The following is a 230,686-nucleotide window of genomic DNA, read 5'->3' on the forward strand; positions in this document are numbered from 1 at the left end:
CTGAACTTTGCTCAAATACAAAAGTTCTGTTCGGATATTCCCAAACTTCAATTACGTTTCCTTGAGAGGGGAATTTTCGATCTGTTGATTCAGGAGGCCCAAATTTTATATAGATTTCTCCCTGATCAGTTTCATGACCGTTTGGGTTCCCGGGGTTACGGAATTCTCTGAAGGCATAGTCTACTCTTCGATAGTATTCGGTCATTAATTCGTTATAAACTGTATTTGGAGTAGGATCTCTGCTTTCCCAAAATGCTCTGAATTTCTCTTCTTTTTCTTTACTGCTACCTGACTTAAGCTCTTTCAATTGAGTTTCGCTTACGATGTACTGCATATTATTCAGTGCTATATCGAGATTTAACAAACTAGCTGGCATATTAGGCCAATATGATCTGAAGAAACTTTTTGCAATGGGTTTTTCGGCAGTGGAAGAAGTTACCTCAATCATATAGGCAGCATTCTCGAATTCTTTGTTTGGTATGTCCAATAACACATAAGTGAAATTCATTTCTGTGTCCTTAAATCTTAGCGTAGGATCGATACCTTGTTCAAGAACAGGAATTACCCCAGAAGAAATTTCTTCAGAGCCTATGGTTTTTGAATAGATAGATTCAACCTTAATTGTGTCTCTTCGCACAGTCCTTGCTTTATGCACATTCAAGGTATATTCAGCGTCTTCAGAATAATTAGGGATCCTCACCAGGGCTTTAAAATCTTTACCAAAAAGTACATTGTCGTTCATATTCATCAAAACCATATCTGAATCAGCACTTCCTTCTTTAATGAGATAAACTTCTCCTGACTTCTTTTCTTCCCAATCCCAAATGCGAATATTCTGTCTATTAGAATTTCTCTCTCGGGTATTTTCCATCAAACTTAGCTGTAGCACATAATTATATTCTCCTGGCTCTAATATATTTGTAAGAGAACCCGAAGCATATAATCCCTTTGATTCCGTCTCCTCAAATGTTTTTGTATATAAGGTATCTACCCAAAGATCTCTGGTAGCAATACCAACATCTGTAGCACTTCTTCGACGGGAATACTTTCCTTTAAAAATCTCAGAGTTCAATCTTACAATTGTAAAGTATTCCATGCCTTCAGGCCCGATAATATCATCAGAAGGGGAAATCTTCTTATATGGAAGAAAGTCGTTATCGAATCTGAAAATCACAGAAAGATTCGTATTACCATCTTCATTAGGTAATACAATTTCATCGATAAAGATTTGTGGTGCATTAGCTCTGTTCATTAAGGTGGTATAATTCACTCTATTCGAACGTTGAGCAAGAAGTGGAAGAGCTACAAAGAGAAGCGTAACTATTAGGATGAACCTTTTTTGCATAATGCGTGTATTTGGGTTGATCGATCTAAGTCTCGGTAATCGGGATTTAAATTTCTATTTTTAACGGAAATTTGTTGGACACTAGTATACAAAAACATTGAATTCTTACCTATGAATGGTACATCTACACATTGGCTTCAACACCTTATTGAAGAACTTAGAAAACAAGAAGAAGTTATTAAGCTGGGAGGGGGGATTTCTAGAATTGAAAAAGAGCATGCAAAAGGAAAACTAACGGCTCGTGAAAGAATTGAAACTTTAATTGACAAAGGATCTGATTTTTTTGAATTAGGATTGTGGGCAGGTCATGAAATGTATGAAGATGTAGGCGGATGTCCAGCTGGTGGTGTAGTCACCGGTATTGGAACGGTTCAAGGCAGACAATGTATGATCGTAGCAAATGACGCCACAGTAAAAGCAGGAGCATGGTTTCCTATCACCGCAAAGAAAAATCTTAGAGCTCAGGAAATAGCTATTGAGAATCATATTCCACTAATCTACTTGGTAGATTCAGCCGGTGTTTTTCTCCCAATGCAGGATGAAATATTTCCGGACAAAGAGCACTTTGGACGAATGTTCAGAAACAACGCAGTTATATCGGCAAAAGGGATTCCTCAAATTGCTGCTATTATGGGGAGTTGTGTAGCTGGGGGAGCTTATTTACCTATTATGAGTGATGAAGCTCTAATCGTTGATGGAACGGGGAGTGTATTTCTCGCAGGTAGTTACCTGGTAAAAGCCGCAATTGGCGAATCGGTAGATAATGAAACTCTTGGAGGAGCAACTACTCATACAGAAATTAGTGGCGTTACTGATTACAAGATGAAAGACGATGCCGAGTGCATACAAACCATCAGAGATTTAGTAGATAAGCTTGGGCCATTTGAAACCGCTGGTTTTAATCGTACGGAAGCTAAAGAACCAAAACGACCTGCTTCTGATATCTTCGATATTCTACCGGAGCAGCGCACTTCTCCGTACAATATGTTCGAGTTATTAGATTGTATTATTGATGAGGATAGTTTCACTGAATTCAAAAAAGGTTATGGCCAGTCATTGATTACCGGATATGCCCGAATAGATGGATGGAGTGTAGGAATAGTAGCTAACCAGCGCACTATCAATAAAACTAAGTCGGGGGAGATGCAGATTGGTGGGGTGATATATAGTGATAGCGCTGATAAAGCAGCTCGTTTTATCATGAACTGTAATCAAAAGAGAATCCCGTTAATCTTCTTACAAGATGTAACCGGGTTTATGATTGGTAAGCGCAGTGAACATGGAGGGATCATTAAAGATGGAGCCAAGATGGTAAATGCCATGGCTAATAGTACCGTACCAAAAATTACTATTGTAATTGGTAACAGCTATGGAGCAGGAAATTATGCAATGTGCGGCAGAGCTTATGACCCTAGATTTATGTATGCCTGGCCTACCGCTAATATAGCTGTAATGAGTGGTGCCTCTGCTGCCAAGACCTTACTTCAAATCAAGTTGGCGGCATTGAAAAAGAAAGGAGAAGAGCCTACGGAGGAAGAACAAGCTGAAATGATGAGTGAAGTAACAGAAAACTATAATAAGCAAACGGATGTGCGTTATGCTGCTGCTCGCCTCTGGATTGATGGTATTATTCATCCTTTAAATACACGGGAGAGAATCTCTAAAGCATTAGCTTGTGCAAATCTTAACCCCACTATTCCAGAATATAAAACGGGAGTGATTCAGGTTTAGAATATGAGGTATCGGCTCGAGAGAAATAGTGAGCAGCTGAAGTTGAGCGTAGAAGCCAGCTTTACACTCCTTGACTTCATGGCGTTGTTTGCATGCTTACTTTTGGGCGTGTTCTTTGCCCTTTTCTTGTGGATTTTTGCGGCAAGTATTTTGATCAAACTATTTACAAGGAATGAGTTCGTTTTTAATTCGGATACCTACAAGCTTACTCAATACCTCAGGATATTTAGTTATATAAGAATAAAACGGAGAGTCATTCCATTTTGGGAAATAAAGCAATTTCTGTTTTCAAATTTTGATTCCGGAAAGGCATTAGTAGAACGAGGATTAGTGAACAAAGAGTGGTTTACGTTTGAGATCATAACGAAGGATAAACAGCGATACCGGATTGTAAAGGCTCAACCGGATGAACTTGAAGAGATCAACGAACTATATCTCGTATTGAAAGAGAGACTAGGAGGGATGTTTGAATTTGATGTGGAATTTGAGACTATAAATGAATGATAATTTATTTAAAATTGTGAGCCAGATTAATCCAATACTCTTCATAAGGCAATCCCAAAAAGGTACCATCAAAAAAAATGCGCATTCCTATTAATCTATTTCTGTTTGTACTACTAATCACTTCAATGGCTTGTAAGGATTCGAGTACGTCTCCTGAAGAAGAAGTTGATAATACGCCAAGTCTACGGAATAATGTGCCATATCCATTTGGTGCTGCAATTCAAACATGGCACCTTAATGACGGAAATTATGTGGGAGTAATGAGAGATGAGTTTTCAAGTCTTACCGCAGAATATGAAATGAAAATGAGCCCGATGTATAATGATCCGTCAGCGATTGATTTTTCAGATACAGATGAGTTCATGGAGTTTGCTGAAGCATTAGATATACGTGTGCACGGGCATGCGCTCATTTGGCATAGCGCTACTCCATCATGGATTGAAAATTTTTCAGGGTCTGATGCTGAGTTTGAGGAGCTTATAGAAAATTACATCAAAACAGTAGTTGGCAGATATAGAGGCCAAATAGCAAGCTGGGATGTGGTTAATGAGGCGTTTGAGGACGGTGGATCAAATGAACTCAGGAATAGCGTATTTCGTCAAAGGATGGGTGATGACTATGTTGCAAAATGTTTTCAATGGGCTAGAGAAGCTGATCCGGATGTATTACTCTTTTACAACGATTATGGAATGTCACAAAATGGCTCTAAACTGGATCGGGTGATGAGTATGATCGACGATTTCGGAGAGAGGGGGATTCCTATTGATGGTGTGGGGTATCAAATGCACATAAGTTATAACTGGCCTTCGATTAGCCAAATACAAGGAGCAACAGGTAAAGCTGTATCCAGAGATTTACTCATACATTATTCAGAACTAGATATTCGCGTTAACCCTGAAGCAGAACAGACTTCATATACTCTAGAGCTGGATAATCGATTTACAGATAGGATGATGGAAATCATTGAACTCTATGACGATGTACCCGAAGAACTACAATTTGGGATTACTATGTGGGGAGTAAAGGATGATGACACCTGGCTTCGAAGTTTTTGGGATAATCAGGATGAATGGCCATTGTTATATAATGAAGATTTTACTCCAAAAACTGCTTATCAAAGTATTTTAGATTTCTACTCGAACTGATTTTAATAAGTCGGTTTTGTTATTAGTTAATGGTTATTAGTCATTGGAAGGTCACCATAAACTAATAACCATTAACTATTGCCTAATAATTTATTCGACTTATTATAATTAATTACTATGAGCCAGAATTGCAGATTTCCGAGCCGGGATACGAATTGATACCTGATCTTCGGTTTGTGATAATTCTGTTCCGTAGAGGACATCAGTATAAGTAGACATATTTTTCACAGGGATAACCAGATCTTGATCGGTACCACTGCTATTAAATATAGCTATTACTTCATTTGAAGCATCATATCTACTGTAAACAAGAATCTCTTTTTCGTCATCTATAGTTAAGTACTCCAATTCACCGCTAATTAGAACTGGATTATTTTTTCTGATTTGAATGAGTTTTTTATAAACATTAAACCATTCATCATTAAACCGGACTTCATTAGTAGGTCTTTCCAGATTATTCGGATGAGTGGTTTCTGGTTCAAAGTCATAATCTTTCCAAATGAGGGGTTTTCTTGTAGAAGGATCATCAGCGCCCCACATACCCATTTCATCTCCAGCCCAGATTTGAGGAGCACCTACGTAGGTGAATTGCTGAACTAGAATAAGTTTCATTGTTTCGAGAGCTTCTTCATCTGGTTTATCAATTTTATACTCCGGATTATCGTCGGGCTTTGCCTGATACTTATACTTATTTTTATTGTATATGGATGTGCCAAAACGAGGAACGTCATGACTTGCTGTTAGATTCATCATAGCGTAATTACTTTGTGGCCGTAAGTTTTCCTGGAATGACCTCAAACTATCTACGTATTCAGAGACAGTTATTTTATGTGGAGACTGGTTGAAGAAATGACGCGTTGCCCGATACCATCGGTAATTCATTGGAGCATCAAAAATATCACCGCGAACTACTGGTTCTGGATCTAGTAGGTGATCGGGAAACTGCCTCCACCAAATTTCTCCCAGCAAATAGGTATTAGGGTTCACTCCACGAACTAATTCTCTAAACTCTCTCCAAAATCCTAATGGAGTTTCAGCAGCTACATCAAGACGAAATCCATCAACTCCATCAGAAGGGTCGCCATCTTGATTAGGGTCTAACCACCTTTTGGTGACATCAAATATGTGTTGCTTTACTTCTTCACTATAAATATCACCTTCAAACACTTCAACGGATACACTATGATCCTGACGAACGGTTTCTTTGATCTCAGGTAAAGATCTTACCCCTGCCCATCCGGTATACTCAAACTCGTTTTCTTCTGTATTTGGATCGTCAAAAGAATCTATCCAATACCAATCTGCATATTTAGATTCTACCCCGTTTTCCAAAATATCCTTCCAGGCCCAAAACTCTATACCGGTATGATTCCAGGAAAAGTCCATAATCACTTTAATATCTCGCTTATGAAACTCTTCTATTACTTTTAAAAAAAGCTTGTCAGCACCAGTCCATGTCCAGGTAGAGGCATCAGTTGGATCTTCACTGGCAATCATTCGGGCATCTTCTTCTGGAGTAGGACCGAAATTTCGATCAATGTGATGCCAATTACGAGGATCATATTTGTGAAGCGAAGGAGCATCATTTAGTGGATTGAAATAAACCGCAGTAATACCTAAGTCTTCAAGGTAATCCATCTTGTCCAGTACTCCCTGCAAGTCACCTCCATACCGTCTTAGCTGTGCTTTTTGGCCAAAATAGGTTAGCTCATTTCCAAAAAAGTCTCGTATGTCTGAAAGGTTGTCGAAGTAAGGATCGCCTTTGTACCAATCGTGTGTCCAGGGAGTAACGGCCCAATCTTCAGGAACCATTCCTGGATAAGCCCCAACTATATCCGCAGCGGTGGGGTCATTACTTGGATCTCCATTTCTAAATCTTTCTACGAATATTTGGTACCAGACTACCTCTTTAGACCATTCAGGAGGATTTTCGAAAGCAGTTACAACTTCTTCGTTGTTGGAGTTTGTACAACTGTACAATACAACCAATGAGAGGAGCATGATTAAAAACGGGGAAAATTTTCCAGAATACGACATAATGAATTCTTTACAATTAGTAGCTATTAAGAGACTTATTGATTGATGGTAATGGGCTTATCCTTTGTACCTACATAAAAAGCCAGCAAAACAGTTGGAGTGTCTCCCTCATTCATCCCATAATGCCAGGTATTAACCAATTCTATTACGGCATCTCCGGCATTAAATACTTTTTTAACTCCATCTTCACGTGTTACGGTGATGGAGCCTTCCAATACAATACCTCCTAGTGGAATAGGGTGCTTATGAACTGGTAATTTATACTTTGGTGGAAGGGTAATTCTAGCAATAGTTATTTCAGGTTGACCTGATGGATAATTTGGTAGATAGGTTCCATCCCAGCTTTGACTGCTTTTTTCTAAAATTTCAACAACTACGGAATCAGCTTGTTGTGCGAATGAAGGATTAACATAACAAAGACTAAGTGATAGTATGAATAGGAATAACTTGGTTTTCATGTAATTAGATTAGTTTCTGCAAGACTAATCCATTACAAACTTTGATACAAATAAAATTATTTACTGCTACTCGATCAGAAAATCATCGCTGGGAGTTCCCATGAAACAATTCGGTATCTTAGAGAAATCGCTGGTAATCACATAGTAATAAGTACCTTCAGGGTATTCAGGAGTTACCCCATACCTGCCATTACATTCATCCAGGTCTCCGCTGCCTTCAATATATTCGAAATCCTGAATGTAGGTAGCGTCGTAATCTCCATCCGGAGCGCTTGTGCCATCGCCGCCTCTAGAACCTGATTTCAAACTATAACTAGATATCAGTTCTTGGATGCCGCTTGTTTGATCTTCGGCATCTACATAACCATATTTATAATAGACAGGGAATCCATCTGCTGCCCATCCATAAATTTTGGAGTGCTTGGAACCATCCTCATCGGTAGCTAATCCAGTAATATCGCCGTGGTAATGATATTTACCCCCGCTGGTTACATGACCGCCATACTCATCTAAATCGGTATCACCTTCATCGGTTACTTTTGCCTGCCATTCCCAGTTTTCTTCTCCAGTATCAGGGTTTGTCCATGGTTGAAGACCCATTGGATTGAACCCTAATCCATTAACCGCAAAACCAAATCTATAAAAGTTTTTTAGTCTCTTGTTAGGACCTGTAGTCTCATCGTAGATGTAGGTTATGTCGCCTGAGAGTGAGGGGGTAAGATCCACTTGAGATGATTGTTCCGTAGCAGTGACATCAGCATTTGGAAAGTTCCCAGTATCATGATTGGGCAGTTGGTTGCTTTCAATGGTTCTTAAATCACTACTTTCATCCATTGTCAAGCAAATTTGGCTTTCATCTTCACTATTATAAGAACAACTAGTTGTACTAGTGCTTGATACTGGTTGCGAGTTATCATAAACACCGTCGCTTGAGTATGGATAAGCTTTAAAGTAATAAGTCGCATCCTGTGCTAATAATGTTATCGTAAATTCGTCAGGAGAGCTTCCATCAAAAATTACTTGTGAATCAGTTCCTCGATAGGAGGTACTGGTTTGATAGGTTTCTCCATCAGTTAAATCATCGAAATTATCTTCGTGATTGATTAAGAGCACATAACCTTCAACATCACTAAGAGTATTCCAGGAATCAATAGTAATACTGTTTCCATCGGTACCGGAAAATGTAATAGTTATAGGATCTTCGTCAGCTTCATCGTTATCCAAAATGGTAATCGTTACATCAGTTTCAGAACCAAGAGAAATATCATCAGGTAGATTACTTTCATCGATCTCGAGTATGATGGTTTCTGAATCTTCAATATCACTATCATCGATGATGCTCACATCAAAGGTAGTACTGGATTCATCTTCATTAATAGTAACAGTCCCGCTAAGTGCTGTAAAGTCGGAACCACTTGTAGCTGTACCGCTCACGGTGTAAGGAATTTGAAGAGAACCCCCAGAAATATTAGACGCGCTAAGTTCTACGGTAACGGTAATACTTGCATCACCTTCAGTTACACTAGTAGTACTTGCTGTAATCGTAGCATTAGCACTGAATATGTCATTATCACTGATCGTAATTGTGAGTTCACTCTCTGTGCCCAGGCTTACGCCATCAGGTAGATTACTCTCATCGATCTCGAGTATGATGGTTTCTGAATCTTCAATATCACTGTCATCGATGATGCTTACATCAAAGGTAGCACTGGATTCATCTTCATCAATCGAAACAGTTCCGCTAAGTGCTGTAAAATCGGAACCACTTGTAGCTGTACCGCTTACGGTGTAAGGAATTTGAAGAGAACCGCCAGAAGTATTTGATTCACTTAGTTCTACAGTAATTGTGACATTACCATCTCCTTCACTAAGCGCAGTAATAGATGATAAAATTTCTACTTCTGCACTAAATGGTTCTTCATCGTTATCCTGAATAGTAATTGTAACTTCGCGTTCTGTACCCAGACTTACGCCTTCAGGAAGATTCATTCCAATTATTCTTAACGTGATAGTTTCTGAACCTTCAATATCACTGTCATCGATAATGCTTATATCAAAGGTAGCACTGGATTCATTCTCATCAATAGTTACGGTTCCGCTAAGTGCTGTAAAGTCGGAACCACTTGTAGCTGTACCGCTTACAGAGTAAGAGATATCAAGTGAGCCCCCGGAAATATTTAAAGCACTTAATTGTACGGTAATTGTAATGTCATCATCTCCCTCTGTTAATTCAGTAGAAGAAGCACTAATTGTAACACTGGCATCAAATGTAGTATCGTCTTCGTCATTATCGAGAATCGTAACGGTTACCTCTGACTCTGATCCAACACTAATACCGTTAGGTAAATTGTTTTCAGTTAGTGTTAAAATTATTGTTTCTGAGTTCTCCATGTCATCGTCATCAATAACGCTGATCTCAAAAGAAGCACTGGTTTCGTTTTGTGAAATTATGACGGAACCATTTAACGTGGTAAAATCAGTACCACTTGTTGCGCTACCTTCTATTGTATACGGGATTTCGAGGGCAGTATCAGAAGTGTTTTGCTCGCTTAACTCAATGGTGATCGTGATATTTTCATCGCCCTCGGTTAATTCAGTAGAAGAAGCTTCAATAACAACACTTGCCATAAAGATTTCTTCATCATTGTCCTGAATTGTAATTGTGATTTCACTTTCAGATCCCAGGCTAACACTATCGGGGAGGTTAGCTTCATCTAAAGTTATTGTTAGGGATTCCGAGTTTTCTACCTCATCATCATCAATTATTTCTAACTGGAAAGAAGCACTGGATTCATTTTCCGGAATGGATACTGATCCGCTGAGTTCACTAAAATCGGAGCCGCTTGTAGCATCTCCTGAAACCAGGTAAGGTATTTGCAGCGAATTTCCTGAAGTATTAACTGAACTAAGCTCGACTGTGATTGTAATGTCATCACCGCCTTCCGTTAATTCAATAGAAGAAGATGCAATTATTGCCTCAGCACTAAACCCAGCTTCATCATTATCCAGAATAGTTATAGTAAATTCTGTGTCAGACCCTAGTGTTATTTCATCAGGTAAATCATCCTCATCTAATGAGATGATGATTGTTTCTTCTTCCTCAACCTCTTCGTCATCAATGATTACAATTTCAAATGTAGCAGTAGACTCATTACCTGAAATAGTAGCTATACCACTTAGTTGTGTATAATCCTCACCATTGGTTGCAGTACCGGAGATTGAGTATGGTATCCTTAGAGTAGCACCAGAAGTGTTTTGAGTACTCAAGTCTACGGTCACAATCAGTGTATCACCTTCTGATACTTGTGCAGAGGAAGCATTGATTTCTACGTTGGCACTGAATATATCTTCACTACTACCAGCATTGTCTTTACAAACCAAAAAGAGAAGAGAGAAGATGCAAAGAATGGCGAGAAAGGAGGCGTATCTAAACTTCATAGAAACTGATTTATTTAAGTATAGAATTGTATAGAAATTTATTTCTATACAATTCTATAAAATTCGAGTCTAAATGACTAACAGCGAGGAAGGTATTATCCATCTTGTAGTTGTTTTGTCGACCTTCCCAATCAATGTTGACCGATCATGGATATATGAGGAAGCAGTAGTTTAAATCAAATCTATGTTGGAATTTTTAAGGGGAAATAGCTGAACCAAAAAACTTAAAGCTATTTTGTGTCAAGTTGCCGCCTAATCATCAAGCTTCTGAACATAAGTAAACCCATCTCACCAGTAAGATCATATAAAGCATCAAAATATATTTCCGCTTCCGAATAATTTTTCTCCATTAAATGCGTGAAGCCGAGAAAACTAATTGCACTAGTGTTCGTTGAATCGAGTTCTAAAGCTTTATTAAAGTCACTTATTGCTTTTTCTGTTTCACCTAATAATAGAAATAGACTCCCTCTCTGCGTGAAGGTTTGAGTATACCCTAGATCATTATCAATTAATTCAGTAAATACAGGGATTCTTTTAATGGCCATTGCGGAATCCATTGGAACAAGTTCCTTAATGTAATCGGTATTATCTACTACAGAATCTATATACTCGTAAAAGGATGTGCATTCAAAAATTAGTCTCTCAGTTAAATTTTTGAGTTTTCCGATAACCCATTCGTCGATAAATTCATCAAGAAATTGTAAATCTGTTATTGATGTAAGAGTAGTATCGATATTATAATCTTCTATTATCTGAGCAAATATTTCAATTTCATTGTCTTGAAATATACTTGAGGAAGTCCCAAGACATAGTTCCAGGTTAACTTGTCCGGTTAAATTGTTGGTAAAGCAGTTACATGACTCATTGAAAAGCGTATCATCTAAGTTTTGGGAGTACAGATTCATAAAGCCCAAATATGACCAACAAAAAATCAGAAAGAGTGTTTTATTGGACTTTACACTCATTATTAAATGCTTGCTAAAATCCCATTCAATGTCTCACTTGGGCGCATAGCCTTATCAGCCAGGTCACGATCGATTCTGTAATAGCCATCAACATCAACCGGAGAACCTTGTGCTCCAATTAATTCTTCGTTGATGGTAGCTTCATTCTCAGCCATAGATGAAGCAATAGCTGCAAAGCGTTCTCTTAATCCTGCATCTTCGTCCTGGTTAGCTAAAGCCTCAGCCCAGTACATCGCCAGATAGAAATGACTTCCGCGGTTATCAATTTGGCCAAGTCGTCGAGCAGGGGACTTGTTTTCCTGTAGAAATTTAGAAGTAGCGTCATCTAAGGTACTTCCAAGAATTTTAGCTGCCCCATTATCAAAGACTTTTCCTAAATGCTCCAGAGAAACGGCGAGGGCCAGGAATTCTCCTAAAGAATCCCAGCGAAGGTAATTCTCTTTCTCGAACTGTTGAACATGTTTTGGAGCTGAACCACCAGCTCCGGTTTCAAATAAACCACCTCCATTCATAAGAGGAACAATGGAAAGCATTTTGGCACTGGTTCCCAATTCAAGAATAGGGAAGAGGTCAGTTAGATAATCTCGTAATACATTTCCGGTAACTGAGATGGTGTCTTTTCCTTCTTTAATTCTTTCAAGAGAGAATTCAGTGGCTTCAACCGGGCTCATGATGTGTAATTCCAATCCATCGGTATCATGATCCTTTAAGTAAGTATTTACCTTTTTAATGAGCTCGGCATCATGTGCCCGGGTTTTATCCAGCCAGAAAACAGCAGGAGCGCCGGTGTCTTTTGCTCTATTTACTGCAAGTTTAACCCAATCCTGAACAGGAGCATCTTTAACCTGGCATGCTCTCCAGATATCACCTTTTTCTACATCATGCTCCATAAGTACATTTCCAGCTTCATCAATTACACGAACTGATCCAGCTGATTCGATTTCAAAGGTTTTGTCGTGAGAACCATATTCCTCAGCCTTTTGAGCCATTAATCCCACATTGGGAACAGAACCCATGGTAGTAGGATCAAAAGCACCATGCTTCTGGCAAAAGTCGATTACAGCCTGGTACACGCCTGCGTAACTACTATCCGGGATTACCGCTTTGGTATCTTGAGTATCTCCATCTTTATTCCACATACATCCCGAAGTTCTGATCATAGCAGGCATCGAAGCGTCAATGATTACATCACTTGGTACATGTAGGTTGGTAATTCCTCTATCAGAATTAACCATGGCCAAATCAGGGCCATTTTCAAAACAAGCCCGGATATCTGCTTCGATCTCAGATTTTTTGTCGGCAGGGAGCTCTTCAATTCTGGCTAACAGGTCTCCAAAACCATTGCTTACATCTACACCTAGTTCATCAAAAGTATGGCCGTGTTTTCCGAATAAATCGGCAAAATATGCTCGTACCCCATGGCCAAAAATGATAGGGTCAGAAACTTTCATCATGGTTGCTTTCATATGAAGAGAGAAGAGGACACCTTTATCTTTGGCATCTTTAACCTGTTCCCCAAGGAATTCTACAAGAGCACTTTTACTCATCTTGGAGCTATCCATGATTTCTCCAGCCTGAAGTGTAATCCCATCCTTTAATACAGTAATTCCATTTCCAACCTGACCTCTAAATTCGATTCGAATGGTAGTTGCTTTATCAGCCGTAACCGATTGCTCATTGGATCGGAAATCTCCTTCACTCATTGTTGATACATGGGACTTTGAGTCAGAACTCCAGGCTCCCATTGAATGAGGATTATTTCGGGCATATTCTTTTACAGCTTTAGGAGCCCTTCGATCGGAATTTCCTTCTCTTAGAACTGGGTTAACAGCGCTTCCTTTAACCTTGTCATATTTAGCTTTGATGTTTTTTTCTTCATCACTTTTTGGTTCCTCAGGGTAATCAGGGAGTGTATAACCTTTAGCCTGTAATTCTTTAATAGTGGCCACTAATTGAGGAATAGAAGCGCTAATATTCGGAAGCTTGATAATATTGGCTTCTGGTTGCTTTGCAAGCTCACCTAGTTCAGCCAGGGCATCTGATTCCTTTTGATCATCAGTCAGGTATTCAGGAAAATTTGCAATCACACGTCCGGCAAGCGAAATGTCCCTTGTTTCTACAACAACTCCTGCTGCTTTTGTAAAGGCCTCAATAATGGGGAGAAATGAATGAGTAGCTAAAGCGGGTGCTTCGTCAGTGTAGGTATAAATGATCTTGGCGTTATCGTTGGACATACGTGCTCTGAATGATGAATTCCAGTTAAAATTTTGGGTTTGGAAACTACGAAAAAGGGAGCAATTAAGAATGGTTCAATTGTCAATTAATGTTGAGGTGCGGGATTATAAAATTGAATCATTCTTAATTGATAATTGATCATTATATTCATGCACGAATGGCGGAACACCTCCGTTTCTGATATTAAAGGTTAACGAACCCGTAAAGCCATGTTAAGACCCATGTTTGGCTATCGGCCAAAAATTAAAAAATTCGACTTACCATTTAGGTACCACGATCCGGAAAAGGAGGAGAGAGAAAACAACCGGAGAAAACGCCGAATAAAATTCCAAACACATAACCGTGTTAAACCGAAGCAGCATATTCGAGTACTGGGGTTGGCTCTGTTTTTAGCTTTGGTAGTATATATAATCTCACTTTTAGGCAACGTTTAATTGAGCACTACTCAAGAGCACACTTCAATAATACATCAACTCCCCCCTGAAATAAGTAATAAAATTGCTGCAGGTGAGGTCATCCAACGCCCGGCCTCCGTTGTTAAAGAATTACTTGATAACGCTATTGATGCGGGGGCAGATCAGATTAAAATAATTATTGAAAACTCTGGTCGAACACTTGTTCAGGTGATAGATAATGGGTGTGGGATGAGTGATGAAGACCTGCCTTTGTGTTTTGAGCGACACGCCACTTCAAAAATTAATTCTGTTGATGATCTGTTCAAGATTAAGACTATGGGCTTTCGGGGTGAGGCTATGGCCTCTATTGCTTCTGTAGCTCAAATTTTGGTTAAAACTAAAAGGGCAGAGGATGAAAACGGATGGGAAATGGAGCTATGGGGTGGGGAACAAAGAGCAATAAAACCTACAGCCACAGATAACGGTACTTCTGTTTCAGTAAGAAATCTTTTTTTCAATGTTCCGGCACGTCGACAATTTTTGAAGACAGATGTAACCGAACTGAGGCATATGCTAAGGTCGGTTCAATATGCTGCTTTAGCCAATACTCAGATAGCTTTTGAGGTTATAGCCGATGGAGAAACGATTTATAATTTGCCTACTCAGGAACTTAATGAAAGAATTGCTCTGATATTCGGTAGAACGTATAAAGCCAGTCTTATCGAGTTTAAAGAGGAAACTAGTTATGTAAAAATTCACGGGTACGCCTCGGATCCAAAACTTGCTAAGAAAAGCAGAGGAGAGCAGTTCCTGTTTGTAAATGGTCGCCCGTTCCAGCATCGTTATTTGACCCATGTGATTTTGAGCTTATATGATGCATGGACAAGGAATAACGAATACCCTTTTTACACTCTTTTTTTTGATATCGACCCATCTAAAATTGATGTAAATGTCCATCCTGCTAAAATGGAAATTAAGTTCGAGGATGAGAAGAGTATCATTCAACTCGCCAAATCAGTAGTAAACAGGGCATTGAATAATCACTTTCAGGTGCCCTCTATTGATCGAAGCGATGACATATTTCTATCCTCTGAGACATCAGCAAAAAGTTTCGATGCTGGTTTTTCGTTCGACTTACCTGCTTCACAAAAAAGTTCGTCGAGTAAAGGAGGAGAATTTCATATTCCATCAAGGATCAATACTTCATCTATTAGAGGTAGAGGAGATGAGATTTCAAGGGAGTTGTATCAACGGGAAACAGATGCCTCTAAGCTAAATACAGAAGCTGAACCCTTTGAGTTAAAAGAACAGCCAGATGCTCTTGAAAGAAGCTTTTGGCAGCTTCATAATTCATATATCATCACGCAAACACGAACTGGTTTGTGTATGATTGACCAGCACCTTGCTCATAAGAGAATCATATTTGAAAAAGCACTAAGTGCTACCGAATCTGCTTTGCCTAGTACACAGCAATTGCTATTTGCTCAAACAATGGAGTTATCTGCTTCTGATTTTATTCTATTGAAAGAGCTACTTCCAATCATATCGCAAATGGGTTTTTCAGTCCAGTTGATGAGTGGTAATACAGCGATGATTAATGGAGTACCTGCTGATATTGAGATTGGTAATGAGCAGGAAGTCTTAATTGCTATGCTGCATGAATACCAGGAGCTGGGTCAAAAAATCAATCTGGAAGCTCGAGACAGATTGGCTATTTCATTTGCTGCAAAAGCAGCTATACCCAGAGGAAAGAAATTGACCGAACTGGAAATGGAATCTATGGTAGACCAACTCTTCGCTTGTGAGCAGCCTTATCTTGATCCTTTAAAAAAACCGACAATCGTGTATCTTTCGCTCGATGAAATTCAATCACGGTTTCGTTAATGGTTATTTGTTAATTGAGTTGTTTTACGAATAACAATTAACCATTAACGAAAACCAAAATTTTAAAAGCTGGCGGTTATGGGAACCGTTCAAAATGTTCATATGGAATCTGCACGATGACGATACTTGCCATTGAGCCTTTTTATAGTGGTTCTCATAAAGCTTTTTTAAAAGGCCTGGCTAAGCATTCTAAGCATAATATCATCCCTATTAAGCTTAACTACAAAGGATGGAAATGGCGAATGCATGGGGATTCAGTTACACTCGCTCAACTGACCAATCAGGTTGAGGAAGAGATAGATTTATTGCTTGCTAGCAGTATGACCAATTTGCCGGCTTTTCTTGCTTTAAATAATCCCAGGTTTGCTCATACGCCAAAGATCATGTACATGCATGAAAACCTGTTTACTCGGCCCATCCCAACTGGAGAAGCTAGGGATATGACTTACTGCTACATTAATTACCTGAGCATGCTGGTTGCTGATAAACTTATTTTCTCATCCCAGTTTCATTTAGATGATTTAATCGAAGCTTTACCAGACTTCCTTGATAATTTTCCCGATGATAAGCACTATAACACTGCAGATCAGATCAAAGAAAAAAGTGTAGTCATGCATCCCGGGTTAGACCTTAAATACTTTGATGAACAGCCCGATTTGCGTAGTAAGAATGAGCGTCCTGTTATAGTTTGGAATCAGCGGTGGCAGTTCGATAGAAACCCAGCCATGTTTTTCCGTGTGCTAAATCGGTTAAATGATATTGATCTTAAGTTCGATCTAATCTTAGCGGGGGACAGCAAACACGAAAAACCAGAGGAATTTCAAAAAGCCTGGAAACGATTTGGTCAGCAAATCACACATTTCGGTTATGTAGACGATAAAGAGGCGTATAGCAAACTGCTTCATTCCGGTGACATCGTGGTATCCACAGCAACGTATGAGTTTTTCTGTGTATCTATAATGGAAGCAGTGTATTGCGGGTGTCATCCATTAGTTCCCAAAACATTGCACTATCCTGAACTTATCCCTGATTCACTGCATAATCCCTTACTTCATGCTCCAGTACTTTATGAAAATGAAGATGAGCTGTTCCTACATCTAAAGAATTTACTCACTGGTGTTACCAAGCCACTTCCAAAACCTACTCTTCAAAACATTAATAAACACCTTGAGTGGAGTAGGCAGTACAAAAAGTTTGATGCCTTGTTTGAAGAGCTGGTCTCATAATTTTGTACTTATACCATTTTTTTTGACGGTCATCCCGGACAATCCGATGACAGGAGGGTGTGATGCGGGATGACCATAGAAAGAAAGCTAAGTCGATTAATATACCTACATCGCTGGATACACGTAGTTAGCTTCGAAACTCAGAGGAATTCCAATCCACCAGTAGATAAGCAAGAAGATGGTCCATGCAATTCCGAAAATAATGGAGTAAGGAAGCATCATAGAAATAAGTGTTCCTATCCCGGTATTCTTCACATATCGTTGACAGAAAACTACAACCAGTGGGAAATAAGGAAGAAGTGGGGTAATAATATTAGAAACAGAGTCTCCAACTCTGTATGCAGCCTGAGTTAAATCAGGAGAAATACCCAGTTGCATAAGCATAGGTACAAAAATAGGAGCAATAAGGGCCCATTTTGCAGAAGCTGATCCTACCAGTAAGTTTACTAATGCACTCAAAATGATAATCCCAACAATAGTAATCTGACCAGGCAGAGCCAGAGATTGAAGGAATTGAGCTCCTTTTAAGGCTACCAATAATCCAATATTAGATGTCGCGAATGCATCAATAAAAAGTGCACAGAAAAAAGCCATTACAATATAGTATCCCATACTTTGCATCGATTTGGACATGTTGTCTATCATGTCTTTCGACTTTTTATACTTACCCGAAGCAAAACCGTACACGACACCAGGGATCAATAACAGTACAAAAATCAGGGGAACAATCGCCTGCATTAGCGGAGCATTAAATGAGGTGAGACTTAGTTTATCAGGATCGATCATATCAGGGCCGCGTAAAGCAGAATCTGCTGGAATTGCCCAGACAATTAAGCCAACGATTCCAAGTATCATAGCCCCAAAACCCATCCAGAAAGCGCGACTTTCTTTATCGCTCACATCTTCCATATGAGGCATTCCATCTTCATCTCCATCAACCTCTGTTCCAGTTAAACGTGGTTCTACAATTTTGTCCGTTACATACCATCCCACCAAAATGATTAACACAGAGGAAAGTGCTGTGAAATAGAAGTTATTGAGTGGGTTCAGGTTAATCTCAGGGTCAAGAATCTGAGCCGCTTCTAGAGTAAAGCTCATGATAAGAGGATCAATGGCTGAAGGGATGAAATTAGCTGAGAAACCTCCTGAAACTCCTGCAAAAGCAGCGGCGATTCCAGCTAATGGATGTCGACCTGCGGCGTAAAAAATTACTCCACCCAATGGGATTACAAGCACGTATCCTGCATCTGCAGCGGTATGACTTACAATACCGATTAGGATCAACATGGGTGTGATCAACATTTTTGGAGTCGAATTAAGGAGTTTCTTCAAACCCGCATCAATCCAGCCTGAGTTTTCAGCGACTCCAACACCAAGCATTGCGACGAGTACAATTCCAAGAGGAGCGAATCCTGTGAAGGTTCCCACCATGGTTGCCAGAAAATTAGCCAATGCAGGCCCGGTCAATAAGTTGTTCACGTTTAAAGGATCTCCAGTTCGAGGATGAACCTCACCAAAATCAATAGGAGCAAGGATAGCCGAAAGAATCCAGACAATCGCCATTAAATAAAAGAAGAGTATTGCCGGATCAGGGAGCTTATTTCCTGATTTTTCAATGCCATTTAGAAAACGATTAAATAAAGAATTAGAAGCTGGAGTAGTACTCATTTGGAAAGATTAAATTAGTGACGCGCTAAAATAAGCGGTTTAGGGGATTAGACAAGTGTTTTTTCAAAGTGAACTCTTGAACCCCGGCTTAATTGCCCCAGAGCTTTTCAAGAAAAGAATAAAGTAATACGCCACCAGCTACTGATACATTTAAAGAATGTTTTTTCCCAAACTGTGGGATAGATACGAATTGGTCGATAAAAGGAATTGCATCGTCATCAATACCAGTGACTTCGTTTCCCATTACTAAACAAAGCTTATCATGGTTGTCAGGGGAGAATTCGGGGAGGGAGATGCTCTCATCCATTTGTTCCAGTCCGATGATTACATATCCATCTTTTTTTAGGCTATCAGTCAATTCCTCAAAGCTTCCCCAAACAGACCATGGCACAAATTCCTCAGCTCCAATGGCTGTTTTTGATATTTCTGGTCTGGGTGGATGCGGGGTATAACCGGAGAGCATAAGTTCAGAAACTCCAAACGCATCACAAGAGCGAAAGAGTGAGCCCACATTATGAAGGCTTCTGATGTTATGTAATACAACTTTAATCGTTCTCATTTTTGGAGGAGCTTCCTGAGAAAGATTTTCTTCCAATATTTGTTGGGTACTAAGCTTTTTAGGCATGCCTTAAAGATAGGTATTCTTAGTAAGATCACTTAAGCAGAAATAACGAGTTTCAATCAGTGCTAAATACACCTATACTTGCGCACTATTTTTATGCAAAAAGAACCAAGAAAAGCCGCTCTTACATTCATCTTTGTCACAGTCCTTATTGATGTAACAGGGCTTGGTATTATTATCCCCGTAATTCCACAGTTAATCATGGAGCTAACCGGTGAAGGGCTTAGTAAAGCTGCTTTGTATGGGGGATGGTTAATGTTCTGCTACGCATTTATGCAATTCGCCTGTGCCCCAATTATTGGAGCTTTAAGCGATCGTTTTGGTAGAAGACCAGTGCTGTTACTTTCATTAGCAGGTTTTGGAATCGATTATGTAATTACAGGTTTTGCACCATCCATTTATTGGCTATTTGGTGCAAGGATAGTAGCTGGGATCACAGGGGCCAGTATAACTACGGCAAATGCTTATATCGCAGATATTTCAACACCGGAAAAAAGAGCTCAAAATTTTGGTTTAATAGGTGCTGCCTTTGGGTTAGGATTCATCATAGGTCCGGTTATTGGAGGCTTATTAGGTGAGCTGGGATCGAGGATTCCGTTTTTTGCAGCAGCTGGTTTAGCCTTCGTTAATTGTTTGTATGGTTATTTCATACTTCCGGAATCATTGCCAAAAGAAAAAAGACGGCCATTTGAATGGAAAAGAGCCAATCCTCTAGGTTCGTTGCAACAAATAAGAAAATTCCCAGCTATTTCAGGACTAGTAGGGGTATTCTTTCTTCTCTATATGTCTCATCATGCCACTCAAAGCACCTGGACTTACTTTACAATGGAAAAATTTGGTTGGGATGAGGCAATGGTTGGTTTATCATTGGGAATAGTTGGGATTTCAGTAGCGATAGTCCAAGGCGGGTTAACCAGGATTGTAATCCCCAAAATAGGGGAGGTTAACTCGGTATATGTGGGTTTAATGTTCTCTACCTTAGGTTTTTTAGCATTCGCTTTTTCTCCATCCGGCATTGCACTTTTAGCATTTATTTTTCCTTTTGCATTAGGAGGATTTGCTGGCCCTGCTTTGCAAGGGATTATCTCAAACGAAGTAGAGGATAATCAGCAAGGGGAAGTACAAGGATCATTAACAAGCTTGATAAGCTTTACCGCAATTATAGGCCCACCTTTTATGACAGGACTATTTGGCTATTTCACAAGTGAGCGCGCTCCTGTGGATTTACCAGGTGCGGCTTTTGTTGCCGGTTCAGCACTTACCTTCATGGCCCTGTTGTTTGCTATCTTTATTTTTAGGAAAAATGAAAGTGAAATGGTTTAGCCATTTAGAGTAGAAAAACACCCCCGATAACCTTATTTTCAAAATGTCAAGAAAAGCACTCCGCGAAGGGCGGGATGCTTTTTTTATTTTTTGAAACGGAAGAAACTGAATTGAAATGAGTAACATCCAATATTTATCACAAGAAGGCTATGACAAGCTGGATGCTGAATTAAAAGATTTGAAAACCCGTGGCCGTAGAGAAATAGCTGATGATATAGCTGAAGCCAGAGCTAAGGGAGATTTGAGTGAAAATGCCGAATACGATGCAGCGAAAGAAGCTCAGGGTCATATGGAAACCCGAATTACCCAATTAGAAGATATACTTGCTAATGCACGTATCCTTGATGCAAAAGACCTGGATTTAAGTCAGGTTAGGGTTCTTACCAAGGTTACCATCTTAAACAAGAAGATGAACAAAGAAATGGCTTATACTCTTGTGTCGGCTAATGAAGCAGATTTTGCAAAAGGAAAAATATCCGTTGATTCTCCGATTGGTAAGGGTTTGCTAGGCAAGAAGGTAGGGGATGTAGCTGAGATTGAGGTTCCAGCTGGTAAATTAGAGTTAGAGATCAAGAAAATAGAGATCTGATATTGGTTTATGAAGAAGCTAATTGATGTGTATCCTTATCGAATGAATGAAGGAACTCCTGAGTTTTTGATTTTTCTTCGTTCTTCAAAAAAGATATATGCACATCAATGGCGGATGGTCGGGGGAAAGGTTAGAGAAGGAGAAACGTATTGGAAAGCGGCCCTTCGTGAACTAACAGAAGAGACATCATTGAGCCCCATTCTATTTTGGACTATTCCTTCAATAAACTCTTTCTACGAAGCCAGTTCTGACCAAATACATCAAATCCCTGCTTTTGCTGCTGAATTATCCATAGAAGCTGATCCTGTACTTGATCGGGAACATTCGGAGTTTAAATGGGTACGCTCTTCCGAAGTTGATAATTACATTTGCTGGCCCGAGCAAAAGAGATTGATCAAACTTACCCATGAGTTAGTTGTAAACGATCAAATTTTACCAGAGTGGCAAATTTCCGCTTAATACCGATCTTACTTCTATTTATCACCATAGGGAGCTCATCTGTATTTGCTCAGAACGATCCATATAAATTCTCATTCGCTCCTGATCTTTGGTACAACGATGTAGATGGAATTAGGCTTGGCTTAAGGACCTTCGGAGAAGTTCAGGGTTCATTTAAAGACGGCCCTCATCGACTTGATGCTGGGATTTGGGTAAGCACCTGGATACCGGTATTACCAGTTTCCTATTATTTGTCTTTTACAGAACCAATACCTGCAATTACTGACTTTAATAATGAAGGAAGTATACAGATAGTAACGAGTGTTCGAACAGGGTACGCTCAACATCGTTTACAGTTTAATAAACGCTGGCAACCTGGGTTCGATGAATATGATTATCAAGAGTTGGCCATTTATTTCTCTCAAAGTAAAATGTTTGATTCCGAATACAGGCCTTTCGAACAAATTTGGCAGAATGATTGGACTTCGATCGCAGGCATAGTCTTATTAAAAAGCTTCAACACCGAAAAAACTAGGTTTGAAGCCACTTTAGATGTAAAGCAAAACCTGAATACAGAATCAGGTTCTTTTTCGGTAGCTACCCTTGAATTGATCCAAAAAATAGAACTGAATAGCGGTTTTAAATTGAGGCTAAGAAGTTTTACGGGTGTTGGCAGTGATAACACTTTACCAGAATATCAATTCTTTAGCAGTTTAGACTCCCCAGCAAACTGGTTAAACAATGGTATTTCCAGAGCTAAAGGAACTATACCACAACCATGGTTAAATGCAGGAAGTTTTCATGTAGGAGGTAGTGCAAACTTAAGGGGGTATCTAAATCAGGATATTGATGCCCTATCAGAAAACCTGAATCCTATGTTTACTTCGATTATTTCTGGCAATCTGGAGCTTGAGTTTCCTAATCCATTGGGAAAAGCTTTATCAAATGTGCCATATGTTGGAGACGTATCTGAACTCAGAAGCTATTCTTTCCTGGATATAGGTAAAGGTGGGTTTGTAAATACTAACGATGGTAATGAAACAGATGTAATAGCTGATGCTGGTATTGGTCTTCAATTATCTTTAAATATTCCTGACTATTTAGGTAAAGATCGTGGTATTTTTATTCGGTATGAAGTTCCATTCTGGCTATCAGAAGTAGGAGTGGGAGATTCCAATTTTTCATTTCGTCAATTAATAGGCGTGGGAGCCATTTTTGCATTCTAAGTATGAAGATTCTAGTCATAAACTGCGGCAGTTCTTCCATTAAGTATCAACTTATTGATACTGATAACAAGGATACGTTATGCAAAGGGCTGATAGAACGAATTGGTGCAGTTACCTCCATCATAAAGCAGGAATTCAAAGGAGAGAAGCTTGTACAAAAATCAATGGCGATTGATAATCATGCTGTTGCATTAAGAGTGATTATGGAATCACTTATTGAAGCGGATAATGATTACCTGCACTCTTTAGATGAAATTGAAGCGGTAGGGCACCGGGTAGCACACGGTGGGGAGACTTTTAAAGACTCTGTGTTAATAGATGACGATGTTGAAGATGCCATAGAACAAGCCTATGATATAGCTCCTTTACACAATCCTCCGAATTTACAGGGAATAAGAGCTGCTAAACAGCATTTGCCAAAAGTACCTCATGTGGCTGTTTTTGATACCGCATTCCATCATTCAATGCCTGCTCATGCCTATCTTTATGCCATTCCGAACAGGTTATACAGGAGATATAAAATCCGAAGGTACGGCTTTCATGGAACCTCTCATTATTATGTAAGTCGTCAATACTTCGAATTGAGTGGGACAAAAAAAGAAGGATCTAAAGTAATTACTTGTCACCTCGGAAATGGCGCCTCAGTTACAGCCATTAAAGACGGTCATTCTTATGATACCAGTATGGGTTTTTCTCCCTTAGAAGGACTTGTAATGGGAACAAGGAGTGGAGATCTTGATCCGTCTATCTTATTCTACCTCATAGAGAAAGAAGAATTATCTCTAGCTAATGTTCATGCTTTATTAAATAAGCATAGCGGGTTATTAGGACTGAGTGGTTATGCAGCTGATATGCGCGATTTGATAGAAGAAGCCGAAAATGGTGACAGAAGGTGCAAAGAGGCTATCGAAGTATTCTGCTATCGAGTAAAAAAATATATTTCATCTTATATAGGTGCACTAAATGGAGCCGATTCAATTGTTTTTACTGGAGGAATAGGTGAAAATTCTCCCCAAATTCGTTCTTTAATCTTAAAGGAAATGGACGGGCTTGGAATCAAACTAGATGAGACCTTGAATAAAAATGTACCTGATGATAAAAAAGTAAGTGCAGCAGACTCAGAGGTAGATATTTACGTTATCCCGACGAATGAAGAACTGGTAATAGCAATTGATTCTGCTAAAATTGCTATTGCTGCCAGACAAACTCCATGGGCATAATTTGCAACTAAGTTTTATGAAAAAACTCCGGTTTATAGGGATATTTTTTTTAGCTATTACTACTGCATGTTCCAGTTCGAAATGGGTAGTTGAAAATCAACAGGAAGTAGACAGGAATGACTTTGAGCTATTGAGTTCAAGAAAATTTCTTGAACGAAGTGGAGCTATCTCACCACAAACGCCCATAGTTTCTTACCAGCTAAAAGCAGAAAATACGTTTGAGTATGCTCTTAGAGTTCGAACGGACAGATACATACAAAGATATCGTCCAACTTTTCGATCAATTCTTTTTGGGTTAATTGGTTCTGGGTTGGCCATTGGAGCAGGAAATATCGTTGCTGATAATAAAGATCCGGGCAGTGATAGTAATACAGAATATATCCTATATGGGGCTGCTGGGGTAATTGGGCTGGCCTCAGTATTGAATATGAAAGCGTATGGAGATCCAACTCCAACAGGAGAAAGTCGTTTGCTTAGGAAAACCGGTAGTACAACAGAGGTTGAGGTTGTAACAGCAGCTCCGGAATCTGATTTGCGAGCTACATATTCAATTTTTTATAAGAGTGAAATTCTTGTTGGAGAGAAAGAAATTAAACCTAATGGATCAACCTACTCCATTAACTTGATAGAGGATTTAAATCCTGAGGCCTTTGAATATGATAGTAGCGATGATGTAGAACTTGAAGTTTACTTTAACGGAGAAACGTATAGAGAAAGCATCTCATTAAAGGATATCTTCGATAGTTTTGTGATTGTTTCATCCCAAATTACTGCATTAAGAGATGCTCCGGATTTTGATGAAAATAATGTGCTTACGGACCTTGCGTTTGGAAGTCAGATGAAAATGGTATCAGAAGATTCTACCTGGTATAAAGTGTTATATGGAATCTCAGAAACATGGATCTCAAAAACGGATGCCTATCCAATTTGGAGGCCTTCAGAGTTTGCCTCTCAACTTTCAATTTTTGCGATACCAAACATTCCATTTGGTAATGTAGATGTAGAAACAAGCATTCCAACCTTACGCACTGGAAATGATAGTACGCTTGTATTCATGTTGGTGAATGGAGGTTATCAGAGAAATTACCCGGAACGACCTTTTGCTGATCGTGATGCCCGTTTGATGGAAGAATACTTTCAGAATGCTTTGGGTATTCCTTTCTCAAACATCATAAAAGCATATGACATCGAAAATCAGCAACAGCTTTCTCTTGCTTATACCAGATTAGCAACCCGCTTTAGAAGACCTCAGAAGCAGTTGGTAGTCTATTTATCGGGATATGTTAGATCTGATGAAGAGGAACGAATTAGGTTTTTGTCCACTACCGGTTCTAATCAAAGTTTTTCATTAAATAGTCTGGTAAATAGTATTAGTACACTAGATGTTGAAGAAATTGTAGTACTGGCCGATCTTGACTTTGTGGCTCAGGAAGAACCTGGCTCAATAGAATATTTCGGTGAGTCTGTACTTCAAAACAATCCTAATTCGGCAATTATTTTTAGCTCTACCGAAACTCAGCGATCCAGAGATTACTCTATTGCTAATGGAGATCAGAAAAGACATAGCATCTTTACTTATTATATAGCTGATGCTATTAAAAATGGGGAGAGTAATATTTCAGGCATAATCAATCACCTTCAAAGAAATGTAGATTACACTTCAAGAAGATTGCACAATCAGCCCCAACAAATCATTTACTTTGGAGAAACAAATTTGGATCTGGTCGATTGATGGATTTTATCAAACTAATACGCGAAAAAGCGGCTTTACTAAACAAAACTATTGTTCTTCCTCGATCTTCTGATCCTCGCGTTCAAGAAGCAGCGAAGTTTCTGCTTGAAAATAATCTATGTAAGATAATCCTCATTGATAATGGTGTTAGTGTACCTGAAGAACTAGAGAGTGTATTAATAAACCCATCATCAAATACACAACTTAGGAAGTACGCTACTTCTTTCTATGAGAAGAGAAAGCACAAAGGAATAACCCTGGAGCAAGCTTTAGAAGTGGTAAAAGACCCCCTTTATTTTGGAGCTTCTATGATTGCAGAAGGAGATGCGGATAGTTGTGTAGCAGGATCCGTCTCAACAACAGGAGATGTGCTTCGCGCTGCTATTCAAACTATTGGCTTAAAACCTGGCTCTACGGTAGTATCTAGTATCTTTCTTATGTGCTTAACAGATGGGCGAGTGTTCTCCTACGGAGACTGCGCCGTAGTTCCATATCCCACTTCAGATCAACTGGCATCCATTGCTATTGACTCAGCCTCAAGCCATAAGGCCGTTACTGGTGAAACTCCTAATGTTGCGATGCTTTCATTTTCTACCAAAGGAAGTGCGAAACATGAGCAGGTGGAACTTGTTAGAGGAGCTTATGAAATTGCAAAAGGGCGTCAACCAGAGCTAAACATTGATGGTGAGTTACAATTTGATGCCGCTTTACTTAAGGAAGTAGGAACACGGAAAGCTCCTGGATCTATAGTAGCAGGGAATGCGAATGTATTCATATTTCCAAATCTGGATGCTGGAAATATTGCCTATAAGATTACTGAAAGATTAGCAAGAGCTTCAGCAATTGGACCACTCATTCAGGGATTGAATAAACCTATGATGGATTTATCAAGGGGATGTTCCTGGGAAGATATTGTAAATACAAGTTGCCTGGCGGCTTTGATGAGTTGAAATAACAAAAAAATAGCTAGTCATTCTGAGGACACTTCCGAAGAATCTTACTGGGTTGATATTCAATTAGATCCTTCGCAAGTATGCTCAGGATGACAACAAGAAAACGATGAGCAAAAACCTATATCCACTAAAATTTACCCCCATCCTAAAAGACAAAATCTGGGGAGGAGAAAAGCTTGGAATCGTATTAGATAAACCCATTGGTGATTCTAAAAACTGTGGTGAAAGCTGGGAAATCTCCGGAGTTGAAGGTGATATTTCTATTGTTTCCGAAGGAGAGCTAAAAGGGAAATCCCTGGTTGAGTTGATCAATGAATACAAAGGTGAATTGGTTGGAGAGAAAGTATTCGGGAAGTTTGGATCTAAATTTCCCTTACTCATCAAATTCATTGATGCTAATGATGATCTATCCATTCAGGTTCATCCGGATGATACATTAGCAATGGAAAGGCATAACTCTTTTGGTAAAACAGAAATGTGGTATGTAGTGGAAGCAGATGAAGGAGCTACACTTATTTCAGGCTTCAATAAGCAAACAAACAAAGATGAGTATTTAGAGGTTTTTGAAGCTGGAAATCTGACCGACATCCTGAACAGGGAACGAGTGTTTAATGATGATGTATTCTTTTTGCCTGCAGGAAGGGTACATACCATTGGAAAAGGATTATTGATTGCTGAAATCCAGCAAACTTCAGATATCACATACAGGATCTATGATTTCGACAGGGTAGATGCGAATGGAGTAGGAAGAGAACTTCATGTAGAAGAAGCAGTAGACGCCATAGATTATGATTTCTATGATGAATATAAAACACGATATAACGTCTCATCTACAGAAATAGAAATTGGTAATAGTCAATATTTTGTAACGAATCGACTTTCCATTTCCGAAACCATTAAAAGAGATTATACAGCTTTTGACTCCTGTATTATTTTGATGTGTATCCAAGGTGAAGGTATTATTGAATTCCAAAAAGGCAAAGTTGAATATGAATTGGGAGATTCAATTCTCATTCCTAACAGTTTGGATTTTCTTGAGCTGCATCCGTCTGTAAATTCGAAATTATTGGAAGTACGAATTCCATAGTTAGCTTCTTTTTTCATCTTAAAAGAGAGAATTACAGAAAACTTCTAAGAAAGTTCTCATAGAAGAATACATATCCTCTTAATAGAAACTCTCAATCGCTTGCTATTTAGTTCTAAGAGAGGGATTTAGTATCTTTGAACCGTTCTAAATAAGCGGAAAAAAGTTGAACGGATTAATCAAATACACGGTTACCTAATCAACTGTATAAACAAGAAATTACATGAGCGAAGAATTAAACGATGAAGTGAAAGCTCTCGAATCGATGATCGGTGAAGAATATAAGTATGGATTCACCACCGATGTAGAGTATGAAGAGTTTCCAAAAGGAATTAGTGAAGAGATTGTAAGGGAATTATCTAAGCGAAAGAATGAACCGGAATGGATGACTGAATTTCGTGTAAACGCTTATCATGCCTGGAAGGAAATGGAAGAACCATCCTGGTTTAATGCTACCTACAAGTCTCCGGATTTTGAAAATCTTCTCTATTACTCAGCTCCTAAGCAAAGACCTCAGTTAGATAGTCTTGATGAAGTAGATCCAAACATTCTTGAGACCTATGAGAAACTGGGCATTCCATTAGAAGAGCAAAAAATGCTTTCAGGCGTAGCCGTTGATGCCGTTTTTGATAGTGTTTCCATATTCACCTCGTTCAAGGAAAAACTTGCAGAAGCAGGAGTAATTTTTTGCTCTATGTCAGAAGCTATCCAGGAACATCCTGAATTGGTTAAAAAATATTTGGCTTCGGTAGTACCTGTAAGAGATAACTTCTATTCGGCACTTAATTCAGCAGTATTTTCGGATGGATCATTTTGCTATATCCCAAAAAATACAAAGTGCCCAATGGAGCTTTCGACATATTTCCGGATCAATAACATGGAATCAGGTCAATTTGAACGAACGCTTATAGTGGCAGAAGAAGGCTCAAGTGTAAGCTATCTGGAAGGTTGTACAGCTCCGATGTACGATGAGAATCAATTACATGCAGCTGTGGTTGAATTGGTAGCCTTAGATAATGCTGATATTAAATATTCTACTATTCAGAACTGGTATTCCGGAGATGAAGAAGGCAGAGGAGGTATCTACAACTTTGTAACCAAGCGAGGAATCTGTAAAGGAAGAAATTCTAAAATCTCGTGGACCCAATTAGAAACGGGATCTGCGGTTACTTTGAAGTACCCAAGTGTAATTCTCCAAGGAGATGATTCAATAGGAGAATTTTACTCTGTTGCTGTAACTACAAAAAGGCAGCAGGCTGATACTGGTACCAAAATGATTCACCTTGGAAAGAATACCAAGAGTACCATTATCTCGAAAGGTATTTCGGCTGGCAGATCTAACAATAGTTACAGAGGCGAAGTTAAGATTGGAAAGAAAGCTTTCGGCTCAAAGAATTACTCAGTATGTGATTCTATGTTAATTGGTCAGGAATGTGGTGCTCATACTTTCCCTTACATCTCTTCAGAAAATGCTTCTAGTAGTGTGGAGCATGAAGCAACTACTTCAAGAGTAGGTGAGGAGCAGATTTTCTATTTGATGCAACGCGGGATAAGTGAGCAGGACGCGATATCTATGATCATCAATGGATTTGTAAAGGATGTATTGAAGGAGTTACCACTTGAATTCGCGGTGGAAGCCAATAAACTATTAGATGTTAAACTAGAGGGCTCGGTAGGATAGGCCATAGTATTCATTATTTGGTCATCCTGAGGTTACTACCGAAGGATCTAGTCGAATATTCGGTTAGATTCTTCGCTTTCGCTCAGAATGACCACTAAGAAAAAATTCAAAACCAAAAAGACGACAAGACAGTGCTAGAAATAAAAAACTTACATGCCAAAGTAGAGGGCGAAGAAATTGAAATCCTGAAGGGTGTGAACCTCAATGTGAAAGCAGGAGAGATTCACGCTATAATGGGACCTAACGGAAGTGGTAAAAGCACCCTTTCTAAAGTAGTATCCGGTCATCCTGAATACGAAGTAACTGATGGTGAAATCCTTTTTGAAGGTGAGGATATCACTGAGATGGACGCTGATGAAAGAGCACATCTTGGTTTGTTTCTGGCTTTCCAGTATCCGGTAGAGGTGCCAGGTATCACCAATAAAACATTACTCCGTGAGGCTTATAACACCATAGCCAGGGCTAATGAACGAGAAGAATTAGATCCTCTAGAATTCGAAGATTACATCGAAAGCAAACTTGATATCATTGAAATGAAAGACGAGTTCCTAAGTCGTTCAATCAATACTGGTTTTTCTGGAGGTGAGAAGAAGAAAAATGAAATCTTCCAGATGGCGGTATTAGATCCCAAATTATCTTTCCTGGATGAAACAGATTCAGGGTTGGATATCGATGCACTTAAAATTGTATCGGATGGTGTAAACAAGATTGCAAGCGATGAAAAAGCGATTGTAATGATCACACACTATCAAAGATTGCTTAATTATATCAAACCTGATCATGTACATGTAATGATGGATGGTAAGATTGTGAAGTCTGGCGGCTTTGAGTTGGCAGAAGAACTTGAGGCTAACGGATACGATGGCCTTCAAAAGGAATTTGCTGTAAATGGTGAGGCTCAGTAATGAGTGAAGTAATTCAAAAAAGTACCCTGTTAGATTATATTAGTGGAGAAATAGAGCCCAAAGGGACTTCTATCTCTATTAGAGCGATCAATGAGCGTGGTAGAGCTACGCTTAATGAAGTTGCATTTCCTACACGTAAAGATGAAGATTGGAGATTTATTGATCTGAAATCCATTACAAAGAACTCTTTTGTTTCTGTTGATCAAGCTGGTACTCATGAAGTGGGAGACATTTCTGAATACTACCTGCCTGAAGCAATGAATTCGAGATTGGTATTTGTAAATGGAGAGTATAATGAGTCTCTCTCTTCAATAGATGACCTTCCTCATGGTGTAGTAGTAGGAAACCTTGCTGATAACGCAGATCATGATTCCGTTAAATCTTATTTGGGAACGATCACCAATTATGAGGATGATGTATTTGCTCCATTTAATGATGCTGCCTTCAATGATGGAGCATTCATTCATGTAGCAGAAGAGACCGTTGTTGAAGCGCCTATTCACATTTTGAACATCTTTACTGATGCTGAGAAACCATTCTACGCTACTCCTAGATTACTTTATGTAGGAGAGATGTTCTCAAAAGCAACCATTATTGAGGAGCATATTGGTTTAGCAGACAATGTATATCTGAATGTTCCAGTTACTGAATTCAAGATGTTTACTACATCTAATGTTCATCATGCCCGAATTCAGCGCGATTCTAAGCAAGCTTCTCATGTATCCCGACCAATAGCAGCTCTGGATAAGCATGCTGAATATCATTCATATACTATTTGTCTTGGTGCCAAGCTATTTAGAAATGAGCCAAGGGTAATTCAAAACGCAGAAGAAGTAGACTTTACTGTTGATGGACTCGTTTTGATTGATGGGGAGCAAATCGCTGATACCCACTCAATCATGGATCACCGCTATGCTCATGGTAATAGCCATCAATTACATAAAGTAGTAGTTAATGATACTGCTCATTCGATTTTCAACGGGAAGATTTTTGTAGCAAAGGATGCTCAAAAAATTGATTCTTTTCAGGAAAACCGAAATTTATTGATCTCTGATACAGGCAAAGTACATACTAAACCTCAACTTGAGATTTTTGCTGATGATGTGCGTTGTTCTCATGGAGCAACTATAGGTCAGCTGCAAGACGAGGAAGTGTTTTATCTACAGAGTAGAGGACTTACAGAGCAGAAGTCCAGAGAATTACTCGTGTATGCTTTTGCTTTAGAAAGTGTAGAGAGTATGGAAGTGGAGTCTGTGGAAAAGATGCTTCTTGATGAAGTAATTAAATACACGAATAGAGACGGAAAGTAATTAACCGGTCATTCTGAGGCCACTGCCGAAGAATCTAAACGGGTGGGTTTATCCGGTCAGATCCTTCGCAAGTATGCTCAGGATGACAATTGAGACAATGAGCCAATCAAAAACAGACATATCATCTGCTATCAACTGGGAAAAGGTTCGTGATCAATTTCCTGTGTTAAACCAGTCTGTAAATGGGAAACCATTGGTCTACCTCGATAATGGTGCCAGTAGTCAAATGCCTAAACGGGTTATTGACCGATTAAATGCCTATCACAGTAAAGAACATGCAAATGTTCATCGGGGTATCCATTCATTAAGTCAGCATGCTACTGATGAGTATGAGTCGACCAGGGAAAAAGTACGTAATCTTATCAACGCCAGACATTTAGAGGAGATAATTTATACTACTGGTACTACTGATTCTATTAATCTGGTAGCAAACAGCTATGGCAGAACTCATTTCAAAGAAGGGGATGAGATCATTGTTTCTGAGATGGAGCACCATGCCAATATTGTGCCCTGGCAAATAGTTGCAGAACAAACGGGAGCAATACTGAAAGTTATCCCAATGAGTGATCAAGGTGTTCTTGATATGAATACTTTTTATAGTTTGTTGTCTGATAAGACCTGTTTTGTTTCAGTAATACATGTTTCTAATGCTCTGGGAACAGTAAATCCCGTTAAGGAAATTATTGAAGCTGCGCACGAAAGAAATATTCCAGTACTTCTTGACGGTGCTCAGGCTGTTCCACATTCTACCGTAGATGTGCAAGAACTAAATGCAGACTTTTATGCTTTTTCTGCTCACAAGATGTGTGGGCCTACAGGTTTTGGCATCCTATATGGAAAAAAAGAGCTACTTGAAGCTATGCCTCCATATAGAGGCGGTGGAGATATGATTGACCGGGTTACGTTTGAGAAAACTACCTGGAATGATCTTCCCCATAAGTTTGAAGCAGGTACTCCGCCAATTGCAGCAGGAATTGGGCTTGGAACTGCTATCGATTTTCTATCCGAAATAGGAATGGAGGCTATTTCTGAACGTGAAGCAGAGCTGGTTGAATATGCAACCCAAAGATTGACCGATATTGACGGATTAACTATCGTAGGTACCTCTGACAAAAAAACTTCCGTAATTTCTTTTCTGTTAGATGGAATACATCCTACCGATGCTGGCACAATTCTTGATAAAGAAGGAATAGCAGTAAGAACAGGGCACCATTGTGCACAGCCTGTAATGGACCATTTTAAAATTCCCGGTACGCTTAGGGCATCTATTTCTTTTTACAATAATGAAGAAGATATTGATCGCCTGGTGGAAGGAATTGAATACACCAAAGAATTTTTTAGTTAAAGAGATACAGATATGGCAAAAATTAAAGAAATAGAACGCACACCGAATCCAGATGCAATGCGGTTTGTTTTGGATGAGCCACTTACAAATGGAGTAACCCGTTCATTTGAAAACAGTATTGAAGCAGAAGGAGATGAGTTGGCTTCAGCTCTATTTGCTATCGATAATGTGATAAACGTGTATTATGTGGACAAATACATTACCGTTACTCAAGATGGTAACGCTGTTTGGTCTGAGCTCCTCAGAAAATTAGCACCTCCAATTCGTGAAGCTCAGCCAAAATTAGATTTCGAAGATGATTCAGAAGTACATGTAAGTAAAGAAGCTATGGAATCTGATGATCCTCGTTTGCAGGAAATTAACCGTATGCTTGATGATCAGGTACGACCATATCTTCTGGCAGATGGTGGTGGACTAAAGGTACTTGGACTTGAGAATAATCGCCTGAAAGTACACTACCAGGGTGCTTGTGGTACCTGTCCAACTGCTAGTACTGGAACGCTCTATGCTATTGAAAGCATGGTTAAAAGAATTGATCCTGAAATTCAGGTAATCTCTGTTTAAAAAGTAGACCAATGGGAGAGATCACCATCAGCGAACGTGCTTATAAGCGAATTGAAGAAATTCGCAGCGAGCAGGGTGTATCTACTGATGCGCTTCTGAAAGTTGGCGTAGTTAGCGGTGGTTGTTCAGGTCTTACTTACGATCTCGACTTTTCTAGTGAGATTACTCCTACTGACCAGGATCAGGTTTTTGATGTTAATGGGTTGAAAGTACTGGTTGATATGAGAAGCTTCCTTTATCTCGCTGGAACTGAGCTGGATTATACAGACGGTTTTGAAGGGCAGGGTTTTCACTTCAATAACCCTAATGCTAACCGCACCTGTTCCTGTGGCGAGAGTTTTTCTGTCTAGTTTCTAGTCATCCCTTACTACTTGACCTGGGATCTAAACCAACTCTTTTTATTTGCTATAAAGCCACCTAAGATTTTATTACATAGTATTCCAACCAAGCTAAGGGTTTGGTAAGCTGATGGTTATTGAACTCTAAATGTATTACTCGTCTTTTCTTTCCGTTCGTTGTTCTGTTTGAGGAATGTAAAGCTAGTGGTTTCATTAGCATTGCTCCGCCTTTTTCTACTTTACAGACAACTTCATTTTCAATATCCCAGCCTTTTGATCCGGTACGTATTATTCCGTTTAAATGAGACTTCGGGATTATTTTTAAAGCTCCGTTTTTTTCGTCCGTTTTGTCCAAATGAATACGGATAGTTATTGTGTCTTGTAAAATCTCAATAGGTGGTTGAACTCCGTATTGTCCTTTTTTAAATGTCCAATTCGAGTAGTTTTCCAATTCGACTTTCTTGTCGACCGATATACTCAAATCTTGATGATAGGCAACGAACCAATTCGATTCTCCGGGTTTATCAAAATAGATTGCTTTGGTAAGAAAATATTCGGATTCAGAAAGATCAGAAAGTAGTTCGATTAGTTTTCCATTAAACAATAATCCGGTCAATTCTGGAACATTCTTAATAAGCTGCCTGATAGCAAATAGATCTTTTGCTTTCATAAATGACTCTCCGCCTTGTTCAGTACTTTCAATACAGGCTAAGATCTGGCTTATTTCTCGATCTGAATACAAGTCGGATAAAATGGAATATCCATTTTCTTCAAGTTCTATTTTGTTTCTTTTGTACATCATGCGGTATCACTAAGTAAATGAGATCTGTTTTAATCGTAAAGAATTCCCTATTACACTTACCGAACTAAAACTCATTGCTAGTGCTGCTATCATCGGAGAAAGTAAAATCCCAAAAACAGGGAAGAGTAAGCCCGCAGCGATCGGGATTCCAAGAGTATTGTAGATAAGAGCAAAGAAGAGGTTTTGTTTGATGTTCGTCAATACTGAATGACTCAGCTTAAGCGCTTTAACAATTCCCTGCAAATCACCCTTTACCAAAGTAATAGAGGCACTTTCTATCGCTACATCAGTACCAGTTCCCATAGCAATGCCTACATCAGCTTGAGAAAGAGCTGGGGCGTCATTAATACCATCTCCAGCCATAACCACTTTTAGACCTTCATTTTGTAACCGTTGTACTTCATTAAATTTATCTTCGGGAAGGCATTCAGCTTTATATCCATCTATTCCAGCTTTATCTGCTACATATTTTGCCGTATGAGGATTATCTCCCGTCAACATGATTACCTGCTTACCTAATTCATGAAGCTCTTTTATAGCCTCTATACTGCTTTCTTTGATTGGATCAGAGATAACTATAAAGCCAGCAAGCTTATCCTCAATAGATAGCCATGAAACTGTTTTTCCTTCTTTTAAAAATGCCTCAGCTTCAGCTCCGGTTTCTTTTATAAGCTTTTTATTGCCAAGCAGGATATTGACTCCTCCAAAAGCGCCTTGAACTCCCTTTCCAATAATGGATTCAAAGTTGGAAACTGGTAGGACATCTGTATTTTTCTCTTTCCCATAATCAGTAATCGCTTTTGCTAGTGGGTGTTCACTTTCTTTGTTTATTGAGGCTGCATACTTAAGGACCTGCTCTTCATTAAATCCGTTAAGAGTTTCAATATGTTCCACAGTCGGTTTTCCTTCTGTGATGGTTCCTGTTTTGTCGACAAGGATAACATCAACATCGTTAAGCTCTTCAAATGTGCCTGCATTTTTGATAAGTACGCCTGATTGAGCCCCTTTTCCAACGCCTACCATTACCGACATTGGTGTGGCGAGGCCCAATGCGCATGGACAAGCGATAATGAGTACAGCAATAGCATTTACCAGGGCATAAACTTCAGCAGGTTCCGGACCAAAGAATAACCAAATGAGAAAGGTTGTTAAAGCAATAAAGAGAACCGTAGGAACAAACCAGCTGGAAATTCTATCGGCAAGATTTTGAATTGGAGCTCGGCTTCGACTCGCATTATTTACCATCTCAATAATTTGAGAGAGAAGGGTGTCCTTGCCAATCTTTTGAGCTTCCATTACAAATGTACCCGTTCCATTTATGGTACCAGAAACTACTTTCTCACCGTCTGTTTTCAATACGGGAATAGGTTCACCTGAAATCATAGATTCGTCTACAGAACTTTGACCGCTTATAACAGAGCCATCAACAGGTATTTTTTCTCCAGGCTTTACTTTTAGTCGATCTCCAATCTGGATTTCTTCAATGGCTATTTCTTCTTCATTTCCATCATTATCAACTCGCAATGCGATATTAGGAGCTAATTTCATCAATTCTTTGATGGCCGAGTTAGTCTGGGAATGAGCCTTAGCTTCTAATACCTGACCTAGGAGAACCAGGGTAAGAATTACAGTGGCAGACTCAAAATAGAGATGTACAAAGCCTGCATCCGATTTAAACTCTTCCGGGAAAATATCAGGTAAGACTAATGCCACAACACTAAATACCCAGGCAATACCAGCTCCGATACCTATCAAAGTGAACATGTTCAAATTCCAGGTAATCAAAGAACGCCAGGCTCTTTCGAAGAACATCCAGGTAGAGTAGAAAACGACGGGTATAGAAAGAGTGAATTGTATCCAGTTCCAAACTTGTATGTCCATAAGGTCATAGAGCGGATTGTTATGTACCATCTCACTCATCGCTATTATGAAGATGGGAAGAGTAAAAGCTACCGATATCCAGAACTTATTAAGCAATTCCTTATACCTCTGCTCTTCTGTGTCTTCGTCTCCAATAAGAGGAACCAGGTCCATTCCACAAACCGGGCAAGCTCCAGGCTGATCATAAGTTTTATCTCCTTCACACTGCATGGGGCAGTAATATTTGCCAGTGGGTTTGCCATTTTTTTTTGGTGAGGGAGGCTTCTTTACCTTCGCTCCATGAGAATGTATGGTATAGTGGCCACCTGATTCACTTAATACTTCCTGAAAAACAGTTACATCCACGTGAGTATCCATATAAATGGTAGCTTCAGCTTTTTCTAAATCCACTTCTACAGAGGAAACTCCTTCTACATTGCTTAGCGCTTCCTTAACATGAGTCTTGCAGCCGTTACAACTCATTCCATGGATATGATAGGTGTGCTTCATGATTTTTTATTTGAATGAGAATCGATTTCTAATGCTTCAAATAGATAGTCTCTTATCAATTGGGGATCAATCTCATCAACATGGAGAAAGGTTTTGGTATACACACTTTTTCGTGTTCCTTTTTCAAGGTACCCAGCATAATCGGATAATAGATTTCCGCGGCTAAATCCAAGAATTACTCCCTCTTTAATAGTTCCCCAGGGAACTGATCCCGGCCAAATGAAACAGATCGTTCTGTTTCGAGAGAAGAATGGGACGTTATAACTTAATTTTTCTTTGCAATCAGGGATGCACTCATAAACCAAAGCTCTTAGCTCTTCTACAATTTCTAATTCATTATCTGGCAAATAGTCCAGGAAATCACCTAAAGAAGAGAAATTTAAATTTTGGAATTTATTCACGTTATTGGTTTCGCTTGGTCGGTAAATAACGGACGTAAACAAAATACTGCAATGAATAAACTCTTACTACCATCAATTCTAGTAACACTGTTATTAGGCCTTTCAATAAATGCCATTGCACAACCTCTCATTATCCCGCTCTGGGAAGAAGGAGCCCCTGGCTTCGAACAGTTAAAAGACGAACCGGAACTTTCCGGAGACTGGTGGGTCCGAAATGTCCATAACCCTACGGCGAATGTATTTCTTGCCCCAGACAGTATAGCTAACGGTACAGCTATGGTAATTTTTCCTGGAGGTGGGCATCAAAACTTGGTATATAATTCAGAAGGTGTTAATCCCGCTAAGTTTTTAAACAGCTTGGGTATTCATGCCATAGTTGTCAAATACCGATTGGCTAGGCAGGAGGGATCTCCTTACAGCTTGGAAACTCATAATGCACAGGATGCACATAGGGGTGTGAGAGTAGCAAGATATTATGCTGATGAATGGGGCATTGATCCTGATAGAATTGGTGTCTTTGGGTTTTCAGCTGGAGGAGAAACTTCAGCCTTGGTAGCTTATGGAAAGGGGAATGAACATCAAGCAAGTGGAGATGATATTGACACTATAAGCTCAAAACCTAATTTTCAGATACTTGTTTATCCCGGACCATTGTTTATTCCCGAAGCTGTATCAAAAGATGCTCCACCTACTTTTGCAATAGTTTCTAATAATGATGAGTGCTGTTCTGATCCTGTGTTAAAACTCTTAAGTGCTTATAGAAAGGCGGGAGTACATTTTGAAGCTCATATCTATGGTTTTGGCGATCATGCCTTTAATATGGGATATCGATCTGATCTTGAATCCATTTCCGGGTGGCCTAATCGCCTAAAAGACTGGCTTAAGGACAGTGAACTAATTGATTAGTGCTATTTCCTCAAAATAAGCCGGGATTATCTCAAGGGGAAACCGGGACGGAGCATTAATTAGAATACAGATACCTGTTTGAGTCTCTTTATCGAAGGCAATTTCGCTTCTGTATCCATTAACATAACCACCATGGTAAACAATTTTTTGTGAGCCATTATATAGTACTCTCCAACCCATACCGTAATGCGATTCATTTACTCCATCCCAATACCTGCTGAACCTTTTGTTATTAATGGTAGCGATAGGGGTATATATTTCATCAAGCACGTTTGGGTGAATGATATTGGGATGTTTTCCTACTAAAAGTTGCAGCCATTTACCCATGTCAGAAATCGAAGCATTTATTCCACCAGCAGAAACGGCGTTATAATACTTTTTTGTAATAGGAACAGAAACTCTCTTACCCATGCGAGAATTATATAGGTGTGGTTCTGCTTTATTCTCAGTGATCCTAAGTACGTCATGTGTACTAGATGTATGTTCCATGCCTAGGGGTTCAAAAAGCCTTTCCTGTAGTAGGGTATTAAAGTCGGTATTCGTTTTCTCTTCTAATACTTTTTCTATTACTGCATATCCGGCATTTTGATAAGCAATCTGTTCTCCTTCCTGGCTAATCAGAGGAACCTGATCAAGGCGGGAAATAATGCGAGATAATGAGAGACCGTCTTCAACCAGATTGGTATATGCATGACGAGGTAAACCGGAGGTGTGGGATAAAATATGTTGTATTTCCACACGCTTCGTTTGTTCGGCATCATGCAATTCAAAAGTTTCAAAATGTTCTACTACTGGATCTTCCCATGCAATTAAACTGTCTTCAACCAAAGTACCAGCTAATACTGATGCAAAACCTTTTGATACACTACCAAGCCGAAAAACAGTATGCTCATTTACCTCACCTGTTACTCCACTTTCTAGTACACCAAATCCTTTCTCATAAATGATGTTTCCATCTTTCATGAGAACAACTGCACCTCCTGGGATACGAAGTTCTTGCATTCCATTAGCAAAATCTCTTTCGAAATCGAGTAGAAAACTATTAAGAGTATCACTTATAAGGGGTTCAATAGGATCAGTATCCAATGGCTTGGATTCAATTTGAGTGCATTGAATCTGTGAAAGAGAAAAAAGGAATAAGAGTAGGGAGAGAGTTAAATACTTCACTAAAAGATCAGCTATAAAAGGTTAATCCTAATTCAAAAACTTCATGAATCGTGTTTAAGGGTATATCCTCGTTAGGATTAATCGGTAATATTTTCATTCTGCTTCTTGTCCCTGATTGTAATGAAGGATGCTCGATATTATTTCCTTCAACCATCAAAATATAAGGATGGCCCGACTTTTTATCTGTCCATAAATAACAAAAATGTTTCTTGTTGAACACGAAGCAAGGCATTCCATATTTAACGGTTTCTCGGAAGGAAGGATGATATTCCAGAATGATATCTCTCAACGCGAATAAGCAGCTCCTGGTCGGTTCGGGCTGCGAATCATAAAATTCAAAAGGGCTATTCTGCATTTTGGAAATAAAAAAATCCTGCTTGAAGCATCAAACAGGATTTAAATTTTTGATCAGCTTTTACTTCATTCAACAGTTTAGTCAATACTGTGACCTAGAAGCCAGTTATACACATCTTCACCTGCATAGACACGTTTCCAGGCATCATGCCCCATATCTTCGTGGACTGTAAATATCACATTAGTATGCCCAAGTTCTTCTAACTGATTAAGCCCTTTATAGAAGTACTTTTTTTCGATTACATAATCCCTTCCTCCCGCAAAAGCCCAGACAGGAAGCTGTGCATCAGCTATGGAAGGCATTAAGGAAGGATGCCCCCAACCTACAACCGGAATTACCGCAGCAAAACGGTTCGCATAATGGCTGGCCATATACCAGGTTCCAAATCCTCCATAACTCAAGCCAGACAAGTATATCCTTTTTGAATCCACCTGATAATTTTCGGTAACATAATCTATCATACCTATCAAATCGTTTTGAACACGGTCCCAGCCAAATTCGCTTAATGGAAGTTCTTCACTAAACTCTGAGACGGGAACTTCCGCATTCATTCCTCCATCCGTAGGGAAATCGGTGTCTCTATCTGGAACTCCAACATCAAGTCGCCTGGGTATATTATTTGGATCGCGATAGGTTAAATAATCAATACCCATAGTATCCAAACCAAACATATGTAGCTGAGGGTTGATGATAATGAAGGGGAGATCTCTTTTTTGAACCCAAGCCTCCATTAACGGACCATGTACCATTGAAAAATCGAGTTCATCTTTTCCATTTCCACGTTCTCCGTTACCATGTAAAAACATTAGCACAGGCCATTCTTTCTCAGAATCTTCTTCATAGCCTTTTGGTAGATACAAGAAATAGTCGCGTTCTTCCCCCGCAATTTCACTGTTGTAGGAAACCCTTAACAATTGTTCATCGCTTAAAGTCTGAGTATTTACTTCTAAAGTTTTCATAGAGCTACATGATACTACAAATGCATAGACTACGATTATCCCTAAAGTGTATGTTATTTTCATTGTAGTGCTTCATTGGTTATTAGTTAATGGTTATTGGTGAATCATCTTTCCAATAACCATTAACTAATAACGAAAAACAGGAAATAAAGCCAGAATAACTACTTGGTTTCTCTACCTAATTCTATTCCAGATATTCCAATTCAAGAAAGAAGACATGTTAGGGGTAAGGGGTCATTATTGAAACAGATGTTCCTTTATTCTCAACTGAATCAATAATAAGTTTTCCGCCTTGATTTTCAATATAGTCGATTGTTGCCCGTAGCCCGAAACCTATCCCAGACTCTCCATTAGTTCCTTTTTCGGAAATATATAAACCTCTTGAGAGTATTTTATTGAGCTTTTCTTTTGGAATTCCTTGCCCACTATCTTCAATTTTAGTAGTAACGAATTTCCCATTTTTATTTACGGAAATCTTTATTTCAGAAGAACCAGCGGAATACTTTATGGCATTATGAAGAACATTTCTCACAGCGAACGAGTAACTACCTTTATCTATAAATACTTCCGAAGCAAGGTTATCTGCGGTTAACTGAATTCTTTTTTCCTTCAAAATAGGTTCATAGAGCTCAAGATTCTGCTTTAGTAGTTCCTCAGTACAAAAACTCTCAGGCTTAAGTGGCTTCTTGTCCATTTGATATTTACTCCACCAAAGTAAATCGTCCAAAAAACTGAGAAACACTTTAATGTTTGAAGAAATCTCTTTCATATGGAGGGTTACTTCCTCTAATGTCAAATCACCTGAAGCAATTGAATCTGACATCATCGAAATACTGGATATTGGTGCTTTTATATCATGTGAAACCGTAAGGATAAGGCGTTGGTTAAGAGTATTTACCTGATCCAGTTCAATCCTTTGAGCTTCTATTTCATCAATTAGTCGTTGTTTAGCATAGGAGATAGGGTAGGATATAACTGCTGGAATGATGAAGGAGAAGATAATACCAATAGGATAGACTACTCCAACAACTAAGAAGGAGATACCAATATACAGTATTTCAGATACTGCAATTGAAACCAGCATAATCGACCAAGGTGACTTAATACCTTGTAGCCACTTATTAATCATCTAATACCTTAAGCTTGTCCTAAAAACACCTTAAAGTCAGCAAAATTTACATCAAATGGAATACTCTTTTTAGAAGCAGTAGTATTATTTATATGTGATGGGAGTTTAATTACTCCTCCAATTTCTTCAGAAACGGTTTCTTTGAACTTTACTGGATGGGCTGTTTCCAATACAACTCCAGCTCCATCATGTTGAGTGAGATAGTCTGACAGACCTAAATATCCTACCGCGCCATGAGGGTCAAGTATATATCCGGTTAAGGCGTATACTTGCTTTATAGCTATCCGAGTTGACTCGTCAGTATAGGCGAAACCACTAACCCTCTCAGACATTTTCGAATGAGAGTGATCGAATAGGTCAAGCATGCGAACGAAATTACTTGGATTTCCTACATCCATAGCGTTAGAGATAGTGGCCTGGCTTGCTTTAGGCTCAAAATCTCCCTTCCACAAATAGTTAGGTACTGAATCGTTGATATTTGTACTTGCTATAAATTTCTTAATTGGCAGTCCCATTTGTTGTGCAAGTAATCCAGCCGATAAGTTTCCAAAGTTACCGCTGGGGACAGAAAAAATAGCTTTATTACGTTTTTCAGATGGGAGTTGAGACCAGGCGTAGAAGTAATAAATACTTTGCGGAAGTAAACGCGCAATATTGATTGAATTTGCGGAGGTAAGATTTAGCGTACTTCTTAATTCTTTATCTAAAAAAGCTTGTTTAACAAGATCCTGGCAATCATCAAAGGTACCATCGACTTCTAAAGCCGTAATATTTTCTCCAAGGGTAGTCATTTGCTGTTCTTGAAAATGACTCACTTTCCCGGACGGGTATAGAATAATCACTTTAATATTTGGTACTCCAAAAAAGCCATTTGCTACCGCACTACCTGTATCTCCTGAAGTAGCTACCAACACTGTGAGTTTTTTCTCTTTTTTCTTAGTGAAATGACTTAAACATCTCGCAAGAAATCTTGCGCCCACATCTTTAAAAGCTAGTGTTGGCCCATGGAATAGCTCGAGAGAGTAAATATTGTCTTTTATTGCTACAAGTGGGATTTCGAAGTTTAACGTTTCCTCAACAAGAATTTTTAATTCATTATCGGCAATTTCATTTCCCATAAATCTGGAAATAACTTCGTAGCCTATTTCGGATAATGAAAGCTGATCTATACCGTCAAAAAAAGAGGTAGGAAGCTCTGGTATTACCTCAGGCATATACAAGCCGTTATCCTCTGGCAATCCTTTAAATATTGCTTCTTCGAAGGATACAAAATCCGTTTTATTATTCGTGCTGTAGTATCTCATTCTATTATCTCTGTACCCCTGGGATTAATACCCGATAAATATACGTTAGCCTTGATGTCATGTGAGGTATATAGGTCTTTGAATTGAGTTCCTATATTTTGTGCAGTTTCTTCATCGTTGCACAAAGCAAAAATAGAAGGCCCAGAACCAGAAATACTACATCCCAAGGCTCCTGACTCTAAAGCCATAGATTTTGCGTCATTGAAAAGAGGGATAAGCATGGATCTAATAGGTTCTGCGATAACATCTTGTAACGATCGACCAATAAGGTCAAAATCAGGTTTAGCTAATCCGGCAACGAGTCCTCCCACATTTCCCCATTGAATAATGGCGTCTTTCAAAGACACTTCGCGTCTTAAAATCTTCTTTGAGTCGGAAGTTTTTACTTCAATAAGAGGATGAACAACCGCTACTTTTAGCTCAGAAGGATAATCTAATTCTATAACATCCAGGGGATCGTAACTACGAACCAATGCAAAACCTCCCAAAATGGAAGGAGCAACATTATCTGCATGAGGGAGACCAGATGCTGCACGTTCACCTTCCATAGCAAAAGCAACTAGTTGTTGTTTAGTGAAAGGTTTTCCAAGTAATTCATTCATAGCATATACAGCTGCTGAAGAACTAGAAGCACTTGAACCTAAGCCACTTCCACCCATTACCTTCTTACAGATCTTAAAGCTAAATCCTGTTTCTTGATTATGGTCAGTTGCATTGAGAAGAGCTTGCGCAGCTACAGTAGCTACATTCTTATCAGGCTGAAAGGGTAAGCCATCACACCCAGTAATTTCAGTGATAGTAAAGCCCGGAGTGTCAGTACGATTGATAGTGAGCTCATCTCCAATATGTTCTAATGCAAAGCCCATTACATCAAAGCCGCATGCCACATTTGCTACTGTTGCTGGTGCAAATACTTTTATTTGATCCATATCAAGTGGAGGTAATTCTCATAACATCTGCAAATATACCTGAGGCTGTTACATCAGCTCCGGCTCCCGCACCCTTTACAACTAAGGGTTGTTCTGAATAACGGTTGGTATAATACAGCACTATATTGTCTTTTCCTTGAAGCTCATAGAAGGGATGGTCTATACCAAAGGTCTCCAAACCTGTTTTTGCATCGCCTTTTTCAAAGCTAGCCACATATTTAATGCGCTTACCTTCTGATGTTGCATTTTCATAGAGCTCCTTAAATACATGATCATACTCATCGAGCTTAGCATAGAATTCTTCAATAGAAGAGGTATTCATGCACTCCTCAGGTACAAAGGCGTTATTTTCGATATCAGATAATTCAAGCTTGTGGCCGCTTTCTCTGGCAAGAATCAGGATTTTTCTCATTACATCCACACCGCTAAGATCCAACCTGGGATCGGGTTCGGTATACCCAGCAGCTTTTGCTTCTTTTACCACATCACTGAATTTTTGTGAACCATCGTAGGTGTTAAACAAGAAATTGAGGGTTCCTGAAAGAACAGCCTGGATTTTATGGATTCGATCTCCGCTCTTAAGTAAGTCACTTACTGTTGAAACTACCGGAAGACCAGCTCCCACATTAGTCTCAAACAAGAAACGTGTACGATATTTGGTTGCGATCTTCTTGAGGCCCAGATAAGTATCAAAATCAGATGAGCAGGCCACTTTATTAGGAGTCACTACCGAAATACTATTAGATAACACCTGTTTATAGAAAGAGGGGATATCATCACTTGCAGTAGAATCGATAAAAATGCTGTTTCGCAGGTTCATATCTATCATTTCCCGTACAAAACCTTCTTGAGACATAGACTTTCCATACTCGTCTAAATCAGCTTCCCAGGTTGCTAAGTCAATAGTATCTGTATTGAATAGCATTTTGCGAGAATTAGCCAGCCCCGTAACACTAAGGTTTATCTGGAAAGCCTTAGCCAGAAATTCCTGCTGCTTCTTTATCTGCTCTAAAAAAGCTTTTCCTACATTTCCTACCCCGATCATAAATACATTGAATTTTCTAAGATCGGACAGGAAAAAGCTCTCATGGATAGAATTCAATGATTTGGCAAGGTGTCTTTTTTCGACTACCACAGAAATATTTAGTTCTGTTGATCCCTGAGCTATCGCCTTTACATTAATTCCATTCTCGCTCAAAGTTTCAAAAAGGGTAGCACTTACGCCAACCTGTTCTCTCATTTTTGTTCCAACTAATGCAACAATAGATAGCCCGGTTTCTACTGCCAAAGGGTTTACTTTGTGCTGCTGAATCTCATTTCTGAATTCGTTTTCAATGCTAGTTTTAGCTCTCTCAGCATCCATTCTATCAATACCAACAGTGATAGTATGCTCAGACGAAGCTTGTGTGATCATGATCACATTAATAGCCTCTCTACTTAACGCGGAGAATAATCGATAGGAGAAATTAGGTACTGCTACCATTCCGGAACCTGAAAGTGTACACAGTGCTACTTCGTCAATCGAAGAAATACCCTTTATCCAACTTCCGTTAATTTCACCCTCTTTAGAGATTCGTGTTCCAGAATCATTAGCGGCAAAGGTATTCTTTATCAGAATAGGAATTTCTTTGTCCAGTACTGGCTGAATGGTAGGGGGATAAATTACCTTTGCTCCGAAGTGAGAAAGCTCCATAGCTTCTTCATAGGATAACTCTGAAATGGTATGAGCAAGGGGAACCAACTTTGGATTGGCGGTCATCATTCCACTAACATCGGTCCAGATCTCAAGAGCTTCTGCTTCTAATGCAGCTGCAAGCAGGGAGGCAGTATAGTCTGAGCCCCCACGTCCCAATGTGGTTATCTGGTTACCAGTATTTGAAGAAGCAAGAAAGCCAGGACAAATGCTAACCTGTGAATGCTTTTCAAAATCCTTGCGAATATTCTGAAAGGTTAAGTCACGATCAACAACCGCATTTCCAAATTGAGCATCCGTTTTTATAAGCTTTCTGGGATTGAGTAATGAGGTATCTATATCATCAGCCTTGAAGTAGTCTTTAATTATTTCTGAGGAAAGACGTTCTCCAAAACTTAGAATTTGGTCGCTTGAACGGGGAGAAAGTTCGCGAATAAGGAACACCCCTCGGCAGATATCTTCTAAATCATTAAGAAGGAATTTAACCCTTGTAAGGGTATTGCTGCGTTGAGCTACAGGGATAAGAACATTGCAAAGAGTAATATGGCGCAGTTCAATTTCTTCAAGAATTTCGGAGTAGCTTTCAACTCCGTTTTCTGCAAGTGAAGCACATTTTTCAAGATCGTTGGTAACGCCTCCGAGTGCAGAGACTACCACAACCAATGGGGAAGAAGCAGCCTTTTCCTTAACTATCTTTCGTACTAAATCGAGGCTTTCTGCACTGCCAACGGAAGTGCCCCCAAATTTTAAAACGAGCATAATAAATTATCGATGAATATTGTGAATTGAGTGAGAGTGATTCGAAAGGTAGGAATAGTTCCTAATAGGTGATATGAAAATATGAACCCCCTAAGGGGTAATAGTAGAAATCATAGTAATGCAGCACATTACCGAAGGGAGAGAGGTGATATTTCTTTGGTTCATTTTCATCACTGGCAAGTCTATCTCTTTTGGAGGTTAAAGTAAACCCCGAAATAAAAAAGCCTCCAAGTAAATACTTGAAGGCTTTTCGTACCAAAGGAGGGACTCGAACCCTCACTCCCGAAGGAACACGATTTTGAGTCGTGCGCGTCTACCAGTTCCGCCACTTTGGCTTTTTTGGAAGGACTGCAAAGGTAAGACTAAGAGCAGGTAAAACCCAAGCTTTAAATTTATCCCGGACTCGATCAGGGATCTGAACTACATCGTTTTTCCTTCCCCTACAGATCCCGCATCAAGTGCGGGATGACTATAACTAGGAAAGGGGCTTATTTATACCCATTCGGGTTATTTGATTGCCAGCGCCATCCATCCTCACACATCTCCTTTACTCCGCGTTCTGCTTTCCAGCCAAGTTCTTGTTCTGCTTTCTTAGGATCGGCATAACATTCGGCTATATCACCAGGACGACGATCAACTATTTTATAAGCAACAGATTTCCCGGAAGCTTCCTCGAACGCTTTAATCATTTCCAAAACGCTAGAACCCTTTCCAGTCCCGAGATTATAAACGTACACTCCCGGAGCACTATCATCTATTTTTTGAATAGCTTTAAGGTGACCCAAGGCAAGGTCTACTACATGTATATAATCTCTTACTCCTGTACCATCTGGAGTTGGGTAGTCATCTCCAAATACAGAAAGCTGAGGAAGTTTTCCAACAGCTACTTGTGATACATAAGGCATCAAGTTATTAGGTAGACCATTTGGGTCTTCTCCAATTAATCCTGATTTATGAGCACCTACCGGGTTGAAATAACGAAGTAGGCCAATACTCCAGGAATTATCCGCTCTATATAAATCCTGTAAGATGTATTCGATAAATAGTTTTGTTCTGCCATAAGGATTGGTGGCAGAAAGGGGGAAGTCTTCAGTGATTGGTACTGAGGCCGGATCTCCATAAACCGTAGCAGAAGAACTAAAAACTAATTTCTTAACCCCTTTAGCAGCCATTACTTCGCAAAGTATAAGTGTACTATTCAGGTTGTTATCATAGTACATCACTGGCTTTGCTACCGATTCACCAACCGCTTTGTAACCAGCAAAGTGAATAACTGATTTTATATCATGAGCATCAAAAACCTCTTCAACCTTATTGCGATCGAGTAAATCGATGGTATATAAGTGAGGTTTCTTACCTGTTATTTGCTCAACTCTTCGAATCGATTCTTCACTACTGTTTGATAGATTATCAATAATAACCACATCTTGATTTGTTGATAGCAATTCTAAAACAGTGTGGCTTCCAATATATCCTGCTCCCCCAGTTACTAATACTGACATATTTTTTCTGGTTTTTTAATTCCAGTGAAGCTAAAACATCTAACACAAAAAAGCCCCTCCAACTTTCGTAGGAGAGGCTCTTAGTTCAGGCTATGCCAGTTGCCTTACTTGGAGTTAGTTAATAACTACGCTACCACTTGAAAAAGTATTCGCATTGTTATCAACGGAGTAGAGAGTGAATGAAGAAGCGTTAGCCGGGATCTGTCCTACCAGGGGCTTAAGTGTATACGGGTCCGGGCTATCATCCGGATATGGCTCGATAGAGATTACAGCTGTGCCACCCGATAAATCAATTGGGAAGTTTAAACCGCTAGGTGCATTCTGAAGGAAATCTTCTCCTGGGAATGGAGGAGTAGAGTTGGTTCCGCTAAATCCGGAGAAATCGTCCGCGCTACTTACAGAAGTGAAGGTTCCAGTTGTAATAGGTGTACCGTTGTAAACCGCCCAACCTTCATATCTCCAACCTGCCGGTAACGTAGGCAGGGAAAGAGCAGTACCTGGTCCACCAGCAGGATCCAGGAACCAAATGCCGCTGGTCTCATTGTTTTGGTCATCATCACTTGGAGTGGCTAAGATATATCCACCAGTTGCAGATAGAAAATCATCGCCTAAAGAAGCGGAATGAGCGAAAGAAAGGGTAGACCTTCCGTCAGTAATATCGCCGGAAAGGTGATGTGTGTCAGCCGGGATATCATCTGTATCACCTGCTGGTTCAATAGTAAGTACAAATTCAGTAGCAGCAGAAAGGTCAGCATCAACGGAGAATTCCCCGTTAGCAATTAGTGACCCAGAAAGAGAAACAATTTCCCCATCATCATTTACATTGAATTTACCAGTAGTAACCGGAGATCCGTCAATAATTACCCACCCTTCAAAGTGGAAATCATTTTGAAGTGGTTCAACATCACTTAAAGAAAGGGTTAAAGTGTCTAAATCTGAATCTGAATCCGTTGAACAAGCCATGAATAGGCCGCCAGCTAGAATAATTGAAAGTATAAGTTTTGATTTCATTCTTGTGTTCGTTGTTTTTTGTTATGAACACAAGTTAGGCGGCAAGTATCACGAATTGATCACAGGGGTGTCATAGATTTCTAACTTTATTCTGGTCTTGATCCGGGATCTGTGGTGGTTCAGATTTTGAAACAAGTTCAGGATAACTTATTGGGTTACTCAACAACCTCAAACCTATCAGCCGAATCGAGTGAAGAGAAATACTTCCTAATACTTTCGAATGAACTTAGACTTGTTGTTAGACGAGTTTTCATGAAATCTGTCTCGATAATTAATTCAGACTCTCTATTTATATACCTAAATACTTTAAACGGTGAACCAAGAATGGGAATACTGGAAACAACAAAAATCATTCTTAGAAAAATTGAAGCATCAGATTTTCTCTCTTCAATATTTTTTGAAAGCCTTATTTCTTTAATAGAGTCATATGTAATCAGAACACCATTCCTATAATTACTTTTATTCAAATAGAAAAACAGGCCGTTCTCATATCGCTGGAAAATTCCTTTCATGTCTTCTCGTTTCAAAGGCAGGGGAGTTCCTTCTAAATCAGTAGCCTCTCTTATAAAAAACATAGAAGATCCGGTTGCAGTTAACAACTTTCCCGGATCTTTGTAAGGCTTACCAAGGATATGGTAGATGATGTCTTCATCATCCAATTCACTTTCTTTAAGTATCATAGATATACAGACTATTAATCTGTATATGGTAATAGACTAAAGCTGAAGGTCGTTCCCTGGTTTAATACACTTTGTACGGAAAGTTTTGATCCATGTAGTTCCAGTATCCTTTGCGCGATTGATAAACCCAAACCTGCACCGGTAGCTCCGGTTCGACTTGGATCGGTCTGGTAAAAGCGATCAAAAATTCGAGAAATCTGATCCTCAGGAATACCAATTCCAGTATCCGAAATTTTTACACTGACCGTATTTCCTTCATTCGCAGGTATAATTTTAACTTCACCTTGTTCAGGGGTATTCTTTATCGCGTTATCAATCAAATTGGAAATTGCACGTTCCATCAGGGCAATATCCGCATTAACAAGGTTCAATGGCTCATCTGGCAATACCGCACTCAAAGATATATTCTTTTCTTCGGCTATAGGCTGAAATTGAACTACGACATCCTGCGCAAGTTCAGCAATAGAAACAGGTTCTAATTCTGGTTGTACGTTTTTTGCATCTAATTTGGAAAGCTCAAAGAGTTCAGAAATAAGGTTTCCTAGTTTTCTGGTATTACGTAACACTATGTCGTAGTATCGATTACGGTCTTCATCTGAGAGTGAAGCGTCTTTTACCTGGATTGTCTCAAGGTAGCCTTGAATAGATGCTAAGGGACTTCGGAGATCATGCGATACATTAGCGATAAGTTCTCTTCTAAGCTTGTCAACCTGTTTGATCTCATCCATATTTGCAACAATAGTGTCCGCCATTTGATTAAAAGATGCACCAAGTACTCCAATTTCATCACCGGAATTGATAACCACTCTTTCTTCAAGTTGACCATGCTCAAAAGCTTGTACGGTGGTAGTCATGTTTCTTAGTCTTCTAGTAAGCCATCTGAAAATCAAAAGTCCAACCAGAATTGTTCCTACCAGGATCATCCCAAGACCAATCATGGAATTTTTTATGATATAACTCTCTGCAAGCATTGAAGCAGTTTCATCATACATTTTACCACCTAAAATCACATATAAGTAACAACCAGTTTCTCCCATTATAGATATTGTAGCCGCTGAAAATGGTTTAAGTAGATCAGGATTTAAAGGATCCTGGCCCAGAATAGGAAGCTCATCACCACTTAAGAAACGATCTATAGGCTTGGTATCTACAAATTTCAGCTGCAGGTTAGCACTGGATTCTTCCCCTAGAAATACCCCTTTTATCATCCCATTACCACCTACAAGATAAATATCCACCTGGGGATTGATTCCCTGTAAATACTCAATTTGTTGTTGGATACTATCAGCTTCAATAGACTCATTGAGAAATGGCTGAATCTCCATAGCCATTTCCATTGCAAGCATCTTATTTACTTTTTGAGTGGTTTCTTCAACAAACATCAAAGAAGATTTCATACTTAAATATGCAAGAGAACCACCTAAAAAGAGGATAAGAATCAAAAAAACAAGGGAAAGCTTCCCATAAAAACTTTGTGTGAAAACGTTCATGTTAAATCTCGTGTAGTTCGGTGAAACGATAGCCCACACCCCATACCGTTTTGATAAATGTGGGATTTGCCGGGTCTTTCTCAATTTTGCTTCTCAATCGATTAATATGAGAATTCACGGTATGGCTATAGCCGTTGTATTGATATCCCCAAACTACATCAAGCAATTGTTGTCTGCTGTAAGCTCTTCCCGGGTTATTAGCGAATAGAAGTAATAGATCAAACTCTTTGCTGGTCAGTTCAAGGGTATCACTTCCTAATTCAATTACCCTTTTGTTGGGATAAATAGATAATTCTCCGAATTCAATATGTTCTTGTACAGGATTCTCAGCTTGTTCAGTAACACTCGATCTTCTGAGCAATGCTTTTACGCGGGCAGTTAGTTCTCGAATACTGAAAGGCTTTGTCAAATAATCATCAGCACCAAATTCCAAGCCCATGATCTTATCAATCTCTTCAGCTTTTGCTGTAAGCATTAGAATAGGGGTTTTGGAATCATTTTCACGAATGGCTTTACAAATATCAAAACCATTGGTTCCTGGTAACATGACATCCAATATTACGAGAGAATAGGAATTAGCCTGAGCTTTTTCTAATGCTTCTGTTCCATTGAAGCTTTGCTCAATACTAAAATTTAAGTCGCTAAGTTGAATCTTGATGAGTTCAGATAAATCCTGATCATCTTCAACAATAAGTATGGGTTCTTTGGGAGCTTTCATAGGTGTTAATTTCAGCTCCATAGTTACAAACCTATTTTTTTTAATGTATCACAGAAAGGTAACATTTAAGCCTGCTGGCTTATTTCTTTTAGCTCAGAAAGTACCTTCTCACAAATTTCATCCATTTTTTGGACAGCTGTTTGTAAGTCTTTGGTATCTTTTTCTTCCCAAATAAGAGCTTTTGCATGCTCATATTCATCGAGAATAATTTCCAGTCCAAGCATTTGTGCTACTGGCTTAATTTTATGCCCGGTCTTTCTGAAGTTGACTTCATCTCGAGAAAGTAAGAATTGGGAGTAATTCTCCTGGAATTCCCTAAAAGATGTAAGTGCAGCTTCCGCAAATTCCTTTATATATGCAGTTTCACCATACAACATCTCAGTGAGTGTTGTAAAATCAACTAATTGTTTATCACTACTCAAAGTAACCCTTATTCATTCGCTGGTTCAGAGATATTATGAGGTTTAGGTCTTCCAAACTCATTCACATGTACAAAAACGATTTCATCAATAGTGATAATCGTACTTTTGGAAAACTTAGTCCGGACCTCGCACTTAACGGTAATAGAAGTTCTGCCAAATTTAACAGTTTCCATGCCAATCTCAATTACTTCACCAAGTTTAGCTGAATTAACAAAGTTAATTTCAGACATATATTTAGTTACAATATTCCCTTTTCCTAACTGGCAAAGAACAAAAATCGCTGCTTCTTCATCTATCCAACTTAGTACCGTACCACCAAATAAAGTGCCGTGTGCATTTAAATCTTGAGGCTTAATAAGCTTTCTGGTAAAATATCTCATCCAATATCTGTTTTTTTACTAAGCAAATATAGCCAACAATTGTCTTGAGTTTTGTTGGAATCTGATTAGAATTTGATTGTGAAATTAAAGTATTTTAAAAATGGTATTAGTTTACTAAACGGGTGTAACAATTTGTATTGACGCTCTCTTATTCCTACTTGGAAAGGGAATACGTCAATTTGTAAAAGATGAAAACAATAGCATTTACTAATCAGAAGGGCGGTGTAGGAAAAACTACTTCTACAATCAATGTTGGGGCAGGATTAGCAAAGCTTGGAAAAAAGGTCTTATTAGTCGACCTGGATCCTCAAGCTAACCTTACTTATTCACTTCGCATGCATTCTCAACGGCTCGATAAAACCATTTATCAGGCGTTAAAAGGAAATACACGACTTGACGAGGTTATTATCAACCATAATGGATTTGATTACATCGCTTCATCATTAGAGTTATCTGGAGCTGAATTGGAATTGGCAAATGAGCCTGCAAGGGAAAGCCTGTTAAAAAACTTTCTTATACAGTTGGAAGGCAAAGGGTATGATTATGTGCTCATCGATTGCCCACCAAACCTGGGTCTTCTAACCTTAAATGCTTTCACTGCTGTAAAGGATATTTTTATAGTGCTCCAGTCAGAATACCTGGCGCTGCATGGACTCTCTAAGCTACTCGATTTAATTAAAGTAGTACAACAACGCTTGAATGGTGAACTGGAAGTAGGGGGGATTATTTGTACGTTATATGACAGCAGAAAAAACCTCAACAAAGAGGTAGTAGGTCATATCAAGGATTACTTCGGGAAAAAAGTATTTAATACAATCATTCGTGATAATGTGGCATTAGCTGAAGCTCCAAGTCACCATAAAACTATTTTTGAATATGATGGAAATAGTAATGGTGCTCAGGATTATTTAGCGTTGGCAAAAGAAATAAAAAACGGCCATTAGAATATGAATAAGAAGCCGGTTATGGGGCACAATCCCCTCACATACCGTCCGCTTAAGGGTGCAAAATTTACGTTTATCCCCCAAACCGAATCTGGTTCAGGAGTTGCTGGTTCACTATCTAAAAGGGGAATCTCAAAAAAAACGGTTTGTTACTATTTAGAAGAGGAGCTTATTAACGAGATAAAAAAGAGAGCCAGGGAGAAGGAGGACTCAAATTCCCACTTTGTAAATGAACTTCTTAAAAGAGCCATAGATTGACCCTCGATTTGGCAAGATAAACCCTCAGCATTTTAGTATACTTGTCATCAAATGCTGATAGTAAATGTTTATTTATTATAACTCAGGTTCGCTATCCGAACTAATCAAACCATTATCTGACGCACTTTCTGTTCACAGAAAAAACCATCCCTTCAAAAAAACGTGGATTATTGTACAGAATAAGGAAGCGCAACAATGGTTATCGCTACAGCTCGCCAATATTTCCGGAATATCATTCAATATAGAGTACATACTTCCCTCTGAATTACTCTGGAAATTGTATAGAAAATTCGATCCCGAACTTCCCGCAATAATGCCATCTGATAGGGTACCCATGCAGTGGAAAATATTTGATCTATTAGAAGGGTATGATAGACTAAACGATTTACAACTATCTGATAATAGCACTCAAACGAATTTTCAATTAGCAGGACAGATTGCTGATGTATTTGATCTTTATCAGCAATATCGACCAAAAATGCTTGATGCATGGGAAAGGGGGGCACTATTAAAAAAAGATGAATCAGAATTATGGCAATCAAAGCTATGGAATCAGCTTAACGATATGTGGAAAGCTGAACATGAAGGTGTTCCTACAAGGTCTAAGCTATACTTTGATCTAAAGAGGATATTGGATCGGAATACTAGTTTGGAAATCGGGGTGGATGCGATTTTTACCTTTGGCTTATCAAGTTTTTCAGGCTCTTTTATTGATGTACTAGAAAGTCTATCAACTCAGGTAGATGTTCATTTTTTTAGAAATGATTATGCTCAATCCAATACAGACAATGTTTCTGAAAGATTAAAAGATGAACTTGCAGTAGTAACAAGCGAAGGGAATGATCTAATACGAAATATTAAAGAAGGAGCAAGAGAGGGAGACTTTAAAGAAGTTTCATTTGAGACCTCTTCTACTTCAGTGTTTAGTCGATTAAGTACTGCAAAAGAAGAGGTGATTCCTATTAGTATTAATTCTTGTCATAGCATTAGAAGAGAAGTTGAAGTATTAAAAGATCAAATACTTTCCCATTTAGATTCTGATACGAAGCTTAACCCTGAAGACATCTTAGTTCTAGTTCCTGATATTGAAAAATACGGAGCTATGATTGAGGCAGTTTTTTCAGAAGGTTCCAATGTGCAATCAATTCATGTATATAATCCTGCTTCGGGTGTCAATAAAGCATTACTGGATTTTACTTACTTCCTTGAACTTCTACATACCGAGTTCAATTCGACGGATGTAATAGAGCTGCTATCAAGAATAACTTTTCAGGAAAGATTTGGATTTCAAGAAGAGGATGTATTCATCATAAAAGGTTGGATGGTCTCTAATAATATTCATCGGGGGTTAAGTATTGATGATTCTCATTACTCTATGGAAAAAGCTTCAATAAATTTCCTGAGTGGCTTTATGTTGGAAGGAGATGAATTCCAATATTTCGATGATCATGTACCTTATTCAGTTATAGATTCTACAAATGATGCTTCTTTAGCTGCTAAATTCAGTTCACTTATACGCTTTTTGAAGAGATGGAGATCATTGATAGACTCTCCTAAAAGTTTTACTGAGTGGACTGAGCTATTGCAAGAACTAACCCGCTCACTCTATTCTGAGAATAAAGAATTAGAAAGCGAATGGAGCTCCTTACAACACTTTATTAATACGTTAAATGAACAAGCCATCATATCTAATTCAACAAGAAGAATTGATTTTGGATTATTTAAAAGCTGGTTGAAAAATCAGCTTAACAGCCAAAGTGCCAGTTCAACTCGGTTTGGGAGAGGGATATTAATTAGCTCTTATATTCCATATAGAGGTATTCCATTTAAATATCTCTATTTACTTGGGATGAACGAAAAGGAATTTCCTAGAAATAGTTTAAGACCTTCTTTTGATTTGATTGAAAACTACCCTGAACCCGGAGATCGAATCAATAAAAAAGACGATAGTTTTCTTTTTTTTGAATTACTCAATAACACCCTGGAATATCTTCATATAAGCTATTTAGGTCAGGATTTATATTCCAAAGATGAAAAACTTCCTTCGGTATTAATACAGAAACTAACCGATTTTTATCCCTCGATTTTCCTCAAGAAACATAAACTTCATGGTTTTGATAGAGCCTATTTCGAGTCTTCAGCAAGTTATTCAGGTAGCTATAAGCAGCTTGCCGAAGAAATCTATTCTAATGATAAGAATACTTCTTTCTTCATCCATGACTACAATTTCGAGACAGAATTATCATTTCCAATTAAGTTAGATGATATCGTTCAGTTCTTCTCTCACCCTGCCAGATATATACTTACCAGGTTATTTCAAATACGAACTCCTTTTGAGCAGCAAGAAGTAGAAGACAGGGAAGTATTTAAAATTAGTGGGCTCTCAAAGTATAAAATCGATCATTTTCTGTTTCAGGCACTTACTGATGGGCACTCTGGATCTGATCTGGAGAACTTCGTAAAAGTTTCAGGGATGGTTCCAAATGGAATTCCAGGATCAAATGATTTTAGAAGGGAAATAGAAACAATTTCTGAGTTGTTTGAATTTTGTCAGGCATATAGAAGTGAGGAGAAGATGGAATTAGGTTTTCATGATCATTTTCCTAAGTCTGGGGCCAAGTTAGAAGGAAAGATCTCTGATATATATTCAACAACAAGATTGATTATTAAACCATCCAGAGTAAAAGCGAGAGACTTAATTTCGGCCTGGATATACCATCTGGCAATGCAAACTCTTTCGGCGAATTATCGAACAGTTATTCTCGCCAGAAATCAATATAACACGGGGAATATTGAACATTCCTTCTCTGAAGTAAAACAAGCTAAAGCATTACTAGATCGATTGGTTGTTTATTTCCAGGATGCTTACAGTTCACCTAATCACCTGGCCTTTTTTCCGGAAAGTTCTCGAGGATATACTGATGCGCTTCTGAAAGGAAAAAAAAAGCCTCTTTTGGAGGGCAGAAAAACCTGGGAGGGGTCCACATATTTAGCGGGTGATGGTTCAGATTATTACAATAGTCTAGTCTGGAGAGATCATGATCCTATTAATACTCCTTCATTCACAAAAAACTCCGAGCTAGTATGGAAACCTTTACTTGAACACTTAGAAAAAGAAAGTAAGGGATGATGAAGCAACTCGAGTTACTTGAAGCTCCATTAGAGGGTATTAGTTTAGTAGAGGCAGGAGCCGGGACAGGTAAAACCTATAATATCGTTGGTCTTTATATAAGAGTTCTTCTTGAAAAGAAACTGATGCCCAGAAATATTTTGGTTCTTACATATACAGAAGCGGCAACATCTGAGTTGAAAACAAGACTTAGGCGAAAACTGTCTGAGACCATAAAGGTTTTAAAAGGAGGAGATTCCGAAGATCCATTTCTAAACGAATTGATTGTAAAGTACGGATCGGCTGATGTTGATTTTCTGGAACAAGCACTTTATTCCTTCGATGAGTCATCGGTATCAACTATTCATGGTTTTTGCCAGAAAATTTTAAAAGAAGAAAGTATTCGTTTTAACCTGCCTCATGACTTTGAAATTCTTGCTGATGATTTTGATTTATTCCAACAACAAACAGATCGTTTTTGGAGAGAGTTTGTCAGTCATTCTGAAAGCACCTTTGAGAAAGCTGTAATTAATCTCATTTATGAAAAAGGATATACTCCGGATCGTTTGTCGGGTATTGTAAGGGAAGTAATAGCTAAACCTTTTACAAAAATCGTACCCACTACTCAAAACTTGTCGTTCTATGGAGAACGATTTACAAGTCTGGAATTATCATTTTTAGCTTTAAAGAAAGCCTTTTCAGAAGAAAAAGAGCGAATAGTTCAAGTCCTTGAAGGCGATGAAGTAAATAAAAAGAAATATAGAAATGCTAAAGCCTTAGTAGAGGGGTTTAATTCCTGGCTCAACCGTGGTAGAACTCCGATAAATCCCTACGAAAAACTGTTACTTTTTGGGAGTTTCATTCATACAGAAGGCCAAGGGTTAAAGAGTGGAAAAAGAATAGATCCATTAACTATAAGCCCATTAATAGATGCCCATCTGGAACTCTATAAATCCTTTGAAGACCTTGAACAGGCATGGATCAATGAGTCTGTAAGAAAAATATCAGAGTACTTAAGTGAAGAGAAACAGAAAAGAAATGTGCTCACTTATCAGGACTTATTGGAACATACATATCACGGATTGACAACAGATTCATCACTTTCTGAGATACTTTTAGATAAATATCCTGTGGCTCTAATAGATGAGTTCCAGGATACAGATCCGGTTCAATACTCTATTTTTTCCAGTATTTATAATAGCACCAATACTAAGGACTCTGTGTTATTTATGATTGGGGATCCAAAACAAGCTATCTATAGTTTTAGAGGAGCTGACGTCCATACTTATATAAAGGCAAGGGATGAAGCTCAAAAGAGCCAGCGATATTTGCTTAAAGAAAATTACCGGTCTTCTTCATTATTGATTCAATCTGTTAATGACCTTTTTACAACTCACTCAAATCCTTTTTTCTCGGAGAGAATTGAATTCAATGATGCTATTATTCCAAACCATTCGAAGCCTGACCATGCAATTCTTTCAAAGAACAATCATCCTGTTATTCCATTACAGTTTATTGAACTTGATTGGGAGGGGTTGTCTGCTCCTGAAATAAAAAAGAATATCTCGAGAGCTGTTGCCAATGAAATAATTGAGTTGTTAGAAGGTGATTATAACATTGACGGTAAAAGGCTTTCGTCAGAAGGGATAGCTATTCTTGTAAGAACCCATGAGCAAGCATTATTTATTCAGGATCAATTAAGCATCAAGGGCTTAAAGAGTATTATAAAAAGTAAGGAGAACGTATTTTATTCTCAGGAATCAGAAGACTTGTACCTGTTTTTGTCAGCTCTTAGAAATCCCTCATTTGAAGCAGGTCTTCGTTCGGCTTTGGCTACTGAATTGCTTGGATTTAAAAGTGAAGAACTTCACCGTTTATTGGAAGAAAATGAGAAATGGGATGAACTATACAATAGATTTATTGAGCTTTCGAAAACATGGAGCGAGAAAGGAATTAATAATCTCATTCAACAAGCTGATAGTCTTTTTGAGCTATTTTTAAATTATGGCCGTCTTGCAAATGCAGAAAGAAAGTTGACTAACCTTTTCCATTTGGTTGAATTATTATCGAGTGTGGAACAGAGGAATAAATACCTCCCTGATCAGCTATTACATTACTTCAAAAAGCAAAGAGAAAGCTCATCAGGATATAGCGATGAGGAGATATTAAGGCTGGAGAGTGATGACGAGTTGATCCAAATCCTAACTATGCACTCAAGTAAAGGGTTAGAGTTTCCTGTTGTATTTTGTCCTTATTTATGGGAAGGGGTAGACACTCAAAGAAAGCCCGTATTTTCATTTCACGATGACGAAAAAAACTATATAGATATTGGTACTAGTGAAGATGTACAGAAAAAAAACAGGTTATCCTATCTGAAAGAATCATTAGCAGAAAGGGTAAGGCTCTCATATGTATCACTGACAAGGGCTAAATCTGCGTGCTTTGTTATAACAGGAAATGGGAACAACTCTGAATTATCACCTCTAAATGCATTATTTGAAGGTAGCGAAGTACTTAGAAAAAGGCTTGAAGACAAAGTTGTACTTTCTCCAGCAAACTATCGCACTAAACACATTAATGAAGCCACAAACCTGACCAATATAATGCGTCAGAACTCTAGTAATACTTATAGTTTTCGTTCTTCTTATGCCAATAAAGAAGTAGAAAGTATAGAACTCGAAGAAGCTCCCAGTGCTTTAAACGTACTTGAATTTCAACGAAAGCAGATCAATAATCACTTCAGGATAAGTAGTTTTTCATCTTTAACACATGGTAATAAAGAGCATACTATTTCTGAGAAAACCGGGGCTGAATATGATAAAGAAACACCCGATTTAGATTCCGATTCAGAAGTTGTTAACAAATCACCATTTACACTCCCAAAAGGTCCAAAAATAGGGACATTATTACACGAGATTTTTGAAGAGGTTATACAAGGAGAAAAAGCTCTAAATAATGATCTGATAACAAAACATCTCAAAAAACATCAGATCGATGAAGAGTGGAATCAGGTAATATTTGATATTATAAATGGAACACTTTCCTATCCACTAATTGATGGTACATCTCTATCAGATATTCCTGAACGAGATACCCTTATAGAAATGGAATTTCATTTTCCTCATGATAAGCTGAATACAGGTAATATCTTAACATTGATAAGAGAGTCACACTCTTCTAAAGAGTTACCAGGATCAGTATATGGGTATATGAAAGGATTTATAGATCTAATATTTAAATATGATGGGAGGTACTATATACTCGACTACAAATCTAATTATTTGGGGAATTCACTAGAGCATTATTCACAGGAAGCTTTAAGACATGAAATCGAGGATGCAAACTACGATTTGCAGTATCATATTTATTGTGTAGCACTTCACAGAATGCTTAAAAACACACTTTCCAATTATGATTATGACAAACATTTTGGTGGAGTATTTTATCTCTTTTTAAGAGGTATAGATCAAGAAAAGCCCGGTTCTGGAATTTTCTTCGACAAACCAAAGGCTTCAATAATTTCCAGCTTGGATAATTATTTCAAGACAGGGAGGTATGAGTAGATTATTAACTACCATAGAAGCTCAAGTGATAAATGGTGAAAGAAGTCTAATTCAACTTGAGTTTCTCCATTATCTGCATTCTAGATTCCAAAGTGAAGATAAAGAGGAGGGAGCGTTAATATGTGCCTTGTATTGTATAAAGAAAAATGAAGAGGGACATATCTGCATTTACCTAAATGGACTAGCCGATGATTTAGATTTTTTTGAATCTTTTTCGGGTACACCACTATCCACCAATGATTTGAAAGAAGCATGTAAAAATTCAAATTTCATTGGTAAACCAGGAGACTTTACACCTCTTATCCTTAGTAATGACCAGATTTATCTCCAGAAGTTTTGGAACTATGAAAATGAACTTATCAACTGGTTATTGACTAAGTCTGGGTTCGAACATTCTCTGTCAGATGAAGTGTTAGAATATTTAGAGAAGCTTTTCGGAGATGATTCGAAGCAAAACAATTACCAGTATCTGGCAACAAAATTGGTATTCCTAAAAGACTTTGTAGTAATAACTGGCTCGCCAGGTACCGGCAAAACATATACAATCAAGAAAATTGTTAGAGCTCTGTTGGATCAGAACCCGGATTTGAATATTGCTTTTGCTGCTCCAACCGGAAAAGCCGCAGATCGAATGAATCAATCGTTAGTTGATTTTTCTGAGGAGTTTCAAATACCTCGTGCAACAACAATTCATAAGCTTCTAGCCATTGGATTTAGACCTGGAAGAACCTCTTATAAAAAGGAATTATTAGATATTGATGTACTAATCATTGATGAAGCATCTATGCTGGATCTATCCCTATGGATACAAATGATTCGAGCTTTACCAGATTCGTGTAAATTGATTGCTTTAGGAGATAAAAACCAGCTCGCTTCTGTAGAGGCAGGTTCAATACTTGGAGATATTTGCTTTGATAATGACAATACTTTCTCTTCTGGTTTAAGTAACAAAATAGAAAATAAGCAAGTTGGTAATTCTACTAACAAACTTAACGATTCAATTATAGAGCTTACTAAAAGTCATCGTTTTGAGGATTCTTCAGGTATAGCAGAACTGGCTGAGGCTATTAAAACCGAAAATACAGGGCTGGTACTTGATCTGCTACATTCGTCTGAATATCCCCAACTCTTAATGAGTGAAGTAAATTCTGAAGGGCTAGATTTAGTACTCCAGGATTATGGAATCACTCATTTTGATGATTTTGTTAAGTCTGGACACTTGTTTGAAGTGTTAAACAAAAAGAAAATCCTCTGCGCTTTTAAGCAAGGTCCATTTGGATCAGATTCAATTAATAATCTCATAGAAACTGAGATAAAAAGTCATTACAAGATACCAGCTTATCAGAACTGGTACGAAGGGAGGCCAATACTTATAACAAGGAACAATAATCTCCTGAAGGTTTACAATGGAGAGGTGGGTTATGTATCCACAGACTTTAAAACTAAAAACCAAATACTAAACTTTGAGAATAGACCCGGATTGTCATTCTTGATTTCCAGACTTAATGATATTGAATCAGCATTTGCGCTAACGATTCATAAAAGCCAGGGTTCGGAATATGATCATGTAGCTATTGTTCTTGGAAATACAGAAAACCAATTGCTCTCAAAACAACTTTTATATACAGCTGTAACAAGAGCGCGTAAAAGTGTTCTTGTTATTGGTAACCAAGAAATTATAAAAAGTACAATAGAAAAATCTGCTGTTCGAAGAAGTGGAATAAGGCAAAAAATCACCTTTTAAATTCAGCAAAAATATTTACACAAAAAAAACCGCTACATATACTGCACTGTAGCGGTTATTTGTGTACCCCGAAAAGCCAACGTATTCAAAGCTGGGCAGTTGATAGCTGCCCTTCTTTCTTTTTCAAATATGCGACTTAAACCCGATAGTTCTATATAGAACTTATTAATAAGAGTTAGGGATTTTTAATTAGTCACTCTAACGAAACTTATCGTTGTCTTACTTCTAGTAACTCTACTTTAAATATGATTGCGTCATTTGGTTTAATGGCACCTCCTGGTCTTGGATTATCCCTGTAGGCAAGTTCGGTTGGTATATATAGCATATATGATGCCCCTTCACTCATAAGACCTACACCTTCAATCCATCCGGGAATTACAGCTCCTAATACAAATTCAGCAGGCTGGCCACCATCATAACTCGAATCGAAAACAGTTCCATCAATAAGTGTTCCTTCATAGTGAACAACAACAGTATCCTGAGAAGTAGGTTGAATGCCTGTTCCTTCTCTTAGAACTTTGTATTGAAGACCAGAAGGGGTTTCAATTACTCCTTCTTTGGTTCTGTTCTCTTCAAAAAAGATTCTTGCTTCTTCATCATTTTCGAGTTTGATCTTATCAAGAAGATAATCTCCAAAACGTTGGAACAGTAATTGTAAATTTGCTTCATTCAGCTTAGAATCTTCTCCTTCTAATCCATCCTGAAAACCTGATAGAAATATTTCTATGTCAACATCGGGAAAGCCTTGAGTAGATAATTGCTTGCCATTTTGAAAACCTAAGGCATAGCTGACGCTGTCAGGCATTGTATTAAGTTCCGAATTAGGAATAATACTATTTTCGGGTTGTGAGCAGGCAGTAACAGCGAAGAATGCTGATAGAATGAATATGAATAGTCTTTTATTGAACATCGGATTGGTTATGCTTAAAAATTGGCGAAAAAGATAGCTAAAAAAGCTAATCAAAACACTTTAGTTACTTCTGTGTATATTTGCCCAGCAATTAAATTTATATATAAAGTACATTGAAATTTACAGATCTTGATCTCCATGAAAATCTTCAAAACGGTCTTGGAGATATAGGCTATTCAGAGCCAACACCGGTACAGGAGAAGAGTATTCCCATAATTTTAACAGGTAAAGATGTAATTGGAGCAGCTCAAACCGGGACAGGAAAAACCGGAGCTTTTGTAATACCAATTATCCAGCACATTGTTAGTAAAGCCAAAGACGGAACAAACGCACTTATACTTTCTCCTACCAGAGAACTTGCACAACAAATAGATGAACAGATTTTTGCTTTAGGATATCATTGTGGAATTAGCTCAGCTACAATAATTGGTGGAGAGGATTTTGCAAGACAAGCTGAAGCCATCCGCGCAGGAGTTAATATTATAGTGGCAACACCCGGAAGATTGATTGATCAGATGAAAGTTTTGGATATCGATTTTAGCAATATCGATTTTTTGGTACTTGATGAAGCTGACCGGATGTTGGATATGGGCTTCCTACCTGATGTAACTCATATCATTGATAAGCTACCGAAAGAGAGACAAAACCTACTTTTCTCAGCTACTATGCCTCCTCAAATCCAAAAGTTGGCTGAGGATATTATGACAGAACCTGAATTGGTAGAAATTGAAATCTCTAAACCTGCAGAAAGTGTAGAACAACAAGCTTATTTGATTGATGGAAGAGAAAAATTGAAGCTTACACAGTCTCTACTTGATAGCATGGAGTGGACTTCATGCATCATATTTACAGCTACAAAGCGTGGAACTGATCAACTTGAAAGACTCCTTACTAAGAAGGGGTTAAAAGTAGCAAGTATTCATGGAGACCGTGAACAAGATGAGCGTACTAATGCTCTTAATGAGTTTAAAAATGGTGTGGTACCTATTATGGTTGCCACCGATGTTCTTGCTCGAGGAATTGACATCGATGACGTTTCTTTGATTATAAACTATGATGTTCCAAGAGCTGTAGAAGACTATATACATCGCATTGGAAGAACAGGTAGATATGATAAAACAGGCATAGCAATTACGCTGGTAAGCAAACAAGACAGTAAATTCTTCTCTGCGATAAGGTCAAAAGTTGGAAATGACTTAGTAATACATAAAGGTACTGAATCTATCAAAAAAACTGACTCCAAGAAGCCAAATAAAGAGAACACAAAAGCTACAAGTAAAAAAGGAGAATCAGTTAAAATTACTCCCGATTACTCTAAAGCTAAGAAAGTTTCTTTTAAGACAGATGGGAATGGTAAGATTTCAATCAACATAATTGGAAAGGAAGCGCCTGCTCCAAAGAAAAAACAAACTGAGAAGCCACATACTAACAAGCAACAAAAGCAGCAGCCAAAGAAAGCTGCTCAAAACAAGAAAAAGCCTAAAAACAATAAGAAGAAAGAACCCAAAAAACCTCCTATTGAAATTAAAACCCTGGATCAAGCTTCTTCAAGAAATAAAAATGCCCGAAAGCCGGAAAAAGGATTTTGGGGTTTAATAAAAAGTTTTTTCCCAAAGCGGGGATAGTTAACAGTTCCTTTACTTGCCTGTAGTATTTTCAAAGAAAAAATGAATGCCATGAAAAGATCACTAATCATATTTGCTCTCATTTCTATAACTACGTTAAACTGTTTCGCACAAAAAGAAAATACCTTCGCAGTAAAACAAAATTTGGAGCTCAATAGAGAACGATTACCGCTTGTTGAAGATGGGCCAATTAAAAATGTGATTTTTATTATCGGTGATGGAACAGGTTTAGTACAACTCACATCAGGACAATACCACTTAGTGGGGGAAAACGAGTTGTTACATGTACAAACAATGCCTGTTACAGGAATCATGCAAACTCACGCAGCCAGCAACCTGATCACTGATTCAGCAGCAGGGGCCACTGCCTTTTCTTGTGGTATCAAAACCGATAATGGAAAAATCGCACAACTTCCCGATGAAAGAAATTGTAAAACCATACTTGAGCTTGCCGAACAAAAAGGGTTAAGTACGGGACTGGTATCTACTTCAGGAGTAACACATGCCACACCAGCAAGTTATGCTGCCCATGTACCTTCACGAAGGATGGAAGCAATGATTGCCGCTCAGTATTTAAGCTCTGGTACGGATGTGATTCTAGGTGGGGGATTAGAGTATTTTATCCCTTCGAACGAGAAAGGTAGCAGCAGAGAGGATAACAGGAATTTAGTTTCTGAGTTTGGAGGTTTGGGATATACTTTTGTTGAGAATGTTGAAGAATTAAATGCTACAGATTCAGAAAAGATTTTAGGACTTTTTTCAGAGTCGGGAATGCCTAGCGAAAACAGAACCCCAACGCTCGCTGAAATGACCTCGAAGGCAATTGATGTTCTATCAAAAAATGATGAAGGTTTTTTCCTTATGATTGAGGGTTCACAAATAGATTGGGGAGGACATGGAAATGACACTCCCTATGTACTTAGGGAAGTAGCTGATTTTGATGCAGCCATAGCTGAGGCCCTTGATTTTGCTCAAGAGGATGGAGAGACCCTTGTAATTGTTACAGCCGATCATGAAACAGGTGGCATGACCTTAAATGGATATAACAGAGATAATCACGAAGTTGAAATTGCTTGGACAACAGGATCCCATACAGGAGTACCAGTTCCAATAATGGCTTATGGCCCACATGCAATCCAGTTCACAGGCTGGTTAGATAACACCGAAGTAGGAATTAAAACAGCGGCACTTTTAGGGGTAGGGGATCTCCCAATAATTATTCAAGAATAACAGTCTTAACTGATTTGTTTTCGTCCTGAATATCTGTCCAGGCTATAAGCAAACCTTTGTTTAGTTTTGTTATCTGTGGGAAACCGCTTCTTCGGGAGGGATTAATTTCTGCAATTTGATGGGATTGCAGTATTTTACCACTTGTGGAAACTAAATCAAGATTCAGAGTAGCACCTTCCTCGTTTCTTGTTATCCAACTTACCCATGCCGATTCATTATTCTCAATAAGTACATCAACCCTGCCTAAGTTTGAAGAGCTATCTACTACTATTGGCTCAAGAAAAGAATCTCCTTTGTCTTTAGAAAAAGAAAGCTTTGCCATTGGTTTGTTATCTGCACCTGTAAACCATGCTACAGCTGTAAGACCATCTTTATAATCAATCATTGCTCCGTTAACCGGGCAGGAAGCAATAGACCAATTATCAGCATTAACCGCCTTTTCATCACCCCATTCTCCATTGCTAAATTTCTTTACATATATATCTCTTGTTTCTTCTGCAGTCCTGTTTCTGTAAACCGCTAGTAAGTCATCTCCGATATTGATAAGGGAAGTATTACAACAATCACAAACTGCGTTATCAAGCTCATGCTCATTTAATAGTTTTCCCAGGTAAGAGATTTCTGCTCCTCTCAAAGTCATTGCTGTTGATAAATCTCCATGTCCTCCATGTCCTCCAGTTGTATTTCTCCCGTCTAGCCAAATAGCATAAAAAGATGAATCTGAATAGGGAATCATACTTACGAAGCCATGTTCGGTGGGAGTATTATCTGAATGTGGGACAATGGGTTCATTCCACAGTTTAGAAGCCTTTTTAATAGATACTTCAACATTATATGAGTAAGTGCCCCCCGGAGTTTTAGCTAACCAGTGCGATGCTAGTGCTGAACCATTTTGGCCTATTACAGAGGGGAAATCAGCCCAGTTTACAAACCAGTCAGAGGAGGCCGAAATTATATCTGGTTCGCTCCATATTTCTCCATCAAATGTAGAATAAAAGAGTGTTGCAGAATCTTCAATTTGCTCTACCCAACTTAAATAAACTAGTCCTGTATTGTCGGTAAACAAACGAGGTAATGAGCTATTATCACCTGTCGGATTTTTAACTTGTACAAAAGATGATGAAGAATCTGAACAAGAAACTAAAGTAAATGAAAAAAGCAGAATTAAAATCTGACTAGCTATTTTTTTCATGAATTTTTGAATGGGTGTAGTAAGCAAGGTAGAGCCCTATGAAAGGAGAACTCAAAATCATGATTAAGTACCACATTGGTTCAATAGAGTAAGTTTGTAAAACTTCACTTCCTTTGAGAAGCAGAAGCAGCATTCCAAGAGATAACAGGTGCTTTTTTGGGGAGTACATAGTTGCTGTAACTACAAGCATACCACTTAGCCAATAGATTAATAATGATGCAATTACAAGAGCTACCGCCCAACCTGGAGAGGGGAGACTTGAAACACCCCAAAAAGTGAACTCTGTTTTGTGGTAAAACAGTACAATTATTCTTATGAAACCTTCAACAAAAATGGAAAATATAAAAACGCCTAGTACTACAATGATACTTTTCATATAGAATGGTAGCCAGATATTTAAGAGAAAACAATCAGTTTTTAGATGATTTAAGGAGGTGAAGTTCATACCTTTAGGTTTATTAAAAAAAAGAGATTATGAAGCATATATCATTGATTATTTTAGCAGCTCTACTAAGTGTATCTGTATACTCTCAAACAACAGATCAAGTAATAAGACTTTCGGAACCTGTTATTTCTACAGACCAGTATGAAGTGTTTGGTGAAGAAATTGAAGTAAACTCTCTTGAACCATCTCATTTGGCTGAAGTAATTGAGAAGGAAAGTAATGGATCGATTGTAACATTAACCGTTAGCATTGCCGAAGTTTGTAATAAAAAAGGATGCTTTTTTGTAGCTGAAGACGGTGAGTACTCTGCTCGCATTACTTTTAAGGATTATGGTTTTTTTATCCCTACTAATTCTGCAGGTAAAGAAGTGACACTTGTTGGAGAGTTTTCGGAGGCTACTCTTAGTGAAGAAAAAGCGAAACACTATGCTGAGGACGCCGGAAAAAATAGCGATGAGATTTCAGGTGAGCAGAAAGAATATTCGATTGTTGCAACAAGTGTAGTAATCCCAAAATAATTTAGCAGATCATTAATGCAAGAAAACGATTTTCTAGAACCACAGGAAGTTACTAGTTCAGAAAAACAATTGATGGAATCTCCTGAAATGGAAACCATCGCAAAAAAAGTAATCAAAGAGTACAAATTAGAATTTGGCCCAGCTGAGATAGGTTATTTTTTAGTTTATCCTCATATATCAAAACAGAAAGCTGCCAAGTGTATGAAGGCCTCTAGAGAGGTAAAATATTATTCTGGCAACGATTACCTGATCGAAGTTTCTGGAGAACTTTGGGATATGCTCGACTCAAAAACCAAAGAGATGATGATCTATCATGAGTTATTGCATGTTGATCCTACATTCAAATCCAAAACTCAGGAATGGAAAATGAATATTCGTAAACCAGACTTTGCTGATTTCTATTCTATCAATGATAAGTTTGGTAACGAGTGGTACAAAACTATACAAGCTACTGCTTCTTCGTTATATGATTTGGATCCAAAGCAGGAGAGCAAAGTCTCTTTATAGTATTAGGAAATGATATATCCTTCTTGGATAAGGATTTTCTCAATTTTTGAGACGTGATTTCCTTGAATTTCGATGACTTTTCCTTTTATAGTTCCACCTGTACCAAGCTGTGATTTCAGTTTTTTGACAAGTTTTTCTATTACTTGAGGGTTGTGAGTTATCCCTCTAATTACAGAGACTTGTTTACCGCGTCTTCCACCTGTTTCAAGGCTTACTTTTACTTTCATACTATACTGATACCTGTTTCCATTTTCCGCGTTTGAAAAGAATAAATCCCATAATGCCTAAACAAGTTTCTGCTACTACAATTGAGTAAAAGACACCTTCCTGTTTCCATCCTAATTCTAGTGCCAAAAAATAGGCAAGTGGTATTTCAATCATCCAAAAACAAAAGAAATTAATGATTGTAGGGGTAGTAGTATCTCCCGCGCCATTAAATGCCTGAATAATGATCATTCCAAATGCATAAGCCAAATATCCATAACTAATAATTCTTAAACACTGTGCACCTACAGCTATAATCGCTTCATCATTAGTAAAGAGACTTACTAGAAAATCAGAAAAAGTAAAAAACACTATACCAACAAGCCCAAGGAAAACCATGTTAACACCAGCAGTAATCCAGGTAGATTTCTCTGCTCTATCAGGTTGTCCCGCTCCTAAATTTTGACCTACTAATGTTGCTGCCGCATTACTCATTCCCCAGGAAGGGAGGATAGAGAATATTAGTATTCGGATAGCAATGGTATAACCTGCAACAGTAACGCTGCCAAATTCGGCTGTTATCCTCACTAACCCAATCCAGCTCGAAGTGGCAATAATGAATTGCCCAATTCCTCCAAGAGAAACCTTGATTAGCTTGATCATGATTTCCCAGTTTATAATCAGGTGTTCCTTCAGCACTTTTATGCGAGATGAGGAACCAGCTAATAAATAGAATTGATAACAAACTCCTATTCCACGACCAATAGTTGTAGCTACAGCTGCACCTTTAACACCTAGTTCAGGAAAAATCCACCATCCGAAAATCAGGATTGGATCAAGAACAATGTTAAATGCATTTGCCAGCCATAGCACCCTCATTGAAATTGCAGCATCTCCGGCTCCTCTAAATACTGCATTAATTACAAAGAGAAGCATTATTACCATGTTGCTACCAATCATGATGGCTGTATAACCGTACATGTTGTCAATAATATTTTGATCAGCTCCCATTAAGCGCAGTAGATCCTGTGCAAAAAATATTCCAATCAGGGAGATTGGGAGAGAGGCAAGAACTCCTACAAAAATTGCCTGAACGGTTGACTTAGCTGCGCCTTCAGGATCTTTTTCTCCAATCCTTCGAGCCACAATTGCAGTTGTACCCATAGCAAGTCCAATGGCAATAGCATAAACAATAGTAATAATAGATTCTGTAATACCTACGGTTGCTACTGCATCAGCTCCAAGTTTAGAGACGAAGAAGATATCTACAACGGCAAAGATAGATTCCATTCCCATCTCAAGCACCATTGGAATGGATAGTAATAAGATGGCTCGACCTATTTTACCTTTAGTAAAATCCTGATGTGTTCCAGAGACAGATGCTTTGATATCTGCCCATAGAGATTGGCTTTTTTCTGTATCCATACAATAAGGATACGAACATTAGTTCTTTAATAATGTTCGCTCCGTTTAAAAATTCAAATAAAAGAGTAGACTTAAGGTGAACTTATTTCCTTAATGTCTTAGCTCTGGTACCAGTAAGTGTAGCGGAAGTCTCATTTCCGGAAGGAGTAGTTACCGTAACTGTTACCGTTGCTGCTTGAGTAGAAGCATCCGTATCGTCTATATCAGAAACTGTAACTGTGAATTCTGTTCTACCGGGACCGCCGGTAAAATAATCACCTAATGTAATATCAGAATCACCAGTAACTTCTATATCAGAAAGGGAAGAAACATTAATAGTAGTACCTGCCGCCATTGGTCTCCCGTTCAAATCGGTAACAGTAAATGTAACATTATCTGATCCATTAGAAGGGATATCAAAAGCGCCTGAGGTAAAAGTGATAGTTGCTTCTCGGGTAGTAAATAGAAGTTCTACATCTCTTGTAATAAAATCATTGTTTTCATCAACAGTTTTAGCAGTTACTGTAAAGAAACCCACATCAGAGGTACCAATACCCGGAGTACTACCATCGGGACTTAGAACCACAGAAGCAAATCCCCGGTCGTTGGTTAATGCAGATCCATCTATTATACCTGCTTCTGTTCTAAAGTCTACAGCAGTTCCTTCCTTCACAGGATTTCCCCATCTATCTCCGACACTTGCAGATATTGAATACTCTAGAGAAGCATCAAGGAGTGAGTAACCTTCCAGATTAAAATTAACCGGAGCTACAAAAAACCTATCAGGAGACGGAAAGCCTCCATGGATTGCAATCACAATTGGTGATGAAGAAATTCTTATTCCATCAGTCCTATTTATGAATGCCTCAATACGAACAACACCTGCAGAATCTCCACTAAATAAATTAGAAACAACAGCTCCATTTGAATTAGTTGTTACTCTGTTAGGTACTACTGATTCACCACCTCCAGGTCCTTTGAGAATTTGGAAGTTTACATCAACAGGAGTCTCTTCATTCATGCTCCTTCCCGATGAATCCTGAACTTCAAAGCTAAACGTAGAACTAACAGTACCCCCGGTTTGTCTTATGTTGATAGATTCTTCAGAAACATTAGTTAAAACAATTGCAGCAGGTATACCAGGTTCACCAAGAACTTCGTCATCATCTTCGTCTCCAGAACCAGATCCTTCTTCCGATAAATCAAAATCTAAACTAATGGTTTGCCCAGGAAGTGCCGTAATTGTTGTGCTTTCTGAGATATATCCTGTTTGGGATGCTCTTATAGTAATATCTGTGGCATCGGAGATATCAATATCTCCAAAAACATAATTACCAACAGAGTCTGTACTTGTAAATGTCCCACTCAGCGAAGAAGGTGAATCGATAATGAGAGCTGCTCCTGGAAGTGCATTACCACTGCTGGCATCCGAAACATTGCCTCGAATTGTCACAAAATCATCGCTTGAAGATTGACAAGCCGTACCAACCGAAAATAGAACTAATGCGTAGAAGAAAATTCGCTTCATAATTTTTTTACTTAGAGAGATGATATGACTAATAAAGTTACAAGTCCTTACCAGTAAATGGCAAAATTGTGAATAAAATAGACTTTTTACTCTGCTACTTCCAAAGTTTCTTGGACAGTGTTGTTTTTTAACTCTGGTTCAGGGACAAATCTCATTACTATATAAGCGGTAAGAATGATGGTATAGGCACCAAATAAAGTATTACTTACATAACCTAGTTCGTCATAAAGAGGTCCTGCTATTGCTCCTGCTAATCCAGAACCAACATTGCCTATGGCAACTAATAAACTCATTAAAGAACCTCTGTTATTAGATTTTACCAATTCAGATGACAAAGCCTGGAAAGGACTTATTCTCATTGCAATTAAAAGCATTGCTACAGGAAACGCGATATAGGCAATCCAAAAAGAAGTAATGATATAGGTTGTAAGCGCCATAAGAGTAGCCAAGCCTAAACATGAAAATATGATCATATTCTTTCTTCCAATACGATCTGAAAGCTTGCCAGCATTAGGTCCAGTAATGGCATTAACAATTCCACCTGCAAAGAAAACCCACCCTATCTCTGATAGACTTACATCAAACTCTTCAACTAACCAATCGGGTAAATAGATCAAAAAGATTGATAAACTGAGAAACATTAACAGGTATGAAAAAGCAACAGATCTAATCTCCCCAACCCTTAATAAGTTTCCGTATTTAGTAAATGTACTTTTCAGAGTAATTTTTGAGATTTGTAGTTCTACATTGGGCTGTGGAAGTCGAAAGAATATAAGTATTGTAGTTACCCCCATTATTGCACCAAATAGAATGAAGGGAAATTTAAAACCATAAAATTCTGCTAAAAAGGTTCCTAGTGGGATCCCTAATATCTGTCCCATAGCAATTCCACTCATAATCCAACCATTGGCCCATCCTCTTCTTTCATAAGGGAAGTAATCACCAACATAGGATACTGCTGATCCGCTTAACACGCCCCCGGCCATTCCCGCAAAAGCTCTTAATATCAATAAGGAAACAAAATTATCAGCCATGCTGTGTAAGAGAAGGGCTATGGTCATCCCCGAGCTTCCTATCAATAAGATCTTTCTTCTACCTATTTTATCGGATAAGGGCCCCATTATGATGGCACACACACCAATCATAGTTGCGTATACTGTAATCAAATACCCAAGGAGACTTTTAGCAGTATTCAGCTCTGACGCAATCTCAGGAAGAATAGGGGAGATGATCATTACCTGGCTACTGGAGGCGAAAACCATTAGCCAGAGTGAGAATATTATAAAGTAGTCATTAGTCTTTACCTGTGAAGTCATAAACTCCTTAGACGTCAATAAAGCTTTTTTTATAGCGTCAGATATTACAATATTTATTTAATAGTTTTCTCACTCGTTATCATTAGATTGTAACATCATCTACTGAACAGACTCATTAAACAGGCAATAAGAAATTCTAATTTTCTTTCTTTCAAGTATTTGTGAACTTTGTTCAATAACAACAAAAACAAAAAAACCTAGGAGATCATCATGGGTCAACAACAATTACTTCTTGTAATTCTAGTAACAATAATCGTTGGTATCGCTACTGTAGTTGCTATCAACACTTTTTCAAGTTCTGCAGATTCTGCAAACCTTGATGCTGTAAGAAATGACGTGGCTTCTATCGCTGCTGCTGCTCAAGGCTATTATATTAAGCCTTCTATGCTTGGTGGTGGTGGAAATGACTTTACTTCACTTTCTTTCAACACTATCGCTTTTGCTGCTGATTCTGTAGCTGACGATGGAGCTACTGCTAGAAACACAAATGGTGTTTACGTAATTAGTGGTGGTAATGCTACTCAGTTTACTGTTACTGCACACCCAACTAGCCGAATTACAGGTACTCCAACCCTTACTTCTACTGCTAGTGAAGGTGGAGCAGAGTTGGTTGCTGTTATTACCGAGAGCAATGTTTCTTGGACAGATAACAACTAAGACCGCTTTTGTCTTAACAAAAAAGCTTTCCACATTATGGAAAGCTTTTTTTTTATCTCAGTAAAAATTTTGGTCGACAGAGATGGGACAACAACAATTACTCCTTATCATATTAGTTACGATCATTATAGGACTAGGAACCGTTTTTGGACTAGTCTTATTTGAAAATTTTAGAGACGAGTCCGTCAAAGACATGATCAAACAGGATATGATGGAAGCCGCAAACTATGGACAGGCTTACTATCGTAGACCTAGAGCAATGGGAGGTGGAAGCGAAGATTACACCAACATTGATATGAATATATTATCATTAGATACTCTTACTGCCATTACTAGATTTTCAATCACTGAAACTTCGACCGAATATTTCAAAATCACTGCTGATCCTTTAAGTAGTCTTGAGGATTTTTCTATAATTGTGTACAGTGATAGGGTTGAATGGGAAGAATAGGTTATTACTAATTAAAGTATCAAATGGCACAGTTTAGGTTAAAAGCAGTTTCTAAGACCGGCAAGTCTATTCAGACTGAATTTGAGGCCGACAACAAAAAGGAGGCTCAGTTAAAAGTCGATCGACTTTCAAAAACAAATGGATTAACAATTCAAGCCTTAGATCAAAAACATCTTTTTCTCTATAAAGTTAAAAGGCCGGGTAAAAAACCTCTCAATGGAGAACAGGAAGCTTATAACAAAGAAGAATTAGAACGTGCCCTGGTAAAACTTGGGTACCAGGTTGTAAGTATCAATAAAAAGCTATTCACTTTTAAGGGCGGTGTTCCAATGGGAGAAGTAGTTTCTTTCATAAGAATGTCGGCCGATCTACTGAAGCAACAGCTTACTTTCGATGAAATCCTAAATCTTCTAATTGAAGATTCTACTAATAAAAGGATGAAGGAGGTTGTTAAAGAAATACAGAAAGATCTTAAAGATGGTAAAGAAGGGACTCAAGTATATGGTAAGCATGAAGATATTTTTGGGAAATTCGCAGCTTATATGTTAAGTGTTGCTTCTACTTCTGGGAATATGGCACTTGTTTTTGATAGCACCGCTAAATTTCTTGAGCGTGACGCAGAGTTTAAAAAGAATTTAAAAAGATCGTTAATGATGCCAGCAGTGACTGTACTGGCTGTGATCGGTGTAGTTCTATTTTATGTAGGCTATATTTTTCCTTCTACTGCAGAGCTTTTTGTGGAGATGAATATTGCACTGCCACCTATGACAAAATCTACTCTTGATTTTAGTTATTGGTTAGCTGATTACTGGGTTTTTGTTTTATTGGCATTTGTACTACCAATTACCGGGTTTATATTTTTCGCAAGAACTGTCCGAGGTAAATTAATTATCGATAAGTATATAATTCACTTACCGGTAATGGGAGACCTATTACATAAGACTAGTATCGAGATCTTCTCAAGAGTGTTCTACACACTTTATAGCGGTTCTGGACAAAATATTGAGGTAATTCGTGTTGCTGCCGAAGCATGTCGAAATAAATACATAGAGAAACAGATCAAAGAAGTTGCTATCAAAATGATGTTAAAAGATGGTGCTGGCCTTATTGAGTCAATGGAAGCCACAGGTGTTTTCCCTCACACCGCAATTAGTAGATTTAGGTTGGGAGCTGAATCGGGCGCACTGCGAGATAATGCGAAACAACTTGCTGAGTATTATGAAATCCAGACTACATATAAAATGCAGTCAGTAATTGATACTATAAACTTATTCATTAACTTATTCATCATGATAGCCCTAATTGCTATCACAGTTGTTTCTTCTGAATCAGCAACAATTAACCCAAGTAGTTCGCAATAATTAATCCAGAAGGATGGGCAAAATAAATATCCGAAGACACATCGGTGATATTTTGGTTAGTAAAGGAGTAGTCTCAGATGATCAACTCCAGGAAGCCCTTAATATCCTAGAGGAAGAGCCTCCAAATAGCTCACGTAGGCTAGGTCAAATATTGTATCAGGAGGTTGGGTTAAACAGGCATATAGTAATGAAAGAAATTTCAAAGGTATATGCTTTTAGAGAAGTATTACCTGATGCCGATGTCGTTCCTGATGATATTATTGAGCATATAAAAAAGAACGTTGAGAACCTCCCGGAAGAAATCATTGATGAATTAGTTCATCATAAAGCTATTCCTTACCAAAGGACAAATGGGGCATTAACTATCGCTGCAGCAGACCCTTCCGACCCCAATATTCAACCCATACTCAACCGACTCACTTTTAAGAAAACAGAACTTGTTTATTGCAATTATGAACTTGTTGACCACATCCTTTCAAAAGTATATGAGCAGAAAAATGAGTTCCTGGACCTACTTGAAGAGATTGATTACGAAGAAACAGATATAGATGCTGGCGATGAAGAAATTGATGAAGAAGAGATTGATGCTGAAATCAACCAGAGTATGCTTAACTCACTGGTTGAAGGGATGCTTGTTGAGTCTGTTCGACAAGGGGTAAGTGATTTACATATTATTCCAAGCGGTCCAACATCTACTGATATTCGATTCAGAATTGATGGAAAACTTCAGCTTTGGTATCAACAAAAAAATGTAAAGCCAGAAGCTATCTCTGCCGTAATTAAAGATAAAACCAGAAATGTAGACCGTTTTGAGCGCGATTCTTCTCAGGATGGTTTTATCCAACGTCAAATTGATGGGTACAATATTCGGTACAGGGTTTCTATTATGCCTATTGTTGGAAATCAATATGATCGGAAATTTGAGTCTATTGTAATCCGAATTCTTGACGATAGAAAAGTAATACGTGACCTGGATTTACTTGGACTTCAAAAAGTGGCAAAAGACAATTTTACCAAGTCCATACAAAAACCCTCAGGTATTGTAATCATAACAGGTCCAACAGGTAGCGGTAAATCAACTACTCTTGTAGCCGCTCTTTATTATGTAATTGATCCTACTAAGAACGTACTGACAGTTGAAGAACCTGTAGAGTATATCATCGATGGAGCTCGACAGCTCAAAATAAGTCCTTCAATGTCCTTTGATCAAAGTATTCGTGGTATTCTGCGTCATGACCCTGACATTGTTTTGGTAGGTGAGATTCGAGACTTAAAAACTGCAGAAATTGCTATTAAACTCGCTAATACAGGTCACTTAACCTTTTCAACATTACATACCAATGATGCTCCAAGTGCAGTTTCTCGTCTATTTAAAATGGGAGTGGAACCATTTCTTATTGCCAACGCAGTTAATCTTGTAATGGCACAGCGTTTAATTAGACGATTATGCAAAGAATGTAAAGAAGTATATACTCCTCATCCGGAAACAGCGAAAGGAATTGGTTTTACAGATGAAGAGATTGAGACAACTACATTCTATAAGGCTGTAGGTTGTGAAAAGTGCAGTGAAACCGGATATAAAGGACGTTCCGCAATCCATGAAGCTCTTTACTTCTCAAAGGAAATTAAACAGATGGTATTGGATGCTGGTGGAGATATTGATGAAGGTGCAATTAAAGATTTGGCGATTAGCCAAGGTATGTTAACCCTGCGAGGATCAGGAAGGGAACGTATCAAAGAAGGGATATCTACAATTGAAGAAATTGTAGCAGCAACAATTGAAGATTAAATGATCTTAGGAGTTGTTTTTATGCTTTATTTTAAACCATATTAAGATGCTTTAGGAAAAGAGGATACTATGAGTACAGGAAATGATGGTACGGGTGATTTATTATCCAATCATGTGAAAAAGTTTTTGAAGGAACCCCCTTTACTGTTGAAGAATTTCCACTACGAAGATGTGTTAGAATTTCTTGAACTTGGAATCGAAGAAAGGTTCAATGCTGATGACGTAATTCTGAATGAATCAGAGTATGTAAATTCAGCATATTTAGTAGCAGAAGGCAAAGTAGCTATCTGGAAAGATAATATTCAATTGGCTACTCTTTCGGATGGCAATTTTCTAGGCGAGGCTTTTTTATTTAGTAAAAATAATAGAATGGCAAAGGTAACTGCTGCCGGAGGTTGTGTTCTTTTACGCTATGAACGATACGATGCTTTAAGTTTTTTCAGAAAAAAACCTGAAAAATTATTCAACATTTTTACTAAAAATATCATCGAAATACAGCAACGTAAAATCAGCAATATGAATGTTCAGTTATTAAATCTAAAAAAAAGATTATTGAACGACTCAAACTGGTAATTGCCAGGCATTTATTTTCAGATTTTTCGTAACAAAACACTATTAGTTTAATCTATTATGTCCATCACAATGATGGCTAATACATGGCGGCAATAGATTTAGATAAAATTGCGGAGCTTACTAAGCCCTTAGTGCAGCGAATTCCTCAGACTGCACGTGGAATCGATTTGCACAAAAGAATTGGAGATCTACTTGAAGAATCTGATATAAGTTTACGTGTCGATTTAAAGGCTATTCTAGACTCCTTTTTATTAAATATGATCAAAATCGACGCATCAGATATCGATATGGGAGGAGATGGGTGTGCTGGAAAGGTGTGGTACCGGGTATTTGGAAATAAAAGTCCCTTAAAGGTTTCTAAAAAATTTACACTACTCGAAACGGATATCTTACTTCATAATGCTCTATTAAGTACACAAAGAGATCGTTTATTAGAAGATAAAAATCTTGATTTTTCGTATTCCATTAACTTAGTGGATGGTTCAAAGCAACGTTTTCGTGCAGATATCTATTTCGATCTGGACCACCTGGCATTAAATATGCGAAAGATCGATAACACTATACGTCCCTTTAAATCTCTAGGGGTACATGCTGAGGTTGCGAAGTCGGTAAGTCTAAAATACTATAAATACGGGCTCTCTTTAATAACAGGAATTACCGGATCTGGAAAATCCTCAACTTTAGATACAATAATTGACGCTAATAATCGAACAGTAGACTCTCATATTGTGATTATTGCTTCTCCAGTCGAATTAATCCACGAACCGATAAGATCGGTAGTAAGACATAGAGAAGTAGGAGCGGATGTACTTTCCTTTAAAGACGGAGCTATTCAAGCGCTTAGACAAGATCCTGATATCATTGTGATTGGTGAGTTAAGAGACCCAGAAACCATCATGACTGCACTTGAAATCACAGATTCAGGTCATAAGACTTTCGGAACTCTTCATACTTCTTCTGCTATGGAGAGTATCGAGCGGATTTTAGGTGAAATGCCTGCAGAAGAACAAAACAGGGTTCGAACTCGATTGGCGGATGTGCTTACTTGCGTAATTAGTCAAAAACTGGTTCCTAGCCTCGATGGTAAGAGAGTATTAGCAAAAGAAGTTCTTCTCGCAAATGCTTCTGTAAGGGCAGCAATAAGAAATAATAATATTGGTGAAATCTATCAGATGCTTATGGAAGGCAGGGAGCGTGGAATGAATACAATGGAACAGGATCTGAAGAGATTATTTGAAGAAGGTAAGATTTCTAAAGAAACTGCCTTAAATTATTCAAACAATAAAACTAAAATGTTGCAACTTCTAAGTGAAGTTTCCTATTAGATTAGATGGCTAAAGGAAAAGAATATATCGGGATTTCTTTAGATGGTGATGCACTAAAAGTAGTTGTATTAGGCATTTCTGGTAAAAAACTTACCCTTAAACGCCTAGATAAATATACCCTCCTTAAAGCAATTGAAAGTGATACCGTACAGAATATTCAAGATGATGTATTTGGAGACCTTGATGATGCTTTGACTGATGATTCTGTATTTGATCTGGATCTGGAAGCTTCTCTTTCACAAGATACTATTGAAGATGAGTTAGACTCATTAGACCTTGATAGTGATGTATTAGGCGATATTGATGATGATATCGATCTCGAATTAAGTGAACTGGAGCAAGGAGAAGACGAGCTTGTAGACGTGGATATGGTAGATGAAACAGAAGTACCTACTTCTAATGAGATGTTGCTCTACAATATCCTTTCAAGTATTGACCCAAAAAAAATTGCTTTAGGGTTAAACATACCTGCTGGTGTTGCTATCTATCAAATCCTGAAGGATGTCAATTTTGAAGAGGTCAAAAAGAAGGATTTACAAATTATTATAGATGATCGTCTTGAATCCTTACATGGCTCGCCAAAAGCAGAAGACTTTTACTCATATGGTATTAGAGATGATGGAGCTCTATTAATCTCTTCTATAGAAGAAGAGCCCAAGCTATTACAGCTTCTAAATAGAACCCTTTCATTATACCGGGGAAAACTTACTGTAGAAGAAATACTTCCAGATGAAGCTGTTGTTCTTGGGCTAGTTAGAGCAAACTATGAGCTTGAAAATGAAGCTATAAGTTGTGTAATCCAGTTTTCTGAGCAAACTTGCAGAGTAATTTTCATGAAAGGGCCAAGGGTATGGCTTGTTTCTCCAGTAATTACAGAGGGAACTCGATCAAAAAAATTCCTCAACACGGTTTTTAGTAAAATCTTATTCCAATTAGATACAGGAGAAGTTCCAAACCTGGATAGACTTATCATTTGCAACAACTCGCTTGGAGAAGAAGCTATTTCTTTCTTTCAGGATAGATTTCCCGATGTAGAAGTAAGTAGCTTTACTTTTTCGGACAATTTCTTGGATCCTGGTGAATATACAAGCGAAACCCTATCGTCTTTCACTACCGCTATTGGAATGGCATGGGCCACCTCACCCTTTGAGAAAAAGAATCTCCCGGATATTTCATTTATTCCAAAATATGTACGGGATAGGCAAAAGATATTCAAACTAGAGTGGCATGGATTTATTCTTCTGTTTATGATCATGATTTCTTTCCCTTTATTAGATAGTGTCAGACAATCTGCAAATACAGAAATTGATTCTTTAAGAAATGAAGTGTCTCTACTTGACACTCAAATTAATTCATTCAATTCAACAGTTAGGAACTATAACCAAATCAGTTCACAGCTTACTCAAATTCAGGATAAACTTGATCTGTTAAATACCCTCTCAGAAAATTCCATTACCTGGTCTACCAATTTTGACATTATAAACTCAGGAATAGATGAGATTAATTCTGTCTGGTTTACAAGTATTTCAACAACTGATGAACCTAATACTCTTGAGATTCAAGGAATTTCAAGAAATAGAAGCAGTATTCCTTTAGTAGCAGAAATGTTTTCTAATGCTACTTTAATAAGTGTTTCTACTATCCAAATCAGATCAGCAGATGTTTATGCATTTAGTTACCAAATAGAAGAAATAGTATCCGATTTAAGTAGATATACACCGGATAACTTACAAGGGCTGGAGGACCTAACAGGCAATTAATGTCTTACGCGATAAGAAATACCATTATTCTTCTTGTGACTTTATTTCTAATTGTTGGTTTAGGACTTGGTTACAATAATTTCTTTCAGGAAAGTTTAATTGAAGATCTACAGTTAGAAATTACCAGTAAACAACAGGATCTAAACTCAAAGCAAAACATTAATAACGAGTTTTCTGAACTTAACGATCGTTATCAAAGTGCTTTAGGAATTATCTCTAACTATGATAAGATGTTGTTTACATCAAATAAGCCGGATGATGTTTACGATTTCATGAATGAGATCAATAAGGATGGGGGGAGCAGGCTTTTCTTTGACTTTGTTTATTCCGACTCTATCCCAAATAATCAATATGGTGTTATACGCTCAAACATTTCGGGATATAGCGACTATGATGCGCTTGTATCATTCATTAATAAAATTGAGAATAGCCAGCTTTTAAATAAAGTGAGTAATGTTACCATATCGCCCGGAAGATCCGAAGATGGCTTAAACTCAGTAAATTTTGCATTTAATCTTGAAAGCTATTATCAAAAAACTCAACTCTTTGATTCACTTTCAACGGACTATAGAATCGTAGAGAATAACGAAATATCATCATTCAACCCGTTTTATCCCCTAATTCAGAACTCAATACCACCTAATTCTGATGGATTAGTAAATGCGGAGGCTTCCAGAATTGTAGGTATTGCTGGAAATCGAATCTTTGTTATTGGACAAGATGGCAAAATCATTTCCCTTAAAGTTGGTGACCGAGTTTACCTAGGTTATCTTTCTGCTATTGACCTAAATAATAAAACGGCTACATTTAACTTAAATAAAGGCGGCATTGAAGAAGTCGTTACCTTGGAGGTAGTACGATGAAAAAAATGGCAATGAAGTTTTACCAAATTACATTTTATAGTATTTGTATAGGTATTTGGTTAATGCCATTTACCACAGCTGATGTATTTGCTCAAGATGAGTATCCTCGCGAATACACTGATCCAAATCAAATAATCGCTTTTGATAAATCCACCCCATATGTAGAAGCTATGGAGGTTATTAACCAGTTCTTACAGGAGTATCAGAACAAGTTTATTATTGATCAATCAGGAGCGGGGGGGACGATAGGAGTAAATTTACCAGCTATGCATTGGGAGGATGCCTTAAAGTTTATCCTTCGTTTAAAAAATCTTGGAACAAGAGAATTTAGCGATTATGTTGAAATTGTACCTTTGAGTGAACTTGAAGCTGAAGCAAATGCTGCTGCTTCAACAAATCCTGCACAATCTGTAAATCCCAATGCAGCCGCTGCGGACGATTATGATCTAAGCACCCGTGAAATCAGGATTAATGCTACATTCTTTGAAGGGAACAAAAGAGCCCTCCAGGAAATCGGGATTGATTGGTCAACCTTAACTTCAAATGTACCTGATAATATAAATGACATTGTAACAGGAGAAGGAATTGACCCAGATCAAGGGGTTCCACAAGGCACCGATTTTACTGATCAATTCGTTTCTGTTAACTCATTTAATGCCTCAGGAGTATCTCAAAATGTATTCAACGCACTGGTAAACTTAGGAGAAATTGGACCAGGAGTTAGAGTACAAGCTCTTTTTAGTGCCTTTGAAGCGGATAACCTTGGTGAAGTAATTGCAAGTCCATCAGTAAAAGTAATTGATGGACAAGAGGGTAGAATACAAGTAGGACAAGATTTTTCTATTAAGCAGCGTGATATAGCTGGGAATGTTACCGACCAATTCTTTAGTACCGGAACCATTCTAACTGCTACGCCAAGGTTAATAGAGGTAAATGATACTACATTCATCCATATTGAGCTAAACGTTGAACGATCTTCCGCTTTACCAGATGCGGTAAGTACGATCATTAATAAGCAGACAGCCTCTACACAAGCCTTACTATTAGACGGAGAAGCCACCTCAATAGCAGGATTATATAGAACTGAGGAAAATACTGTGAGAAGAGGTATACCTATTCTAAAAGATCTTCCACCTTGGTTTTTCGGTTTAAGATATCTTTTTGGATATAACTCTAATGACTACGTCGAGAATGAGTTAATAATTATTGTACAGGCTAAACTCGAAGAATCACTAGAAGAGCGTCTTACTCGACGATCTTTTGAGTCTCAGCGAGAAGTTCTTGACAGAACAAGGGAAGAACATCGAAGTGCATTAGACAAAGTCTTTGATAACCCTTTTACAACTACCCAGGATACATCAGAAGTTCAGACTGAAAATATACCTGAACAAAAAGAAGAGGATCTGATGACTGAAACTAATTCTGATTCGGTAGATAATAGACCAGAGATGAAGCCAGAAGAGTTAGATACTACTCCAGTTATTGTTGAGAATCCATCAGAGGAAACTTCGGAAGAACTTACCGAAGAACAGAAAGAATTAGCTCAGGAACTCAGTCTACCTGTAGATAATCCCGAATTAATGGTAGTCGTTCCAAGAGCCTTCAGTCTGGATGAATACCTAACTCAAAAAGAGAGTGGTACTGAGATTAATGATGAATCCTCTATAAATATGAGATTTTTTGTTATCGGCGGCTCATTCATAGTTCAAAATAACGCTGATAGGTTTCATCAAGGACTCGTTGATTTGGGATATGAAGCAAAGATTCTATTTCATCCTGAATCAAGATTTAACTTTGTAGCTTACAAGGGATTTTCAAGTTTTGATGAAGCTGTGAGCTATTTGCGAGAAGCTAGATCCGAACTAAATTCCGAGGCTTGGTTGTTTACAAAACCCAATTAGTATTACAACTTAACTAGCTTCTATACTGTATTTTTTTAGAAAGCCGATTGATACATCATTAAACTCAGTCGGCTTTTCTACATTACATACATGTCCGCATTTTTCAATTACGGCCAAAAAAGCTTGCTTATGTCTTTCTACTATTTGTTGAACAGGGGGGAGGAACATGTAGTCTTCATCTCCCATCACATAAAGCATTGGGGTTTCTGTCTCTTTCTCTTTGAAATACTTCAATAATGGGTTTACTGTATGAGTAAGTTTAAACCATCTCAAGAATTCTTTCTGATAAAGTTTTTTTGCTTCCCTAATAAAGAGATTTCTGGCTTTTGCATGCCGTTTACGAGGCATGATAATCCAGGCAAAGAAGCTGTATAACCACATGTACGGAATTACTCGTTTAAACAGATTCCCAATAAATACGAGAAATCTAGAGCGTACATTAAGTCTGGTAATAGCTCCACATAAAATAGCCGATTGTACCCTTTCAGGTTTTAATTCATTCAAATTCCTGATTATGATTGTGCCTAATGAGACACCTATAAAATGAGCCGTCTGAATCTCCAGATGATCCAAAACCTCAAATATATCCGAACTTATATCATCAAAAGTATATTCACTATCATAATACCTGTGTAGCAAGTCCTTAGATTTACCATGCCCCCTTAAATCGACAAGAAGCACATTGAATACCATGCGAAAAGCTTTCAACTGCTGAAACCAAATTGAAGAACTCCCTCCGGCACCATGAATAAAAACCACCCAATCCTTACTAGATGAGTGCTCGTATTTTTTATAATAAAGCATTAAAGGTGTATTCTTTGACTTTATTAGATAATCAGTTTATATATTGTTAATGCTAAGATAATACTGACTTGCTAAACTAATTTACTGAATATTAACAAGTGATATGAGTACAGTAAAGAATCTTAACTTACAAACAAATGTAGACGGTTTATTAATTCCCGGTCATAAATATTCTGTAAAGATTGCTCAGAATAGAGAGGAAATAGAGAAAGCGTTAAGGCTGCGATTTGATGTTTTCAACATTGAGTTGGGAGAAGGATTGGAATCATCCTTTGAAAATAAAATGGATGAAGATGAATTTGATGCTCAATGTGATCATCTCCTTGTAATCGAAAACTCTACGGATGCTGTGATTGGAACTTATCGAATGCAGGACAATGCAATGGCAAAGTCTGGTAACGGTTTTTATACACAGTCTGAGTTTGATATATCCCGTTTTTCGGATCAAATTCTTGATAATGTAGTTGAATTGGGAAGAGCATGTATCCACATAGATCACCGAAGTGGAAGGGTACTATACCTTTTGTGGAGAGGCTTAGCTAAATATCTGGCATTATCTAACAAAAGGTACCTGTTTGGCTGCTGTTCAATTACAAGCCAAAATCCTGCGGAAGGTCAGGCTGTATATACTCATCTTATAAATGAAAAATACCTTCACCCTGATTTTGATATTCCTGTGCAACCTGCTTTCGAATGCTCCAATGAGAAAGGTTTAGTATTTGATGAAGTAGTTAAATTACCTCAGCTTTTTCGTCTTTATCTGGATATTGGAGTAAAAGTCTGTAGTGCACCAGCTTTAGATTCTACTTTCAAAACCATTGATTTCTTGATTTTATTAGATAAAGAATCACTTTCGGAACAGTCAAAAGCACTCTTTTTGAAATAATTTTTAGCTACTTTCTTTCATGAGAAAGATCATTGCAGTAGGAAAAATTTTTCTTTTCTTAATTACCACCTTTTATCACTATTCATTAATCATTCTTGGAAAGCTCTTTTCTTTTTTAGGCTACGACGAAATCAAGTGGGCAGCTTTACAGAGAAGAAAATGGGGACAATCAGTAATAAAGGTATTGGGTATCAATATTTCAGTTAAGGGCACCCCACCTAAACCACCTTTTTTTATGGTTTCAAATCATTTGAGTTATGTAGATGTTTGGCTCTTCTTTTCTCAACTTGATTGCACTTTCATTGCTAAAAGTGATGTCAAAGATTGGCCTGTAATTGGGTTCGTGCTTGCTTCTTCAGGTGTATTATTTATTGACAGAGAAAAAAGGTCAGATGTAGCCAGAGTAAATGAAGAAGTATCAAAAAAGCTCAATTCTTCGCAGGGTATTGTACTTTTCCCCGAAGGTACCACAAGTGCTGGTGTAGAAATACTACCATTCAAGTCATCGTTGTTTCAATTTCCTGCTAGTCAAAATCTTCCTGTTCATTGTGCTTCAATTCACTATGAAACTCCGGAATATGAAAAACCAGCTTATCAATCTATATGCTGGTGGGACGATACACCCTTTTTTGACCATTTATTTTATCTTTTTATGATGAAAGAGTTCTCAGCAACCATTACCTTTAGCGCTGATGTGGTTACGAACTCAGATAGAAAGGTTCTTACACAATCATCCCAAGAGATTGTAAGAGAGTCTTTTGTACCGGTAATAGATCCCGAAAAATATGCACAAGCACACCCTGGTAATTGATTCAAATATCTTTTTCCTAAACCAAGGAATTGAACTTCTGTCAGATGTTTCAGATGACCAATATTCAGCTAATGATGGGAAATACAATAAGAGCGGAATTGGTCGTCATTTCAGACATATTATCGAGCACTATATAAGCCTGATTGAAGAAAAAGACGGTTTAGTGGATTATGACGCCAGAGAAAGAAACCTTTCACTTGAATTGGATCGATCTTATATGATCGAATCAATTGGGAGGGTCATTGAGAGCTTAAGATCTCTTTCCGAAAAAGCCGTTGTTCTGGACAAGACTATATCTGTAAGAAGTAATGAAGGAATTGGGGAAGAAGGAGCTCCATTGAGTAGCTCTACGATACGAAGAGAGCTTCAATTCTTAATTAGTCATACTGTTCATCACTACGCCTTAATTGGTTTGATTTTAAAAACTATGGGTTTTAATCCTTCTCCTGAGTTTGGAGTAGCACCTTCTACACTTAAGCATGAGCGTAGTAAAGAAATAGAAGCCGCAGCTTCGTAATCTGAAGTAATGGACTCCAATAGAGCTCCATTTCGATTTAGATGGACGCTAGGGTTTTTTGTTTACTTAATTCTCACCTTAGTATCTGTTGTATTTATACAACTGAATAGCACATTAAATTCAAAGTACAAGCTCGTCCCATATGATGGAGAAAAGCCGGTCTTACTTTTCTTTAATGATCCAATCCTTGATGTAGATTTTTCCGAAACTAATATAGAAGATGAGTTTTTTGTTCTAAGCCCGGATTACAGGAATGTTAAGAATCCATCTTTTCATTCCATCTCAGAATATGCTAAACACCTAATTGATTCTCTTAACATAGCTAGTGTTCATGTCGGTGGAAAAGGAATTGGAGGAGCAGTTGCAACCGAATTCTCTTACACATATCCTGAAAGGGTCTCTTCTACAACTTTAATGTCCGCTAATGGAGTAGTGGAGTTAGAACTACTTGGAGGATATCATTTAAATCATGCTGTTTACAGCGCTAAATATTTAGGTTATTCATTATTCAAATTCCTCACGCCTAATTTTGGGATGTTTGAATCTGTAGATAGACAGATTCTTAGAGCTAAAATCCAGAGGAAATCAGATCAAAGAGAGTTAAGGGGAAAACTCGGGTTATTATCTGGTAATGTCTTAATTCAGCATATCGAAGGGGATAAAATTTCGTATGAAGCTTCAAAAGAACATTCCCGAATCATCCCACAAAGTGAATTAAAAAGCTACCCCATTAATTCATCAAGTGTAAATCAGGATTTTTATTCTTTTTTGACAAGAAATGAGTTTCAGCAACATTCATCTCCTGCTATTTCTGCTTCAAGAAAGATTCAGTCATTACTTCCTTTTGATGAAACAAATTCAGTAAAGGCAGAGGGGAGGGCATTAATCATCTTAATGCTTGTAATCATCTTATCTACTTTAATATCCGAGGATCTAACATGTATTGGAACAGGCTTACTTATAGCTAGAGGTTTAATTGGCTTTGGCCCTGGAGTATTAGCATGCTTAATTGGCATATTTGTTGGAGATATACTTCTATATCTTTCTGGCAAATGGCTAGCTTCCAGTACGTTACACAGAGCACCTTTAAAATGGTTTATCAATGAAAAGGATATACAAAAATCTTATCACTGGTTCGAAGCGAGGGGACCAGCAATCATCATTGCCAGCCGCTTTATTCCTGGAACCAGATTTCCAACCTACTTTTCAGCAGGAGCTATTGGAGCTAGTTTCTGGATGTTCATTTTTTACTTTGGAGTAGCTTCTATTATCTGGACTCCAATATTAGTAGGCCTTGCTGTATTACTTGGTCAGGAAATGATTAATTACTTTAACGTGTATCAGGATTATGCTTTATGGGTGTTAGGCGGTGTTTTAGTTACCCTTTATCTAATCTTTAAAATTTTAATCCCTTTTTTCACTTTCAAAGGAAGACGGCTTTTGATAGGCAAGTGGAAACGATTGACCCAGTGGGAGTTCTGGAGTCCGTTTGTAATCTACTCCTTTGTAGTGTTGTATTCATTTTGGCTATGGGTCAAATACAAACGACCAGGTATTTTCGTACATGCTAATCCTGCAATCCCATATGGTGGATTTATAAAAGAAAGTAAGCATGACATTCTCAATGGTATTAAGGATAGAGACTCTGTAGCCAGATATTCATTTATCAGAGCTTCTATGGAATCCAAAAAAGAGGCTGTAATTGAGTTTATGAAAGAAAATGCCCTTGAATATCCTATCGTAATAAAGCCAGATATTGGAGAAAGAGGGAAGGGGGTACAAATAGTCAAAGATGAAGCAGAATTGGACGCACTTATCCCAACATTAGAAAGCGATCATATACTTCAAGAATTCATCCCCGGAGAAGAATTCGGAGTGTTTTACTATCGATTTCCAAATGAGACAAAGGGACGTATTCTGTCTATAACCAGAAAGAAATATCTCAGCCTTATTGGAGATGGAGTTCATACCCTTGAAGAACTTATTTTAAAAGACAAGAGAGCAGTTTGTATGGCTGAGGTGCACTTCGATAATCATATCGATAAACTTTATTCTATTCCTGCTAAAGAGGAAAAGATTACCCTTGTAGAACTAGGAACACACGCCCGTGGAGCTATTTTTTATGATGCTTCAAATTTACTTACAGATGAATTAAGGGACGAATTGGATAGAATCAGTTCCAGCTTTGATGGATTCCATTTCGGCAGATACGACATAAAGGTACCAACTGAGAGCGACTTAAAGCTAGGCAAGAACTTAAAAGTTATCGAATTAAATGGCGTTACTTCCGAGTCCACCAATATTTATGATCCTTCTCATTCATTCTTTTTTGGAGTAAAAACTCTAATAAATCAATGGAAAATAGCTTATGAAATCGGGCATCAGGTTAAGAAATCTAATCCTGATCTCAATACTCCATCTTTAGTCCGAATGCTTTCACTACTAAGCTAGGAGGTTAATCTTTTAGACTGAAAAAAAGATTTTAGGAGGTACTCACAGTCCTGTTCTAATATACCTTGAATAGTTTCAATTCTATGATTCAGGTGTTGGTTATCTGTAATGTTGAATACACTTCCACAACCTCCTGATTTTATATCAGAAGCTCCAAATACTACCCTTCCTATTTTACTCCATACTAACGCTCCAGCGCACATAGGACATGGCTCTAACGTTACATATAGGGTACAATCACTAAGGTATTTTTCATTTAAAGTATCACAAGCAGCAGTAATTGCAAGAATTTCAGCATGCGCAGTTGGATCTGTTAGTTTTTCTACCTGATTGTATCCCTTTCCTACTATTTTGTTTTCATACACTACAACTGCACCTACGGGTACTTCTCCTTCCTCAAAAGCCTTCTCAGCAAGAAATAAGGCTTGAGCCATGAATTTTTGATGCTGTTGCCAAATAGGCGCTTCTGGTTGATCCATTTACTTGATTGAAGGGTTACGTTTTCTCTACCTTATCGCGAACTTAAAACAATTCGATGCAAAAAGAAGAAGAAAGAATTATTCATTATATCGCTGAGAGTATTAGAACCATTCCGGATTTTCCAAAACCGGGAATACAATTTAAGGACATAACTACTCTTCTAAATGATAGAGAAGCACTAAAACTTACCACTCAAATGTTGGCTAAGCCTTTTGAGAACCTAGATATTGACTACGTTCTTGGATTAGAGTCGAGAGGTTTTCTTTTTGGGACGAATATAGCCTCGAAACTAAATGCAGGTTTCGTACCCATTCGAAAACCAGGGAAATTACCAGCTGAAGCAATTTCTGAATCCTACGAGCTCGAATATGGTCAAGATTCTCTTGAAATTCATAAGGATGCCTTTCCAGAAAACTCTAAAGTCATCATTCATGATGATCTTATTGCTACAGGAGGTTCAGCGGCTGCAGCTACTCGATTAGTTGAACGACTTGGAGGAGAAGTAATTGGCTATTCTTTCATCATTGAATTGGGATTTTTAAATGGGAGGGATGCTTTAAAAAAACATATAACTGTAGAATCTCTGATTATCCTTTAGCAAGAAACAAAAAGTCGATTCAGGTCTATAATTGATTGAATGATCAACAATCAAGGAGGACCTATGACTATTCAAAGAAAAATTATAGTACCGATAGTATTGGTTGGCATGTTGATGTTCCAGGCTTGCTCTAAGTCAATGGTAGTTCAAGATGTTAATTATGCACAAAAAATTGAGTCGGTTCTTATCCCAAATGATGAAGGTTTAGTACAGGATATTAGGCACGGAATCAGCTATTCTATACTCCCTTTTCAACTAGAAGAATTCCAGGATACCACTCAAATTTTGGTATCCGAAATACGAATGATTAGGAATCATCAGGGCTATTATTTCATAACAGCAGATGGATTTAAAAATGTTTATGTAATGGAGCCTCGAAGAAATGAACTAAAGCTCAAGAGAAAAATTGAAGTATCCGAATTCGGACTTCAATCACCTGCATTTAATTGGCGGGCCCCATCAGTTCAATTACTTAGTACCAATAATGAAGCTGTACTACTAACAGAAAAAGGTATTTATAAAAAGGAGGATGCATCATGAGAAAAGCAATCAAACTTAGCGGTCTTTATATAGTATTTATGTTGGCATCAAGTGGGTATTTACTTGCTCAACAAAGTGACTATGAAACTCAGAAAGAGTTTGTAGATTCCTATCAAACGTTAACAGCTGAAGTGACTAATGCTTCCAGTGTAGAAGAAATCGACAGTATTTATTCCAAGATTAGTTCTCTAAAAGCTGAGTATGAAACTCATGAAAGTCTCTTGAATAATGCATTATTCCCGAGCAACTTTGAGCAGAAAATGGAAGCTCTGATCAAAAGAGCAAGAGTTAATGAAGAAAAGCTTTTGGTAATCGAACACCAGATTGATCAATTGGCTCAGTTATCCGATCAGCTTATTAGCTACCAGTCGGAATTAGTAATTCTTTCACAACAGAGAGACTCTCTTTATAAGGCCATTCTAAAGTCCGAAGAAAGTGAGCAAAAACTCGCTAGCATGGTACGAGAGTATCGAAAGAGTCTGGAATTAAGGGATTCCATTGTACTTAATGTAATTGATTCAATGATGGTGGTATATGATCGTCAGGAACAAGGTTACAAAAGTATCTTGGGTGAGACATTCTCCCCAGAGAGAAAACTTGGAAGTGACAACCCTTTAGAACTAATCGCAAAAATCATTGATGAAAACAATGAATTCTTAAGTACTAATAATCAATTACTTTCGGTTGAAGATCATCTTAGAATGTATGTCTTACAACGACACTTTCAGACCAAATGGGAAAGTATACAAACCAACATGCTCCAGGCTTACGCAGATAAGAACAGAACCGAATGGGAAAACCGCATCGATAAAAAAATGAAAGAGTGGCGAATGACCGCTTCTCAAAAAATGTGGTCCTCCATGGATCGATATCTCGAATTTAGTGAACTTGAACTGGATGCATTTGATAATAGCTCTAGCTTTTTCGCCGCATTAGATAGTTTTGTAAAAGAAGCCTATAAAAAAAGCGAAGAAGAAATGCTTACTGCTGATAGCTACACTCAGTTCAAAGCCTTTCATAGTTTTTGGTCTGGAAAAATAAAGAATGACTGGGGAGCCTTTATTCATGACGCAGATGTATTAACGGTTACACAAATATCATCTATCGATGATCAATTAGTAGGTTGGGAAGAGCAAGCAAGACCAATTCATCCTATGATCATTGTTTTTATTGTGATTATTGCAGTATTAACAATCGGTTTTACTATGGCCATGTTTAAAACGCAGAAGGCCTGAACGCAAAAAAATGATTAAAAGCCATGCTATTGAGCATGGCTTTTTTTATATACCTCAAAAAACATGAGAAAAAGCTTTCAAACACTTATTCTGCTATCTCTATTTATTCTTGCTGGTAGCAGTGCATTACAAGCATTTCAAATAGAATCTACCACGCTAATTTTTGTTCGACATGCGGAAAAGGCAAGCGACGGAACAAGAAACCCACCCTTGGATGAAAAAGGGGAAAAGCGAGCCTCAAATCTATATAAATCACTTTCTGATTTTGATATTAAAGCCGTCTTTAGTACTCCTTACAAGCGAACAGAAATGACGGCAAAACCAACGGCCGATTCGCTAGATTTAGAAATCAATACTTATGGTTTTGAAAATATTGAGCAATTCTTGGAAAATATAATAGTGGAGTATAGGGGAGGGGCTGTTTTAATTGTAGGACACTCCAATACTACCCCTGCTCTGGTTAATATGGTTTTAGGAAGCAAAGAATACGAGCAAATAGATGAATCTCAATATGGAGATATGTTTATCGTAACTACGAAAGAGCTTGGAAACGCTACTGTTGATTTAAAAAGCTTTTAGCTAGGGAAGCGCATAATATTTTCTTGTGAGCCATTCTACTCCGAGAAGGGAGAGCACTAAAACAAACCACCAAAAAGAACGAACCGGAAAATGATAGCTTTCCACCAATTCCTGGTTTTGCTGTAATATATTATCGCTATTTAAGGCCTGCCAGAAATCACTAACGTTTTCGAATTCAAAGAATCTTCCTCCTGTTTCGTTTGCAAATGATTGAAGTAGATTATCATTTCTTATCGAGTTAACTAATTCTGAATTGGTTTGCTGTATCAAGAACTCTCCTGTTTGTGTATCAATCTCTCGGTTTCCTTTCCTGGCAACTGCTGTATATGAATACAACCCAGGACCCAAGCTTTCAGAACTAAGTTCATAGGCGCCGCCACCAACATTCGACATATTATAAGGCTGTAAAAAACCATCCTCAGTACTAATATTTAATTCAATTGAAGCTTCTGATTCTGACTCACCACTTTCATTATTGAGATTCGCATTTATTATAACCTCTTCTGATAGGTTAAATACGGGCTTTGAAGGAGAAATTTTTAACCTTCTATTATCAGGGTTGTTAGAAGTCCAACCTACAAGATTATTGACAAGCTGGATAACAAATTCACGTTCCTGCTCATTAGGGCTTTGATACATTTTAAACCATCCCCAAGCTGCAACTGTACTTCGGCGGACTCCACCTCTTTCTACAATACTTAGTATTGAATTAGGAGTCTTAACGTTTTGAAAGCTACTATTGATCAAATCAACTGCATCAGGTACAGTTGAAATAGATCTTAAAGAGCTTACAAGGGGAGGAGCATTTTGATAAACAATTTCCGGAAGTTCTAAAATTGGATGAGTATTGCTTTCAGAATTAGGTGAAAGTTGAACCTGAAATAATTGATTTCCCGAATTCTGAATCATGAAAAGCTCGGGAAAAATTCCTTCCTGGTTAATCCTGCTTTTTGGGAGCTGAAAATAAAGTGTAGAAGTGGTTGACAACCCTTTAAATAATGCCTGATCAATATTTCCATAAGGAACCCCATGCATAATAATGAGATCAAAATCTTCCATAGAGGGTATTTCATTTTCAATGACTTGGTTTGATCCAAACCAAGTCATTGTTGAAAGTTCAATATTTTGATCTTCCTCTAAGACAGAACGAACGGTTTTCACATCAGGGTGAACCTCAAAAGATATATGCAGAACTTTCGTTTTACCGTCTAGCACATCAATTGAAAAAAAGGAAGAATTATTTTCGGTACTCCATTCTTCCTCTAACTCACTTACAATAATTGAGTATTGATTTAGCCCAGGCTCTTCTAAGCTCAATGAAAAATCTATACTTTTTATTTCCTCTCCTGAGCTAAATGTTGCTTGCTCAGTAGCCAATGTATTTCCCTCACTATCTTTTAAATCGATAGTAATTGATTCTCCTTCATACCCATTCTGAGATATGTCAACTCTTACATTATGAAATGTATTAGTATATCCTGTTGGATTCGAAACAATGTTATTTACTGCGATATCCTTAACAGTAGTTGTATCACCTAGTGCTATAGAGTAAATAGGTATTGTTAGGTCTAAAGCGAGAAGGGCAGGGTTTCTGCCAAAAGTAATTATTCCATCAGAAAGCAAGACAACACCATCAAAATCATCTTCAAGTTCCTGAACCTGAGATAATGCTGAGTAGAAATTACTTTCACCCTCGTTAAATGTTAGTTGATCAACACCTGACAATTGAGCGGTACTGCTCCCAATACTAAAAAACTCCAAATCTATATTATTCCTTGAATAAATAGATAGTTGATCCAAAACCGATTGATATGACTCTATTCCCTGATAACTGCCTTTATTTATCGAAACGCTCTCAGAATTGTCAAGGAGGAATAGTAACCGAGGATTCTTTCGAACCAATTCAGAAGAGAAGAAATATGGATTAAGAAAAAGAACAAAGACAAGTAATAAGGCTAGTGTTCTTAGTGTTATTAATCCTATTCGAGGAAGTAAAGAGAGAGCCGTAATTTTTCGATATGAAAAAAAAGAAACAGCAATAAGGGAAATTGCTATTAAAGCAATTACAAAGTCTGGTAGGTTATGTTGGAAGCCCTGGAATTCCATTCATTAGATCAATGGACGTCATCCAGTAGCAGATTGATTAGTGATACAACTGTATGACCTTCAGCCTCAGCAGCATAATTATTCACTATCCGGTGCCTTAAAACTGGTACAGCAAGTGCCTTTATATCCTCTTCAGTTACATTATATCTTCCTTGTGATAGTGCTCTTGCCTTACCACCGAGTATCAGATATTGCGAAGCACGAGGGCCAGCTCCCCAGCTCATATACTTTTTAATATAATCGGGAGCTAAATCTGAATTGGGACGAGTCATACCAACCAACTTGACGGTATAATCAAGCACACTTTCAGGTACTGGTACTTCAAGAACCAAAGACTGGAGTTCTTCAATTTCTTCACGGGTTAAGATAGGAGACAGATTAACATCTCTTTTCGATGTTGTCTTGCTAACAATTTCCTTCTCTTCTTCAAAGCTTGGATAGTCAACCCAAATATTGAACATGAAGCGATCTAACTGAGCCTCAGGAAGGGGGTAGGTGCCTTCCTGCTCAATTGGGTTTTGTGTAGCAAGTACAAAGAAAGGAGTATCCAAATCATAAGTAACGCCGGAAGCTGTTACATGATATTCTTGCATACCTTCCAAAAGTGCTGCCTGAGTTTTAGGAGGTGTACGATTAATCTCATCGGCTAATATTATATTCGCGAAAATAGGGCCCTTAATAAATTTAAACTCTTTAGTTCCTTCTTGTTTATTCTCTTCAATAACCTCAGTTCCGGTTATATCTCCAGGCATTAAATCAGGGGTAAACTGAATTCTATTAAAAGAAAGACCAAGCGTATCAGCCAAGGTTCGTATTAAGAGTGTTTTTGCTAAGCCAGGCACGCCTACTAACACACAGTGCCCTCTGGAAAAAAGGCTTATAAGTAATAGGTTAATAATATCTTCCTGACCTATTACTGCTTTATGGATTTCTTTTTTTATTGCTGCAAACGATTCTGTGAATTTATCTGCAAGTTTAACCGGATCGTCTGCTATCATTAATTTGTCTCCATATTTGGTACCGGAATTCTATACTCTATGTAAAACTCGGACTTAAGCTCTTCAATCCATTTCGAGTATTCTGAGAATTGTTTTTGCTGCAGTGCTATTGCTTTAAGCCGATCATAGTCTTGTTCAAAATTGGCAACATGTTCCGGAATCTGCTTGTCAAGACGTACAATCCTGAATGCTTTACCAGCATTAGCATTGTTTGGATTAAATGGGCGAGGCTCAGAAATGGTTCCCTCTTCATCCATTAATAAAGCTATTCGATAAAGTGCAGGATCTAATCTGTTTAAAGGGATTAGTCGTTCTCCAGTCTGCGGGTCTAAAATTTTACCCCCTGAAATCTTTGTACTAGGATCTTCACTTAGTCTTTGTGCAAAAGCAGAAAAGCTTAACTCCGCATCAGCCATTAAACTATCCCTGATTTCTGTAAGTCGATTAATTGCAAAATCATCATCCAATTCAGAAGCGTCTACAGAAATAAGAATGTGTCGGGTTTCAATCTGATCTCCAACTCGTTCAATTAATTGGATTACATGAAAACCAAACTCAGTTTCAACAACGCTGGATATTTGTCCTGGCTGAAGGGCAGAAGCGGCGGCTGAATACTCAGAAACCAGATCACCCAAGGCCATCATAGGTAGTAAACCACCTTTTGGTGCCGAAGGGCCATCACTATGTCGGCGAGCTAGCTCATCAATGGATTTTCCGTGGTTAATTGCTGAATCTCTTAAAGCTTCTGCAAATTCACGAGCAGTTTCCCGGGCATCATCTTTAGGAGGAGGAAGGATTACAATTTGAGAAAGAGCAACTTGCTCAGGTATAGTAGGAAGAGAATCTTTAGGGATGGATTCAAAGAAGTCTAGTACTTCTGGCCTCGTAATAGTAATAGATGAGAATTTATTCTGGCGAACCATTTCGGTTAACATCTGCTCCCTGAAACCATCTCTAAACTCATCTTTTAGTTGAAGAATCGACTTTCCAAATACTTGCTCGAGAGCTTGTTCACTACCAGCTTGCTGTATAAGCTGGTTCACACGTTGATCCATTTGTCGGTTTACCCGTTCCAGAGGCACTGTAATAGAATCAACCCTTGCTTTTTCAATAAGTATGTAATTCTCAATAGATGCGTCGAAGAACTGATACCAGAGCTCTTCACTAAATTGAATAGGATTACCGTAGCTTTGAGCCTGCCTTATGTAATTCGCTACATCCGAATCGATATCAGATTTTAGGATCGCGTGATTGTTTACTAATGCTACAATTTGATCTGTAGGCTGTAAATTTTGTGCATTTAGTGAAGAAAATTGTCCCGCAACAAAAAAGGCTATTAATATACTTAGAGCTGTTTTCATCAAAATCTATGTAACGATATTTATCTAATTTCTTGAATGAACGTCGAAAGTTTCTATTTCATTATTCGCTTGAGCCTGAAGATAAAGATTCTTTACATAGGTATTGAAGGTCCGTCTTCTTTTTTCAAGGATTAACCATTCCTTGATTTGATCGATTAGCCACTCCAAATCTGGATGATCTCCTTTAGCTCGCTCTTCCATCAATTGAACAAAGTGATACTGGTCACCAAGATTTTCGATTACCGTTATTTCGGATAACCCAATTACTTTTATATATCGGTTCATAATTTCTGCTTCACCAGCTGCTATTGATTCAGGCCAAAACCTCTCCGATTCACGGATTGCCAACTCTGGATTAACAGAGAAAGCTTGAGCAACATCATTCCATTCGATACCTCTTAACAAGTCATTCCTAGCCCTCTGAGCATCTTCATAGGAGTTGGTAATCATGTGCCTGTACCTAACGTAGCGCTCCTCAAGTACAAAACTGTCTTTATTTTCTTGGTAATAGGTTCTTGCTTCTTCATCTGTAACCTGAATTTCCTCTTCCATTTCAGCTAGGTAGTATTCCTGGGCCACTTTGGTTAAATAATCCTCTCTTACTTTTTCTAGGCGATCTTGAATTTCAGGTTGTCGGTGTATTCTAAGCCTATAGGCATCTTGTAAAATAATCTGATTCTCTATCCACTCTTCTCTAAAAGTGGTATATGCAGCAATACTATCTTCCTTGAACACAAATTCAGGAATCGAGCTTTTAGCTTCAGAAAATGTAAGAGTTGCATTACCTACTCTGGCAAGGATAGGCTCTGCATTGTCCGATTTCCTGGTACAGCTTACCAATAAAAGTATTATCAGTAAGGTCGTTCTCATTCATTAGTTCCGTTGTTATACAATTCCTCTAGTTTAGAAGGATATACTGAAACATTATACTCATTGCGTAACCGATTTAACCAGTTCTCTTCTCTTATCGGCTGATAATCTGATAAAAGCTTATTGAAAGCTTCTTTAAAGGTCATCCTTCTTGCAGGAAGGATATCGTTTAAATAAAAGACCGCTTTTCTATTATTATATTCAAAAATCTCAGAAAAGGTTTCTTTTTCCATACTATTAAGCATATCAAATGGTTCTCCCTGAAATGTTCCCGTCGAATCAGATACTACTCCAACAGGGATATTATTTGCACGAACACTGTCTGGAGAATTACCAGCCTTGATAAAGTCAATGGCCTTCTGGAGCGTAGTATCTCTACTAGAAGTAATCAAATGATAGGAATAGCGGGTAGGGTAGGAGTAAGAATCGGAATCGTTCTCATAAAGGCTAAAGAGTTTAGTTGTATCAACTGTAGCTGCACTCCATACAGAATCTTCATTTATCTGATATACAACGAGCCCGCTCTTATAGTTATCAGTTTGATCCGAAAACTCCGGAAATTCACCTAATGCAAGGTCCGTTATTTTTGAATCAATAATTTCTTCTTTGAAATCATCAAACCAGGAATCACCATAATTAGAACTAAATGGACCTCTTTCGTTATTTATCAAATAGCTCAAAAAATCTGATACAGTTGCATTAGTCTCTGAAAAAGAGAATAAAGATTCATTCCCAAGGCTTTGATCCAGATTAATATCTTTGAATTCTGTCGAGTCTTGGCCTTTTGCAAATTCAGAAAAAAGCATGAGTGCTGAATCATTTACCTCACCGCCATAATACTCTTCAAGCCAATCAACGATAAAGCCATTACTCTTTCTAATAGTTCTTGAAGACTCAAGTAAACCCATCAGAAAATCATCTCTCTCTTGTTCACTCGAATATGTTCTTACGGAATCAATCTTAAGAAGATGGTAACCATAGGTTGTACTTATAGTTTCCGTGAATGGGAGAGAGGGATCTGAAGTCATTACCTGGTCAATAAAACTAGCATCATATCTGGAACCATACTCTATCCAACCTATCCGACCTCCGTTACCTGCTGAAGGGGTGTCTTGAGTATACTTTTTAACTGTTTCACTCCAGTCTGAGCCTTCGGCTAATTCTTTATAAGCACTATCCAACCTGGATGGCGCCTGGTTTCCTCTAAGGAATATATGGGATACTAATCGAGCTGGTTGGCGCTCCCTTTTCTCTTCCAATTGTACTATGTGATATCCAAACTGGGTACGAAAAGGAGTAGAAATCTCACCGACATCTAAACTATACAATACATCTTCAAACTCTTTTACAGTAGCACCTACTGAGAACCAGGGTAAATCACCCCCCATAGATCTACCATTTCTTTTGGAAGAATATTCTCCATCTAGTTCTGCAATGGTAGCGCCCGCAAGTATCTTTTCTCTTGCTTCCATAAGCCTATTGTAGGCTTCAAGAGTATCTTGTGGGGAAGCAGCCTGATCAACAGCAATTAATAGGTGTGAGGATTTTAGTTCATGGTCGTACCTAAACTTGAATTCATCGAAAAGGGTAGGGCGGATTTTATTTTCTAACCAGAAAGAATAAGCGGCTTGCTTAGCATAAACCTCATATTCGCTTAAAATTCCTTCGTTCTCAAAGTATCCAGCATCCTGGGCTGATAGGATTTTTGCTTTATAATCCAGGTAAATTGGCAAGAATTCCTGGAGTTCCTCCAGTGTGAATTCTCCATTAATGTTTCCAGACCTATAGTTCTGAACCAACTCATCGTAGCTTACCGGCTGGTTTCCAGCTACTCCTACCGCATCAATTGGCATCTGTTGAGGTGATTCTATGGTTTGGTTGCTTCCTGCACAGGAGATAAAAACTGCTGCAAATAGCGCGCATAGTAGTCTCATAAATCCTGGTTTTCTCATAGTATTGATGAATATTTCTTTTGTGTTAGTTTATTAAAAAAGCATTCCTGCTATAGTAGCAGTCATTAGGTTTGCAAGTGTTCCTGCAAAAACTGCTTTAAGTCCAAATTTTGCTAAGTCTGATTTCCTGCTTGGCGCTAGCCCTCCAATACCTCCAATTTGAATGGCAATTGAGGAGAAGTTAGCAAAACCACACAGTGCAAACGTAGCCATGGCTATTGTTTTTGCACTTAATGCGGTAGCAGCAACTCCCTCAGCGAGTTTAAGATATGCTACAAACTCGTTCAGAACGATTTTAGTACCTAGTAAAGATCCCATGGTTGTTGCGTCTTCCCATGGCACACCAATTAACCATGCCAGAGGAGCCAAAATCCAGCCAAGTAACATTTCTATGGATAATGGAGATCCTATCAATTCAGTAAGTCCTGTAAAGTCACTAATAGCTCCAAAAAGGCCATTAAACATAGCAAGTAACGCTATGAACGCCAATAACATAGCACCAACATTTGCAGCTAATTTCAAGCCTACTCCAGCGCCTGAAGCAGCGGCGTCAATACCGTTTGCATCAGTTTTCTCAACAACCATTTGAACCGAACCAGCAGTAACCGACTCTTCTGTTTCTGGATATAGTATTTTCGCAATAACCAGAGCTGCAGGGGCTGCCATTAAACTGGCTCCAAGTAAACGTTCAGCAAAGAGTTGTTGAGCTACCTCTATTTCTAAGCCATTAGCAGCAGCAAAAGAAGAACCCAGCATGGCCACATATGCAGCCATCACTCCTCCAGCTATAGTAGCCATACCCCCGGTCATAACTGCAAGAAGCTCAGATTTTGTCATCCTGTCAATGAATGGCTTAATAACTAGTGGCGCTTCAGTCTGGCCTACAAAAATATTTGAAATTACAGATAGAGTTTCTGCTCCGGAAGTACCCAGAAGCTTTTGCATGCCCCTTGAAAATACTTTGACTACAAATTGAAGGATCCCATAGTGATATAGAATAGCAGTAAGAGAGGCAAAAAAGATAATAGTGGGAAGAACCTGAAAAGCAAAAATTACCCCCATACTATCTTCATATTCCGGGCCATGGGCTAAAAAACTAAATAAGAATTCAGCTCCAGCCGTAGTGTACTGTAAAACTATTACAAAGAAGCTCGCAACTAATTCAAAAAGCAATGTTGGCCACCCAAGAGGAGCCCAAAAATTGGCCAGAACTTCTGATTTCAAGATAAAAATAGCCAAGACAAACTGAATACCTAAACCCGTGATAACCAACTTCCAATTAATGTGCTTTTTGTTATTACTTAATAAATAAGTCGCACCAATTATTACTACCATTCCTAAAATGCCGCGAAGGATATTTTCCATAAGAGTTAGTTAGTTGGGTGTTCTTCAGTTTCGACGTCCACATGTGTAAAAGGACGTATGGGTTTCCCTCTACGTGTATCTACGCTAGGTCTGAAACAGTGCCGAGCCCTTGGTTCATATGCGTCATATTCTCCAACAAGTACAGTATTGGTGTTATCAACCACTCTTTGGGAATAATTGGCAAGTGCACCACTTTCAGAACAAACAGCGTGAAGCTTTGTCACAAATTCAGCAACAGCTAATAGATAGGGCATTGGGCCAAACGGTCTGCCTTCAAAATCCATATCCAAACCCGCTACAATAACTCTCTTTTTATCATTAGCAAGGCTATTTGCAACGTCTACTATTCTATCATCAAAAAATTGTGCTTCATCTATGCAGACAACTTTTGCATTTCCGGTGAGCAGAACTATTTGATCTGCAGTATCTACTAGAATACTTGGAAGAGCAGTTTCATTGTGAGATACTACTTCGGTTTCACTATATCTTTTATCAATTGCAGGTTTTACTACTACTACATTTTGTCCTGCTATATGTGCTCTTTTCGCCCTTCTTATTAGCTCCTCGGTTTTACCACTAAACATGCCTCCACAAATAACTTCGATCCAGCCGAAATCTTTAGGAGCCAACGATGGTTCGTTTGTCATGAATTTCTTGATTGAATTATTGAAGGGGAATATATCGGGGTTAGTACCAAATGAAAAGCAAAGAATTCTCATTTAAATAAGATGTACACATAATTTTTACATACTCCACAAATTGATTACTTTCGATCATGAAAAAATTCATTCTAAAGAAGGAATCATTAAGTCTTCGCTCTGAAGATTATTCAATCTCATATGAAAAACTACTAAATCCTCAGCAATTAGAGGCAGTTTTTCATAATGAAGGTCCTGCCTTAGTTGTAGCAGGCGCAGGAACAGGCAAAACGAGAACACTTGTATATCGGGTAGCTCGTCTGGTTGAAAGCGGAGTACATCCTTCTGAAATTTTGCTTCTCACTTTTACCAGAAGAGCAGCAAATGAAATGCTGCAACGAGCAAGCTCTATTTTAGATGAACGTTGTAAGCAGGTAAGAGGAGGGACCTTTCATTTTTATTGTAGTCAGATTTTGCACCAATATGCAGAGCAAATTGGATACCAGAAAAACTTCACTATTGTCGACTCTTCAGATGCATTGGAAATAATTCAGCTCATAAGAACACAACTCAACCTGCATAAAAATAAAAAGAGATTTCCGAATAAGAACACGCTCTATTCCATAATTAGCACTAGTAAAAATAAATCTCTTGATACTAGGGTAATCCTATTAGATCGATATCCTCAATTTGCCGAGTATGAAGAAACCATAGAAGAAGTTGCAGAAAGGTATGAGGCATATAAGAAACAGAATTCAGTAATGGATTTTGATGATTTGCTGACTAATACCTGTACTCTTTTGAATAATAATGAAGAGATAAGGCATGCTATTTCTAAGAAACATCGCTTTGTTATGGTTGATGAGTACCAGGATACCAATAAGCTTCAAGCTCAGCTTGCGCAACTTTTTTCAAGCGTTCATGGAAACATAATGGGAGTAGGGGACGATGCTCAGAGCATTTATTCATTTAGAGGAGCAGAGCATCGAAATATCATTGAATTCCCTGCACTTTTTCCTGAAACTAAAATTATCAAACTGGAAGAAAATTATAGATCCACTCCTGAAATTCTTAATACCGCAAATGAGCTTTTAAAACAGGCTCATTTTAAATACGATAAACAGCTCTATTCAAAAAAGGATACATCAGACTTACCTGCTTTAGTAAAGGCGTCTACGGTTAGCGAACAAAGCCGATTTGTGACACAAATGGTAGCTGTACTAAGAGAACAAGGGATACCACTCAACTCATGTGCAGTTTTATTTAGAAATGGGAGGGACTCCTATGATCTTGAAGTTGAGCTGAATCGAAAAAATATACCCTTCACTAAATATGGAGGTCAGAAATTTACCGAAGCTGCCCATGTCAAAGATATACTTGCTCATATCCGGGTTATAGTAAACCCAATGGATACAATTGCATGGAATAGAATACTTATGCTTATAGATGGAATTGGTCCGAAAACAGCCGAGGATTTATTTACATGGGTAAGATCCTCAACGAATCCATTTGATCTAGAAAAATCTGGAGTAGTCAGTAAAGGATACCTCAAACAAATAAAATCCTTGAGCAAATTACTGCTTGAACTGAAAGAAAACGAGAAGGGTATTTCACAAGGCCTTGAAATTCTGGTTCAGTATTATAAATACTTTTGTGAAAAAAGATATGATGACTACCCAAAGCGCATCAAAGATTTAGAAGCATTTGTTCAATTATCTGTAAACTATTCTTCATTCGAAAAAATGGTTAAAGAATTAACCTTAGATCCAATCAATTATACATCTGTAGATACTGAACAAAAACAGAACGAAGAACCTCCTCTGGTCTTGAGTACAATTCATTCTGCTAAGGGATTAGAGTGGGAACATGTTTTTATAATTCAGTGCCTTGATGGTATTATACCTTCTGCGTACTCAGTGGAAGAAGAAGATCAATTAGATGAAGAGCTTAGGTTGTTATACGTGGCTACAACAAGAGCGAAGGCCATGCTTTATTACAGTTATCCTGCAATTGCACCTTCGGTACATGGAGATTACTTCACAAATCCTAGCCGATTTATTGAAGCTATTGAGGAAAGTAGTTTAGAAAACTGGCAATTAGTGGAAGAGGAATCGAACCAACTATCAGAAACGAAAAATTCCTATTTAGAGAGTTAGTTCTTTTTCATAAACCTATGTTGTGCAATAATATCGCTGATAAACCAGAAAACGGGATAAATAGGAATTAATATAGCTGCTACAACCTGCCATTTATTGTACTTAGCTTTTCCTCCGTCTACAGGAAGGGTAATGCCCGCGATTCCTCCAATCCAAAAAATGAAGAAAAGGAAAAACACTAAGGAGAGCGTTAGTGAGCCAAAAAAACCTGTGTATTCATAAAAGCTTTTAAGCATGTAGAGCTATTAAATCCTAAAATTTCCTTACTTTTGCAGGCCAAATTAATCATTCACAAACAAATATGCTCCCAGTTGTTTCCATTGTAGGCCGACCTAATGTGGGGAAGTCGACCATTTTTAATAGACTAATAGGTGAGAGAAAGGCGATCGTCCATGATGAATATGGCGTAACCAGAGACCGCCACTATGGAGAATCCTATTGGAATGGCAGGGATTTCACGGTAATAGATACCGGAGGGTATTTGCCAGATGATATGGATGTAATGGTTTCCGGAATCAGAGAACAAGTCCATATTGCTTTAGAAGAATCTGACCTTGTTCTTTTTGTTGTGGATACCGATTCAGGAATAAATACGCTGGATAAATCTGTTGCTAGTATACTTCGACAACAGGAGAAACCAGTATTAGTGGTTACAAATAAAGCAGATAATGAAGAAAGAAGACTTAATGCTTCCGAATTCTATGAGCTAGGTTTTGATGATCTTTTTCCAATATCTGCTATTAGCGGGTCCGGGACAGGAGAACTCCTTGATAGAGTTGTAGAACTATTACCGGAATCAATTGCAGAGGAAAAGGAAGAAATTCCGCGTCTTGCTTTTATCGGAAGACCAAATGTTGGAAAAAGTAGTCTTGTTAATGCTTTACTTAATGACGAACGATGCATAGTAACTGACATAGCCGGAACTACACGGGATACTATCGATAGTCGATTTACTTTTGAGGGAAGAGATTATATACTCGTAGATACAGCGGGACTTAGAAAGAGAGTTAAAGTCAAAGAAAACATTGAGTTTTATAGCACAGTTCGGACAGAAAAAGCAATTAGAGAATGTGATATTGCGGTCCTGATTTTAGATGCAGAGAGAGGTTTTGAAGATCAGGATAAACGCGTTCTACGAGAAGCCGAAAAATTTAATAAAGGCTTGATCATTGTCCTCAATAAATGGGATTTAATAGAAGACAAGGACACAAACACTGTTCGAGAATTTGAAAAATACATCTATGAAAGTGTTCCACAATTTGATTTTGTTCCGATACTGACTATCTCAGCTTTAAACAAAAAAAGAATCCATAAAGTGATTGAACTCGCTGATTTAGTAATGAGCGAGAGAAAGAAGCAAATTGGTACTTCGGAACTAAATAACTTTTTAGAGGAAATATTGAGGGATCGGCCACTTCCAATGAAACGAGGTAAGCAGCTAAAAATACAATATATAACTCAGGTCAAATCCGAGCCTCCTGTTTTTAAGCTTTTCATGAATAACCCACAGGATATGCCTCCTAATTATCGACGTTATATTGAAAACAAACTTCGAGCCAGATACAGCTTTACCGGTGTTCCGGTCACTTTCGTATTTAGGCAAAAGTAATTATAGGCTCATTTATGGAAGGTTTGAATTGGGTTAGTATTTTATTTTTGTTAGCTGGTATTCCATCTTTAGTTATCCTGGCTCTAAGTGGATCTAAAACTAAAGAACTTTCTACCATACTATTCGGAGCCGCGTTGGCTAGTTTTTTAACTGGTATAACTGTTGATTTAATATATTTCGAAGTGGAGAGAAGTAGGTTTAGGGATTGGCTTGAACTAATCAGTATAGCTTCGGTTTTATGCGCCCTATTTATAAAAGCAAGAAATTCAAAGCCGATATTTGCCAGGTTCCCAATACAACTAACTTTTTTGCCATATATCGTTCTTTTCTTCTTTCCAATGGCTGTTGATACTCTTGTAGTCAAAAACTTATTACAAATAATTTACCAAGGAGGAGGGATCATTGTAGCAATTTTATTGTTTTCAATTAATCACTATTTATATAAAAAAAGAGAGCTCTTATTAATCTCAAGTATACTTTTTTTAGCAGCTTATATACTTTTTTGGATTATCCCAGCTGATATAAGTAACGTAGATCTTAAACTGATATCTAATATTGTGTTTACTGCGGGAATTATTTCTTCATCTCTAGGATTGAAGAAACTGTCAGAAATTAAATCTAAGGATCTAACTTAAAATTATTATGCCTATTTCAGTAAATGACAAAGCACCTGACTTTAAACTGCAAAACACAGATAGGGATTTTATTTCCTTATCAGATTACGAAGGAAAGAAGAATGTTGTTTTGCTTTTTTACCCTTTGGCTTTTTCATCTACATGCACCGAAGAGCTATGTTCAACCAGGGATAATCTAAAAATCTATGAAGCTTTCAATGCAGAAGTTCTAGGAATAAGTATTGATAGTTTCTTTGTACAAAAAGCATTCAAGGAATCTCAGAACCTTAACTTTAAGCTGTTAAGTGATTTTAACAAAGATGCTTCAGAGAGCTATGGGATTCTTTATGAAGACTTTTTCGGAATGAAAGGGGTATCGAAAAGGTCAGCATTCGTAGTTGATAAAAATGGTGTGATTAAATATTCAGAGGTATTAGAAGATGCATCTCAGGTTCCTGACTTTAATTCAATACAAAAGATCTTAGCAGAGTTAAGCTAGTTTTAAAGCTAATTGAAAGTATAAGATAGTAGAGATAGATATATGTAACTTTACATAATATAAATTATAGGGCTAATATATCATTCGTTACTTTTAAAAATGAATTATTTCAGTAACTTGCAATCTGTGCAGTAAAAAAGTTTAAATGAAAGTATTAGTTGTAGAAGATGATAAGGTGCTATCACTTCTTCTTTCAAAAATGGTAGAGAAAATGGGACTCTCCGTAATAGGAACAGCCGTGGCTGGTCATGAAGCTATTACAAAAGCAAAAGAGCTTATACCTGACTTAATCCTGATGGACATCATGCTTGAAGATGATATCGATGGCATCGACGCTATGCGACAGCTTAGAAAAGAAAAAATCGGAATTCCCGTCATTTTTATTACCGGGAATTCCGATGTCTATAACCGTGAAAGAGCTAAAGAAACTAACTATACCGATTATTTAGTTAAGCCAATTAGTTTTGACCTTCTGAAGGAAACAATAAGTAAAGTTAACTAGTCGCTTCTTTCAATTTAAAGGTAACTGGTAATGTATACTTAACACTTACTGGTCTACCTCTCTGTAATCCGGGTCTAAATTTCAATTCCTTAACCACTCGAACTGCTTCCTGATCACATCCACCTCCGATTCCTCTAACTATGAAAGGATCAAGCACATTTCCATCCTTATCAATTACAAACTGAACGATAACTTTCCCTTCTATTCCGGCTTTTACAGCCATTTCAGGATATTTTACCTTCTCTTGAACCGCTTTAATGCCACCAAGTAATACAGGAGGTGTTTCTACAACTACAAAGATTTCTTCTTCCTCGATATCTTTTTGGTCAATTGGCCTAGGAGGTAGTGGAATTTCAGGGATATTAGTGAAATCAATTTCAGCATCAATTTCTAATATCTCCTCTTCAAGTACTTCATCGTTAGGAACCTCAATTGGAACTGTTGGCCTGGGTGGAGCCGGAGCTTTGAGTTCCTGCCTTGTTTGAACAATATCCTGGATAATTACTTCTTCCTGTGTTGTCAGGATTATTTCTTTTTCTGTTTCGGATGGGATTATATGAACAGAAAATATAGTTATTAAAGCACCAAGTGAGAGTATTAAACCGAATTCAAACTTAAGTTGGTAACTTGTGAAAGAAATACGGTCTAGTAGAGTGCTATGTTTTCCAACCTTTTTCATTAGACACCTCCTTTCTTTGCTTTAAGGTGGATATCCAATGTGAAGATTAAATGAAAAAAAAGAACCCCTGAAAAGGGGTTCCTAAACAATAAAGAATATGAAAAAGGTCGAGGTCTACCCTTCCAGACTAAAGGAAATTGGAATGCTATAGCTTACACTAACAGGTCTCCCTCGTTGCATACCTGGCTGGAACTTAGCACCTTCAAGAGCTTTGAGAGCGGCTTCATCACAACCTCCGCCGATTCCTCTAACAACTCTTGGGTTTACAATATTTCCTTGTGGATCCACAACAAACTGGATAATTACTCTTCCTTCGATACCAGCTCTCCTGGCCATCTCTGGATAAACAATTCGCTTTTGTACGCCTGCGATTCCCCCAATTAATACGGGAGGTTGTTCTACAACAACAAAAACCTGGTCGTCAAATTCATCGTCAGACGGCGGCGGTGGCGGTGGCAAGTCCAACGGACCATCCAAATCCAGCTCGGCATCTAGCTCAAGAATCTCATCTTCCAGAATCTCGTCATTGGGTACTTCAACAGGTACAGGAGGTCTTGGTGGAGGTGGTGGTGTTTCAACTTGTTTAGTTTGAACAACTTCCTCCATTATTATTTCTTCCTGTACTTCAATTGGAATTATTTCTGGTGGTTCAGACTCAATCGTAATCCTAAATGCGATTAAGAATATTACCAAACTCGAAATTAGCCCTATTTGCAAATGAAGCTTATAGTTCTTCCGGTAGTCTTTCAACCGTCTCATTCTTTTAACTGGTTCTCTCATTTTAGCTCCTTTATGTTTTTTAAACCGGAGCATTATCCGAAAGTAAGATTATTAAGTTGCGTCCAGAATATGAAGAAATGTTAAAATACTTAGGCTATTACTTGAAGTTCTTTCTTAATTAATTCGATATCAAAAACACTGGCCTGCTCTAAAATCTCTCCATCTTTATGTATATAAACTGGTTCTGATAACTTTATGCTAAAATTTGAACCCTTTATCATGCTGAACATTCCTTCCGAAACAGCAACTCCAGCTGAAAGTTTCAAAAACTCCAGAACTAATCTTACAGTTGAAACTTTATTCGCATAGATTAACTCAAGAATCCCATCATTAGGATCTGAAGAAGGTGAAATCAAGTACTTCCCTCCTTCCCATTTGCCATTCGCTAACACGATCATTTTGGTTTCAGTAACAATTAGGTCTTCTAATGAGGCCGACTTTATTTTGGCTGTAAATACTTTTGCCCGGAACAATGTCAACATACCTGCGAGTACGTACCTAAAAACAGATAAACATGAAGGTAATGTAGTAGCTATAAAATTTGTTTGACCATCGAAGCCTATTCCTAATGTATTTATAAAATAGGTGTCATTGACCCGAACTAGATCAACTGATATAAACTCAGCTTTTTTTAAAACTGCTAAATTTTCTTCCAGAGACTTTTTGAGACCCAAAGACTTTGCAAAATCATTTCCTGTACCTATCGGAAGTACCCCAAGCAATAGGCTCCTATTTCTAATTGCTGATGCTACAGCGCTTATAGTTCCATCACCACCACAAGCTACGCAAACATCGAATCCCTCCTCTATCCCAGATACTATTTCCTCAATTCGATCCCCCTCTTCCAGAAATCTGATTTCAGAATTCGGCAGGTATTTCTTGATAAGCTGAAAATGATTTTGAATTACCGCTTTGGATTTACCTGAGTTCGAAAACGTATTTACCAGTAAGAAATAATTCAAAACCTAGTGTATTAGTCGAAGTGCTTAACCTTCACCGAAAAATCTCCTTTTTTGCCTTTTCTGAGAACTATACGATCAATAATGGCATCAATTGAAAAGCTTCCATACACGTTTGGATAGGTTTGATCTCCTTCCTTTTCGTGCTTTATTGGTACCTGAAGCCTGAGAGGATCAATTACGATTAATAGTAAATCATTTTCTTTTGAAAAGAATGAATTAGCCGCTTCCTGGATCTGACTCCCTAAAAAACATTGTATATATCCTTGTTCTTCAAGAGAATCAGGTTCAAAAATCCCTGATTCTGAAAAAGCTTTCCAGTCTTCTTTTCTTATTAGAGTAAATAAAAGATCGATTTCCAATAGTTTCCTAATTATATGCTATATGAATAAGGGCATCCCCTTTGTGTACAATTGGATTGTTGTTCTGCCCTATTATAATCCCTGGTTCTGAAAATACTACTTTTGTCTTTTTGCCTCCAAATGGATCCGAAATAAAACCAAGGCTTCGTTTCTTTTCTATGGAAGTTCCAAGCTCGAACTCAGGCGAAAAAAGCCCCGCAGTTTTAGCTCTTACCCAGCCAGATTTTCTGAACATCCTGGTTCCTTTTATTTCTGGAGCCTGAAATTTCATACCCAAGTGCTTCATTAATTTCAAAGTGCCTTCAATCCCAAGGCCAATTCCATGTTCATCAAACCGTAAAGATTCACCGGTTTCATAAACTAGAATTGTCTTTTTCTTTTTATTAGAAGCACTTCGAAAAGACTTTGGGATTAACGTAGAATGCAAGGTAATAGGAGCATCAAAAGCTTTGGCTAGTTCTTTGGCTCCCTGTAAATTAAACGAGCAACGTATTTGAGGGAAATTGGCTTTGCTTGCCCCTCCAGTATGAAAATCAACACCACAGTCTATTTGTGGAATAATTTGAGTCATTAAAGTGTAAGCTAACAACCGGGCCAGAGAGCCTCCTTTAATTCCGGGAAAGCTTCTGTTTATATCTTTTCCATCAGGAACACCTCTCACATTTAAGAGAAAACCATAAATATTTACTATAGGTAAAGCAATAACTGTTCCTACCTTCGGCAATATTTGCTTTGTGGAAATAAGCCTTCTAATAATCTCTATGCCATTAATCTCATCCCCATGAAGCCCTCCGGTAAGGAGCAATACAGGCCCGTCTTGTTTTGCCCGGTATACATGAACCGGAAGATCTATACTTGTATACGTTGGTAGACGAGCGATATTCAAATTGATTTTTCGGTTTTCACCTATACCAATTTTCTGATCTTTAATGGTAATGTAATCAGGCATTACTCTTTATTTTCCTTCGCCTTACTGGTCTTGCTTTTATCTTCTCAGTTTCTGAAGCCACATAACGGATAATCGCCCCTGCAATATCTTTGCCAGTAGTTTTTTCAATGCCTTCTAAACCGGGAGATGAATTCACTTCCAGAATAAGTGGGCCCCTTTCAGATTGTAGCATGTCAACCCCGGCAATTGGAAGTCCCATTGCCTGGGCTGCCGTTAATGCCGCTTCTCTCTCTTTTTTGTTTAGTTTGATTAGTGAACTGGTTCCTCCCTGATGCAGATTAGATCGAAACTCTCCTTCTTTCCCTTGCCGTTTCATTGCCCCAACTACTTTGCCGTGAACTACAAATACCCTTAGATCAGCTCCTTTCGACTCAGAAATAAACTCCTGTACAATTACCCGAGCCTTCATACTATGGAATGCCTCTATGATAGATTGCGCAGCTTTTTTTGTTGGAGCTAATACAACTCCATAGCCCTGCGTGCCTTCCAAAAGCTTGACGATAAGAGGAGCTCCACCAACCGAGTCAATAAGCTTGTCAACTTCCTTTGAGTAATTTGTAAATACCGTTTTTGGAAGTCCGATTCCTGCTCTAGCCAAAATCTGCAGGCTTCTTAGTTTGTCTCTGGATCGAACTAATGCCTGAGATTGTACAGCAGTAAACTTATTCATCATTTCAAATTGCCGAACTACTGCTGCACCATAGTAAGTTACAGATGCTCCAATTCTGGGAATTACAGCGTCTATATCACTTAAGCTTTCTCCTTTATAAAAAATATCTGGTTTGTCTTGCTCGATTATGATATCACATTTAAGATGATCTATCACTTTTGCTTCATGCCCCCTCGATTCAATAGCCTCGACTAACCTCTTAGTTGAATAGAGCGCTGGATTTCTGGAAAGTATTCCAATTTTTAAACTCAATGTACCTTGTTTTGTTTAACTGATAAGTTTCGTTTAGAAACATCAACAATAAATTTCTTTGAGAGGAATTTACGGCCTAATAATAGAGGATATTTCATCTCAGATCTATCTGTTAATGAAAATTCAATTGTGTACTCCTCTTTGAAAAAACTGATTGAAGTTTGAACAAAAATCCTCACCTCGCTTAATCCATTTGAACTTTTAACCTCTCTCCTGTCAAAAACAGGAAGCTCAATAAGCTTACCGTTATATGCGGGGTGTTCAGGATCTAATAGATTGAACCTTACCCACTCCTGTTTTTTATTTAGGAATGTTTCAATATGATGACAGTGCAAGCTTGACGAGTATGCTCCCGTATCTATTTTAGCTTCTATTTCTTCAATATCCCATTTTGGTAGGTCAACCAGCTCGTTGCGGCCTATAGTATGGAGTTGATGTTTTTTCATTAATTTCAAAAATAAGAGATATGTTTGGGAATTGTTACCCCGCTTAAATTAAATGCATTTAATCTATTTATGTCCTTAGAAAAGTATAGTACTCCGGTTTTAATCCTGGATGAGCTAAGAGCAAAAAAGAACATCTTAGCTATGTTAAAAAAGGGGAATGATGCTAATGTCGATGTTCGGCCGCACTTCAAAACTCATCAATCAATAAAAATAGGAGAATGGTTTGAAAAAGCGGGAGTAACCGGGATTACAGTTTCTTCCCTAGTGATGGCTGAGTATTTTGCTGATGCAGGCTGGAAAAGCATCACTGTTGCATTCCCGGTAAGTTTTCTACAGGCAAATTTGATCAACCAACTAGCATCGAACATAGAGCTACGGATTTTGGTAACTGATACAGAAAGCGTCGAAAAACTCGATGGCCTAATAAGCTCAAAAGTTAAGGCGTATATAGAAGTTGATCCCGGTTATAATCGAAGTGGCCTCCCGACTAATGACTACAATAAATTAAACAAATTGAAAAAAGTCATTGAAGATTCCGCTAACCTGGAGTTTTATGGCTTTTATACTCATGCCGGTCATAGCTATACATGCAGATCTAAATCAGAAATAAATGAACTTACTGCATCGATAACCCCCCTACTCCGTGATCTAAAAAAAGAGTTTCGAGCTCCTATTTGTTTTGGTGATACACCAATTTGTTCAACGATAGAATCATTTGACTTTACAGATGAGATTAGCCCAGGTAATTTTGTTTTTTATGATTGGACTCAAGTGGAAATTGGCTCCTGTTCACATCAGGAAATAGCAGTAGCTATGAGCTGTCCGGTAGTAGGAAAATATGCGGAGAGAAATCAATTGCTGATTCATGGAGGAGCGATTCATTTTTCAAAAGACTCTTTTACAGATAGTTCGGGCGTGACCCAATTTGGGAAAGTAGCCGAACTGAATGAAAATGGAATTGGAACGCCAATTAAAGGGAATTTTGTCAAATCATTGTCTCAAGAACACGGGATTGTTCAATGTACCGAGGACTATTTTAACAGCGTATCCATAGGAGACTCTATAGCTATTCTTCCTATTCATTCCTGCTTAACTGCAGAAGCTATGGGAATTTATCAAACGGTTAAAGGTGATCAAATTGAGCACATGAGTAGAAAACAATCTAATGTGTTCAGATAAGAAGTACAGTTGAGTACTAACGAACTGCTGCTTCCAACAATTGAATGGTTTTTAATTCTGCGTCCATTTGGGCCTTAATTCCAATTGGTAGTGTAATATTTCTATCCTCATGACTGATCATAGCACCATAAAAAGCAGGTATGTTTAATCCACCAATATGATCATTGAGCACTTCTTTTAAAGGCAGACTGTTTGAACCAGAAGAGCAGTCAGTACATTTACCAAATACAAAACCATTTATCTTATTAAGAATACCCGAGAGCTTTAACTGGGTAAGCATACGATCTACCCGATATACATCTTCTCCTATATCTTCGAAAAAAAGAATCGCTCCTTCAAAATCTGGTAAGTAATCTGAGCCAATCATTGAAGTGAGTACTGTTAAATTTCCACCCAGTAATATCCCCTCTGTTACTCCCGGTGTAATAGTAAACGTGTCTTCCTGATCTTCGGGAATCTCATAATGAGCTTTTTTAGCATTAATGAGCACTTCATCCCATGAATCTACAGTAAATGAATTCCAATCTGATTTTCCTACAGGGCCATGAAAAGTGATTAATCCTGTATTCTTATAAATAGCTAATAACAGGGAGGTGATATCGCTAAAACCTATGAATGGTTTGGGATTATTTTTAATAAGTTCAAAATCTACCATAGGCAGAATCCGATTACTTCCCCACCCTCCTCTTGTACAGAGAATAGCGTCAATGGTATCATCTGAAAACATATCCATTATATCCTGAACACGATCTTCATCTTCACCGGCTAAATACCCCTTTCTGTCTTTTACATGCTTGCCTAATACCAAGGTATATCCAAGTCCTTCCAGACTGGTAATCATATTTTCGAAATCATTGGGATTATAAATCGGACTACCGGGTGCTACAAGACCTAATGTAGCTCCCCTTTTAATTCGCTTTGGCTTTATGATCTCGGACGAAGAACTCTCAAAACCAGAGAAAGCTGGCAATATTCCAAATAAAGAAAAAGCACCTAACCTGGCAATAAAATCCTTTCTTGAAAAAGCCATGGTGTTATTTTTTTTGCTTATACAATGCTTCTTCTTCTATGATACCCAATACCTCATCTGGTACTAAATGGCTAGGAACTTCCCCATCTCCCATAATTTCTTTTACCATCGTAGACGAGACATCAAAGGGAACATGTTCAACAAATAAAGTCTTATCCAATATATACTCTTTCACTTCAGAGTGATTGGCTCCGGGACGTTCAGCTACAAGTAGCTCGACTTCTTCTATAATTTCCTCATGGAGCCTCCACTTGTGAAAGCTAGCCAAACTATCTTCTCCCATACAGAAATAAGGAAAATCGAAATCTGGATTCTTTTCTTTTAGAAATTTAATCGTCTTGACAGTATAAGACGGTTTTGGTAGCTCATTCTCAATAGTAAGAATTTTGAGGCGATCAACCCCGGTAAATGCTTGTTGGAGCATTTTAAGCCGCATTGTATATGGTGCATGATCCTTTTCTGTCTTATGAGGAGGGTATGGAGTTAAAAGGACCCAGAGTTCATCAATCTTACCGGATGTAATAAAAGAATGAGCTATCGAAACGTGCCCCGAATGAACAGGGTCGAAAGTTCCTCCAAATAATCCGATACGAGGTTTCATTAATTATCGCCTAGCGCTACTCCTTCTACTGAAGGAGATAGTTTAGACAACTTATCCTGGGCTTCCAAATAAAGACTTTCTGCCTTCCCCCTGTCCTGGCTTTGGGGGAATAACTGGATAAATTTTTCATAAGTAGAGACCGCAAGATTATAACGCTCATTCTGTTTCTCAGTGATGCTATTATCAGCATATGTTATGTAGGTCTCAATTTGCCTTACTAGCGCTCTTTCAGCCCAAACTGACTCAGGATACTGATCGATAGTTTGATCAAAATAGATAGTTGCTGCGAGGTATCGTTGTGTTCTTAAATAAAATTCAGCCGCTTCAAAGTTTTTTCTCGCCAATTTATTTCTGAGCTCATCAATTCGTTGAGCAGATTCTTGTACATACTCTGAATCAGGATATTTGCTATTGAACAACTGAAATAACTCTATAGCTCTTAATGTTGAGGATTGATCTAATCGATATCTGGGACTTTGCATATAAAGACATACTGCCCTTTTGTAATCCACTTCCTGTACCCGAGCGTTTTGCGGATAATAAGCCAAAAATCGATCGTACTCGGAAGCAGCCAGGATATACTGCTTATTTAGAAAATAACTCTCAGCTAGATAAAATTGAGCTTCTTCAGCATAATTTGACCCTCTACCTAAACGAGTTACCTGATCAAAACCATAAGCTGCGTCACCGTATTTCTCTTTTTCAAAAAGAGCCACTGACTTATCAAACGCTACATTAATAGGCTCTCCGGGTCGGACAAGATCTTTATTTCTACACCCTGTAATTAAAAAAACTGCTAAAAGCAGATAAACTGGCAAACGATTCATTTTGAAAAAGGAATATCTTTTAGTGATCACGATTTTGTAAGAAGATAAGTAGATTTTTTAGTTCAGTCTTGTATTTGGAATCAGAAAAATTAGCAAGCAATTCATAGGCCCTGTTGTATCGGTCTGAGATTTCCTGAATTGCGTCTTCCAATACATTTAATTTTTTAAAGATGCTCAACACTTCATTAACCGATTCTTCGGTGGGCAATTCAGCGTCTAAGGTTTCATTTATTATTTTAGATTGATCTTCATCTGCACGCTCTAACGCAAGAATAGTTAGATATGTTTTCTTTCCTTCAAAAATATCCCCACCTGGTTTTTTGCCAAACCTTTCAGGATCGGCAGTAGCATCTAGCAAATCATCCTGAATTTGAAATGCCAATCCCATACAAAGTCCAAGCTCTTTTAGATTACCTCTTTGTTCAGGTGAAGCGTGCCCCGCAATCCCTCCCATTTCAAGTGCTCCACTTAACAATGCTGCTGTTTTGCCGGCAATCATTTCTAAATACTCTTCATGAGATACAGAATCTCTGGTCACAAACTCCATATCCAGAGCCTGACCTTCACATACCGTAACTGTCGAGTTCAAGAAAACCTCATTAATATCGCTGAATTCTTTTTTACTGTAGCTTTCCTCATTACCATAGTATCCAAGCTGTTGCGCGGCTTTAGCAAACATAACATCACCACCTAATATGGCGATGTTTTGATCCCATTTTTTATAAACACTTGCTCTACCTCGTCTGGTCTCAGCAGAATCCATTATATCATCATGAACCAGTGTAAAGTTATGAAGTATTTCTACCGCAATAGCAGCTGGCAAAGCTTCATTAGTTTGCCCACCACACATTCCACATCCTAAAAGACTAAGAATGGGACGAATCCTTTTGCCTCCCCCATTTAGTGCGTACTTGAAGGATTGGTAAAGAGTTTCTGGAGTTTGCGGTAATTGTAGATGATTAAGACCCGACTCTATTTCAACGAGCAGCTCTTTATGTAATGAATGACTCAATGCGGTTTTAAAATTTCATCAAAGATAACAAATATAGAAGCTCTTTATTTGTCTGTTTTTTCAATCAAATGGGTACTATTTAGTTCTTTTAAAGTACTACATCCCAAAAGAGTCAAAATGATCTTTAGATCCTTTTTCCATACCTCGAACAAGATTTCAAGCCCTTCCAATCCCGACTCAGAGATTGCCTTTATGACGGGTTGAGCACTTGCGGTGAATGTTGCTCCTAAACAAAGTGATTTCGCTATGTCATGTGCCGTTCGTATACCACCTGATGCTATTAATTCAAAACTTCGCTCCCATTGTAACGAACTTATATCCCGTATACATTGCGCTGTTGGAATTCCCCAATTATCGAAACTATGGTTTGGATTCTTATTCGAAGAGCGGTAATTCTCTACTTTAGCCCAACTGGTACCCCCAGCACCTGCAACATCAATAACTTCTACTCCTGCATTCAATAAGCGTTTGGCAACATATTTGGAAATCCCTGCGCCAGTCTCTTTTACCAAAACCGGTACATGAGCATCGTTTACCAGTTGCTCAATGCCTTCCAAAACCCCTTTGAAATTAGTATCTCCCTCTGGTTGCATAAGCTCCTGAAGCGGGTTTAAATGAATGATGATAGCATCAGCTTCGATACTACCGGTAATTTTCATAATAGCGTCTTTGGAAAAGCCACCAACCAGCTGAGCTCCTCCAATATTGGCAGCAATAAATGCCGTTGGGGCTTTTTCCCGAACTATAGAAAATGTTTTGATTACAGAGACATCTTCCAGCATCGCTCGTTGGCTACCTACTCCAAATGGGAGATTAAACTGCTCACAAAACTCGGCGATAATCGCGTTTACAGGACCTGCTTCAGCGTACCCCCCAGTCATTGATGAAATGAATAAAGGAAAAGCAAAGCTTCGACCTAATAGTGTGGCTTCTGTGGATACTTCATTATAGTCCACTTCGGGAAGAGCATTATGTACAAAGTTAAATCGGTCAAAACCAGAAGATTGGCTGTATTGAGTACCTTCGGTCACTGTTAGTTCAACGTGGTCTTTTTTTCGCTGTCTGATGTCTGCCATAAAAGAACTTCTTGATTCCAAGAGTTAATTCCAATTCAATTCTATGTCATCCTTGTATAAGTCAGGTAATTTGTTGACAACTCTGAATACTGGGATTTCATGAATCTATACTAAATGTTCTATTTCAGGGTCATCCCGAACTTGTTTCGGGATCTTTGTGAGGATTGGAGCTATAGAGCTCCTCAAAATATAACAAGGGATGTATCGAAAGAGTGTTCTTCTCGGTGTAAAGAGTAACGATGATAGTACATTTCCGGCCATTCCATAAGATCCCGAAACAAGTTCGGGATGACTTCATTAAGAAGCGGTGGGAAGTGAATTATGACTAACTGAGTTTAACCAAAATTGTCAACAAATTACTTGACTTCTCAAGGATGACGTAAAAGTCAAGGTAAGTACGACCCAGAATTGATATGAAAAGTTTGACCAGTTGCGTGAGCGAGTTTACCTTCGGCTAGCAGCAGAACCAGGTTCGCTATTTCACCGGTTGGAGCAATAGAATCTAAGGCTAAGCCCTGTGTAAGGTATTCCTCTCCATATACTTCAATAGATTCTCTGGCCATATCAGTATCTACAAAACCAGGTGCTATCGTATATGCGGTGATACCAGCTTTTCCAAAGCTGCGGGAGATACTTTTTGTTAAACCAATCATTCCTGCTTTACTCGCTGAATATGCAGCATACTCTTGTGTATCTCCCCTCTGCCCTGCTCTGCTCGAGATATTTATGATTCGTCCTTCTATTCCCTGTTCTTTCCATGCGTTTATAGCCCATTTGCAGAGAAGAGCAGACGATCTAAGGTTTACTTGCTGAGTAATGTCCCATGTTTCTAACCACTCTTCATCAGAAATATCAAAATCAGCTTCCCTAAACATTCCCGCATTGTTTATTAATACTTCGGGGATCGCTTTTTCTGAGAACTCTTGCTTTATCCTTTTAAGCTCTTGTTGATTGGATAAATCACATACTATATGCCGGAATTTGCTATTGTTTGATTGGTTTACGGTTGATGTGGAAGTTCCAATAACCTCAAATCCATTAACCAATAATAGATCACAAATAGCTTTGCCAATTCCGCGGGACGAGCCTGTTAAAAATGCTTTCATACCTGTTAATCAGTCTTTATTGATATATCTTAAGTTCATGGAAAAGGAAATTAAAAAAGAGTTACAGAAATTAGAGCATGAAATGGAAATAAAAATCCTATATGCAGTTGAATCAGGAAGCAGAGCATGGGGATTTCCTTCCAAAAATAGTGATTGGGATGTAAGGTTTATATATATACACAATCAAGAATGGTATTTATCAATTGATGACAAAAAAGATAGTTATGTAAGGATTTTACCAAATGAAATAGATTTAAGTGGTTGGGAGCTTAGAAAAACTCTAAAGCTATTTCGTAAATCGAACCCTCCTTTTATGGAATGGCTTGATAGTCCAATTGTCTATAAAGAAGATTTTTCAACAATCAGTAAACTTAGAAAAGCTTCAAAAGAATATTTCAACCCGAAATCTTGTATGTACCATTACCTAAGTATGGCAGAAGGTAATTTTCGAGAGTATCTGAAAGGTGAGAAAGTAAGAATCAAAAAATATTTCTATGTCCTGAGACCTGTATTGGCGTGTTCTTGGATAGAAAGAACAAATAAAATGGCTCCGATGGAATTTGAGACAATGGTAGAATCTGAGATTAGAGAAGATAATTTGAAAGCTGAAATTCTTAACCTACTTACCCGAAAAAAATCAGGTGAAGAACTAGATTGGGAACCCAAAATTGAAACTATTGATAACTTTCTGGAGGAAAGAATTACTTACTTCAAAGCTTTTTTAAAAGACTTTGATTTTAAGAAGTACCCAGATACTGAAAAGCTAAACAGAATTTTTAGAGAGACACTTGAAGAAACAGCCTAAATGGCAAGCTACGCCTTCCAAACAGGGACAAAGCTGCACGCTTCTCCATACATTATCTTTTTAGCTGTGCCCAGTAATTTGTTGGTAACCAATAAGTAAATTGAATCCGGAATATGTATATCTCCACACCCTTTTAGTAAGATAAATTTGCCCTGATATTGCTCCCATTCATGATTTTCAACCCTTTTTCGATATAAGTCATGAAGTACTTCTTCAGGAGATAAATGGAAAACTTCTTTAGCAGGTTCTGATGCATATGAAGTAATCAACATCCATGCCCAGGGAGCAATAATGGCATCTGTAGAACAGAAGACTGACAAATACTTCCCCTTATACTGAGACCAGTCGTGATTGACTAAATGCTCCCTAAAGTCATTCTCTTTAAGCAGTAAACCCATGTGCAGAAAATCCTTGATATCCAATGTTTCTATTGGAGTGGGATCATGAAATAGTTTAGCCAGATCTAAAGTGATCAGCTTTTCATTTGCCTTTACCTTGTTTACAATTTCAGCCATTCTTTGATTATTTCTTTCTGATGATGGAAACGCCATCCCTAATTGGCAGTAAAACCTGTTCTACCCGCTCATCGTTTGTTACATGAGCATTAAAATCCGCAATTGCTTGTGCTTTATGATCTTTTGGTTCTAATACGGTAGCATCCCACAATACATTATCAGCTACAATTAGGCCTCCGGGCTTAAGCTTAGCCAGAGACTGCTCGTAATAAAACGTGTATCTCAATTTATCGCCATCAAGATAAATTAAATCAAAACTTCCTTCCTGCATTTTAAGGGTTTGTTGAGCGTTTCCCTTCACTAGAGTGATCTTGTGTCCAACTTTCGATGCTTCAAAATGCTTTTTGGCCAAATCGTGATACTTCATGTTCATCTCTAGTGTGAACACCTCTCCATTTTCTGGCAATGCCTCAGACATCATAATTGCGGAGTATCCTGTAAAAGTACCTATTTCAAGTACACGTTCAGCTCCTGATATTTTGATAAGCATCTTAAGTAATTGCCCAACCAGACGACCACTTAGCATATCGATGTATTCCAAAGCCTGATCGGAAGTCTCCATCAATGATTTGATCTCTTCAGATTCAGAAGTGGTATTCCTCTGGGCATACTCTTCAACCTCCGAATGTGTGATTGTGACCACTTGTTCTCCTCTGTGCTTCTTCATAATTGGAAGATACGGTTCCTTGTCCTATCATCCCCAAAAAAGAAAATTTTGGAATTTATTCCCGCGAAGGAATCCAGGTTTATTATTTGGTTTTTCTATTGGTACACGCGCTTGCTTTTAAAACTCCGCTTTCGATCGGTGAGCATTTCGCAAAAGTATACTCCATCCAAAGAATCCAGCACCGTTTACTTTATCAATCACAATTATTGGTGGGATGGACTATTGCCTCTTTACCTGAATAATAAACTGTTTAAACAGAAAGCCAGGGCCTTAATGGAAGACAAGCAGATGAAAGAATATCCCTTCTTTTCGAGGATTGGAGCCTTTTCTATTAATCTGAATGACCCAAAGTCTTCTATTAGCTCCTTACGTTATGCAGTTAAGTCATTGCAAAGACCTCACTCCTGTCTTTTTATTTATCCGGAGGGAGAACTTGTCCCACCCTCAAATGACAACCCAACATTTAAACCGGGGCTAAGCTGGATGTATAAAAAAACTAAAGGAATAGATTTTGTACCGATAGTATTTAGGATAGACCATTCAAAAGCCAGCAAGCCCGATTTATTTATCTCAATTGGAGAGAAAGTTAATTTTGATAAAAATATGGACAGCAATGAATTAACAATCCTATTTGAAAAGGAAATAATGCTCCTTATTAATCAGGAGACCGAATAAACGTTGAACTTCGAACTTTGAACATTCAACGTTGAGAGTTCAATGTTAGATGTTCTCACCAGGTCCATTGATACAACATCTTAGATCTTTGTACCCAATGTGGTTTTTGAGATAGGAATCGCAACCTCATCCGAACCATCCACCAGTATTTTTCTTCATAAATCCGATCGGGTTTGATGTATTCAGTAATCCCTTTTGCTTTGAAGCTTCCTTCCTGATCTGTTAGCGTAGCATCTGCCAGAAATCGTTGGTAAAAAGGCCCATTATCTAAAACTCTAGACTGATTTAAAGTTATTGAAGTATCTCCGGATCCAAGGCGTATGCTGCGAGCAGAATTCAATCCTAGTTTTGTTTTGGAAAAATCGGATAACTCAAGATTTTCGAAGGTTCTTGAAATAATCTGTTCTTCTTTTGAAATCAGCCATGCTTCATGCTGTTGCTTTCCATTCAAGCCGTTCATGATATAGTATACTAAGGTATACTGGGGAAAATGAATTCTGCCCCAATACCAGTCTTCAAAACTATCCTTTAAAGGTTCATACCCTGTGTTATGATCATGATACCCCACCCCATTAAACAACACACTATGATCCCTTCTACCTTCTAATATTATTGAACCTGTGACTTCAGCTCTGGGTTGCAAAAGGTTCCAGAAGTGACGGTCATCAGAACTATGTTCAATTAATCCTTCACTGAGCTCAGTACTTTTGAAAAGTAAATTGGCTTGTATTGAGTGATTTGAATCCAATTGCTGTGCAATAAGCAACCGATATTCAAGAGATTTATGATCTTGTTTCCATTGAAAAAAATTACTCCCGATTCTTGCACTTCCTTCTTCTTCGTTCCAATGAAAAGAACCTGGCTTGTATTCTACAAAGCTGTAGTATTCAGGTTTATCTTTATGATATACTGATATACTAATAGCCGGGAACTGATCTGGGGTTGCTTCTTCATCCCTTAGAGCTTCGATATATCGAGGCGAAAACGGATTCCCTTCATAGAAAATAATCACAAACGACCATTGCTTATCAAAGCTTAGACCATCAAAATACCACCACTCATATCCTGATGAGGGTTTCTCGGGATCAATATGTTCATCTTTGAGTTTAGTGGAAATGTTCATCCCTAAATAAACGGTTGTTCATGGTGATGGTCAACCAAGCGTTCAGTACCTTTCGTTCGATATGATTTACATTCTTTACTTTGCCCTGGCATACCTGATTATTACTTCAATTGTCTTAATTCGAAACCTATTTGAATTTAAGAGCCTGGTCAGTATTGATTCAAAAAACTCATCATCAGAAGCACTTGTAAGCATATGCATACCTGCCAGGAATGAAGAAGAAGTAATAGAAAAATGCATTACCAGTGTTCTAAAACAAGACTATCCTTCATTCGAAGTATTAGTGCTTGATGATAATTCCACAGATCAAACCTCATCTATTATCTCTGGTATTGCTTCATTTGTATCGAATCTAACCCATATTAGAGGCAACCCAAAACCTGATGATTGGCTGGGCAAACCCTGGGCTTGCCACCAGCTCTCAGAAGCAGCAAATGGAGATATCTTAATTTTTATTGATGCTGATGTTTGGCTAGAAAAAGAAGCTGTTTCAAAGGCGGTTCATGCACTACAGGAAAAAGATGTCGTTACAGTATGGCCCCAACAGAGGCTCGGCTCGTTTTGGGAAAATATGATTGTTCCCCTTGTCTATTTTACTCTCTACACATTACTCCCCGCTATTTATGTAGAACAGAATCCAAAATGGATGCCATCATTTATGGCAGAACGCCTTAATAAAAAATTCGCTGCAGCTTGTGGACAATTCATAGCCTTCCATAAACGATCCTACCAAGAAATTGGCGGACATGAAGTAGTAAAAAAGGAAGTAGTTGAAGATGTTGAGTTAGCCCGTTTAATCAAGCGAAAAGAACTTTCGCTACAAATGTTTGATGGAATAGACACCGTGTATTGCAAAATGTACAGCTCACATAAAGAGATTTGGAATGGGTTTAAGAAGAATTTTCTGGCTGGTTTTGGCAATTTTTTTGAATTCTTTTTTATGTGGGCTATCCATACTGTTGTATTTATAGTGCCATGGATTACATTGTGTTATGCCATTTTATCGGGAGCTAATTCAATTCTTATTTTGAGCAGTATAGTAATCGCTTCACAATATCTTCAAAGAACGATTCTTAATTATAAATACGGCTGGAGTTTTATCACAGGTTTCTTGCATCCACTTTCAGTTCTATGGTTTCATGCTTTAGCTGTTGTTTTGATTGTGGATAAACTAAGCGGAAGAAAAGCGATTTGGAAAGGCCGTGAAGTATAAAAATTGAGATTTATACTGTTTCTTTTTGTTGTTCAGATAAACATATTCCAAGCAATGAAATCTGTAGTAGAGAAATATCTGAAATACCTTCAGGTTGAACGTAATGCTTCCCCTCATACTATTCTCTCTTATGAAAATGATCTCAATTCATTTCTAAAATTTTGTGCCAGTCAGCAAGAGATTTCTATAGAAGAAGTTGGAATTAAAACAATAAGCAGACTTACTATAAGACTTTGGCTTGGAGATTTATCCGATGCGGGTCTTTCGAAAAGTTCGATAACACGTAAAGTTGCTGCTCTTAGATCATTTTTTAAATATGCATTCAAACGAGGCTTTATAGAAAAGAACCCTGCTCACCTCTTGGTTGTACCCAAAAAGGATAAAGTATTACCTAAAACGGTTACTCCTGAGGATTTAACAAGAATGCTTGAAAATATTGAATTGGATTCTACAAGGAACCTTCAGGATCGAGCTATTCTTGAAGTATTTTATGGTACTGGAATCCGGGTAAGCGAGCTTGTTGGGCTAAACATTTCTGACGTTGATCTGAGAAATGGTCAAATCACAGTTACTGGAAAAGGAAACAAAGAGCGTATTATCCCTCTTGGAAGTACTGCAGTTTCTATTCTAAAAACTTTTATATCAAAGCGCCCGGAGTTATATGGTGAACGTACCGATGCAGATGCTCAAGGGGCTTTATTCTTAGCTCCTAGCGGACAACGAACATATGATCGCTCAGTAAGATACATGGTAGAGAAATACCTGAAGAAAGAGAGTGAAGTCACTCAGAAGAGCCCACATGTATTACGGCATAGTTTTGCTACCCACATGTTAGATAATGGAGCCGATATACGATTAATCAAGGAATTTTTGGGACATGCGAACCTGGCTGCAACCCAGGTGTATACACATACTAGTGTTGAGCGCCTAAAGAACGTTTACGAACAAGCACATCCAAGAGCAAAAACTTAGAAAAGGAGAAATCATGAATATCCAATTTACAGCACGTCATTTTGAAGCAAGCACTGAACTAAAAAACTACTGCGAGGACTCCGTAGCTAAGCTTAAGCTTTTCTATGATAGAATTGTGAGTTGTAGTATTGTACTAAATCCAAACGCAGATAATGACAATCCTCAACAAGCGGAGATCATAATTCAGATACCAAATAAAGTACTTACCGCTTCAGAAAAAGCCCCAAAGTATGAACAGGCAGTACTTGCTGCAGTCGAGAACCTCTCTCGTCAATTGAAACGCTATAAAGAAAAAAAATTCAGCACTCATTAATTAGATATGCCATTTTCACCACAGCCAGCTATACCTATTAAGGAAAAGATCTCTGTTACCTACCTCATTAAGAGACTGCAAGAACGTGTACATATAAATTTAGTAGCATGTGCAGCAGGAGATTGCGGAGATCACAGATATGTAACTGAAGCCGAACTTACGCGGCCAGGACTGGCATTAGCTGGGTATTTAAAGCTGTTCACTTTCCAACGGATACAGGTAATTGGGAATACCGAAACTCAATACCTCGAAAACTTACCTGAAGACAAACAGAAAGAAGCTTTTCGAAATATTACTCAGTTTCAAATTCCGGTAATTTTCCTAACCGATGGGAACTTACTCCCAAAGTATCTTTTAGATATAGCTGAAGAAGCAGGAATTCCGATATTCATGACACCTTATGAGACAACTCGTTTCATGTTTCTCTTGAGGGATTTCCTGGACGATCAATTCGCTTTGCAAACTATCGTTCATGGAGCAATGGTGGATGTTTACGGTATTGGTATACTTATAGCCGGAAGATCCGGTATTGGAAAGAGTGAAGTTGCTCTTGACCTGGTAGAGCGAGGACATCGATTAGTAGCTGATGATGTTGTTATGCTTACTAAAAAAAGTAGTGTGTTAATGGCTTCTGCTACTGAGATGAGTAAGCACTTTATGGAAATTCGAGGCCTCGGTATAGTAGATGTTATGTCTATGTTCGGCATACGATCTATCCGTTACCAGAAAAGATTGGAAGTGGTAATGGAATTAATGCTCTGGGACGATGAGGAAGACATCAATAGAACAGGGTTGGATCATGATACATTATCCATTCTGGATCTGGAAATCCCTTATATAAAATTACCTATCACACCTGGAAAAAATATTACGGTAATCGCAGAAGTAATAGCAATGAATCATTTGTTAAAACACTACGGTTACGATCCGGCAAAAGCTTTTCAAGATCGAATACAATCAAGTATTGCAAAAAAAACAAAAGGAAAGGACAAATCAATCAAACGCGCAATCGAGTATTTTGAAGGTGATATGGAGTAACATTAGAGTTTTGGATTACTCTTTTATCAAGAAATTATAGTCGTTAACTTATTTCGCTGTAAGATTATTGATTAGATGTCTTTAGAAAATCATTACTACTACGACGAGAAATCTTGTGAATTTATTCCCATAAGTTATAACCGCAAAGAGCAGGTTATCTATAATTTATCAATCTGGATTTTAACTGGGATTGTTTTTGCTGGTATTGGAATTATCCTTCTTTCAACTAAAATAGGTACTCCAGCCGAACTTGCTCTGAAAGCCGAGAATGAAGCGTTAAGTGAGCAGCTTGAATCTACTAAGGGAGCCTTGGTTGAGCTTGATGAAAGCCTGGAAGAATTAGCAAATCGTGATAACGAAGTTTACCGATCCATTCTTGGACTCAATGAAATTTCCCTTGATGAACGACAAGCAGGTACAGGTGGAGTCAATCCGAATGAGGAATTTGATATTTACAGTAAGTCTACAGCTGAACTTTTAAGTTGGACTTCCAATAAAGTTGAAACCCTTGAGCGCAGAATAGGGATCCAAAATCTGAGCTTTGAAGAAATCAAAAACCAATACAATCTCAATAGAGATAAATTAAAGCATATACCTGCAATAAAGCCTGGTAGCGGTATTCTTATCAGTGGATATGGTCTACGATTTCACCCAGTTCTTCAATATAGCCGTCCTCATAACGGAGTTGATTTCCGTGCCGAAATTGGTTCTCCTGTTTATGCCACTGGTGATGGTACTATTAAATATGCAGGACGAAGGGGGAATCTCGGAAGAATTGTAATTATTGACCATGGATATGGATTTGAAACTCTTTATGCTCATTTATCAGCATATGGGAATGGAATTAAAGTTGGAACCGAAGTTAAACGAGGTGAAGAAATTGCTAAATCAGGGAATTCGGGATTAGTTGAAGGGCCTCACCTTCACTATGAAGTTCATCTCAATGGTATTGCGGTTGACCCTCTCCTCTACCTTTTTGCTGATACCTCACCAGAAGAGTATATGATGTTCAGAAGAATTTCTGAAACCAATGTAAATTCCCTTGATTGATTTAATCCCGACATGTCGGGATTTTTTATTTCAAATATTTTCATTTCTCCTCTCCTCTTTTTTATTTCTTTAGCCGAATAAAACATAAACTATGAAACGATCTGCTTTTCTATTTCTATCACTCACCATCTTTATTAGCATACCTATTGGCAATCTAAACGCTCAATCTTCCATTTCGGCAACTTTTGCAAGTGAAGCTGAAGCGTTGATAAAAGCCTCTGTAGAAAATGAACTCGGTTGGGAGCGACTGACTTATCTGGGAGATTATTATGGGCCTAGATTAAGTGGTTCTCAAACTTTAGAAAATGCAATAGATTGGGTAGTTGAAGAAATGAAAAAGGATGGTTTTGATCGAGTATGGACTCAACCAGTAACAGTTCCACATTGGGTACGAGGTAAAGAATCAGCTACGCTTAATATCCCAGTTGAGAGAAACCTCCCAATGCTTGGGTTGGGTGGTAGTATCGGAACTCCCCATGAAGGGATAACTGCAGAGGTGCTGGTTGTTAAAAGCTTTGATGAACTACAGGAACGCAGTGATGAAGTAGAAGGAAAAATTGTCCTTTTTAATGCGGAATTTACTACCTATGGCCAAACCGTTTCTTATAGAGTAAATGGAGCTGCTGAAGCAGCCAAGCACGGCGCTGTAGCAAGTATGATTGCCTCTGTCGCTTCCTATTCAATGCAGACTCCTCATACTGGAGTTATGCGGTACCAGGAAGGTATTCCAAAAATTCCCCACGCTGCTATCACTGTTGAAGACGCTCTATTAATGCAACGTTTTGCAGATCGAGGAGAAACTCTTGAAGTCACGTTGAAGATGGAAGCTGAAAACTTACCGGATACTCAATCAAGAAACGTAATCGCGGAGATTAAAGGTTCAGAATTCCCAGACGAGATTATAGTGCTTGGTGGTCATATAGATTCCTGGGATGTTGGTGCTGGAATGATGGACGACGGAGGTGGTTGTGTTGCCGCATGGGAAGCTCTTAGACTAATCAAGAAACTTGGGCTTACTCCAAAAAGAACTATTCGGGTTGTGCTATGGACTAATGAAGAAAATGGTCTAGCTGGTGCAAATGAGTATAAACGCTGGGTGGAAGAAGATGAAAAATCGTTAGACAATCATATTCTGGCTATGGAATCAGATGCCGGAGTTTTTGATCCTATAGGATTTGGTTTTTCAGGTAGTGATGAAGCCTTTGAAATTCTTACTGCCATGGGATTACCCCTAAAGGAAATCGAATCGGGTGAAGTAAGTAGAGGTGGCGGCGGAGCTGATATCGGCCCCCTAATGAGAGCAGGAGTTCCGGGAATGGGATTACGTGTAAATGGCGAGCAATACTTTTGGTACCACCATACCGACGCCGACACCATCGATAAACTCAATATTGATGACTTCAATGAGTGTATAGCAACCATGGCTATATTCGCATACGGTACTGCCCAACTTGAGGAACGTTTACCTAGGTAGATGTTCTGAATTCTTCTTCGAATTTTTGAACGAGTTTATCGGAAGCTTTGATGGTATTCTTAAGCCAAAGCAAGGCAAGCTCTGTTTTATAATCTTCACTAAGCTGCCAGTTTATATTCCCACTTCGAAGTTTATTAGTTAAATCGTATAGGCAAATTGCAGCACTCACTGAAATATTAAAACTCTCACTGAAACCGTACATAGGAATCTTAACAAAACCATCTGCCAAATCTCTAACACGGTCACTTATCCCCTCTCTTTCAGAACCGAATACCAATGCTGTTTTATCAGATACCGAAAGTTGATGTAGGTTTACATCTCTTTCGTGTGGAGTAGTTGCAATGATTGTATACCCTTCCCCCTTAAGATTTTTGAAGCACGTCTCTACATTATCCTGACTTTCATCGTTGTATTTGTGAAGTGTTAACCATTGATGAGCTCCGATAGATACTGTGCTTTCTGTATCAAATGCGGTTCGGTTTTCTATAATATGGATATCCTGTATTCCAAAACCGTCGCAACTTCTTAGTACTGCATTTGCATTATGGGATTTGTGCAAATCTTCGAGCACAACAGTCAGATGAGTCGTTCTTTTTGACAACACATCCTGGATGGTATTCCACCGGGCTTCAGTAGTGAACTCCTTGAGGTAGTCTATTAATTTTTCAGTGTAAGTGTCCTTATCCATAAACAAAAAAGCCCTCACACTAAAAAAGTGTGGGGGCTCAAAACTTGTGTATGTTTAAATCATTCGCAACGGAACATGAATCCTTTTTTTCGGATGGTCTCGATGTAATCAACCTCAGAATACTCACGGATTTTTTTCCTGAGGTAACTGATATATACGTTGATATAATTTGTTTGAGTGTCAAAATGAATATCCCAAACCTTTTCAGCAAGTTCTTCTTGCGTTACGATCTTATTCTTATTCTTGAGGAAGTAAACTAGAAGATTAAATTCGTTATTGGTGAGTTGAACCTTCTCATTGTTGATAGAAAACTCACGTTTCAATAAATCAACTTTAAGTTCACCACAAGTAAGAAGCTGATCGCTACCAGATTCTGATCGGCGCTGGATAGCTTCCATCCTTGCTATAAGTTCTTCGGTATTAAATGGCTTTGTAAGGTAGTCATCTGCACCAACTTTAAGGCATTTTACCTTAACGTCTGTTTCTTGTTCTCCTGAAAGAATAAGAACCGGTGTCTTTACATTTTTATCCCTAATATTTTTACAAACCTCATAGCCGTCGCCATCCGGGAGCCCCAAATCCAAGATGATCATATCAAAGTCACCTCCAATAGCTGCCGCTTCTCCAGATGCTGCGGTATCTTTAGCTTGTACGGAGTTACCGTTATGCTCAAGAACAGCTTTTACCAGAGTACGTACCGAAGGATCGTCTTCTACAACTAATATGTTCATTGGCTAAATCCTAAAAAAATCCTGTTAAAGTTGTTCAAGCGTAAGCATTTATGAGCTTCCGATCAATAGATTGATTAAGAAAAGTTAATAAACATTAGAAAGAAAATCCTATTTAGCATTAACAGGAGATGGTTTTTGGGCGTTGGGTTTTGAAAGGAATCCTCTTACTTTCTTCTCAACTTAAAACGATTGCACCCTATGATTGAAGTAAGAAACGACTGGACGCTAGAAGAAATTTCCGAAATCTACCACTCCCCTCTTATGGAGCTTATTTACCGGGCCCAAACGGTTCACAGAGAGTTCCATGAAACCGGAGAAGTCCAGGTTTGTACATTACTATCGATCAAAACTGGTGGTTGTTCAGAGGACTGTTCTTACTGCCCTCAATCGGCTCGTTATAACACAGGAGTAAATAACGAGAAGCTAATGCCTAAAGAAATGATTGTTGCTGCTGCTGAGAGAGCTAAAGCAGCCGGAAGCACTAGATTCTGTATGGGTGCAGCCTGGAGAAGTGCTCGACAAAACAAAGACTTTGATCAGGTACTCGAAGTAGTTACGGAAGTAGCTGATTTGGGCCTCGAAGTTTGTGCTACATTGGGAATGCTTACCGATGATCAAGCTGAGAAACTTAAAGATGCTGGACTATATGCATACAACCATAACCTGGACAGCAGCGAAGATTTCTACAAGAAGATTATTACTACCCGTACTTATGAAGATCGGTTAGACACAATCAAAAGAGTTCAGGATAACAATATTTCTGTATGCTCCGGAGGTATCATTGGAATGGGTGAAACTCATGAAGATAGAATTGGACTCCTTCATACCCTATCTAACCTCGATACACATCCTGAGTCAGTTCCGGTTAACGCCTTAATTGCTGTTGATGGAACCCCAATGGAAGGTCAGCCCAAAGTACCAAGCTGGGAGATGGCCCGAATGATTGCCACTGCGCGTATCCTTATGCCGGAGTCTATGGTTCGTCTTTCTGCAGGTCGTGTTCGAATGAATTTTGAAGAGCAAGCTCTTTGCTTTATGGCCGGAGCCAATTCCATTTTCACAGGTGAAAAGCTGCTTACTACAGACAATAATGCCCTGGATGAAGACATGCATATGTTTGAGCTTTTTGGATTGAAGCCACGCCCTGCTTATAAAGATGCCAAGCCGGAGCATGTACCGGAGATGGCATAAGTGATGGATAATATGGATTTCAAATTCAAGGAATTAGAAGTCTTATTAGATCCCAATACTCCCGATCACCAAGCTTCAAAAAAATTAGAGATTGCTAAAAGGTACTTTCAAGCATGTGCAAACTGTATTAATACTGAAAAATTTTTCATTGAAGATAGAGATGGTTTTTTATTAAAATTTGAGGAGTGCTTCTTTGCCACAGTACAAATTGCAGAGCAATTCAATACAGAGATATGTAATAGAATTAAAGAAACTGAAGAGAAATTAAACCTTTCTCAAAATGCTGTAAAACTGGGATTACTATCGAATCGAAAGCTAAGATCTTCTTCTTTTTTTAACACTTTATTTAACGAGATTAGAATTTCTAGTTTTTCCTTATCACTTCCAGAACAAAATGAGACAAGAATTACTTCTCAACTTCTTTTGGATATTACAACTGCATTAATTCGACTTTCAAATATGTCTGGTGCAGTATCAAAACAAGCCGAACAATGGTGGGTTAAAAATGAAGATGTACTGATCATAAATGATTTATATGACCCAAGAAAGATCAATAAAACTCATTTAAAAAAATTAGTTGAAGAATATAAACAAAGCATTGTAAGTATATCTAGCACACTTCCTGGGGCTTCTTCAGAAGTTTTAGAAAACGAATTACAAGATGTTATAGACGAGCTGAATAAGAAAAAGACATCTTGGAATAAAGTCTTATCTAAAATATCTCAAACAATCCTAATTATTGCCGCCCTTACTACAATTTCGGCCAATGTTGATAAAGCCTACGAAAATGGCGTAAAGGTTTTTAACTATATATCAAGTCGGTCAATTGAAATTCTAAAATCGAATGAGAATAAACCTCTACTCCCTAGCGATTTAAAAAATAGTAGCGAATAAAGAAGTTTATCGGATTGATACTAAGTCGCTTTACTAGATATTAAATTCACACCATTTTCACACTTCTTTGTTAACTCATAGATGTCCTTTAACCAATAAGGAGGTACCTATGAATATCGAAATGCTCTATGAATTCTTTAAATGGTGCAGCATTTTCAATATTACCATTCTAGCCTGGTGGGCAGTTTGGATTATGGCTTTCCCCGGCTTTGTATACAAAATGCATAGCCAATGGTTCGAAATGCCCCGTGAGCAATTCAATCTAATCCACTACAAAGCCATTACCTTTTATAAACTGTCTATTATTCTGTTCAATGTTATTCCTTGGCTGGTACTTATGAAAATGCAATTATAGCTTTTAGTCTTCACTTCTTAGCACAAAAAAAAGAACGTGATCACCTGATGTTCACCATTTTACTAGTACGTTGATCACCTAAAGTTCACGTTCAAAGCTCAATAAGCTTCGTAACCTTGTTCGTTCTAAAAACGCCTGTTATAGGCTTTAAATCAATAAACAAGGAGAAAACATGAAGTTTAAACTATTCATTATCTGCAGCGCATTCGCACTCTTAATCAACGCGTGTGATAGCACCTCAGGGAATAAGTATGAAGAACCAGAATTAGAGATCAACAACCCTGCTAGCGGGAGTTTTATTTATGGTTCAACTACTATTGAAGTTGAATTACTTAATCCGGAGTCATCCAATGTTTCTGAGATCGCGATTATCATCAATGATAGCCAGATTGGAGCCCTATCAGAAGCTCCCTATGAGTTTGAATTCGATAGCGAAGACTTTCCAAACGGAGAAACCAGCATTACAGTAATAGCAACAAGTGATGGTGAAGAATACGAAACAGTAACCTCTGTAGTCATAAACAACGCATTAGGCGAGATTTATGGAGACTGGATGTATACAACCTCTACTACCCGGTTCTATGAAAACGATGTATTGGTAAACACCGAATCAGTTGATATGAGTATCCTGGACACTGTATATGGATTCGAAAGACAAGGTGATCTCAAGATAAGTGTTGGATTTTCTGATACCGTAGTTGTTACTCAGTATGAAATTATTGACGGGATGCTTCAACTATTCACCGATCCTGAAAGTGATCCAATACAAATCGAATGGAAAGCCGCTGATCAGTTTAACCTGATTACTGACAATGGAGAGTATATAGAAGACGGTATTCTCAAGAGAGAAGAAATGGTATCTGAGCTTTACAGAGACTTGGATTAAGCATTATAAGCGAGGGCTCATAGCCTTCGCTTTTTTCATTTCACTAATTCCAATCAAAGCCTGATATGAACACTCAAATTCAAAAAGCGGCATTAATCGCAGGAATCGGGATTTTCATTATGGTGCTTACAGCCCCTATAGCTGAATTCGCTGTTTTCCCTAAACTAATCGACTACAGAAACGCTGAGGTTACTTTTAGCAACATTCAGGAAAATCGAGGTCTATTCACTATTGGAATATTCCTTCATTTAATCACCTTGATCTGTGATGTAGTTGTTGCTTGGGCATTGTACTTGTTCCTTAAGCCCGTCAATAAAAACTTTTCTTTACTAACAGCACTCTTCCGATTAGTGTTTGCTGTAATTACACTCTCTGCCCTGCTTAACCTGGTAGGTGTGCTCAATCTAACGCAAGCTGCCAGTTACCTGACCGTATTTGAGAACTCGATTCATTCCGAGGTTCTTCTTTCGATAAGAAACTTCAATCTCCAATGGAGCTTTGCCTTTTCTTTTTTCAGTCTTTACCTGATTCTGCTAGGAGTCCTGGTCTATAAGGCTCACTATGTTCCAAAGATTTTCGGAATTCTACTGATCATAGCCGGAGCAGGCTATTTGGTAGATACGTTAAGAACCTTCTTCTTTCCCGCAGTACAAATGGACTATGTAATGATCACCTATTTTGGAGAAGTAATCTTCATGCTTTGGCTTCTAATTAAGGGCTGGAGGGTTCAGATCGAATGCGAAAATTAGAACAAGAAGCACTATCAAAACTTTATCACAGCTAAAATATAACCTGTGTCTGTGTAATTACTTCACTTGCCAGGTTTCACCGCCTCTTAGCAAAGCATCTAGATCAGCTTCACCCTGAGTATCTTTGGCATGCTGTACCTGCTCTACCACTCCTTCATCGTAGCAAGGGCGATCAACTGCATAGAGAACCCCAAAAGGCCGTGGGAATTGAACCCCTTCTCCATTTGGAGGATGCTCAAAGAAACGTGAAAGTAAGTGAGCTTTAGTAGCATCCTGCTCATCATGTACCCATATATCATCTTTTGAGAAAGAATCTCCAAGTTCTACAACTTCAGGAACCAAGCCATTTAGCCTCACTCCTTTATCGTTTTCCTTACCAAACACCATAGGTTGGCCATGCTCCAGGTAAATCGCTTCCTGCGGACGGGTTTTCTTATCAGTAAACAACTCAAAAGCCCCATCATTAAACACAATGCAATTCTGGTAGATTTCCAGCATGGATGTCCCCTTATGCTTGTGACTCCGAAGGATCATTTCCTTTAAGTGCTTAGGATCTCTGTCCATAGCTCTGGCAACAAAACTACCATCTGCTCCAAGGCTGAGCGCCAATGGGTTAAAAGGATTATCTATTGAGCCATATGGGGTAGATTTTGTCACCAATCCTTTAGGAGAAGCTGGTGAATATTGACCCTTGGTTAAGCCATAAATTTCATTGTTGAATAACAAAAGATTCACATTCACATTACGGCGTAAAAGCTGAGTAAAGTGATTGGCTCCAATAGAAAGAGAATCTCCATCACCCGTGATAATCCAAACCGTTAAGTCGGGACGACTTGTTTTTAGTCCCGTGGCAATAGCTGGTGCTCGTCCGTGAATAGAATGCATGCCAAAGGTATCCATGTAATAAGGAAACCTTGACGAACAGCCAATTCCGGAAATGAATACAATATCTTTTTTGGCAATACCCAATTCAGGCATTGCATTTTGTACCTGCTTCAGAATGGTGTAATCCCCACAACCGGGGCACCAACGCACATCCTGGTCGGAAGCAAAATCTTTGGATGAATAAGCGGGTAAGTTGGTTAAATCGGCTTCATGAAGCTGTACAAATTTATCGATAAGTGTTTCTACTGCCATAATTCCTGGATTAGGTTATGCGGGTTGTTTTTCAACGAGCTGAAGAATTTCTTGTTTTAATTCAGAAACCCCGAAAGGCCTCCCCTTCACTTTATTGATAGGTACTGCCGGAATAAGAAACTCCGATCTAATCAACCGTACTAACTGCCCATCGTTGATTTCCGGTACGATGATCTTTTTGAAGCTCTTGAGTAACGACTCCATATTCTTAGGAAAAGGATTGATATATCGAAGATGGGCATGAGAAATATCCATGCCTTCTTTTCTTAACTGATGAACCACGGTTCGAATAGCACCATAAGTTCCACCCCATCCTAATACTAGAATATCACCAGACTCATTACCCTGATCGATATCCTGCTCAGGAATATTCTGCGCTACCAAATCTCGTTTATCCCTTCGTATATCTGTCATTTTCTGATGATTGTCCGGATCATAAGAAACATTACCGGTCACATCTTCTTTCTCAAGGCCTCCCACACGATGTTCGATGCCCTGGGTACCAGGGATCGCCCATTTTCTAACAAGACGTGCATCACGCTTATAAGGCATAAATGCTCCATCTTCTTCTGAATGACGAGGGCCTTCGAATTCCACCTTGATGTCTTTCAGGTCTTCTGAATTAGGAAATTTCCATGGCTCAGAGCCATTGGCTATATATCCATCCGAAAGAAAGATCACCGGAGTCATATGCTCTAAAGAAATTCGTACAGCTTCAAAAGCCATCTCAAAACAATCAGCTGGAGATTTTGGAGCCACAACCAGCAAAGGGCTTTCCCCGTTACGGCCGTATACAGCCTGCATTAAATCGGCTTGTTCCGTTTTGGTAGGCATCCCTGTAGAAGGTCCTGCCCTCTGAATATTCAATACTACCAAAGGAAGCTCAAGCATAACTGCTAATCCAATAGCCTCACCTTTAAGAGCAATACCAGGTCCTGAAGAACTGGTAACACCAATGCTTCCTCCGAACGAAGCGCCTATTGCAGAGGCACATGCTGCAATTTCATCCTCTGCTTGAAAGGTTGTAATCCCAAATTTCTTGTGTTTAGCCAGGCCATGAAGTACATCAGATGCTGGAGTAATCGGATAGGTACCCAAAAATAAAGGAAGATTACTTTTCCTTGCCGCAGCTACCAGGCCAAGCACCAGCGCTTCATTTCCAGTAATATTTCGATAGGTACCTGGTTCTAGGTCTGCTTGTTTGACGGTAACCCTGGAATTGAAAATCTCTGCTGTTTCTCCATAATAGTACCCGGCTTTAAGCACTTTGATATTTGCTTCAGCAATTTCAGGTTTTTTCCCAAATTTCTGGTTCAGGAAATCAATGGTTGAATCCATGGGACGGTTATACATCCAGTAAAGCATCCCCAAAACAAACATATTCTTTGAACGCTCCTGGTCTTTATAAGGAAGGTTCATATCAGCTAAAGCTTCCTTAACCAGTTTGGTTACATCAATTTCGATGACCTCATATTTATCCAGGGAACCATCTTCAAGCGGATTTACTCCTTCGGGATACTTAGCAAGGTTTAAATTCTTTTTATCGAAGCCTGCAGTATTGGCTATGATGGTACCGCCTTTTTTAAGGAGGCTTAAATTTGCTTTCAACGCAGCTGAATTCATGACTACCAGGGCGTCACATTCATCCCCGGGAGTTAAAATTTGTCGGCTCCCAAATTGAAGTTGAAAAGAAGAAACTCCGGGTACCGTACCTTGAGGAGCTCTGATTTCAGCGGGAAATTCCGGGAGGGTTCTTAAGTCGTTTCCAAGAAGCGCGGTAGTATTGGTGAATAGCGACCCCGTAAGCTGCATTCCATCGCCGGAGTCACCTGCAAAGCGAATGGTGACATCCTCACGAACCTGATCCTGTGTGCTCATTATGTGTGATTGGTGGCTGTAAATCGTTCAGCTTGAAATTGTAGCTTTTTCTCTACAAATAAAACTGAAAGTTATGTTTTTGTTATCAATTTTAGTGGAAGCGTTTTCTTTTTGATTTTGCTTTTTTAGCATCAGTTTTATGTGAGTTGAGATTAAACTCTCAGGAAAGTCCTAAGTCATTCCTGCGAAGGCAGGAATCTAGATTTCGCTTTTTTAATGTAAATTTAGATTCCGGCTTTCGCCGCGGAATGACATTCATATTGTATTTATAAGATGCTCTTATCTTAAAGAGCGTTACTTTTTGCCCATTATTATTTTATTTAAGTAGAACTTATTTGCCTCAAGTCTCTATTTTTAAAAATCATCTTTAGACGCTCAATACTCCCCTATGTTTTTTGCTGTAAGCTTGCCCTTTTTAAATGAAATCGTTGCTCTCTTCCTTGTAAGTGTGCTGATTGCTTTCATTTGCTACAAATTAAAACTGGTTCCAATTGTTGGTTTTCTAATCGCAGGAGTTGTTATTGGCCCTAATGCTCTTGGACTGGTTCAGGATCAGGAGCTGGTTGATATGCTTGCTGAGATAGGAATTATTTTGCTTCTGTTCACTATTGGTATAGAGTTTAGCCTTGAAAAACTAGCGCGCATAAAGTCGGCTATTTTCATAGGTGGCGGAGTCCAGGTTTTGCTAACGGTGGCTTCAGTAGTAGGCATATTTTTATTACTTAACATTAACTGGAAGATTGGTATTTATACAGGCTTCCTGGTTGCATTAAGCTCTACTGCCATTATTCTTGGATTGCTTAGTGAACAGAAAAAAACTGATAGCCCAGTAGGCCGACTTTCTTTAGCTGTACTCATTTTCCAGGATTTTGCCATCATTGCTATGGTGTTGCTGGTTCCCCTACTATCTGGAGAAAGTGGATCTACTGCAGACATTTTACTGGTTCTAGGGAAAGCAGTATTACTCATTGTGGGAATTGTACTTTTGGCCAGGAAAATTGTCCCCTGGATTTTAGACAAAGTTGCTCAAACACGTCGCCAGGAACTTTTTTTACTAACCGTAATGGCAATCTGTTTTGGAACAGCAGCGTTAACAAATCTCGCTAATGTAAGTCTTGCTCTTGGAGCTTTTCTAGCCGGTTTAGTAGTAAGTGAAAGTCATTACAGCGACCACGCCCTTAGTGAAATTATACCCCTCAAGACCATTTTTAACGCCGTTTTCTTTGTTTCGGTGGGAATGTTGCTGGATGTTAAATTCGTGCTTGAATACCCACTCCTTCTTCTGGGTATTGCCTCGGGAGTATTGGTTCTAAAGTTTATCCTTAGCTCGGTCAGCCTTTTGATACTAGGCTACCCCATTCGAGTAGCAGCGGCTTCGGGGATTGTATTATCTCAAATTGGTGAGTTCTCTTTTGTACTGGAACGCGAAGGCCGCAAGGCAGGCCTGGACCCGGGTGGATTTGGAGAGCTAGGCTCACAGATGTTCATCGCCGTTTCTGTTATTCTTATGCTCTTAACTCCCTTCTTTTTATCTATTAGCCCAAAAGTGGGAGAAATCCTTTCTAAGACTCCCCTCAAGAAACTGGGAGAGAAAAGAAAAAAGGATAAGGATGCCAAGCTAAACGTTAAACTGGAAGATCATGTCATCCTGGTTGGATATGGGCCTGCTGGCCGTAATTTGGCACGAATATTTGCGGATACAAATATTCCGTTCATTGTAATTGAAATGAACCCTAAATCAGTGAATGAGATGCACAAAAATGGCATCAATGCTATTTATGGGGATGCAACCCGAAGCCATATCCTGGAACATGCCCAAATTGAAAAGGCCAAGCTGTGTGTAATTGCCATTAATGACCTGGATGCCAATCCAAGGATTATAAAACTCGCCAAATATTTAAATCCAACTTTACAGGTCATTGTAAGGACCCGGTACCTGGCTCAGGCGGAAGCGATGGAAATCGCCGGGGCTGATACTGTTGTACCCGAAGAAATGGAAACCACTGTGCGACTTTTCTCAAATGTGATGAGTGCCTATATGATTTCTGAGGAAGAGATCCAGCAACACATTAGGGAGCTCCGCGCCGAAGATTACCAGATTATGAGAGGGAGCATACAGGAAGCTCATCTTATGGTACTGCAAGGACTTGATGAAGAAGGCCTCCATACCAGAGCGGTAGTAGTTCGAGAAGGAAGTTATGCTTCAGGTAAAACATTGGCCGAATTGAAACTTCGTAATGAATACGAAATCACCGTACTCACCGTTCATCGTGGAGAACGAAACATTGGGAATCCAGCAGGTTCCTTTAAACTCGAAACTGGTGACCGGTTAGTCATGGTTGGATTAGCCACCCGCTTTGCCGATGCAGCAGTGATCTTTAGGGAAGAAAAACCTCCCATTGAACTTGAAGAGGATGTTTAGGTATAACCGATACTCATGTTTCCAAATCAAATTATTTAAAACCAGATGAAAACAGCGTTAATTGCTTCCTTATTCCTATTCATTATTTCTCCGTTATATGCTCAATATTCTATTTCAGGATATGTAATAGACTTTGGTGAGGCTGAACCCATAGAAGGAGCTTTAGTGTTTGTTCATAATGAATACAATATCTCCTTTGATCCTCCAATAAACACCACCACAGATAAAAGCGGGTATTATGAATTTGATCTTCCTGAAGGGCGTTACAGTGTAAATGTTTCCGTTTTCTATGAAGTCGATGCTGATAGCTTCGCTTTTGTGTATCAACCGGGTGTAGCCACTCTTGAAGGCGAATATTTCATGAAACAAGGCTACGATCTCAATTTTGGCTTTTCCATGAAATACATCCTGAGCAATCATCAATTAAAGAATCAGACTCAAGGAGCAATGTCTGTCGGGATGCATACAAGAGAGTTTTTTGTTCTTCCCTTAGGAGTGTACAACTTTGTAAGGCCAAAAGTACATGCGCCTGGTTTCGCATTTAAAAGATCCGAGACCAGCTTTATTCAAGAAAAGACCTGGTGATGGCAACTAAAACTAATAGCAAGATTTCAGTATTACCACTATTAGTTATCATGGGTTTTTCTGGTAGTCTGGTTGGTCAGCCTAATATTTGTGGGTTTGTAACTGACAGAAGTGATAGTTCAGCGGTTGAAGGAGCTACTATATACCTATATGATGAATACAATCTTCCCCTTTTTAATGAGTTACGAACTACTACAGATGACACGGGATACTTCGAGTTCACCAACATAGAACCTCTTAAATACAGTATTAACACTTGGACTTATTTCACTTTTCAAGAGGACACCTTTGCCTTTGTACTACAACCAGGAATTTTTGACGTAGATACATCTAAATCAATGTTTGAGCATCCTTGCTTTTATGTGAACTTCGAATTTAATCTAGAGGTAACTGATTCAAGTTTTAATGAATTAAAAGAAAGCTTTATCAATTCCTATCTTAGCTATTTCAAAGATTTTGATTTTGGAGAAAAAGATTGGCCCACAGATCTACTTCCTCTGTTAATTCAATGGGAGATTACAACTATTGATTCTTTATTCACTAGATATCCCGATATGTTTGTTAGAAGAAAGGATTGGTAGACTACAGCCCATACTTCTTAGCCATGGAGGATGACTTCACTGGATTCCAGGGATCTTCATACGAACGCTTAAAGAAGAATTCCTGGTAATAAGCGGTAGTCCGGACCAATCGCAGGAAAACACCTGTATAAAGCGTCATAAGAGGAACAAATTTTAGAAGCTTGGTTTCTTCCTTTTTTCGTTCAGTGAATAACAATATGCTACCCATTTGCACATAGCTCATTGCTACATATAGTGTAAAATTCATTGGAATGATGAAGTGAAGTGAAGAACTGTAATTGAAAATGATATCAATCATATATAACAACCACATGATATCCAGGATTACGTTATAGAATACGTTTTCAAAAAGAGCGAAGAAATTACTCCAACTAAAATTGGCATGTGGGAAATACACATCTCTGTGCTTTCGTACTCTAAATCGAATGATGGATTTATCCCATCGGAGCCGTTGCTTTTTTAGCACTTTAAATTTCGAGGGAGCATTGGTCAGACAAATCGCTTTTGGAGCAAATACTGTCTTATACCCGCACTTCCTGATTTTAACGGTAATATCTCCATCTAACCCAGGGCCAATATCCCAGCCTCCTATTTTATCCAGGATCTCAGGCCGAAAGGCGCCAAAGGCACCAGAAATGATCTTATAGATACCCAAATAGGAAGTGATAATTCGGCCAACTGATACCGTCTTTAGATACTCAATCGCCTGAAGCGAGGCACAGAGGCTATCTTTATAATTTCTCACTTTAACATTTCCTCCAACTGCCCCGATCTTTTCATCATAGTAAAAAGGAATCACTACTTGCTCGATAGCATCGCGATCAAAAGAGCAATCAGCATCAAGGTGAACGATGAATTTTCCTTTTGCATAGCGCAAGGCCAGGTTAGCTGCTGAGGCTTTCCCTCCCCTCATTTCATTCCGGATGAACATATCGATCAAACCAAGCCTCTCAAGGTTTTTCCCAATAATTGGGGTATCGTCATCAGAGCCGTCGTCAACAATGATGAGTTCGAAGTTTTGATAAGTCTGTTCTGCAAGGGATTTAGTTAGTTTAAAAAGATGAGCCCCCTCGTTTTTCCCTGGGATAATTATGGAGATCAATGGGTTTTCGAGGAAGAGCTCATGTCTTGCTTTTTGAAATTTCTCATCATCGCTTTTCTTAGTCAGGTTTTGAAAGAAGAGAACGATGTAATCAATGATGATATACCGGGTAAATTCAAAGATGCAGAAGTACCAGAATACCCTTAAGAATTTGTTGAAGCCTACGGCAAACCAGTACTGGATATATTCGGGTGTTAGCTGCTCAAACATCTATCCTTCCTCTCCTAGCGATGTAATTAGTGTTTCCACCACTGATTGATCTTTTCCGGGACCATCAGCAAGCAATTTCTCGATATTTCTTTGGATTATTTCTCCAATTTCAGCTGCTCGCTCTTTCGAATAGTCCACCAGCATAAATCTAAACCAGGAAGTGGTTGGGCTTGAAAGTACATCTACACTATCGAGGTAATTAGAGATTATACCGCAAATTTCAGATTGGATGAGTTCTTGTTGTTCAGGGTGAAAGGCAGTCATAAAGTCTAGGTTCACTCGTAATGACCCTTCCCAACTTTGATGCCCGCTTTTTGCAATTCGTTGAATCTCCTGGCTCTTGAACAGCTCAAATATTTGTTCACTAACAGTTTTTGAGCCTTTCTTTTCAGCTTTCTTTGATTTCACATGCATGCCGTTAATAGCCGCGTACTCACCCATTGGAGTAATGGCATATTCCGAAATCTCAATATTTCCGAGTTGCTTTAGTTGGTTATCACACCCGCAATCGATGCATAAAGCCTTTATTTCAGGTTGCTGAAATTGGTGACTGCAGTTGTTGCAAGTATGCATAGAAGAGGGCTTATCATAATCGATACCAATATGTCTCAGTTCTTTACTACACTTTGGACATTCCATGGTATCGTTGTCAGTTTTGAAATCGCTTTCTGGCGCAATATGGGCACACACAAAGTGATGAATCAAATCATCGGTTTGGAGATCAGAAGAACCACATTTAGGGCAGCATTCCCTGTAGTTCAAATACCCCCCAGAACACTTTTTGCAGGTGTGTACTTTATCAAGGGATTTTTTTGCGAAGTACCCCTCCTTGATAGATTGCTCCATCAATTCTACTACTTTTTGGCTTTCATCATCTCGTATGATTGAGCCTAAGAATGGATATGAATACCCAATCTTTGAATTTCTTTCTCTCATTGGCTTCAATGTGCAGCCTCTTGAGTGCGAATATTGAAGTGCTGCCTGAAGTAATGAATGGTTATAGTCTAGTTGATGTACATCAAAAGTGAATGAGCGGAGCTGAGCTCGAATATGCTTGATCTTTTGAAGCATTAAGCTCTCTGTATCGGTTGAATAAGTGCCATCAAATAAGAATTCGATCTTTCGGCATCCAGGAACACTTGAGCTTATGAATACAGGAGTAAGTGCAAGTTGTCGGTTTTTTTGGATTCTGATGGACCTCAGAATTTCTTTCGCGTTAGATGAGTTAGCCGTCTGAACAAGTACTGCATCAACTCGCTGGATCTCCTGTAATCCGAATCCCTGATCATCAACTGCTAGCAATACCTGAATTGAGCCATTCTCAAATTCAAGTATGCTAGGTTGATGTTGTGGGTGTTGTACTAGTTCAAACATGATAGTCACCAGCTTTTAATAGCCTGGGATTAAAGTGACATGTAATGTTGTTCTTCAGAAGTTCTGCCTTTGATCATACCTCTTACATCGTAAAAGATCGTGTCAGGCTTAGAAACAGAAGCTAGTTCTTCTTCGCTGATGTCTTTGTATTCATCATGAGCTACAGCCATGATTACCACATCGAAGTTACCTTTATGCTCTTCTTTCGAGCAGTGGAAACCATATTCCTCACGTACTTCTTCAGGATCGGCATGGGGGTCTTCTACCCAGCACTTGATACCAAATAAGGCAAGCTTTTTAACCACATCGGCAACTTTCGAGTTACGGATATCACTCACGTTCTCTTTAAAGGTGATTCCTTTAACTAAAACAGTAGATGACTTTGGGTTTTTGCCTAGTTCTTCAAGCTTCTGAGAAATTTTGAACGCGATGTTATATGGCATTCCATCATTCCTGAAGCGTGAGCTGGCAATTACTTTAGGATCAACTTTTACCTCTTTCGCTTTATAAGCGAGATAGTATGGATCAACACCTATACAGTGACCACCTACAAGGCCAGGGAAGAATTTTAAGAAGTTCCACTTTGTCCCTGCTGCTTCTAATACATCGTTAGTATTAATTCCAAGCTTGTCGAAGATCATAGAAAGCTCATTCATCAATGCGATATTTACATCACGTTGAGTGTTTTCAATGATTTTAGAAGCCTCTGCAACTTTAATGGTACTTGCTTTGTGAATTCCGGCAGTTATAATGCTTTCATACACTTTAGCAATTTCTGTTAATGCTTCTTCATCACTTCCTGAGACCACTTTGGTGATGTTGGTCACAGTATGAACTTTGTCACCTGGATTAATGCGCTCAGGAGAATAACCGATCTTGAAATCTTCGTTTAATGTTAATCCTGAAATTCGTTCAAGGATAGGAACACACACTTCTTCCGTACATCCAGGGTACACGGTAGATTCAAAAACCACGTAATCTCCTTTTTTAAGTACTTCCGCTACCGAAGCAGTTGCCTTTTTAAGTGGAGTTAAATTTGGTTCTCTTCTATGATCGATTGGAGTAGGTACTGCCACCACATAGAATTCTGCTTCTGCAATTTGATCTAACTTATGAGTGAACTTGATGTTCTTCTCTTCAAATGCTTCTGCATCTAATTCTTTAGAAGGATCGATTCCCTCCCTCATCATTTCTACACGAGCTTCGTTTATGTCGAAGCCGATTACATTAAAGTTTCTTGCGAATTCTAATGCGATTGGTAATCCAACATATCCAAGACCAACCATGGCTAGTTTTGATTCGCCTAATGCAAGTCTTGAGTAAATGTTGTCATCATGTTTTATCAGTCTTAAAGCTGGTGCTGAGGACTGATTGAAGTCGATTTTTTTAGCTGAATTGTTCATTGTTCTGTTGATTTAGTTGTGTTTTTAATTTCTGATGCAAATCTACCTACTAAATCAGGCTTTCTGTGAGATTATCGATGAATGGCAGATATCTATCGATGATTGGTATGGGATTGGGGTTGGCCTATTGAAGTAAGAATATTATATGAAGAACAAGGAGTTAAGAATAGAGTTGGACTTTACTCTTAGTTCTTAGTTCCCTGATGAATATTCTTACTTCCCCTTTACGTAATCCTGATACATAAGGAGAAGCAATCTCTAAGCAATTGCTCTACACTGAGACCGCTTCGTTCCTCGCGGATATTCTCTTCCCAAACAGGTCATTCTGAGGCTATCGCCGAAGAATCTAAACGGGTGGGTTTACCCGACTAGATCCTTCGCAAGTATGCTCAGGATGACTTTATTGGAGTTCTAAGTCATCACACACACAAAAGCCGGTCCCTTTCCAGAAACCGGCTTTTAGTATTACGTCATTAACCTTCTCTATTTCTGAATAAACTGAGTTGTATTAATCGAAGCCGGATCATCGGTCGAGACCATAAAAATGGCATCATTATAATCCTTATCGCCCTGGGGAAGTGCGATATCTTCGAATGCAAGTACAATACTTTGACAACCCTGATCAAAAAAAATGATGCTTTGTTGTTTCTCACTTACATTGAACTCAGGTATGGTGTACTGGGTGTAGATCCCGTCTGTTATTTTACTCCCTTTCCATCCATTAGAGATCACATAGAAACCTATTACGGTCCCCTCTTCAAATTCACCTAATAGCTTCATGGTGTTACCCTGTATAAGCTCGCCACCTGAATACTTTGCAGAAGCATTTGGGAAGATCACTACTTTATTCAAGTCCTCAGCTGTTTGTGGAGGGTCATCTTTATGATAGTAATAATAGCCTAAGGTGTTTCTGTACCCCGCCCCTTCACTAATAAAGGTCACATATACTTTATCATCTTTAAGCAATTCGATTTCCCTGTTAGGATTGTCGAAATACTCTGGATGTGCAACAAGTACATTGCTCCGTTCCGGAAGTACATTCCGGAAAAGATTAGGAAGTAGCTCACTACATACTTCCACGTCTTCAGGCTCCATTCCGTGGGGTACCCCACTATTATCATGTCCAAACATGGTTTGGTGCTCTCCCAGGGTTCCTTTCCTAAGAATTTTGAGCCCTTCTCCACCTTTAGCTACGAAGATCCATTCCCCATCAGTTGTCATATAGTTAGCCGATGCGGGAGCTTCATTCAAATCCCAGTGGAAAATCGGATTCATTTCACCAGGACTTTCCGGCATATCCAATACAGAAATACCATCAGCACCATTGGCGATGTAGATATAGTCATCATCGCTGGTTACCCCATTGGTATTTCCTTTGGTTAGGATATTAGAAGGAGTTGAATACAATTCTTCATCTGTATAGATGTCGAATCCTTTCAATCCATCATAGCCCATAGTAACAAATACCACTTCCGGATACCTCTGCGCAAAGTGAAGAGTGGATTTCCCCCGATAGGATCGTTCAACATTTTGGTGTGTAGCTGTCCCAATATTTACACTTTTGGATTCCTCAGAACTACCAACCTGTTTGATTTTAAGCTCTGCATCATCCCCGGTAACTAATGTTACCACAGAAGAAGCGTAAGGAACACTACCGTTAGTGGCTACATATTTTGCATCGGAATATTGCTCAGAGTGATTAAAACTGAGGTTATTGACATCAAATGAGTAGGTTCCGCCATGAGTTTTCCCTGCGGTTACATAGAGTTCGTTACCTGAACGAACAATCCCATTTGCGGATGCTGATATACCGGAATCGGTAAACCTGGAAAGGGAAACGTTTTTTATGTCTTCTGATATTAATCCGTCTTTTAATTGAATTTGGCGAACTACTGCTCCCTTATTCTTATGAGACAGGGCCAGCCAGATTCTCCGGCTGAATTCATCACCTTCGTAATCAACAGTAATGGCGTTAACATCAGATTTATCGAATAGAGCCTGGCTTACAAGTTCCGGATAAGCTCGGTTTGATAAATCAAACACCTCCAATCCTCCAAGGTGAATATCACCTTGTTTGTTGTAAGAAACATAGGCTTTATCGTCTACTACCTGCACATGGGTAGCACTAAGCTTATGCCCCTGAAAAATCGGAGACTCCACTTCGGCTACAAAGTACCAGGTATGTTCTAACTCTTCTGAATCCTCAAGAGAAAGTGCTCCCTTAAGTTTTGATTCAGGATCAAAGATGGTGGCCTGCCCGGAGCTATTCACCTGTAAAGGTTTATTGATATAATTAACCCGGGTATTCAGCACCTCTTTGTTATGTTCAAAGGAAACTTCTTCCTCTGATATCTCCTCAGTGTCCACATCAAAGGATGGGCTACAACCGTAAAGCAGTAGCACTCCGACAGTGAGAATGAGTAGTTTTGTTTTCATTGTTTTTTATTTGGTTAATGTGCAATCCGAAAATCTATATTTATAGGGCTGCATCCGGGCTTTTTCGGCGAATGGCAGGTTTGTGCCGATGAGTGGGGCTCTGCTTGTCTTTTTTAAGAAGTCATCCTGAGCATACTTGCGAAGGATCTAGTCGGGTAAACCCACCCGTTTAGATTCTTCGCTCTCGCTCAGAATGACCTAAAACAAAAAAAAAGCTGGAACGCTACCAACGTGCCAGCCCTGTGTAGTCGTTTTCTCAATTGAACCTTCCAAGGGATACTTTTACCGACATCTTGTAGAACTGCTTCCAGCCTTCCAGGTCCTCCTTATTAACCGGGACGATGTCTGCTAAGATTGAGCGTTCTGTAGGCTCATATTTTTTCTGAAATTCAGGCGGTAGTTCGTAAGTGGATACATAAAACTTGTCGATAATCCCCTTCTGCTTGGTACCATCCGGGAATTCAAGGGTAACTATCCTTCCTACTTCCACTTTATCCGATTCCTCCTGGGTGAAGTACGCCTGGATTCGAACTTTTTCAGGTTGGTGAATAGCCATTACCTGGTCTCCTTCATAACATACTTCATTCTCATTCACAGCTATGCGACCTATGATTCCATCTGTTGGAGCTATGTACAATCGCTTTTGAACAGAATTCCCACCAAATGAAGCCGAAATACTATACTCCCTTTTCAACCGGGTAAGCTGATCAATATGACGGATTAGAAATCTGATTTCCTCTTTCACCAGATCAAGGTCATCCTGGGTATTTACCATAATCCGTTGCTGATCATCAAACGAGCCTTTGGTTAAGGCAGCAAGTGCTACCAGTTCCCTGGTCTTTTCTAGTTCTTTCTGCTCTTCTGCCAGTCGATTTTGAAGAATCTGTCGCTCAGTTCGCTTCTCGTTTAACTGACGGGTAAGCCCAAGAATCTCGCGATTAATTCGCTCTTTATTAGATACGATATTAGAGTAACTAGCCCCATCATTTTCAAAATACTGGTTTAGATATCTGAATAAGGTATCTCCTTTTTGGATAGTAGCACCTTCTTCTACATACATGGAGTTTATCCTGATATCATCCGTAAAATGGACTTCCAGCTTCTCCATGGTCACCATTCCATCGATTTCGATGATGGCGATGCCTTTATAAAGCTTAAATGCTCCATACAATCCTACGATAAATAGTAGCGCTAAAAAGAGTACACGGTCTGTGTTTAGTTTATTCTTTTTCTTCGGTGGTTCCTTCAGGGTTCTGATAGTTGCATTGCCCTGGTTAAAGCTAAATTGTTCCATTATTCTACCTCCGCATTTTTGACAATGAGGTTTTCAGTTTTATAGACCAGATACTTTTCGATGCTACTATCTACTAAAAGCAGATTGATCTTCAAGAGTAGCTGAGTCATTTGTTTGGTAAGACCAGCTGTTTCGATTTGGACAGCCAGGTATTCGTCCTGCAGCAAAGATGCATCGATGGCAGGAATGGTTGTATTCACACTCTTTTTCTGTAAGTCTAATACCCGAAGCTTTTCAGCGAGCTTCTTTTCCAAAGCTATGGTATTCAAACGCTGTTTTTGCTTATAGGTGTACTCCTGATAGAGCATCAGGATCTCTTTCTTCCTGTTCGAAAGTTCATATTCATAAACTTCATCCAGGTATTTTACTTCAGAGTTATATTTTTGTCGGATCTCCTTTTTTGAATTAGACAAGGGAACCGCAAGAGATACTCCTACTGATACATAATCTCTTCTATCATCACTAAAACTAACCTGATGGTTATAGTATAAGTGTGCATTTAAACGAACATTATTTGACCAGAAATTTGGTTCCTCGATAAGTGCTTTATTCAGCTCCTTCTTTTTTGCCAGATTTGGACTGAATTCAAGATCAAACACCAATTCTTCAAGGTTAATATGAGGTAATTCCTCGAAGCCATAGATCCCTGAGGCTGTTACATAAGGTAGCTGTACCGAAAAGATGGCTTCAAATGACTGAGTGGACGAAATGAGTACATCCTTTTGAAATTGAGCTTCCTCCATCCTGGCTTCTAAATCCATCAGTTCTCTGTTGGTGAAGTACCCTTCTTCTCTTAAAGAACTAAACAATGGAGCCTTACTTCTGAGGAGACTAATCCTGGAATCATAATAATCGATTAATTTTTTCTCGAAGTAATAGGAAGCATAGGCGTACTGAAAGTAATAGCCTTCCCTTTTAGATTGATCGAGTGCATTTAGTTCTTCAAACTCTGCTTTTAGCAATGATTGATTTGCTTTCAGCCTTCGATCATAAAATCCTTCTGAAAGGATATTCCAGTTTACACCGGCTTTATAAAATGTTTGAAGATTTGAGAGCCCAAGGTCATCTTCAATAAAACCTTCTCCAAATTTGTGGTTTACTGATGATCTAAATTCAAGTCCAAAGTCTCTGTTATACAGACTTGCTTCACTGTAGTATTTATCAACCAGAGCACTGGAAATATTTCCTGAGGAGAACCGGAGCAAATCGTTGATAAAGACATTGTATTCCTGTGCCTGTGCCTGCACGCTCAACAATGCTATGATGTAATATGTTTTGAGAGATTTCACGACTACTTTTTTTCCAAAGCTAGTCGCTTAGAGCTTCCTAGATGAGATTCTTCGACGAATGGAAGCTATCTGTCGGTGAATGGAACCGTGGGGACATTGAACAGTTGAACATTGAACTTCGAACACCCAACGTTGAACGTTCAGCCTAACCACCTTTGCGATCCCGACGAATGTCGGGAGAAGCAATCTCAACTATATGGGTAAATATCCTGAGATTGCTTCAGTCGTGCCTGCCCACCATAGAAAACTTTGGAAGGCGGGCTATGCTGACTCCTTCGCAATGACTACAACATATTTAATCTGTTAAGCAACACTTCCCGGTTTGCTCTGCTTACCGGAATAATCTCTTCTGCGATTAGGATACTGTTATCCTCTATATCCACAATTTTATCCAGGTTTATGATATACGAACGATGCACTTTTAAGAACTTCGAAACAGGAAGCTTTTCCTCAATCTTTTTGAGCGTATTGTGGACCGTGTATTTCTTATCCTCTGTTTTGATCTGCACATAGTCTCCTTTCGCCTCAATAATCTGCACTTCATCAAAATTGAGTTTTACTAGTCTCGAATTGATGTTAACAAAAATGGAGGTCTCCTCTTCGGATTTTGGCGCCTCAGTCTTCTTAGCTTTTACCTTTTCCATGGTTTTTAAGAATCTACCCAGAGAAATAGGCTTAACCAGATAATCAACTACGTTGTACTGGAAAGCTTCAAGGGCAAAGCTGGGATCAGTAGTAGTCATTACTACATCGGGAAGCTCTGAAACTGACTTCACAAATTCAGAACCTTTTAGTTCCGGCATATGAATATCGAGAAATAGCAGATCGATCTGGTTTTCAGCAAGAAAAGTCAGAGCGTCTGCCGGGTTTTCGAATTCAGCCAGTACTTCGATATCTCCTACGCGTTCACACAACTTTGAAAGCGTTAGCCTAGCCGTTTTTTCATCATCAATAATTACACATTTCATAATAACTCTTTCATTTTTACTACCACCGATTCTAAATCCCGAACGATACTCTCAATATCTTTACCGGCACTCTCCCAATCGGTTATGGCGTTCTCTTTAGTTTTATATTCAATTTCTTCTGCGATAAGATCTACATTTTCAATCCCAAATGTGCGAATCTTAGTACGTAAAGCATGAAGTACCTCAGCCACCGTATTCTGATCTTCTCCACTTAACGCCTCTTCAAGCTGGGAACATTGCTTTGGGACTTCTTCAATGAATATGTTAATTAGTTCCTTTTCGAAGTCTTCGTCTCCTCCTGATAGTTCCTTGATGAAATCAAGCTCGAATAGTTCTTCTGTTTGAGGATTAGAATATATAACTCTGTTAATGTGGTCTTCATTTAGAGGTTTTAAGAAGAAATGGTCATCAGAAATTCCCAATGCTGATCTCATTGATTCCGTAGGGCGGCTACCACTTACAAAATAGGTTGCAGAAAAATCCAGAGAATTGATTCTTTCTCCTGGTAAATGGCAATCTCGAATCAGTATTGCACTTTCATCTTTGGAATACTTTTCATCCAGCTCTTTAAAGCTTTCTACTACTTCGAAAGTCAAGCCTTCAAAAGATCGCATTAACCTCGTAAAAGCCATTCGATCAAATTTGCTATCGTCCAGGTAGTAGAATTTCATATTAATAAGCACTTTCGCTGGTAGACCAATAGTGCTTCAATGTAGAGAGCATATCCACAAAATCACTATATCGTACTGGTTTAACCATATAACCGGCCGCTTGTCTCTCAAAACCTTTGAGTTTATCAGAAGGATGTTTGGACGTTGTCATTATTACCACAGGGATCTTTTTAAACTCATCATCCTTTTTTATTTCCTCAAGGAACTCAAAACCATCCATTACGGGCATATTTAGATCAAGAAGAATCAACCCGGGAAGGTTAGTGCTATTTTCTGAAAGCCACTTTAAACCTTCTTTTCCATTTTGCTTCGAAATCAACGCATTCGTGATCCCAAGCTTTGAAAAAGCACGCTCTACTTTCTTTATTTCCAGCTCGTTATCCTCGAGCAGTAATACTGATTTCTGATCTTTCATTGTTGTTAAATTTCCCTATGGTAAAATAAAAGGTGGTACCCTGCCCTGTGGTACTTTCGAACCAAACATCTTCATGATGGTTCTCCATAATCTTCTTAATAATAGAAAGCCCAATACCCGTGGAACCTTCCTTGCTATCATGGAAGGTAGAAAAAAGGTTGAAGACATCGTTGCCGATTTCCTGATCAATACCAGGACCATTATCAGATACAAAACACAACCATTTCTCTTTCTGTTCCTCAAATCCAATTCGAATCGATCCCTCTTTTTTGTCCATGAACTTGATGGCATTACTTACCAGGTTTTGAATTACCTGACCTAACTGCACCCTGCTGAACTGTACTTCCGGGAATTCTTTTTGAACCTCCAGTTTTATATGCTCTGGAACATGTAATCGGCTCACTACCTCACTAAGCAGTTCGTTTAAATCAATGGTCTCAAGCTCTTCCTTTTTGGATGTAGATGTGGAATAGGTAAGAATGCCCTCAATAAGTGCATCCATTTTCTCCACGTTTTCAATAATCATTTCCAATGTCTGCTTCCCTTCTTCATCTAATGAATCTCTATAATCTTCAACTACCCATTCACTTAATGAACTGATGGCACGTAGTGGAGCTTTAAGATCATGAGAAACCACATGGGCAAACTCATTGAGCTTATCATTAGCTACTTTCAGATCGGCTAACAGTTTTTCTTTGCGCTCTTCCGCTTCTTTCTTTTCTGTGATGTCCCGTGCAATGGTTTGTATGGCCCATTTACCATTATAGGTAACCGGCGAAGAAGTAGCCTCAATAATTTTGGTATTACCCTTATAAGTATTGATCTCAAATTCTATAGGGGGAACTTTTTCTCCTTTTCTGAGCTGTTCAAGTCGTTTCTCAAACATAGAGCGCAGAGTATTTCCAGCAAGCTCTAGGAGGTTTTCTCCCATTACCTGCTCCATAGAAGTTGCTTCATAGAGCTCTATACCAGCTTGATTAAGATACACTACCTTCCCTTCTTCTGTGATTTGAATCGCTTCCGGTTGGTTTTCAACCAGCTTCTGCCAGCGCTCTTCACTCTCCCTTAACGACTGTTCCGCCTTAAGTTTTTGGTTATTGACTATAGCCGTATTCAACTGAGCTGATACCAAATTAGCCACCGTAGTAAGCGTCTGAAGATGCTCTTCGGTATAGAATCCTTTTTCTTCATGCTCAGAATCAATCACACCTATTACTTTATCTCCTTCAATAATGGGTACGGTAAGCTCTGAATACCGGGTCTCATCATCTACAATATAATCGGGTTCTTTTGAGGTGTCATCTATTATGATAGGAGCACCTATCTTAGCCACTCGCCCAACGATACCTTTTCCCACTGGAATGGTAATGGGATTCAGGATTTTTCCATCTTCAGATTTACTGTCACCATAAGCTGCTAACTGATATAGTTCCTGCTTGTCTTCATCCAGGATATAAACTACACAATCATCAAAGCCTAATTGTTCGGTAGTATTTTTGGTGATTTCCCAGGCAATTTCATCAAGACTGGTTTTGCCCAACAATGATATGGCAAGGTTATTAATAGCCTTTAGTAGTCGCTCCGATTTCTTTGCCTCGGTAATATCCCTTACAAAAGAACTAAAGAAATAGACTCCATCAATCTGGTTAGGGATAATGGTCAACTCTACAGGAAATACTCTTCCTGATGCATGCATCGCTGTAATCTCTATCCTTTGATTTAGTACAGGACCCTCACCGGTTTTAAGGAAATGCTTCATTCCACGTTCATGAGCTTCCCGGTATTCAGGAGGAATGATGGTTTCGGAAAGGCGCATTCCCTGGGCTCGTTCCTTACTCCATCCAAAGGTGTGTTCTGCCTGTTTATTCCACTCAGTAATAATTCCGTTTTCATTAATCACAATTACAGCATCCAAGGCAGAATCAATAATAGAGCGCACTTTGGCTTCACTTTCTGACAAAGAATGCTGAACGGATTTCAACTTGGTGATAGGTCGTGCAATGGCAAAAAAGCCGATGGGTTGCCCATTAGAGTCTAACCGCAAATTGGTTGACTGTCCAACCCATAGTACATTGCCTGTACTGGTTATGACAGGGAACTCATAGTAATCGTTTTCGAAGCGGGTACTCAACAACCCGATATAGTGTTTGGCTACTTCCTCTTTGGCTTCTTCAGCCACAAAGTCGGTAAAATGCCGGCCTACAATCTCTTTTTTGGACATGCCAATTAGACGCTCAGTAAAAGCATTAACAAAGGTGCAATTACCTTCCATGTCACAAAAGAAGATGATATCCCCTGCCTGATCTACTATTTCCTCGAAGAACTTCATGGCCGTTAATGTACCATCTAAGCCCTTAAGTTATGTATAGATATTTTTAAGGGAGTATTTAGAGTCATTCTGAGGCCTGTCCGCCGTAAACTCTAGAAGGCGGACTACAGCCGAAGAATCTAAACGGATGGGTTTACCCAGTTAGATCCTGCAGGTATGCTCAGGATGACGAATGAGAATTATCATTGATAAAAACCAACAGCTAGCCTTTCTTTTTTGTTTGTTATTTAGTACTGTAAACCTAACCACTTAGATGTCATGAAGAGAAATAAAACTTACCTATCCTACTCGGTTGCTGCATTCCTTTTTTTGCTTTCTGGCTGTGATATATTTAAAAACTCACCAGAAGATGATATTAGCCCAGGAATAATTAACTATAAAATAGTAGATGCCGAAGCTGATTGGGCACCAGAAGATGAACGAATTGCTTATACCCATTTTGACAGTGGAGGGGTATGGAATCTATACATAATAAATTCGGACGGTACAGAAAACAGATTTTTCCATACTGGAAATGCCTATAAACCTGTTTGGAGTCCGGATGGAAACTGGATCGCCTTTAAACAATTCGGGCAGATATTAAAAAAAAATGTACAGTCTGATTCCCTGGTACAGGTCACCAATTCCCCTGGTAATAATCATTCCCACAGCTGGAGCCCGGATGGCAGATACATTGCCTTTACAAAATCTGTAGCTTCGGAAAATATGCGTTCAGGAGTTTGGATTACCGATGAAGAAGGGGAAGAAACATTTATTGTTCATGGTGTAGATCCACAATGGATAAGCAATGAAGACATACTATACAGAACTTCTTTACGGGATGAAGGTGGAAACTTATTGGCAAGTGTCTTAACAAGCATTAATATCTATAGCCTCACCCGAACTGAAATTGCTTTTTTTGAAAACTATAATCTTGGCAGCTACTTACAACATTGCCGTGCAACCAATCAATTCTTGTTTAACGGGGTATCTGAGAATGCCATTTTAAGCAGCTTCATTCTCAACCTGGATACTAAAAACATTGAAGTACTTAAAGAATACTCAGAAGATGCTAACTGGTCTGCCGATTGCAAATCCATTGTATACACTAATAATGATCCAGAGAATGGCTTCCTTTGGATTGTCGATGGTCAGGGAAAAACTACCCAGCTAACCAATAATTAAACGTCATGAAAAAACTATCCCTACTTTTAGGTGTATTTATGCTCTTCTCACACCTAATTTATGCACAAAACACTAAATATAATGTAGTAGTATATGTTCAACCTGATTCTTTGGAACTTCCGAATGATAGGAATGAGATAAGCAATGTTTCAGACTTAGCAAGGTCTTCAAAAGGCTTGTACACCCGGCTTTCAGCTTTAAACATGAATAAAATCTCAAAAACTTTTTCCGAATTTTCTTCTAGGGATACTGTGGAGATTACTCCCGATGGTAGGAAGATCAAAAGAATGGATTTATCGAGAGTATTTACCTTGTCCTTTAATTCTGAAAAGAAAGCATTAGAAGCAATAGAAGCTCTCTCAGGTGCTAAGGGGGTTCTTTTCGCTGAACCAGACTGGGGAATTACTCCGAGTACAATAATTGAGATGCCAAATGATGATGAAGTTCCTGATCAATGGCATTTAAATAATACTGGCCAAAATGGTGGTACAGTAGATGCTGACATTGACGCATTTGAAGCATGGCAAGAATATGACGGAGATGGAACAGTTAAAGTCGCCATCATTGATACGGGTATTGATGATAATCAAATTGACTTGTCGGGCAAGACAACAGGAGATGATCCTCCGAATAGTGCTTTTAGTAACTGTAGGCTGATATATTCACATGGAACACATATAGGGGGGTTAGTTGGTGCAAAAATTGGAGCAGGAGCCGTACGAGGGGTAAACAGTAATGCCCAACTGATTTCAAAGAATATTTACAATGAATCATGCAACCCGGTTAGTTCTATCGGAGCCAGCGGAATTTTTAACAAGATTATCCAGGCAAAAAATGAAGGTGCAAGTGTCATTAATTTTAGCTCAAACTCTAGTGGCCCCATCACATTATTGAATGAAGCATTTGCCTATTCATATAAGTATGGGTTAATCAATGTGAATTCAATGGGCAATATAGGCCCTGGAGAAAACCAAAATTCTTCAAGCCCGGAGTACCCGGCAGCCTCTTTTGGTCATGCGTTAATACAGGTGGGTTCAACGGATAGATCTGATATAATATCAAATTTCTCAAGGACTGGAGCTCATATTGATTTGGTTGCTCCGGGTGAAGACATTTTGTCTACTTGGACCTTTTCAAACCTGGATGATCCTGTTATACAATCCGGAACCTCACAGGCAGCGCGCATTGTTTCTGGTGCCGCAGCCCTCCTTTTTGAATATGGGTACCAGGAAATCCCAAAGTACTTATTTAACGATGATATTCAACAACTTCTAAAAATAAGTGCCGATAAAGTTGAGGGGATGGATGGAAGTAATTTTACTCCTGAATATGGATACGGCAGGTTGAATATCAAAAATGCCATTGATCAACTACAATCGCCTTATATATTAAATCATCATACAGCTACAGGTGGGACTACTTATTCCTCCACAGGTTATTACTCACATGTTTTCTACGGTGTACCTGGACTAGCAGACGGCCCCTACTTAGTTAGACGTTATGAAGTACGGAAAAATATTTCTTTTTCATATATGAGTGAAGCTCATGTTTGGGGAAGAGGAGTTGCCTCAAATGGTTGGACACTCTCTAATCCTAATTACGGAATTGGATATACTGATGTAATAAATGTTACAAATACTTCAGCTACACTTAGATCATATGTTTATTTCGTAAAATCAATTGATGGAATTTCGACAATAGGTTGGGTTCCGCAACATCCTTCTAATGTATCATTTGGTTACACCGTGCATGGAATTCAAGGAACTCCCCCTGCTCCGGCACCTAGTGTTACTGTTAACGGACCAACTAATCTATTTCAGGGAACTACCGGAACATTTACTGCAAATATTGCTTCTGGTACTGGAACACCTCCCTTTAGCTATACTTGGTACCATAAAAATGATAATTCAACCTATTGGTCTCAAGTGTTTGGAGTTACGGGTAATACCTATGTTCATACTGCAGGTGCTCCAAATGGAGGACGAGTAAAAGTAGTTGTAAATGATGCTGCTTCTAAATCAGATGAGGACGAACATTATTTCACAATTATAGGAGGTTTTGGAGGAGAAATCGTAGATAAGAAATCACTTCCTGAAGAATTTGACTTACTCAATAATTACCCTAACCCATTTAATCCTAGTACTGAAATAACCTATGCACTCCCTGAACAATCAGAGATTGAAATATCAGTTTATAATGTAATGGGCCAAAAAATATCTACTTTAATTAACGCACAACAGAACGCCGGTTTCCATACTGTTACTTTTGATGGAAATAATTTAGCCAATGGTTTGTACATAGCAAGATTGACTGTTCAATCAAGGGGTAATAGAGCGATTGTTAAAGAAATTAAGATGCAATTAATTAAATGACAGCACAGTAGCATTAATGCTAAAATGTTTATCAGCACTATCCAACGATAAGGCTGTCTCGATGAGACGGCCTTTTTTGATGCTCAGGATGACGAATGAGAATTATCATCAAAGCTAAGCTCGCTTAACCATCTATATCTCCTTATCTTTGCCCGATGAAAAAAGTAGCATTTGAAACATTAGGGTGTAAGCTCAACTTCTCTGAAACTTCTTCTATGCGGAGGGATTTTGAGAATGATGGGTACGAGCTTGGGAATTTCCAGGATAAGGCCGATATCTATGTGATAAATACCTGCTCGGTTACTATGGATGCAAATAGCGCCTGCCGGAAAACCGTACGCCAGGCCCTTAAGCGAAATCCAAATGCCTTTGTGGCGGTTGTTGGATGCTATGCCCAGTTAGAACCTGATGAAATCGCCGAGATTGACGGTGTGGATGTGGTATTAGGTGCCAAAGATAAGTTCCACTTACTTGATCTCTTCGATGAGTTCGTGAAGCAGGAGAAGACACTCATTTATAAATCGGATGTGAACGAGGCAGTAGACTTCCACCATGCTTTCTCCTCCGATGATCGTACCAGGGCCTTCCTTAAAGTTCAGGATGGCTGCAATTATAAATGTTCTTTCTGCACCATTCCCCTGGCTCGAGGAGCAAGCAGAAGCCCAAAAATATCTACAGTAGTGCGGAATGCTCAATTACTGGTTGAGGAAGGCTTCAAAGAAATTATCATAACTGGTGTAAACTCTGGGGATTTCGGATACGATACTGATGAAGACTTCTTCCAATTGCTCCAAGCATTGGATAAGATAGACGGCATCGAACGCCTAAGGGTCTCCTCTATTGAGCCCAATCTTCTGCACGAAGAAATTATCCACTTCGCTTCAGAATCAACCAAATTACAGCCCCACTTCCATATTCCATTACAAAGTGGCTCGGATGAGATGCTGAAAACCATGCGGCGAAGATACCGCACCGATCTATACAGAGGCCGAGTGGAGTTGATTAAAAAGCTAATGCCTGATGCCTGTATTGGTGTGGATGTGATTACGGGTCACCCAGGAGAAACCGAGGCTTTGTTCCAGGAATCCTTCGATTTCATTGATTCCCTGGATGTTTCCTACCTGCATGTATTCACATATTCTGAGCGACCAAACACCTATGCCCTTTCACTTTCACCAGTAACCCCAAAACAGGAACGAAAAAAGAGAACGCATCTTCTCAGAAGGCTTTCAGCTAAAAAGAGATTTCACTTCGATGCTAACTTTGAAGGGCAAACTCGTCCGGTTCTTTTTGAAGAAGCTGAGAAAGAGGGTCTGATCTTTGGATGGAGTGATAATTATGTTCGAATTGCTCTCCCCTTTAATCCTCGTTTAGTAAATACTATCCAGGACATCACTTTTGATAGCTACGCTCATGATGGATACTATTTGGGACAGCTAAATGAAGCTGTTCTCGAAGAAGAAAAAGCAATTGCTGAGATTATTGGTTAATGGCTGATCATAATCCCAAAGATATCATTGAACGAACCCAGCGTTTCCTGAAACAGCAGCGGGAAATTTTTGGCGATTTCAATGTGGATAGCTCTTTGATAACTCCAGAAAACTCAAATACTGATTTTGAGAACAACAAAGAACAACAGTCAGAAACTTTAGCCAATGAAGAACAAGTACTTACTGACCTCAGCCCTCCTGTAGCCCTCGACACAAGCCTGAGCCAGCAGGACTTAATTGCTAATTGTTCCACTTTAGAAGAATTAAGAGCCTTATGTGAAACAGCAGAAGAACTTCGAACAGATTTAGAAAATACCAACTTGGTTTTTGGAGTTGGAAACCCTGATGCCGATCTCATGATTGTTGGTGAAGCTCCCGGAATGAATGAAGACCTACAAGGGGAACCATTTGTTGGAAAAGCCGGTCAACTCCTTGATAAGATCATGGGAGCCATAGACTTTAAGCGCTCCGATATCTATATCGCTAATATTTTAAAGCACCGGCCTCCGAATAATAGGGATCCCAAACCTGAAGAAAGACAGCGCAGTCTCCCCTATTTACTCCGACAAATTGAGATCGTAAATCCTAAGCTCATTTTATGTGTCGGAAGAATATCAGCTACCACACTTTTAGGAAAAGATCTTTCACTAAAACAGATGAGACAAAAGTATCACGCCTTTCTTGAACGAGAATTGATGGTAACCTATCACCCGGCTGCGCTTCTTAGAAATCCTCAATGGAAGCGACCGACCTGGGAAGACGTGCAAATGCTTCGTGCCAGATATACTGAGCTGGGCGGCAAATCTTGAGTATGTTAATAACTTGTGGAAACCTTGTTGAAAAGAAAGCCTCTTTTCATGTTCATTTATGCATACTTTCAACTGATTTTAAGAGGTAATTAGTGGCAAAAAAGAACGGAACATCATTCAAAGATCAACAGAAAGTACTAGAACAGGAAGGCAGAGTCCCACCTCAGGCAGTTGAAGTTGAAGAAGCAGTATTAGGAGCAATGCTCATTGAACATGGCGCTGCTACTATTGCATTACAAATGCTTAAAGCCGATGACTTCTACAAACCAGCCAACCGCCATATCTACGAAACATTATCCCAGCTTTACGAACGGGATAATCCATTAGATTTACTTACTGTTGAAAATGAACTTCGCGATAAGGGATTACTAGATACTGTAGGTGGACTTACCTATCTGTCTGATTTAACTCGTTCAGTAAGTTCTGCGGCTAATATTGAGTATCATGCCCAAATAATTACTGAAAAAGCAATTAAGAGAAACCTGATCCTCGCCTCTACTGATGTGATCAAAGAGTCTTATGATTCTACTACCGATGCCTATGATGTATTAGATGAAGCGGAACAAAAGATCTTCGATCTGGCCAACCAAAAAAGCCGAAGTACTGCTAAACCTGTAGCGGATATTCTTAAAGATACCCTAGCCTATCTCGAAGATATGCGAGGCAAAAAATATGGGATTACAGGTGTTCCTTCTGGTTTATCGGTAGATCAAATGACAGCTGGATGGCAAAACGGAGATTTGATAATCATTGCTGCCCGACCATCTATGGGTAAAACGGCTTTTGTACTTACTGCAGCCAGAAATGCAGCAATGCATCCCGATGAGAATCTCCGCGCCCCTGTGGCCATTTTTTCTCTTGAGATGTCCAATCAGTCGCTTGTACAACGTTTGCTAACCATGGAAGCTCGTGTACGTGCTGATGAAGCGCGTAAAGGAACCTTAAACGACGATAGTTTTAAAAGCCTTATTGAGGCTGCCGGACGCCTTTTTACCGCTGACTTATTCATTGACGATACTCCCGCAATTACTCTGATGGAACTTCGCACCAAATGCCGAAGACTTAAAACAGAGCATGACATTGGGTTGGTTGTTGTCGATTACCTTCAATTGATGCAAGGCTCTGCAAAGGATAGCGGAAGCCGTGAACAAGAAATTGCCTCCATCTCTCGAGGTCTTAAGTCACTCGCAAAAGAACTGGATGTACCTGTGATCGCTCTTTCCCAGCTAAGTCGTGCTGTGGAGCAACGCGGGGGTGATAAACGACCACAGCTTAGTGATTTACGGGAATCAGGTTCAATCGAGCAAGATGCAGATGTGGTCATGTTTTTATATCGTCCTGAATACTATGGGATCACCACCACAGCTGAAGGACAATCAACAGCAGGTTTGGCTGAGGTAATTATCGGAAAGCAAAGAAATGGTCCGGTTGGAAGTAAGATGCAATACTTTGTGAAGGATTATGCCCGTTTTGAGAATCTATCCTCAGCCGCAGACAATCCAAGTTTACCTGGCGGCGTTTCACAGGATATGCTTGAAGCAAACTTCACTCCTACTGATGCTCCTATCTTACCACATAACCCAGCTCCTGATGACGAAGACGCTCCTTTTTAGTCTTTTAGTCCTTTTTGCTTCTATTGATTTAAGAGCTCAGGTTCTGCCCTATGCCAAGGAAGTTGTCAAAAGTCTCAGTTCCGAAGATTTTCATGGACGGGGTTATGTTCATGATGGAGATAAAATAGCCGCAGATTTCATTAGAAATGAATTCCGGCGGTTTGGGCTAAAGTCTTTTACGAATGACTATTACCAAACATTCTCTATTCCGATTAACACCTTTCCGGGAGCCATTGAGCTAATTGTAGATGGTGATACTCTTTCACCAGGAGTGGATTTCCTTGTAAACTATTGGTCCCCCTCTATTCAGGGTGAATTTCATGCGTTTCATGCTTCCAACTTTGATCTTAGTTCCTTAGGCTCGTTGAGAGGAGTTCTCAGAGATTCAAGAGGGAAAGTTTTGGTATTAAATCAAGATGATGAAGAAAGAAAAAGAGAGATTTCGGAAGAATCTGAATCATTAATTAAAGAAGCGAAAGACTTTTTAAGATTTCACCCACAAAACTCTGTTTCTGCTACCCTTTTTATTGAGAATGAGTTGTCTGGATGGAACAACTCTACCAGGCAGTTGGGCAAACCTTCAATTGTTGTAGTTGATAGTATCCTCAAAAAAATGATTGAAAGAGTCGAATTTAATATTGAAGCAGAGTTTATCGAAAATTATACCACCCAAAATGTAATCGGGTACCTTGATGGAGAGAACAATGATTCGACAATTGTAATCATCGCTCATTACGATCATTTCGGAAGAATGGGTACTGCTTTATTTCCTGGAGCAAACGATAATGCAAGTGGTACAGCCATGATGTTAAGTCTTGCTCGTCACTTTTCCGAGAATACCCCAAAATATCGGACAGTCTTTATCGCTTTCGGTGCGGAAGAAATTGGTCTTATTGGCTCCAAATACTTCGTTCAGAACCCATTATTTGATCTTACTTCTATTAAGTTTCTGATGAATTTTGATTTGGCGGGTACAGGAGATGAGGGTATTCAGGTAGTAAACGGATCTGTTTATCGAAAGCAATTCGATCGTTTAAGAAACATCAACAATGAATTTGAATTACTTCCTCAGGTTAAAATAAGAGGTGCCGCCTGCAATAGTGATCATTGTGCATTTGATGAGGTAAATGTTCCCGGATTTTATATTTATACCCTTGGAGGTATCAGAGCTTATCATGATGTATTTGATCGATATGAAACCCTACCCTTCACTGAGTTTGAGGATTATCACCAGCTAATGGTGAGGTTTTTGGAAGGAATGTGATACCTAACCACCAACCTCTCTGTCATTCTGAGGCTACTGCCGAAGAATCTAAACGGGTGGGTTTACCCGACTAGATCCTTCGCAGGTATGCTCAGGATGACTAGGAACAAAAAAACCCTTAACACTGCGATAATTCTCTTTGCCTTTGTTTATCTTGGCCGATTATCAAGCTTCTAACTATTCGGATGGCAGAGAAGAAAAGAATTTTAGTTACATCAGCACTTCCTTACGCGAACGGGCCTTTACACCTTGGACATATTGCAGGGGCTTATTTAACCGCTGACTTATATGTGCGCTTTAAGCGCCTGGTTGGCGATGATATCGTGTTTATTTGCGGCTCTGATGAACATGGAGTACCTATCACCATTGCTGCAGAAAAAGAGGGCATCTCGCCCCAGGATATTGTTGACAGATACCATGAAGCTAATAAGAAGGTATTTGAAGAATTTGGGATCTCCTTCGATTACTATGGTCGAACCAGTTCGAAAGTGCATCATCAAACTTCTCAGGAGATCTTTTCACATTTACATGAGAAGGGGTTTTTCAAGAAGAAAACTGAGCAACAACTTTATGATCCTAAATCGGATATGTTTCTCCCCGATCGCTATGTAAAAGGAACGTGCCCGAATTGCGGATTTGAAGAAGCTTATGGAGACCAGTGCGAGAATTGTGGGACTTCCCTATCTCCTACTGAATTAAAGAACCCGATAAGTGCGCTTAGCGGAGAAGTACCTGAACTGAAAGAAACTGAACATTGGTATATGCCTCTTGGTGATATCCAGCCTAAGTTCGAAAAATGGCTGGATACTCGAGAGAACTGGAAGTCTAATGTTATGGGGCAGGTAAAAAGCTGGCTAGCCGATGGATTAGCTGACCGTGCCGCTACCAGAGATTTGAGTTGGGGAGTTCCGGTTCCACTTAAAGAAGCAGATGGCAAGGTGCTTTATGTGTGGTTTGATGCTCCTATTGGCTATATATCAGCTACAAAGGAATGGGCTGAACAAGAAGGAAAACCGGAAGCATGGAAAGACTACTGGCAAAACCAGGATTGTGAGCTCTACCATTTTATCGGTAAAGATAACATTGTGTTCCACTGCATCATGTTTCCTATCGTACTCATGGAACATGGAGACTACGTACTTCCAAAAAATGTACCTGCCAATGAGTTCTTAAACCTGGAAGGGAAAAAACTCTCTACTTCTCGTGGATGGGCAGTTTGGGTGCATGAGTATATGGAAGATTTTAGCCCTGATTTATTAAGATATGCACTTGGCACTACCCTGCCAGAGAGCAAAGATTCCGATTTTTCGTGGAAAGATTTTCAGGCAAGAGTAAATAATGAGCTGGCAGCCATTTTGGGGAACTTCGTAAATCGGTCTCTTACTTTTACTTCGAAATATGCCGAAAACAACGTGCCAGAATTAGTCTCTCCTACCGAAACGGATCAAAAAGCTCTAGCTGCAATCTTAGAACAAAAGGAGAAGGTTACTTCTGCCTATGAGGCATTCCGATTTAAAGAGGCCATCTTAGAAAGCATGAACTTGGCAAGGATTGGTAATAAGTACTTTACAGAAACAGAACCCTGGAAAACCAGGAACGATAATCCACAGGCATGTGCTAACACTCTGTATGTAAGTCTTCAAATTTGTACCGCATTATCAATTTTAATGGAACCAGTTCTTCCTACCGCAATGAAAAAACTTAGAGATCAACTTGGTTTTAAGGGTGAGGCATCATGGGATTCTATATCTGGTGAGATGTTATCTTCTGGTACAACTATTGAAGTAGGTGAAGTACTATTCACTAAAGTAGAAGACGTTGAAATTGATGCTCAAGTAAAGAAACTGGAAGATAGAGCTGCTGCTAATGACCCTAATCCCAAATTTCCCGTATTAAAGGAGAACATTGAATTTGGCGACTTTATGAAGCTTGATCTAAGAGCCGGCAGAATTCTTAAGGCTGCACCAATTAAAAAGTCAGATAAGCTATTACAGCTAGAGGTTGATCTAGGCCTGGAGAAAAGAACTATAGTTTCTGGTATTGCCAAACATGTTGATTTGGATAATCTGGTAGGCCAAACAGTTTGTGTAGTAGCTAATCTTGCTCCCAAAAAACTCATGGGAGTTGAAAGTCAGGGCATGATTTTAATGGCAGAAGACAGTGAAGGTAATCTCAAGTTTGCGGAAACTGAAGCTGAACCTGGAAGCACTATAACCTGATAATGTCATTAGCCTCTCCTTCATTGCTTACTAAAGAAATAGCTTTTAGTGAATTGCTTCCGGGTTATACAATTCTAGATGAGGGAATTGCATTCAAGGTTTTTGCACCACTGGCTGATGAGGTAAGTATAGAGTTTTTTAACCACTATGAGCAAACCTCAGGTGAAAAGCACCAAATGAATAAGGATGAAACTGGATTTTGGAACTATTTCCATCCAGAGTTCTCAATCATTAACAAGTGGTATGGATATCACCTCCTCTCTAATCAAAGTTCTCCCTATTTCGAAAGAACAGATCAAACCATTGCTGATCCATGGAGTAAACTTGTTACATCCCGGAACCATTATCTGGGATTCTCCAAAACAAAGATAATCCCGGAGCAACACTTTGACTGGGAAGGTGATAATTATATATCTCCTGAGGATCCACGAGACCTCATTATTTACGAAACCCACATAAAAGACCTTGTAGCACATCCATCAGCTAAAACCTATGCTCAGGGCATTTATAATGATTTCCGTGAAGCTAATGTAGGCGGAATTGCACATTTAAAACGAATAGGAGTAAATGCGGTAGAGTTTTTACCACTTCAGAAGTTTGCATACTTCGAACCCCCTTTTAATCAACAGATTGAAGGAGGAATCACCAACTCCTGGAACGCATTCTCAAAAAACTATTGGGGGTATATGACCTCCTTCTTCTTCTCTCCTGAAACGATCTATGCTTCTGATGGCACCTTAGAAGAAAAGGAAGTAATCGGGCGCTATGAAAATGCCATTACTGAGTTGAAAGAGTTAGTTAAAGCTCTTCACAAAGAAGGCATCTCCGTTATAATGGACGTTGTTTATAATCATGCTTCACAATACGACTTAAACCCACTTAGATATACCGCTAAGAATCACTACTTCAGAATTGATGAAGCAGGAAATTACTTAAATGACAGCTGGACGGGGAATGATATAAATACTGCTAATCCCCAAACCCGACAACTCATAATTGAATCTGTTAAGTATTGGATGAAGGAATTCCATATTGATGGCTTCCGATTCGACCTAGCTGGAATTATCGATTGGGAAACCATCGACTTAATCAAAAAAGAAGCAGAACAGATAAACCCAAATGTACTTCTAATTGCAGAACCTTGGGGTGGTGAATATAAGCCCGCTGGCTTTTCTGAACATGGTTGGATAGCATGGAACGACCGAATTAGAAATGGAATAAAAGGATACGATCCGCTTCATCATCGGGGAATTCTTTTTGGGGATTGGAACCATGGTAATTCTCGTTTCGCCGTAGAAAATTTTATCCGTGGTACCCTGGTAAATGGAGAACAAGGTCTGTTTCAACATTCCGGACATTCGCTAAACTATCTTGAAAGCCATGATGGCTACACACTCGGAGATTTTATCCGGATTGCACTTAATCCTGAGAATGCAACCAGGGTGTACCATAAGAAGGCAGCTGCTACACGTTTAACTGATCAGGAATTAGAAGTATCCAAACTAGCGGCTCTTATGCTTTTCACAAGCCAGGGAATTACTATGATGCACGCAGGACAGGAATGGGCGCGTGCAAAAGTAATCTCAGATACTTCAGGAAAAGAAAAGAATACAGGTCTTCTTGATCGTGATAGCTACAACAAAGACAACGAAACGAACTGGCTTAATTTCAACGAAATAAATCTTAATAGCGAACTGTTTGAATACTACCTGGGCTTGATAGAGTTTAGAAAACTCGCTCCAGCCTTAAGAAAAGCATTACCCGAAGAAGTCATTTTCAAGGTGTATGAAGACCCTTTACATTTCACTTTTTCAGTATCTGGTGAATCCACGGATGATCCATTTGATTACTTTATTTCATTGAATACCAATCCTCACAAAAAGCATAGAATTAAGCTTCCGAAAGGTAATTGGCAGCTAATTGTCAATTCAAAAAAAGTTGATTTAGCCACCCCAAAAAGCATACACGATGCATATGTTGTTCCTGCTGCATCGGGTTGTGTACTAAGAAAGTTGCGTGTGAACAACGCTTAAAATATTTTACCCCGATTAACCAACCACAAATTTAGGAGGAAATCTCTTGGCAGCACCATCATCTACAGAACGCGGATCCTGGAATTCGAAACTAGGATTTATTTTAGCAGCAGCGGGTTCTGCCGTTGGACTAGGTAACATCTGGGGGTTTCCTTACGAAGTTGGCGAAGGCGGAGGGGCTGCTTTCGTTGTTATTTATCTATTCTTTTGTTTTGTGCTATGCTACCCTGTTATGGTTACAGAGATAGCTATAGGTCGAAAAACACAGAAAAATCCTGTAGGAGCATTTAACGCTTTAGGGTTTAAAAAATGGAATATCGCTGGTAAGCTGGGCATTCTCAGTGGAGTATTAATCCTCTCCTTCTATAATGTAATCGCTGGCTGGGCTTTCGGATACATCTTTGAGATGATCGCAGGGAATTTTGGAATTGCCGATCAATTTGGGTCATATATCACACAAGTATTTAAAGTCGGAGCTTACGGCCTCATGTTTATGGTAGCCACTTCTTTTATTGTTTCCAGGGGTGTATCAGGAGGTATTGAACGTGTCGCAAAAATGCTGATGCCTACATTGGTTTTAATGATTGCTGGCCTGGCGATTTATTCGCTTACTCTTCCAAATGCAATGGCCGGGTTAAAGTTTTACCTCGTTCCTGACTTCAGTAAGCTCACTCCTTCCGTTATCTATAATGCTATGGGGCAGGCATTCTTTTCTCTTTCGCTAGGTATGGGAGCGTTAATTACCTATGGTAGCTATGTAAAAAAATCAGAGAATATTGTGAGTTCAGCAGCACTTATTACTCTTGCTGATGTTGGAATTGCTCTCCTGGCAGGTTTGATGATCTTCCCTCTTATTGGTTTTATGAGTGACGGAACCATGGAAGGTGCTGGCCGTGGCCCTGCCCTTATTTTCGTTACTCTTCCTCAGATTTTTGGAAGTATTGGAGGAACCCTTGGTATCATCACAGGAACCGGATTTTTTGTTCTTCTTTGTTTCGCTGCTCTTACCTCTACTGTTTCGCTACTCGAAGTACCCGTCTCATATGTTGTGGATGAAATGAAAGTAAAACGAACTAAAGCAGTTTGGTTGGTAGCTCTACTTATTTTCATCATTGGTATTCCTTCACTTGTTGGAAATGGATATTCGGAATTTTTCAGCTCGGCATTCACTACTTACAAAGCCGGAGGAACTGATACCGATTTCCTCTCCTTTGTGGCTGCATTAGCCAACGATACTTTCCTACCTCTTGGAGGCTGTTTGATTGCATTCTTTGCTGCACATGTATGGAAAAAGCATAATCTGGATGAAGAACTCGCTCAGGGTGCACCCAATTACAAAGGATCTTTTGTTCAAAAATTCCTCAACTTCGCCATTGGATATTTTGCTCCAATTGTATTGGCGGTAGTATTTATACTTACTGTATTGTTCAAATTTTTCGGAGTACAGATTCTATAATCTCAGGAAATATCTTACTTGTTATCGAAACAGTTGAGCAGTATTTTTGCTCAACTAAAAACGGAGACATTACTTAATGGCAAAAGTTTCTACATCAGATTTCAGAAATGGTCTGGTTCTGAATATGGACGGTGAATTATATTCAATTACTGAATTTCAACATGTTAAGCCGGGTAAAGGTCCCGCTTTCGTTCGTACCAAGTTAAAAGGCATTGTAAACGGAAAGAATATCGATAAAACCTGGCGATCAGGAGAAAATACAGAAGCTGTTCGGGTCGAGAACAGAAGCTATCAGTATCTATATAATGATGGTACTATGTATTATTTCATGAATAATGAAACCTATGAACAAATCCCTATCGCTCCAAATCAGGTAGAACGAAAAGACTTTTTAATAGAAGGACAAACCTGTAGCGTGCTATTTAATGCAGATGACGAACAGGTACTATTTGCTGAACCGCCTGATCACCTTATCCTTACTGTAGCGCAAACCGATCCGGGCGTAAAAGGTGATACTGCACAGGGAGGCTCAAAGCCAGCTACTCTTGACTCAGGTGCAGTTGTAAATGTCCCTTTATTTATATCAGAAGGTGAAAAAATTAAAGTAGATACCCGAATAGGAACCTACATTGAACGAGCTAAATAATAGATTATGGACTTAAAACAGATTAAAAAAATTCTGGACTTAATTGCTGAAAGTGAAGTAGATGAGGTTTCCATCGAAGAAGGCGATTTTAAGATTAAAGTGAAAAAGAAAGGTGCGGTTGAACATGTTACTTACACTCAAGCTGCGCCTGCTCAAATAGCCGCTCCTGCTACTCCAGCAGCACCAGCTCAACAAGCTCCTGCTACTGAATCTAGTCCGGCACCGGCACCAGCAGCTTCAGGAGAAACAGTAAAGTCACCTATCGTAGGTACCTACTATCAATCTCCTTCTCCTGATGCAGACCCATTTATTCAAGTTGGTGATAAAGTGGCTAAAGGTCAGACACTGTGTATCATTGAAGCGATGAAGATTATGAATGAAATTGAAGCAGAGTTTGGTGGTACCATTAAAGAGATTTTGGTATCCGACGCTACTCCGGTGGAATTTGATCAACCATTATTTATCATCGAAAAAAACTAATCGGCTTTCATGTTTAACAAGATCCTGATTGCCAACAGAGGTGAAATCGCCTTACGTATTATTCGAACATGCAAAGAGCTGGGTATAAAAACCGTTGCAGTTTATTCTACAGCCGATGCAGATAGTTTGCACGTAAAATTTGCTGACGAAGCGGTATGTATTGGCCCTCCTGCTGGTAAAGAGAGTTATCTCAAAATACCAAGTATTCTTGCAGCTGCTGAAATCACTAATGCCGAAGCTATCCATCCTGGCTACGGTTTTCTAGCTGAAAATGCAGAGTTTTCCCGCATTTGTGGAGAGCACGATATTAAATTTATCGGGCCATCACCTCATGCCATTAATTCAATGGGAGACAAAGCTGTAGCAAAAGCTACCATGATCAAAAATAAGGTTCCTGTTGTTCCCGGAAGCGATGGTACCGTAGATAGCTATGAGGATGCTGAAAAAGTATGTGCTGAAATTGGTTTCCCAGTGATCATCAAAGCCTCTGCAGGTGGTGGTGGCCGGGGTATGCGTGTAGTTATGGAAGCCTCTGAATTAAAAAAGAACTACGAAATGTGTCGTAGTGAAGCAGAGACGGCTTTCAATAACCCCGAAGTATATATCGAACGATTTGTATTGAATCCTCATCACGTTGAGATTCAAATTCTGGCTGATCAACATGGCAATGCCATTCATCTTGGTGAAAGGGATTGCTCATTGCAGAGACGTCACCAAAAGATTCTGGAAGAAGCTCCTTCCCCACTTGTTACCCTTGAACTAAGAGAAAGAATGGGGCTTGCAGCTGTTAACGCAGCTAAATCAGTGAATTATGAAGGTGCTGGTACTGTAGAATTTCTTGTAGATGACAACTTGAACTTCTATTTCATGGAGATGAATACCCGAATTCAGGTCGAGCATCCGGTTACTGAAGAAATTACAGGCTACGATCTAATCGAAGAGCAAATCCGAGTAGCTCTTGGCGAAAGCATCGCTGATTATAAAGTTGAATTAGAAGGACATTCTATTGAATGTAGAATCAATGCCGAAGACCCTGCGCATGGATTCCGTCCTTCTGCTGGTGAAATTACTGTATTCCATCCTCCAGGTGGACATGGAGTACGATTAGATACTCATGCTTATTCAGGATACCGTATCCCTCCTTTCTATGATTCAATGATCGCGAAATTGATTGTTACTGCTCCTACCAGAGAGTTGGCCATCAAAAAGATGAAGCGCGCACTTGAGGAATTCATTATAGAAGGCGTTAAAACAACTATCCCTTATCATATCCAGTTAATGGATGACCCAAATTTTAATAGCGGATCGGTAACCACTAAGTATTTAGAAACATCATTCAATTTTAAACCAGAGGAAAACTAATGAGCACACCATCTGATCTTAAATACACTAAAGAACACGAATGGGTAAAAGATAATGGTGACGGAACAGCAACAATAGGTATCACTGATTTCGCACAAGGTGAATTGGGAGATATCGTTTTCGTCGAGCTTGAAGAAGCTGGTTTTGAATTCTCTCAGGACGACACTTTCGGCACAGTAGAAGCTGTTAAAACTGTTTCTGATTTATATGCTCCGGTTGATGGTGAAGTATTGGAATTGAATGAAGCTTTGGAAGACAACCCAGAAATTGTAAACGATGATCCATATGGTGATGGATGGATGATCAAAATAAAAGTGACAGATCCTTCCCAACTTGAAGGACTACTTTCTGCTGACGAATACCAAGAAATAACTGCCTAATATTCTTATACATTTAAATGAGTCGACATAGCGAATGGATTTTAATCCTTGATTACGGTTCCCAATTTACCCAACTCATCGCTCGCCGGCTCCGTGAGTTTAATATTTACTGTGAAATTCACCCCTTCAATGTAGACTTAGAGCAAGTTTTAACTCCTAAACCCAAAGGAGTTGTCTTATCGGGAGGCCCAATGAGTGTGAACGATGAAGGCGCTCCTCATCTCCAAAGAGAAATTCTTGACTGGAATGTACCAATCCTTGGTGTTTGCTATGGTCTTCAACTTCTGGCACATACTGAAATTCCGGGCAGCGTAGATAAGGCTGACAAACGAGAATTTGGTAGAGCTCACCTTCAGATAGATGATCATTCTGACTTATTTAAAGATGTTCCGAATGATTCTGTGGTTTGGATGAGCCATGGAGATCATATTCATGAAATGCCTTCTTCATATGAAATCATCGGGCATACAGCGAATGCAAAGGTTGCCGCTGTGAGACATCTCAAAAACCATATATATGGGGTTCAATTTCATCCTGAAGTAGCTCATTCTGATTACGGAAAGCAGATCCTCAAAAACTTTGCCCTTGATATTTGTGGACTTAGTGGAGACTGGACAGCTGCGTCCTTTATTGATGAACAGATTGAAGCAATCCGGGAAAAAGTAGGTAACGACAAGGTATTATGTGCACTTTCCGGTGGCGTTGATTCAACCGTTGTCGCTACGCTAATTCACAAAGCTATCGGAGATCAGCTTCAATGTGTTTTTGTAGATAATGGTCTTCTTAGAAAGGATGAATTCGAAGAAGTGCTTCATCTTTATACCAGAGATTTACACTTACCTGTTAAGGGTGTGGATGCTTCCGATCTGTTTTTGAAGCGATTAGATGGTGTGTCTGATCCGGAGAAGAAAAGGAAAATCATTGGAAATACATTCATTGATGTCTTTGAGGAAGAAATCGGAGAAAATTCAGGCTTCAAATACCTTGCTCAGGGAACACTTTATCCGGATGTGATTGAGAGTGTTTCATTCAAAGGCCCTTCAGCCACCATCAAATCGCACCATAACGTGGGCGGGCTTCCTGAGCACATGAAGCTGGATTTAATAGAACCTGTACGCGAGTTATTCAAAGACGAAGTAAGGGTTGTAGGAAGAGAGCTTGGAATCCCTGATCACTTTATCAGCCGACACCCTTTCCCTGGTCCCGGACTAGGGATAAGAGTTCTTGGAGAATTAAATAAAGAAAAACTTGATCTGCTTCGGGAAGCTGACAAGATTTTTATCGAAGAACTCAAGGCAAAGAATTTATACAACGAAACCTGGCAAGCTTTGGTAGTGTTGCTACCCGTGCAAAGCGTGGGAGTTATGGGCGATGAACGAACTTATGAATTTACCGTAGCGTTACGAGCTGTAACAAGCCTTGATGGAATGACTGCGGATTGGGCACATCTGCCTTACGACTTCCTTGCCCATGTTTCGAATCGAATCATAAATGAAATTAAGGGTATTAACCGGGTAGTTTACGATATCAGCTCCAAACCTCCCGCCACCATTGAATGGGAATAGTGAGAACTTTTTCTATTTGGTAAAGTTAGAGAAGCTGTAATTCTTTATTTTTGTACATGAGAAAAATCCTCGCACCTATTTTTTTTGCTCTTCTTTTCGTTGGAAGCCTGTCCAGTCAGACTTTGGAAAACGGACTTAACCTGTACGAACAGGGCGATTACGAAAGGGCTATTCGAATCCTTTCCCAATCAGATGATCCGGAAGCCAGCCTTTTTATTGGTAAAAGCTATTTTGCTCTTAATAACTACATCAAAGCCATACAGAACCTGAATCAAGTCCCCCCTGGTAATATCGATGTGTTTCTAGAAGCCAACTACACAAAAGCTCTAGCTCATTTTAAGTTGGATGATTTTGCCAATGCACTGGACCTATTAAAGTTTCTTTCCGATAATCGACCCTCGACTTCTACAACAAGGGCTTCGCTAGTACTTTATGACCAAATTCTTGGCTATTTAACTGTGAAACAACGGAGAGAAGTATTCACAAGAAGTACAGATGATCGTGTGCGGATGGATGTACTTGAAAGCATGATAAATAAGGTACCCTATAACTCTGCAGTTGCTTTTCTGAGACTTTTCGAGAGATCGGCTAGTGACATTGACCCTCTTCGTTTAAGCAGGATACAAACCATGCTTAGTGATTCGGTAAGCTATACACAGCGATATAATCCAAATCAGGTTATTCAGTCTCCTAATGGAATCTCGTATAATATCGGTGTTGCTCTTCCTGAATTTGAATTCGAAGCTAATGAATATGAAATTCCTCAACATCTATATTTTGGAATCCAGCTTGCAGTAGAAGAATTTAACAGCACAAATGTCGATCAAAAGGCATTTATCAATTACAGAAATACTAATACTTCCAGCCCGGAAGATATCATCAATGACCTTGTTTGGAATGAAGATGTAGATGTTATAATAGGCCCTCTATTCTCGAATGTTGCTAAAGATTTTTCAAATCTGGCAGAAGAATATGAGGTTCCACTTCTGCTCCCATTAGCCAATGCGGACAGTCTTGATCTGTATAACAATTTTGTTTTTCAACTTAATCCTGCATTCTCTACTCAAGGTAAGGTGATGGCTGAATACGCCGTAAATCAATTAGGATATGATACCCTGGGAGTAATTGCTGAAAAGGGATCGCTTGGAGCACCTGCAGCCCGGTCATTTATGAGGCATGCAGAACGAAACGGAGGCTTTGTCCAATATTATTTTGTAGAGGACCTCGAAGAATTTGGATATGACATTCGGGATTATACCCAGTTCTTTACCACTGATACTCTAGACAGTGTAGATATGGTTAAAGCAGTTTATGCACCTTTTACAGGAACTATAGCTTCTACTCTTATCGAGAGTATGCTTACTGATTTAGAAGCAATGAGGAGTACAATTGCAATTCTGGGCTCAGAAGAATGGGCTACAGTTAATCTTGAGGATAGACGCTTACCTGATACAGAGCTTTACTTCACAGAGTCATTCAATGTGGATACTTCAGGTACCGCGTCTAGTTTATTCGCTTCAAATTTTAGATTACGCTTTAATACACAGCCCAATCAATTCGCCTATATAGGTTATGATGCAGCTAATGTTATCCTTGAAACATTGCTAAGGGTCAAAAATCCTGCATATCTAAGAGACGCCTTAAAGGACGTAAATGGGTATGAAGGACTTAGTACACGGGTTAGCTTTAAAAAGACCCATGTGAATCATGAGATTAGGGTCAAAAGAATGCCCAGGGACTCAGACTTGATTGAAGAAGATGAAGAGTTTTAAAAATTAGTCTGAGTTAGGTCATCCCGAACTCGTTTCGGGATCTTTGTGAGGATTGATTACTTGAAATGTGCCAAGAACTATGGAGAAGAAGGTTTTTCATGAATGCCTTCGCAAATCATTGTTACGCCAAAGGATAACTATCTTTAAAGGTTAATATAGATTTAGTTCAAATAATATTACCCATGATTAAAGGATTCGTGGGAAACGTAATAGGTTAGCCATTCCGTAAGACCCCGAAACAAGTTCGGGATGACTTCTTTATTACTAAAAACTACTTACCGCATCCTAATCAAATATTTATCGCTCAGAACTAGAATTTTCAGCATCTCTTGCCCTTTTAATCCGGTACTGTTCTCTTAGCCATCTTCTCCACTTCGCACTCTCTACCTGATGCTCTTCAAAGGTTTCGGTAAAAATATGGCCACCCTCCGGATTAGCAACCATATAGATATAGTTATGTTCTTCAGGAAATAGCGTCGCTTTTATTGTTGAAAGACTAGGGTTTGTTACCGGCCCCGGAGGAAGCCCTCTATTGAGATAAGTATTGAAAGGGTGTTCGAATTCGTAATCCTCAAAGAGTAGCCTCCTTCGCTCTCCAATTGCAAAATTCACAGTTGGATCGGCTTGTAAACGCATCCTTTGATTCAAACGGTTCCAGTATAACCCACTAATTACAGCCTTCTCCTCTTCCAGATTAGCCTCCCATTCCACAATAGATGCCATAGTTAAAACATCCTGAATAGAATACCCTAATGCATCGGTTGAATCCGAATATACATCAATAACTGTGGACTCAAATTCTCTCAAAACTCTTCGTACTAGCTCCTTAGGTGTACTTGTCCAATAGATTCGATATGTCTCCGGAAGCATCCTTCCAAATAGTTCTTCAGTGGTTAGTCCGAGTTCATCCAAAAAAAGAGAGTCTTGAAATATGTCCAGCATGTCTTCTTCATTTATCGATACCTGATTAGAAACTGACAAGGCAAAACGTTCTTTCGTGATACCGGGCAGAATTACAACCGGTACCGGATCCTGGATTCCACGAGACAGCTTTGAGAGAAATACCTCATAAGAGTAGTATCCGTTGATTTCATAATTACCGCGCTGGAATGTACGCCATCCAAGAATGCGGGAAGCCCATCTCAATTCCTGCTGATCGTAATCTACATTTAAGGAGTCTAACGATTCAATGAGTCCTTCAAGGTTCGTTCGTTGATCGACTTTCAGATAGGTAGTATCCTCAAAAAGTAAGGCGTTTTCCGATGTCAATCGAAGCTGTCGTGAAGCAATGGTTGCCAATACAACGATTAGGAAAAAGCTAATCGTAACGAGTAGGTCATTTTTTTGTAATGAAAATGTAGCACTGAAATTCATTTTTTAAGATATCAATTATCTAAAAAAATGAATAATCGTCATAATAGCCAGATTTGTAAAAAAGAATAAGACGTGCGAAACAAAGAAAGTATGAAAGCGTAACCCGCCTCCGAAGAGCAAACGAGCTTTTGGATGCTGCGAAGCACCAAATGCCCTAAAGAAAAAACCCGAACTTTGACCGGTTCGGGTTTCTTTTTTTAAGACAAAAAAGACTTTGACAAGAGTTTGATATAAGTTTAATTGTCATTTCGCATCCTCCAACTGGGGGTGAGAAATCTAAAAATTACTGTAAAAGCTATTCTTAGATTTCTAAGTCGCTCGCTCCTTCGAAATAACAAGCAAAAATTTAGGCTCAGTATTTATTTTCTCGAATCACTTTTTTAGAAAGTAGGATTCAATCGAATCCAAACTGCGGTAAGACCGCCTGAATCAGACAGAGGTTTTGCAAATTCAAGCCTAAACATATCTCCTCCTACTCCAAAACCTACATTGTGAGTAAACTCCGAAACTGCAAAATTTTCGAAGCCAATGGTTGGATCTGATTCAGTTATGAGTCGATTATTAAATTCAGCCCATCCTGAATCCATAAAGAGAGAGACATAAAAACCATCTAGCTCAAAGAATCCAAAATCAAGATCAGAAGTGCGGCCAAAAACCAGTTCTGCATTACTAAGTACCATCGTATTGCCCTGAATATCTTTATAATCAGTTGCTCTCATTGTTCCTATCCCCCCCAGAGCGAATTGTTTGAAAGCAGGAGCTTCGCCGGTAATTGCTCCTCCCATCAATCTCCATTTCAAAAAAGTAGATCTGTCTAAACGAAATATGGTATTAGATTGGGCTATGAATTTATTGAATTCAAAGTCGTTATTATTTCCGTCGTAGTTACCGATCTCTCCACGAAAAACTAAGCTGGTTGTGAAGTTTCTCGAATATTGATAAAGCCTGGGATTAATATTTAAGCTTAATCCTATACTTTGGTGAAATATCTCATCCGCACTTGGATCAATAGCCGGATTAAGTCGTTCAATATTTCCATCTCCATAAATGTTATAACCCGTAATTGCATCTACTGAATTAAATGTATCTGTGTTGTAACTCACACCTAGATAGGTAAAATCGAAGGCACGGATAGAACCATAAAAACTATATCCCTCAGCTTTATAATAGTCATGAAAATCATATCCCAAGACTAAACTTGAAATAGTATTTTCTGTAAGCCCGGTTCTCCAACTATCTTCAGTAGTTACGATATTATGGATGTCAGCTCCAAGCACGACCTTACGACCAATTGGCTTTTCTAATCCTAATTGATATTGCCATTCTTCTCTACCAATTGAATAACCACCAAGAGCCTGAACTTCGAAACCATAAATGTCAGTAAAATTGTGGGTGAAATCTTCAAACTCGGTATCTACTCCAATAAAAAGGCTGTTAACTCGATTATAGTGAATAGCCTGAACCGAAGGTGAAAAGCCATAGATTGCTGGATTCGGGCCTATATTAGAAAAGAAATCAAATTCGTTGTCCACACCTTCATCATGGTAATAACGGTAACGTGTGTGATAACTTCTTCTGTTTTGATTTCTCTTCTTCTTGTAATCATATGTTAACCGGCAATTGCAATGCCAGTCCCAATCCCAATCACTAGAGTAAATAAGTTTCATCCCTTCTTTATTTGCCCTCCTTTCCTGGGCTGAAGAAATAGTGATTAAAAAAATACTTAGAAGAGCCGGAAGTAAAATTTTTTTCATCATGATGGTAGCTATAAAGTTGAGTCTCAACAACGCTTACACTGATAAAAAAAGGAAAGGTTACAAAGTTTTATTTCTGGCAAAAAGGCGTTCAAAACCATGATATGGCTTTAGTGGAATTAACTCAAAACTTATCAATCCTTTTTCAACTAGTGGCAATGTTGCCAAATATTTTTCTGCATCAGCAAGATCCTTGCATTCAAGAATTAAAACTGCTTCCGGCTTATCATCCCGAAAGTACATTTCACGAATAATCCCCTCTCTATACAATTTCCAGCCCTGTAAAGCTTCTGCTCTCAAATGAGGCACAAAATCTCTTTTATCAAGACCTGGTGTTTCTCTTTCAATGGCAATGATCCGCATTTCACTTGGCTTTTAAAATGACAATGGTAACATCATCTTCCTGATTCACTTTTCCTTTCCAATGGTCCCTCAAAGCAATTAGCTCTTTAAGAATAGATTCAGAAGATTGTGACGAAATCTCTGATAGCCTTTGCTTAATCCTATCCATCCCTAACTGTTCTCTTTTGCGATTGAATAACTCCATTAATCCATCGCTAAACAGAACAAAAACATCTCCAGTCTCCAGTTCTACATCCAACGATTTGTAAGGAAAATCAATACTACTTCCCAATGGCATGGCTTTTAAAAGTACTTCCGAGATAGAATTATTCTGCTTTGAGTATAACAAAGCAGGTGGCATACCAGCAGATGTAAATTCAATACTTCTTTCTCTGCACCGAAGTAACGTCATCCCCATATACATCATCCTTACATTCATGTTTTTAATACCGGATGACATCTTCCTGATCAAATCAATATTACCATTTTCATTTACTAATGAATGAAAATAGCTTTTAGCTGTAGCTACCATAATGCCAGCTTTCATTCCATGCCCAGTGGCATCACCTAAAGCTATGGTAAGCTCTCCACTTTTTGATAAACTGAAATCATAATAATCTCCTCCTACTTCCTGGGAAGGCTCCATAAAAGCTGTTATTTCCCAAAACTCCGTCTCAGGAATTTCGGTTGGGAGCATAGATACCTGAAGCGCCCTAGCCTCCTCTAACTCAGCAGTTTTACGTTCATTCTCCCTCTCTAAAAACTTCTGCTCTATCTCTTTTGCTTTACTTCTTCGTTCCTGTTCTACTGACCTTTCTGAAAGGTGCTTTACTTCAAGATATTTGTATTCCAATCGGATTTGAGCCTTTGCAAAATCGCGAACCAAATATGTAGATAGGGAAATCATGAAAAATACAGAAGGAAACAGGTGCTGGATTAAGTAGAACTTTTCAGTGATTAAATCATTCATGGAAACCAGGCTGATTAGAACCCAAGCAAAGAAAAGGATGGTGCCCCACAATGGAATACTCACCTGCTCTTTTTTACCCATTTGAACCTTAATAAGACTTCGCAAAAACTCAATTAATACAAGTGTGGAAAATCCTGAGTATAAGATTGGAAATTCATATTCAGTAAATAACTTACCGGCAATAAGTAAAATCCCAAGTAGCAGAAAGATGATTAGCTGCTTTGGAGTTGTATTTTTGTGAAAGGAATATCCGAACTTCAACAAGCCTATATGAGCGATTAGCCAGCTTAGATACAACCCTTTTTGAAGTGAAAGAATAAAGTCTGGAGAAGTTGAAAAAGAGCCTGCATTCCAAATCACTGAAAATACCGCTACAGAAGATACAGTGATTACGAAGTAGAGGTTTTTCTCTCCGGCAGGATAAAAAATCAAGAATAAAAAATGGACTAGAGTGATTGCAATGAGAACCCCAATCAGAGACACAGTTACCCAATAGTGATTACCTGCCAACTCAGTTATTTCGTTTACATCATACCTACTAATCGATAATAAAAAGCCTGGCTTGAGCCCATATTTTAAATAGTTAGCAGCTTCATGATTGCTATATCTTACAGATAAGAAATGAACGCCAGCTGTATCAAACTCAAAAACTACGTAAGGAGTCTTACTTGAGGCAACATGATCTTCTTTTTGCCTTGAAAAACTTCCTTCCTGAATAAGAAGTTTTTCATTTAAGTATATCTGAGAGGCACCATTATGAGTTTTAAGAGAGAGTTTAAGTTGCTGCCCTATTAAGGTTGAGTCAACTTCTATTTGTACTTTGAACCACCCATATCCATTCCAGTCCAATGCATCTACATGTTGTTCATCCAATAACGTAGATACTTCTTCCCAACCCGAGAAATCAAAATTAGTATCAATCCAGCTGAAATTATCATCTGATATAGCCTTCCATCCTCTTATTAATTCTAATTCCCCAATTTGATTGAGTGTAAGATTTGTAAGTCGGGTCTGGGCTTGGGTAGCTCCTGTATGACTAGCTGTAATTGCTACCAACACAGATAGAGCTAATAAAGATGATATTTTTAAAAAAACCTTTTTCAACACTTGAATATAAAGCACCAATAATACCAACCAAATATCATTTAGTTACTATTAGCTTTAGAAAATATCTGAATTAAAAACTGAATATGTTCATTCAGTTCCTTTCCAATCAACTTAGCACCTTTTGTAATATCCTCGCGGGGTACATTAGCAGCAAAATTCAAGGTTTTTAATTTTTTGGTCACCGATTTTACTTTCATTCCATCGAAGCTGGTTGGTCTCATTAATGAGACGGCGTGCATGAAACCGGAAAGCTCATCACATGCAAATAAATATCGCTCTATCTCACTTTCAGGTTGCTTACCAGTTCTTTCTGGTGCATGAGCTTTTATTGCCTCAAGAACAGCTTGAGGATATTCAAATTCCGGAAGAATCTCATTAATCGCTTTGTTGGGGTGTTCATCAGGAAATTTTTCCCAGTCGAGATCATGAAGTAAACCGGCTGCCCACCATTCTTCTACTTCTTTAGGGTCTTTTTGAAGACTTAATGCATAAGCTTCCATTGCCTGAGCTACCATCTTCGAATGATGTCTTAGACTTTCCCCGTCAATGTATTTTTCAAGTAATTCTGAACTGAATTGTCTTGATCTCATATAAAATTTTTGTTGGTTACTTTTTGATTAGTTAAAATAAAGTATTGCTTAAAGGGCGTTAGAATTAGTATAAAAAAACACTCTTATATTTTTTTGGAGAATAATAAATAGACAAATGAAGTATCAACTATGAAAAAAGTATTTTTACCTCTTCTCTTTTTGTTTTTTGGGCTCACAAATTGCATAAATAATGTAGAAGATAATACAGGAGAAGAACAATCAGGTATTAGTTATGCGCAGGATGTACAACCAATCTTTAATGATAGATGTGTAGTTTGCCACGGAGCCAGCGGAGGAGTAAATCTTTCTACCTATGCAGCTTTAGATAACAGCGTAGGCAATTTATATGGAACAGATGTACTTGTTCCGGGAAATGCTGAAGCAAGTGGCTTATATGATAAGCTACTACCTACCCCTCGACTTGGAACAAGAATGCCTCAAGGTGGAGCTTTGTCAGGAGATGAAATCGAAACTATCCGCGCCTGGATTAATGAAGGCGCCCTAAATAATTAAGTCATGAAAAGAGTCATAATTACGTTCTTAGCAGGAATTCTGATTTCGCTGAATATCAGTGCTCAATCTTATTATACAGAAGAAGGAAAAGCTGTTTTCAAATCCAAAGTGCCCCTTCATAATTTTACTGGTACTTCTGAAAATTTAGTCGGTATGATTAAGATGGAAGATATGTCTGTTGATTTTTACCTGGACTTGGAAACACTCGATACTGGAAATGGAAAGAGAGATAAGGATATGAAACTTACCCTGGAAACAGATAAGCATCCTTTTGGTGAATTCTTTGGAAACATTACTACTGATTTTGATCCTGAGTCATCTGAGGAACAAGATGTAAGTGTAGTCGGGAATTTTACTATCCATGGAATTACCCAGGAGGTTGAAATTGATGGCTCTTTGACGGTCACAGATGATGGATTACTTGTAAAAGCGGCGTGGATCCTTAACCTTGAGGATTACGAAATCAAGCCTCCAAAACTACTCTTTGTTAAAGTAGATGAAAATCAGGAAATAGAAATTGAAGCATTACTTAAACCAACTGACGAATGATTGTAAAAAAAGTAAGTCTATCACTCCTACTAATACTATTCGTTGGCATTGAGTTAACGAACGCTCAAATGCAACGTACCCGAGCCGTTAAAGATGGGCCTGTAGATGAACTCTTTTTGATTGGGTCAGTAGCGGGCACAAGTACAGTAACTAATTTGGAGGCCAATAATCTCAATAGCCTGATCATGCACAATTTCGGGCTTATAAGTAGTGGAATTGAAGACTTTTATGGACTAGACCAGGGCGCTGCTGTTCGTTTGGGAATAGATTACGGTATCACTGATAAACTATCTGTGGGTATTGGAAGAACAAGTATTGAGGACAATGTTGACTTACGTTTTAAGTACACCCTGATGCGGCAGCTTAAGTCGGACAAAGTTCCTGTTGAAGTAGCTATCAAAGGAGATGTGGGAATTAACACTCAAAAGAACAGAATCTTTGATGATTTCACACTCCAGGAACGACTGAACTATTTCGCATCGGTTATGGTAGCCCGACAATTCAATGATACATTCACCTTACAGATTGCTCCTATGGTTTCTCATTTTAATACCGTTGTAATTGAAACGGTAGGTCAGCCTCAACCAGAACATACTCATTATGCCCTGGGATTTGCGGGTAGGCTGAAGCTTGGGGTAAGAAACTCCCTAACTTTTGAGTATATCCCTGTTCTTGGAGATCGGACTGAAGGAACTGAAAATCATATGGCCATTGGCTATGAAATTGAAACCGGAGGGCACGTATTCCAAATGTTCCTAATGTCGGGACAATGGTTTACTGAGCAACACTTGATAGCCAGAAATACCACCGACTTTTTTGCTGGTGATTTTCGGCTTGGATTCAATGTGAACAGGGTGTTCAGTCTCGGAAAAAAATAATTAACGCGAATTCGGGATAGGAAACTTTATAAAAGTACTTAAGTAGCTTTTTAAGTCATTCCTGCGCATGCAGGAATCTAAATCTAGCTTTTAAAAGTAGAACCTTGGTTCTAATCTAATTCCAGATTCCGGTTTTTGCAGCGGAATGACCCTCTTTAATATTTAACTCTCATTCCTATCCCGAATTCACGTTAATCAGATAATCCTTATAGCAAGGATTTGATTTCCTGAGCTACTCCACGGTTATGTTGGAATGCTAGATCTTTGTGATTTACTAAATCAACAATAGTTCCAATCATACATAGCCCTGCGGTGAGAAAATAGAGAATGCCCATACCAATCTGATTAGTCAAAAATCGGTGTATACCAGCAAAACCTAATAAGCCAAGCAGACAAGTAATAAGTATCATTTGAGGATCTTTCCGGCGAGCTCGATATGCGTTCACAAATTTTCTTATTTCATCTTCCTTCATGTCGCTAAAAAGCTTGTTAAGGTAAAGCCCCTCATCTCCTTGAGCTTCAGGCATATAAAGCATTACTTCAGACATAGTTTTTCTCCTTTAAATCCATTGTAGTTTGTTGATATAAGTTCTTCCAAATAAACAAAATTCTGCAGATGAGCCCAACTACGACAAAAGGTCCTACAAGATGCGCTTCAAAAGATTTAATCAATTCACCTCTTGCAAAAAATGCTATCGAATGCCCTAACCCTTCTCCCGGGCAAAAAGGCAATCCTATATGTTCTAGTAAACACCAGGTCGTGCCTTGTTCATAAGGGTTCATACTTGCCATCAATATCAAGCCAATAAGGAAAACCATCCATTCGCTATGTTTATTGACAAGCCTCATCATTGTGCTGATTTTTTATTTAAATAATAAGAGAGAGTAAAAAATAATCGATTTGAACGATAAATTTTACTCGAAGATATTTCAGATCCGATCGTTAATTTCCAAAAACTATTAAACTTTTGATCGTATTGGATTCTTCCTGATCCAAAAACCCCTTCTTTAATTTCATGTTTCGCCATGAGTTCTAATTCCAGTCTTTTGAGAAAGTCGAATGTATCCGGATCTCGATATCGTAAATCAAAACCTAAACCTTGTTCAAAATATCGATCGGGGGTGAAGTACGGAACCCCGGTAACAAAGTTATCACTTGCATCAGCCCAGTATAATAAGGCAATAGGTCTGATTCTTATTTGGTTTATAGACGACTGAAAATGAACTCTACCAGTAGTCTCATATTCGAACACTGAATTCGTATAGTAATAGGTAACAGCTGATAAAGAGGTAGCCCACTTTTGATCAGCTCCCCATGTATCTTCTCTATACCCTTGCAAGCCAAATCGGTTATAGTTATTTGCGATGGATGCCTCAGTTAACTCCGGAACAAAACTAAGTGTTAGTGAAGTAAAAGCATTGTTTTTGAATGTACTTATTGTGGAACTGGATTCGAATAACACGTTCTCTGAACCAAAAAATAATCCTCCTCCAATCTTGAATTCTCCGGATCCATCCATAATACTTTTAGAGAACTCATATCCGGGACCTACAAAGTTTAACGGAACAGTATTTAACACACTCTCAATGAATAAATCTTCAATCTTAACGGTATGTGTTGAAGTGAGTCTATTACCTAATTGAGTTGATAGCCCGAACCTGCCAAAGTTATTGTCGAAATTATCACTTCTATACTCGCCAAATGCAGAAACTTTAGGGCCTTCATTCCATCTTAGCTCAGTCTTAAGTCTTTGATGTTCATGCTTATTAAAGAAAGCAGGATACTCATCATATAGCTGCTTCCTCTGTTCATAACTTAAAAATGAGATCTCATTACTCATGAGTGTATGTGCCTCTGTCGAACCATTTGGATCCTTCTCAAATACAGGATACATCACATCTTTGCCCTCATCTGTAAACCCAGCGTAATAGAGTTGAGTCCCAATTTTCACACGAAGACTGTCATCCTCAGGATTATCATCCAGGAGTAACATCGCCTTTTCAGTATAGGCAGAGTAAAGCTTTTGTTGTAAAAGCAAATCCAATTTCTCCTCCTCATTGAAGTTGTCTGCTTTATCAGCCCAGTACATGGCCATTGGATAATTACCGAGGTCATAAGCATATATGAGTGCAAAATTTCTCGCAAATTGCTCCAACTGAGGATGTTTAGAACTAGGAAAGCTTTCCAGTAATTGTATGGTACTGTCGGAAGATTCAAAGTAAAAAGACCGCTGAAGAGTAAAAGCATACAAAGAATCACTTTCAGGGTATAAACCAATCAAGCGTTTAAGCTCTTGTTTTTGGATGGGCCAATTTTCCTGGCTTTCAATAAAGCGAACATACCTCATGGACAATACTTCATCATTGGGGTTAAGCTCCCTTTCTCGAAGCAGCCAGCGCAGATTAAATGTCTGGTTATAGATACCTAATTCTTCAACAGCAAAATTTTTAACGTCAATAACCTCCTGAGATTCATACCTCAACCATAATCGCTCCAGAAAATTTTCAGCTTCATTATCTAATTCGTCCCAACCATAATATGTAAACAATCTATCAATATCGTTTTGAACCCAGGTAGAAGTCGCAAGCATCCTTCGTTCCAAAATCAGAATAGCTCTTCGTACATCGCTAAATTCAATACTTAATTTGATAAGTTCTTCCTGATTCTTAAAGTCTTCAGGGTTGTTTTGATAAGCCTTGATAGCATCGTTCAACCGTGTATCTACCCATGAAACTTCCTCACCTGGTGCGAGGGATATTAAGTTACCAAATTCATCAGTGAACTCGGTTTGATACCTCCTGCTCCTCATAATTACATCATTAAGTTGGGCGGATATAAATTGAGGATCGTAGTACTGTTCAGGATCATAATTCGGTACAACCAAAGAATCCAAATAAGATTCAAACTGATATAAACTACCTTCCCAAAGTGGCGCCCTTTGATATTCAATAGATTGATTTTCCAAACTCTCCTCAAACTCAAAACTATTTTCTTCACTTACATAACTATACCAGTAATCACCAGCTTCCAACTCAGATCTCTTTTGATATCCAGGGGTTGTAAATGGAATGAGAACCCTTTCTGATTGAGTAACATCATGAAACACGAAACTGTTATGCCAGTCTTCTGTAATCGCTCCTGCATCCTTTGCTGATAAGTATCTTAGTCCTTTATAACGCTCATTAGTCCAAAGCATTCGTTCCCTGAATACATGATATAAGCCATACTTGTATACAGGATGGGATTTCCAACCTAAGCCTAAAGGGTTACGGCTTATAAACTCATCTTCTTCTCTTTGCTGCACCTGAAATACATCATCCGGGTGAATGAAATGAGTCCATATACCTGTAAGTAGCTGCATGCTTTGTTGCTGAAAGAGAGAATTTTCCTCCATTGAAAAGCCACTGGTTATTCTTGGATAATTGAAGATTCTATCATCAGGTGAATAGGGTTCATAATCAAATTCTCGTCCACCTCCTGATTCAATATCTCCTAAATAGAGAGATGATAGGTACCTAATAGAAGGCATCCCTTTCATGAGTGCAGAAACACCAACCGAGTCAATGAAATTTGTAGGAGGCACATAGGAAATAGGAAGTGGCCCCATCCTATCAATACGCCACCGCTTTCGAGCAGCATTAACAGAAGCGGCCATAAAATTCACATTATCCCAATCTATCAACCAAAGTGAAAAATGATTATAGCCATGAAATGCTAACTCATGTCTTGTATTTAGTATATCTCTAGCCACCCGTATACTCGCATCTACTTCTCTACCATCTACAACTGTTTTACCTGAAGTCCACTCTTCAAAATCAAAAGGCGGGGTTACATTTGCGTTATAATTGAATGCGGTCATCGCAGAATAGGTCACATTGAAAGTATCTGCCAATGCCTTCATATCCGGCCACCAGATATTGAGTACAAAATTGGAATGTGTTACATCATATTCTGTATCTATAGGAGGAAGCTTTTCATTATATAATGGTGCTGGAAAATCATCTAAGAATATGGTACTTACATTTGCAACACTATATGGCACTCCATCCAGACTTCTCAGAATGGTGGAAAATATTAACCCGCGATAAAGCTTTTCCCAAAGTAACGTACTGTTAATCGTAACTACTTCACCAGCTCCAATTTCATTTAACAAAACCAGAGGATATTCAGGATTATTACCTGCTCCGGCCAAGACTTTTACCCTTTTAATAAACTGATCTTTTTCTAACCCCCTGTGAGGCAACTCTGCTCTAAAAAAGTACTTTTTCCCGGTATGCACTGGAAAAGCATCTTCAAAAAAATAAACTCCTTTAGCTAAAGAATCTGTTGAATAATCAGCAAAAGGAACTATTCCTTGAAGGAATGCGAACTTATCGTAAGCTAGTGGCCCAAGAAAAACAAGTTGATTGCCCCGAGCTACATATCTGGTTAGATATTCAATTTCCTGGTCCGAAAGTTGGCTAAGCAATTCAGTAGTAACCACAATTGATCTGACTGAAGGCTTTATACTAAATCCCTCTGTTAATAAGCCTAAATCAATAGACTCGACAGGTAACTTCGCATACTGCATCGCAATAGTAACCTGATCGGAAATAACTCCGCTTAGAGAATCCTGCCTATGTTTTACCACTAGTACAAGAGGATCCTGTTGCAACAATTTAGAAGAATCAACTGGGAATTGTTCTTCAAACTGGCAGCTCACAAACAAAAAACAAACAATTCCTAAAAAAGCTATGAGGTTAGTCTTCCGAATCACTTCCCTCCTCTTCTTCAAATGGTTTTAGAGGCTCGTCTTCAGGGTAAATATTTCTCAGAACAGCGCTTATCCTGGATTCCTTTTCACGGTTTATGATTTCATAAATAATTGCATCATCACTTTCATAATACACTTGGATATTCCTTCCTTCTAAATCTTCAAACACTTCAATCCACTGCTGCATATCACTCATTGTATTTTGAGGATTGAATAAAATACCTTGCTGTATTCCTGTATAAGGAGGTTTCTCTAGAAATAGAAAAATACTTGCTGGAGGTACATCTCTTTGATCACGCTGTGCTCTTGGTACCGTGAGGTACTGTTGATATAGGGAATCTATTACTCCATAGTTATCCAAAAAGAACTCATAGTTCATAAAGAAATGACGATTCTGGGCCAACCTCCGATCCAATTCCGGACTTACTGTTGCATAGCTATAGGGTACTCTTTCATTAACTATACGGTAATAAGCTTCAAAAAAACCATTTGGGAGTGTTGCAGGTAATGCCCTGCTTATTAGAACACCTTGTTGTAGGACAATCAATGTAATTATAAAGGCTATCGAGGATCCTACATTCATTACCCAGTATGCCTTTTGCTTCTCCTTTAATATAAACTTGTATAATCTTGTGATATTCAGAAATACTAAACCGAAAAAGATGGAGATGAGTAACGCGTAGAATAAATTCAGTTGATCAGGATCAACCAATACGTAGGAAAAAGGGAAATAAGGAGTGTAGATATAACTAACAAGCACGAACAAAATCAGAAAAACCAGTTCTTGTTTCTGTTCTATTGCCTTCAGCCTTAAAAGTACCAGGTTGACTAAAAAAAGAATCAATCCTCCCAAGAAGTAATACATGCTCAGCTCATCAATATACATTACCAGATTGGGGAAATAACTGAAGATAAGCGTGTCGAAAAGCTCTCGTTGGAAGAAATCCTGTAATGGAATCCTGTTGATTGTGCTTACTAGTATATATGGAAATAGTGCTAGCATGCTACTTGATATGAGATAAAGCAGAGACCAACCCAATCTTTTTTTCAATGATTTTAAGGGCAGGGTAAGTAATCCTAGTAACAGAATCGGGATGAGCACCATAACAAAAACAAATACATTTGTTAAAGCGGTAGCAAAAATACCCATGCAGATATAAAACCATATCATATTCTCCCCTTGCCTCATTAGTCGAAGGAAGAAAACTACGGTAGGAATTGCAAAACATAAGGCCAGTGAGATAGAATTGGCTTCCACTTCCAAATCAAGGATGATGGGTGACAGATACATGGGTACAAAAGCATAGATACTCATGCCTAACAGAGCAGCTACAGGGTTTTCCCTGCTTGTGATCACATTAATCATCCAAAAAATAATAAGTGCCAGAAAAAAACTTGTTAGCGCGCCTAAAATATGCAATATCAGTTCTGGAGATACCTGAGTAAGTGTGCTAAATACATGTACCAGTACATGCATACCTTTTGGTTCCGGTATGACATCAAAATATTGCTGTAGTGAGAGAGCTTTAACCGAGCTGAGTTCAAAATACCATGTACGACTAAGGGGAGCTGAATTTTGAAGCGCTGGTATTATCCTTACTCCCGCTGCAAAAAATGCAATCAGAAAAGCAGCGAATTGAGGTGCTGATTCTTTTAGCGAGTAGCTGGGTAGCTTTGCTCGTCCTCGAAATCGATCCCAAATGGATATACTACTTTCAATTAACCGAACATGCTGAGCAATAATTTTGGTTTCAATCGAGATGAAAACCTCTGAGGAAGTCATTCCTTTTTGTTTCTCTCGCACGAAATAAACCAATAAGGGAATAACTAACAGGAAAACGAGTAGGCTAATAAAATCATAAAGGTTTAGAGCTGTTAGAATCAGAACAACAACCAATATCAATCCACCAAGACCAATCCATGAATACATTAGCCGATCAATACCTGTTTTCGACTCAACTTTGGGAAGAAAAAGCGGAGCCAGCACTCCAAAGAGTAAATAGAAACATACTATGATTCGAAAAACTGCAAATATGCCTTGAAAGAAATACATCAGTTCATACCTGGGTTTAACATAGCTCTACTGGAATACACTGGAAGTGTACTTAGCTCAATATTGCTAATGAAATATGGCATACCTAAGGTATCAAGGCGCGATTGTACTTTATTTATTGCTGCTGCTTCAATTGCAAAGTCCAGAACCAAAAAAGGTAAATCGAACCTTGTTGAATAAGATCGCAATAGACTTAGTCTCTCATGATAGCTGATATCATCTTTCACAAAGTACTCTCCTTGTTCAAAATTATACCCTGATGCAATGTCTTCCATCAGTACTCCATCAATATACTCTGATGTGTCTTCCAACAGAAAAAGCCCTGCATTCTGGACCAATAGTAAATCTGGATTTCGTTTTCTAATCTCACGAATCATTTCCACCATATAAGAAGCCAGACTTGAACGACTTGTGTAAGGAGATACAGAGTCGATAGTGTCCATAAAAATCCCATCTACTCCTTTTTTTGTCAGTTCGGGTAGAACCTGATCAATTAGAATCGATCTTGTAAGAGAGTCTTCGAGGTTTAAAAAAGAACTTCCCCAGTTTTTGTTTTTCCCTAAAAACCCACCCTCCATCAGTTTTGGATAATACCAACGATTCGTATCTACTTCACCAAGGGAAATATAGGCAAGCACTTTTGTCCCTTTAGATTTCATCTGTGCTATTTCTGCTTTGGAATAAAAATCCGACTCGATTATAACCATCGAATAACCTTCAACCTGCTCAGGAGTAATTTTAGCGTAAGAAACTCCAAAGGCAGAAAAAGGACTCCTATTTTCACTATGGGTTACTTCTATCGAAGATTTGCAGGAAACTAAGGTGACTAAAGAAATCAACATAAGCTTAAACACTAAAATCCAGCTCATAGGATTAGTCTACTCCTAGTTGGATACACATCTCCCATCCCATCATTTTAACCAACTCAAGTACAGTTGGCACAATAACCATATCAAAGTGTAAATCGGCCCTTTCGATAATATTTTGGGATAGTAGATCAATCCACTCTTCAGGCGTTTTAGAAGTATCGTCTTTATTCGATTCAATGAACTCAACGATGTATTCAAATACAGCGATAATTTTACCTGTCCATGATATTTCTGAAGCTTCCAATCCCTGAGGGCTTCCTTCACCATTTACCCATTCCTGATGAGTGAGAACTCCTTGTTTAACATCATCATGAATTGGAAGCTGATCTATTAATTTATAGCCCGTTAATGGATGACTAAGTTCTGAACCTATAGAAGCTTCGGATTCAACACTCAGAGAACCTACATATCCAATATCATGCAGCTTGGCAGTGAGCTTAAGAATTTCTGTTTCTGAATCATCCAGGCCAAAAATCATAGCAAAACGTTCTGCAAAAGCTATAACTCTAGGAGTATGATGCTTTGTTGTTTCCCTTTGTAACTCAATTGAGCGAAGCATCTGGTAATAAGTATCCAACAAATGATTAGAGAACTCAGCGTTCTCATCTCGATAGTTGAATAATTGAGCTAATTGCTTAGCTACTGATGTAAATGATTCTTCATTTTTTTGGGGCTCTTTTAATAAAATTAACCCGGAAGAATCATCCTCTTCGAAATGAATTGAAGTAATAGCTCCTAATTTATCTAAACTAATACTTGTGATTTTACCGGTCTTTTCTCCCTTTACCGCTAGCTCATTTTCACTCAGTAAGGTACCGATGATATCATCATCCAGATTCTCTGAATAAATTACATCTATGGTACCCCTTGAAGTTTCTACAACTGCTCCGCCACTGCTTTCACAATAGCTTATGAGATATCTTAATAATAATCGAGATAAAGCCTCTGTATTCAGGGCACCGCTTCCTAACTCGGAGATGATTTCTCCCATCTTATTTTTATAGTCATCCTTCTGGCCTTCTTCCTCTTTCTCAATATTGCTCAACCAAATTGACAGTAACCGACCCACAATTGAAATTCGAGGTACAATAACCTCCGGGCATCTGGTATTTGGACCAATTATATACAAGCCCCATACATTGCTATCTTCATCATACAGTGGGATGTGCTCACAATTACCTACTGAGTTTGAAGAAATTCCATGTTCGTTAAGTTCAGGATACCACTTTTTCTTTTGCTGTAAATTCTGTACCTGTTGCTCAAAACTGCTTACTGCTTCTTTCTCGTTTTCATTAAGATCGCTCTTTGATTCTTTACCTATCAGGTTTTCCAGATTGACAAATCTTTTGAACAGGAATAATTCATCACCTTTCTTCCGGTATACAATATGGACCGGAGCTTTGTAGAGAATATCCATCCATCGAACAATATCTCTAAAGGATGGTGGCTTAGCCCTGGACATATGCTCTGCTGAATGAGACCAAAACTTTAATTCATCTTCAACACTAAACTCCTGAAGTGAAAATGCCTTTCCAATTCTACTGCCTACCAGGTTTAAATATGACTTAACATCTTTCATTGATACCCTTAATATGCTGAGTAATAATAATAATCCAAATGCTTAAAAAACCGTCTCGCTAGTAACAAAGTAATCAACGCGAAAGTTACCGCCCCTGCCAACATTCCAACCGTTGCGTATTCCATACCATACCATCTGCTACAAACAAAGCCAACTACAAAATTTATCAAAAGAGCTATAAGGATTGGGTACACTACAAATGACGCCCTATTTAGCGTAAAGAAAAACAGAGAATTGAGTAATCCATATACCAGGAAAACGTACCCTATACTCCCCATCCAGAATACTTTAAAGGTAATTGGGTTAGCGAAGAAATCCCTGATTTCAGGTATCTGTTGTTCAAATACTCTGAGACTGAGAATTCCATAGTAGGTTGCAAATACCGATGCACTGCATATTATGAATAGCAGTAACAGTTGACGCAGGTAAAAACTTCGGAAGTACTTATTGAATATCCTGAAATTATTAAGTGAAATATTTTTTTGAGCGGGTATTAAGTGCTTTGAAAAAGCATGAATGCTGTATTCTAGGGTGGCTATTGTAATAACGAAGCTTATCAGAGCCCAGTCCATCCCTAATTCATATGGAGTATTGAACCAAATTAGGTAAGGCGGTGGCGGTGGCCCCGCTGACCAGGCCAGAAGCCTATCCATAAATAGAAACAAGAAATAACAAAATCCATATACAAAGTAACGGTAGTTGTTATAGTAGCTTACTTCCTGATTAGGTAATGTTTGTTTTAATAATTCCTGTCGAAGCTCTCTGATTTTAATGCGATAGTATAAAAATGAATACCCACCCATTATGAGGGTAGCAAAAATTATCCCAATCCACTGTGTTACATAAACTCCTAATGAAGTTATCTCCATTAACCCAATTACTAAAAAGGTTGAAACCGTTATTGAAAACAAAATCATAAACCTCAATTCTGTTGCAAAAAGTACCGCTGCAGTCAATAGTAGCATAGAAATCAGAACTAGATAGACTACTGACAGAAGAAGCATGCTTGCCGGGTAAAATGGAAAAGCAGCATTCAGTAATATCAGTATAAGCGCGCATAGCAAAACAAACGGAACTCCAAATCTTAACACCTTTACAATTGCTTGGGCTGCTAAATAATAGTTTTCCTCTCCTTTATATTTCGAAACAAGTCGCCCGATTACCTGGATAAAACCGCCGGTAATTATAAATGAAGCAATTGTACCAAAAGCAATCACAGTTGCCTGAGCTTCATTAAACCTAAGCCACGCCCATAATGCATATTCAAAGATCAGAATTGCAGCAATCTGGATCAGCATAGGCATCGATAAAACTAAACCTGCTGAATAATGTTTACCAAAAAGCCCAATTGACTCAAAAAAACCTACTCTATGCTTTTTCTTTTTGAATTCTTTACCTGAATTAGCAATCTGGTTTTGTATTTGTTCGTACACATACTCTGCCAGCTCAAAAACACTTGGATATCCATAATCCGTTTGGGCATCTATATCCCGAATCCCAAGAGACTCAATTGTAGCAGCAACCGCCCAACTACTCATAGGAATGTCTACTATTTCACGAACCTGAGAAACAAGTAACTGTTTACTCTCTAAAAAGGGAGCCGGCCCAACTTCTATGTTTACTTGGTCACCCAACTAATTCTGGCTCCTCGGATAACGTATTCAGAAAATCAATCACTGACTTTGTTTTTATTGATTCCTTTAAAGGATTTCGTGGCAATACCATAAGTCTTTTGTAGCTCTCCAGGTATGAATCGACACTTTTCTTAGTCGTGAAATTAAGTAATACTTTTTCCCTGGATTTTTTTCCTAGCTCCAGCCTGAGATTTGTGTCTTTTAGCAATTTAATAACTCCATCAGCGATTGCTCTTGGATCCCTAGGTTTGCACAGAACTCCACAACCTTCCAGTGCATCTTTAATTCCCCCAACATCAGTAGCTACAACAGGGCGCTGACAACTCATCGATTCAATTACTGTATAAGGGAATCCTTCTGAAATAGAAGTAAGAATTGAAATATCCCCCTCATTAAATACCATACTTGGTTTATCATGAAAACCTCCGAACCGGAAATGGTCTCCAACATTAAGCTCTTTAATTAGCTCCTCGCATTTAGAAACATAGTCTTTGTCAACATCTAAACTGCCGTAAACAATAAACTGAACATCTGTGATTTCCTTCCTTACCAGATCACAGGTCTTAATCATCGTTTCTATATCCTTTAACGGGAAAATATGAGCTACGGCTACTACCGTTGGCTTATCAGCAGTGTGGGCGGGCTTTAGCGTTGGATTAAAGATATTTGTATCAACCCCATTGTAAATCGGTAATATTTTCTTTTCATCAGCTTCAAATTTTTCTTCCCATTTCTGATTAGCAGTAGTAACAGGTGAAATCTGATCTGCGGTATAGTAAACCGCTCTTGTAACCAGCGTTGCCAAATTGAGAAGTAACTGTTTTGAAAAGAAAGGCATATCGGCTCGTCCAAGGTTAATCAGCCTTTCGCGAATATAAACCCCATGATCGGTGACCATACTCGGCGTGCCATATTCGTATTTAGCTACAATTGATGCGAGTGCAGGGAAACCTGCTATTGTTGCATGACAAACATCTATTTCTTTAGGTATACTTACCGCCAGAGGCATCAAAAAATGATATAACCACCTCATCCCAAAAGTGACGTCAAAAACCATGGGTTCTTTTGGATCATCTTTGATGTGCTTGAATCTTTCCATCAGATGATCTTTAAAGTTTAACCATAGAGAAGATTCTCTCATGGTTTGTTTGTAGTCATATACCTGGAAGTATTTCCACATCCCATAGATAATTTCACTTATCTCGTCTGGATCTCGAAACGGATCAAATAGAGTCTCTACAAAATCATAGAATATAGGAGCGAATTGTTCATTGATTACCGCTTTTGTAGTTCTGGACTTCCTCATTATCTGATAAGAAAAAAGTTCGTCCTTATCGTAGTACTGAACCGGTTCTTCTACCCCCCAAAGCGGAATATGGATAATCTTTTTAACATTCTCAGTAAGCTTATACCTGCTTTCAACAAAGGGTTGGCCAGTAATGGTATAAATATATAAATCTACGGTATCAACCAACTCAGAGCAAAGAATATGAGCCCAGGTTGATACACCACCCCCACTGTATGGGTAAGAACCCTCTGTCTCGAACAATACAATGGGTTTCTCATTGCTCATCCGGAAACCTCATTTAGAACCACATCCGAAAGCAATGTTTCGTACTTCCTAAAAATTGATTCCCAAGTATGCTCATCAACAACTTTTTGATAACGCTCAGTCACATAATCCTCGAACTCTGTAGACGCCTTCCATTTTTGTTTTATATGTTGAACTATGGATTTAAGACTGTATGATTTAGGAAAAGTCAGGCCATAATTATCAGTTAAATCACCCACTTTACGACCAGATGGCAGGACCTTGTTTGCCAGTGCCTCAAACATAACCAGGGGTTGAGATTCATTATGGCTCGTGATCATTAGTATATCCATTTCAGGATAGTATTCCCTGGACGGCATATTCCAAACCATCCTCACATATGGATGTTTTTTTGCTTCACTTCTAACCTGATTTTCCAGCTCTTCTTCGTTTGCTCCACTTAACAACATGAGAAAGTCAGCTTCAAACTCTTCGGAATTAAAGGCCTTAACATATTCAAAAAATTGTAGAGGGTTCTTCATTTCTGCACACCTCCCTACCCAACCTATAACTGGTTTTTTTGTTCTTTTTTTCTCATCAATTATCCAGGAACTATCAACTCCATTTGGTACATACCTTACTGATTTAGCACCAAGCTTTTTCTGAAGCGGAATATTTGTTTCTGATACCGTCATGATATAGTCAGCTTTTTCATAAACCTCAGCAGCTATATCTTGAAATAAAATCTCTATCTCTTTTTTTGAAGTCCCGTCATCAGGAATCTCATATCCGCATTCTAATGCAACTGCCCCTTTTTGTACCTCCAGCCAGTATACTGCGTGTTCGGTAAGCACTAATGGACGTTTAGATTCTTCTGAAAGCTTTGTACTAAGCCAACCTGCAAATCCCGTATTTGTAGCATGAATCAGGTCATGAGACTCCATCAATCCATTGAACTCTGAGCTGCTCTCGTTATACCAATCTAAAAGACTATTTGACCAGTTGGTATTAAATTCTGGTGGTGGGATACGAACAAAATCGACTACATTTTCAGGGATTGGATATAATGCAGAATCTAGTGAAAGTGGTCGATAGTTATCAGTGGCAATTTGAAGTATGCTGAACTCAAATGATCTGCAGTGCTTTAGATACTGAAAAATCCATTCACTTACTCCCCCCCTGTACCAGGGATAAGTTCCTTCGATTACAAGCAATACTTTCAAACTTCCTCCAGAAAAAATTACCCTGCATTTTTCTTATATAACCTCCACAAGATGGAACCGGTTTGAGTTATCAATCTTGATATTAGTGAGAACTCGTTTGATGAAAAAAGCACATTACGTTTAATTACTATTACTCCAAAAAGATCTGTCTTATCAGGAACTTTCAAGTTGTTCATTAAAAGACTTTTTTCGTTCACAGAGAAGAGTGGTACGGCAATTTCGGCAGACAATTTATTTGCTTTAGAAAACTCTGTAAAAAAGCCCAGTTCCTCATTATATATATGATTGCTCAAATACGGTGTTTGGGTTTCCAGTAAATGATGGAAGGATTGTTCAGTTGTAATTGAATCTACAATTGTATCGTCAGGTTTTTCATCACCGTAAAAATGAACCAATTCTGAACTATCTCCTTTAACTATCCAGAAGCCAAGAAAATTTGAATCAAGAATAGCTTTTAGCTCTGTACTTAAAACATCAACTGTATCTGAGAAAGAACCCGAAAGAGCACTCTCCATTAATTTCATCACCAATCTATTCTTATTCTCGGCAAGATCTTCCTCTAAATCGGATACATCGATATTTGTAACCAATTTCATTCTTACTAGCTCGAGAATTCGGTCTCTATCTGAAGTAAATAGCTCTTTCTTAATAAAATCTGCGGCTCCCAATTGAAGAGCTCTTTGCTCTTTCTCAATGGTTGGGAGGTTAGTCATAATCAGAACAGGAATCTGACTCTTCTCATTATCTTGTCTCACCGATTCCAATAATTCCAAACCGGTAAGGCCAGGCATATGGATATCAGAGAGAATCAGGTTGATCTTAGTATTAGACAGGATATCGATGGCCTCTTGAGCATTCTTTGCATGAACTAAATTAAATTCACCGCCCAGTAAGTTTTTAGTCATATAATGAATTGGTTCATCGTCATCAATGACCAAAACGGTATATTGAATCATCTTGTAGAGATTAAACTATTGATTAATAGGAAGCTCGATAAAGAAAGTCGAGCCCGCACCTTCTTGCGACTCTACCCATACTTTACCCTTGTGCATATTAACATATTTTTCAACAACCTCTAAACCCAAACCCGTTCCTACTTCCCCTTCAGTTCCTAGATCTGAATGATTATTACCCGAATCAAGACCTCCAAACATGGCATTTTTGATTTTATCAGATATCCCAACCCCGTTATCCTCTACTTTAAAAAGAACCTTATCTTGGTCCGAATTAATATGAAGCGCTACAATCCCTTCTCTTGGAGTAAACTTTAAAGCATTAGACACCAAATTATTAAGCGCTATTTCGATCTTGGTATGGTCAAGGATCACTTTTGGAACAGCAAGTTCTTGAATTAGATTTAATGTTATATCTTTCAAGATGGCCTTGGGTTGATTAACCGATATCACTTTTTCTCCAAGATCATTTAAATATGACTCAGATAGCTTCAAATTATCTTTGCTTGAGGATTCAGATTCTGAGTCGAGAACCTTTTTTACCAGATCCATTAACTTTTTACCGCTTGATTCCATTACACCAAGCATCTTATTTACTTCTTCTTCAGGAAGACTTGGAGTATTCCTGATCAAATTGGCTAGTCCAACAATTCCAGTTAACGGATTTTTAATATCGTGACTGACTATTCTTACCAGCTGATCTTTTTTCGAGTTAAGCTCTTGAAGCTCCAGCTCCCTATTTCTTAGGATCTCAATCCTCTCTTCGCGCTCCTTTTGAAGTTTACCCAAAACTAAATGAGTTCGAATTCTAGCTAAAACTTCGTCTTTTTGATAGGGCTTAGTAATATAATCAACTCCGCCAGCCTCAAAACCCTCTACTTTATCGCTCGTTTCGGAAAGAGCACTTAAAAAGATTATCGGGATCGAACTCAAACTCTCGTCGGCTTTTATAATTCTACATACCTCATAACCAGTCATATCGGGCATCATAATATCCAATAAAACAAGCTCAGGTTTTCGGCTTTTGATTAGTTCAATTGCATCAGTACCGTTAAAAGCAACAATAGGTGTAAACCCTTCCCCCCTAAGAACATGGGATAATAATTTTATGTTAGTTTCCGTATCGTCAACTATAAGAATTAAAAATTCTGACGGATTTAGTTGGAAGTGCATTTTATGTAGTTACTGCTAGTGAGCTGTAGAATTTTTTAAATTATCTGATTAATATCTAATACCGTGAAACTAATATAGAACTATTTACGTCTTATAGTAGTTATATTTTAGAATTCGGGATTAAAGTACTTTTAAATATGAAAAATCTAACCTTTCCAAAATTCTTGAGTTTCTTCGGAGTTGCTCTATTCTATCTATTTATCTCTCACTCAACTTTAATTGCCTCCGAAACTCCAAGTACAGATAAGATTCTCTTCGAAATCTCTGACAAATTCAATGAAGTACGACTGGGAATTACTGAGACATCGATATATATGGTCGTAAGTGAACGAGTTAGAGATATAGCAAACAAAAATTTTCAAGATCAAAACTCCATCGAAGAAAACAATTTCAAAGATTCTGAAGGAAATTTTATTTCAAGCTACACCACATATCTAGAAAGTAATAAAATCGAATATTCACACGATGAAATAATTGAAGTAAAATTTTTAAACGGTAAACTCTCTTTCAATTATTTAAATACCCCAGAAATTGGATTTGAGGACATTTTTTCTACTAATGGAATAAAGGCTCTAAATAACTTTTACGTAGAAGACTTAGAGGCATTTATATTAGCCTATCACGACCTCTAGGATATTTCTCTCAATTAAATTAATGTAACATATAGGATAAGTCTCCCCTCTTTCAAGAAAAGAAGGAGAACGCGATGCTGAGGTTTATACTGCTAGGTATAGTGGCATGTTCAAGTTTTTATGTTTGGACTATTTTCCCAATTAATCATGGACCAGGACAGCTGGTAAATACCCCACCTACTATTGAACGACTTAGTTGGGAGAAGCCCTTCTCTTTTAAATACTCGACTGTCACACCTTTGAGAAAGATTTCGGGAGAAGTAAGAGTACTTAAAAAAAGAAGGTACTATTTTGATTCAAAGAGAGAATACTCACCAGTAGATATTTTAGTTGGATGGAAAGAACTTTCCGACGAACGAAACCTTGAGTACTTACACTTTTCATTAAGCGATAGATATTATGATCTGAATTATTCATCACCACCCCTACCTTTAAATGATGTATACAAACAAATTGATCTATGGCATCTTGTTCCGTCTTCAAAAGAGATTGCCAAACAAGTAAAGAGTATAAGAGAGGGAAGTATCGTCGAAATAGAGGGGCTTATTGTAAATATGGAATTTGAAGACGATTTCCCTTGGGAATCAGAACTCGTTAATAGTTCTAGATCCGGACAACTTAAAACAAATATTATCTGGATCAATAAGATTAGTATTCACTAATAATTTGAAATACTAAATTCTAACTTGATATCCATAGGTATTAGCGTTTTATTTGTTTACTGTCTTTGTCGGGCCAGAAATAAGGAAAAAAATATGTCGTCTAAGGAAAAACAAACCGGAACTGTTAAGTGGTTTCACAACATTAAAGGTTATGGTTTTATAAGCTCTGAAATGGATGAAGAAATTTTTGTTCATTATTCTGAAATTAATTCTGAGGGCTTTAAAAAGCTGAAGCGCGGTGAAAAAGTGGAATTCTTTTTGGATTCGGGCGATAAAGGTTTACTAGCCAGAGATGTTTCTTTGGTAGGAACTTCTGAAGAAGAGGATTACTTTTAGATTAAATGAGTTGGATTAAGTATGTCGTAATCGACATTCTTGCTTTACTAATAATCAGCCTTTTTTGCTTTACTAACAGTACCGGACTTGAAATTACAATCTGGATTTATACAGGGATTTTGCTACTTGGCAGAATCCTTTTCCTTTTTGTTGATTTAATAAAAACGAAATCAACAAAAAAAAAAGTACCAATCTGGTTCTATCATGTTATTTATTTTCTTTCGTCCCTAATCTTGTTTATTTGTCAAAACTATTATCTGGGGTCAGCCTGGATTTTGATTTGGGCACTCTCTTCCATTGAACACTTAAAAAAAATTAAACAAGATTCTAATGCCTAATTGTAAGGGTTCAGTATTATTTGTTTTAATACTGACATTAGTACTTACCGATACTCTGATAGCACAAGAAAAAATATCACTTAATAAAGATCATAAATTTTCTATTCTGGCTGGGTACTCTCCTATTTCTATTAAGTTTTTTGGAAAAACACCCAATACTCAAACCTCGATCAGTCAGGTTCGTTATCAAAAAAAAACGAAGTATTCCTACAAGAAGTTACCTATCTATTATCAAGTCAGTATTTCTCCATATATCTACTATGATTACGAGAAAAGAGATGATGGAGGGAAAAAGGATATCGCATCGGGATTTGGGTTCTCTCCTATTGGCTTTGCTACCTTTTATGAGCTCAATCGTCACATTGATTTTCAATTAAGTACTTCAGGAGGATTTATGATAATGAATCAGGACTTCCCAACAGATAAAGGACAGCAGCTTAATTTTACTTATGAATTAGAGCCCTCATTAGTAATAAGAAATAACCACTTTTTTTCTTTTGCTGCCGGCTATAAATTCCATCACATTTCAAACGCTCAAACAGGTACCGAAAATCCTGGAGTAGATTCGAATTTTATTTTTTTTTCAATCATTCTATCTAGTTAATCATGTCATTAAAAGCTGAAATCAATACATCAAAGGGAACGATTAATCTCACCCTCTTCCCAGAAAAAACTCCTAAAACTGTGGCGAACTTTGTAAACCTCGCTCAAAGGGGTTTCTACAATGACTTAATTTTTCATAGAGTAATTCCAGACTTTATGATTCAGGGTGGGTGCCCTAACGGAGATGGAAGAGGCGGCCCCGGATACCGATTCGAAGATGAATTCGACCCAGAGCTTTTACATGATACCCCAGGTAAGTTATCTATGGCTAACGCTGGGCCTGGTACTAATGGAAGCCAGTTTTTTATAACACATGTAGCGACTCCATGGTTAGATGGAAGGCATAGTGTTTTTGGTAAAGTTGAATCAGAAGGAGATCAGGAAATCGTTAATAAGATTGCTCAGGGTGATATAATTAATTCGATCACTATTGTAGGAGACACTGAAAATCTTTTGGCGGAAGTCCAAGAAGTATCACTATGGAATGAAGTCCTGGATGGGTAGCTCAAAAAAGTAAAATACTGTTATAAGTTAGTAGTGCTGAAACTTTTAATAAAAGCATCGTAGTGCTTTCGGTTACTTAAAAACTAAAAAGCACCATAGTGATGCAATTTACTTTACGGGCACTTCTTCTATCATTATTTACGGTTTTTCTAAGCTTACCAACTTTCGGGCAAACCTATCCCTCTGATCTGGAATATCGAAAATGGCGAGTAACCCTTTTCCCACCAATTAGTACCAATGGAACAAAAACCCTTGATTATTCTGCACGTTACTCTATTAATCTATTAGCAGGATATCATGGAGCTCTTGATGGTTATGAGATCGCTCCGCTTTTCAATTACAATAGATATTATGCAAATGGTTTCCAGTTATCCGGCTTAGCCAATATAACTAGTGGAGATATGGCCGGATTCAATCTTTCCGGGCTTACAAATTTATCAAAGGGAGATATGACTGGAATTCAAGTTTCCGGATTTGCTAATTTTTCTGATGGATGGCTTGAAGGTTTCCAAGTAAGTGGAGCTGTGAACTACTCCAGAAGAGGATCATCTGGTTTACAACTTGCGGGCATCGCAAATATAAGCCAAAGAGATATTGAGGGCTTGCATGCAGCCGGAGTATTTAACTATACAAAACGCGATTTATCGGGACTACAAGCTGCGCCACTTTTCAATTACGCAGGAGACGATGTAGAAGGTCTTCAGGCTACTGGAGGGATTAATTTTGCTGATAACGATATATCGGGTTTACAAGCAGCGGGCATTGCAAATATTTCCAGAGGATCTATCGAAGGTCTTTTAGCATCTGGCGTTCTTAATTACGCTGAATATAATGCAAGCGGACTTCTAGTATCAGGAGGCTTCAATATTAGCAGAAATATAGAAGGTTTATCGGCAGCAGCGATAGCGAATATTGCTCGAGATTTAGAGGGTTTACAGTTTGCCGCAATAAATTATTCACGTGAAGCTACTGGTCTTCAAATAGGCTTGTTAAATATCGCAAGGGAATTCCAAGGGGTTCCAATTGGTCTTTTGAGTATTTATGGAAATGGAAGAGCCAACGTTGAAACACGCTTTTCAGATGCAGGCTTTGTTGACCTCGGTATCACAACAGGAACACACAGAGTGTATAATTCTTTCCTATTTGGATATAACTCTTTGTTAGATAGAGATGTTTATAGAATTGGAGTTGCTGTTGCATTGGAGAAAAATATTCAGGATTCATTCGAAAATATTGAAAGTACTTCCCTTTTTGTGAATCAGGAATTTAGTGTATTCCACCTATTTGAAGGAGATTGGGATAAGACTAAAAATCGAATTTTCACCTACAAATATATGCTTGGTAAGAGGTTTGGAAGCGGAGCTTCTGTTTTTGGTGGCCCAAGCATAAATATGCAGGTTACCAGGGTTGATAATACCAATGACTACACCTGGTACAGCGTATGGTCTCCTTCAGCTGGAGGTCGTCAATATAGATTTTGGGTTGGATTCACAATCGGTGTAAGAGTATTTCATCAAAAGAATCTCCCATTACTTGAAGATGATTTTAATAACTGGGAAATAGATTGGTAAGCGTACTGTAAATTGTTATGGTTTTGTGATGCTAAGAAGTGACAGGAATGATTAATTAAGTCATAACTGTTAAATCAAAAAATTAAAACAATGTATAAACACGTCTACTTTTTATTGCCCGTGGTTCTATTGGCGATGTTTGCCTTCACGAAATCTCCTGAAGCGGATCATCACCATGAAGGCCATGAACATACATTTGAAACTATGCTCGATACAGTTCCTACTTTTCCATATCAAAAAACGGAAGCTGAATGGAAGGAGATTTTGACTCCCTCTCAATTTCGTATTCTTAGAAAGAAAGGAACCGAATTTCCATATGTGAACGAATATTTCGACTCGAAAGAGGACGGAATATATGTTTGTGCTGGATGTGGTCAGGCTCTTTATGATTCTGATCATAAATATAAAAGTGGTACAGGCTGGCCAAGTTTTTGGAAACCTATCGACGATTCATTAGTTGTTGAGCTTGAAGATCGAAGTTTATTTATGGTACGTACTGAAATTGTTTGCTCGAATTGCGGCGGACATTTGGGACATGTATTCGATGACGGGCCCCGCCCTACTGGATTGAGGTACTGTATGAATTCGGCTGCCATGAAATTGGTAGATAGAGACAAAGTACCTGAACTAAGTGAAAACTAAATTTCATCTTACTTCAAAAAAGGAGTTATTTGAGGCGTTCTAAGAACGCCTTTTTTGTTTAATAAAGATCATATCATGTCCCAAAAAGCTGTAGTCCTAAAAGAAGCGGAGTTTAACCCAAAGCTAAAGACCTATCTTAACCTATATGGTCTTTTCATACTGCTAGTCTCATTTATTACGATTCCACTAATTCCTTTTTGGTTGATCATCGCTCCTTTCTTTATAAATAAATACTACGAGCGGCTTGACTGCGAACTTACTACGCGCTCATTGCGATTTAAAAAAGGATTGCTAGTAAAGATTGAAAAGACCATTCCTCTCGATAAAATTCAGGATATAACCTTTAGAGAGGGCCCACTGTTACGAAAACTGGGATTAAGTATTCTTAGAATAGAAACAGCAGGGAATTCGGCTTCCGCTGCTGCTGATCTGAGCCTAATTGGTATTGTAGATGCTCACGAGTTCAGGCAATTGGTTTTTGACCAACGAGATAAAGTAACCGATAATCAAAGTACTGGAACGCTTTCACAAGGCGATGAGTCAATTGTAGAAGTACTAAAAGATATACGAGAGTCTTTAAAGCGTATTGAAGGTAAAATTAACTAACTTCTGCTTTCGCGATTATTCTTTTGTTAAAGTAATAAACCAGTCCTATTGCAATAGCCCATTGCACTAATACAGTTGCAACTGAAAAGGGACTAAACGGGTTGTACCACGTGTCTGGTGCATATTCTGTGGCGCTTAAATACATCCACCAAATCAGCAGTGTGATCACTTCAACAGGAACGATGTAACGAATTATGATCGTCCACCAGGATCCTAATTTCGTTTTCGATTCTTCAGTATTAACCAGGTTGTTTCTAAATTTTTCAGCTCCATATGAAATGACTGCATAGGAAATAAAGGCACCTGAAACCATCAAACCTACCCCCCAAACAAAATCCTGATTAGCAAAAAATGTAAGGTTCAATGCTGACGGTATGCCAAAAAGAAAACCTGCACTAGCGATATAAATTGTTGCTTTTTTGCGCTCCATACCAAGCTCTACAAATACTTTAACTGCGAGTTCAATCATAGAGATAAGTGAACTAAAAGCAGCGAAAGTAAGCCCCAGGAAAAACAGAACGGAGAAAATACCTCCACCTGTCATTGAAGCAAATAATTGAGGCATCCATATAAATGTAAGCCCTGTGCTTGCCGGACCTGATGTCTTCATTACATCCAATATCTCAGAATTACTCATGCTAGATCCAAGCGTACCAAAAACGGTAGAGAAGATTATTACCGCAGCTAATAGTGAGATTACATTATTCCCAATTCCCGTTTGAAAAGCACTGATGGTTACATCATCCGATTTTCTCATATAACAAGCATAGGTTAGGATTAATCCCCATGCCGCCCCGGTATCCCAGGCATTTTGTGTTAATGCTTCTAACCAAATTTTAGGACTTTTAAGAGTCGCCCAATCAGGTGTAAACAAATACTTTAAACCTTCACCACTTCCCTCAAGGGTTAACGACTTTACCAAAGAAACGAGAATTACTACGAGCAAAGAGGGAATAAGAATCTTGTTAACCCGCTCAATCGAGGATATTCCTTTAATAACAACAAAGCCTCCTACAAGCATAATCACACCGTGAAATAACACCGGTAATCCATTGCCTTGGAAAGACTCCCATACCTGAAGTGAAGCTGTATAAGTATCAGGAAGACCACCCGAAACTGATTGGATTAGATAGAACAAACACCATCCTGCAACTACGCTATAATAGAACATTATCGCTGTTGCAACGAAACCAATAAATCCGCCCATCCAGCCTTTATTCTTACCAATCAATTCAGAAAAAGACCCTATTACCCCTTTTCGACCATTCCTTCCAATACCGTATTCAGCGATAATTAAAGGTATTGACCAAAGAAAAAGGAAGCATAACCAGGCTACAAGGAATGCCCCTGCCCCATCTTCACCTCCATTTTGAGCAGCAATTCGGGGGAATCTCCAAATATTTCCGGTACCAATTGCTATACCTAGTACACTTAAAATGAGTCCGAGTTTGGATGAGAAACGTTCTTGTGAATTCGCTGCCATGCAAATAAATGTTAATTAGAAAATAGTGCTCAAAAAGCTTCGTTTTGAAGGGCAATTGCTTTGTAAATTCATACTATCAATTTTGAATAGATTAAGGCTATTCCTATCATTGTTAGCTAAATAAAAGGTTATTGCTCGACTTCAAAAAATCAGCCGGATAATACATACATGTTTTCAGATCATAAAGCGACGAATAAATATTTAGCCCTTTTTACGTTCCTCGTTTCCCTCATCATCTACTCGCTAACTTTAGCACCTACTGCCAGCTTCTGGGATGCTGGTGAATTTATTGCTGTTGCCCATGGCTTGCAGGTAAATCACCCCCCTGGCGCTCCATTGTACTCACTTATTGGACGATTGGCATCAATGTTTATGCCTGCAGAATACGTTGCTGTAAGCATCAACTTCATCAGCGCGCTTTCTTCTGCACTAACCGTGATGTTGTTGTATTTAATTGTTGTTCGATTGGTTCGTGAGTTTAGAGGGCACCCCGATGATATGTCGCTAATTGACAAAGTAGGCATGTATGGAGGAGCAGTTGTAGGCGCCCTAACTTTTTCTGTCACAGATACATTCTGGTTTAATGCAGTTGAAGCGGAAGTTTATGCCATGTCGATGTTTTTTACAGCAATCGTAGTGTGGCTTGCTCTGAAATGGTCAGAAAATCATGAGAAACCTTATAATGAGCGGTGGTTGGTACTCATAGCCTATATGTTTGGGCTCGCAATTGGAGTCCACCTCTTAAACCTGCTGGCTATCTTCTTTGTCGCTCTGATTGTGTATTTCAAAAAGCGGGATTTTACGCTTATTTCCTTTACGATAATGGGAGCAATTGCCGTTCTCTCATTCCTGGTAGTCTATCCTTTTACAATTCAGATATTACCTGATTGGTCTGGAAAAGTAGGTGATGTAACCTATGGTCTCATTGGCCCCCTCCTATTTGTTGTGATAGTGCTGGCATCACTCGCAGGTGGCATTTACTACACACATAAAAACAAGTACCGACTCGCGAATATCGCCCTGATCAGTTACGCGATGATTGTAATTGGTTATTCCTCTTACTCAGTGATTATGATCAGATCTATTGCTGATCCTCCGATTGATGAAAATGACCCTGAAACTGTAGAGGATTTCGTTAAGTACCTAAAAAGGGAACAATACGGAGACACCCCAATTTTTAGCGGAAGGAATTTTGATAATGTAACGGGACAGATAGATCAAAACGCTGAAGCACTGTTCCCACGTCGCCACTCTCCCGACCCACGGGATTTAGCATTCTACTCCAGATATGATAGTGATTGGGATTTCTTTTGGGAATACCAAATCAACCATATGTACATCCGCTATTTTAATTGGAATTTTATAGGCAGGGAAGCAGATATACAGGATACTGGATGGCGATCTGGTTTTGAAGAAGCTAAATACCCTAACAATAGGGCCAATAATGCTTATTTCTTCATTCCTTTCATCTTAGGCTTATTTGGAATGGTATTCCATTTCTCCTCAGACTGGAGGAGGGCCTCGGCTATTTTAGCCTTATTCGTAGTAACAGGTCTTGCAATCATTATCTTCCTTAATCAGGATCCCTATCAACCCAGGGAACGGGATTATGCCTACGTCGGATCTTTCTTTGCCTTTGCTATATGGATAGGTATGGGGGTTACCGGGGTCATTGATCTCCTTAAAAAATATACTAAAGAGAATGTTGCAGTAAGTTATGCCTTCATTGCCCTCTGTATTGCTGGTTCTCCGATACTAATGGGAGCACAGAATTGGGATGATCATGACAGAAGCAACAGGTACGTTGCTCCAGATTATGCAAAGAATCTACTCAACTCTCTTGCACCTAATGCAATCGTATTTACAAATGGAGATAATGACACCTTCCCTCTTTGGTATGCCCAGGAAGTTGAAGGGGTTAGAACAGACGTACGCATAGTTTGTTTGAGCTTATTGAACACCGATTGGTATATCAAGCAGCTAAAGAACCAATGGTCTCACGAATCTGCTCCATTACCAATCAATCTTACAGATGAAGAAGTGGATATAATCACTTCAAGAATTGATCGATGGCAACCAAAGAACATTAATATTCCTGTTGATAAAGAAATGCTTAGGCAGGCTTTCTCAGGAGATTATGAGTACAAAGAAGCAATTGGTGTAAAACCCGATACTTCCCTCCCTATTCTCCAAACAGGCACTGATTTCGAAATTCCTGTGGATTCTCTAGATAATAGTATGAACTGGAGAGTGAACGGGAGGCTTTATGGTCAAGATGCTCAAGGTAATGGCGTATACTATATGCAGGTTCAGGATTTAATGATTCTTGAAATACTTGAATCTAACGATTGGTTACGCCCTGTATATTTTGCTAACACTGTTTCTACCCCAAGTATGCTTGGGATGGAAGATTACTTCAGAACCGAAGGTAAAGCTTACCGCATTATTCCGAAGAAGACTGAATCAAGATACACAGGGTATATCGATCCTGAGATCCATACAAGAAGGCTTCGAAATTTTAGCTTTACAGAATGGAATAACCCTGATGTTTATTTTGATGAGAACATCCGCAGAATGCTTGGAAATTACCGGTATACCTTCCTTCAACTGGCTGAAACTTTCAAGTCGCAGAATCAACCAGACAGCGCCGCTCATTATTTAAAAATGGCAGAGGAAAAACTTCCATTTAGACCTGATGAAGAGAATTTCAACCTGCAGGCACTTTTTGCTACCAATTACATCACTCTGAATAGAATGGAAGATGCCGGTAGGTTAGCGTTGAAAATCAAAGATAATATTGAAAGGGAGTTCACAAATAGTTTTGAAAATTTCATGAGCGCTCAACTTAGAGTTGAAGAACTAAGTGCAGAATTTGATGCAGCTCGCCGAAATGGAGATATCAACAAACAGCGCAGGCTTCGTCCTCAAATCAATGCACTCGCTCAACAAGCGCAATCCTTTGGAGACGAAGTAATGCAGGTCAGACAATATCTTGCCATTACACAGTTTGCCTTGTATCGATCCGGAAATATTGACGAAGCTAATGAACTTGTCACTACCATAAATACTTTAGTGCAAGGTAGCCCATTTCCTCTACTTCCTGCTGACGAACAAGAAAGTACAGCAGAGATAACCAGATATGGACTTCTTTAAGCTAATTTTTAGTTAATCAGTTGTGTTGTATATTCACCGCAAAGAAATTGACTTATGATTCACCAGTTCACAAAAGAGAATATTGATACTATCGGAAAGGTATTGGGGGCTACTCCTAAACCTCTCGGGGAAGACGTTTTTAGAATTGAAGTAAAAAACGAAGAGGAAAACCGGAGACTTGCACTTGAAATCCACCTAGGATTAGATGTTAATGGTGAACAGATGAATATGGTTTCTGTTTACTCTTACAATACCTTCCTTCAACTCCATAATTGCACTGCCTTTGTTGCAAGCGATATCCTTCAACAAGTTACTTTTTTTGGTAAATCAGGAGATAAAACTTCGGGTCTTATTGTTGAACAGGCAGCAGGTTGCAGCCTTTATGCGAATGTGGATGAAACAATTATCTCCGGAGATTTCACTTCTCTTCCAGAAGATTTAATGATGTGTGGTATTGCTTTATCACTCACTGAAAGTATGGACGACGATTTCAGCTTCTAACTAAAGCTGATGGAAGAATCTGCATCCATCCTCCAACTTTTCAACGAACATGATTTCGCTCTTCCTTTCAGTGAAATTGAAGCTGAAAAACTATTAGAAATAATTTCTAAGGACCAAAAAGTTACCTTTTCTTTTGTTGAAGTAGCCTATGTAGATGAAAAAGAAATCATCAAGGTAAATCAAGAATTCCTATCCAAAGACTATGTGACCGATATTATTTCCTTCCGCTATGATGAAGATGAAACCAATCAATCAATTGAAGGAACCTTGTACTGTTGCGCCCCAAGAATTGAAGAACAAACCAGCGAATTTGGAGAATCAACAAAACGGGAATTTTTAAGAGTATTGGTTCACGGCCTTATTCATTTAATTGGTTTTGATGACCAAACTGAGACTGAGAAGGCAGAAATGACCCGCTTAGAGGATAAGTACCTTGACCTTTTCTATAAGTCATACTAAGACTGGAAAACCAAACTTTTTTTAATCCCCTTAAACTTTAATATTGCCTTAACGTAATCGGCGGGCATGGAAGAAATACAGGAAACGAAAAACAACAGCATCACAGAAAACAGCAAGAAGTATGCTGGCAAGCTTTGGTCGTTGATAAATGAACGTATTGAAAGCAAATCAAAGGAATTGGATGCTTCTCCAGTTCATATAGCTCCACCAAAATCTGAATCAAAGTTTAAGTGGCTTATCAAGCTTCTTTATGTATTCCCTCTCTTTCTCTTAGCAGGTTTTACAACCTCCTTTTTTTGGGATTTTAATTCTATCACAGGATCCATTTTTGGGTACTCTCTTAGTTTTGAAGGGCTTCTTCGAGTTCTTAGTATTAGCGGCTTTATTGGTTTCCTTACTAACTGGATTGCTATTAAAATGCTTTTCCGCCCTACGCATAGAAGACCCATTCTCGGTCAGGGTCTGATACCAGCACAAAAAGAAAGAATTGCGTTTCGGTTAGCCAGAGCGGTTTCTGAGGATTTAATTAATCCTGAGATTATTAAAAAGAAAATCCATGAGTCTCAGGCGATCACAAAATACCGGGAGAAAGCTACTGGTTATATAAAGGATATTATAGATGATCCTGATTTCCGTGACGATCTTAAGGAATTGGTTGTAGGTTATGTGGATGAAATGATTGCGGATCCTGAAGTCCGAACTACTCTTGCACAAACTGTAATCGACCAAATTGAAGGCGCTATCGAGCAAAATTCCTTTGAACGAGTGGCTCTGAAAGCATATAGTTTCCTCAAGGGCCAGGAAATGCAAGATATTGTAGAGGAAGCTCTGATTAAAGTACCCGTAGGTGTTGAACAGGGACTCAACAAGCTGGATATCTTCCTGGATGACCTTCCCAATCGCATCGAAAAACACAGTGGTACAATTGAAGATGTAATCACTTCCCTCCTTTATAAACTCATCAATCAACTAGATGTTCATGCACTTGTAGAGGATAACCTTCGCCAATACGATGAAAAAAGACTAGAAATACTTATCAAAAATGCGAGCAACGACCAATTGCAGTACATCCAGTATCTTGGTGCATTACTGGGCACCCTTGGTGGTTTTGTGATATGGGAGCCTCTTGTAAGTTTAAGTGTATTGGCCTTTATAATTCTTTTTACGCTCGGCCTTGATGCATTGCTGATAAAAGTAAAAGCTTAGCCTCTTTTGAAGTAAGAACATTGATCAATTATCAATTTTTCAATGTTCAATTTCTTACTTCTTATTTCCTTGTTCTTTATTCCTGATTTTCAGCCTATGCTCTTCTCCAAGGTCATCCTGAACTTGTTTCAGGATCTTTGTAAGGCTTAGCTCTGTAAAGCATCTTACAGAATATGAACAAAGGCTATGTATATTTTGTAACTAATTCTAAAAGATCAACGCTTTATATAGGGGTAACAAACGATCTTTCCAGAAGAATATGGGAACATAAAATTGGAAGCAGCTCTACTTTCACATCCAAATACAAACTTACTGTGCTTGTATATGCAGAAGAATTTGATTCGATCACAGATGCTCTTGCAAGAGAGAAACAGTTAAAGAATTGGCATAAAGACTGGAAATGGAATTTAGTAAAAGAGCAGAATCCTAAATTAATAGATTGGTATGAGACATTACAGGTATAGCTACAAGTTCAGGATGACCTATGAGTAGTGTAGCCTTGAGAAACACTTTAAAACCATTTTACGAGTCTTGAGTAGATTTCTTATCTCCGTTAAGTACTTTTATTCGTTATCTTAGACGATATTTTTCTCAATAATTCTTTAGGTATGTACTCACACTATCGATTTATATTCATCTTTTTGTTTATTGTAACCCTGGCATGTTCTTCTTCAAGAGAAGCGACAAATACTGCTTCACTGGAAGCACTATTATATGAAGCAGCCGAGTCAATTGAGCTGACTGCAACTGAGGATTGGCACCTCACTGGAACAGACCGGATTCCCTACTATGGTACCGGAGTTGAAAGAGCATATACTGAGCTACTCAAAGAGAAAAGTCCTAAGCAGGAAGTAATAGTAGCAATCATTGATTCAGGTACCGATGTAGAACATGAAGACCTTGCAGAAAATGTTTGGGTAAATGAAGATGAGATTCCTGGAAATGGGATCGATGACGATGGAAACGGCTATATCGATGACATTCATGGATGGAATTTTATTGGCGGACCGGATGGTAGAAGCGTTGATGAAGATACCTATGAAGTAACACGATTATATACTAAGCTTTCTGATATATACGCCGGAATAGATCCTGAAAAATTATCAGCCGAAGAAAAAGAAGAATATGAGTACTACCAAAAAATCGTAGCTGAATATGAGTACGAAAAGCTAGATGTACAGCAAAACCTAACTCAGCTCAAGAATATAGAGCAAGCCGTAATGGGTGCTAAACAAATACTTGGGGTATCAAGTATGGATTCACTCACAGCTGATCAAATCGAACCAAAGGTAACCGACGGCCCCTACCTTACTCAGGCTAAACAATTAGCTACCGTATTAAGAGAAAATGATATAACCGAAAATGATTTAAAAGAAGCTGTAGAACAATTCCAGGGACTAAACGATTATGGCATGAATCCTGACTTTGATCCAAGAGATATTGTTGGAGACGATTATGAAGATTTGACCAATCGTTTTTATGGAAATAATGATGTTAAAGGAGCTAGCTATGAGCACGGCACTCATGTAGCAGGAATTGTAGGAGCAGTAAGAAATAATGAAGTAGGCATAAATGGTGTTGCTGATGTTAAACTCATGATTTTACGAGCGGTACCGAATGGAGATGAACGTGATAAGGATGTTGCCAATGCTATCCGCTATGCGGTAGAAAATGGTGCGAAAGTGATTAATATGAGCTTTGGTAAAGGATACTCTCCGCAAAAATTCTATGTAGATGAAGCCGTTAAATTCGCCGATGAGCAAGGTGTTTTGTTAGTAAACGGAGCGGGAAATGATTCCGAAAATATTGACAGTACTGATTCTTACCCCAACAAATATTATGAGTCAGGTGGTTATGCAACTTCATTTATTACCGTTGGAGCGTCTTCTTGGGAACGAGGTGCAGACCTAACAGCAGTATTCAGCAACTATGGAGTTGAAAATGTAGATATCTTTGCTCCGGGAGTAGAGGTGTATTCTACCTACCCTTATGATGAATACAAAGCAAATGATGGAACCAGTATGGCTTCGCCAGTGGTAGCCGGAGTAGCTGCTTTAGTAATGAGTTATTATCCGGAACTGACTGCAGCACAAGTAAAAGAAATCATAATGAATACTTCCACCAAACCAAAAAATGGAGAAGTCTACTTACCGGGTACAGAACAATTGGTTCCCTTTTCAACACTTTCGGTTTCCGGTGGAATTGTTAATGCCTATGAAGCATTAATAAAGGCAGAGGAAATAACGAGCGGAACCAATTAATACCTTTTGAGCAAAATCACCAATCCAGAATTCGACGCAGTAGTTGTAGGTTCGGGACCCAACGGACTTTCAGCAGCGATTCGCTTAGCCCAGGAAGGCTTATCCGTTAAGGTGATTGAAGCTGAGGATACCATTGGTGGAGGTACTCGCACTAAAGAGCTTACAGAACCTGGATTTCATCATGATGTTTGCTCCGCAGTACATCCAACTGCTGTTGCCTCCCCTTTTCTCTCTACCCTCCCATTAGATCAATATGGACTAGAATGGATCCATCCTGAAGTTGGAGCGGCTCATCCTTTGGAAAATGGAGAAGCTGTTCTTGGGTATCGCTCCATGACCAAAACATTGGAAGGCCTCGGAACAGATGCTCAAAGTTACGAACGACTTTTTAAAGACTTTATTGAGGTTTGGGATTCTCTAAGAAATGATTTGTTCGGGACTCTTCGCAATCCTCAAAGCCCACTTACCATGGCTCGTTTTGGATGGTATGGAATGTTTTCAACTACGCATTTAGCTAACTCACTCTTTAAAACTAAAGAGGCCAAAGCCTTTTTTGCGGGAATGGCTGCCCATAGTATTATTCCACTCGAAAAAGCCTTCTCAGCCTCTTTTGGATTAGTTCTCTCTATTACCTTGCATGCGGTAGGCTGGCCGATCGCAAAAGGTGGTTCTTCGAGAATTACTACGTCCATGGCAGAGTACTTTAAAAGTCTAGGTGGAGTGATTGAAACCGGAAACCGAATTACAAAACTAGCCGAAGTACCTAAAGCAAAAGCGGTACTCTTTGATTTAACTCCTCATCAAATCGCTCGGATTTGTGCTGATGAATTACCCGATGGATTTAAGAAGAAATATGAAAATTACACCTATGGTCCGGGCTGTTTTAAAATCGATATCGCACTTTCTGAACCAGTGCCCTGGTTAAATGAAGGCTGTGGTAAAGCAGGCACTGTACATCTTGGAGGAACACTGGAGGAGCTTGCTCATTCAGAACGGGAAACATGGAAAGGTAATTACGCCGAAAAACCTTATGTACTTCTCTCCCAGCCTAGTTTATTTGATGCCACAAGAGCTCCAAAAGGTAAACATACCCTTTGGGCCTATTGCCATGTACCAAATGGCTCAGACCGGGATTGCACCAAAGACATCCTAAATCAAATCGAGCGCTACGCTCCTGGGTTTCGGGATACCATCATCTCTTACAATACCATGAATGCGCAACAAATGAATGCCTATAATGAGAATTATATCGGCGGTGATATTAATGGTGGAGCGCAATTCTTTAAGCAGCTTGTTGGTCGTCCAATCATAAAATGGAATCCCTATACCCTCCCCATTGATGGAGTTTATATCTGCTCCTCCTCTACTCCTCCTGGTGGTGGTGTACATGGAATGAGCGGCTATCATGCAGCCATTTCCGCTTTGAAAAGCGAATTCAATTTTTAATCAACTAAAGATCAATCATTAAACCATTGAACTCAGATATTCCTTTAACTCTGTGTCTTGCGAAATATCGAGTTTCTTTTTCAGTCGGTACTTTGCTTGAATAACGCTTCTTGGATCAATACTCAGAATTGTAGCGATTTCCTTGTTTCCCAAATCCATTTCTACCAAAGAAGCTATTCGAATATCGTTTGCAGTAAGTCCACGCTCCAGGTTTTCCAGTTTTGCAAAGAAACCTGCATTAGCCTGTTCTATTTTTGAAAAGAGAATTGGCTCGTCATCCGTAAGTTTCATGTTCGAATGCATAGAAAAAATAAGATCAGAAAACTCTTTCCTACCCTGAGAAGTAGAGACATGTCTTTTAATTCTCTCAAGGTCGCTTTGTACTTCAGAAATAAACCTGTTTTTCTCGGTGATAAGAACTCCATAATGCTTGAGTTCTGTTTTTAATGAATCCATTTGTAATCGTTTCTTCTGAGCTTTTCTTCGGAAATAAAGCAGTGTCAGAAGAGAAACCGAAATAATAAGAACAAAGCCTACAACCCCTATAACAATGCTGCGTAAGTTGGCTAGTTCATTTTCAGCTTCCAGTATTCTTATTTGAGCTTCTTTCTTTTCGGTTTCGTAAATAGTTTCAATCTCCGAAATTCTTACCGCCATTTCTTCTGAATACATACTATCTGACAACACACCAGCTTTCTCAGAATTAAGATAAGCTTCACGGTAGTTTCCAAGCTTGAACTCGAGTTGGGCCATAAAATCAAAAGCTTCTAACTCCAGTTCTGAATCTTTATCCTCGTCTTCACCAATAGTTTTAAGTACAATTGTAAGCTGTTCTTTTGCTTCTTCTGGTCTTCCCAGTTTGTCTTCAATAATAGCAATGTAATATAAAATTTCTGCTTCCTTAGCCTGATTTCCAATGTCTCGGGAGTATATAAGCCCCTGATTGAAATCCTCAAGCGCTCCATCAAAATCTTCAGTGTCTTTCTTGATCCTTCCACTTGTGGTATAGAGGCCAGGTAAATAGACCAAACGCCTATATTCCAATGCATTCTCAATTCCCAGATCAACAGAAGTACGAGATTTTCCAAGTTCCCCCATCTCATATTGTGTGATTGCTAAATTTGAGTAAACCATCGATAAGACTGGTTCAGATTGAGGATTACTTAATACCTCTAATGCATTTTGATAATGCTCCATTGCATTGGAATACAGCTCCTGTTCCAAAAACAAATTCCCAACATTGTTATACATAATCCCCATTGACTGTGTATTTCCGAACTTCTCAAAACTATCCAGTGCTTCCAAAAAGCTTTCAATAGCTGGCTCATAATTATCCGTAACAGCATAAATAGTTCCTATTGAAGCATTGATGATAGCAATCCCTACCGGATCATTAAGCTCCTCATACAGTTCAAGTGACTTTTCAAAATAGAACATGGAACTATCATTTTTATCCTGAGAAAAATAGGTACTCCCTAGTCTTCTGTATGCATTAGCTTCTCCTTTTAAGTAACCAAGTTGTTCTGCTAATCTCAGAGCCTGAAAGGCGTAAGATCTTGCAGAATCCGGATACCCTCTATAAATCTGGCGAACGATCTCGTTAAGATTGTCCACCCGAGAAGTATCTATACTATTATCAGTTTGGAGCCACTGAATAAGCGAATCGGCTACAGGTTGACGTGCCTCAACTCTGTTACCCCCTAATACCAGAAGTAATACTAATACCAGACCTACGTATTTTTTCATACATATTCTAATAATGACCCGCCATAAAATAGAAAAAGAACTCCACTCATTCCAAAGAACAGATATAATTTTAACAAAGTGCTAGGACTTTTCTTGAGGATCAAGCATCCTAAGCGTTTCCCAACGGTACATTCCCGCATTATGTCCATCCAGCCAGGTGATTTGTATAGCATGATTCCCAATAGGTTTTATGCCTTTAATATCCATTAATGGGGGATTTTCGATGAGAAAAGCTTCAGGTTCAAATTCATTCATTTTTGCATGGCCTCCCCTGCAAGCAACACAAGGGCAGTTTTTTCTAAGTCCGTAAAGCGGGTATTCAGACTTATGTCCATCCTCCCAGGTAATCTCCAGGAGCTGTTGCTTGTTATCTACCTCAATGTTCGTAGGTGTTGTAGAATTCATGGTGATAAATATAGCAATCATTTTGTTTCCTCTTAAGAGTTCATCCTAAGCATACCTGCCTGTCCTCCGTATGAGCACTTCGGAAGGCGGGCGAAGGATCTAGTCATAGACCCATTTAGATTCTTCGGTAAGCCTCAGAATGACCAGGAAAAGAGATTAGTTGAGCTACAACAAATTTCTCGCTTATATTTATCAATAGTTTTCAGTCCAAAAAAACAATGATCTGGATAATTTTATCTACTCTTATTACATCTCTTTTAAGCCTTTGGTTTGGGTATAAAAGACTCCTCCATATTCATGACCTTAGCATCCGGAATGTATTAGTATCGATCACTATAGGAATACTGACCTACTCGATCATGCTTTATCTATTTAAAGTTGACCTTCTTTCTGAAGCTGTTTCTGGAGCAATTATAACCAATGTTTATGCTTCTATTTTTGGGTTTTTCTCAGGAGCCGCGTTAAATCAATATCAAATCCGCACTAAATCTGGCAAAATCGTTTATGTGCATCGTAGTTTTATTTCGGAATATGTCCCGGTTATTATAGCCCTGGCTCTTATCCTGTTTAGTCTCTATCGATCCGGATTACTTACCGATCTTGCCATTACGCCCATAAGGGTTACTTCAGGTCTCTCCTTCCTGGGAATTGGCTTATGGGGAATCACGTTAAGACTGGTTCCTGAATTCAGAGAACAGGGAATCATCTTACTCGATACTTGCATTAACTGGGAAAATTTGATTAACTATCAATGGTTCTCCGAAGTAGTCCTTGAAATTGAATATGAATTAGAAGGCTCAATTAAGCATTTCAAAACACTCATCCCTCCCGAAGACCAACCTGAGGTCGAACGCCTACTTTCTAAAAAAATGAGAGAGAAGGTTGAAGAATTTTGAATTTTAAATTTTGAATTATCTATATCTTAATTCAAAATTTAAAATCAAAAATTCTAACCATGGCTTCATTCGACATCGTTAACGAAATCAATGCGCAGGAAGTAGATAATGCGGTTAATAATACACTCAAAGAGATCAACACTCGCTATGATTTCAGGGGGTTAACTACTGAAGTAAACTATCAAAAGAAAGAAAACAGAATTCACCTGGTGGCAGCAGAAAGCATGAAGATGCAGGCAGTAAAAGAAATGCTGATCCGGAATTTTGTGAAGCGGGGCATTGACTCAAAAGTACTGGAGTTTGGAACCGAAGAAGGAACTTCTCATGGAGCAGTTAAGATGGATGTTATCCTTAAAGAAGGGATCGATCGGGAAACGGCAAAAAAGATTGTGAAAGAGATCAAGGATCAGAAAATGAAAGTTCAGCCACAAATCCAGGACAACCAGGTTCGTGTGACTGGCAAAAAGATCGACGACCTTCAATCTGTAATCCAGTATATGAAAGGCAAAGATATGGGTGTGCCACTTCAGTTCGTGAATTTTAAGTAGGGCAATTAAAAATGAAAGATGAAAAATTTAAAATGAGCTCCTCTATTTTAAATTTTTCATTTTGAATCCCTAATTCACTCACCGCAGATGATCCAGTTCTACCATGATACACCGATTGCGGATATAAGGAAGGCTTTCCTTCTCGGCTAATAGTTCTGCTCCAGGAAAAGAAACATCCAACTGAGTCCATATTACAGGATTTTGTCCCGTCTTTTTTTTCCACTCAATCACTTCTCTAACTACTCCTTCAGTATGAATAGATCTCCGAAAAATATTCACAATATCAATGGTTATATCGCCTGGAATGTCTCCTAGTTCCGAATAGCATACTTCACCCAGGATTTCCTTTTCCTTCGGATTCACAGGGATAACCTGATACCCTTTTCTCTTCAAATAACTTGCTGCATAATTACTGGTTCGATATGGATCAGGTGAGCAACCGATGACCGCTACGGTTTTGGATTCTTTTAGTACTTCCTGTGGATTTACTCTTAACATGGGCATAATTCGGTAACAAATATCTAAGAGCGAAGTTCCGTATCTTTGACACTCATTTCAATTGCTAATATTTAATACACGAATAATTTGTCTACTATAAAAAACGGAGACACCGTTCAGGTCCATTACAAGGGCACTCTTGAAAACGGTGAAGTATTTGATTCTTCAGAAAACAGAGACCCGCTACAATTTACTATGGGAGCTGGGCAACTCATCCCAGGATTTGAAAAAGCGGTGATGGGACTACAGGTTGGAGATACTACTAAAGCAGAAATTCCTTGTACTGAAGCTTATGGAGAGCACAATCCTCAGATGGAAGTAACCATCCCGAAATCACAACTTCCTGCTGATATGGAACCAGTTGTTGGTTTACAGCTACAACTCAACCAACCAGATGGACAACCTATTCCCTGCCAGGTTACCAAAGTTGAAGATGAAGAGGTTACTATTGATGCTAACCATCCACTTGCAGGCAAAGACCTCATCTTTAACATCGAGATCGTTTCAATCAACTAATTCATAAAGTGATGAGGAGAAACTCTCCTCATCGCCTCTCACCTTTCCAGACTCTTGGCCGACTTCTCCCTCTCTTCCACCATTTCCGTTACCTGTCCTAAAGGCATCAATTCTTATTTAAAGAAAGAATTAGAACTATTAGGACATAAGGTTCTTAAAGAAAGAATCGCAGGTGTTGAAATTGAAGGCTCTCTCAGAGATTGTATGAAGCTGAATCTAATGCTAAGAACAGCTCATAGGGTTCATTTTCTATTGGACTCTTTCAAAGCGGAAAATGCTGAGCAGTTAGAACAAGCCTTAAAACGTATCGCCTGGGAAAACTTTATCGATAAGCATGGCTATGTAAGCGTGACTTCTTTCATCAAGAATAAAAGTATCACAAATACCCAGTTCGCTAACCTTAAAGTAAAAGATGCCATTGTAGATCGAATCAGAATGACTCGTGGCGCTCGCCCGGATTCCGGTGCCGATTTATCCAAAGCAGTGGTGTTTCTGTTCTGGAAAGGAGATTACGCCTCTATCTACCTGGATACTTCCGGGGAATCCATTTCAAGGCGTGGCTACCGGATGAATAATCATACGGCTCCTATGAAGGAAACTCTGGCGGCTTCTATCCTTCTGGCAAGTAATTGGGAGCCGGGGCAGCATCTTATTAATCCTATGTGTGGAAGTGGAACCATTGCCATTGAAGCAGCACTGATGGCTCTAAACCGGCCACCAGGACAGCTTAGGCCGAATTATGGGATTAAGCACCTTCTGGGATTCAAAGAAGCAGAATGGAATGAGCTTCGATCAGAACTAAAGCAACAATCTCTTAAGGATTTCCCAAATCATAGCCGGATTCTAGCTACTGATAATGATCCAAAAGCCATAGATGCTGCTCAACGAAATGCTAAGACTGCCGGAGTTGACCATCTTATTGAATTTAGGGTGTGTGATTTCCAGGATACAGAGGTCCCTTATGGTGATGGAGCTGTTATTCTCAACCCTCCTTATGGTGAACGTATTGGTCAGGATCTTGAGCTTGAAAGTCTTTATCGGGCGATTGGGGATTTCTTCAAAAGAGATTGTCAGGGTAAATGGGGTTATGTATTCACCGGGAATTTTGGATTAGCCAAAAAAGTAGGCCTTCGCTCAAACCGCCGTTTAGAATTCTACAACTCTACTATTGAGTGCCGTTTGTTGGAGTATGAGTTGTATTAATAGTACACTCGTATTATGAAAATCTGGAAAAAAGTTTTTCTCGCGATATCTATAGTCCTAATAGCATGGATTACAATATTATCTTTTCTGGAGTACTCATATCCATCAAAAGAAGAGATTAAACTTAGGGTAAATTATTTGGAGCGGGTAATTACAGAACCTTTAGATTCTAACTCTGAAATCGAAGAATTGGGATATGAAAATCATGAATGGATGCTCTTTTCTTATTCTTTCTCGACCTATGCCTTTACTAATATTGCCCAAAATGATTCTACATTTAATGCACAAGTAGTTCCACTAATTAAAGAATCAATAAATAAAGTTCTGGATAACAAGATATATGGGAATTATGGGATAGAATATGAGAAACTAATTTCTGACTCTATTCCTGACTATTCTGTTTTGTACCTGGGGCATTTGAATTTGATGCTGGGTAACCTAAGATTGATATCTAATGATACTACTTACAACAGGTTAAACGACAGAATATCAAAGTCGCTGTATGAGCGATATAGAGATACTGAGTTCTTAAGTCTTGAGTCTTATCCCTACTCTATCTGGATTCCAGATAATACCGTTGCACTAGCCTCGCTTAAGCTACATGATATGAACACAGGAAGCTCATATGATAGTGTGAGTGATGATTGGGTAGAGTATTCAAAGAAGCATTTTATTAATGAGGAAACCGGTGTTCTTTACAGTACTATTGACCCTCATAGCGGTGTAGCTGAAGAAGAGCCAAGGGGATCAATGCTTGGTTGGAGCATCATGTTTATTTATCAATTTGATGCAGATTATGCCAAAGATTTATATGCCAACTATAAGAGACATTTCAGTAGAAACTTTGGAGTCCTAAGGTTATTTAAAGAGAGGCATAATGTTTCAACTACAGATATTGGTGATATCGACTCAGGGCCAATATTAGCAGGGTTTAGTATTCCGGCAAATGAGTTTGCTCTTGGTAATGCTGTCTTGGCAGAGGATTATAAAACAGCAAGGAAACTTCAGAGGCTGATTAGATTAGGTACCTCCAGCATAAAGGAGGAGAATGAATTCCGATACGAGCCTAGGCTTATCGATTTTACTATTAGCCCAATGGCTGAAGCTTTGGTTCTTTATTCATCCACCATTACTCAATGGACTAAGTATAACTAGCCAAAAAAGTAGGCCTTCGTTCAAACCGCAGACTGGAATTCTACAACTTTACTATTGAGTGCCGTTTGCTGGAGTATGAGTTGTATTGATTCTTTTTTAAAGTCATTCTGAGCCCGCCTACGCGAAGCCGCTTCGGCAAAGGCAGGCGAAAGCGAAGAATCAACTAGTTCCGTTGATCCTTCGGCAGTAGCCTCAGGATGACTCTTTTTTTTCTTCTCATTCCCCTCTACGTCATCCCGGGCCTGTCCGCCGAACAAGTCTTTGGAAGGCGGGCTTGACCCGGGATCTGTAGAGAATTGAACGTTGATATAGCACTAGCTTTATCAAAGCATTTCCTTTAACAGATGCTGAAACGAGTTCAGCATGACCTGATTAATTGAGTCTTGAATAAATGAATAAATCAACATATTTTAACTATTGTACATACAATAGTTGTATACATATGAGTAAACAATATTATTCAGCGATTTACCAAATCATAACCACTGGCCATTGGATTACCGACCAGGTTACGAAAGAACTCAAAGAGTTTGGGATTTCGGAACCTCAATTCAATGTGCTTAGGATTCTAAAAGGAGCTAAAGGCTCCCCCTTAACTGTTGAAACCATCCAAAAAGGCATGGTTCAAAAAAGCAGCAACATAACCCGTCTTATTGATAAACTAATTATCAAAGGACTTGTGGATAGAAAAGAATGTGCTGAAAACCGTCGAAAGATGGACATAACTATTACCGAAGAAGGAAGCTCACTCCTGGAAACATTAAATAAAAAAGTAGACGAGCTCCATCACCCCATGATGGACAACCTTAGCCCGGAGGAATTGGATAGTCTCTCCTCTCTTATTATTAAACTGAAATCAAACTGATATGAAGAAACGAATTCTTGCTTTCGGAGCAAGCAGCAGTAAAACATCTATTAATAAAGCATTCGCCGAATTTGCAGCTAATACTATTGAAAATGCTGCGGTAACTATGTTAGATCTCAATGACTTCGAAATGCCAATCTACAGCATCGACAGAGAACGTGAATCAGGTATTCCTGAACCTGCGAAAAGATTTAAAGAGGAAATAAAACAAGCTGATGGCCTGATCATTTCCTTTGCTGAGCATAACGGCTCTTATACTGCTGCCTTTAAAAATATTATGGACTGGATTTCCAGGTTAGAAGGAAGTACCTGGGAGCATAAACCGATGCTGCTTTTATCTACTTCACCAGGAGGCCGGGGAGCAAAAACGGTACTAAATACGGCCTCAACGAGCTTTAAATTCGGAAATAGTAAGCCTATTTCTTCCTTCTCTCTCCCCTTTTTCAACAAGAATTTTGATAGAAATGAAGGAATTCTCGATCAAGAACTTGGAGAGAGCTTTAACTCTGAGCTTGAAGCTTTCGTTACCGCAACTGATGCAGAACAATTAATCACCACCTGATTTTAGAATTATGAAAACTTACCGCAAAGGAGATATAAAAATTGGTTGGGATCCATCTATTTGTGTCCATGCTGGAAATTGTGCCAGAGGGTTACCAGAAGTATTCAAACCTAAAGATAAACCCTGGATTACTCCTCAGGGAGCTACCAGAGATCAAATCATTGAGCAGGTCGCGCAATGCCCTTCTAAAGCATTAACTATTATTTATAACAACCATGAGTAATTCGATAACTGTTGTTCAGCCAAATGATGACCATAAAGTGATTTATGGTGCGGGTGATGAATATCATTACCTGGCAACCGGTAAAGAAACAGACGGACAATACTTTGCCAATTTAAGCGTGGTTCCTCCCGGAGGCGGCCCTCCTCCTCATATTCAAACCAGGGAAGAAGAGTTGTTTTATATCCTGGAAGGTGAAATCACCTTTTATGCAGAAGGTAAAACCGCTGTTGCTGATCCTGGAACTTTTCTGAATGTACCCAAAGGAGTACGGCACAGATTCAGGAATGAATCAGATAAGGATGCGAAGATGATTATCCTGTTTTCTCCAGCTGGTCTTGAGGAAATGTTTGACGAGATGGGAACCAATGAAGCTTCTTATAAGGAACATCCTAAAGGGGTACTTTACGCGTTGAATGAAGCAGGTGCGAAGTACGGTGTTCAGTTTTTTGAAGAGGATGAGTAGTATTTATAGGTCATTCTGAGCGAAAGCGAAGGATCTATATGGGTTGAAGCCGCTTAGATCCTTCGCAGGTATGCTCAGGATGACAAATAAAAAACCTAAAACCTACTCCCTCTTATCCAGGTATCGGATCGGGCCCAGCTTTTTTCGAAGGCTTCTTCTAGTTCTGAATCGGTTTTCCCTTGCCCTTCCAATGCTTCTAACAACCCGAAGTAAGACCACCCATTATTCGGATGATCTTCCAGTTCAGCCCGAAAAACCTCCTCTGCTTTTGCGTAATCACCTGATTCGAGAAGTGCAGCTCCCAGCCAATGCCTGGCTGCAAAGGGTAATGGTTCAGGCTCATCATACTGTAAGGCGTCGTCGAACTCAACGGCTCGCTCAAAGGCTTCGATTGCTTTGAGAGTATCTCCTTTTGTTAAGTGGATCTCTCCTTCCAGGATTCCACCAACAGTTCCCAGCAAGTTATCCGCAGGGTGAAAACGAAATCTTGAGGTAGACTCTTCGGCTTTTTTCAATACTTCCTCTAAATATTCTTCAGCTTCTTCGATGTCACCTTGCTTTAAATGAGCATAACCCATTGAAAACTCCCACATACCCTCGGGGATATCTTTGTCGTCTGTTTTTTCGACCTTTAGGGCTTCATCAAACCGACCAAACCGAATGAGTGTAAGTGATTCGTACATATGATTTCCAGTCAGCTTGGTGTAATCACGACCGCCTTGAGTGGCTACCCCACTTTGTCCATCCATAGAAGCCGCAAATAGTAGCATATGAAGGTTATGACTTGGGTAAATTGCAAAGCCCTCGCCTACCGCTGCTTTTTGATCAGAATGCCAGGCCATAATATTAGCACGAACAGCATCACCCCAACGCCCAATCTCATTCCAGGTATGAGAAGGCATATGATTGATATGGCTGGCTCCCGGAATCGAAGTACCAATATATTCCGAACAAGGCTCTGCTAACCCAGGATCAGTGGTAGATTCTGTAGCATGAATGTACAAATGACAGGCTCCGACATGCTTAATATCCTGTTCTAATACACTTTCCAATACCTCATGGATTTTTTGTAAATCAGGGTCATTCAAATCTCTGGTCCCTCTTCTGGGTTCTAACAGGAATAATGCTTCTCCATAAAAGGTACCAGCATCCAGGTCATCCGGATATTGCTCATACACTTCTCTCATCGCATTAGCATAAGCAGTATCTCTTCTGGTTTGTTCATCAGAATCGAAGTCTTCGGCATAGCGAACCAACATAGCATCTATAAAAGCCTTCTCATTTTCTGAGGCATGTCCCTGATCTGCCAGTTCTTTCGCCTTTTGGATAGCAACATAAGCTCTTGGAGACTCCGAGGCCCTCATTTTTCCATTTAAATAGGATCCCCAGGCCCAGGCTTCTCCCCAATAACAGATTGCACAATTCGGATCATTTTTCCATGCCTCTCTGAACGCCCTAGCTCCATCCTCTTTGGTAAAGGCGTACATCATTTGAAAACCCTGGTTAAAATACTTTTGAGCCATCTCGTTGGTCGAAGAAATAGGACGCTCAAAGTCACCAAGTGCTTTTGTATACAACGGAAATGGTTCGTCAAACTCAGGAGGGTAAGTAACATCCGAATCTTGAGCGAATATTGATGAGCTGAATAAAAACACTGCTAGCAAAAAAATTCGAGGCATTTTAAGTCAATTGATTGCAAATTTCGATTGGAAGCTAGCTCAAAATGTGGGCATCAACAAGTATTCAAATAACAATCAATTTAAAATTGTAGTATTGATAATTGAGAAATCACACAAATGAACTATAATCAACTTGGCAATTCCGAAATTCGAGTAAGTGAACTCAGTTTTGGGTGTATGTCGCTTGGGACAGATGACTCCTATAATGCCAACTTGCTTCGATATGCCTTCGAAAAGGGGATTAACTTTTTCGATACAGCTGATCTATACAATAAGGGACAGAACGAAGAAACGGTTGGCAAAGCATTAAGGGAGATACGCAGTGATGTAATTATTGCATCCAAAGTCGGAAATCAATGGAGAGAAGATGGCTCAGGCTGGGACTGGAACCCTTCAAAAGAGTATATCCTCTCCTCTATTGACAAATCCCTTAAACGCCTTCAAACGGACTACCTTGACTTGTACCAATTACATGGAGGCACCACTGATGATCCTATCGATGAAACCATTGAAGCCTTTGAGCTCCTCAAGGAACAGGGAAAAATTAGGGAGTATGGGATTTCATCTATTCGCCCGAATGTAATAAGAGAATGGATTAGCCGGTCTAATATGATAAGTGTGATGAGTCAATACAGCTTGCTAGATCGAAGACCTGAAGAAGAAACCTTCAAACTTCTTAAAGAAAACAATATCTCCGTACTTGTACGTGGAGCTGTAGCTCAAGGTCTTTTGATTGATAAACCCCCAAAAGAATACCTGGGATATACAGAAAAGCAAGTACTTGCCATGCAACGATTATTGAAGGAATTAGGGAACCCTGTTTCTCAATCAATGGCTTTTGTGTTAGATAATCCTGCTGTAACTGCAAGTGTATTAGGCTTGCGAACGGAAGAACAATTGGAACAAAGCTTAGAAGCTCTTGCTGAAAGCATTATTCCCGAGCAAATTGAGTTAATCCGGTCATTGCTTTTCCCAAATACATATCAAATTCACAGATAATTATAACTCGTTAGATTAAAAGCATTGAGAAGATTCTCATACCGTCCATACTTATCATCTTATTTCCTTTTGCGGATATCGAAGCACAAGATGTAATTGAAGAGCAGGTTCCTTGTAATCAAATGAGTACACCCTCGATTGTGATAAAGGATGGTTCTCACTGAGAATTACTTTAGATTTTAACGTAAATATTAGTCCAAGTTATAGTATGTTTGGTCTTGGGTTTTCTCTTGCAATAGAAGGGCATAAATAGTAGATCATCACATTGTCGAATTATAAATACGTAAACTCTTCAGATACATTTCTCCAGGTTTGTTCTTCACTAACACAGAAAAAGGAATTCGCAATAGACCTTGAATTCGATAAAAACCGATTTCGATATGGGTTTAATCTGTGCTTAATGCAAATATATACCGGGGAAGAATGCTTCTTAATAGATCCTTTATCAGTAGATGTTTCAGCTATTTTTCCTGTACTTGAAGATCCTTCGATTAGGAAAATCTGCTTTTCCTTCAGCGAGGATTTGAGACTTCTACATTTGCTTGGGTGTAAACCAAAAGGTCTTTATGATCTCAAAATTGCAGCTTCGTTATTAAACTTCCCTCCTACTTCTCTCAATACGCTGCTCAATCAGATTCTTGAGATTAATATAGATAAAGGTTCTCAACAGAGTAACTGGTTTACCCGACCTTTAAGTAAGGATCAACTAAAATATGCAGCTAATGATGTACTCTTTTTATTGGATCTAAAAAAGATGCTTGTTGAAAATGTAGAGAAGAAAAAAATGCAAGATTGGGTAATCCAGGAGAATGAATCAATTGAAGCTTCTGATTATTCCGGTGAAAAACACAAATCTGTGTTAAAGGAAAAGGATAAGAAAGGGTTTTCCGAATTTCACTGGTATGTATACACCAAACTCATTGAACTCAGAGAACAAAAGGCAGAGAACTTAAACCGTCCCTCCTTTAAAGTACTTGATAAGCAGTGGTTACATAAATTAGCCCATCAACCTGACGCCGTAAATAAATGGCTAAAACAACATGGAATTCATCCAACTCTAAAAAATCAAACTACACAGGAAGAGTTTAACCTGGTATTACAGAAGTCTATCTCTGAAGCTTCCGAGAAAGGATTATCAAAAAAGAAAAAAGCCTTCAATTCATTATCCAGAGAAGAATATCAAAAGGTTCAGGAATTTCAGCGGGCTCTTAAGCAGGCTAAAAATAAATACTATTCCCGCATCCAAAAGCTTATGAAAGAAGAATTTGGTGAATATGCTCAAAATTTCATACTCAATAACCGCTTGATTCAAGAACTTTTCGAGGGCAACCAGAAAAACCTCCTTCCTTACAAGAAAGATCTAATTGATCAATTTTCTTCAGAACTTGGATTGTCTTTATCAGGCTTTACTTACTCAAAACCCGGATAAAACTAAATAGCTTTGGTAATGCAGGTCTTCCCTTAACCGTCATTCCGAATTCATTTCGGAATCTTAAGAAAAGGCTCTGTTCAATCATAAGCCCTAATAAGTATTGAGGCATCACTAAGATGCTGAAACGAGTTCAGCATGACAGAAAGTGAACGAAAATATTTTTTAACCCCGGCTTTCTTGATTCACAAGCACTAAGTGAGTTTATTCTTCAAAATTGTAACTAACCCGGACTTGTGAAAAAACTCTCTGTTGCGCTATCACTGCTGCTACTTCTAACTCTTTCTAACTGTGAATTAAACTCTACAAGCCAATACGAGCGACTTGGTCTGGAGGAGATTACTATCGCTGAACTCCAGCAAGGATTTGATAATGGAGATTTTACTATTGAACAGGTTGTGTCAACATATTTAGAGAGAATTGAAGCTGTAGATAAAAACGGACCTGCTATAAATTCTATCATAGCTACTAATCCAGATGCCATTGAAATTGCTCGGCAGTTAGATGAAGAACTGGCTTCAGGAAATAAACGCGGACCAATGCATGGCATTCCCGTAGTTCTAAAGGACAATATCGACACATATGATCAAATGCCAAATACAGCGGGAGCCCGTGCTATGGAAGGTTCAATGCCTCTTCAGGATGCCTTTATTGTTGAAAGACTTAGAGAAAGTGGCGCTGTAATTATTGCAAAGGCCAACCTTAGCGAGTGGGCGAATTTTCATTCAAGCTTCTCTTCAAGTGGCTGGAGTGGTTTAGGTGGGCAGACCAAGAATCCATACGATATTACCAGAAACCCATGTGGATCAAGTGCCGGATCAGGGGCTTCTGCATCAGCAAACTTAACCGTAATTGCTATCGGAACTGAGACCAACGGCTCAATAACCTGCCCTTCTAGTGCGAATGGACTCGTAGGGATAAAACCTACTGTTGGACTATTAAGTCGATCAGGAATTATTCCTATTTCATTCACACAAGACACCCCTGGCCCAATGACCAGAACTGTGACTGATGCTGCAATTGCTCTTGGAGCAATGATTGGAATTGATGAAAAGGATGCTAAAACACTTGAGAGCGAAGGAAATTTCTATACTGACTATACTCAATTCTTAAACGAAGGAGCACTAGAAGGAAAACGTATTGGGGTATTCAATGGGCCAAGAAACAGGCATTTTAGA

The 230,686-nt window shown here is 38.7% G+C and carries 210 protein-coding genes, 1 tRNA gene and 1 pseudogene (2 of these 212 only partly in view); 116 read left to right on the plus strand and 96 right to left on the minus strand.

Annotated elements, in window-relative coordinates; translation table 11 throughout:
* Positions 1-1,345, minus strand: partial view of a GWxTD domain-containing protein gene (locus ED557_00525; GenBank protein RNC85294.1) — the 5' portion only. The gene continues 35 nt to the left of window position 1, outside the view; only the first 1,345 of its 1,380 coding nucleotides appear in the window; the start codon lies at positions 1,343-1,345; the stop codon falls past the left edge of the window.
* Positions 1,346-1,456: 111 nt separating this feature from the next.
* Here ED557_00525 and ED557_00530 point away from each other — a divergent pair, with 111 nt between their 5' ends.
* The 3 genes from ED557_00530 to ED557_00540 all read left to right on the plus strand — a co-directional run bounded on the left by ED557_00530 (position 1,457) and on the right by ED557_00540 (position 4,725).
* Positions 1,457-3,076, plus strand: a complete 1,620-nt coding sequence (locus tag ED557_00530) for an acyl-CoA carboxylase subunit beta (protein RNC85295.1) — start codon at positions 1,457-1,459, stop codon at positions 3,074-3,076.
* A gap of 3 nt (positions 3,077-3,079) precedes the next feature.
* Positions 3,080-3,580: a hypothetical protein gene (locus ED557_00535; GenBank protein RNC85296.1), complete on the plus strand. Its 501-nt coding sequence runs from the start codon at positions 3,080-3,082 to the stop codon at positions 3,578-3,580.
* Positions 3,581-3,657: 77 nt separating this feature from the next.
* Positions 3,658-4,725 (plus strand): endo-1,4-beta-xylanase, encoded by a 1,068-nt coding sequence (locus ED557_00540; GenBank protein ID RNC85297.1) that lies wholly within the window; start codon positions 3,658-3,660, stop codon positions 4,723-4,725.
* Positions 4,726-4,833: 108 nt separating this feature from the next.
* Here ED557_00540 and ED557_00545 read toward each other — a convergent pair whose 3' ends face one another.
* The 5 genes from ED557_00545 to ED557_00565 all read right to left on the minus strand — a co-directional run bounded on the left by ED557_00545 (position 4,834) and on the right by ED557_00565 (position 13,857).
* Positions 4,834-6,762, minus strand: coding sequence for a glycoside hydrolase family 13 protein (locus ED557_00545; protein ID RNC85298.1), 1,929 nt, complete (start codon positions 6,760-6,762; stop codon positions 4,834-4,836).
* Positions 6,763-6,797: 35 nt separating this feature from the next.
* Positions 6,798-7,220 (minus strand): cupin domain-containing protein, encoded by a 423-nt coding sequence (locus ED557_00550; protein ID RNC85299.1) that lies wholly within the window; start codon positions 7,218-7,220, stop codon positions 6,798-6,800.
* Between the two features lie 66 nt (positions 7,221-7,286).
* Positions 7,287-10,658, minus strand: a complete 3,372-nt coding sequence (locus tag ED557_00555; protein ID RNC85300.1) for a YHYH protein — start codon at positions 10,656-10,658, stop codon at positions 7,287-7,289.
* A 230-nt stretch (positions 10,659-10,888) separates the two neighbouring features.
* Positions 10,889-11,623 (minus strand): hypothetical protein, encoded by a 735-nt coding sequence (locus tag ED557_00560; GenBank protein ID RNC85301.1) that lies wholly within the window; start codon positions 11,621-11,623, stop codon positions 10,889-10,891.
* A 2-nt stretch (positions 11,624-11,625) separates the two neighbouring features.
* Complete coding sequence (locus tag ED557_00565; protein RNC85302.1) at positions 11,626-13,857, minus strand: NADP-dependent isocitrate dehydrogenase; 2,232 nt, start codon at positions 13,855-13,857, stop codon at positions 11,626-11,628.
* A 222-nt stretch (positions 13,858-14,079) separates the two neighbouring features.
* Here ED557_00565 and ED557_00570 point away from each other — a divergent pair, with 222 nt between their 5' ends.
* The 3 genes from ED557_00570 to ED557_00580 all read left to right on the plus strand — a co-directional run bounded on the left by ED557_00570 (position 14,080) and on the right by ED557_00580 (position 17,363).
* A complete protein-coding gene (locus ED557_00570; protein RNC86125.1) occupies positions 14,080-14,292 on the plus strand; it encodes a hypothetical protein in 213 nt (70 codons plus the stop codon).
* Positions 14,293-16,137: a DNA mismatch repair endonuclease MutL gene (gene mutL / locus ED557_00575; protein ID RNC85303.1), complete on the plus strand. Its 1,845-nt coding sequence runs from the start codon at positions 14,293-14,295 to the stop codon at positions 16,135-16,137.
* Between the two features lie 116 nt (positions 16,138-16,253).
* Entirely contained in the window at positions 16,254-17,363 is a 1,110-nt protein-coding gene (locus ED557_00580; protein RNC85304.1) for a DUF3524 domain-containing protein, read from the plus strand.
* A 105-nt stretch (positions 17,364-17,468) separates the two neighbouring features.
* Here ED557_00580 and ED557_00585 read toward each other — a convergent pair whose 3' ends face one another.
* Positions 17,469-19,031 carry an AbgT family transporter gene (locus ED557_00585; protein RNC85305.1) on the minus strand — a complete coding sequence of 521 codons (1,563 nt, stop codon included), beginning with the start codon at positions 19,029-19,031 and terminating at the stop codon, positions 17,469-17,471.
* 88 nt (positions 19,032-19,119) lie between these two features.
* Entirely contained in the window at positions 19,120-19,656 is a 537-nt protein-coding gene (locus ED557_00590) for a TrmH family RNA methyltransferase (GenBank protein RNC85306.1), read from the minus strand.
* A gap of 93 nt (positions 19,657-19,749) precedes the next feature.
* Here ED557_00590 and ED557_00595 point away from each other — a divergent pair, with 93 nt between their 5' ends.
* The 14 genes from ED557_00595 (at position 19,750) to ED557_00660 (ending at position 34,373) form a co-directional block, all read left to right on the plus strand.
* Positions 19,750-20,976, plus strand: a complete 1,227-nt coding sequence (locus tag ED557_00595) for an MFS transporter (protein ID RNC85307.1) — start codon at positions 19,750-19,752, stop codon at positions 20,974-20,976.
* A gap of 115 nt (positions 20,977-21,091) precedes the next feature.
* Positions 21,092-21,565 carry a transcription elongation factor GreA gene (greA, locus tag ED557_00600; GenBank protein RNC85308.1) on the plus strand — a complete coding sequence of 158 codons (474 nt, stop codon included), beginning with the start codon at positions 21,092-21,094 and terminating at the stop codon, positions 21,563-21,565.
* 9 nt (positions 21,566-21,574) lie between these two features.
* Positions 21,575-22,024: an NUDIX domain-containing protein gene (locus ED557_00605; protein ID RNC85309.1), complete on the plus strand. Its 450-nt coding sequence runs from the start codon at positions 21,575-21,577 to the stop codon at positions 22,022-22,024.
* Complete coding sequence (locus tag ED557_00610; GenBank protein ID RNC85310.1) at positions 22,006-23,229, plus strand: hypothetical protein; 1,224 nt, start codon at positions 22,006-22,008, stop codon at positions 23,227-23,229. Before ED557_00605 ends, ED557_00610 begins: the two co-directional genes overlap by 19 nt.
* Positions 23,230-23,231: 2 nt before the next feature.
* On the plus strand, positions 23,232-24,449 hold the full coding sequence (locus tag ED557_00615) for an acetate kinase (protein RNC85311.1): 1,218 nt from the start codon (positions 23,232-23,234) through the stop codon (positions 24,447-24,449).
* A 16-nt stretch (positions 24,450-24,465) separates the two neighbouring features.
* Positions 24,466-26,181 carry a hypothetical protein gene (locus ED557_00620; protein RNC85312.1) on the plus strand — a complete coding sequence of 572 codons (1,716 nt, stop codon included), beginning with the start codon at positions 24,466-24,468 and terminating at the stop codon, positions 26,179-26,181.
* Positions 26,181-27,131: a phosphate acetyltransferase gene (gene pta / locus ED557_00625; protein ID RNC85313.1), complete on the plus strand. Its 951-nt coding sequence runs from the start codon at positions 26,181-26,183 to the stop codon at positions 27,129-27,131. Before ED557_00620 ends, pta begins: the two co-directional genes overlap by 1 nt.
* A 109-nt stretch (positions 27,132-27,240) precedes the next feature.
* Positions 27,241-28,221 (plus strand): mannose-6-phosphate isomerase, encoded by a 981-nt coding sequence (locus ED557_00630; protein ID RNC85314.1) that lies wholly within the window; start codon positions 27,241-27,243, stop codon positions 28,219-28,221.
* 220 nt (positions 28,222-28,441) lie between these two features.
* Positions 28,442-29,899, plus strand: a complete 1,458-nt coding sequence (sufB, locus tag ED557_00635; GenBank protein RNC85315.1) for a Fe-S cluster assembly protein SufB — start codon at positions 28,442-28,444, stop codon at positions 29,897-29,899.
* A gap of 131 nt (positions 29,900-30,030) precedes the next feature.
* A complete protein-coding gene (gene sufC, locus ED557_00640; protein ID RNC85316.1) occupies positions 30,031-30,804 on the plus strand; it encodes a Fe-S cluster assembly ATPase SufC in 774 nt (257 codons plus the stop codon).
* On the plus strand, positions 30,804-32,114 hold the full coding sequence (gene sufD / locus ED557_00645) for a Fe-S cluster assembly protein SufD (protein RNC85317.1): 1,311 nt from the start codon (positions 30,804-30,806) through the stop codon (positions 32,112-32,114). The genes sufC and sufD overlap by 1 nt, the downstream gene beginning before the upstream one ends.
* A 97-nt stretch (positions 32,115-32,211) precedes the next feature.
* The gene (locus tag ED557_00650; protein RNC86126.1) at positions 32,212-33,459 is read left to right on the plus strand and encodes a cysteine desulfurase; all 1,248 of its coding nucleotides are present in this window, start codon (positions 32,212-32,214) and stop codon (positions 33,457-33,459) included.
* 12 nt (positions 33,460-33,471) lie between these two features.
* The gene (locus tag ED557_00655) at positions 33,472-34,023 is read left to right on the plus strand and encodes a NifU family protein (GenBank protein RNC85318.1); all 552 of its coding nucleotides are present in this window, start codon (positions 33,472-33,474) and stop codon (positions 34,021-34,023) included.
* Between the two features lie 11 nt (positions 34,024-34,034).
* Entirely contained in the window at positions 34,035-34,373 is a 339-nt protein-coding gene (locus ED557_00660; protein ID RNC85319.1) for an iron-sulfur cluster assembly accessory protein, read from the plus strand.
* Positions 34,374-34,440: 67 nt separating this feature from the next.
* Here ED557_00660 and ED557_00665 read toward each other — a convergent pair whose 3' ends face one another.
* The 3 genes from ED557_00665 to ED557_00675 are packed head-to-tail and all read right to left on the minus strand — an operon-like array spanning position 34,441 to position 37,934.
* The gene (locus tag ED557_00665) at positions 34,441-35,163 is read right to left on the minus strand and encodes a phytanoyl-CoA dioxygenase (protein RNC85320.1); all 723 of its coding nucleotides are present in this window, start codon (positions 35,161-35,163) and stop codon (positions 34,441-34,443) included.
* A 9-nt stretch (positions 35,164-35,172) separates the two neighbouring features.
* Positions 35,173-37,533, minus strand: a complete 2,361-nt coding sequence (gene cadA, locus ED557_00670; protein ID RNC85321.1) for a cadmium-translocating P-type ATPase — start codon at positions 37,531-37,533, stop codon at positions 35,173-35,175.
* Entirely contained in the window at positions 37,530-37,934 is a 405-nt protein-coding gene (locus ED557_00675) for a DUF1801 domain-containing protein (GenBank protein RNC85322.1), read from the minus strand. The genes cadA and ED557_00675 overlap by 4 nt, the downstream gene beginning before the upstream one ends.
* 51 nt (positions 37,935-37,985) lie before the next feature.
* On the opposite strand from ED557_00675, the gene ED557_00680 reads away from it, so the two are divergent.
* Entirely contained in the window at positions 37,986-38,840 is an 855-nt protein-coding gene (locus ED557_00680; protein ID RNC85323.1) for an alpha/beta hydrolase, read from the plus strand.
* On the opposite strand, the gene ED557_00685 is transcribed toward ED557_00680, so the two are convergent.
* From ED557_00685 to ED557_00760, 16 genes are all read right to left on the minus strand, one after another.
* Positions 38,829-39,926, minus strand: coding sequence for a class A beta-lactamase-related serine hydrolase (locus ED557_00685; protein RNC85324.1), 1,098 nt, complete (start codon positions 39,924-39,926; stop codon positions 38,829-38,831). The genes ED557_00680 and ED557_00685 overlap by 12 nt on opposite strands.
* Before the next feature lie 88 nt (positions 39,927-40,014).
* Positions 40,015-40,362: a DUF1801 domain-containing protein gene (locus tag ED557_00690; GenBank protein RNC85325.1), complete on the minus strand. Its 348-nt coding sequence runs from the start codon at positions 40,360-40,362 to the stop codon at positions 40,015-40,017.
* A gap of 77 nt (positions 40,363-40,439) precedes the next feature.
* Positions 40,440-41,384 carry an alpha/beta hydrolase gene (locus ED557_00695; protein ID RNC85326.1) on the minus strand — a complete coding sequence of 315 codons (945 nt, stop codon included), beginning with the start codon at positions 41,382-41,384 and terminating at the stop codon, positions 40,440-40,442.
* A gap of 157 nt (positions 41,385-41,541) precedes the next feature.
* Entirely contained in the window at positions 41,542-42,450 is a 909-nt protein-coding gene (locus tag ED557_00700) for a sensor histidine kinase (protein RNC85327.1), read from the minus strand.
* Positions 42,451-42,458: 8 nt separating this feature from the next.
* A complete protein-coding gene (locus ED557_00705) occupies positions 42,459-43,754 on the minus strand; it encodes a threonine synthase (protein RNC85328.1) in 1,296 nt (431 codons plus the stop codon).
* The gene (locus ED557_00710; GenBank protein ID RNC85329.1) at positions 43,751-44,683 is read right to left on the minus strand and encodes a homoserine kinase; all 933 of its coding nucleotides are present in this window, start codon (positions 44,681-44,683) and stop codon (positions 43,751-43,753) included. Before ED557_00710 ends, ED557_00705 begins: the two co-directional genes overlap by 4 nt.
* Before the next feature lies 1 nt (position 44,684).
* Positions 44,685-47,135, minus strand: a complete 2,451-nt coding sequence (locus ED557_00715; GenBank protein ID RNC85330.1) for a bifunctional aspartate kinase/homoserine dehydrogenase I — start codon at positions 47,133-47,135, stop codon at positions 44,685-44,687.
* A 61-nt stretch (positions 47,136-47,196) separates the two neighbouring features.
* Positions 47,197-47,394, minus strand: coding sequence for a hypothetical protein (locus tag ED557_00720; GenBank protein ID RNC85331.1), 198 nt, complete (start codon positions 47,392-47,394; stop codon positions 47,197-47,199).
* A tRNA-Leu gene (locus tag ED557_00725) sits at positions 47,386-47,470 on the minus strand. Before ED557_00725 ends, ED557_00720 begins: the two co-directional genes overlap by 9 nt.
* A 153-nt stretch (positions 47,471-47,623) precedes the next feature.
* Entirely contained in the window at positions 47,624-48,637 is a 1,014-nt protein-coding gene (galE, locus tag ED557_00730) for a UDP-glucose 4-epimerase GalE (protein ID RNC85332.1), read from the minus strand.
* 114 nt (positions 48,638-48,751) lie between these two features.
* Positions 48,752-49,648: a hypothetical protein gene (locus ED557_00735; protein RNC85333.1), complete on the minus strand. Its 897-nt coding sequence runs from the start codon at positions 49,646-49,648 to the stop codon at positions 48,752-48,754.
* A gap of 155 nt (positions 49,649-49,803) precedes the next feature.
* Complete coding sequence (locus tag ED557_00740) at positions 49,804-50,328, minus strand: hypothetical protein (protein RNC85334.1); 525 nt, start codon at positions 50,326-50,328, stop codon at positions 49,804-49,806.
* A gap of 14 nt (positions 50,329-50,342) precedes the next feature.
* Positions 50,343-51,818: a sensor histidine kinase gene (locus ED557_00745; GenBank protein RNC85335.1), complete on the minus strand. Its 1,476-nt coding sequence runs from the start codon at positions 51,816-51,818 to the stop codon at positions 50,343-50,345.
* Position 51,819: 1 nt separating this feature from the next.
* Entirely contained in the window at positions 51,820-52,536 is a 717-nt protein-coding gene (locus ED557_00750; GenBank protein RNC86127.1) for a DNA-binding response regulator, read from the minus strand.
* A 65-nt stretch (positions 52,537-52,601) separates the two neighbouring features.
* A complete protein-coding gene (locus tag ED557_00755; GenBank protein RNC86128.1) occupies positions 52,602-52,913 on the minus strand; it encodes a taurine dioxygenase in 312 nt (103 codons plus the stop codon).
* Positions 52,914-52,966: 53 nt separating this feature from the next.
* The gene (locus ED557_00760; protein ID RNC85336.1) at positions 52,967-53,338 is read right to left on the minus strand and encodes an acyl-CoA thioesterase; all 372 of its coding nucleotides are present in this window, start codon (positions 53,336-53,338) and stop codon (positions 52,967-52,969) included.
* Positions 53,339-53,526: 188 nt separating this feature from the next.
* Here ED557_00760 and ED557_00765 point away from each other — a divergent pair, with 188 nt between their 5' ends.
* From ED557_00765 to recD, 5 genes are all read left to right on the plus strand, one after another.
* Positions 53,527-54,282 (plus strand): ParA family protein, encoded by a 756-nt coding sequence (locus tag ED557_00765; protein ID RNC85337.1) that lies wholly within the window; start codon positions 53,527-53,529, stop codon positions 54,280-54,282.
* Between the two features lie 3 nt (positions 54,283-54,285).
* Positions 54,286-54,540 carry a hypothetical protein gene (locus tag ED557_00770; GenBank protein ID RNC85338.1) on the plus strand — a complete coding sequence of 85 codons (255 nt, stop codon included), beginning with the start codon at positions 54,286-54,288 and terminating at the stop codon, positions 54,538-54,540.
* 64 nt (positions 54,541-54,604) lie between these two features.
* Positions 54,605-57,670: a hypothetical protein gene (locus ED557_00775; GenBank protein ID RNC85339.1), complete on the plus strand. Its 3,066-nt coding sequence runs from the start codon at positions 54,605-54,607 to the stop codon at positions 57,668-57,670.
* Positions 57,667-61,212 (plus strand): exodeoxyribonuclease V subunit beta, encoded by a 3,546-nt coding sequence (recB, locus tag ED557_00780; GenBank protein RNC85340.1) that lies wholly within the window; start codon positions 57,667-57,669, stop codon positions 61,210-61,212. The genes ED557_00775 and recB overlap by 4 nt, the downstream gene beginning before the upstream one ends.
* Positions 61,205-62,956, plus strand: coding sequence for an exodeoxyribonuclease V subunit alpha (recD, locus tag ED557_00785; protein RNC85341.1), 1,752 nt, complete (start codon positions 61,205-61,207; stop codon positions 62,954-62,956). The genes recB and recD overlap by 8 nt, the downstream gene beginning before the upstream one ends.
* 208 nt (positions 62,957-63,164) lie before the next feature.
* Here the strand turns inward: recD and ED557_00790 are convergent, their stop codons facing one another.
* A complete protein-coding gene (locus tag ED557_00790) occupies positions 63,165-63,866 on the minus strand; it encodes an FKBP-type peptidyl-prolyl cis-trans isomerase (GenBank protein RNC85342.1) in 702 nt (233 codons plus the stop codon).
* A gap of 113 nt (positions 63,867-63,979) precedes the next feature.
* Between ED557_00790 and ED557_00795 the strand changes: the two genes are divergently transcribed.
* Positions 63,980-65,491 (plus strand): DEAD/DEAH box helicase, encoded by a 1,512-nt coding sequence (locus tag ED557_00795; GenBank protein ID RNC85343.1) that lies wholly within the window; start codon positions 63,980-63,982, stop codon positions 65,489-65,491.
* 42 nt (positions 65,492-65,533) lie between these two features.
* On the plus strand, positions 65,534-66,721 hold the full coding sequence (locus tag ED557_00800) for an alkaline phosphatase (GenBank protein ID RNC85344.1): 1,188 nt from the start codon (positions 65,534-65,536) through the stop codon (positions 66,719-66,721).
* On the opposite strand, the gene ED557_00805 is transcribed toward ED557_00800, so the two are convergent.
* Both ED557_00805 and ED557_00810 read right to left on the minus strand, forming a co-directional pair.
* Positions 66,708-67,913: a hypothetical protein gene (locus ED557_00805; protein RNC85345.1), complete on the minus strand. Its 1,206-nt coding sequence runs from the start codon at positions 67,911-67,913 to the stop codon at positions 66,708-66,710. The genes ED557_00800 and ED557_00805 overlap by 14 nt on opposite strands.
* Entirely contained in the window at positions 67,897-68,358 is a 462-nt protein-coding gene (locus ED557_00810) for a hypothetical protein (protein ID RNC85346.1), read from the minus strand. The genes ED557_00805 and ED557_00810 overlap by 17 nt, the downstream gene beginning before the upstream one ends.
* Before the next feature lie 29 nt (positions 68,359-68,387).
* On the opposite strand from ED557_00810, the gene ED557_00815 reads away from it, so the two are divergent.
* Complete coding sequence (locus tag ED557_00815; GenBank protein RNC85347.1) at positions 68,388-68,876, plus strand: DUF4920 domain-containing protein; 489 nt, start codon at positions 68,388-68,390, stop codon at positions 68,874-68,876.
* A gap of 15 nt (positions 68,877-68,891) precedes the next feature.
* On the plus strand, positions 68,892-69,383 hold the full coding sequence (locus ED557_00820; protein ID RNC85348.1) for a hypothetical protein: 492 nt from the start codon (positions 68,892-68,894) through the stop codon (positions 69,381-69,383).
* Positions 69,384-69,385: 2 nt separating this feature from the next.
* Here ED557_00820 and ED557_00825 read toward each other — a convergent pair whose 3' ends face one another.
* The 4 genes from ED557_00825 to ED557_00840 all read right to left on the minus strand — a co-directional run bounded on the left by ED557_00825 (position 69,386) and on the right by ED557_00840 (position 73,835).
* Positions 69,386-69,610 carry a translation initiation factor gene (locus ED557_00825; GenBank protein RNC85349.1) on the minus strand — a complete coding sequence of 75 codons (225 nt, stop codon included), beginning with the start codon at positions 69,608-69,610 and terminating at the stop codon, positions 69,386-69,388.
* 1 nt (position 69,611) lies between these two features.
* On the minus strand, positions 69,612-71,012 hold the full coding sequence (locus tag ED557_00830; GenBank protein ID RNC85350.1) for an MATE family efflux transporter: 1,401 nt from the start codon (positions 71,010-71,012) through the stop codon (positions 69,612-69,614).
* A gap of 82 nt (positions 71,013-71,094) precedes the next feature.
* Positions 71,095-72,519 (minus strand): hypothetical protein, encoded by a 1,425-nt coding sequence (locus ED557_00835; GenBank protein ID RNC85351.1) that lies wholly within the window; start codon positions 72,517-72,519, stop codon positions 71,095-71,097.
* An 86-nt stretch (positions 72,520-72,605) separates the two neighbouring features.
* Positions 72,606-73,835 (minus strand): MFS transporter, encoded by a 1,230-nt coding sequence (locus ED557_00840; protein RNC85352.1) that lies wholly within the window; start codon positions 73,833-73,835, stop codon positions 72,606-72,608.
* Positions 73,836-74,045: 210 nt separating this feature from the next.
* Here ED557_00840 and ED557_00845 point away from each other — a divergent pair, with 210 nt between their 5' ends.
* The 9 genes from ED557_00845 to ED557_00885 all read left to right on the plus strand — a co-directional run bounded on the left by ED557_00845 (position 74,046) and on the right by ED557_00885 (position 84,515).
* Positions 74,046-74,492: a hypothetical protein gene (locus tag ED557_00845; protein ID RNC85353.1), complete on the plus strand. Its 447-nt coding sequence runs from the start codon at positions 74,046-74,048 to the stop codon at positions 74,490-74,492.
* 82 nt (positions 74,493-74,574) lie between these two features.
* Positions 74,575-74,943 (plus strand): hypothetical protein, encoded by a 369-nt coding sequence (locus tag ED557_00850; GenBank protein RNC85354.1) that lies wholly within the window; start codon positions 74,575-74,577, stop codon positions 74,941-74,943.
* A 23-nt stretch (positions 74,944-74,966) separates the two neighbouring features.
* Complete coding sequence (locus ED557_00855) at positions 74,967-76,304, plus strand: type II secretion system F family protein (GenBank protein RNC85355.1); 1,338 nt, start codon at positions 74,967-74,969, stop codon at positions 76,302-76,304.
* 13 nt (positions 76,305-76,317) lie between these two features.
* Positions 76,318-78,093 (plus strand): type II/IV secretion system protein, encoded by a 1,776-nt coding sequence (locus ED557_00860; GenBank protein ID RNC85356.1) that lies wholly within the window; start codon positions 76,318-76,320, stop codon positions 78,091-78,093.
* A gap of 69 nt (positions 78,094-78,162) precedes the next feature.
* Positions 78,163-78,666, plus strand: coding sequence for a cyclic nucleotide-binding domain-containing protein (locus ED557_00865; GenBank protein RNC85357.1), 504 nt, complete (start codon positions 78,163-78,165; stop codon positions 78,664-78,666).
* Positions 78,667-78,749: 83 nt separating this feature from the next.
* On the plus strand, positions 78,750-79,991 hold the full coding sequence (locus ED557_00870; GenBank protein RNC85358.1) for a twitching motility protein PilT: 1,242 nt from the start codon (positions 78,750-78,752) through the stop codon (positions 79,989-79,991).
* Positions 79,992-79,996: 5 nt separating this feature from the next.
* The gene (locus tag ED557_00875; protein ID RNC85359.1) at positions 79,997-81,751 is read left to right on the plus strand and encodes a hypothetical protein; all 1,755 of its coding nucleotides are present in this window, start codon (positions 79,997-79,999) and stop codon (positions 81,749-81,751) included.
* The gene (locus ED557_00880) at positions 81,751-82,614 is read left to right on the plus strand and encodes a hypothetical protein (protein ID RNC85360.1); all 864 of its coding nucleotides are present in this window, start codon (positions 81,751-81,753) and stop codon (positions 82,612-82,614) included. The genes ED557_00875 and ED557_00880 overlap by 1 nt, the downstream gene beginning before the upstream one ends.
* A complete protein-coding gene (locus tag ED557_00885) occupies positions 82,611-84,515 on the plus strand; it encodes a hypothetical protein (protein RNC85361.1) in 1,905 nt (634 codons plus the stop codon). The genes ED557_00880 and ED557_00885 overlap by 4 nt, the downstream gene beginning before the upstream one ends.
* Positions 84,516-84,524: 9 nt before the next feature.
* Here ED557_00885 and ED557_00890 read toward each other — a convergent pair whose 3' ends face one another.
* Positions 84,525-85,319, minus strand: a complete 795-nt coding sequence (locus ED557_00890) for an alpha/beta fold hydrolase (protein RNC85362.1) — start codon at positions 85,317-85,319, stop codon at positions 84,525-84,527.
* 103 nt (positions 85,320-85,422) lie between these two features.
* Here ED557_00890 and ED557_00895 point away from each other — a divergent pair, with 103 nt between their 5' ends.
* Genes ED557_00895 through ED557_00910 form a run of 4 tightly spaced genes read left to right on the plus strand, consistent with a single transcriptional unit; the run spans position 85,423 to position 89,984 of the window.
* A complete protein-coding gene (locus ED557_00895; GenBank protein RNC85363.1) occupies positions 85,423-86,205 on the plus strand; it encodes a GNAT family N-acetyltransferase in 783 nt (260 codons plus the stop codon).
* Between the two features lie 19 nt (positions 86,206-86,224).
* Positions 86,225-87,016 carry a 1-acyl-sn-glycerol-3-phosphate acyltransferase gene (locus tag ED557_00900; GenBank protein ID RNC85364.1) on the plus strand — a complete coding sequence of 264 codons (792 nt, stop codon included), beginning with the start codon at positions 86,225-86,227 and terminating at the stop codon, positions 87,014-87,016.
* Positions 86,991-87,533: a DinB family protein gene (locus ED557_00905; protein RNC85365.1), complete on the plus strand. Its 543-nt coding sequence runs from the start codon at positions 86,991-86,993 to the stop codon at positions 87,531-87,533. Before ED557_00900 ends, ED557_00905 begins: the two co-directional genes overlap by 26 nt.
* A gap of 9 nt (positions 87,534-87,542) precedes the next feature.
* On the plus strand, positions 87,543-89,984 hold the full coding sequence (locus tag ED557_00910; protein ID RNC85366.1) for a hypothetical protein: 2,442 nt from the start codon (positions 87,543-87,545) through the stop codon (positions 89,982-89,984).
* Here ED557_00910 and tadA read toward each other — a convergent pair.
* A complete protein-coding gene (gene tadA, locus ED557_00915; protein ID RNC85367.1) occupies positions 89,981-90,463 on the minus strand; it encodes a tRNA adenosine(34) deaminase TadA in 483 nt (160 codons plus the stop codon). The two genes, ED557_00910 and tadA, sit on opposite strands and share 4 nt — an antisense overlap.
* A gap of 56 nt (positions 90,464-90,519) precedes the next feature.
* Between tadA and ED557_00920 the strand changes: the two genes are divergently transcribed.
* The 4 genes from ED557_00920 (at position 90,520) to ED557_00935 (ending at position 93,416) form a co-directional block, all read left to right on the plus strand.
* On the plus strand, positions 90,520-91,062 hold the full coding sequence (locus ED557_00920) for an adenine phosphoribosyltransferase (GenBank protein ID RNC85368.1): 543 nt from the start codon (positions 90,520-90,522) through the stop codon (positions 91,060-91,062).
* Between the two features lie 63 nt (positions 91,063-91,125).
* Positions 91,126-91,602, plus strand: a complete 477-nt coding sequence (locus ED557_00925; protein ID RNC86129.1) for a hypothetical protein — start codon at positions 91,126-91,128, stop codon at positions 91,600-91,602.
* On the plus strand, positions 91,599-92,837 hold the full coding sequence (locus ED557_00930) for a hypothetical protein (GenBank protein RNC85369.1): 1,239 nt from the start codon (positions 91,599-91,601) through the stop codon (positions 92,835-92,837). The genes ED557_00925 and ED557_00930 overlap by 4 nt, the downstream gene beginning before the upstream one ends.
* Before the next feature lie 63 nt (positions 92,838-92,900).
* Positions 92,901-93,416, plus strand: coding sequence for a phosphoglycerate mutase (locus ED557_00935; GenBank protein RNC85370.1), 516 nt, complete (start codon positions 92,901-92,903; stop codon positions 93,414-93,416).
* On the opposite strand, the gene ED557_00940 is transcribed toward ED557_00935, so the two are convergent.
* From ED557_00940 to ED557_00970, 7 genes are read right to left on the minus strand one after another with little or no spacing between them, the layout of a single operon-like run.
* Entirely contained in the window at positions 93,417-95,522 is a 2,106-nt protein-coding gene (locus tag ED557_00940; GenBank protein ID RNC85371.1) for a VWA domain-containing protein, read from the minus strand.
* Positions 95,523-95,530: 8 nt separating this feature from the next.
* Positions 95,531-96,520, minus strand: coding sequence for a MoxR family ATPase (locus ED557_00945; protein ID RNC85372.1), 990 nt, complete (start codon positions 96,518-96,520; stop codon positions 95,531-95,533).
* A complete protein-coding gene (locus ED557_00950) occupies positions 96,520-97,881 on the minus strand; it encodes a hypothetical protein (protein ID RNC85373.1) in 1,362 nt (453 codons plus the stop codon). The genes ED557_00945 and ED557_00950 overlap by 1 nt, the downstream gene beginning before the upstream one ends.
* Before the next feature lie 24 nt (positions 97,882-97,905).
* Positions 97,906-98,751 carry a hypothetical protein gene (locus ED557_00955; protein RNC85374.1) on the minus strand — a complete coding sequence of 282 codons (846 nt, stop codon included), beginning with the start codon at positions 98,749-98,751 and terminating at the stop codon, positions 97,906-97,908.
* Positions 98,748-100,703: a hypothetical protein gene (locus tag ED557_00960; GenBank protein RNC85375.1), complete on the minus strand. Its 1,956-nt coding sequence runs from the start codon at positions 100,701-100,703 to the stop codon at positions 98,748-98,750. The genes ED557_00955 and ED557_00960 overlap by 4 nt, the downstream gene beginning before the upstream one ends.
* Before the next feature lie 33 nt (positions 100,704-100,736).
* Positions 100,737-102,068, minus strand: a complete 1,332-nt coding sequence (locus ED557_00965) for a NupC/NupG family nucleoside CNT transporter (protein ID RNC85376.1) — start codon at positions 102,066-102,068, stop codon at positions 100,737-100,739.
* 5 nt (positions 102,069-102,073) lie between these two features.
* Positions 102,074-102,715: a thymidine kinase gene (locus ED557_00970; protein RNC85377.1), complete on the minus strand. Its 642-nt coding sequence runs from the start codon at positions 102,713-102,715 to the stop codon at positions 102,074-102,076.
* A 128-nt stretch (positions 102,716-102,843) separates the two neighbouring features.
* Between ED557_00970 and ED557_00975 the strand changes: the two genes are divergently transcribed.
* Positions 102,844-104,862 carry an ATP-dependent helicase gene (locus tag ED557_00975; protein ID RNC85378.1) on the plus strand — a complete coding sequence of 673 codons (2,019 nt, stop codon included), beginning with the start codon at positions 102,844-102,846 and terminating at the stop codon, positions 104,860-104,862.
* On the opposite strand, the gene ED557_00980 is transcribed toward ED557_00975, so the two are convergent.
* Positions 104,859-105,098, minus strand: coding sequence for a hypothetical protein (locus ED557_00980; protein RNC85379.1), 240 nt, complete (start codon positions 105,096-105,098; stop codon positions 104,859-104,861). The genes ED557_00975 and ED557_00980 overlap by 4 nt on opposite strands.
* Before the next feature lie 65 nt (positions 105,099-105,163).
* Between ED557_00980 and ED557_00985 the strand changes: the two genes are divergently transcribed.
* The 4 genes from ED557_00985 (at position 105,164) to ED557_01000 (ending at position 108,086) form a co-directional block, all read left to right on the plus strand.
* Positions 105,164-106,471, plus strand: a complete 1,308-nt coding sequence (locus tag ED557_00985; GenBank protein ID RNC85380.1) for a ribosome biogenesis GTPase Der — start codon at positions 105,164-105,166, stop codon at positions 106,469-106,471.
* A gap of 14 nt (positions 106,472-106,485) precedes the next feature.
* Entirely contained in the window at positions 106,486-107,106 is a 621-nt protein-coding gene (locus ED557_00990; GenBank protein RNC85381.1) for a hypothetical protein, read from the plus strand.
* A gap of 7 nt (positions 107,107-107,113) precedes the next feature.
* Positions 107,114-107,584, plus strand: a complete 471-nt coding sequence (locus tag ED557_00995) for a peroxiredoxin (protein RNC85382.1) — start codon at positions 107,114-107,116, stop codon at positions 107,582-107,584.
* 145 nt (positions 107,585-107,729) lie between these two features.
* Complete coding sequence (locus ED557_01000) at positions 107,730-108,086, plus strand: response regulator (protein ID RNC85383.1); 357 nt, start codon at positions 107,730-107,732, stop codon at positions 108,084-108,086.
* Here ED557_01000 and ED557_01005 read toward each other — a convergent pair.
* The 7 genes from ED557_01005 to ED557_01035 all read right to left on the minus strand — a co-directional run bounded on the left by ED557_01005 (position 108,079) and on the right by ED557_01035 (position 113,183).
* Entirely contained in the window at positions 108,079-108,765 is a 687-nt protein-coding gene (locus tag ED557_01005; protein RNC85384.1) for an energy transducer TonB, read from the minus strand. The genes ED557_01000 and ED557_01005 overlap by 8 nt on opposite strands.
* Before the next feature lie 114 nt (positions 108,766-108,879).
* A complete protein-coding gene (locus ED557_01010; GenBank protein RNC85385.1) occupies positions 108,880-109,545 on the minus strand; it encodes an energy transducer TonB in 666 nt (221 codons plus the stop codon).
* 89 nt (positions 109,546-109,634) lie between these two features.
* Entirely contained in the window at positions 109,635-110,507 is an 873-nt protein-coding gene (locus ED557_01015; GenBank protein RNC85386.1) for a YegS/Rv2252/BmrU family lipid kinase, read from the minus strand.
* 11 nt (positions 110,508-110,518) lie between these two features.
* Entirely contained in the window at positions 110,519-110,881 is a 363-nt protein-coding gene (locus ED557_01020) for a DUF952 domain-containing protein (protein ID RNC85387.1), read from the minus strand.
* Positions 110,874-111,815, minus strand: a complete 942-nt coding sequence (locus tag ED557_01025) for a succinylglutamate desuccinylase/aspartoacylase family protein (GenBank protein RNC85388.1) — start codon at positions 111,813-111,815, stop codon at positions 110,874-110,876. The genes ED557_01020 and ED557_01025 overlap by 8 nt, the downstream gene beginning before the upstream one ends.
* Positions 111,808-112,737, minus strand: coding sequence for a 30S ribosomal protein S6--L-glutamate ligase (locus tag ED557_01030; protein RNC85389.1), 930 nt, complete (start codon positions 112,735-112,737; stop codon positions 111,808-111,810). The genes ED557_01025 and ED557_01030 overlap by 8 nt, the downstream gene beginning before the upstream one ends.
* Complete coding sequence (locus ED557_01035) at positions 112,734-113,183, minus strand: hypothetical protein (GenBank protein ID RNC85390.1); 450 nt, start codon at positions 113,181-113,183, stop codon at positions 112,734-112,736. Before ED557_01035 ends, ED557_01030 begins: the two co-directional genes overlap by 4 nt.
* Before the next feature lie 24 nt (positions 113,184-113,207).
* Here ED557_01035 and ED557_01040 point away from each other — a divergent pair, with 24 nt between their 5' ends.
* On the plus strand, positions 113,208-114,362 hold the full coding sequence (locus tag ED557_01040) for an alanine racemase (GenBank protein ID RNC85391.1): 1,155 nt from the start codon (positions 113,208-113,210) through the stop codon (positions 114,360-114,362).
* Positions 114,363-114,378: 16 nt separating this feature from the next.
* On the opposite strand, the gene ED557_01045 is transcribed toward ED557_01040, so the two are convergent.
* The 6 genes from ED557_01045 to ED557_01070 form a co-directional block, all read right to left on the minus strand.
* Entirely contained in the window at positions 114,379-115,392 is a 1,014-nt protein-coding gene (locus ED557_01045; GenBank protein RNC85392.1) for an LD-carboxypeptidase, read from the minus strand.
* Between the two features lie 4 nt (positions 115,393-115,396).
* A complete protein-coding gene (gene nadD, locus ED557_01050) occupies positions 115,397-115,993 on the minus strand; it encodes a nicotinate (nicotinamide) nucleotide adenylyltransferase (GenBank protein RNC85393.1) in 597 nt (198 codons plus the stop codon).
* Positions 115,993-116,820, minus strand: a complete 828-nt coding sequence (gene bamD / locus ED557_01055; GenBank protein RNC86130.1) for an outer membrane protein assembly factor BamD — start codon at positions 116,818-116,820, stop codon at positions 115,993-115,995. The genes nadD and bamD overlap by 1 nt, the downstream gene beginning before the upstream one ends.
* A 19-nt stretch (positions 116,821-116,839) precedes the next feature.
* Positions 116,840-117,832, minus strand: a complete 993-nt coding sequence (locus ED557_01060) for a polyprenyl synthetase family protein (protein RNC85394.1) — start codon at positions 117,830-117,832, stop codon at positions 116,840-116,842.
* Positions 117,833-117,876: 44 nt separating this feature from the next.
* Entirely contained in the window at positions 117,877-118,908 is a 1,032-nt protein-coding gene (locus ED557_01065; protein ID RNC85395.1) for a type 2 isopentenyl-diphosphate Delta-isomerase, read from the minus strand.
* 386 nt (positions 118,909-119,294) lie between these two features.
* Complete coding sequence (locus tag ED557_01070; protein RNC85396.1) at positions 119,295-120,014, minus strand: SDR family oxidoreductase; 720 nt, start codon at positions 120,012-120,014, stop codon at positions 119,295-119,297.
* A 37-nt stretch (positions 120,015-120,051) separates the two neighbouring features.
* On the opposite strand from ED557_01070, the gene ED557_01075 reads away from it, so the two are divergent.
* Complete coding sequence (locus tag ED557_01075; GenBank protein ID RNC85397.1) at positions 120,052-120,819, plus strand: nucleotidyltransferase domain-containing protein; 768 nt, start codon at positions 120,052-120,054, stop codon at positions 120,817-120,819.
* An 8-nt stretch (positions 120,820-120,827) separates the two neighbouring features.
* On the opposite strand, the gene ED557_01080 is transcribed toward ED557_01075, so the two are convergent.
* Positions 120,828-121,334 carry a DUF2480 family protein gene (locus ED557_01080; GenBank protein ID RNC85398.1) on the minus strand — a complete coding sequence of 169 codons (507 nt, stop codon included), beginning with the start codon at positions 121,332-121,334 and terminating at the stop codon, positions 120,828-120,830.
* Positions 121,335-121,341: 7 nt separating this feature from the next.
* Complete coding sequence (locus tag ED557_01085) at positions 121,342-122,001, minus strand: methyltransferase domain-containing protein (GenBank protein ID RNC85399.1); 660 nt, start codon at positions 121,999-122,001, stop codon at positions 121,342-121,344.
* Between the two features lie 48 nt (positions 122,002-122,049).
* Here ED557_01085 and ED557_01090 point away from each other — a divergent pair, with 48 nt between their 5' ends.
* The gene (locus ED557_01090) at positions 122,050-122,676 is read left to right on the plus strand and encodes a hypothetical protein (protein ID RNC85400.1); all 627 of its coding nucleotides are present in this window, start codon (positions 122,050-122,052) and stop codon (positions 122,674-122,676) included.
* A gap of 55 nt (positions 122,677-122,731) precedes the next feature.
* Here ED557_01090 and ED557_01095 read toward each other — a convergent pair whose 3' ends face one another.
* Complete coding sequence (locus ED557_01095; protein RNC85401.1) at positions 122,732-123,799, minus strand: hypothetical protein; 1,068 nt, start codon at positions 123,797-123,799, stop codon at positions 122,732-122,734.
* 61 nt (positions 123,800-123,860) lie between these two features.
* Here ED557_01095 and ED557_01100 point away from each other — a divergent pair, with 61 nt between their 5' ends.
* From ED557_01100 to ED557_01125, 6 genes are all read left to right on the plus strand, one after another.
* The gene (locus ED557_01100) at positions 123,861-125,012 is read left to right on the plus strand and encodes a glycosyltransferase (protein ID RNC85402.1); all 1,152 of its coding nucleotides are present in this window, start codon (positions 123,861-123,863) and stop codon (positions 125,010-125,012) included.
* A gap of 54 nt (positions 125,013-125,066) precedes the next feature.
* Positions 125,067-125,984 carry a tyrosine recombinase XerC gene (locus ED557_01105; GenBank protein ID RNC86131.1) on the plus strand — a complete coding sequence of 306 codons (918 nt, stop codon included), beginning with the start codon at positions 125,067-125,069 and terminating at the stop codon, positions 125,982-125,984.
* A gap of 13 nt (positions 125,985-125,997) precedes the next feature.
* Positions 125,998-126,297: a ribosome-associated translation inhibitor RaiA gene (raiA, locus tag ED557_01110; GenBank protein RNC85403.1), complete on the plus strand. Its 300-nt coding sequence runs from the start codon at positions 125,998-126,000 to the stop codon at positions 126,295-126,297.
* Positions 126,298-126,303: 6 nt separating this feature from the next.
* Positions 126,304-127,335: an HPr kinase/phosphorylase gene (locus ED557_01115; GenBank protein ID RNC85404.1), complete on the plus strand. Its 1,032-nt coding sequence runs from the start codon at positions 126,304-126,306 to the stop codon at positions 127,333-127,335.
* A 75-nt stretch (positions 127,336-127,410) separates the two neighbouring features.
* The gene (locus tag ED557_01120) at positions 127,411-128,385 is read left to right on the plus strand and encodes a M23 family metallopeptidase (protein RNC85405.1); all 975 of its coding nucleotides are present in this window, start codon (positions 127,411-127,413) and stop codon (positions 128,383-128,385) included.
* A gap of 91 nt (positions 128,386-128,476) precedes the next feature.
* Positions 128,477-129,859 (plus strand): peptidase M28 family protein, encoded by a 1,383-nt coding sequence (locus ED557_01125; protein RNC85406.1) that lies wholly within the window; start codon positions 128,477-128,479, stop codon positions 129,857-129,859.
* Here the strand turns inward: ED557_01125 and ED557_01130 are convergent.
* Positions 129,852-130,547 (minus strand): TrmH family RNA methyltransferase, encoded by a 696-nt coding sequence (locus ED557_01130; protein RNC85407.1) that lies wholly within the window; start codon positions 130,545-130,547, stop codon positions 129,852-129,854. The genes ED557_01125 and ED557_01130 overlap by 8 nt on opposite strands.
* Before the next feature lie 59 nt (positions 130,548-130,606).
* Entirely contained in the window at positions 130,607-131,278 is a 672-nt protein-coding gene (locus tag ED557_01135) for a DNA-binding response regulator (GenBank protein ID RNC85408.1), read from the minus strand.
* A 198-nt stretch (positions 131,279-131,476) separates the two neighbouring features.
* Here ED557_01135 and bioB point away from each other — a divergent pair, with 198 nt between their 5' ends.
* From bioB to ED557_01160, 5 genes are all read left to right on the plus strand, one after another.
* Entirely contained in the window at positions 131,477-132,469 is a 993-nt protein-coding gene (gene bioB / locus ED557_01140) for a biotin synthase BioB (GenBank protein RNC85409.1), read from the plus strand.
* 3 nt (positions 132,470-132,472) lie between these two features.
* Entirely contained in the window at positions 132,473-133,363 is an 891-nt protein-coding gene (locus ED557_01145; GenBank protein ID RNC85410.1) for a hypothetical protein, read from the plus strand.
* Between the two features lie 109 nt (positions 133,364-133,472).
* The gene (locus ED557_01150; GenBank protein RNC85411.1) at positions 133,473-133,718 is read left to right on the plus strand and encodes a hypothetical protein; all 246 of its coding nucleotides are present in this window, start codon (positions 133,473-133,475) and stop codon (positions 133,716-133,718) included.
* 172 nt (positions 133,719-133,890) lie between these two features.
* The gene (locus tag ED557_01155; GenBank protein ID RNC85412.1) at positions 133,891-134,604 is read left to right on the plus strand and encodes a hypothetical protein; all 714 of its coding nucleotides are present in this window, start codon (positions 133,891-133,893) and stop codon (positions 134,602-134,604) included.
* A gap of 65 nt (positions 134,605-134,669) precedes the next feature.
* On the plus strand, positions 134,670-135,353 hold the full coding sequence (locus ED557_01160; GenBank protein ID RNC85413.1) for a DUF4386 domain-containing protein: 684 nt from the start codon (positions 134,670-134,672) through the stop codon (positions 135,351-135,353).
* A gap of 57 nt (positions 135,354-135,410) precedes the next feature.
* Here ED557_01160 and ED557_01165 read toward each other — a convergent pair whose 3' ends face one another.
* Positions 135,411-136,490, minus strand: coding sequence for a 2-oxoacid:ferredoxin oxidoreductase subunit beta (locus ED557_01165; GenBank protein ID RNC85414.1), 1,080 nt, complete (start codon positions 136,488-136,490; stop codon positions 135,411-135,413).
* A 15-nt stretch (positions 136,491-136,505) separates the two neighbouring features.
* Complete coding sequence (locus ED557_01170; GenBank protein ID RNC85415.1) at positions 136,506-138,368, minus strand: 2-oxoacid:acceptor oxidoreductase subunit alpha; 1,863 nt, start codon at positions 138,366-138,368, stop codon at positions 136,506-136,508.
* A gap of 388 nt (positions 138,369-138,756) precedes the next feature.
* Here ED557_01170 and ED557_01175 point away from each other — a divergent pair, with 388 nt between their 5' ends.
* Genes ED557_01175 through ED557_01185 form a run of 3 tightly spaced genes read left to right on the plus strand, consistent with a single transcriptional unit; the run spans position 138,757 to position 141,956 of the window.
* Positions 138,757-140,790, plus strand: coding sequence for a sodium:proton exchanger (locus ED557_01175; protein ID RNC85416.1), 2,034 nt, complete (start codon positions 138,757-138,759; stop codon positions 140,788-140,790).
* A gap of 45 nt (positions 140,791-140,835) precedes the next feature.
* The gene (locus ED557_01180; GenBank protein RNC85417.1) at positions 140,836-141,375 is read left to right on the plus strand and encodes a carboxypeptidase regulatory-like domain-containing protein; all 540 of its coding nucleotides are present in this window, start codon (positions 140,836-140,838) and stop codon (positions 141,373-141,375) included.
* Entirely contained in the window at positions 141,375-141,956 is a 582-nt protein-coding gene (locus ED557_01185) for a carboxypeptidase regulatory-like domain-containing protein (GenBank protein RNC85418.1), read from the plus strand. The genes ED557_01180 and ED557_01185 overlap by 1 nt, the downstream gene beginning before the upstream one ends.
* A 1-nt stretch (position 141,957) precedes the next feature.
* Here ED557_01185 and ED557_01190 read toward each other — a convergent pair whose 3' ends face one another.
* The 10 genes from ED557_01190 to ED557_01235 all read right to left on the minus strand — a co-directional run bounded on the left by ED557_01190 (position 141,958) and on the right by ED557_01235 (position 155,447).
* Entirely contained in the window at positions 141,958-143,268 is a 1,311-nt protein-coding gene (locus ED557_01190) for a glycosyltransferase family 2 protein (GenBank protein RNC85419.1), read from the minus strand.
* Positions 143,269-144,642, minus strand: a complete 1,374-nt coding sequence (locus tag ED557_01195) for a hypothetical protein (GenBank protein RNC85420.1) — start codon at positions 144,640-144,642, stop codon at positions 143,269-143,271.
* A gap of 29 nt (positions 144,643-144,671) precedes the next feature.
* Positions 144,672-145,967: a nucleotide sugar dehydrogenase gene (locus tag ED557_01200; GenBank protein RNC86132.1), complete on the minus strand. Its 1,296-nt coding sequence runs from the start codon at positions 145,965-145,967 to the stop codon at positions 144,672-144,674.
* 561 nt (positions 145,968-146,528) lie between these two features.
* The gene (locus ED557_01205) at positions 146,529-148,481 is read right to left on the minus strand and encodes a DUF4114 domain-containing protein (protein ID RNC85421.1); all 1,953 of its coding nucleotides are present in this window, start codon (positions 148,479-148,481) and stop codon (positions 146,529-146,531) included.
* Between the two features lie 256 nt (positions 148,482-148,737).
* Positions 148,738-149,775, minus strand: coding sequence for an HlyD family efflux transporter periplasmic adaptor subunit (locus tag ED557_01210; GenBank protein ID RNC85422.1), 1,038 nt, complete (start codon positions 149,773-149,775; stop codon positions 148,738-148,740).
* Complete coding sequence (locus ED557_01215; protein RNC85423.1) at positions 149,775-151,022, minus strand: hypothetical protein; 1,248 nt, start codon at positions 151,020-151,022, stop codon at positions 149,775-149,777. Before ED557_01215 ends, ED557_01210 begins: the two co-directional genes overlap by 1 nt.
* A gap of 326 nt (positions 151,023-151,348) precedes the next feature.
* Positions 151,349-152,032, minus strand: coding sequence for a DNA-binding response regulator (locus ED557_01220; protein RNC85424.1), 684 nt, complete (start codon positions 152,030-152,032; stop codon positions 151,349-151,351).
* A complete protein-coding gene (locus ED557_01225; GenBank protein ID RNC85425.1) occupies positions 152,029-152,703 on the minus strand; it encodes an Hpt domain-containing protein in 675 nt (224 codons plus the stop codon). The genes ED557_01220 and ED557_01225 overlap by 4 nt, the downstream gene beginning before the upstream one ends.
* 1 nt (position 152,704) lies before the next feature.
* The gene (locus ED557_01230; GenBank protein RNC85426.1) at positions 152,705-153,118 is read right to left on the minus strand and encodes a response regulator; all 414 of its coding nucleotides are present in this window, start codon (positions 153,116-153,118) and stop codon (positions 152,705-152,707) included.
* The gene (locus ED557_01235) at positions 153,081-155,447 is read right to left on the minus strand and encodes a PAS domain S-box protein (protein RNC85427.1); all 2,367 of its coding nucleotides are present in this window, start codon (positions 155,445-155,447) and stop codon (positions 153,081-153,083) included. Before ED557_01235 ends, ED557_01230 begins: the two co-directional genes overlap by 38 nt.
* A gap of 258 nt (positions 155,448-155,705) precedes the next feature.
* Here ED557_01235 and ED557_01240 point away from each other — a divergent pair, with 258 nt between their 5' ends.
* From ED557_01240 to ED557_01310, 15 genes are all read left to right on the plus strand, one after another.
* Positions 155,706-156,611 carry a hypothetical protein gene (locus ED557_01240; protein ID RNC85428.1) on the plus strand — a complete coding sequence of 302 codons (906 nt, stop codon included), beginning with the start codon at positions 155,706-155,708 and terminating at the stop codon, positions 156,609-156,611.
* A 5-nt stretch (positions 156,612-156,616) separates the two neighbouring features.
* A complete protein-coding gene (locus tag ED557_01245; protein RNC85429.1) occupies positions 156,617-158,983 on the plus strand; it encodes a T9SS C-terminal target domain-containing protein in 2,367 nt (788 codons plus the stop codon).
* A 155-nt stretch (positions 158,984-159,138) separates the two neighbouring features.
* Positions 159,139-160,473 carry a tRNA (N(6)-L-threonylcarbamoyladenosine(37)-C(2))-methylthiotransferase MtaB gene (gene mtaB / locus ED557_01250; protein ID RNC85430.1) on the plus strand — a complete coding sequence of 445 codons (1,335 nt, stop codon included), beginning with the start codon at positions 159,139-159,141 and terminating at the stop codon, positions 160,471-160,473.
* The gene (locus ED557_01255) at positions 160,473-161,282 is read left to right on the plus strand and encodes a uracil-DNA glycosylase (GenBank protein ID RNC85431.1); all 810 of its coding nucleotides are present in this window, start codon (positions 160,473-160,475) and stop codon (positions 161,280-161,282) included. The genes mtaB and ED557_01255 overlap by 1 nt, the downstream gene beginning before the upstream one ends.
* A 92-nt stretch (positions 161,283-161,374) precedes the next feature.
* The gene (gene dnaB / locus ED557_01260) at positions 161,375-162,895 is read left to right on the plus strand and encodes a replicative DNA helicase (GenBank protein RNC85432.1); all 1,521 of its coding nucleotides are present in this window, start codon (positions 161,375-161,377) and stop codon (positions 162,893-162,895) included.
* Positions 162,840-164,159, plus strand: a complete 1,320-nt coding sequence (locus ED557_01265; GenBank protein ID RNC85433.1) for a M28 family peptidase — start codon at positions 162,840-162,842, stop codon at positions 164,157-164,159. The genes dnaB and ED557_01265 overlap by 56 nt, the downstream gene beginning before the upstream one ends.
* A gap of 185 nt (positions 164,160-164,344) precedes the next feature.
* Complete coding sequence (locus ED557_01270) at positions 164,345-166,378, plus strand: methionine--tRNA ligase (GenBank protein RNC85434.1); 2,034 nt, start codon at positions 164,345-164,347, stop codon at positions 166,376-166,378.
* Positions 166,379-166,380: 2 nt separating this feature from the next.
* Positions 166,381-168,411, plus strand: coding sequence for a pullulanase (locus ED557_01275; protein ID RNC85435.1), 2,031 nt, complete (start codon positions 166,381-166,383; stop codon positions 168,409-168,411).
* A 46-nt stretch (positions 168,412-168,457) separates the two neighbouring features.
* On the plus strand, positions 168,458-169,867 hold the full coding sequence (locus tag ED557_01280; GenBank protein RNC85436.1) for a sodium-dependent transporter: 1,410 nt from the start codon (positions 168,458-168,460) through the stop codon (positions 169,865-169,867).
* A 76-nt stretch (positions 169,868-169,943) separates the two neighbouring features.
* The gene (efp, locus tag ED557_01285) at positions 169,944-170,513 is read left to right on the plus strand and encodes an elongation factor P (GenBank protein ID RNC85437.1); all 570 of its coding nucleotides are present in this window, start codon (positions 169,944-169,946) and stop codon (positions 170,511-170,513) included.
* 6 nt (positions 170,514-170,519) lie between these two features.
* On the plus strand, positions 170,520-170,993 hold the full coding sequence (locus ED557_01290) for an acetyl-CoA carboxylase biotin carboxyl carrier protein (GenBank protein ID RNC85438.1): 474 nt from the start codon (positions 170,520-170,522) through the stop codon (positions 170,991-170,993).
* Between the two features lie 9 nt (positions 170,994-171,002).
* Entirely contained in the window at positions 171,003-172,355 is a 1,353-nt protein-coding gene (gene accC, locus ED557_01295) for an acetyl-CoA carboxylase biotin carboxylase subunit (protein ID RNC85439.1), read from the plus strand.
* Positions 172,355-172,735: a glycine cleavage system protein GcvH gene (gcvH, locus tag ED557_01300; protein ID RNC85440.1), complete on the plus strand. Its 381-nt coding sequence runs from the start codon at positions 172,355-172,357 to the stop codon at positions 172,733-172,735. The genes accC and gcvH overlap by 1 nt, the downstream gene beginning before the upstream one ends.
* A gap of 17 nt (positions 172,736-172,752) precedes the next feature.
* Positions 172,753-174,300: a glutamine-hydrolyzing GMP synthase gene (locus ED557_01305; protein ID RNC85441.1), complete on the plus strand. Its 1,548-nt coding sequence runs from the start codon at positions 172,753-172,755 to the stop codon at positions 174,298-174,300.
* A gap of 56 nt (positions 174,301-174,356) precedes the next feature.
* Complete coding sequence (locus ED557_01310; protein RNC85442.1) at positions 174,357-176,072, plus strand: hypothetical protein; 1,716 nt, start codon at positions 174,357-174,359, stop codon at positions 176,070-176,072.
* A 297-nt stretch (positions 176,073-176,369) separates the two neighbouring features.
* Here ED557_01310 and mltG read toward each other — a convergent pair whose 3' ends face one another.
* The 5 genes from mltG to ED557_01335 all read right to left on the minus strand — a co-directional run bounded on the left by mltG (position 176,370) and on the right by ED557_01335 (position 182,209).
* The gene (mltG, locus tag ED557_01315) at positions 176,370-177,446 is read right to left on the minus strand and encodes an endolytic transglycosylase MltG (GenBank protein RNC85443.1); all 1,077 of its coding nucleotides are present in this window, start codon (positions 177,444-177,446) and stop codon (positions 176,370-176,372) included.
* Between the two features lie 380 nt (positions 177,447-177,826).
* A complete protein-coding gene (locus ED557_01320; GenBank protein RNC85444.1) occupies positions 177,827-179,203 on the minus strand; it encodes a hypothetical protein in 1,377 nt (458 codons plus the stop codon).
* A 57-nt stretch (positions 179,204-179,260) separates the two neighbouring features.
* The gene (locus ED557_01325; protein RNC85445.1) at positions 179,261-179,563 is read right to left on the minus strand and encodes a superoxide dismutase; all 303 of its coding nucleotides are present in this window, start codon (positions 179,561-179,563) and stop codon (positions 179,261-179,263) included.
* 1 nt (position 179,564) lies between these two features.
* Positions 179,565-181,646 carry a hypothetical protein gene (locus ED557_01330; GenBank protein ID RNC85446.1) on the minus strand — a complete coding sequence of 694 codons (2,082 nt, stop codon included), beginning with the start codon at positions 181,644-181,646 and terminating at the stop codon, positions 179,565-179,567.
* An 11-nt stretch (positions 181,647-181,657) separates the two neighbouring features.
* On the minus strand, positions 181,658-182,209 hold the full coding sequence (locus ED557_01335; protein ID RNC85447.1) for an HD domain-containing protein: 552 nt from the start codon (positions 182,207-182,209) through the stop codon (positions 181,658-181,660).
* Positions 182,210-182,338: 129 nt separating this feature from the next.
* Between ED557_01335 and ED557_01340 the strand changes: the two genes are divergently transcribed.
* Genes ED557_01340 through ED557_01350 form a run of 3 tightly spaced genes read left to right on the plus strand, consistent with a single transcriptional unit; the run spans position 182,339 to position 184,149 of the window.
* Complete coding sequence (locus ED557_01340; GenBank protein ID RNC85448.1) at positions 182,339-182,722, plus strand: hypothetical protein; 384 nt, start codon at positions 182,339-182,341, stop codon at positions 182,720-182,722.
* A gap of 3 nt (positions 182,723-182,725) precedes the next feature.
* Complete coding sequence (locus ED557_01345; protein RNC85449.1) at positions 182,726-183,271, plus strand: YceI family protein; 546 nt, start codon at positions 182,726-182,728, stop codon at positions 183,269-183,271.
* Positions 183,268-184,149 (plus strand): hypothetical protein, encoded by an 882-nt coding sequence (locus ED557_01350; GenBank protein RNC85450.1) that lies wholly within the window; start codon positions 183,268-183,270, stop codon positions 184,147-184,149. The genes ED557_01345 and ED557_01350 overlap by 4 nt, the downstream gene beginning before the upstream one ends.
* Positions 184,150-184,355: 206 nt before the next feature.
* Here the strand turns inward: ED557_01350 and ED557_01355 are convergent, their stop codons facing one another.
* The 11 genes from ED557_01355 to ED557_01405 all read right to left on the minus strand — a co-directional run bounded on the left by ED557_01355 (position 184,356) and on the right by ED557_01405 (position 199,918).
* Entirely contained in the window at positions 184,356-184,676 is a 321-nt protein-coding gene (locus ED557_01355) for a TM2 domain-containing protein (GenBank protein ID RNC86133.1), read from the minus strand.
* A gap of 13 nt (positions 184,677-184,689) precedes the next feature.
* Entirely contained in the window at positions 184,690-184,998 is a 309-nt protein-coding gene (locus tag ED557_01360) for a DUF2752 domain-containing protein (protein RNC86134.1), read from the minus strand.
* Entirely contained in the window at positions 184,998-188,906 is a 3,909-nt protein-coding gene (locus tag ED557_01365; protein RNC85451.1) for a DUF2194 domain-containing protein, read from the minus strand. Before ED557_01365 ends, ED557_01360 begins: the two co-directional genes overlap by 1 nt.
* On the minus strand, positions 188,890-190,956 hold the full coding sequence (locus ED557_01370; protein ID RNC85452.1) for a hypothetical protein: 2,067 nt from the start codon (positions 190,954-190,956) through the stop codon (positions 188,890-188,892). Before ED557_01370 ends, ED557_01365 begins: the two co-directional genes overlap by 17 nt.
* Positions 190,956-191,825, minus strand: a complete 870-nt coding sequence (locus ED557_01375; GenBank protein ID RNC85453.1) for a hypothetical protein — start codon at positions 191,823-191,825, stop codon at positions 190,956-190,958. Before ED557_01375 ends, ED557_01370 begins: the two co-directional genes overlap by 1 nt.
* A 4-nt stretch (positions 191,826-191,829) precedes the next feature.
* A complete protein-coding gene (locus ED557_01380) occupies positions 191,830-193,404 on the minus strand; it encodes an HD domain-containing protein (GenBank protein ID RNC85454.1) in 1,575 nt (524 codons plus the stop codon).
* An 8-nt stretch (positions 193,405-193,412) separates the two neighbouring features.
* Positions 193,413-194,942 carry a hypothetical protein gene (locus ED557_01385; protein RNC86135.1) on the minus strand — a complete coding sequence of 510 codons (1,530 nt, stop codon included), beginning with the start codon at positions 194,940-194,942 and terminating at the stop codon, positions 193,413-193,415.
* 88 nt (positions 194,943-195,030) lie between these two features.
* Positions 195,031-196,611: a DUF3492 domain-containing protein gene (locus ED557_01390; GenBank protein ID RNC85455.1), complete on the minus strand. Its 1,581-nt coding sequence runs from the start codon at positions 196,609-196,611 to the stop codon at positions 195,031-195,033.
* A complete protein-coding gene (locus ED557_01395; protein RNC85456.1) occupies positions 196,608-197,792 on the minus strand; it encodes a DUF3492 domain-containing protein in 1,185 nt (394 codons plus the stop codon). The genes ED557_01390 and ED557_01395 overlap by 4 nt, the downstream gene beginning before the upstream one ends.
* 17 nt (positions 197,793-197,809) lie before the next feature.
* Positions 197,810-198,745 (minus strand): response regulator, encoded by a 936-nt coding sequence (locus ED557_01400; protein ID RNC86136.1) that lies wholly within the window; start codon positions 198,743-198,745, stop codon positions 197,810-197,812.
* Positions 198,746-198,763: 18 nt separating this feature from the next.
* The gene (locus ED557_01405) at positions 198,764-199,918 is read right to left on the minus strand and encodes a hybrid sensor histidine kinase/response regulator (GenBank protein RNC85457.1); all 1,155 of its coding nucleotides are present in this window, start codon (positions 199,916-199,918) and stop codon (positions 198,764-198,766) included.
* Between the two features lie 137 nt (positions 199,919-200,055).
* Between ED557_01405 and ED557_01410 the strand changes: the two genes are divergently transcribed.
* The 9 genes from ED557_01410 (at position 200,056) to ED557_01450 (ending at position 205,812) form a co-directional block, all read left to right on the plus strand.
* Positions 200,056-200,550, plus strand: a complete 495-nt coding sequence (locus ED557_01410) for a hypothetical protein (protein RNC85458.1) — start codon at positions 200,056-200,058, stop codon at positions 200,548-200,550.
* Positions 200,551-200,624: 74 nt separating this feature from the next.
* The gene (locus tag ED557_01415; GenBank protein ID RNC85459.1) at positions 200,625-201,212 is read left to right on the plus strand and encodes a hypothetical protein; all 588 of its coding nucleotides are present in this window, start codon (positions 200,625-200,627) and stop codon (positions 201,210-201,212) included.
* Between the two features lie 93 nt (positions 201,213-201,305).
* Positions 201,306-201,548 carry a cold shock domain-containing protein gene (locus tag ED557_01420; GenBank protein RNC85460.1) on the plus strand — a complete coding sequence of 81 codons (243 nt, stop codon included), beginning with the start codon at positions 201,306-201,308 and terminating at the stop codon, positions 201,546-201,548.
* A gap of 5 nt (positions 201,549-201,553) precedes the next feature.
* Positions 201,554-201,886: a hypothetical protein gene (locus tag ED557_01425; GenBank protein ID RNC85461.1), complete on the plus strand. Its 333-nt coding sequence runs from the start codon at positions 201,554-201,556 to the stop codon at positions 201,884-201,886.
* A complete protein-coding gene (locus ED557_01430; GenBank protein ID RNC85462.1) occupies positions 201,879-202,490 on the plus strand; it encodes an acyloxyacyl hydrolase in 612 nt (203 codons plus the stop codon). Before ED557_01425 ends, ED557_01430 begins: the two co-directional genes overlap by 8 nt.
* Complete coding sequence (locus ED557_01435; GenBank protein RNC85463.1) at positions 202,490-202,993, plus strand: peptidylprolyl isomerase; 504 nt, start codon at positions 202,490-202,492, stop codon at positions 202,991-202,993. The genes ED557_01430 and ED557_01435 overlap by 1 nt, the downstream gene beginning before the upstream one ends.
* Positions 202,994-203,094: 101 nt before the next feature.
* Positions 203,095-204,564 (plus strand): hypothetical protein, encoded by a 1,470-nt coding sequence (locus ED557_01440; protein RNC85464.1) that lies wholly within the window; start codon positions 203,095-203,097, stop codon positions 204,562-204,564.
* Between the two features lie 90 nt (positions 204,565-204,654).
* Positions 204,655-205,206 (plus strand): peptide-methionine (R)-S-oxide reductase, encoded by a 552-nt coding sequence (gene msrB / locus ED557_01445; GenBank protein RNC85465.1) that lies wholly within the window; start codon positions 204,655-204,657, stop codon positions 205,204-205,206.
* Between the two features lie 75 nt (positions 205,207-205,281).
* Entirely contained in the window at positions 205,282-205,812 is a 531-nt protein-coding gene (locus ED557_01450; GenBank protein ID RNC85466.1) for a PH domain-containing protein, read from the plus strand.
* Here ED557_01450 and ED557_01455 read toward each other — a convergent pair.
* On the minus strand, positions 205,805-207,295 hold the full coding sequence (locus ED557_01455) for a sodium-dependent transporter (protein ID RNC85467.1): 1,491 nt from the start codon (positions 207,293-207,295) through the stop codon (positions 205,805-205,807). The two genes, ED557_01450 and ED557_01455, sit on opposite strands and share 8 nt — an antisense overlap.
* Positions 207,296-207,463: 168 nt before the next feature.
* Here ED557_01455 and ED557_01460 point away from each other — a divergent pair, with 168 nt between their 5' ends.
* The 7 genes from ED557_01460 (at position 207,464) to ED557_01490 (ending at position 216,321) form a co-directional block, all read left to right on the plus strand.
* Positions 207,464-210,448: a DUF2723 domain-containing protein gene (locus tag ED557_01460; GenBank protein ID RNC85468.1), complete on the plus strand. Its 2,985-nt coding sequence runs from the start codon at positions 207,464-207,466 to the stop codon at positions 210,446-210,448.
* Between the two features lie 54 nt (positions 210,449-210,502).
* Positions 210,503-210,949: a hypothetical protein gene (locus tag ED557_01465; GenBank protein ID RNC85469.1), complete on the plus strand. Its 447-nt coding sequence runs from the start codon at positions 210,503-210,505 to the stop codon at positions 210,947-210,949.
* Between the two features lie 9 nt (positions 210,950-210,958).
* Positions 210,959-211,408, plus strand: a complete 450-nt coding sequence (ybeY, locus tag ED557_01470) for an rRNA maturation RNase YbeY (GenBank protein ID RNC85470.1) — start codon at positions 210,959-210,961, stop codon at positions 211,406-211,408.
* Positions 211,409-211,474: 66 nt separating this feature from the next.
* Complete coding sequence (locus ED557_01475; GenBank protein RNC85471.1) at positions 211,475-212,614, plus strand: DUF445 family protein; 1,140 nt, start codon at positions 211,475-211,477, stop codon at positions 212,612-212,614.
* 173 nt (positions 212,615-212,787) lie between these two features.
* Positions 212,788-213,078 (plus strand): GIY-YIG nuclease family protein, encoded by a 291-nt coding sequence (locus tag ED557_01480; protein RNC85472.1) that lies wholly within the window; start codon positions 212,788-212,790, stop codon positions 213,076-213,078.
* A 144-nt stretch (positions 213,079-213,222) separates the two neighbouring features.
* Positions 213,223-214,875 (plus strand): peptidase S8, encoded by a 1,653-nt coding sequence (locus ED557_01485; protein RNC85473.1) that lies wholly within the window; start codon positions 213,223-213,225, stop codon positions 214,873-214,875.
* A gap of 6 nt (positions 214,876-214,881) precedes the next feature.
* Entirely contained in the window at positions 214,882-216,321 is a 1,440-nt protein-coding gene (locus ED557_01490; protein ID RNC85474.1) for an NAD(P)/FAD-dependent oxidoreductase, read from the plus strand.
* Between the two features lie 18 nt (positions 216,322-216,339).
* On the opposite strand, the gene ED557_01495 is transcribed toward ED557_01490, so the two are convergent.
* Together ED557_01495 and ED557_01500 are read right to left on the minus strand one after the other, a co-directional pair.
* Positions 216,340-218,067, minus strand: a complete 1,728-nt coding sequence (locus ED557_01495) for a hypothetical protein (GenBank protein ID RNC85475.1) — start codon at positions 218,065-218,067, stop codon at positions 216,340-216,342.
* Between the two features lie 81 nt (positions 218,068-218,148).
* Positions 218,149-218,472, minus strand: a complete 324-nt coding sequence (locus ED557_01500; protein RNC86137.1) for a DUF971 domain-containing protein — start codon at positions 218,470-218,472, stop codon at positions 218,149-218,151.
* A 218-nt stretch (positions 218,473-218,690) separates the two neighbouring features.
* Here ED557_01500 and ED557_01505 point away from each other — a divergent pair, with 218 nt between their 5' ends.
* Together ED557_01505 and ED557_01510 are read left to right on the plus strand one after the other, a co-directional pair.
* Positions 218,691-219,368 (plus strand): hypothetical protein, encoded by a 678-nt coding sequence (locus tag ED557_01505; GenBank protein ID RNC85476.1) that lies wholly within the window; start codon positions 218,691-218,693, stop codon positions 219,366-219,368.
* 59 nt (positions 219,369-219,427) lie between these two features.
* Entirely contained in the window at positions 219,428-219,916 is a 489-nt protein-coding gene (locus ED557_01510; GenBank protein ID RNC85477.1) for a YajQ family cyclic di-GMP-binding protein, read from the plus strand.
* Positions 219,917-219,994: 78 nt separating this feature from the next.
* Here ED557_01510 and ED557_01515 read toward each other — a convergent pair whose 3' ends face one another.
* The gene (locus ED557_01515; GenBank protein ID RNC85478.1) at positions 219,995-220,420 is read right to left on the minus strand and encodes a CoA-binding protein; all 426 of its coding nucleotides are present in this window, start codon (positions 220,418-220,420) and stop codon (positions 219,995-219,997) included.
* An 81-nt stretch (positions 220,421-220,501) separates the two neighbouring features.
* Here ED557_01515 and ED557_01520 point away from each other — a divergent pair, with 81 nt between their 5' ends.
* The 4 genes and pseudogenes from ED557_01520 to ED557_01535 all read left to right on the plus strand — a co-directional run bounded on the left by ED557_01520 (position 220,502) and on the right by ED557_01535 (position 223,288).
* Positions 220,502-220,930: a peptidylprolyl isomerase gene (locus tag ED557_01520; GenBank protein ID RNC85479.1), complete on the plus strand. Its 429-nt coding sequence runs from the start codon at positions 220,502-220,504 to the stop codon at positions 220,928-220,930.
* A 54-nt stretch (positions 220,931-220,984) separates the two neighbouring features.
* A complete protein-coding gene (locus ED557_01525) occupies positions 220,985-222,133 on the plus strand; it encodes a class I SAM-dependent RNA methyltransferase (protein ID RNC85480.1) in 1,149 nt (382 codons plus the stop codon).
* Between the two features lie 15 nt (positions 222,134-222,148).
* Positions 222,149-222,856 (plus strand): annotated as a pseudogene (locus ED557_01530) (hypothetical protein).
* A 27-nt stretch (positions 222,857-222,883) separates the two neighbouring features.
* On the plus strand, positions 222,884-223,288 hold the full coding sequence (locus ED557_01535) for a hypothetical protein (protein ID RNC86138.1): 405 nt from the start codon (positions 222,884-222,886) through the stop codon (positions 223,286-223,288).
* 20 nt (positions 223,289-223,308) lie between these two features.
* On the opposite strand, the gene ED557_01540 is transcribed toward ED557_01535, so the two are convergent.
* Positions 223,309-223,545: a hypothetical protein gene (locus ED557_01540; GenBank protein RNC85481.1), complete on the minus strand. Its 237-nt coding sequence runs from the start codon at positions 223,543-223,545 to the stop codon at positions 223,309-223,311.
* A gap of 185 nt (positions 223,546-223,730) precedes the next feature.
* On the opposite strand from ED557_01540, the gene ED557_01545 reads away from it, so the two are divergent.
* Genes ED557_01545 through ED557_01560 form a run of 4 tightly spaced genes read left to right on the plus strand, consistent with a single transcriptional unit; the run spans position 223,731 to position 225,401 of the window.
* On the plus strand, positions 223,731-224,153 hold the full coding sequence (locus ED557_01545; protein ID RNC85482.1) for a MarR family transcriptional regulator: 423 nt from the start codon (positions 223,731-223,733) through the stop codon (positions 224,151-224,153).
* Between the two features lies 1 nt (position 224,154).
* Positions 224,155-224,715 carry an NADPH-dependent oxidoreductase gene (locus ED557_01550; protein RNC85483.1) on the plus strand — a complete coding sequence of 187 codons (561 nt, stop codon included), beginning with the start codon at positions 224,155-224,157 and terminating at the stop codon, positions 224,713-224,715.
* A gap of 10 nt (positions 224,716-224,725) precedes the next feature.
* Entirely contained in the window at positions 224,726-224,938 is a 213-nt protein-coding gene (locus ED557_01555; protein ID RNC85484.1) for a (4Fe-4S)-binding protein, read from the plus strand.
* Positions 224,931-225,401 carry a cupin domain-containing protein gene (locus ED557_01560; GenBank protein ID RNC85485.1) on the plus strand — a complete coding sequence of 157 codons (471 nt, stop codon included), beginning with the start codon at positions 224,931-224,933 and terminating at the stop codon, positions 225,399-225,401. Before ED557_01555 ends, ED557_01560 begins: the two co-directional genes overlap by 8 nt.
* 95 nt (positions 225,402-225,496) lie before the next feature.
* Here ED557_01560 and ED557_01565 read toward each other — a convergent pair whose 3' ends face one another.
* Positions 225,497-227,080: a hypothetical protein gene (locus ED557_01565; protein RNC85486.1), complete on the minus strand. Its 1,584-nt coding sequence runs from the start codon at positions 227,078-227,080 to the stop codon at positions 225,497-225,499.
* Positions 227,081-227,197: 117 nt separating this feature from the next.
* On the opposite strand from ED557_01565, the gene ED557_01570 reads away from it, so the two are divergent.
* From ED557_01570 to ED557_01580, 3 genes are all read left to right on the plus strand, one after another.
* Positions 227,198-228,079: an aldo/keto reductase gene (locus tag ED557_01570; GenBank protein ID RNC85487.1), complete on the plus strand. Its 882-nt coding sequence runs from the start codon at positions 227,198-227,200 to the stop codon at positions 228,077-228,079.
* 256 nt (positions 228,080-228,335) lie between these two features.
* Positions 228,336-229,508, plus strand: a complete 1,173-nt coding sequence (locus tag ED557_01575; GenBank protein ID RNC85488.1) for a ribonuclease D — start codon at positions 228,336-228,338, stop codon at positions 229,506-229,508.
* Between the two features lie 236 nt (positions 229,509-229,744).
* Positions 229,745-230,686, plus strand: the 5' portion of a protein-coding gene (locus ED557_01580) for an amidase (protein RNC85489.1). Its footprint extends 636 nt past the window's final position; 942 of the gene's 1,578 nt are visible here — the first part of the coding sequence; the start codon lies at positions 229,745-229,747; its stop codon lies off the right edge, out of view.

Origin of the sequence: Balneola sp. (genome assembly GCA_003712055.1) — a bacterium.
Lineage (GTDB): Bacteria > Bacteroidota > Rhodothermia > Balneolales > Balneolaceae > RHLJ01.

Bases quoted from the DNA above. Each gene is read 5' to 3' on its own strand.
- ED557_00920 (RNC85368.1), top strand. From the start codon at position 90,520: ATGCAAAAAGAAGAAGAAAGAATTATTCATTATATCGCTGAGAGTATT.
- ED557_01305 (RNC85441.1), top strand. From the start codon at position 172,753: ATGAGTCGACATAGCGAATGGATTTTAATCCTTGATTACGGTTCCCAA.
- cadA (RNC85321.1), bottom strand. From the start codon at position 37,533: ATGAAGCACACCTATCATATCCATGGAATGAGTTGTAACGGCTGCAAG.
- ED557_01270 (RNC85434.1), top strand. From the start codon at position 164,345: ATGGCAGAGAAGAAAAGAATTTTAGTTACATCAGCACTTCCTTACGCG.
- ED557_01190 (RNC85419.1), bottom strand. From the start codon at position 143,268: ATGTTTGAGCAGCTAACACCCGAATATATCCAGTACTGGTTTGCCGTA.
- ED557_01360 (RNC86134.1), bottom strand. From the start codon at position 184,998: ATGAGGCTTGTCAATAAACATAGCGAATGGATGGTTTTCCTTATTGGC.
- ED557_00845 (RNC85353.1), top strand. From the start codon at position 74,046: ATGGGTCAACAACAATTACTTCTTGTAATTCTAGTAACAATAATCGTT.
- ED557_00680 (RNC85323.1), top strand. From the start codon at position 37,986: ATGAATAAACTCTTACTACCATCAATTCTAGTAACACTGTTATTAGGC.
- ED557_00620 (RNC85312.1), top strand. From the start codon at position 24,466: ATGAAAAAACTCCGGTTTATAGGGATATTTTTTTTAGCTATTACTACT.
- ED557_00705 (RNC85328.1), bottom strand. From the start codon at position 43,754: ATGAGATACTACAGCACGAATAATAAAACGGATTTTGTATCCTTCGAA.
- ED557_00615 (RNC85311.1), top strand. From the start codon at position 23,232: ATGAAGATTCTAGTCATAAACTGCGGCAGTTCTTCCATTAAGTATCAA.
- ED557_01450 (RNC85466.1), top strand. From the start codon at position 205,282: ATGTCCCAAAAAGCTGTAGTCCTAAAAGAAGCGGAGTTTAACCCAAAG.
- ED557_01495 (RNC85475.1), bottom strand. From the start codon at position 218,067: ATGAAAAAATACGTAGGTCTGGTATTAGTATTACTTCTGGTATTAGGG.
- ED557_01170 (RNC85415.1), bottom strand. From the start codon at position 138,368: ATGAGCACACAGGATCAGGTTCGTGAGGATGTCACCATTCGCTTTGCA.
- ED557_01570 (RNC85487.1), top strand. From the start codon at position 227,198: ATGAACTATAATCAACTTGGCAATTCCGAAATTCGAGTAAGTGAACTC.
- ED557_01555 (RNC85484.1), top strand. From the start codon at position 224,726: ATGAAAACTTACCGCAAAGGAGATATAAAAATTGGTTGGGATCCATCT.
- ybeY (RNC85470.1), top strand. From the start codon at position 210,959: ATGGAAGAATCTGCATCCATCCTCCAACTTTTCAACGAACATGATTTC.
- ED557_01175 (RNC85416.1), top strand. From the start codon at position 138,757: ATGTTTTTTGCTGTAAGCTTGCCCTTTTTAAATGAAATCGTTGCTCTC.
- ED557_01180 (RNC85417.1), top strand. From the start codon at position 140,836: ATGAAAACAGCGTTAATTGCTTCCTTATTCCTATTCATTATTTCTCCG.
- ED557_01035 (RNC85390.1), bottom strand. From the start codon at position 113,183: ATGAAAAAACATCAACTCCATACTATAGGCCGCAACGAGCTGGTTGAC.
- ED557_01210 (RNC85422.1), bottom strand. From the start codon at position 149,775: ATGGAACAATTTAGCTTTAACCAGGGCAATGCAACTATCAGAACCCTG.
- recD (RNC85341.1), top strand. From the start codon at position 61,205: ATGAGTAGATTATTAACTACCATAGAAGCTCAAGTGATAAATGGTGAA.
- ED557_00560 (RNC85301.1), bottom strand. From the start codon at position 11,623: ATGAGTGTAAAGTCCAATAAAACACTCTTTCTGATTTTTTGTTGGTCA.
- ED557_00930 (RNC85369.1), top strand. From the start codon at position 91,599: ATGAGAAAAGCAATCAAACTTAGCGGTCTTTATATAGTATTTATGTTG.
- ED557_00660 (RNC85319.1), top strand. From the start codon at position 34,035: ATGGGAGAGATCACCATCAGCGAACGTGCTTATAAGCGAATTGAAGAA.
- ED557_00860 (RNC85356.1), top strand. From the start codon at position 76,318: ATGGGCAAAATAAATATCCGAAGACACATCGGTGATATTTTGGTTAGT.
- ED557_01075 (RNC85397.1), top strand. From the start codon at position 120,052: ATGGAAAAGGAAATTAAAAAAGAGTTACAGAAATTAGAGCATGAAATG.
- ED557_00980 (RNC85379.1), bottom strand. From the start codon at position 105,098: ATGCTTAAAAGCTTTTATGAATACACAGGTTTTTTTGGCTCACTAACG.
- ED557_01465 (RNC85469.1), top strand. From the start codon at position 210,503: ATGATTCACCAGTTCACAAAAGAGAATATTGATACTATCGGAAAGGTA.
- ED557_00840 (RNC85352.1), bottom strand. From the start codon at position 73,835: ATGACTTCACAGGTAAAGACTAATGACTACTTTATAATATTCTCACTC.
- ED557_00655 (RNC85318.1), top strand. From the start codon at position 33,472: ATGGCAAAAATTAAAGAAATAGAACGCACACCGAATCCAGATGCAATG.
- raiA (RNC85403.1), top strand. From the start codon at position 125,998: ATGAATATCCAATTTACAGCACGTCATTTTGAAGCAAGCACTGAACTA.
- nadD (RNC85393.1), bottom strand. From the start codon at position 115,993: ATGAAACCTCGTATCGGATTATTTGGAGGAACTTTCGACCCTGTTCAT.
- ED557_00535 (RNC85296.1), top strand. From the start codon at position 3,080: ATGAGGTATCGGCTCGAGAGAAATAGTGAGCAGCTGAAGTTGAGCGTA.
- ED557_00905 (RNC85365.1), top strand. From the start codon at position 86,991: ATGCACAAGCACACCCTGGTAATTGATTCAAATATCTTTTTCCTAAAC.
- efp (RNC85437.1), top strand. From the start codon at position 169,944: ATGGCAAAAGTTTCTACATCAGATTTCAGAAATGGTCTGGTTCTGAAT.
- msrB (RNC85465.1), top strand. From the start codon at position 204,655: ATGTATAAACACGTCTACTTTTTATTGCCCGTGGTTCTATTGGCGATG.
- ED557_01565 (RNC85486.1), bottom strand. From the start codon at position 227,080: ATGCCTCGAATTTTTTTGCTAGCAGTGTTTTTATTCAGCTCATCAATA.
- ED557_00745 (RNC85335.1), bottom strand. From the start codon at position 51,818: ATGAACGTTTTCACACAAAGTTTTTATGGGAAGCTTTCCCTTGTTTTT.
- ED557_01310 (RNC85442.1), top strand. From the start codon at position 174,357: ATGAGAAAAATCCTCGCACCTATTTTTTTTGCTCTTCTTTTCGTTGGA.
- ED557_00995 (RNC85382.1), top strand. From the start codon at position 107,114: ATGCCTATTTCAGTAAATGACAAAGCACCTGACTTTAAACTGCAAAAC.
- ED557_00855 (RNC85355.1), top strand. From the start codon at position 74,967: ATGGCACAGTTTAGGTTAAAAGCAGTTTCTAAGACCGGCAAGTCTATT.
- ED557_01065 (RNC85395.1), bottom strand. From the start codon at position 118,908: ATGGCAGACATCAGACAGCGAAAAAAAGACCACGTTGAACTAACAGTG.
- ED557_01145 (RNC85410.1), top strand. From the start codon at position 132,473: ATGGATAATATGGATTTCAAATTCAAGGAATTAGAAGTCTTATTAGAT.
- ED557_00695 (RNC85326.1), bottom strand. From the start codon at position 41,384: ATGAAAATAACATACACTTTAGGGATAATCGTAGTCTATGCATTTGTA.
- ED557_01165 (RNC85414.1), bottom strand. From the start codon at position 136,490: ATGGCAGTAGAAACACTTATCGATAAATTTGTACAGCTTCATGAAGCC.
- ED557_01125 (RNC85406.1), top strand. From the start codon at position 128,477: ATGAAACGATCTGCTTTTCTATTTCTATCACTCACCATCTTTATTAGC.
- ED557_01425 (RNC85461.1), top strand. From the start codon at position 201,554: ATGAGTTGGATTAAGTATGTCGTAATCGACATTCTTGCTTTACTAATA.
- ED557_00870 (RNC85358.1), top strand. From the start codon at position 78,750: ATGGCGGCAATAGATTTAGATAAAATTGCGGAGCTTACTAAGCCCTTA.
- ED557_00540 (RNC85297.1), top strand. From the start codon at position 3,658: ATGCGCATTCCTATTAATCTATTTCTGTTTGTACTACTAATCACTTCA.
- mltG (RNC85443.1), bottom strand. From the start codon at position 177,446: ATGAATTTCAGTGCTACATTTTCATTACAAAAAAATGACCTACTCGTT.
- ED557_00880 (RNC85360.1), top strand. From the start codon at position 81,751: ATGTCTTACGCGATAAGAAATACCATTATTCTTCTTGTGACTTTATTT.
- ED557_01005 (RNC85384.1), bottom strand. From the start codon at position 108,765: ATGAAAAAGGTTGGAAAACATAGCACTCTACTAGACCGTATTTCTTTC.
- ED557_01455 (RNC85467.1), bottom strand. From the start codon at position 207,295: ATGGCAGCGAATTCACAAGAACGTTTCTCATCCAAACTCGGACTCATT.
- ED557_00790 (RNC85342.1), bottom strand. From the start codon at position 63,866: ATGTTCAATAAAAGACTATTCATATTCATTCTATCAGCATTCTTCGCT.
- ED557_01045 (RNC85392.1), bottom strand. From the start codon at position 115,392: ATGGCTTTTTCAAGAAAGGATTTTATTGCCAGGTTAGGTGCTTTTTCT.
- greA (RNC85308.1), top strand. From the start codon at position 21,092: ATGAGTAACATCCAATATTTATCACAAGAAGGCTATGACAAGCTGGAT.
- ED557_00570 (RNC86125.1), top strand. From the start codon at position 14,080: ATGTTTGGCTATCGGCCAAAAATTAAAAAATTCGACTTACCATTTAGG.
- ED557_00595 (RNC85307.1), top strand. From the start codon at position 19,750: ATGCAAAAAGAACCAAGAAAAGCCGCTCTTACATTCATCTTTGTCACA.
- ED557_00820 (RNC85348.1), top strand. From the start codon at position 68,892: ATGCAAGAAAACGATTTTCTAGAACCACAGGAAGTTACTAGTTCAGAA.
- ED557_01410 (RNC85458.1), top strand. From the start codon at position 200,056: ATGAAAAATCTAACCTTTCCAAAATTCTTGAGTTTCTTCGGAGTTGCT.
- ED557_01095 (RNC85401.1), bottom strand. From the start codon at position 123,799: ATGAACATTTCCACTAAACTCAAAGATGAACATATTGATCCCGAGAAA.
- ED557_00945 (RNC85372.1), bottom strand. From the start codon at position 96,520: ATGATAGCAGACGATCCGGTTAAACTTGCAGATAAATTCACAGAATCG.
- ED557_01255 (RNC85431.1), top strand. From the start codon at position 160,473: ATGGCTGATCATAATCCCAAAGATATCATTGAACGAACCCAGCGTTTC.
- ED557_01485 (RNC85473.1), top strand. From the start codon at position 213,223: ATGTACTCACACTATCGATTTATATTCATCTTTTTGTTTATTGTAACC.
- ED557_01375 (RNC85453.1), bottom strand. From the start codon at position 191,825: ATGAGCTGGATTTTAGTGTTTAAGCTTATGTTGATTTCTTTAGTCACC.
- ED557_01290 (RNC85438.1), top strand. From the start codon at position 170,520: ATGGACTTAAAACAGATTAAAAAAATTCTGGACTTAATTGCTGAAAGT.
- ED557_00710 (RNC85329.1), bottom strand. From the start codon at position 44,683: ATGGATCAAATAAAAGTATTTGCACCAGCAACAGTAGCAAATGTGGCA.
- ED557_01345 (RNC85449.1), top strand. From the start codon at position 182,726: ATGAAAAGAGTCATAATTACGTTCTTAGCAGGAATTCTGATTTCGCTG.
- ED557_00875 (RNC85359.1), top strand. From the start codon at position 79,997: ATGGCTAAAGGAAAAGAATATATCGGGATTTCTTTAGATGGTGATGCA.
- ED557_01550 (RNC85483.1), top strand. From the start codon at position 224,155: ATGAAGAAACGAATTCTTGCTTTCGGAGCAAGCAGCAGTAAAACATCT.
- ED557_01195 (RNC85420.1), bottom strand. From the start codon at position 144,642: ATGTTTGAACTAGTACAACACCCACAACATCAACCTAGCATACTTGAA.
- ED557_00965 (RNC85376.1), bottom strand. From the start codon at position 102,068: ATGGAAAATATCCTTCGCGGCATTTTAGGAATGGTAGTAATAATTGGT.
- ED557_01230 (RNC85426.1), bottom strand. From the start codon at position 153,118: ATGAAAGATCAGAAATCAGTATTACTGCTCGAGGATAACGAGCTGGAA.
- ED557_01505 (RNC85476.1), top strand. From the start codon at position 218,691: ATGATCTGGATAATTTTATCTACTCTTATTACATCTCTTTTAAGCCTT.
- ED557_01420 (RNC85460.1), top strand. From the start codon at position 201,306: ATGTCGTCTAAGGAAAAACAAACCGGAACTGTTAAGTGGTTTCACAAC.
- bamD (RNC86130.1), bottom strand. From the start codon at position 116,820: ATGAATCGTTTGCCAGTTTATCTGCTTTTAGCAGTTTTTTTAATTACA.
- ED557_01235 (RNC85427.1), bottom strand. From the start codon at position 155,447: ATGAAGTTCTTCGAGGAAATAGTAGATCAGGCAGGGGATATCATCTTC.
- ED557_01100 (RNC85402.1), top strand. From the start codon at position 123,861: ATGATTTACATTCTTTACTTTGCCCTGGCATACCTGATTATTACTTCA.
- galE (RNC85332.1), bottom strand. From the start codon at position 48,637: ATGTCAGTATTAGTAACTGGGGGAGCAGGATATATTGGAAGCCACACT.
- ED557_01000 (RNC85383.1), top strand. From the start codon at position 107,730: ATGAAAGTATTAGTTGTAGAAGATGATAAGGTGCTATCACTTCTTCTT.
- ED557_01350 (RNC85450.1), top strand. From the start codon at position 183,268: ATGATTGTAAAAAAAGTAAGTCTATCACTCCTACTAATACTATTCGTT.
- recB (RNC85340.1), top strand. From the start codon at position 57,667: ATGATGAAGCAACTCGAGTTACTTGAAGCTCCATTAGAGGGTATTAGT.
- ED557_01155 (RNC85412.1), top strand. From the start codon at position 133,891: ATGAAGTTTAAACTATTCATTATCTGCAGCGCATTCGCACTCTTAATC.
- ED557_01275 (RNC85435.1), top strand. From the start codon at position 166,381: ATGTCATTAGCCTCTCCTTCATTGCTTACTAAAGAAATAGCTTTTAGT.
- ED557_01355 (RNC86133.1), bottom strand. From the start codon at position 184,676: ATGCCTGAAGCTCAAGGAGATGAGGGGCTTTACCTTAACAAGCTTTTT.
- ED557_01405 (RNC85457.1), bottom strand. From the start codon at position 199,918: ATGCACTTCCAACTAAATCCGTCAGAATTTTTAATTCTTATAGTTGAC.
- ED557_00885 (RNC85361.1), top strand. From the start codon at position 82,611: ATGAAAAAAATGGCAATGAAGTTTTACCAAATTACATTTTATAGTATT.
- ED557_00630 (RNC85314.1), top strand. From the start codon at position 27,241: ATGAGCAAAAACCTATATCCACTAAAATTTACCCCCATCCTAAAAGAC.
- ED557_00750 (RNC86127.1), bottom strand. From the start codon at position 52,536: ATGAAAGCTCCCAAAGAACCCATACTTATTGTTGAAGATGATCAGGAT.
- ED557_00940 (RNC85371.1), bottom strand. From the start codon at position 95,522: ATGGAATTCCAGGGCTTCCAACATAACCTACCAGACTTTGTAATTGCT.
- ED557_01390 (RNC85455.1), bottom strand. From the start codon at position 196,611: ATGAGCAATGAGAAACCCATTGTATTGTTCGAGACAGAGGGTTCTTAC.
- ED557_01105 (RNC86131.1), top strand. From the start codon at position 125,067: ATGAAATCTGTAGTAGAGAAATATCTGAAATACCTTCAGGTTGAACGT.
- ED557_00715 (RNC85330.1), bottom strand. From the start codon at position 47,135: ATGCTCGTTTTAAAATTTGGGGGCACTTCCGTTGGCAGTGCAGAAAGC.
- ED557_01130 (RNC85407.1), bottom strand. From the start codon at position 130,547: ATGGATAAGGACACTTACACTGAAAAATTAATAGACTACCTCAAGGAG.
- ED557_01160 (RNC85413.1), top strand. From the start codon at position 134,670: ATGAACACTCAAATTCAAAAAGCGGCATTAATCGCAGGAATCGGGATT.
- ED557_00755 (RNC86128.1), bottom strand. From the start codon at position 52,913: ATGTTGTATGGTGAAACTGCATATATAAAGGAATTTGCGGAAGCTGCA.
- mtaB (RNC85430.1), top strand. From the start codon at position 159,139: ATGAAAAAAGTAGCATTTGAAACATTAGGGTGTAAGCTCAACTTCTCT.
- ED557_00900 (RNC85364.1), top strand. From the start codon at position 86,225: ATGAGAAAGATCATTGCAGTAGGAAAAATTTTTCTTTTCTTAATTACC.
- ED557_01370 (RNC85452.1), bottom strand. From the start codon at position 190,956: ATGTATTTCTTTCAAGGCATATTTGCAGTTTTTCGAATCATAGTATGT.
- ED557_00935 (RNC85370.1), top strand. From the start codon at position 92,901: ATGAGAAAAAGCTTTCAAACACTTATTCTGCTATCTCTATTTATTCTT.
- ED557_00700 (RNC85327.1), bottom strand. From the start codon at position 42,450: ATGATTAATAAGTGGCTACAAGGTATTAAGTCACCTTGGTCGATTATG.
- ED557_01480 (RNC85472.1), top strand. From the start codon at position 212,788: ATGAACAAAGGCTATGTATATTTTGTAACTAATTCTAAAAGATCAACG.
- ED557_00590 (RNC85306.1), bottom strand. From the start codon at position 19,656: ATGCCTAAAAAGCTTAGTACCCAACAAATATTGGAAGAAAATCTTTCT.
- ED557_01080 (RNC85398.1), bottom strand. From the start codon at position 121,334: ATGGCTGAAATTGTAAACAAGGTAAAGGCAAATGAAAAGCTGATCACT.
- ED557_00770 (RNC85338.1), top strand. From the start codon at position 54,286: ATGAATAAGAAGCCGGTTATGGGGCACAATCCCCTCACATACCGTCCG.
- ED557_00890 (RNC85362.1), bottom strand. From the start codon at position 85,319: ATGCTTTATTATAAAAAATACGAGCACTCATCTAGTAAGGATTGGGTG.
- bioB (RNC85409.1), top strand. From the start codon at position 131,477: ATGATTGAAGTAAGAAACGACTGGACGCTAGAAGAAATTTCCGAAATC.
- ED557_01560 (RNC85485.1), top strand. From the start codon at position 224,931: ATGAGTAATTCGATAACTGTTGTTCAGCCAAATGATGACCATAAAGTG.
- ED557_01265 (RNC85433.1), top strand. From the start codon at position 162,840: ATGCTCCTATCTTACCACATAACCCAGCTCCTGATGACGAAGACGCTC.
- ED557_00650 (RNC86126.1), top strand. From the start codon at position 32,212: ATGAGCCAATCAAAAACAGACATATCATCTGCTATCAACTGGGAAAAG.
- ED557_00985 (RNC85380.1), top strand. From the start codon at position 105,164: ATGCTCCCAGTTGTTTCCATTGTAGGCCGACCTAATGTGGGGAAGTCG.
- gcvH (RNC85440.1), top strand. From the start codon at position 172,355: ATGAGCACACCATCTGATCTTAAATACACTAAAGAACACGAATGGGTA.
- ED557_01320 (RNC85444.1), bottom strand. From the start codon at position 179,203: ATGATGAAAAAAATTTTACTTCCGGCTCTTCTAAGTATTTTTTTAATC.
- ED557_00550 (RNC85299.1), bottom strand. From the start codon at position 7,220: ATGAAAACCAAGTTATTCCTATTCATACTATCACTTAGTCTTTGTTAT.
- ED557_01335 (RNC85447.1), bottom strand. From the start codon at position 182,209: ATGAGATCAAGACAATTCAGTTCAGAATTACTTGAAAAATACATTGAC.
- ED557_01010 (RNC85385.1), bottom strand. From the start codon at position 109,545: ATGAGAGAACCAGTTAAAAGAATGAGACGGTTGAAAGACTACCGGAAG.
- ED557_01430 (RNC85462.1), top strand. From the start codon at position 201,879: ATGCCTAATTGTAAGGGTTCAGTATTATTTGTTTTAATACTGACATTA.
- ED557_00990 (RNC85381.1), top strand. From the start codon at position 106,486: ATGGAAGGTTTGAATTGGGTTAGTATTTTATTTTTGTTAGCTGGTATT.
- ED557_01150 (RNC85411.1), top strand. From the start codon at position 133,473: ATGAATATCGAAATGCTCTATGAATTCTTTAAATGGTGCAGCATTTTC.
- ED557_00950 (RNC85373.1), bottom strand. From the start codon at position 97,881: ATGAAAACAGCTCTAAGTATATTAATAGCCTTTTTTGTTGCGGGACAA.
- ED557_01415 (RNC85459.1), top strand. From the start codon at position 200,625: ATGCTGAGGTTTATACTGCTAGGTATAGTGGCATGTTCAAGTTTTTAT.
- ED557_00805 (RNC85345.1), bottom strand. From the start codon at position 67,913: ATGAAAAAAATAGCTAGTCAGATTTTAATTCTGCTTTTTTCATTTACT.
- ED557_00555 (RNC85300.1), bottom strand. From the start codon at position 10,658: ATGAAGTTTAGATACGCCTCCTTTCTCGCCATTCTTTGCATCTTCTCT.
- ED557_01085 (RNC85399.1), bottom strand. From the start codon at position 122,001: ATGAAGAAGCACAGAGGAGAACAAGTGGTCACAATCACACATTCGGAG.
- ED557_01515 (RNC85478.1), bottom strand. From the start codon at position 220,420: ATGCCCATGTTAAGAGTAAATCCACAGGAAGTACTAAAAGAATCCAAA.
- ED557_00580 (RNC85304.1), top strand. From the start codon at position 16,254: ATGACGATACTTGCCATTGAGCCTTTTTATAGTGGTTCTCATAAAGCT.
- ED557_00815 (RNC85347.1), top strand. From the start codon at position 68,388: ATGAAGCATATATCATTGATTATTTTAGCAGCTCTACTAAGTGTATCT.
- ED557_01475 (RNC85471.1), top strand. From the start codon at position 211,475: ATGGAAGAAATACAGGAAACGAAAAACAACAGCATCACAGAAAACAGC.
- ED557_01460 (RNC85468.1), top strand. From the start codon at position 207,464: ATGTTTTCAGATCATAAAGCGACGAATAAATATTTAGCCCTTTTTACG.
- ED557_01220 (RNC85424.1), bottom strand. From the start codon at position 152,032: ATGAAATGTGTAATTATTGATGATGAAAAAACGGCTAGGCTAACGCTT.
- ED557_01240 (RNC85428.1), top strand. From the start codon at position 155,706: ATGAAGAGAAATAAAACTTACCTATCCTACTCGGTTGCTGCATTCCTT.
- ED557_01205 (RNC85421.1), bottom strand. From the start codon at position 148,481: ATGAAAACAAAACTACTCATTCTCACTGTCGGAGTGCTACTGCTTTAC.
- ED557_00545 (RNC85298.1), bottom strand. From the start codon at position 6,762: ATGTCGTATTCTGGAAAATTTTCCCCGTTTTTAATCATGCTCCTCTCA.
- pta (RNC85313.1), top strand. From the start codon at position 26,181: ATGGATTTTATCAAACTAATACGCGAAAAAGCGGCTTTACTAAACAAA.
- ED557_01025 (RNC85388.1), bottom strand. From the start codon at position 111,815: ATGCCTGATTACATTACCATTAAAGATCAGAAAATTGGTATAGGTGAA.
- sufB (RNC85315.1), top strand. From the start codon at position 28,442: ATGAGCGAAGAATTAAACGATGAAGTGAAAGCTCTCGAATCGATGATC.
- ED557_00565 (RNC85302.1), bottom strand. From the start codon at position 13,857: ATGTCCAACGATAACGCCAAGATCATTTATACCTACACTGACGAAGCA.
- ED557_01070 (RNC85396.1), bottom strand. From the start codon at position 120,014: ATGAAAGCATTTTTAACAGGCTCGTCCCGCGGAATTGGCAAAGCTATT.
- ED557_00960 (RNC85375.1), bottom strand. From the start codon at position 100,703: ATGAGAAAACCAGGATTTATGAGACTACTATGCGCGCTATTTGCAGCA.
- ED557_00865 (RNC85357.1), top strand. From the start codon at position 78,163: ATGAGTACAGGAAATGATGGTACGGGTGATTTATTATCCAATCATGTG.
- ED557_01535 (RNC86138.1), top strand. From the start codon at position 222,884: ATGCTTGGTTGGAGCATCATGTTTATTTATCAATTTGATGCAGATTAT.
- ED557_00835 (RNC85351.1), bottom strand. From the start codon at position 72,519: ATGAAGCGAATTTTCTTCTACGCATTAGTTCTATTTTCGGTTGGTACG.
- ED557_00955 (RNC85374.1), bottom strand. From the start codon at position 98,751: ATGAGAACGACCTTACTGATAATACTTTTATTGGTAAGCTGTACCAGG.
- ED557_01440 (RNC85464.1), top strand. From the start codon at position 203,095: ATGCAATTTACTTTACGGGCACTTCTTCTATCATTATTTACGGTTTTT.
- ED557_00765 (RNC85337.1), top strand. From the start codon at position 53,527: ATGAAAACAATAGCATTTACTAATCAGAAGGGCGGTGTAGGAAAAACT.
- ED557_00925 (RNC86129.1), top strand. From the start codon at position 91,126: ATGACTATTCAAAGAAAAATTATAGTACCGATAGTATTGGTTGGCATG.
- ED557_01225 (RNC85425.1), bottom strand. From the start codon at position 152,703: ATGAAATTCTACTACCTGGACGATAGCAAATTTGATCGAATGGCTTTT.
- ED557_00910 (RNC85366.1), top strand. From the start codon at position 87,543: ATGGACTCCAATAGAGCTCCATTTCGATTTAGATGGACGCTAGGGTTT.
- ED557_01545 (RNC85482.1), top strand. From the start codon at position 223,731: ATGAGTAAACAATATTATTCAGCGATTTACCAAATCATAACCACTGGC.
- ED557_00970 (RNC85377.1), bottom strand. From the start codon at position 102,715: ATGACAAACGAACCATCGTTGGCTCCTAAAGATTTCGGCTGGATCGAA.
- ED557_01120 (RNC85405.1), top strand. From the start codon at position 127,411: ATGTCTTTAGAAAATCATTACTACTACGACGAGAAATCTTGTGAATTT.
- ED557_00690 (RNC85325.1), bottom strand. From the start codon at position 40,362: ATGCAGAATAGCCCTTTTGAATTTTATGATTCGCAGCCCGAACCGACC.
- ED557_01135 (RNC85408.1), bottom strand. From the start codon at position 131,278: ATGAACATATTAGTTGTAGAAGACGATCCTTCGGTACGTACTCTGGTA.
- ED557_00760 (RNC85336.1), bottom strand. From the start codon at position 53,338: ATGAGATATTTTACCAGAAAGCTTATTAAGCCTCAAGATTTAAATGCA.
- ED557_01115 (RNC85404.1), top strand. From the start codon at position 126,304: ATGCCATTTTCACCACAGCCAGCTATACCTATTAAGGAAAAGATCTCT.
- ED557_00810 (RNC85346.1), bottom strand. From the start codon at position 68,358: ATGAACTTCACCTCCTTAAATCATCTAAAAACTGATTGTTTTCTCTTA.
- ED557_00850 (RNC85354.1), top strand. From the start codon at position 74,575: ATGGGACAACAACAATTACTCCTTATCATATTAGTTACGATCATTATA.
- ED557_00605 (RNC85309.1), top strand. From the start codon at position 21,575: ATGAAGAAGCTAATTGATGTGTATCCTTATCGAATGAATGAAGGAACT.
- ED557_00895 (RNC85363.1), top strand. From the start codon at position 85,423: ATGAGTACAGTAAAGAATCTTAACTTACAAACAAATGTAGACGGTTTA.
- ED557_01245 (RNC85429.1), top strand. From the start codon at position 156,617: ATGAAAAAACTATCCCTACTTTTAGGTGTATTTATGCTCTTCTCACAC.
- ED557_00665 (RNC85320.1), bottom strand. From the start codon at position 35,163: ATGATGTACAAAAGAAACAAAATAGAACTTGAAGAAAATGGATATTCC.
- ED557_00735 (RNC85333.1), bottom strand. From the start codon at position 49,648: ATGAAATCAAAACTTATACTTTCAATTATTCTAGCTGGCGGCCTATTC.
- ED557_00530 (RNC85295.1), top strand. From the start codon at position 1,457: ATGAATGGTACATCTACACATTGGCTTCAACACCTTATTGAAGAACTT.
- ED557_01185 (RNC85418.1), top strand. From the start codon at position 141,375: ATGGCAACTAAAACTAATAGCAAGATTTCAGTATTACCACTATTAGTT.
- ED557_01340 (RNC85448.1), top strand. From the start codon at position 182,339: ATGAAAAAAGTATTTTTACCTCTTCTCTTTTTGTTTTTTGGGCTCACA.
- ED557_01380 (RNC85454.1), bottom strand. From the start codon at position 193,404: ATGAAAGATGTTAAGTCATATTTAAACCTGGTAGGCAGTAGAATTGGA.
- ED557_01325 (RNC85445.1), bottom strand. From the start codon at position 179,563: ATGCGGATCATTGCCATTGAAAGAGAAACACCAGGTCTTGATAAAAGA.
- ED557_00825 (RNC85349.1), bottom strand. From the start codon at position 69,610: ATGAAAGTAAAAGTAAGCCTTGAAACAGGTGGAAGACGCGGTAAACAA.
- ED557_01510 (RNC85477.1), top strand. From the start codon at position 219,428: ATGGCTTCATTCGACATCGTTAACGAAATCAATGCGCAGGAAGTAGAT.
- ED557_00775 (RNC85339.1), top strand. From the start codon at position 54,605: ATGTTTATTTATTATAACTCAGGTTCGCTATCCGAACTAATCAAACCA.
- ED557_01385 (RNC86135.1), bottom strand. From the start codon at position 194,942: ATGAGTAGTTGGGCGGTTGCTGCTACAATTGAGTCTCTTGGGATTCGG.
- ED557_01500 (RNC86137.1), bottom strand. From the start codon at position 218,472: ATGAATTCTACAACACCTACGAACATTGAGGTAGATAACAAGCAACAG.
- accC (RNC85439.1), top strand. From the start codon at position 171,003: ATGTTTAACAAGATCCTGATTGCCAACAGAGGTGAAATCGCCTTACGT.
- ED557_00585 (RNC85305.1), bottom strand. From the start codon at position 19,031: ATGAGTACTACTCCAGCTTCTAATTCTTTATTTAATCGTTTTCTAAAT.
- tadA (RNC85367.1), bottom strand. From the start codon at position 90,463: ATGGATCAACCAGAAGCGCCTATTTGGCAACAGCATCAAAAATTCATG.
- ED557_00975 (RNC85378.1), top strand. From the start codon at position 102,844: ATGAAAAAATTCATTCTAAAGAAGGAATCATTAAGTCTTCGCTCTGAA.
- ED557_00830 (RNC85350.1), bottom strand. From the start codon at position 71,012: ATGGATACAGAAAAAAGCCAATCTCTATGGGCAGATATCAAAGCATCT.
- sufD (RNC85317.1), top strand. From the start codon at position 30,804: ATGAGTGAAGTAATTCAAAAAAGTACCCTGTTAGATTATATTAGTGGA.
- ED557_00740 (RNC85334.1), bottom strand. From the start codon at position 50,328: ATGATACTTAAAGAAAGTGAATTGGATGATGAAGACATCATCTACCAT.
- ED557_00800 (RNC85344.1), top strand. From the start codon at position 65,534: ATGAATGCCATGAAAAGATCACTAATCATATTTGCTCTCATTTCTATA.